The organism is Sporosarcina sp. G11-34, from assembly GCF_026931025.1.
Map to the genome: position 1 here is coordinate 1 of NZ_JAHNZW010000002.1, position 230,686 is coordinate 230,686.

213 protein-coding genes, 1 tRNA gene, 6 riboswitches and 1 other annotated feature (1 of these 221 cut by a window edge) are annotated in these 230,686 nt (G+C 39.7%); of the genes, 157 read left to right on the forward strand and 57 right to left on the reverse strand.

Annotated features, from left to right (window positions below; translation table 11 throughout):
- Positions 1-749 precede the first annotated feature (749 nt).
- Positions 750-917 carry a hypothetical protein gene (locus tag KSU66_RS02130; protein ID WP_269049775.1) on the reverse strand — a complete coding sequence of 56 codons (168 nt, stop codon included), beginning with the start codon at positions 915-917 and terminating at the stop codon, positions 750-752.
- A gap of 403 nt (positions 918-1,320) precedes the next feature.
- Between KSU66_RS02130 and KSU66_RS02135 the strand changes: the two genes are divergently transcribed.
- A complete protein-coding gene (locus KSU66_RS02135; protein WP_269049776.1) occupies positions 1,321-2,211 on the forward strand; it encodes a nuclease-related domain-containing protein in 891 nt (296 codons plus the stop codon).
- Positions 2,212-2,319: 108 nt separating this feature from the next.
- On the opposite strand, the gene KSU66_RS02140 is transcribed toward KSU66_RS02135, so the two are convergent.
- The 5 genes from KSU66_RS02140 to KSU66_RS02160 form a co-directional block, all read right to left on the reverse strand.
- The gene (locus KSU66_RS02140; RefSeq protein WP_269049777.1) at positions 2,320-2,472 is read right to left on the reverse strand and encodes a hypothetical protein; all 153 of its coding nucleotides are present in this window, start codon (positions 2,470-2,472) and stop codon (positions 2,320-2,322) included.
- 198 nt (positions 2,473-2,670) lie between these two features.
- A complete protein-coding gene (locus KSU66_RS02145) occupies positions 2,671-3,150 on the reverse strand; it encodes a VanZ family protein (protein WP_269049778.1) in 480 nt (159 codons plus the stop codon).
- A gap of 359 nt (positions 3,151-3,509) precedes the next feature.
- The gene (locus KSU66_RS02150; RefSeq protein WP_269049779.1) at positions 3,510-3,641 is read right to left on the reverse strand and encodes a hypothetical protein; all 132 of its coding nucleotides are present in this window, start codon (positions 3,639-3,641) and stop codon (positions 3,510-3,512) included.
- Between the two features lie 134 nt (positions 3,642-3,775).
- Positions 3,776-4,702 carry a polyisoprenyl-teichoic acid--peptidoglycan teichoic acid transferase TagU gene (tagU, locus tag KSU66_RS02155; RefSeq protein WP_269049780.1) on the reverse strand — a complete coding sequence of 309 codons (927 nt, stop codon included), beginning with the start codon at positions 4,700-4,702 and terminating at the stop codon, positions 3,776-3,778.
- A 14-nt stretch (positions 4,703-4,716) separates the two neighbouring features.
- On the reverse strand, positions 4,717-5,526 hold the full coding sequence (locus KSU66_RS02160) for an SGNH/GDSL hydrolase family protein (protein ID WP_269049781.1): 810 nt from the start codon (positions 5,524-5,526) through the stop codon (positions 4,717-4,719).
- Between the two features lie 257 nt (positions 5,527-5,783).
- Here KSU66_RS02160 and KSU66_RS02165 point away from each other — a divergent pair, with 257 nt between their 5' ends.
- From KSU66_RS02165 to KSU66_RS02245, 18 genes are all read left to right on the forward strand, one after another.
- The gene (locus KSU66_RS02165; protein WP_269050149.1) at positions 5,784-6,515 is read left to right on the forward strand and encodes a YveK family protein; all 732 of its coding nucleotides are present in this window, start codon (positions 5,784-5,786) and stop codon (positions 6,513-6,515) included.
- A 3-nt stretch (positions 6,516-6,518) separates the two neighbouring features.
- Complete coding sequence (locus KSU66_RS02170) at positions 6,519-7,223, forward strand: CpsD/CapB family tyrosine-protein kinase (protein WP_269049782.1); 705 nt, start codon at positions 6,519-6,521, stop codon at positions 7,221-7,223.
- 63 nt (positions 7,224-7,286) lie between these two features.
- Positions 7,287-8,054 (forward strand): tyrosine-protein phosphatase, encoded by a 768-nt coding sequence (locus KSU66_RS02175; RefSeq protein WP_269049783.1) that lies wholly within the window; start codon positions 7,287-7,289, stop codon positions 8,052-8,054.
- A 91-nt stretch (positions 8,055-8,145) separates the two neighbouring features.
- Positions 8,146-9,975, forward strand: coding sequence for a polysaccharide biosynthesis protein (locus tag KSU66_RS02180; RefSeq protein WP_269049784.1), 1,830 nt, complete (start codon positions 8,146-8,148; stop codon positions 9,973-9,975).
- 54 nt (positions 9,976-10,029) lie between these two features.
- Complete coding sequence (galU, locus tag KSU66_RS02185; RefSeq protein WP_269049785.1) at positions 10,030-10,908, forward strand: UTP--glucose-1-phosphate uridylyltransferase GalU; 879 nt, start codon at positions 10,030-10,032, stop codon at positions 10,906-10,908.
- A 257-nt stretch (positions 10,909-11,165) separates the two neighbouring features.
- Positions 11,166-11,801: a sugar transferase gene (locus KSU66_RS02190; RefSeq protein ID WP_269049786.1), complete on the forward strand. Its 636-nt coding sequence runs from the start codon at positions 11,166-11,168 to the stop codon at positions 11,799-11,801.
- Between the two features lie 42 nt (positions 11,802-11,843).
- Positions 11,844-13,106 (forward strand): glycosyltransferase family 4 protein, encoded by a 1,263-nt coding sequence (locus tag KSU66_RS02195; protein WP_269049787.1) that lies wholly within the window; start codon positions 11,844-11,846, stop codon positions 13,104-13,106.
- Positions 13,107-13,110: 4 nt separating this feature from the next.
- Positions 13,111-14,229: a glycosyltransferase family 1 protein gene (locus KSU66_RS02200; RefSeq protein ID WP_269049788.1), complete on the forward strand. Its 1,119-nt coding sequence runs from the start codon at positions 13,111-13,113 to the stop codon at positions 14,227-14,229.
- Positions 14,230-14,419: 190 nt separating this feature from the next.
- Positions 14,420-15,700 (forward strand): hypothetical protein, encoded by a 1,281-nt coding sequence (locus KSU66_RS02205; protein WP_269049789.1) that lies wholly within the window; start codon positions 14,420-14,422, stop codon positions 15,698-15,700.
- Positions 15,701-15,833: 133 nt separating this feature from the next.
- Complete coding sequence (locus KSU66_RS21400) at positions 15,834-16,055, forward strand: glycosyltransferase family 2 protein (RefSeq protein WP_443028933.1); 222 nt, start codon at positions 15,834-15,836, stop codon at positions 16,053-16,055.
- The gene (locus tag KSU66_RS02210) at positions 16,040-16,312 is read left to right on the forward strand and encodes a hypothetical protein (protein ID WP_269049790.1); all 273 of its coding nucleotides are present in this window, start codon (positions 16,040-16,042) and stop codon (positions 16,310-16,312) included. Before KSU66_RS21400 ends, KSU66_RS02210 begins: the two co-directional genes overlap by 16 nt.
- Positions 16,313-16,412: 100 nt before the next feature.
- Positions 16,413-17,444, forward strand: coding sequence for a glycosyltransferase family 2 protein (locus KSU66_RS02215; RefSeq protein ID WP_269050150.1), 1,032 nt, complete (start codon positions 16,413-16,415; stop codon positions 17,442-17,444).
- 252 nt (positions 17,445-17,696) lie between these two features.
- The gene (locus tag KSU66_RS02220) at positions 17,697-18,881 is read left to right on the forward strand and encodes a CDP-glycerol glycerophosphotransferase family protein (protein WP_269049791.1); all 1,185 of its coding nucleotides are present in this window, start codon (positions 17,697-17,699) and stop codon (positions 18,879-18,881) included.
- A gap of 58 nt (positions 18,882-18,939) precedes the next feature.
- Complete coding sequence (locus KSU66_RS02225) at positions 18,940-20,394, forward strand: lipopolysaccharide biosynthesis protein (protein WP_269049792.1); 1,455 nt, start codon at positions 18,940-18,942, stop codon at positions 20,392-20,394.
- A 678-nt stretch (positions 20,395-21,072) separates the two neighbouring features.
- Complete coding sequence (gene galE / locus KSU66_RS02230; RefSeq protein ID WP_269049793.1) at positions 21,073-22,083, forward strand: UDP-glucose 4-epimerase GalE; 1,011 nt, start codon at positions 21,073-21,075, stop codon at positions 22,081-22,083.
- 247 nt (positions 22,084-22,330) lie between these two features.
- A complete protein-coding gene (locus KSU66_RS02235; protein ID WP_269049794.1) occupies positions 22,331-23,641 on the forward strand; it encodes a glucose-6-phosphate isomerase in 1,311 nt (436 codons plus the stop codon).
- Between the two features lie 2 nt (positions 23,642-23,643).
- The gene (locus KSU66_RS02240) at positions 23,644-25,374 is read left to right on the forward strand and encodes a phospho-sugar mutase (RefSeq protein ID WP_269049795.1); all 1,731 of its coding nucleotides are present in this window, start codon (positions 23,644-23,646) and stop codon (positions 25,372-25,374) included.
- Positions 25,375-25,718: 344 nt separating this feature from the next.
- Positions 25,719-26,912, forward strand: a complete 1,194-nt coding sequence (locus KSU66_RS02245) for a nucleotidyltransferase domain-containing protein (protein WP_269049796.1) — start codon at positions 25,719-25,721, stop codon at positions 26,910-26,912.
- 273 nt (positions 26,913-27,185) lie between these two features.
- Here KSU66_RS02245 and KSU66_RS02250 read toward each other — a convergent pair whose 3' ends face one another.
- Entirely contained in the window at positions 27,186-27,425 is a 240-nt protein-coding gene (locus tag KSU66_RS02250) for a hypothetical protein (protein ID WP_269049797.1), read from the reverse strand.
- A gap of 888 nt (positions 27,426-28,313) precedes the next feature.
- Here KSU66_RS02250 and KSU66_RS02255 point away from each other — a divergent pair.
- The 7 genes from KSU66_RS02255 (at position 28,314) to KSU66_RS02285 (ending at position 34,758) form a co-directional block, all read left to right on the forward strand.
- Positions 28,314-28,577, forward strand: coding sequence for a helix-turn-helix transcriptional regulator (locus KSU66_RS02255; protein WP_269049798.1), 264 nt, complete (start codon positions 28,314-28,316; stop codon positions 28,575-28,577).
- A gap of 165 nt (positions 28,578-28,742) precedes the next feature.
- Complete coding sequence (locus KSU66_RS02260; RefSeq protein WP_269049799.1) at positions 28,743-30,683, forward strand: lasso peptide isopeptide bond-forming cyclase; 1,941 nt, start codon at positions 28,743-28,745, stop codon at positions 30,681-30,683.
- A 14-nt stretch (positions 30,684-30,697) separates the two neighbouring features.
- Positions 30,698-30,829: a paeninodin family lasso peptide gene (locus KSU66_RS02265; RefSeq protein WP_269049800.1), complete on the forward strand. Its 132-nt coding sequence runs from the start codon at positions 30,698-30,700 to the stop codon at positions 30,827-30,829.
- Between the two features lie 160 nt (positions 30,830-30,989).
- A complete protein-coding gene (locus tag KSU66_RS02270) occupies positions 30,990-31,958 on the forward strand; it encodes an aldolase (RefSeq protein ID WP_269049801.1) in 969 nt (322 codons plus the stop codon).
- Positions 31,918-32,208, forward strand: coding sequence for a lasso peptide biosynthesis PqqD family chaperone (locus KSU66_RS02275; protein ID WP_269049802.1), 291 nt, complete (start codon positions 31,918-31,920; stop codon positions 32,206-32,208). Before KSU66_RS02270 ends, KSU66_RS02275 begins: the two co-directional genes overlap by 41 nt.
- A gap of 32 nt (positions 32,209-32,240) precedes the next feature.
- The gene (locus tag KSU66_RS02280; protein ID WP_269049803.1) at positions 32,241-32,711 is read left to right on the forward strand and encodes a lasso peptide biosynthesis B2 protein; all 471 of its coding nucleotides are present in this window, start codon (positions 32,241-32,243) and stop codon (positions 32,709-32,711) included.
- Positions 32,712-32,958: 247 nt separating this feature from the next.
- Positions 32,959-34,758 carry an ABC transporter ATP-binding protein gene (locus KSU66_RS02285; RefSeq protein WP_269049804.1) on the forward strand — a complete coding sequence of 600 codons (1,800 nt, stop codon included), beginning with the start codon at positions 32,959-32,961 and terminating at the stop codon, positions 34,756-34,758.
- Between the two features lie 72 nt (positions 34,759-34,830).
- Here KSU66_RS02285 and KSU66_RS02290 read toward each other — a convergent pair whose 3' ends face one another.
- Positions 34,831-35,232, reverse strand: a complete 402-nt coding sequence (locus KSU66_RS02290) for a helix-turn-helix domain-containing protein (RefSeq protein ID WP_269049805.1) — start codon at positions 35,230-35,232, stop codon at positions 34,831-34,833.
- A 447-nt stretch (positions 35,233-35,679) separates the two neighbouring features.
- Here KSU66_RS02290 and KSU66_RS02295 point away from each other — a divergent pair, with 447 nt between their 5' ends.
- The gene (locus KSU66_RS02295; protein WP_269049806.1) at positions 35,680-35,919 is read left to right on the forward strand and encodes a hypothetical protein; all 240 of its coding nucleotides are present in this window, start codon (positions 35,680-35,682) and stop codon (positions 35,917-35,919) included.
- Between the two features lie 116 nt (positions 35,920-36,035).
- On the opposite strand, the gene KSU66_RS02300 is transcribed toward KSU66_RS02295, so the two are convergent.
- On the reverse strand, positions 36,036-36,470 hold the full coding sequence (locus KSU66_RS02300; protein ID WP_269049807.1) for a hypothetical protein: 435 nt from the start codon (positions 36,468-36,470) through the stop codon (positions 36,036-36,038).
- Between the two features lie 868 nt (positions 36,471-37,338).
- On the opposite strand from KSU66_RS02300, the gene KSU66_RS02305 reads away from it, so the two are divergent.
- Complete coding sequence (locus tag KSU66_RS02305; protein ID WP_269049808.1) at positions 37,339-37,656, forward strand: VanZ family protein; 318 nt, start codon at positions 37,339-37,341, stop codon at positions 37,654-37,656.
- A 73-nt stretch (positions 37,657-37,729) separates the two neighbouring features.
- Entirely contained in the window at positions 37,730-37,984 is a 255-nt protein-coding gene (locus KSU66_RS02310; RefSeq protein WP_269049809.1) for a hypothetical protein, read from the forward strand.
- 380 nt (positions 37,985-38,364) lie between these two features.
- On the opposite strand, the gene KSU66_RS02315 is transcribed toward KSU66_RS02310, so the two are convergent.
- The 5 genes from KSU66_RS02315 to KSU66_RS02335 form a co-directional block, all read right to left on the reverse strand.
- Positions 38,365-39,384, reverse strand: a complete 1,020-nt coding sequence (locus tag KSU66_RS02315) for a ThiF family adenylyltransferase (protein ID WP_269049810.1) — start codon at positions 39,382-39,384, stop codon at positions 38,365-38,367.
- On the reverse strand, positions 39,381-40,154 hold the full coding sequence (locus KSU66_RS02320) for a thiazole synthase (protein WP_269049811.1): 774 nt from the start codon (positions 40,152-40,154) through the stop codon (positions 39,381-39,383). The genes KSU66_RS02315 and KSU66_RS02320 overlap by 4 nt, the downstream gene beginning before the upstream one ends.
- On the reverse strand, positions 40,151-40,357 hold the full coding sequence (gene thiS / locus KSU66_RS02325) for a sulfur carrier protein ThiS (protein WP_269049812.1): 207 nt from the start codon (positions 40,355-40,357) through the stop codon (positions 40,151-40,153). Before thiS ends, KSU66_RS02320 begins: the two co-directional genes overlap by 4 nt.
- A complete protein-coding gene (locus tag KSU66_RS02330) occupies positions 40,354-40,959 on the reverse strand; it encodes a thiamine phosphate synthase (RefSeq protein WP_269049813.1) in 606 nt (201 codons plus the stop codon). The genes thiS and KSU66_RS02330 overlap by 4 nt, the downstream gene beginning before the upstream one ends.
- 76 nt (positions 40,960-41,035) lie before the next feature.
- Positions 41,036-41,144: riboswitch (TPP riboswitch) on the reverse strand.
- A 162-nt stretch (positions 41,145-41,306) separates the two neighbouring features.
- Positions 41,307-41,453, reverse strand: coding sequence for a hypothetical protein (locus KSU66_RS02335; RefSeq protein WP_269049814.1), 147 nt, complete (start codon positions 41,451-41,453; stop codon positions 41,307-41,309).
- 427 nt (positions 41,454-41,880) lie between these two features.
- Positions 41,881-41,981, forward strand: a riboswitch (SAM riboswitch).
- A gap of 127 nt (positions 41,982-42,108) precedes the next feature.
- Positions 42,109-42,217: riboswitch (SAM riboswitch) on the forward strand.
- Between the two features lie 222 nt (positions 42,218-42,439).
- Between KSU66_RS02335 and KSU66_RS02340 the strand changes: the two genes are divergently transcribed.
- The 4 genes from KSU66_RS02340 (at position 42,440) to KSU66_RS02355 (ending at position 46,318) form a co-directional block, all read left to right on the forward strand.
- Positions 42,440-43,819, forward strand: coding sequence for an LLM class flavin-dependent oxidoreductase (locus KSU66_RS02340; RefSeq protein WP_269049815.1), 1,380 nt, complete (start codon positions 42,440-42,442; stop codon positions 43,817-43,819).
- Between the two features lie 370 nt (positions 43,820-44,189).
- Entirely contained in the window at positions 44,190-45,152 is a 963-nt protein-coding gene (locus tag KSU66_RS02345) for an alpha/beta hydrolase (protein WP_269049816.1), read from the forward strand.
- Positions 45,153-45,384: 232 nt separating this feature from the next.
- Positions 45,385-45,825, forward strand: coding sequence for a hypothetical protein (locus KSU66_RS02350; RefSeq protein WP_269049817.1), 441 nt, complete (start codon positions 45,385-45,387; stop codon positions 45,823-45,825).
- Between the two features lie 52 nt (positions 45,826-45,877).
- Entirely contained in the window at positions 45,878-46,318 is a 441-nt protein-coding gene (locus tag KSU66_RS02355; protein ID WP_269049818.1) for a hypothetical protein, read from the forward strand.
- 635 nt (positions 46,319-46,953) lie between these two features.
- On the opposite strand, the gene KSU66_RS02360 is transcribed toward KSU66_RS02355, so the two are convergent.
- From KSU66_RS02360 to KSU66_RS02370, 3 genes are all read right to left on the reverse strand, one after another.
- Positions 46,954-47,403: a DUF1569 domain-containing protein gene (locus KSU66_RS02360; protein ID WP_269049819.1), complete on the reverse strand. Its 450-nt coding sequence runs from the start codon at positions 47,401-47,403 to the stop codon at positions 46,954-46,956.
- 431 nt (positions 47,404-47,834) lie between these two features.
- Positions 47,835-48,026, reverse strand: coding sequence for a hypothetical protein (locus tag KSU66_RS02365; protein ID WP_269049820.1), 192 nt, complete (start codon positions 48,024-48,026; stop codon positions 47,835-47,837).
- A gap of 122 nt (positions 48,027-48,148) precedes the next feature.
- Positions 48,149-48,754, reverse strand: a complete 606-nt coding sequence (locus KSU66_RS02370) for a TetR/AcrR family transcriptional regulator (protein WP_269049821.1) — start codon at positions 48,752-48,754, stop codon at positions 48,149-48,151.
- Between the two features lie 171 nt (positions 48,755-48,925).
- On the opposite strand from KSU66_RS02370, the gene KSU66_RS02375 reads away from it, so the two are divergent.
- Both KSU66_RS02375 and KSU66_RS02380 read left to right on the forward strand, forming a co-directional pair.
- The gene (locus tag KSU66_RS02375; protein WP_269049822.1) at positions 48,926-49,078 is read left to right on the forward strand and encodes a hypothetical protein; all 153 of its coding nucleotides are present in this window, start codon (positions 48,926-48,928) and stop codon (positions 49,076-49,078) included.
- Between the two features lie 25 nt (positions 49,079-49,103).
- Positions 49,104-50,633, forward strand: a complete 1,530-nt coding sequence (locus KSU66_RS02380) for a CoA-acylating methylmalonate-semialdehyde dehydrogenase (protein ID WP_269049823.1) — start codon at positions 49,104-49,106, stop codon at positions 50,631-50,633.
- Positions 50,634-50,788: 155 nt separating this feature from the next.
- On the opposite strand, the gene KSU66_RS02385 is transcribed toward KSU66_RS02380, so the two are convergent.
- Together KSU66_RS02385 and KSU66_RS02390 are read right to left on the reverse strand one after the other, a co-directional pair.
- Entirely contained in the window at positions 50,789-51,274 is a 486-nt protein-coding gene (locus KSU66_RS02385) for a sigma-70 family RNA polymerase sigma factor (protein ID WP_269049824.1), read from the reverse strand.
- Positions 51,275-51,529: 255 nt separating this feature from the next.
- A complete protein-coding gene (locus KSU66_RS02390; RefSeq protein ID WP_269049825.1) occupies positions 51,530-51,988 on the reverse strand; it encodes a competence protein ComK in 459 nt (152 codons plus the stop codon).
- Between the two features lie 642 nt (positions 51,989-52,630).
- Here KSU66_RS02390 and KSU66_RS02395 point away from each other — a divergent pair.
- On the forward strand, positions 52,631-53,332 hold the full coding sequence (locus KSU66_RS02395; protein ID WP_269049826.1) for a toxin regulator: 702 nt from the start codon (positions 52,631-52,633) through the stop codon (positions 53,330-53,332).
- 155 nt (positions 53,333-53,487) lie between these two features.
- On the opposite strand, the gene KSU66_RS02400 is transcribed toward KSU66_RS02395, so the two are convergent.
- On the reverse strand, positions 53,488-54,057 hold the full coding sequence (locus KSU66_RS02400; protein ID WP_269049827.1) for a helix-turn-helix domain-containing protein: 570 nt from the start codon (positions 54,055-54,057) through the stop codon (positions 53,488-53,490).
- Positions 54,058-54,299: 242 nt separating this feature from the next.
- Between KSU66_RS02400 and KSU66_RS02405 the strand changes: the two genes are divergently transcribed.
- The 3 genes from KSU66_RS02405 to KSU66_RS02415 all read left to right on the forward strand — a co-directional run bounded on the left by KSU66_RS02405 (position 54,300) and on the right by KSU66_RS02415 (position 58,165).
- Entirely contained in the window at positions 54,300-54,464 is a 165-nt protein-coding gene (locus KSU66_RS02405; RefSeq protein ID WP_269049828.1) for a hypothetical protein, read from the forward strand.
- Between the two features lie 3 nt (positions 54,465-54,467).
- Positions 54,468-56,066, forward strand: a complete 1,599-nt coding sequence (locus KSU66_RS02410) for a sodium:solute symporter family protein (RefSeq protein ID WP_269049829.1) — start codon at positions 54,468-54,470, stop codon at positions 56,064-56,066.
- Positions 56,067-56,137: 71 nt separating this feature from the next.
- Entirely contained in the window at positions 56,138-58,165 is a 2,028-nt protein-coding gene (locus KSU66_RS02415) for an oxidoreductase (RefSeq protein WP_269049830.1), read from the forward strand.
- Between the two features lie 218 nt (positions 58,166-58,383).
- Here KSU66_RS02415 and KSU66_RS02420 read toward each other — a convergent pair whose 3' ends face one another.
- Positions 58,384-59,574, reverse strand: coding sequence for a MalY/PatB family protein (locus KSU66_RS02420; protein ID WP_269049831.1), 1,191 nt, complete (start codon positions 59,572-59,574; stop codon positions 58,384-58,386).
- 240 nt (positions 59,575-59,814) lie between these two features.
- On the opposite strand from KSU66_RS02420, the gene KSU66_RS02425 reads away from it, so the two are divergent.
- Entirely contained in the window at positions 59,815-60,693 is an 879-nt protein-coding gene (locus KSU66_RS02425; RefSeq protein ID WP_269049832.1) for an alpha/beta fold hydrolase, read from the forward strand.
- A gap of 174 nt (positions 60,694-60,867) precedes the next feature.
- On the opposite strand, the gene KSU66_RS02430 is transcribed toward KSU66_RS02425, so the two are convergent.
- Positions 60,868-62,007, reverse strand: coding sequence for an amidohydrolase (locus tag KSU66_RS02430; protein ID WP_443028927.1), 1,140 nt, complete (start codon positions 62,005-62,007; stop codon positions 60,868-60,870).
- Between the two features lie 178 nt (positions 62,008-62,185).
- On the opposite strand from KSU66_RS02430, the gene KSU66_RS02435 reads away from it, so the two are divergent.
- The 28 genes from KSU66_RS02435 to KSU66_RS02570 all read left to right on the forward strand — a co-directional run bounded on the left by KSU66_RS02435 (position 62,186) and on the right by KSU66_RS02570 (position 95,091).
- Positions 62,186-62,638, forward strand: coding sequence for an Lrp/AsnC family transcriptional regulator (locus tag KSU66_RS02435; RefSeq protein WP_269049833.1), 453 nt, complete (start codon positions 62,186-62,188; stop codon positions 62,636-62,638).
- 37 nt (positions 62,639-62,675) lie between these two features.
- The gene (locus tag KSU66_RS02440) at positions 62,676-63,602 is read left to right on the forward strand and encodes an ABC transporter permease (RefSeq protein ID WP_329958762.1); all 927 of its coding nucleotides are present in this window, start codon (positions 62,676-62,678) and stop codon (positions 63,600-63,602) included.
- Between the two features lies 1 nt (position 63,603).
- Positions 63,604-64,548 carry an ABC transporter permease gene (locus KSU66_RS02445; RefSeq protein ID WP_329958763.1) on the forward strand — a complete coding sequence of 315 codons (945 nt, stop codon included), beginning with the start codon at positions 63,604-63,606 and terminating at the stop codon, positions 64,546-64,548.
- Positions 64,549-64,559: 11 nt separating this feature from the next.
- Entirely contained in the window at positions 64,560-65,582 is a 1,023-nt protein-coding gene (locus KSU66_RS02450) for an ABC transporter ATP-binding protein (protein WP_269049834.1), read from the forward strand.
- Positions 65,575-66,528 carry an ABC transporter ATP-binding protein gene (locus tag KSU66_RS02455; protein ID WP_269049835.1) on the forward strand — a complete coding sequence of 318 codons (954 nt, stop codon included), beginning with the start codon at positions 65,575-65,577 and terminating at the stop codon, positions 66,526-66,528. The genes KSU66_RS02450 and KSU66_RS02455 overlap by 8 nt, the downstream gene beginning before the upstream one ends.
- A 66-nt stretch (positions 66,529-66,594) precedes the next feature.
- Positions 66,595-68,232, forward strand: a complete 1,638-nt coding sequence (locus KSU66_RS02460; RefSeq protein ID WP_269049836.1) for a peptide ABC transporter substrate-binding protein — start codon at positions 66,595-66,597, stop codon at positions 68,230-68,232.
- Positions 68,233-68,305: 73 nt separating this feature from the next.
- Positions 68,306-68,683, forward strand: coding sequence for a DUF3899 domain-containing protein (locus KSU66_RS02465; protein ID WP_269049837.1), 378 nt, complete (start codon positions 68,306-68,308; stop codon positions 68,681-68,683).
- Between the two features lie 25 nt (positions 68,684-68,708).
- A complete protein-coding gene (locus KSU66_RS02470) occupies positions 68,709-70,490 on the forward strand; it encodes a S9 family peptidase (protein WP_269049838.1) in 1,782 nt (593 codons plus the stop codon).
- A gap of 556 nt (positions 70,491-71,046) precedes the next feature.
- The gene (locus KSU66_RS02475; protein WP_269049839.1) at positions 71,047-71,700 is read left to right on the forward strand and encodes an MFS transporter; all 654 of its coding nucleotides are present in this window, start codon (positions 71,047-71,049) and stop codon (positions 71,698-71,700) included.
- Between the two features lie 21 nt (positions 71,701-71,721).
- Complete coding sequence (locus KSU66_RS02480; RefSeq protein WP_269049840.1) at positions 71,722-72,249, forward strand: MFS transporter; 528 nt, start codon at positions 71,722-71,724, stop codon at positions 72,247-72,249.
- Between the two features lie 334 nt (positions 72,250-72,583).
- Entirely contained in the window at positions 72,584-72,829 is a 246-nt protein-coding gene (locus tag KSU66_RS02485; protein WP_269049841.1) for a Na+/H+ antiporter NhaC family protein, read from the forward strand.
- Between the two features lie 21 nt (positions 72,830-72,850).
- A complete protein-coding gene (locus tag KSU66_RS02490) occupies positions 72,851-73,717 on the forward strand; it encodes an MBL fold metallo-hydrolase (RefSeq protein WP_269049842.1) in 867 nt (288 codons plus the stop codon).
- A gap of 12 nt (positions 73,718-73,729) precedes the next feature.
- Positions 73,730-74,491 carry an HpcH/HpaI aldolase family protein gene (locus tag KSU66_RS02495; RefSeq protein ID WP_269049843.1) on the forward strand — a complete coding sequence of 254 codons (762 nt, stop codon included), beginning with the start codon at positions 73,730-73,732 and terminating at the stop codon, positions 74,489-74,491.
- A 523-nt stretch (positions 74,492-75,014) separates the two neighbouring features.
- Entirely contained in the window at positions 75,015-76,313 is a 1,299-nt protein-coding gene (locus KSU66_RS02500) for a Na+/H+ antiporter NhaC family protein (protein WP_269049844.1), read from the forward strand.
- Positions 76,314-76,959: 646 nt separating this feature from the next.
- Positions 76,960-78,831 (forward strand): SEC-C metal-binding domain-containing protein, encoded by a 1,872-nt coding sequence (locus KSU66_RS02505; protein ID WP_269049845.1) that lies wholly within the window; start codon positions 76,960-76,962, stop codon positions 78,829-78,831.
- Positions 78,832-79,273: 442 nt separating this feature from the next.
- Entirely contained in the window at positions 79,274-80,047 is a 774-nt protein-coding gene (locus KSU66_RS02510; RefSeq protein ID WP_269049846.1) for an ABC transporter ATP-binding protein, read from the forward strand.
- Between the two features lie 16 nt (positions 80,048-80,063).
- A complete protein-coding gene (locus KSU66_RS02515; RefSeq protein ID WP_269049847.1) occupies positions 80,064-81,959 on the forward strand; it encodes an AMP-binding protein in 1,896 nt (631 codons plus the stop codon).
- Between the two features lie 4 nt (positions 81,960-81,963).
- Positions 81,964-82,848, forward strand: coding sequence for a branched-chain amino acid ABC transporter permease (locus KSU66_RS02520; RefSeq protein ID WP_269049848.1), 885 nt, complete (start codon positions 81,964-81,966; stop codon positions 82,846-82,848).
- Between the two features lie 4 nt (positions 82,849-82,852).
- Positions 82,853-83,914, forward strand: coding sequence for a branched-chain amino acid ABC transporter permease (locus tag KSU66_RS02525; protein ID WP_269049849.1), 1,062 nt, complete (start codon positions 82,853-82,855; stop codon positions 83,912-83,914).
- Between the two features lie 82 nt (positions 83,915-83,996).
- Positions 83,997-85,211: an ABC transporter substrate-binding protein gene (locus KSU66_RS02530; protein WP_269049850.1), complete on the forward strand. Its 1,215-nt coding sequence runs from the start codon at positions 83,997-83,999 to the stop codon at positions 85,209-85,211.
- 91 nt (positions 85,212-85,302) lie between these two features.
- Positions 85,303-86,094 carry an ABC transporter ATP-binding protein gene (locus KSU66_RS02535; protein ID WP_269049851.1) on the forward strand — a complete coding sequence of 264 codons (792 nt, stop codon included), beginning with the start codon at positions 85,303-85,305 and terminating at the stop codon, positions 86,092-86,094.
- A gap of 302 nt (positions 86,095-86,396) precedes the next feature.
- Positions 86,397-86,521, forward strand: a riboswitch (SAM riboswitch).
- Between the two features lie 175 nt (positions 86,522-86,696).
- The gene (locus tag KSU66_RS02540) at positions 86,697-87,365 is read left to right on the forward strand and encodes a carboxymuconolactone decarboxylase family protein (RefSeq protein WP_269049852.1); all 669 of its coding nucleotides are present in this window, start codon (positions 86,697-86,699) and stop codon (positions 87,363-87,365) included.
- A gap of 259 nt (positions 87,366-87,624) precedes the next feature.
- Positions 87,625-88,461: an alpha/beta fold hydrolase gene (locus KSU66_RS02545; protein ID WP_269049853.1), complete on the forward strand. Its 837-nt coding sequence runs from the start codon at positions 87,625-87,627 to the stop codon at positions 88,459-88,461.
- A gap of 402 nt (positions 88,462-88,863) precedes the next feature.
- Positions 88,864-89,502 (forward strand): hypothetical protein, encoded by a 639-nt coding sequence (locus tag KSU66_RS02550; protein ID WP_269049854.1) that lies wholly within the window; start codon positions 88,864-88,866, stop codon positions 89,500-89,502.
- A gap of 134 nt (positions 89,503-89,636) precedes the next feature.
- Positions 89,637-90,977, forward strand: coding sequence for an AAA family ATPase (locus KSU66_RS02555; protein WP_269049855.1), 1,341 nt, complete (start codon positions 89,637-89,639; stop codon positions 90,975-90,977).
- Positions 90,967-91,689, forward strand: coding sequence for a hypothetical protein (locus KSU66_RS02560; RefSeq protein ID WP_269049856.1), 723 nt, complete (start codon positions 90,967-90,969; stop codon positions 91,687-91,689). The genes KSU66_RS02555 and KSU66_RS02560 overlap by 11 nt, the downstream gene beginning before the upstream one ends.
- 166 nt (positions 91,690-91,855) lie before the next feature.
- Positions 91,856-93,034 (forward strand): beta-ketoacyl synthase N-terminal-like domain-containing protein, encoded by a 1,179-nt coding sequence (locus tag KSU66_RS02565; protein WP_269049857.1) that lies wholly within the window; start codon positions 91,856-91,858, stop codon positions 93,032-93,034.
- Between the two features lie 20 nt (positions 93,035-93,054).
- Positions 93,055-95,091: a putative bifunctional diguanylate cyclase/phosphodiesterase gene (locus KSU66_RS02570; protein WP_269049858.1), complete on the forward strand. Its 2,037-nt coding sequence runs from the start codon at positions 93,055-93,057 to the stop codon at positions 95,089-95,091.
- Between the two features lie 72 nt (positions 95,092-95,163).
- Here the strand turns inward: KSU66_RS02570 and gabR are convergent, their stop codons facing one another.
- Positions 95,164-96,579 (reverse strand): MocR-like transcriptional regulator GabR, encoded by a 1,416-nt coding sequence (gabR, locus tag KSU66_RS02575; protein WP_269049859.1) that lies wholly within the window; start codon positions 96,577-96,579, stop codon positions 95,164-95,166.
- 106 nt (positions 96,580-96,685) lie between these two features.
- On the opposite strand from gabR, the gene gabT reads away from it, so the two are divergent.
- From gabT to KSU66_RS02595, 4 genes are all read left to right on the forward strand, one after another.
- Positions 96,686-97,987, forward strand: a complete 1,302-nt coding sequence (gabT, locus tag KSU66_RS02580) for a 4-aminobutyrate--2-oxoglutarate transaminase (protein ID WP_269049860.1) — start codon at positions 96,686-96,688, stop codon at positions 97,985-97,987.
- Positions 97,988-98,017: 30 nt separating this feature from the next.
- Positions 98,018-99,400, forward strand: coding sequence for an APC family permease (locus tag KSU66_RS02585; protein ID WP_269049861.1), 1,383 nt, complete (start codon positions 98,018-98,020; stop codon positions 99,398-99,400).
- Complete coding sequence (locus tag KSU66_RS02590; RefSeq protein WP_269049862.1) at positions 99,384-100,781, forward strand: NAD-dependent succinate-semialdehyde dehydrogenase; 1,398 nt, start codon at positions 99,384-99,386, stop codon at positions 100,779-100,781. Before KSU66_RS02585 ends, KSU66_RS02590 begins: the two co-directional genes overlap by 17 nt.
- A 273-nt stretch (positions 100,782-101,054) precedes the next feature.
- Positions 101,055-102,137, forward strand: a complete 1,083-nt coding sequence (locus KSU66_RS02595; RefSeq protein ID WP_269049863.1) for an NAD/NADP octopine/nopaline dehydrogenase family protein — start codon at positions 101,055-101,057, stop codon at positions 102,135-102,137.
- Positions 102,138-102,193: 56 nt separating this feature from the next.
- Here the strand turns inward: KSU66_RS02595 and KSU66_RS02600 are convergent, their stop codons facing one another.
- Positions 102,194-102,394, reverse strand: coding sequence for a cysteine-rich CWC family protein (locus KSU66_RS02600; protein ID WP_269049864.1), 201 nt, complete (start codon positions 102,392-102,394; stop codon positions 102,194-102,196).
- Positions 102,395-102,523: 129 nt separating this feature from the next.
- On the opposite strand from KSU66_RS02600, the gene KSU66_RS02605 reads away from it, so the two are divergent.
- Positions 102,524-103,717: an iron-containing alcohol dehydrogenase gene (locus tag KSU66_RS02605; protein ID WP_269049865.1), complete on the forward strand. Its 1,194-nt coding sequence runs from the start codon at positions 102,524-102,526 to the stop codon at positions 103,715-103,717.
- Positions 103,718-103,815: 98 nt separating this feature from the next.
- Here the strand turns inward: KSU66_RS02605 and rpoN are convergent, their stop codons facing one another.
- A complete protein-coding gene (rpoN, locus tag KSU66_RS02610; protein ID WP_269050154.1) occupies positions 103,816-105,114 on the reverse strand; it encodes an RNA polymerase factor sigma-54 in 1,299 nt (432 codons plus the stop codon).
- A 290-nt stretch (positions 105,115-105,404) separates the two neighbouring features.
- On the opposite strand from rpoN, the gene KSU66_RS02615 reads away from it, so the two are divergent.
- The 15 genes from KSU66_RS02615 to KSU66_RS02685 all read left to right on the forward strand — a co-directional run bounded on the left by KSU66_RS02615 (position 105,405) and on the right by KSU66_RS02685 (position 123,906).
- Positions 105,405-106,823 carry an FAD-binding oxidoreductase gene (locus KSU66_RS02615; protein WP_269049866.1) on the forward strand — a complete coding sequence of 473 codons (1,419 nt, stop codon included), beginning with the start codon at positions 105,405-105,407 and terminating at the stop codon, positions 106,821-106,823.
- Positions 106,816-108,108, forward strand: coding sequence for a (Fe-S)-binding protein (locus tag KSU66_RS02620; protein ID WP_269049867.1), 1,293 nt, complete (start codon positions 106,816-106,818; stop codon positions 108,106-108,108). The genes KSU66_RS02615 and KSU66_RS02620 overlap by 8 nt, the downstream gene beginning before the upstream one ends.
- 21 nt (positions 108,109-108,129) lie before the next feature.
- Complete coding sequence (gene lhgO, locus KSU66_RS02625) at positions 108,130-109,326, forward strand: L-2-hydroxyglutarate oxidase (protein ID WP_269049868.1); 1,197 nt, start codon at positions 108,130-108,132, stop codon at positions 109,324-109,326.
- 142 nt (positions 109,327-109,468) lie between these two features.
- A complete protein-coding gene (locus KSU66_RS02630; protein WP_269049869.1) occupies positions 109,469-109,786 on the forward strand; it encodes a DUF3870 domain-containing protein in 318 nt (105 codons plus the stop codon).
- A gap of 267 nt (positions 109,787-110,053) precedes the next feature.
- Positions 110,054-111,211 (forward strand): CaiB/BaiF CoA transferase family protein, encoded by a 1,158-nt coding sequence (locus KSU66_RS02635; RefSeq protein WP_269050155.1) that lies wholly within the window; start codon positions 110,054-110,056, stop codon positions 111,209-111,211.
- Between the two features lie 20 nt (positions 111,212-111,231).
- Positions 111,232-112,437 carry an acyl-CoA dehydrogenase family protein gene (locus KSU66_RS02640; RefSeq protein WP_269049870.1) on the forward strand — a complete coding sequence of 402 codons (1,206 nt, stop codon included), beginning with the start codon at positions 111,232-111,234 and terminating at the stop codon, positions 112,435-112,437.
- Between the two features lie 577 nt (positions 112,438-113,014).
- Entirely contained in the window at positions 113,015-114,061 is a 1,047-nt protein-coding gene (locus KSU66_RS02645) for a TAXI family TRAP transporter solute-binding subunit (protein ID WP_269049871.1), read from the forward strand.
- Positions 114,062-114,073: 12 nt separating this feature from the next.
- Positions 114,074-114,568: a DUF1850 domain-containing protein gene (locus KSU66_RS02650; protein ID WP_269049872.1), complete on the forward strand. Its 495-nt coding sequence runs from the start codon at positions 114,074-114,076 to the stop codon at positions 114,566-114,568.
- Between the two features lie 7 nt (positions 114,569-114,575).
- Complete coding sequence (locus tag KSU66_RS02655; RefSeq protein ID WP_269049873.1) at positions 114,576-116,537, forward strand: TRAP transporter permease; 1,962 nt, start codon at positions 114,576-114,578, stop codon at positions 116,535-116,537.
- Between the two features lie 33 nt (positions 116,538-116,570).
- A complete protein-coding gene (locus tag KSU66_RS02660; protein WP_269049874.1) occupies positions 116,571-116,714 on the forward strand; it encodes a hypothetical protein in 144 nt (47 codons plus the stop codon).
- 73 nt (positions 116,715-116,787) lie between these two features.
- Entirely contained in the window at positions 116,788-118,188 is a 1,401-nt protein-coding gene (locus KSU66_RS02665) for an amidase (protein WP_269049875.1), read from the forward strand.
- A 330-nt stretch (positions 118,189-118,518) separates the two neighbouring features.
- On the forward strand, positions 118,519-119,394 hold the full coding sequence (locus KSU66_RS02670; RefSeq protein WP_269049876.1) for a hydantoinase/oxoprolinase family protein: 876 nt from the start codon (positions 118,519-118,521) through the stop codon (positions 119,392-119,394).
- A 35-nt stretch (positions 119,395-119,429) separates the two neighbouring features.
- Entirely contained in the window at positions 119,430-120,773 is a 1,344-nt protein-coding gene (locus KSU66_RS02675) for an aminotransferase family protein (protein WP_269049877.1), read from the forward strand.
- Positions 120,774-121,006: 233 nt separating this feature from the next.
- Positions 121,007-122,428: an APC family permease gene (locus KSU66_RS02680; protein WP_269049878.1), complete on the forward strand. Its 1,422-nt coding sequence runs from the start codon at positions 121,007-121,009 to the stop codon at positions 122,426-122,428.
- A gap of 47 nt (positions 122,429-122,475) precedes the next feature.
- Positions 122,476-123,906, forward strand: coding sequence for an NAD-dependent succinate-semialdehyde dehydrogenase (locus KSU66_RS02685; RefSeq protein ID WP_269049879.1), 1,431 nt, complete (start codon positions 122,476-122,478; stop codon positions 123,904-123,906).
- A 224-nt stretch (positions 123,907-124,130) separates the two neighbouring features.
- Here KSU66_RS02685 and KSU66_RS02690 read toward each other — a convergent pair whose 3' ends face one another.
- Entirely contained in the window at positions 124,131-125,297 is a 1,167-nt protein-coding gene (locus tag KSU66_RS02690; RefSeq protein ID WP_269049880.1) for a M20 family metallopeptidase, read from the reverse strand.
- Positions 125,298-125,472: 175 nt separating this feature from the next.
- Here KSU66_RS02690 and KSU66_RS02695 point away from each other — a divergent pair, with 175 nt between their 5' ends.
- Positions 125,473-126,696: a M20 metallopeptidase family protein gene (locus tag KSU66_RS02695; protein ID WP_269049881.1), complete on the forward strand. Its 1,224-nt coding sequence runs from the start codon at positions 125,473-125,475 to the stop codon at positions 126,694-126,696.
- Between the two features lie 143 nt (positions 126,697-126,839).
- Here KSU66_RS02695 and sda read toward each other — a convergent pair whose 3' ends face one another.
- From sda to KSU66_RS02710, 3 genes are all read right to left on the reverse strand, one after another.
- Positions 126,840-126,971 (reverse strand): sporulation histidine kinase inhibitor Sda, encoded by a 132-nt coding sequence (gene sda / locus KSU66_RS02700; RefSeq protein ID WP_269050156.1) that lies wholly within the window; start codon positions 126,969-126,971, stop codon positions 126,840-126,842.
- Positions 126,972-127,318: 347 nt separating this feature from the next.
- Positions 127,319-127,462: a hypothetical protein gene (locus KSU66_RS02705; RefSeq protein WP_269049882.1), complete on the reverse strand. Its 144-nt coding sequence runs from the start codon at positions 127,460-127,462 to the stop codon at positions 127,319-127,321.
- On the reverse strand, positions 127,462-128,757 hold the full coding sequence (locus tag KSU66_RS02710; protein WP_269049883.1) for a tetratricopeptide repeat protein: 1,296 nt from the start codon (positions 128,755-128,757) through the stop codon (positions 127,462-127,464). The genes KSU66_RS02705 and KSU66_RS02710 overlap by 1 nt, the downstream gene beginning before the upstream one ends.
- 332 nt (positions 128,758-129,089) lie before the next feature.
- Between KSU66_RS02710 and KSU66_RS02715 the strand changes: the two genes are divergently transcribed.
- Positions 129,090-129,257, forward strand: coding sequence for a hypothetical protein (locus KSU66_RS02715; RefSeq protein WP_269049884.1), 168 nt, complete (start codon positions 129,090-129,092; stop codon positions 129,255-129,257).
- Positions 129,258-129,363: 106 nt separating this feature from the next.
- Here the strand turns inward: KSU66_RS02715 and KSU66_RS02720 are convergent, their stop codons facing one another.
- A complete protein-coding gene (locus KSU66_RS02720; RefSeq protein WP_269049885.1) occupies positions 129,364-130,545 on the reverse strand; it encodes an NAD(P)-dependent malic enzyme in 1,182 nt (393 codons plus the stop codon).
- Between the two features lie 378 nt (positions 130,546-130,923).
- Between KSU66_RS02720 and KSU66_RS02725 the strand changes: the two genes are divergently transcribed.
- The gene (locus KSU66_RS02725) at positions 130,924-132,345 is read left to right on the forward strand and encodes an SLC13 family permease (RefSeq protein WP_269049886.1); all 1,422 of its coding nucleotides are present in this window, start codon (positions 130,924-130,926) and stop codon (positions 132,343-132,345) included.
- A 62-nt stretch (positions 132,346-132,407) separates the two neighbouring features.
- On the opposite strand, the gene gltS is transcribed toward KSU66_RS02725, so the two are convergent.
- Together gltS and hutG are read right to left on the reverse strand one after the other, a co-directional pair.
- Positions 132,408-133,598, reverse strand: a complete 1,191-nt coding sequence (gene gltS / locus KSU66_RS02730) for a sodium/glutamate symporter (RefSeq protein WP_269049887.1) — start codon at positions 133,596-133,598, stop codon at positions 132,408-132,410.
- On the reverse strand, positions 133,582-134,544 hold the full coding sequence (gene hutG, locus KSU66_RS02735; protein ID WP_269049888.1) for a formimidoylglutamase: 963 nt from the start codon (positions 134,542-134,544) through the stop codon (positions 133,582-133,584). The genes gltS and hutG overlap by 17 nt, the downstream gene beginning before the upstream one ends.
- A gap of 121 nt (positions 134,545-134,665) precedes the next feature.
- Here hutG and KSU66_RS02740 point away from each other — a divergent pair, with 121 nt between their 5' ends.
- The 20 genes from KSU66_RS02740 to KSU66_RS02835 all read left to right on the forward strand — a co-directional run bounded on the left by KSU66_RS02740 (position 134,666) and on the right by KSU66_RS02835 (position 156,736).
- Positions 134,666-135,556 (forward strand): LysR family transcriptional regulator, encoded by an 891-nt coding sequence (locus tag KSU66_RS02740; protein ID WP_269049889.1) that lies wholly within the window; start codon positions 134,666-134,668, stop codon positions 135,554-135,556.
- Between the two features lie 111 nt (positions 135,557-135,667).
- Positions 135,668-136,777 (forward strand): o-succinylbenzoate synthase, encoded by a 1,110-nt coding sequence (menC, locus tag KSU66_RS02745; RefSeq protein ID WP_269049890.1) that lies wholly within the window; start codon positions 135,668-135,670, stop codon positions 136,775-136,777.
- Positions 136,778-136,833: 56 nt separating this feature from the next.
- Positions 136,834-137,631 (forward strand): aspartate dehydrogenase, encoded by a 798-nt coding sequence (gene nadX / locus KSU66_RS02750; RefSeq protein ID WP_269049891.1) that lies wholly within the window; start codon positions 136,834-136,836, stop codon positions 137,629-137,631.
- 52 nt (positions 137,632-137,683) lie between these two features.
- Entirely contained in the window at positions 137,684-138,580 is an 897-nt protein-coding gene (locus KSU66_RS02755; RefSeq protein WP_269049892.1) for a choline/ethanolamine kinase family protein, read from the forward strand.
- A gap of 314 nt (positions 138,581-138,894) precedes the next feature.
- Positions 138,895-139,141, forward strand: a binding site (T-box leader).
- A gap of 115 nt (positions 139,142-139,256) precedes the next feature.
- Entirely contained in the window at positions 139,257-140,969 is a 1,713-nt protein-coding gene (ilvB, locus tag KSU66_RS02760) for an acetolactate synthase large subunit (protein ID WP_269050157.1), read from the forward strand.
- Positions 140,966-141,481 carry an acetolactate synthase small subunit gene (gene ilvN, locus KSU66_RS02765; RefSeq protein WP_269049893.1) on the forward strand — a complete coding sequence of 172 codons (516 nt, stop codon included), beginning with the start codon at positions 140,966-140,968 and terminating at the stop codon, positions 141,479-141,481. Before ilvB ends, ilvN begins: the two co-directional genes overlap by 4 nt.
- Before the next feature lie 27 nt (positions 141,482-141,508).
- Complete coding sequence (gene ilvC / locus KSU66_RS02770) at positions 141,509-142,537, forward strand: ketol-acid reductoisomerase (protein WP_269049894.1); 1,029 nt, start codon at positions 141,509-141,511, stop codon at positions 142,535-142,537.
- Entirely contained in the window at positions 142,524-144,068 is a 1,545-nt protein-coding gene (locus KSU66_RS02775; protein ID WP_269049895.1) for a 2-isopropylmalate synthase, read from the forward strand. Before ilvC ends, KSU66_RS02775 begins: the two co-directional genes overlap by 14 nt.
- Before the next feature lie 33 nt (positions 144,069-144,101).
- The gene (leuB, locus tag KSU66_RS02780; RefSeq protein WP_269049896.1) at positions 144,102-145,202 is read left to right on the forward strand and encodes a 3-isopropylmalate dehydrogenase; all 1,101 of its coding nucleotides are present in this window, start codon (positions 144,102-144,104) and stop codon (positions 145,200-145,202) included.
- A gap of 17 nt (positions 145,203-145,219) precedes the next feature.
- Complete coding sequence (gene leuC, locus KSU66_RS02785; protein WP_269049897.1) at positions 145,220-146,629, forward strand: 3-isopropylmalate dehydratase large subunit; 1,410 nt, start codon at positions 145,220-145,222, stop codon at positions 146,627-146,629.
- Between the two features lie 73 nt (positions 146,630-146,702).
- Positions 146,703-147,302 carry a 3-isopropylmalate dehydratase small subunit gene (gene leuD / locus KSU66_RS02790; protein ID WP_269050158.1) on the forward strand — a complete coding sequence of 200 codons (600 nt, stop codon included), beginning with the start codon at positions 146,703-146,705 and terminating at the stop codon, positions 147,300-147,302.
- An 85-nt stretch (positions 147,303-147,387) separates the two neighbouring features.
- The gene (ilvA, locus tag KSU66_RS02795) at positions 147,388-148,317 is read left to right on the forward strand and encodes a threonine ammonia-lyase (protein ID WP_269050159.1); all 930 of its coding nucleotides are present in this window, start codon (positions 147,388-147,390) and stop codon (positions 148,315-148,317) included.
- A gap of 101 nt (positions 148,318-148,418) precedes the next feature.
- Entirely contained in the window at positions 148,419-148,586 is a 168-nt protein-coding gene (locus KSU66_RS02800) for a hypothetical protein (protein WP_269049898.1), read from the forward strand.
- 284 nt (positions 148,587-148,870) lie between these two features.
- Positions 148,871-149,599, forward strand: a complete 729-nt coding sequence (locus KSU66_RS02805) for a hypothetical protein (RefSeq protein ID WP_269049899.1) — start codon at positions 148,871-148,873, stop codon at positions 149,597-149,599.
- Positions 149,600-149,616: 17 nt separating this feature from the next.
- A complete protein-coding gene (locus KSU66_RS02810) occupies positions 149,617-150,669 on the forward strand; it encodes a hypothetical protein (protein ID WP_269049900.1) in 1,053 nt (350 codons plus the stop codon).
- A 206-nt stretch (positions 150,670-150,875) separates the two neighbouring features.
- The gene (locus KSU66_RS02815; protein WP_269049901.1) at positions 150,876-151,580 is read left to right on the forward strand and encodes a response regulator transcription factor; all 705 of its coding nucleotides are present in this window, start codon (positions 150,876-150,878) and stop codon (positions 151,578-151,580) included.
- 80 nt (positions 151,581-151,660) lie between these two features.
- Positions 151,661-152,086: a DUF4870 domain-containing protein gene (locus KSU66_RS02820; protein ID WP_269049902.1), complete on the forward strand. Its 426-nt coding sequence runs from the start codon at positions 151,661-151,663 to the stop codon at positions 152,084-152,086.
- A gap of 107 nt (positions 152,087-152,193) precedes the next feature.
- Entirely contained in the window at positions 152,194-153,183 is a 990-nt protein-coding gene (locus KSU66_RS02825) for a hypothetical protein (RefSeq protein ID WP_269049903.1), read from the forward strand.
- A 263-nt stretch (positions 153,184-153,446) separates the two neighbouring features.
- Positions 153,447-154,787: a sodium/glutamate symporter gene (locus KSU66_RS02830; protein WP_269049904.1), complete on the forward strand. Its 1,341-nt coding sequence runs from the start codon at positions 153,447-153,449 to the stop codon at positions 154,785-154,787.
- A 125-nt stretch (positions 154,788-154,912) separates the two neighbouring features.
- On the forward strand, positions 154,913-156,736 hold the full coding sequence (locus tag KSU66_RS02835) for a tetratricopeptide repeat protein (protein WP_269049905.1): 1,824 nt from the start codon (positions 154,913-154,915) through the stop codon (positions 156,734-156,736).
- A gap of 42 nt (positions 156,737-156,778) precedes the next feature.
- Here KSU66_RS02835 and KSU66_RS02840 read toward each other — a convergent pair whose 3' ends face one another.
- On the reverse strand, positions 156,779-157,669 hold the full coding sequence (locus KSU66_RS02840) for a TetR/AcrR family transcriptional regulator (protein WP_269049906.1): 891 nt from the start codon (positions 157,667-157,669) through the stop codon (positions 156,779-156,781).
- 179 nt (positions 157,670-157,848) lie between these two features.
- Here KSU66_RS02840 and KSU66_RS02845 point away from each other — a divergent pair, with 179 nt between their 5' ends.
- From KSU66_RS02845 to pcp, 8 genes are all read left to right on the forward strand, one after another.
- Positions 157,849-159,330, forward strand: a complete 1,482-nt coding sequence (locus KSU66_RS02845) for a DHA2 family efflux MFS transporter permease subunit (RefSeq protein ID WP_269049907.1) — start codon at positions 157,849-157,851, stop codon at positions 159,328-159,330.
- Positions 159,331-159,475: 145 nt separating this feature from the next.
- Positions 159,476-160,603: an SEC-C metal-binding domain-containing protein gene (locus tag KSU66_RS02850; protein ID WP_269049908.1), complete on the forward strand. Its 1,128-nt coding sequence runs from the start codon at positions 159,476-159,478 to the stop codon at positions 160,601-160,603.
- A 163-nt stretch (positions 160,604-160,766) separates the two neighbouring features.
- Positions 160,767-162,245, forward strand: coding sequence for an aldehyde dehydrogenase family protein (locus KSU66_RS02855; RefSeq protein WP_269049909.1), 1,479 nt, complete (start codon positions 160,767-160,769; stop codon positions 162,243-162,245).
- Between the two features lie 24 nt (positions 162,246-162,269).
- Positions 162,270-163,421: a saccharopine dehydrogenase family protein gene (locus KSU66_RS02860; RefSeq protein ID WP_269049910.1), complete on the forward strand. Its 1,152-nt coding sequence runs from the start codon at positions 162,270-162,272 to the stop codon at positions 163,419-163,421.
- A gap of 79 nt (positions 163,422-163,500) precedes the next feature.
- On the forward strand, positions 163,501-164,199 hold the full coding sequence (locus KSU66_RS02865) for an AIM24 family protein (protein WP_269049911.1): 699 nt from the start codon (positions 163,501-163,503) through the stop codon (positions 164,197-164,199).
- 255 nt (positions 164,200-164,454) lie between these two features.
- Positions 164,455-165,024, forward strand: a complete 570-nt coding sequence (locus tag KSU66_RS02870) for a TetR/AcrR family transcriptional regulator (RefSeq protein ID WP_269049912.1) — start codon at positions 164,455-164,457, stop codon at positions 165,022-165,024.
- Positions 165,025-165,093: 69 nt separating this feature from the next.
- Positions 165,094-167,331 (forward strand): YhgE/Pip domain-containing protein, encoded by a 2,238-nt coding sequence (locus tag KSU66_RS02875; RefSeq protein ID WP_269049913.1) that lies wholly within the window; start codon positions 165,094-165,096, stop codon positions 167,329-167,331.
- A 71-nt stretch (positions 167,332-167,402) separates the two neighbouring features.
- Complete coding sequence (gene pcp / locus KSU66_RS02880; RefSeq protein ID WP_269049914.1) at positions 167,403-168,002, forward strand: pyroglutamyl-peptidase I; 600 nt, start codon at positions 167,403-167,405, stop codon at positions 168,000-168,002.
- Between the two features lie 41 nt (positions 168,003-168,043).
- Here pcp and KSU66_RS02885 read toward each other — a convergent pair whose 3' ends face one another.
- Together KSU66_RS02885 and KSU66_RS02890 are read right to left on the reverse strand one after the other, a co-directional pair.
- Complete coding sequence (locus tag KSU66_RS02885; protein WP_269049915.1) at positions 168,044-168,925, reverse strand: SDR family oxidoreductase; 882 nt, start codon at positions 168,923-168,925, stop codon at positions 168,044-168,046.
- Positions 168,926-169,018: 93 nt separating this feature from the next.
- Positions 169,019-170,503, reverse strand: coding sequence for a DASS family sodium-coupled anion symporter (locus KSU66_RS02890; RefSeq protein ID WP_443028928.1), 1,485 nt, complete (start codon positions 170,501-170,503; stop codon positions 169,019-169,021).
- Positions 170,504-170,755: 252 nt separating this feature from the next.
- Between KSU66_RS02890 and KSU66_RS02895 the strand changes: the two genes are divergently transcribed.
- Complete coding sequence (locus KSU66_RS02895; RefSeq protein ID WP_269050161.1) at positions 170,756-171,481, forward strand: threonine/serine exporter family protein; 726 nt, start codon at positions 170,756-170,758, stop codon at positions 171,479-171,481.
- 62 nt (positions 171,482-171,543) lie between these two features.
- Complete coding sequence (locus KSU66_RS02900) at positions 171,544-171,996, forward strand: threonine/serine exporter family protein (RefSeq protein ID WP_269049916.1); 453 nt, start codon at positions 171,544-171,546, stop codon at positions 171,994-171,996.
- A 51-nt stretch (positions 171,997-172,047) separates the two neighbouring features.
- Here KSU66_RS02900 and KSU66_RS02905 read toward each other — a convergent pair whose 3' ends face one another.
- Positions 172,048-173,697 (reverse strand): sensor domain-containing protein, encoded by a 1,650-nt coding sequence (locus KSU66_RS02905; protein WP_269049917.1) that lies wholly within the window; start codon positions 173,695-173,697, stop codon positions 172,048-172,050.
- A 170-nt stretch (positions 173,698-173,867) separates the two neighbouring features.
- Between KSU66_RS02905 and KSU66_RS02910 the strand changes: the two genes are divergently transcribed.
- On the forward strand, positions 173,868-174,767 hold the full coding sequence (locus KSU66_RS02910; RefSeq protein ID WP_269050162.1) for a DMT family transporter: 900 nt from the start codon (positions 173,868-173,870) through the stop codon (positions 174,765-174,767).
- Between the two features lie 46 nt (positions 174,768-174,813).
- Here the strand turns inward: KSU66_RS02910 and KSU66_RS02915 are convergent, their stop codons facing one another.
- The 4 genes from KSU66_RS02915 to KSU66_RS02930 are packed head-to-tail and all read right to left on the reverse strand — an operon-like array spanning position 174,814 to position 177,527.
- Positions 174,814-175,509 (reverse strand): hypothetical protein, encoded by a 696-nt coding sequence (locus KSU66_RS02915; RefSeq protein WP_269049918.1) that lies wholly within the window; start codon positions 175,507-175,509, stop codon positions 174,814-174,816.
- Positions 175,509-176,267 (reverse strand): hypothetical protein, encoded by a 759-nt coding sequence (locus tag KSU66_RS02920; RefSeq protein ID WP_269049919.1) that lies wholly within the window; start codon positions 176,265-176,267, stop codon positions 175,509-175,511. Before KSU66_RS02920 ends, KSU66_RS02915 begins: the two co-directional genes overlap by 1 nt.
- Positions 176,239-177,147, reverse strand: coding sequence for an ATP-binding cassette domain-containing protein (locus KSU66_RS02925; protein WP_269049920.1), 909 nt, complete (start codon positions 177,145-177,147; stop codon positions 176,239-176,241). The genes KSU66_RS02920 and KSU66_RS02925 overlap by 29 nt, the downstream gene beginning before the upstream one ends.
- Complete coding sequence (locus KSU66_RS02930) at positions 177,144-177,527, reverse strand: GntR family transcriptional regulator (protein ID WP_269049921.1); 384 nt, start codon at positions 177,525-177,527, stop codon at positions 177,144-177,146. The genes KSU66_RS02925 and KSU66_RS02930 overlap by 4 nt, the downstream gene beginning before the upstream one ends.
- 142 nt (positions 177,528-177,669) lie before the next feature.
- Here KSU66_RS02930 and KSU66_RS02935 point away from each other — a divergent pair, with 142 nt between their 5' ends.
- Both KSU66_RS02935 and KSU66_RS02940 read left to right on the forward strand, forming a co-directional pair.
- The gene (locus KSU66_RS02935; protein WP_269049922.1) at positions 177,670-179,421 is read left to right on the forward strand and encodes an ABC transporter ATP-binding protein; all 1,752 of its coding nucleotides are present in this window, start codon (positions 177,670-177,672) and stop codon (positions 179,419-179,421) included.
- Complete coding sequence (locus KSU66_RS02940) at positions 179,402-181,231, forward strand: ABC transporter ATP-binding protein (protein WP_269049923.1); 1,830 nt, start codon at positions 179,402-179,404, stop codon at positions 181,229-181,231. Before KSU66_RS02935 ends, KSU66_RS02940 begins: the two co-directional genes overlap by 20 nt.
- 53 nt (positions 181,232-181,284) lie before the next feature.
- Here KSU66_RS02940 and KSU66_RS02945 read toward each other — a convergent pair whose 3' ends face one another.
- Together KSU66_RS02945 and KSU66_RS02950 are read right to left on the reverse strand one after the other, a co-directional pair.
- Positions 181,285-181,755, reverse strand: a complete 471-nt coding sequence (locus KSU66_RS02945) for a YusW family protein (RefSeq protein WP_269049924.1) — start codon at positions 181,753-181,755, stop codon at positions 181,285-181,287.
- A gap of 94 nt (positions 181,756-181,849) precedes the next feature.
- Positions 181,850-182,869: a DUF2804 domain-containing protein gene (locus tag KSU66_RS02950; RefSeq protein ID WP_269049925.1), complete on the reverse strand. Its 1,020-nt coding sequence runs from the start codon at positions 182,867-182,869 to the stop codon at positions 181,850-181,852.
- Between the two features lie 69 nt (positions 182,870-182,938).
- Here KSU66_RS02950 and KSU66_RS02955 point away from each other — a divergent pair.
- Positions 182,939-183,011 (forward strand) — tRNA-Ala (locus KSU66_RS02955).
- 197 nt (positions 183,012-183,208) lie between these two features.
- The gene (locus KSU66_RS02960) at positions 183,209-183,697 is read left to right on the forward strand and encodes an amidase domain-containing protein (protein WP_269049926.1); all 489 of its coding nucleotides are present in this window, start codon (positions 183,209-183,211) and stop codon (positions 183,695-183,697) included.
- A 45-nt stretch (positions 183,698-183,742) separates the two neighbouring features.
- Here the strand turns inward: KSU66_RS02960 and KSU66_RS02965 are convergent, their stop codons facing one another.
- Positions 183,743-184,591, reverse strand: a complete 849-nt coding sequence (locus tag KSU66_RS02965; RefSeq protein WP_269049927.1) for a DegV family protein — start codon at positions 184,589-184,591, stop codon at positions 183,743-183,745.
- Between the two features lie 178 nt (positions 184,592-184,769).
- Here KSU66_RS02965 and KSU66_RS02970 point away from each other — a divergent pair, with 178 nt between their 5' ends.
- The gene (locus KSU66_RS02970) at positions 184,770-185,360 is read left to right on the forward strand and encodes a nitroreductase family protein (RefSeq protein WP_269049928.1); all 591 of its coding nucleotides are present in this window, start codon (positions 184,770-184,772) and stop codon (positions 185,358-185,360) included.
- Between the two features lie 104 nt (positions 185,361-185,464).
- Here the strand turns inward: KSU66_RS02970 and KSU66_RS02975 are convergent, their stop codons facing one another.
- The gene (locus tag KSU66_RS02975) at positions 185,465-186,862 is read right to left on the reverse strand and encodes a dipeptidase (RefSeq protein ID WP_269049929.1); all 1,398 of its coding nucleotides are present in this window, start codon (positions 186,860-186,862) and stop codon (positions 185,465-185,467) included.
- 173 nt (positions 186,863-187,035) lie between these two features.
- On the opposite strand from KSU66_RS02975, the gene KSU66_RS02980 reads away from it, so the two are divergent.
- Together KSU66_RS02980 and KSU66_RS02985 are read left to right on the forward strand one after the other, a co-directional pair.
- Positions 187,036-188,271 carry a hemolysin family protein gene (locus KSU66_RS02980; RefSeq protein ID WP_269049930.1) on the forward strand — a complete coding sequence of 412 codons (1,236 nt, stop codon included), beginning with the start codon at positions 187,036-187,038 and terminating at the stop codon, positions 188,269-188,271.
- 159 nt (positions 188,272-188,430) lie between these two features.
- Positions 188,431-188,976 carry an RNA polymerase sigma factor gene (locus KSU66_RS02985; protein WP_269049931.1) on the forward strand — a complete coding sequence of 182 codons (546 nt, stop codon included), beginning with the start codon at positions 188,431-188,433 and terminating at the stop codon, positions 188,974-188,976.
- Positions 188,977-189,347: 371 nt separating this feature from the next.
- Here the strand turns inward: KSU66_RS02985 and KSU66_RS02990 are convergent, their stop codons facing one another.
- Complete coding sequence (locus tag KSU66_RS02990; protein WP_269049932.1) at positions 189,348-189,533, reverse strand: SE1832 family protein; 186 nt, start codon at positions 189,531-189,533, stop codon at positions 189,348-189,350.
- Between the two features lie 23 nt (positions 189,534-189,556).
- Positions 189,557-190,618 (reverse strand): PseG/SpsG family protein, encoded by a 1,062-nt coding sequence (locus KSU66_RS02995; RefSeq protein ID WP_269049933.1) that lies wholly within the window; start codon positions 190,616-190,618, stop codon positions 189,557-189,559.
- A 134-nt stretch (positions 190,619-190,752) separates the two neighbouring features.
- Between KSU66_RS02995 and KSU66_RS03000 the strand changes: the two genes are divergently transcribed.
- From KSU66_RS03000 to KSU66_RS03065, 14 genes are all read left to right on the forward strand, one after another.
- Positions 190,753-192,678: a cation:proton antiporter gene (locus KSU66_RS03000; RefSeq protein ID WP_269049934.1), complete on the forward strand. Its 1,926-nt coding sequence runs from the start codon at positions 190,753-190,755 to the stop codon at positions 192,676-192,678.
- Between the two features lie 172 nt (positions 192,679-192,850).
- Positions 192,851-195,016 (forward strand): DNA topoisomerase III, encoded by a 2,166-nt coding sequence (locus KSU66_RS03005; protein WP_269049935.1) that lies wholly within the window; start codon positions 192,851-192,853, stop codon positions 195,014-195,016.
- Positions 195,017-195,301: 285 nt separating this feature from the next.
- Positions 195,302-196,198 carry a choline/ethanolamine kinase family protein gene (locus KSU66_RS03010; protein ID WP_269049936.1) on the forward strand — a complete coding sequence of 299 codons (897 nt, stop codon included), beginning with the start codon at positions 195,302-195,304 and terminating at the stop codon, positions 196,196-196,198.
- Positions 196,195-197,172 (forward strand): DMT family transporter, encoded by a 978-nt coding sequence (locus KSU66_RS03015; protein ID WP_269049937.1) that lies wholly within the window; start codon positions 196,195-196,197, stop codon positions 197,170-197,172. Before KSU66_RS03010 ends, KSU66_RS03015 begins: the two co-directional genes overlap by 4 nt.
- A gap of 78 nt (positions 197,173-197,250) precedes the next feature.
- A riboswitch (cobalamin riboswitch) is annotated at positions 197,251-197,454 on the forward strand.
- A gap of 155 nt (positions 197,455-197,609) precedes the next feature.
- A complete protein-coding gene (locus KSU66_RS03020) occupies positions 197,610-198,599 on the forward strand; it encodes an ABC transporter substrate-binding protein (protein WP_269049938.1) in 990 nt (329 codons plus the stop codon).
- The gene (locus tag KSU66_RS03025; protein ID WP_269049939.1) at positions 198,562-199,632 is read left to right on the forward strand and encodes a FecCD family ABC transporter permease; all 1,071 of its coding nucleotides are present in this window, start codon (positions 198,562-198,564) and stop codon (positions 199,630-199,632) included. The genes KSU66_RS03020 and KSU66_RS03025 overlap by 38 nt, the downstream gene beginning before the upstream one ends.
- A complete protein-coding gene (locus KSU66_RS03030) occupies positions 199,629-201,089 on the forward strand; it encodes an ABC transporter ATP-binding protein (protein ID WP_269049940.1) in 1,461 nt (486 codons plus the stop codon). Before KSU66_RS03025 ends, KSU66_RS03030 begins: the two co-directional genes overlap by 4 nt.
- Before the next feature lie 51 nt (positions 201,090-201,140).
- The gene (locus KSU66_RS03035; protein ID WP_269049941.1) at positions 201,141-202,514 is read left to right on the forward strand and encodes a cobyrinate a,c-diamide synthase; all 1,374 of its coding nucleotides are present in this window, start codon (positions 201,141-201,143) and stop codon (positions 202,512-202,514) included.
- Between the two features lie 13 nt (positions 202,515-202,527).
- On the forward strand, positions 202,528-203,079 hold the full coding sequence (gene cobO, locus KSU66_RS03040; protein ID WP_269049942.1) for a cob(I)yrinic acid a,c-diamide adenosyltransferase: 552 nt from the start codon (positions 202,528-202,530) through the stop codon (positions 203,077-203,079).
- A 252-nt stretch (positions 203,080-203,331) separates the two neighbouring features.
- Positions 203,332-203,823: a Cys-tRNA(Pro) deacylase gene (gene ybaK, locus KSU66_RS03045; RefSeq protein ID WP_269049943.1), complete on the forward strand. Its 492-nt coding sequence runs from the start codon at positions 203,332-203,334 to the stop codon at positions 203,821-203,823.
- Positions 203,824-203,920: 97 nt separating this feature from the next.
- Complete coding sequence (locus KSU66_RS03050) at positions 203,921-204,583, forward strand: YczE/YyaS/YitT family protein (RefSeq protein WP_269049944.1); 663 nt, start codon at positions 203,921-203,923, stop codon at positions 204,581-204,583.
- Between the two features lie 77 nt (positions 204,584-204,660).
- Entirely contained in the window at positions 204,661-205,725 is a 1,065-nt protein-coding gene (locus KSU66_RS03055; RefSeq protein WP_269049945.1) for a hypothetical protein, read from the forward strand.
- Positions 205,726-205,800: 75 nt separating this feature from the next.
- On the forward strand, positions 205,801-206,997 hold the full coding sequence (locus tag KSU66_RS03060; protein ID WP_443028929.1) for a glycine C-acetyltransferase: 1,197 nt from the start codon (positions 205,801-205,803) through the stop codon (positions 206,995-206,997).
- 275 nt (positions 206,998-207,272) lie between these two features.
- The gene (locus tag KSU66_RS03065) at positions 207,273-208,217 is read left to right on the forward strand and encodes an L-threonine 3-dehydrogenase (protein ID WP_269049947.1); all 945 of its coding nucleotides are present in this window, start codon (positions 207,273-207,275) and stop codon (positions 208,215-208,217) included.
- 320 nt (positions 208,218-208,537) lie between these two features.
- On the opposite strand, the gene KSU66_RS03070 is transcribed toward KSU66_RS03065, so the two are convergent.
- From KSU66_RS03070 to KSU66_RS03090, 5 genes are all read right to left on the reverse strand, one after another.
- Positions 208,538-209,890, reverse strand: coding sequence for a YjiH family protein (locus KSU66_RS03070; protein WP_269049948.1), 1,353 nt, complete (start codon positions 209,888-209,890; stop codon positions 208,538-208,540).
- Between the two features lie 156 nt (positions 209,891-210,046).
- On the reverse strand, positions 210,047-210,730 hold the full coding sequence (bshB2, locus tag KSU66_RS03075; RefSeq protein ID WP_269049949.1) for a bacillithiol biosynthesis deacetylase BshB2: 684 nt from the start codon (positions 210,728-210,730) through the stop codon (positions 210,047-210,049).
- A 13-nt stretch (positions 210,731-210,743) separates the two neighbouring features.
- On the reverse strand, positions 210,744-211,094 hold the full coding sequence (locus KSU66_RS03080; RefSeq protein WP_269049950.1) for a YojF family protein: 351 nt from the start codon (positions 211,092-211,094) through the stop codon (positions 210,744-210,746).
- 233 nt (positions 211,095-211,327) lie between these two features.
- Positions 211,328-212,161: a bifunctional hydroxymethylpyrimidine kinase/phosphomethylpyrimidine kinase gene (gene thiD / locus KSU66_RS03085; protein ID WP_269049951.1), complete on the reverse strand. Its 834-nt coding sequence runs from the start codon at positions 212,159-212,161 to the stop codon at positions 211,328-211,330.
- A gap of 59 nt (positions 212,162-212,220) precedes the next feature.
- Entirely contained in the window at positions 212,221-212,487 is a 267-nt protein-coding gene (locus KSU66_RS03090) for a hypothetical protein (RefSeq protein WP_269049952.1), read from the reverse strand.
- A 113-nt stretch (positions 212,488-212,600) separates the two neighbouring features.
- Between KSU66_RS03090 and KSU66_RS03095 the strand changes: the two genes are divergently transcribed.
- From KSU66_RS03095 to KSU66_RS03110, 4 genes are all read left to right on the forward strand, one after another.
- Complete coding sequence (locus KSU66_RS03095; RefSeq protein WP_269049953.1) at positions 212,601-213,353, forward strand: DUF4230 domain-containing protein; 753 nt, start codon at positions 212,601-212,603, stop codon at positions 213,351-213,353.
- A gap of 6 nt (positions 213,354-213,359) precedes the next feature.
- A complete protein-coding gene (locus KSU66_RS03100; protein WP_269049954.1) occupies positions 213,360-214,043 on the forward strand; it encodes a uracil-DNA glycosylase in 684 nt (227 codons plus the stop codon).
- 39 nt (positions 214,044-214,082) lie between these two features.
- Positions 214,083-214,346 carry a YwdI family protein gene (locus KSU66_RS03105; protein ID WP_269049955.1) on the forward strand — a complete coding sequence of 88 codons (264 nt, stop codon included), beginning with the start codon at positions 214,083-214,085 and terminating at the stop codon, positions 214,344-214,346.
- A gap of 77 nt (positions 214,347-214,423) precedes the next feature.
- Entirely contained in the window at positions 214,424-214,804 is a 381-nt protein-coding gene (locus KSU66_RS03110) for a DUF423 domain-containing protein (protein ID WP_269050163.1), read from the forward strand.
- Positions 214,805-214,844: 40 nt separating this feature from the next.
- On the opposite strand, the gene KSU66_RS03115 is transcribed toward KSU66_RS03110, so the two are convergent.
- The 3 genes from KSU66_RS03115 to hemQ form a co-directional block, all read right to left on the reverse strand.
- Positions 214,845-215,234 carry a spore coat protein GerQ gene (locus KSU66_RS03115; protein ID WP_269049956.1) on the reverse strand — a complete coding sequence of 130 codons (390 nt, stop codon included), beginning with the start codon at positions 215,232-215,234 and terminating at the stop codon, positions 214,845-214,847.
- Between the two features lie 92 nt (positions 215,235-215,326).
- A complete protein-coding gene (locus KSU66_RS03120) occupies positions 215,327-215,746 on the reverse strand; it encodes a cell wall hydrolase (protein ID WP_269049957.1) in 420 nt (139 codons plus the stop codon).
- A gap of 90 nt (positions 215,747-215,836) precedes the next feature.
- Positions 215,837-216,586 (reverse strand): hydrogen peroxide-dependent heme synthase, encoded by a 750-nt coding sequence (gene hemQ, locus KSU66_RS03125; RefSeq protein WP_269050164.1) that lies wholly within the window; start codon positions 216,584-216,586, stop codon positions 215,837-215,839.
- A 174-nt stretch (positions 216,587-216,760) separates the two neighbouring features.
- On the opposite strand from hemQ, the gene pta reads away from it, so the two are divergent.
- Positions 216,761-217,732 carry a phosphate acetyltransferase gene (pta, locus tag KSU66_RS03130; RefSeq protein ID WP_269049958.1) on the forward strand — a complete coding sequence of 324 codons (972 nt, stop codon included), beginning with the start codon at positions 216,761-216,763 and terminating at the stop codon, positions 217,730-217,732.
- A gap of 16 nt (positions 217,733-217,748) precedes the next feature.
- On the forward strand, positions 217,749-218,591 hold the full coding sequence (locus KSU66_RS03135) for a lipoate--protein ligase family protein (protein WP_269049959.1): 843 nt from the start codon (positions 217,749-217,751) through the stop codon (positions 218,589-218,591).
- A 12-nt stretch (positions 218,592-218,603) separates the two neighbouring features.
- On the opposite strand, the gene KSU66_RS03140 is transcribed toward KSU66_RS03135, so the two are convergent.
- Positions 218,604-219,242 (reverse strand): RsfA family transcriptional regulator, encoded by a 639-nt coding sequence (locus KSU66_RS03140; RefSeq protein WP_269049960.1) that lies wholly within the window; start codon positions 219,240-219,242, stop codon positions 218,604-218,606.
- A gap of 182 nt (positions 219,243-219,424) precedes the next feature.
- Between KSU66_RS03140 and KSU66_RS03145 the strand changes: the two genes are divergently transcribed.
- Both KSU66_RS03145 and KSU66_RS03150 read left to right on the forward strand, forming a co-directional pair.
- Positions 219,425-220,723: an HD domain-containing protein gene (locus KSU66_RS03145; RefSeq protein WP_269049961.1), complete on the forward strand. Its 1,299-nt coding sequence runs from the start codon at positions 219,425-219,427 to the stop codon at positions 220,721-220,723.
- 15 nt (positions 220,724-220,738) lie between these two features.
- On the forward strand, positions 220,739-221,245 hold the full coding sequence (locus KSU66_RS03150) for a YwgA family protein (RefSeq protein WP_269050165.1): 507 nt from the start codon (positions 220,739-220,741) through the stop codon (positions 221,243-221,245).
- A gap of 168 nt (positions 221,246-221,413) precedes the next feature.
- Here KSU66_RS03150 and KSU66_RS03155 read toward each other — a convergent pair whose 3' ends face one another.
- Complete coding sequence (locus KSU66_RS03155) at positions 221,414-221,599, reverse strand: 2-hydroxymuconate tautomerase (RefSeq protein WP_269049962.1); 186 nt, start codon at positions 221,597-221,599, stop codon at positions 221,414-221,416.
- A 68-nt stretch (positions 221,600-221,667) separates the two neighbouring features.
- On the opposite strand from KSU66_RS03155, the gene KSU66_RS03160 reads away from it, so the two are divergent.
- Positions 221,668-222,186 carry a YwhD family protein gene (locus KSU66_RS03160; protein ID WP_269049963.1) on the forward strand — a complete coding sequence of 173 codons (519 nt, stop codon included), beginning with the start codon at positions 221,668-221,670 and terminating at the stop codon, positions 222,184-222,186.
- A 317-nt stretch (positions 222,187-222,503) separates the two neighbouring features.
- On the opposite strand, the gene KSU66_RS03165 is transcribed toward KSU66_RS03160, so the two are convergent.
- Positions 222,504-224,561 (reverse strand): transglycosylase domain-containing protein, encoded by a 2,058-nt coding sequence (locus KSU66_RS03165; protein WP_269049964.1) that lies wholly within the window; start codon positions 224,559-224,561, stop codon positions 222,504-222,506.
- 162 nt (positions 224,562-224,723) lie between these two features.
- On the opposite strand from KSU66_RS03165, the gene KSU66_RS03170 reads away from it, so the two are divergent.
- From KSU66_RS03170 to KSU66_RS03190, 5 genes are all read left to right on the forward strand, one after another.
- Positions 224,724-225,155 (forward strand): DUF1934 domain-containing protein, encoded by a 432-nt coding sequence (locus KSU66_RS03170; protein ID WP_269049965.1) that lies wholly within the window; start codon positions 224,724-224,726, stop codon positions 225,153-225,155.
- Positions 225,152-226,819, forward strand: coding sequence for an arginine--tRNA ligase (gene argS, locus KSU66_RS03175; protein ID WP_269049966.1), 1,668 nt, complete (start codon positions 225,152-225,154; stop codon positions 226,817-226,819). The genes KSU66_RS03170 and argS overlap by 4 nt, the downstream gene beginning before the upstream one ends.
- 122 nt (positions 226,820-226,941) lie before the next feature.
- A riboswitch (cobalamin riboswitch) is annotated at positions 226,942-227,135 on the forward strand.
- 124 nt (positions 227,136-227,259) lie between these two features.
- The gene (locus tag KSU66_RS03180) at positions 227,260-228,237 is read left to right on the forward strand and encodes an ABC transporter substrate-binding protein (protein WP_269049967.1); all 978 of its coding nucleotides are present in this window, start codon (positions 227,260-227,262) and stop codon (positions 228,235-228,237) included.
- Positions 228,230-229,225 (forward strand): FecCD family ABC transporter permease, encoded by a 996-nt coding sequence (locus KSU66_RS03185; protein WP_269049968.1) that lies wholly within the window; start codon positions 228,230-228,232, stop codon positions 229,223-229,225. Before KSU66_RS03180 ends, KSU66_RS03185 begins: the two co-directional genes overlap by 8 nt.
- A 1-nt stretch (position 229,226) precedes the next feature.
- A protein-coding gene (locus tag KSU66_RS03190; RefSeq protein ID WP_269049969.1) for an adenosylcobinamide amidohydrolase crosses the window boundary here: on the forward strand, positions 229,227-230,686 show its 5' portion. 13 nt of this gene lie beyond the right edge of the window; only the first 1,460 of its 1,473 coding nucleotides appear in the window; the start codon lies at positions 229,227-229,229; its stop codon lies beyond the right edge, outside the window.

Sequence of the window (230,686 nt, forward strand, 5' to 3'; positions counted from 1 at the left end):
CCTTATATCTAAATCTAATATCTTCAGCAATATCATCGGATAATATTGCTACTCCCCAAGCACCCATACTAACACCTCCTAATTTGTAAAAAAACTTTCTGTAATAATTCAATGTTAGATGTAAATTTCCTTCTTCAACTAAACTGCCTCGTTAGTTGAAGAACATCATTTCATAGTCTTCAATATATTTTAACATAGATTTCTTATCTTCCTTCTTCCTTCTATATTTTTCTTTCCAATATCCAATCAGCAAGTATTTTAACAAGTGAATTAGCAAAGGCACATAAATTTATGCGCTGCTGCTAATTCCTGTGCCAATTGTGGAGCCAAATCGACTATATAAAGCATCTAATTGTTGATGCAACAACAAAAACAGGGACACCAATTCATATGCGAATTGGGTCCCCGAACACTGTATTTTTTATTGTTTTCTCCCCATCAACCGAACCCGTTAAAGGTAGACGGAAGTCCTTTTTTTATGGTGAAAGGCGGGGGATGTCCACTGAATCAGGCATAATGTGCACTCTTTTGTGATTAATCTCCACCCTTTCCGTGGATGTCCACTGAATCCGGCGTAATGTGCACTCATTTGTGATTAATGTCCACCCAATCGCCTATAATGTCCGCGCTTTCCCTGGATGTGCACTGAATCGGGTATAATGTGCACTCATTTGTGGTTAATGTCCACTCAATCGCCGGTAATGTCCGCGCATTCCGGGGATGTCCGCCGAATCGGGCATAATGTGCACTCATTTGTGATTAATGTCCACGCTTTCCCCCGTAATGTCCGCGCTTTCCGTGGATGTGCACCGAATCGGGCATAATGTGCACTCATTTGTGATTAATGTCCACTCAATCGGGCGTAATGTCCGCGCTTTCCGTGGATGTCCACTGAATGCGGCATAATGTGCACTCATTTGTGATTAATGTCCACCCAATCTCCCATAATGTCCGCGCTTTCCGTGGATGTCCACTGAATCCGGAATAATGTGCACTCTTTTGTGGTTAATGTCCACTCAATCGCCCGTAATGTCCGCGCTTTTCGTGGATGTGCACTGAATCGGGCATAATGTGCACTCTTTTGTGGTTAATGTCCACTCAATCGCCCATAATGTCCACCCTTTCCGGACTCTCCCTATCCTTCCAACCTACCCCTTGCCAATTCAATTAAAATAGGCTATCATAATATTCAAATTACGGTCTAAAATAAAAAAGGGAGGAGATACTATCCAAAAAATAGAAAGAATCGAACCGCTGCTTTTGCATGCTTTACCAAGACTGATTGCGCGTTTACCCCCCAACCATTCGCGAATCGAAGACTTGGAGAACCAATTATACCGTATACAATCAGGTTTCTTTGGCGAAAAGTTTGTCGACCAGAACCTTGAACTGAAGGCGTATCCCCAACGCCCGGAAATCCTTACAAACATACACCTTTACTTGTCCCCACAAAAATCTTTCCAGCTAGATACGTTATTTGTCACCCAGAAATCGGTAGTTATTCTTGAAGTGAAAAATTTGACGGGCGACCTCCGTTTTATTTCCGATGGAGATCTCCGGCAATTGGAGCAAACACTCCCGTCAGGAAAAGTGACAATTATGGATTGCCCAATCGTTCAGCTGGAAAACGAGCGATACTATTTGCAGACTTGGCTTGCCGACAGGGGAGTCGATGTGCATGTTTCTGGACGAGTTGTTCTCGCCGGTAAAAACGGAAAAGTCGTAAGTGCACCGCCGAACGCGCCCTTAGTTTATCTGAATCGCTTGCGGATGTACTTGGAAAAGAAGGAGAGCGGCCAGGCAATTTATAGTACGGCGGAAGTCAATAAAATCAGCGGAATGATTCGGCAAAGCCAAACAACGTACAACCCATTTCCGCTATGCGAATACTATCGCATCGATCCAAATTCACTGAAAAAAGGTCAACTATGCTCAAACTGCGACTCGACAATGACCTATCTAAACCATAAGCGGCGCCGATGCAACGCGTGCTCTACCATTGAGGCGAACAATTATAGGCAGACGCTGACCGATTGGTTCATGCTCATCTCGGACTCGATCTCCAATCGGCAATGCAGAGATTTTCTGCAACTGGCAACGAGGCACGATGCCAACTATGCACTGAAAACAATCCACCTGTATAAAGAAGGAAAGTCCGTCGCAACCAGATACTACTGGCCAAAAGGGAAGTCGTTTAAAAGTGAAGAATAGTGCGTGAGGAAGGTATGCCCCGGCATACCTCTTTTTTTGAATTAAACCGGATGTCCACTGTATCACCGTTAATGTCCACTGAATCCGGCGATGTCCGCTGTATCACCGTTAATGTCCTCGCAATCCGGCCTGATGTCCACTCAATCGCACGTAATGTCCACTGAATCCAGCGATGTCCACTGTATCACCGGTAATGTCCTCGCAATCCAGTCTAATGTCCACTGAATCCCGCGATGTCCGCTGTATCACCGTTAATGTCATCGCAATCTAGTCAGATGTCCACCCAATCGCGCGTAATGTCCACTGAATCCAGCGATGTCCGCTGTATCGCCGTTAATGTCCTCGCAATCCGGTCCAATGTCCGCTCAATCGCCGTTAATGTCATCTCAATCTAGTCAGATCTCCACTGAATCCGGCGCACCCTCAAGAGAATAGAAAAACCCCGCCAATGCATACACATTAGCGGGATTTTCTACGTCCGGGTATAAGTAAAGCCAATCGGAGAATGACTAAAAACGTCACGGCCCCGGCCATATCGAGTCCGACGTCTTGCATCGACGGCGTTCGACCACCTGTTAATGACTGGTGGAATTCATCACTCATTGCGACGAGTAACGTAACCGCCGCCGCAATAATTGTGCGAAACCGTCTATTTGGCAACACCGAATAAACAAGCACTGCGAGCACGCCGAAAATGAAGAAATGCGCGCCTTTTCGCAGCAAAAATTCGATGAAATAATAATAGCCCCGCTCCTCAACGGAAATCGTCTTTCCCCAGTACGGGATTTCAAGTTTAGAAAGCAAGCCCTCAAGCGGCTTCCCAGGGAGCCATTGTTGCAACGAAGGGACGAGCGATTGTTGCTCATACGTCTGCCCGGAAGAAAAGAAAAGAGTCGACAGTACCGCCAATAAAATAAAAAACATCAGTAATTTTTTCATATGAATAGTTTACCATCTAATTCCTAAAACTGTCTCCTGTAAAGGGGAGAATTAAATAAAAATGCACTTGGCAATTAAGGTTTTTCTTTCAATCTATATATATTGAACTAAAGAAGGTGACACCTAGTTGATTGAAGTGGAGAGCGGCGACTCCAGTGGGCAAAGCGCGTCCAGGTGAGACCCCGCAGCGAAGCGAGGAGGCTCACGGACCGCCCGCGGAAAGCGTCCGCTCGGAACGGAAATCAAGGATGTCCACTGCAATCATCGTAATGTCCGCGCAATCCCGATAAATGTCCGCTCTATTGCTGAAAATGTCAGCCCAATCGCCGGATGTCCGCTCAAATAGTTATAATGTCCACTCAATCTGGGTGATTGTCCTCCCTTTCGGGATTTCTGGATGTCCACTGAAATGACGATAATGTCATCGCGATCCCGTCTAATGTCCGCTCAATTGCTAATAATGTCCACTCAATCAGCGGATGTCCACTCAAACCGCCTTATTGTCCGCGCAATCCCGATAAATGTCCGCTCAATTGCCAATAATGTCCACCCAATCGCCACGCACCCCGCGTCAAAACAAAAAAAGATCCGGGGCGATACCCCCCCGGATCTACCTATCACACATTCAAATCTCCAAATGCGTCTTCAATTCTTCCTTAACACTTTCCAACTCGTCATCATTCATAATGTAATACCAAACCTTATTCATCTTCTTGCCTTCGCCGTCTTTAATAATAATCTGATCAATCTTCTTCGCTGCGTCCCTATAATTCGCCTGCACATCAACCATCTCATCAAACGTCATATTCGTGCGCACGTTATTTCCGATTGCGCCGAAAATACTCTTATACTTCACTAAGCTGCTAAACGAAGCACCTTCACGCAACACCGCCTGAATGACTTGCTTCTGTCGATCTTGCCGTCCGAAGTCACCGCGTGGATCTTCGTAGCGCATTCTTACAAATGCGAGTGCCTCTTCACCATCCAAAGAGATTTCACCTTTCGGGAATACATACTTGTCAACGTTAAAGTCGAGCGTGTTATTCACTTTAATCCCGCCGACTGCGTCGACAATTTCTTTAAAGCTCTCCATATTCACCTGAACAACGTAGTCGATTGGAACATCTAGCAAGTTCTCGACGCTGGCCATCGCCATTTCAATTCCGCCAAATGCATAGGCGTGGTTGAGTTTGTCCTTCGTATCTTTCCCGACAATTTCTGTATACGTATCCCGCGGAATACTTACCATTTTAGTCGAGTTCGATTTAGGATTGACCGTTAACACAATCATCGTATCCGATCTTCCGGAATCGCCTGCACGCTCGTCGACGCCGAGAACGAGGACGGAAAAGGGTTCCTGATCCTTGAATGCAACGGCGTCTTCACGTTTGTCCGACAACTCGCGATCAATCGGTTCGTGCATATCTTTTGCGGTCTTCGTTAAATTCATGTAAACCATCAATCCGTATACGAGAACTGCGATTACGATAAGGCCAAATCCGCCGACAATCCACGGCCATATCTTTTTCTTCTTACGATCTTTTCTGCTCATCTGTCATTCCTCCATTAGTCAGCTATGAAATACGTAATGAGTGAATTTGCCCAAACTTCAGCGCCATCACTATTAGGCATGCTTTTGTCGTCCAATAAATCTTTAATCTCGTCAGCGTCTGTGTCAGGCCAGTTCAACCAAGTATTCACATATGAAATTCCTTCGTCTTTCGCAAACTGTTGTAATGCATTCACCTGTTTCGGGTAATGGACCGCATTATAAATTGGATTGGAAGGGTGGAGAACAAGAACCGAATCTTCAACAGCCGACCGCAAACGTTCATGGAATACTTTAATATGCTGTTGTCCATCTTCTGCTGAGACTTCACCATTATTATTCAAAGTAAACGGTTCAAACAAAATCACATCGTAACCCGCACCAAAATCGACAAGCCCAGCATTCAATTCGGCGATAAATTTAGCAGACGTTCCATTGAAAGGAACTGTCGTCGTTTCGACGAAATCGCCGTAAGAACTACTAAGCGCAAGCCTTAATCGTTCTGCATATCCAGGATTACCCGAATCCATCGATTCCGATCCAACAAGTAAGAACTTAAGAGTTTCACCTTTCTCAAGCCGACTGCCAAAAACTTCACGGACACTTTCATCTTGGTTGGCCGTCAGTCCAATTAGACGCTCATTATCCGTTGAATGTTTCACGTCGGATTCAGCTTCAGCAGGAGATGCATTTTTCTTGTCAACGACCGCACTGGAGGCGGGGGCTTTCACTGAATCAAGCTTATATTTCCACTGTAAATAACTACCTACTAACAAAACAATACAGACGACTACAATTATGTACGCGAGTACCGTTCGAACTTTCACAATAAAACCCTCCAATATGTCTTATAGACTATAAAACCGTCAATATATCATCCGGAAATCATATGCCTAATAAGTGTAGATTGTGTTATAATTACAAAGTCTTGATTTTTTACCGACTTAACAAAATAAAGAAATTACGCTAGTCTATTGATTATCCCACAAAATGGCCAGAATACAATCGTCCAAATAATGTCGAACTATGGTATAATACCATAGTTCGACATTATTTGACGAACGAAAAGGAGCACGTCTATATTATGGAAGAAACAATTAGCTTACAAGATTTATTTCGAACGCTGAAAAAACGTATTGGACTTATTGCATTCATAACGATTATTGCAATTACAATTAGTGGCGTCGTGAGCTTTTTACTGCTCACACCGATTTACCAGACATCGACACAAATACTTGTCAATCAAACACAACAAGATCAAAACCAGCCGAATAAACAAAACATCGAGACCGACTTACAGCTTATTAGCACATATAACGTCATTATTAAAAGCCCAGTCATTCTTGGAGACGTCATTAAGGAACTAGGTCTCAATCGTTCAGTCGGCTCGTTGAACAGTCAAATTACTGTTGGTAGTGCGCAAAACTCGCAAGTACTAAATATCGTGGTTCAAGATCCTGACCCTAAATTAGCGGTACAGATTGCGAATGCGACAGCCAATATTTTTGAAAACAAAATTGTAGAACTTATGAGTGTCGATAACGTCAATATTTTGACACCCGCTTCACTTCCGGACAACCCATCGCCGATTAAACCAGACCCGATGCTTAATATGGCAATCGCGGCGGTTATCGGACTGATGCTTGGTGTCGGTTTGGCATTCTTACTCGAATACTTAGATACGACGATGAAAACTGAACAAGATATCGAAGACCTTCTTCAAATCCCAATATTGGGTGTTGTTAGCCCGATTCCGAACAAAGAAATGGAAGCGGCAAAAGTTGAAGTTCCGAAGCGAAGAAAGGGGAGGAACTAACAGATGGCTAGAAAAAGAAAGAAAAAGGGAGTTCAAACCGCAGCACGTAAACTCGTCACAAGCATTAACACAAGGTCAGTCGTATCCGAACAGTTCCGTACAATTCGTACGAACATCAATTTCTCGATGCCCGACCGGGAACTAAAAACGATTCTATTCACATCCTCTGACCCGGGAGACGGCAAATCGACAGTCGCTGCGAATGTTGCCGTTGTCTTCGCACAAGAAGGGAAACGTGTTCTTCTCGTCGATGCAGACATGCGTAAACCGACCGTTCACTATACGTTTCAATTAACGAACACATTAGGTTTATCGAATCTACTGACACGTCAAGCGGAGCTTTCGGATGTTGCGCGAAGAAGCGATGTTGGACTCGATGTCATTACATGCGGTCCCGTTCCTCCGAACCCTGCGGAACTACTTGCGTCTCAAACGATGAACAAAGTAATGGAAGATATGAAAAATAAATACGACATTATCATTTTTGACGCACCACCGGTTTTATCGGTAACGGATGCACAAATCCTTTCCAATAAATGCGAAGGTACAGTACTCGTCATAAGTTCTGGTGATACAGAAAAAGCCGGCGTCGTGAAGGCGAAAGAAGCACTCGTTTCTTCACAAGCGAATATTATTGGAGCGGTCTTAAATAACTTTGAAATGGATAAAGATCACTATTATTACCAATACTATGGGAATATCGAGTAAACGGGTCTTTACTCCCTGTTTGCTCTTTTTTAATTTAACAAACATAGAAAAGTGAGGGATTAGATGATAGATATGCATGCACATATTTTGCCAGGTGTTGACGACGGTCCAAAGACGATAGAAGAGTCCATTCAACTTATTGAACTAGCCATTGCCGAAGGAATTACCGATATCATTGCAACACCGCATGCGTACAGTCCACATTTTGACGTGTCGAAAGCACAAGTTCAAGAAAAACTAGCTCTCTTGGACAATGCATTGAAAGAAAGAAATATCCCTATGAACTTGCACGCAGGCCAAGAACTGCGAATCAAAGACTTCCTTATAGAAAAACTTGAAGCGAAAGAAGCGTTATCACTCGCAGGGTCGAAATATGTATTACTTGAACTTCCGTCTAGTGCGATTCCAGCGTACACAGTGAAAATCATTCAAGCCCTTTTAAGTTCAGATAAAATTCCAATTATCGCACACCCCGAAAGAAACCGAGCGATCGCCGAAAAACCGAGCCGTCTCGCTCGGCTCATTACACACGGAGCACTGGCACAAGTTACCGCGGGCAGTCTATCGGGACACTTCGGAAAAGGCGTTCAAAAACTTAGTTTACAGCTCATAGAAGCAAACTTAATCCATAGTTACGGATCCGACGTTCATAATTCAACAACGCGACCGCTCCAGTTTCATAAAGGACTCGACGTGTTGGATAAACATAAACTCCATGACATCGCAGATATCCTATTAGAAAACAATGCGAGAATCCTGTCAAACGATGACTTCATTTTACTAGAGCCTATGGAAGTAAAACCGAGAAATTGGTGGATGTTAAGAAGGTAATGTAGTAAGCTAACCTAACCTAGTACTAATTTAAAGAGTAATATGAACATAAAGATAGATGTCCACTTTAATCGTAGAAAGGAACGTGTAAATGACTATAAAAAAGAGAATGACGCTACTATTTTTTGTTGACTCATTCATCGTCTTCATCTCAATCTACTTAGGCTATTTCTTCTTACATCCATTCATTAACGTCTTCGCAAATGAAATGCTCTTAATAAGTGCTATCACCATTCAAATCGCACATCACTTTTTTGCTTGGCGATACGGATTGTACCGTAAGGCTTGGGCATATGCATCGATTGGTGAACTTAAATCGATATTTAAAGCAGTGACCCTTACGATCGCAGTAGTAGCAATTGTTCAATTTGCGATTACGCAAGATATTTACATAAGAGCGCTTGCGCTTACGTGGATGCTACATATTTTACTCATCGGCGGTTCAAGAATGTCGTGGCGGCTTATGCGTCATACCGTTATCCAGCATAACGGGGCAGCTGCCACACGTACAATGGTCGTCGGTGCGGGACAAGCTGGAACAATGGTCGCCCGTCAACTGCTTCAAAACCCCGAATCGGGCATGCAACCGGTCCTTTTCATAGACGATGACCGGTCGAAAAGTGGGTTGGAGATTTTCGGCATTAAAGTCTTTAATGGAACAAATAGTATTCCAGACTTAGTGAAAGATAATCGAATCGAAAAAATTGTCATAGCCATACCGTCCATGTCTAAACTAGCAATGGCAAACTTAACGAAAATATGTATCGAAACAGGCGTCAAAACGCAACAAATTCCACGTATCGAAGACTTGATGACTGGTAAAGTATCGGTCAACGATATGCGCGACGTAAAAACCGAAGACTTGTTAGGGCGAGATGAAATCGAACTCGATCTAAAAGCAATTGCGGACAAACTCACGAATAAAACCATTCTAGTCACCGGAGCGGGCGGTTCGATTGGTTCGGAGATTTGTAGGCAAGTGAGTCAGTTTAGACCGAAACGACTCGTCCTTTTAGGACATGGTGAAAACTCGATCTATCATATAGACCGAGAACTACGCAAAAAGGTTGCATCAGATACAGAAATTGTTTCAATTATAGCGGACGTACAAGACCGCCATCGAATCTTCGACATCGTAAGTGAATATAAACCAGATGTCATGTACCACGCAGCTGCGCATAAGCATGTTCCTTTAATGGAAGCCAACCCAATGGAAGCTGTGAAAAATAATATATTCGGTACAAAAAACGTCGCCGAAGCAGCGGACATATTTGGAGTTCCATACTTCGTCATGATCTCAACGGACAAAGCGGTCAATCCACCGAACGTCATGGGCGCAACGAAACGATTCGCAGAAATGATTGTCCAAAACTTGGCGAAAGATAGCCAAACAAAATTCGCGGCCGTTCGATTCGGTAACGTGCTCGGATCACGCGGAAGTGTCGTTCCCTTATTCAGAGAACAAATTAAACGAGGCGGACCCGTTACGGTTACGGATCCTGAAATGACACGCTACTTCATGACGATACCTGAAGCATCCAGTCTTGTTATCCAAGCAGGTACGCTCGCAGCGGGCGGAGAAGTATTCGTTCTCGACATGGGCGAACCCGTTAAGATTGTCGATTTAGCGAAAAACCTTATTAAACTATCGGGTTATAGTGAGGATGAAATCAAGATTGAATTTTCCGGAATGCGTCCTGGTGAGAAACTTTTTGAAGAGCTGTTGAATGAAAACGAAGTCCAAAGCGGATACATATTCCCTAAAATTCATATGGGCAAAGCGACACCGATTACGAAGACAGAGATGGAAGATGTGATTGGGAAGTTGCCGGATATGAGTGATGAAGAGGTCAAAGACACTTTGGTTGGGTTGGCTAATCGGAAGAGTGTTCAAAGAAAAGACAGAGTTACAACAGTATGAATAAATAATAAAAAATATCACTTTGGATTTTTATTTAATGAGGAGAGATAACTAATGAGAGTTAGAAAAGCAATTATTCCAGCAGCGGGACTTGGAACACGATTCCTTCCGGCAACAAAAGCAATGCCTAAAGAGATGCTTCCAATTGTAGATAAACCAACAATTCAATACATAGTGGAAGAAGCAATAGCGTCCGGGATTGAGGATATTATTATAGTTACAGGGAAAGGAAAGCGTGCGATAGAGGATCATTTTGATAATAACTTTGAACTAGAAGAAAATTTGATGGAAAAAGAAAAATTTGATTTACTAGACAAAGTTAAACAATCGTCAAATGTAGATATTCATTATATACGTCAGAAAGAACCAAAAGGACTTGGTCATGCTGTTTGGTGTGCGCGCAAGTTTATTGGAAACGAACCATTTGCCGTGTTACTCGGAGATGATATAGTTCAAAGCGATGTACCGTGTTTAAAACAACTTATGAACCAATACGAAGAAACACGCGCTTCAGTTATTGGGGTCCAGACAGTACCAGATGATGAAACAGATCGATACGGAATTGTTGAACCTTCTACTCAGATAGGTCGAAGATATGCAGTTGAGAACTTTGTAGAGAAACCTGCTAAAGGTACAGCTCCTTCAAATCTTGCGATAATGGGAAGGTATGTTCTAACTCCTGAGATATTCAAGTGCTTAGAAGAACAAGAAGCAGGCGCTGGTGGGGAGATTCAGTTGACAGATGCAATTCAAAAATTAAACCAAATTCAACGTGTATTTGCATATGACTTTGAGGGTAAGCGGTATGATGTTGGGGAAAAGTTAGGGTTCATTACTACGACTATTGAGTTTGCGTTGCAGAATGATGGAATTCGAGATCATTTGTTGGAATATATGGATGAGAAAGTGAAAGCGAGTAAAGTGGAATTGTAATTATTGAGTTTAGGTGATGACTCTTGACCTTTATCAATGGGGGCACTCGGTTATAGTGTGGGTGGTGTGTATAACGCCACCTGATTTTCGAGCTAATATAAATATTGTTTGCTTCTTAGATTGAATAGTTATTACAAGGTGAAAATAATAAATAGATGTAATTTTTTTAGTGGTTTAGTAGTTGGTTGGAATAAAGAATATCAGATTCTAATTAGGTCCTAATCTACTAAAGAACAAACTTTTAGGAGTGTTGCTGGATGTATATGAAGGTTAAAAGATTGATAGATATAATTCTTTCCTTAATAGGACTCATCGTATTATCACCAATCCTTCTCACACTTATTATATTTATAAAGATTGACTCGAGAGGTCCAGTGTTGTTTAAGCAAAAACGTGTAGGTCTTCATAAGACTCATTTTAACATATTGAAGTTCCGTACAATGAGAATTGATACACCGAAGGATACTCCGACTCATTTATTAGCAAACCCGGATCAACACATTACGAAGATGGGTAAGTTCTTGAGAAAGACTTCACTTGATGAACTTCCACAGATTTGGAATATTTTCGTCGGACAGATGAGTATTATTGGCCCTCGCCCTGCATTATGGAATCAGTACGATTTAATTGAGGAACGTGACAAGTATGGCGCCAATGACTTGCCACCCGGACTTACTGGTTGGGCACAGATTAATGGTAGGGATGAGCTTCCTATTGAGGTTAAGTCGAAGCTGGATGGGGAGTATGTTGACAGGATTAGCTTTTGGATGGATGTTAAGTGCTTCTTTGGAACCATTGTTAGTGTTGCTAAAAGTGATGGAGTTGTTGAAGGTGAAACTGGTGTAAAGAAGGAAGTTGAGAGCATCAAGGAAACTGGCTCTTCATTAAAGTAAATAGAGTAATAGAGATGTTGAAATGATTTTCGTTATAATCCTATGAGTTTTGAAAAGGGATTAAAAAAGAAGTTAATGAGCATCTCCAAAAATACGGTAAAAAAATACAAGATAGTGTCTGATAGGAGTTTTCACATGAAAAAAAAAGAAGCGATTATTAACAGGAAATCCTTAGTAGTAACAACAGTTGCGTCTACTTTGGACCAATTTTGTATGAACGATATAAAAACCTTACAGAAATCCACTAAAGTTTATGTAGCAGCAAACTTTAATACAGGAAACAACACATCTAAAGAAAGAGTAAAAGAATTTAAAAGTGAGTTGAAGAAAAAGGGAATTATATTCAATGAAATAAACATGAATAGAAATCCCTTTAATATGGATAACTTATCTGCATATCAAGATATAAAGAAACTTATAGAGGAAAATCACTTTCATATAATTCATTGTCATACTCCTGTTGCTGCTATGCTAGTGAGGATAGCTGCACGTAAAGTGAGGGAAAATGGTACAAAGGTTATTTATACTGCCCATGGATTTCATTTTTACAATGGAGCACCTATAAAAAATTGGTTGATATATTATCCAGTTGAACGGTGGTTATCAAAGTATACTGATGTTCTTATAACAATAAATCAGGAAGATTATGAGAGAGCAAGAAGCTCATTTAATGCAATAAAAACAAAATCTATTCCAGGAGTTGGAATAGATACTGAGAAATTTAATCGTTTAGATTTAAACAGAGAATTAAAACGTCAGGAAATAGGCTTACCTAAAAAGTCTTTCGTTGTGCTGTCAGTTGGAGAGCTTAACAATAATAAGAATCATGAGACGGTAATTAAAGCTATTTCAAGAGTTAACAACCCAAATGTTTATTATGTAATATGTGGTCAAGGTGCATTAGAGGATTATCTAAGAAAGCTGATACAGGATCTGGGTATGGAAAAGCAAATTAAACTTTTAGGGTTTCGAAATGACGTAGCCGAGATTTATAGAGTAGCAGATATATTTGCATTTCCGTCATTCAGAGAAGGTTTATCAGTTGCTTTGATGGAAGCGATGGCGTCTGGTTTGCCTATTATCTGTTCAAAAATTAGAGGGAATGTTGATTTGGTTAAGGAGCAAAAGGGTGGTTATCTTATAAAGCCCGAAGATGTTAATGAATATCATAGGTATATAAAGCAGCTTATAAATGATGCTGATTTAAGAAGTGATATGGGATTATTTAACAAGGAGTATTTAAACGAGTTTGATAATAAAAAGGTTAAACAGTATATTGATAATATATACAAGGAGTGCATTTAAGGAAATGGAACCAATTCGAGTATTACATGTTGTTACTTTGATGAACCGCGGCGGATTAGAGTCTATGTTGATGAATTATTACAGAAATATTGATAGAAACAGGATTCAATTTGACTTTTTAGAACATAGAGAAGGCAAGCATGATTTTACAGACGAAATACTTTCTCTTGGTGGAAAAATCTATACTGTCCCGCCATTTAACCCCTTGAATACAAATGGTTACATTAATGAGATTGACAATTTTTTCAAAGAAAATCAGGAATATAAAATTGTTCATTCTCATTTAGATACATTAAGTACATATCCCCTCAAATATGCAAAAAAGTATGGAGTTCCAAATAGGATCGCTCATAGTCATTCAACAAGTTTGGGAAAGAATTGGAAGAAAATAATTAAAATGTATTCACGAAGTAAAATAACAACCTATGCTACACAACTATTTTCATGTGGTGAAGAGGCGGGGAAATGGCTGTTTAACAAAAGTGAATTCCAGATATTAAAAAATGCCATTGATACAAAAAAGTTTGTTTATAATTCAAGTATATCATATGAAAAGAGGAAATCTTTAGGTATTGAAGATAAATTCGTCATAGGACATATAGGTAGATTTACAAAAGAAAAAAATCATGAGTTTTTAATAGATATATTTGAAAAAATATATCAAAAAAATAAAAAGAGTGTTTTACTGCTTATTGGTGTGGGTAACCTGGTAGATAAAATGAAGGAGAAAGTAGAAAGTCTTGGCTTAACTTCTGCTGTTAAATTTTTAGGAACACGAGATGATATTCATGAATTATTACAAGCGATTGATGTTTTTGTGTTTCCGTCTTTATATGAAGGATTACCAGTAACTTTAGTTGAGGCACAAGCAAGTGGTTTAAATTGTATAGTGTCGAACACTATATCTAAAGAAGTTGATTTAACACAAAATATTAAATTTTTAAGCTTAGATAAAGGGCCAGAAATATGGTCAGACTTTATATTAGATTTAATGTCAATAAAAGATAGGGAAAATATGTATTCCCAGATTCGGGATAAAGGTTTTGATATTGAATCCAATGTAAAATGGTTAGAGAACTTTTATATCAATTTATATAATACAAGGAAAATGAATAGCAATTAAATGAGAAATAAAATTTTTTGTATTCTATAGAACCTTCTATAGTAGGAAGTATAGGGGAAGTATAATAAATGATCCATATTTTTAAAAACGTTCTATATACAATAAATAATGATGATTTTCGCCATGTTTTTGTTACCATCATTATATGAATACTTTCTACATATTAAAATAATAAAATAGAGGTAATGAGATGGTTTTATTTTTACTTGCAATAGAAGGTTTACTATTTTTTATATTAAAGCAAATGTTTGAAGGGCTCAATACAAATCTTTATGTAATATCTACAATTATTGTTGCCGTTAATTCCCTTTTATTCTTGGTAACTATAGGTAGAAATTCAAAAAATAAAGGCGAGTATTTAATACTATTTTTTGCATATATTGCTAGGCTCTTTATTCTATACTTTGACATATTTGGTCGAGATATATTTATTTTACCGAATAGTGGTTATGATAGTGAAATGTATAATGGCAATGCAATGAACTTTGTAAATGGGGATGGTTCTGGGCGAGGAGGATTTTATTCCATAATTTTAGGGTATATTTATATGATGTTTGGAGAGCAAAGGATTGTAGCACAGTATTTTAATGTGATTTTGAGTATGTACTCTATCTTTATAGTGAAAAAAATTCTAGAGCAGTTAATGCTAAGTACAAAAGTCAGAGTCTTCGTGCTTATCCTTTTTAGTTTTATCCCAAATTATTTAATTATGTCCTCAATCCTGCTAAGAGAAAGTATAATGATATTTTTGCTCACTTATTCCTTTTACTTTTTTATTAGATGGTGGAAAAATGGTAGTTCATATAATTTATTGATTGCAATTGCACTGCCTATTGTTACTTCTATATTTCATTCTGGTGGGATAGCACCTGCTGTAGGATATGTCATATGTTATATCTTCTACGATCGTCTTAATCAAAAGTATCGACTTAATCTGAGTACAATTTTTTCGGGAGCTTTCTTTTTATTACTGTTTTTTGTTGTAAATACGTTTTTCGGTGATATGTTGTTTGGGAAATTTAAAAGTGTGGATTCAATAACAGATCTTAGCAAGACTGCGTCTACATTTGCTTCTGGTGGGTCTTCGTATTCGATTGGAATCAATGCAAATAGTATACCTTCTATCATAATATATACTCCAATAAGAGTGTTATATTTTATAGCATCTCCATTACCTTGGGATTGGAGAGGTTTTAATGATATTTTTGCATTTGTATTTAGTGGATTGTTTTATTTACTAAGCTACTTGTTTGTTTTTAGAGTATTGATAGAAAAAAACATTCCACAAAGATCATTATTAATTGCTTCATTAATAGTTGCTGTTAGTAGCGTATTGTTGTTTGCATGGGGAGTATCCAATGCAGGCACTGCTTTAAGACATAGAGAGAAATTTATTGGAATTTATATGGTTATGTTTGCATTGAGTCTCAACATAATAAAGTTAAAAAGGAGGAGCAAAAAGAAGATATAAAAGAGTTTTTTAATAGTTTTTAAATTAGAGGTAAATTAGTAGATATCGATAATAATACCTACCTACACTGTTCAAAATTATATTAAACAGTGTAGGTAGCATAATTAACCAAACATACGGAAACTTTGAAGTAATTATAGTAGACGATGGATCTACTGATAAAACTTTGGAAGTTATAGAGGAAATAAAATATTCAAACCCTAAAATTAGGATTGAAATTTATAAACAGAAAAATAAAGGTGTATCTGTAGCTCGTAATAATGCACTTCAGTATGTTGATGGAATATATACAATATTTATTGATCCAGATGATTACTTAGACGAGTCAATGTTAAAAAAATGTATGAAAAGATAGAAGGTAGCGATGTGGATATTGTTATTTGTGGTCATAGAGTTACTTTTGATGATAATATTTATAATATTTACGAAGGTAAGAAATATAATGGTAATGAAGTTATAGATGTGATGTTAAATATGAAGGTTCAGGGGGTTCTTTGGGGAAAATTATTTAAAATAAAATTACTAAGGGAAAAAGGATTTAGTTTTAAAGTTGGACGTTATATTCAAGATTGGTTACCAGTATCCGTCATTTATTACACACCAAGACATTAACATAAAATAATTTCATAAATCTTAATATTGGTAGTGATGATTGATAGTAATAAGTGGATTTTCAGAAATAATATGGGTAAGGAGATTAATAGTGGTAAATATGATAGAACCAATGATAAGTATAATAATACCGGTCTATAATGCAGAAAACCGTTTAAGAAAATCAATAGAAAGTGTTCTTAATCAAAGTTATAGAAATATAGAAGTACTTCTTATTAATGATGGATCGACAGATTCATCTTTAGAGATTTGCGAATTTTACTCTACCAATGATACTAGAGTTAAAGTTATTCATCAAATTAATTCAGGTGTTAGTGCTGCGAGGAATAGAGGGATAATAGAGGCTAAAGGTGAATATATTACATTTGTTGATTCCGATGACACCATTGATATTAATACATATGAAGTTGTAATTGATTACTTACAAACAGAATGTCTTGATATGATAATGTTTGGTATGAAATTTGATTATTACTTTGGAGAGAAATATTCACATAGTAATATCTACAAGATAAAAGAAAACATAGAAGTCAATAAAAATAATATGAAAAACCATTTTATTGATTTATATGAAATCAATTATTTATCTTCGGTTTGGAATAAAGTGATTAGGACATCTGTATTAAAAGAGAATAACTTGTTTTTCGAAAAAAACATGGCTATACTTGAGGATTTTAAATTTGTGCTAGATGTCCTAAGTCATACAGATAAATTGTTGGCATTAAATAATGAATTTTACCGTTATTACAATAACTTATCAATATCATCACTTAGTAGAAGGCCAAATATTGATTACTTAAATAATTTTAGAATTCTTGATTTATCGCTTAGAAAATTTGCTGAAAATATACTAATGCAATCACAAGAAGAAAATCAAACAATTAAAGCTATGATAATGAGATATTATATTATAGGAGTTGAAATGATTTTTGCAGGTAACGAAAGTTTTAAAGTTAAATATGGAAAATTTAAGAACTATATAGAAGATGATAGATTTAAAAAATCCGTAATAGAGGCAAGTTGTAAAGGGAGGAGACTGAGAATCATTCATTTTTTATTTAAGAGAAAACATCTAACAAGCCTCCTAGCAATTATTTTTTGGGTTAATAATCTTAAAAGTATGGTGAAGTAAACATCTACCATTAACTCCTAGATTATTAATTTGAAACACAAGATTAATATTTTTATTAAATGCTATTTATTCAAGGGTTAAGATCAAGAAAACTCGTTAATTGATTATAGTTTTCAAATTGGTATGCACAGCATGAAAAATAAATATAATAATGGAAAATTAATCTTAAAATAATATTAGGAAAATTAAGATAGTAAAATAGATATCTCTAACGAACGATTTATTCATAATAATTTTAGCGAGGAGAAAATAGTGGATACCTTAAAAGTGTTTAAGAAAATAAAGATTCGCGATATTAAAGATTTGTTAATATTTCTTTTATTACTGCCAATCGGATATATTTTGAGTAAGTTTAATAAAAATGTTTGGTTAGTTTCCGAAAGGCCCGATGAAGCCAGGGATAACGGATACTGGTTTTTTAAGTATGTGCACGATAATAAACTCCACAAACATACTTTTTACGTGATCAATAAAACTTCTCTTGAATTAGAGAAGTTGACGGAAATTTCTCCGCGAAATATCATCTATTTTGGTAGTCTAAAGCATTATTTATTCTATATTATAGCTGAAATACAAATTAGTGCCCATATTGGTGGTGGTATGATAAATAGCTCAGTAATAAGTTTTCTTGAGAAATATAAGTTGATTAATAATAAAAAGGTGTTTTTACAGCATGGAATAACTAAGAACAAAATAGATTGGGCATTTAGAAAAAATGCAAATATTGATTTGTTTTGCTGCGCTTCAAAACGGGAAGTTGATTTCATTACAACAGAATTTGGGTATGATGAAAATCAAGCTGTATTAACAGGTTTTTGTAGGTATGATAATCTAAATAACTATACAATGAAAAACCAGATATTACTCATGCCAACTTGGAGAAAAAACCTTAAATATAAAGGTAGGGAAAGCAATAATAACTTCAATGATACTAATTATTTCAAGGCCTATCAACAATTAATAAATAATAAAATGTTAATGAATTTACTAGATGAATATGGATATGAGATGATTTTTTATCTCCATCCTGAAATGCAACACTACTTAGATAATTTTGAAGTTAAAAATCCTAGATTAATTTTAGCAAATAAAGATAGTTATGATTTACAGATTTTATTAAAAGAAAGTAATTTGTTGATAACTGATTATTCTAGTGTATTTTTTGATTTTGCATATATGAATAAGCCTACAATTAACTTTCATTTTGATTATTCGGACTACCGAGCATCCCATTGGGAAGAAGGATATTTTAATTATGAAACTGATGTCTTTGGCCCAGTAGTGAATAATGAATATGAATTGCTGAAGCAACTTGAAAGTTATATTAAAAATAATTGTGAAATAGAAGAAGAGTATTCTAATAAAGCAAGAGAGTTCTTTTCTTATTATGATAAAAATAATTGTGCAAGAACATTTAAATTGGTTAATAGTCTTTGAAATACCGATAGTTAATAGGAAGTAAATATACCAATGTAGTTTAGAACGGGGCAATTAGATGGATGGTAATAGAATAAAGAAAAGTGTTTTAACTGGATTATTTTGGAAGTTTATGGAACGGGGAGGTACACATGGTGTACAATTTATTGTTCAAATTGTACTAGCTCGAATTCTTCTTCCAAAGGATTTTGGACTAATTTCAGTAATATTAATATTTATCACTTTTTCAAATGCGCTAGTTCAGAGCGGTCTTAATACAGCGCTTATACAAAAGAAAGAAGTAGATAATAAAGATTATTCATCTGTATTCTATATCAGCTTACTACTATCAGTATTCTTGTATATATTCCTATTTATAATCTCACCATATATAGCAGTTTTTTTAGAGTCTGATCAAATATCTTCTTTAATTAGGGTATTAGCATTAACTTTGTTCATAGGTGCTTTTAACTCCATTCAGGTCGCAATAGTCACAAGAAAAATGGAGTTTAAAAGACTGTTTTATAGTAGCCTATATGGAATTGTTATCTCTGGAGCTGTTGGAATAGTCTTGGCGTATTTAAACTTCGGGATTTGGGCTTTAGTGTATCAGCAAATATTAAATCAATTAATAATAGTGATAACTTTATGGATTACAGGGGGCTGGCGCCCAACTTTAGAATTTTCTATTCTAAGAGTAAAACAACTATTTTCTTTTGGGTGGAAAATTTTAATGTCTAGTTTAATTTTCAATCTCACTAAAGATGTTCGAACATTTGTGATTGGCAAGTTATTCAGCTTAGACATATTGGGATATTACAATAGAGGTGCACAATTTCCTGGTTTAATTACCACAAATATTAACGGGAGTATACAATCAGTTATGTTTCCTGCTTTTGCAGCTCAACAAGAAGATAGAATTGTGCTCAAAAGTATGGTGAGACGATCAATAGTTACAAGTTCATTCATTGTATTTCCCTTAATGACAGGATTGGCGGTAATAGCGGAACCATTAGTAAGAATCTTATTAACTGACAAATGGTTACCAAGTGTACCATTTATTTGGATATTTTGTTCTATCTATGCATTGGAACCATTACATACAGCTAATCAACAGTCTATTAATGCTGTGGGTAGGAGCGATATAACACTGAAATTAAATATAGTAAAAAGAATTATAGACTTTTTGATTCTAGGTGTGACGATACCATTCGGCATTTATTCAATCGCATATGGGATGATTCTAAGCGGAATAATAGGATCTATTATTAATGCATATCCTAACAAGAGTATACTGAATTATGGATATTTAGAACAGGTAAAAGATATAATGCCTTCGTTATTTTTATCTATAATAATGGGTGGAGTAGTTTTCTTTATACGATATTTAAACTTAATCCCAAGTGTAACATTAATTGTTCAAATTATTTTAGGGGTAATAACTTACTGTAGTCTGGCAAGAGTTTTAAGAAATGAAAGTTATGTATATATTACAGCTTCATTAAAAGAAATCTATAATTCAAGATTTACTTAATAAAATAGCTTTTATATCCCCAAACATATAATGTTGTATAGACGTAATACTCCCTCAATAAAACATATAAACAATAATTTTTGTGAAAAAGAATATATGTTTTTAACGCAGTAAAATAGTGGTCTTTTATTGCTATATTATTATTTCAAACTTATAAATTGGGGATTTTAAGCTAGTATGGTTGGCGCTTTATAATTACTCTGATAAATTAAATGCGAATTTAAGTTTAATAAAAGAAAGTAGTCCAGTTAAGTTACTACAATCGTTACTAATACAAAAATTTAAATTAGTAAGAGCGAATTTCTTAGTACATCTAGCTTTGCAAGTAACTATTGCTTTGTAGTAGTTATTAAAAAGTTATTAAAAAGTATTAGTGTGAGGTATTCAACTACCTACATTCATTATTCTTTATAAATTTAAAGGGATACTAAGGCTAGAAAGTTTCCCAGATTCTTAAACAGATGAATCGATAAAGTTTTTTCCTGTATGCTTTGGATACTTAGATATATCGATATTTGATAGGTACTATTTTTTTATGTGAGAAAATAATCGGCAAAGACACTAATTAAACAACTTTTACTATTGTAAAAAGATATTGTATCCTAGGGTCATGAAAATAAAGTGCAAGCCAGAATGTAATCCTAAAATAATCTACTGATAAAAAGGAGACTTAAATTTATGAACATACTAGTAACAGGCGGTGCTGGATATATAGGTTCACATACTTGTGTTGCATTACTTGAAGCTGGATATTCCGTCATTATAGCAGATAACCTTTGTAACAGTAATCGTCGCGATATTGAAAAAACTACACAGATTGTCGAGAAAGAAGTTATTTTTCATGAAATTGATGTAACTGATGAAAAAGCGGTTGATAACATTTTCAAAAATCATCAAATTGAAGGTGTTATTCATTTTGCCGGTCTTAAGGCAGTAGGAGAATCAGTAGAAAAACCATTTGAATATTATTACAATAATATTGTAAGTACAATGGTACTAACAAAAGCTTGTCAGAAATATGGTGTCAATCGATTCGTCTTTAGCTCATCAGCAACAGTATATGGAGATAATAAAGTACCTTTTGTAGAAACAATGGATCTCTTACCAACGACTAATCCTTACGGTGAAACAAAAGCCATGAGTGAGCGAATTCTAACTGATATAGCAAATGCAAACCCTGCTTTTTCAGTTTCAATTCTTCGATATTTCAATCCAGCAGGTGCCCATGAGAGCGGAGAAATAGGAGAGGCACCTAACGGAATTCCTAATAATCTAATGCCATATGTAACTCAAGTAGCAAAAGGTAAACTTGAGAAATTACGTGTGTTTGGAAATGACTACCCAACAGTTGATGGTACGGGAGTAAGGGATTATATTCATGTTGTGGATCTTGCTGAAGGTCATGTTGCTGCACTAGAAAATCTGACTGAAGGTGTACATATTTATAACTTAGGAACTGGAAAAGGTACAAGTGTACTTGAGTTAGTGAAAGCTTTTGAAGAAGCTAATGATATTAAGGTGCCTTATGAAATCGTAGATCGAAGACCCGGAGACATTGCTTCTTGTTATGCCGATGCTTCAAAGGCAAAGCGGGAACTAGGATGGGAAGCTAAACTGGATATTATCGCGATGTGTCGGGATGCTTGGCGATTTGAAAAAAATAATAAAGACCTTGTAGAATTGAAATAGAGTTGTTACCCGCTGGGCTGTGTTATTTGGCAGCTTGGCGGGCTTATTTGTATTGGATTTTAACTTTAATGTATTAATTGATTAAAGAATTTTCGGCTAATTTTTCTATTGAATAGTTATACTACGTGTTATAATTGTATATCGCACAGGCATCGACATGATTTACTAATATGCTTATTGAATACTGAAGTAAACTGTGCCCTCCAATATTTCGAGGGCCGTTTATTAAATTAGACTGGAGAGTAGTATGGATATCTTGAAAATAAATACAGATTTGTTGTCGAATTATATTTCGACTAATGATAAAAATATCTATAAAGATGCGGTTCGGAGTGCCCATAGTAAAATGCATGCTGGAACCTCGGTAGGGGCGGACTATTTGGGATGGCTTGAACTTCCCTTAGATGATCAGGACTTGCTTCTAGATTCTATTGGGAAGATTGCAAATGAGATCCAAAGCCGTTCTTCGGTCTTCATTGTCATTGGAGTAGGCGGATCTTATTTGGGGACGAAAGCAGTTCATGACGCGTTGAAGCCTTATTTCGGTAGCGATTCGGTGTATCCTGAAATTATGTACGCTGGTCAAAATATGAGTGGGGCCTATTTAAAGCAGCTATTGCGGTACATAGAAGATAAAGAAGTTTTTATAAATGTCATTTCTAAATCGGGTACGACAACAGAACCCGCCATCGCATTCAGGGTTTTACGTTCTTATATGGAAGAACGGTACGGTGAGGAAGCGAATGATCGAATCGTCGTCACGACAGACAGTGAAAAGGGTGCGTTGAAGGAATTGGCTAATGAGAAGGGGTATCGCTCATTCGTTATTCCAGATGACATTGGTGGCCGTTATTCGGTTTTGACTCCGGTTGGTTTATTGCCGCTTGCGGTTGCGGGTTTGGATATACGGGCGTTGCTTGCGGGTGCTAAGCAGGCAACGTTGGATTTGTTGGAAGATGATCTGGAGTCAAACTCTGCCTACAGGTACGCAGTAGCCCGGCAGGTTTTATATGCTAAAGGATATACAATTGAATTGTTGGCTTCATTTGAACCTTCGTTAAAGTATTTACATGAATGGTGGAAGCAACTATTTGGTGAAAGTGAAGGGAAAGGGTTACAGGGGATTTTTCCCGCTGCGGTTTCCTTTTCAACGGATTTGCATTCCATTGGCCAATATATTCAAGATGGCCGGCGGGACCTATTCGAAACTCTTCTTCACTTCAATGACGTTGAAGATGATCAACAAATTCCGTATGATTCGGACGACCGGGATGGCTTGAATTATTTAGTAGATCGAACGCTCAATGAAATTAATGCAATTTCAAAAGAGGGAACGGCATTAGCGCATTCAGAGGGCGGTGTGCCTGTACTGAAAATTGAGTTAGCGAAGTTAGATGAGTTTCATCTTGGCTATCTCATTTATTTCTTCATGAAAGCATGTGCGATGAGTGCTTATTTATCCGGCGTGAATCCGTTCGACCAGCCGGGTGTCGAGGCGTATAAGAATAAGATGTTTGAGTTATTAGGGAAGCTGGTTTTGAGTGAACAGGAGGTTTAATCATGAGTGTAATTACGGATACGTTTACTAGGTGGAGTCTAGAGGATTCATTAACAGATGAATTGAAGAAAGACTTAGAGTCGATTACAGGAAATGAGAAAGAAATCGAGGATAGGTTTTATCAATACTTATCGTTTGGGACTGGTGGTATGCGTGGGCTTTTAGGCGCTGGCACGAACCGGATGAACGTATATACGATGAGGCGTGTTGCGGAAGGACTTGGGTTACATATAAAAGCGGCTGGAGAAGATGCAATGCGTCGCGGTGTCGTCATTGCTTATGACACTAGGCATTATTCACGGGAGTTTGCGTTGGAAACGGCGAAAACGGTCGGGAAGTACGGAATCCGAGTGTTCCTGTTCAAAGAGAGCCGACCAACGCCTGAACTGTCATTCGCAGTGAGACATCTGAATGCGTATGCCGGTGTCGTCATTACAGCGAGTCATAATCCTGCACAGTATAACGGCTTTAAAGTGTACGGAGAAGACGGGGGACAGCTACCACCTGATGCGGCAGATGGCATTGTTCGGCATATGAATGACATTGAGGATTTGTTTTTAATTCAGACGGCTGATAAAGAAGAACTTCTACGAAGTGAAGAATTGACGTACATATTGGAAGAAATCGATGATGCGTATCAAGAATGTCTACTAACATTGCGGGAAGACCCAGATGCAATTGAAGCGTATGGGCAGGACATGTCCATCGTATACACACCTCTTCACGGATCGGGTCTTGTACCAGTGGTGGAAGGACTACGGAATTTCGGTTTTAGTCATGTTAACGTCGTTTCAGAGCAAGCCGTGCAAGACTCAAGTTTCCCAACAGTCGCCTATCCAAATCCAGAAGAGCGGGAAGCTTTTGAACTCGCAATGAAGCTCGGTAAAGAAAAGGATGCTGACTTGCTTCTTGCGACAGATCCGGATGCAGACCGACTTGGAGTAGCTGTGAAGACAAAGGACGGGGATTATGAGTTGTTGACCGGGAACCAACTCGGCGCGCTGTTGTTACATTATCTGCTTATGCAGAAAAAGCGTAACGGTACTCTTCCGGAAAACGGCGTTGCGATGAAGACAATCGTTACATCCGAATTCGGACGTGCCGCGGCTGCGAAGTTCGGTATTCCAACAATTGATACATTAACAGGTTTTAAATTTATTTCTGAGAAGATTGAGGAATTTGAGGCGAGCGGCGAGTGTGAATTTCTATTTGGGTACGAAGAAAGCTACGGCTATCTAATCGGAACATTTGCACGGGATAAGGACGCCGTTCAAGCTGCGATTATGACGGCCGAGATGGCTGCTTATTATAAATCGATTGGTAAATCATTGTATGAAGCATTGATGGACCTCTACGACGAGCTTGGCCATTACCGTGAGGCGTTGGAATCCATTACGCTTACGGGAAAAGACGGGCAAGAGCAAATTGCGGAGATTATGAAAGAATTTCGTAATGATCCACCGAGCTCAATAGCTGGAATTGCTGTTACTGTTATCGAAGATTATAAAGCGGGGACTATGCGCCTTGTGGATGGTGCATCGGAGAATTTAACGTTGCCGAAAGCGGACGTTGTGAAGTATATTCTTGAAGATGGATCATGGGTGTGTATCAGGCCTTCTGGTACCGAGCCGAAGTGCAAGATTTACTTTGGGGTACGGAAGGATTCCGCGGACGAAGCTGAAGTGGCGTTGAATGCGTTGGTGGAGGATATTATGGATCGGGTTCGGGTTTAAGTGTGGGGAAATGTTGTTTGGAAAAATGGATAGAAGATAACCTGAGTTGACTTGGAGCGAGAAATTGCTCCAGTTGATTGGGGTTTTTGTTATTTGGGGGAGAAGTTGTATTCAATAATCAATCCCTTTTGAGTTTTCTGGTTATATGATAGTATAGACTTATTATGTAAGCTGGTTTTGCGTACGAGGGATTAAGTGATTATTATAGGTACCAGGCAAACAATAGTCCTGAAAACTTGAGATCCAAGGTGTCTTTTCCCTATTAATTTAAAAGGTAAGGACCATGAAGAATGTTGAATGATGAAGCATCAATCAAAATGAAATAATAAATGGGGGGGGAAAAGATGAGCGCTAGTTATAGTTTTGACTTGAAACGAATGCCTAAGGAATTAACATTATTAATTGAAATGCTGAAGACAACTAATGAAGATAACATCCAGTTAACGAATGACGAATTTTTAAAAGAGATTGATTGGGATCATTTTCTCCAATTAACGATGTATCATCGTGTGTACCCGTTAATTTACTTGAAATTTAAAGATCTAGAAAGTACATATATTCCTTCATTTGTTATTCAAACGCTTGAACAAGAATATAAAAAAAACACCTATGAGATGCTTAAATTGAGCGGAGAAATGGGGTACATAAGTGAATTGTTTAGGGAGAGTAATATTCGTTCTCTTTTTTTAAAGGGACCGGTTATTGCTTTGGATCTTTACGGGGATGTCTCCTTACGAACTTCTAAGGATTTAGATATACTAATTTCAATAAACGATCTCGATAAAGCAAGGGAAGTTCTTTTGAATTACGGATATGAAAGACAGGAATTACCTATCTTATTAGGGAAAATGCCAACAAAGGATGAAACCTATTTTCATCCCCAAAAGAGAGTTATACTGGAAATTCATTGGAAATTACATGATTACTCACCGAAGGAACCTAACTTCGAAGAATTGTGGAATAGAAAAAGGATAAAAAAACTTGGAAATTACCCTATCCATTTTATGGGCAAAGAGGATTTATTTTTATATTTGGTTGCCCATGGTGGAAAGCACGGATGGTTCCGTCTTCGTTGGCTGTTAGACATACATCAAATTATGAACAATCGGGTAAATACAGAAGACAATCCGGTCACACTAAAAAAATATCATTACCGCCATTTGGTGTGGGGAGTTAATTACTTAGGGCAAGCCCTTATTTTAGCATCCATGTTATTCCATACACCCATCAACAATGCAATGCAATCCGTAACCGAAAGAAACGGCGCTAAAAAATTGGCGAAAAAAACATTAATCCATCTTTCACGGCAAGCGCAATTAAAGTTTAGTCCGTCAGAAGAGTATTTGGATAAATCCCTTGGACACTATTTTTTTTCCGTTAAACCGAACAGTCAAAAGATTACACATATCTGGCGGTTATTCCACCCATCTACTAAGGATGTTGAAACCCTTAAGTTGCCTAAATCCCTTCGATTTATGTATAGACCGTTACGACCTTTTCTATGGGCATGGAGACAGACAAAGAAACGTTCAAAATGATCATACTGTGTTAAGAAATCGGACAAGTTAAATTGAGATTCTTAGGAATCCTTGTTTACTATTAAAGCATCGGGCTAACATTCGGTGCTTTTTTTGGTTTTGCAATGAGTATAGAAAGAAAAAGAGGGATATTTGCACGCTGACTATTCTCGTGGTGGAAAACTGAACTGTAAAGTGCATTAAAAAAAGGCGGTGATAGGATTCAGGAATCCTATCACCGCAAGTCAAATTTAGTTGGAGTTGGAATTGGAATAAGAACTGTTCGATCAATTATCATAATGCTAAATAGTAAAGATCATCTTCTTGTTCATACGTTAGGGGAATAATTTCACCATTATCGTTTACAAACACCATCTTATCCCGATGTAATTTTCCGCTAATAATGGAGAAGGAGTGATTATTATCTTGAAGCATTGGCTTTGCAAAATGAACAACATCGTGAATATAAGAAGATAAATCATTGTAATTGGTAAAAATATAATAGTTGTTCATCATATAAGCTTCGATTTTCATCACCTGCTCTTATCGAATTTGTGGGTAATTATGTATCTATTCGGCTTTAACGAGTGTATGAATGGCAATTGCAAAGTTATGGTTGAGGTAAACGCTATGCTCGATAAAGTTCCGTCTTCATTCTAGACTGGATAGAATTTTTGAAGTTCAAATAAACGACTGAATAGTCCGTTAATTGGATTATACTAAAATTAGGAACTTTTTCCAACGAATCTTTATACCTATTTCGAGAGGACATAAAGATTACTTTCCTGGAGATATACCTACTTTTTTTATTGGGTTTGTATGCTTTTTTATCTTTTTCGTTTCGCTCAATTGGCTAAATGAATTTTTAAGACAAAAAAACGCATTTAGTTTTATTATAAATACGTTAGGATCCTATTCATGATAGGGTCGTGAAGGGCGTATTCTTTTCCATAAAAAAACACCTCTTCTTGTATTTGATGGATGACACAGTCATTTACAAGAAAGGTGTTCTTTACTGGCCATAAAAATAAAATGCTTATTCGTATTCCTTTAATCCAGGCACGGTTTGCAGAAAAGCGATGAGCGCTATCTTTTCGGCTGTTTTGAGTTCGAGGCCTTGAAAAGTAGCTCATTCACATCCACGTCCAATGGATTTGCAGAAGAATAAACCGATTCTCTTGAAGGTTTATACCTATCTACTTACCTAATAAACCAAAAACATGAAAAGCAGTAGAATGGTATTGCAGAAAAAGCTGAATTTTATCAAATTAAGTCGTATTAACTATGTATCCTCTGTTTTCCTAATAACGAAAAAAGAACCATAAAGAAAACTGAGACTTCGTGTTGACGAAAAAGTCAAAAAAAGGTACAATGTGTTGTAATACAAAACAAAGGGCACTATGTGGAGGGATACTAGAATTGTTGGCTAACAACATTAAAAGATATCGAAAAATTGGAAATATTACTCAAGAGGAAATGGCGAAACAGATTGGTATTGGTCGAACAGCCCTATCAAGAATTGAAAATGGGGCATACTCTCCAAGTGGCAAGACGATGAAAAAAGTATCGGACTACTTTAATGTACCGATTGGCGATATTTTTTTTAATACCGATGTTTCGGAAAACGACACAAGGTCTATGTTGAGGGCTGATCAATATGATGAAACGTCAAGTGAAAATGGGTAAGTACCTTCTGTTCGTATGCATATCTACATACTAATTCCGCACTACGGGCAGGAAGGCATGACGTGAAAGATTGACGTTGTTTCGAACGATACGAAGCTGTCTATTTTCCTACAAAAGGATACATAGAAAAAATATATAATTGCTTAAACGGGGGGAGGGAATAATATGAGTGCAATCACCGGTATTTATCATTTAAATGGAGAACCAATAAATATCCAGTATGGTCGTGATTTGATGAAGGCCTTGCAGAAGTACCCCTCAGATGCGATTCAAACATGGCACACAGATCAAATTTTTCTTGGATGTCACGCACAATGGATTACCCCTGAATCTGTGGGGGAACAGCTCCCGTTTTACGATTATGAAAGGCAGTGTGCCATTACTTCAGATGCGCTTATCGATAATCGAAAAGAATTATTTGAGCGGTTACGAATTGAGCCGTCGGTTCAAAAGCACATCACGGACAGTGAACTCATTTTACGCGCTTACTATAAATGGCAAGATGATGCTCCGAAGTTTTTAGTAGGGGATTTTGCCTTTATGATTTGGGATCAGAAAAAACAAAGGCTTTTCGGGGCAAGAGATTTCTCTGGTAGTCGAACGCTCTATTATTACAAAAATCATGAGAAGTTTGCTTTTTGTACGATAATTGAGCCACTACTATCACTACCGTATATAGAGAAAAAACTAAATGAACAGTGGTTAGCGGAGTATTTGGCTCTACCTGGAATGGTGGATGCGATAGACGCCTCTTCAACACCTTATAAGAATATAGGACAAGTCCCGCCATCACATAGCATTTCAGTAGAGAAAAATAAAGTTACTGTGAAAAGATATTCTTATATCACGCAAGGAAAAAGACTGAAACTAAAATCTAATGAGGAATATGTCGAAGCCTTCCAAGATGTCTTTCGAGAAGCCGTGTCATGCCGTTTGAGGACGCATCGAAACGTTGGGTCTCAGTTGAGTGGGGGTCTGGATTCAGGAGCCGTTGTTGGATTTGCTGCAAAGCATCTACAAATGGGGAAAAAACGACTCCATACATTTAGTTCGATTCCTGCCCATGACTTTAAAGATTTTTCACCTAACTATTTATTAGCAGATGAAACACCCTATATACAGTCTACTGCAAAGTATGTTGGTGGTATTACCGAACATTATTGCAGTTTTGAGGGGAAAGATTCCTATTCCGAAATGAATGATTTTCTTAATATAATGGAGATGCCTTACAAGTTTTTTGAAAACTCTTTTTGGTTAAAAGGTATATTTGAGAAGGCACAAGAAGAAGACATAGGTGTATTGCTTAGTGGTGATCGGGGGAATTTTTCTATTTCTTGGGGAGATGCCTATGACTACTATTCTCTTCTTTTAAAGAAGTTAAGATGGGTTCATTTATATCAAGAATTAGATTATTTTAATGAAAAAGTGGGTGGATCCAGATCACGCAAACTACGAATTATTGCGAGAAGTGGTTTTCCTATACTTGATCGAATTTTCCCCCAGGAAATTGCTTACAAACTCCCTTCTTTGATCAATCCGGAGTTTGCAAAGCAAACCGGTGTTTATTCAAAGTTTAAAGAACAGGGCATTAACCAAGATGGATTGTATACCAATACAGATATCTTTGGTATAAGAAAGAAGCATTTTGAAGATGTTTTTCACTGGAATGCAAGTAGTACGCTAGCTACAAAACTTTCTTTACGTCACTCGGTGTGGAAGCGTGATCCAACCAATGATATACGCGTTATTCGTTTTTGTTTATCGCTTCCGGAAGGACAATATGTACAAAAAGGGATGGATCGTGCACTTGTTCGAAGAGCAACAAAAAATTACTTGCCCGATAACGTACGATTAAACCAACAAATTCACGGTGTTCAAGGAGCGGATTGGGTACATCGTATGATGCCAAATTGGGAAGGATTTACGGATGAGTTGCAAAAAATGAGTAAAGATAATTATGTAATGGAACTTTTAAATCCCCCAGTGATCAAGGCGGCACTCGAAAAGGTTAAGCAGACACCGAGACCGGAGTATGCAATAGATCCAGATTATAAAATTTTAATGCGTAGTTTAATTGTTTATCGGTTTATAAAAAAGTTTCTTTAAAGGAGGTGATACATATGAAAATGGAATGGGAAAAACCAGAATTAGAAGTGCTAGATGTAAATCAAACAATGCTAGGAACAGGTGGAACTCACACTGATGCTGCTTATGATGCAAAAACACCTTTGGACCAAATCACTTCCAGTTGATAGGTATGGAATTTCATCGAAAAGATGACAGAAAAAGACCTCTTTTTATCAAATGATAAAGAGGGGTCTCATCTTAATAGCAATAAAAAGCATACATCTGGCGTTAAATACGTCAAACAAAGGCTGAAAATCTAAATAGATGGAGGGCTAGATTAATACTATGATTAGCAATCTAAACAAAACAGCTTACAAAGCGTTCGGGTTAACAATTTGGAGTGAAATCCCTCTTCCTGAATTACCTTTCACAAATATAGATAGTAATGAAAGTGATGTTGTAATTGAAAAATCTGAAAAGGTTTTATTGGCGATGGAATTAGATCCGGAAGATGTCTTTGTCAGCAAGAAAGATCAGGTCCTGTTTCGCGTGCCTCAAGCGGGTATTTTCTTGATTGAGAATGGTAAAAGAATCGTATATACACCATTTGACGGGGCTGATGAAGATGAAATCCGCCTTTATATCCTAGGTACTTGTATGGGAGCAATTTTATTGCAACGAAAAATCCTTCCGTTACATGGGAGTGCGATTGCTATAGATGGGAAGGCTTATGCCATTGTAGGTGATTCTGGTGCAGGGAAATCTACTCTTGCTTCTGCATTCTTAAAAAAAGGTTATGAATTATTGAGTGATGATGTGATACCGGTAACCTTGAATCATGCGAACGTGCCAATTGTAACGCCGGCATATCCCCAACAAAAACTATGGTTGGAAAGCTTGCAGCATTTCGGAATGAAATCTACTCATTATCAACCGCTTTTTGTTAGGGATACGAAATTCGCTATTCCTGTTGAATCGCAGTTCGCTACCGAACCAATGCCGCTTGCCGGGATATTCGAATTAGTTAAAGGGGATCAGCAGAAGATTACCATTCAACCTATTGAAAATATGCAACGGTTTCATAAATTATATACCCATACTTATCGCAATTTTTTTATGCTAGATTCTGGTTTAATGGAGTGGCATTTTGAAATGTCTTCGAAAATGATGAACAAAATACACTTTCATCAAATTCAGCGACCGAACGAACGTTTTACAGCTAATGAGTTAGTCGAACTTATATTAACAACACTAAAGGTGGAGGGAAACATACATGACCAAAATTCAACAAGAACTAAAGAATTCATTGTTTAATCAAAAACAAGGAAACATTGTAAGTGATATGGATGGCGAAAAAGTGATGTTAAGTATTCAAAGCGGAAAATATTATAATCTAGGAAAATTAGGTGGGGTGATCTGGGAACTTATGAAAGAACCCATTTCAATTGAAAAAATGGTTGCAACCTTACAGTCGCGCTATGACGTTGGGCAAACTGAGTGTGAGGAACAAGTTACTGCCTTTTTGAATCAAATGCTTGAAGAAGGATTAATTAACGAAAACTAGTCGATCCATAACTTTCTCTTTAGGAGGAAACAATGAGCATATTAAAAAGCGTACGTACTTTTTTAAGATTAAATATGAAAACCAAATTGCTACTTATTGAGGCTTACTTTCATTTAGGGAGGGCGCGTTATCTCAAGAGCATCCCATTTTCTAAATTGGCTCCTTCTCTCGGTGAAGAAATGAAAGAGACATCTTTTTCTCCTATTCCATCGAACAAAGGAGAGTTAGCGCGTATATCGAAAGCCATTCATCTTATGAGTCGCTATACTTTGTGGGAAAGCCAATGCCTTACGAAGGCAATCGCCGGCATGAAAATGCTCGAAAAAAGAAATATTGAAAGCACCCTTTACCTAGGTACCGCGAAAGATGAAAAGGGAGCGTTTATTGCACACGCATGGTTACGTAGTGGTTCTTTTTATGTATCGGGTGCTGAAGTGATGGACAGGTTTACAGTTGTTGCGAAATTTGCCAAAGAAACGAACAGAAATAGGCTGGAAGAATAACATGGATGATGTTTCTAGTGTTTTCATTAAGCCATTTTAATACGTTTGGGCTGCATATTTGGCTTAGGCGCTGTAAACCATTCCGTTTCACTCCCGGTTCCACATGTCGCTGAATTGCTTTTCCTATCCCGAAGTTTACCTTGCTTTATCCCCCTCTTGATTTCTTACCTCGAATAAACAGGCTTTGTTGTCGTTACAAAATTTAAGTGAAACATGGAACTAAGGCCTATGATTGGAGGATCTGATTTTGAAGCATCTTTTACACTTTACAAAACAAATACATACTCATTCTGGGAAGATACTTTATATCAATCTTATTTGTATGATGTTAATCGGCCTATTGGAGAGCGTAGGGATTTTTTTATTACTCCCATTGATTGGTTTAACAGGCATCATGGATATAAGCACAGAAGAAATTTCTTTTTTAAGTTGGATGACTGGATTATTTTCAGGAATTCCCGAAACGATCAGTCTTATCATCATATTGGGTATTTACGTACTGTTAATGGTGGGGCAAAGTATCTTTAAAAGGAATCAAACAATCTTAGGTGCGAAAATTCAACAAGGTTTTATTAGACAATTAAGAGAAGAAACGTATAGAAGTTTGCTTCAAGCCAATTGGGGATTTTATCTTAAAAAAAGGAAATCCGACATTATTAATATTATGACAAATGAAATGTTTAATGTAAGTGCTGGTATTTATTTATTTTTACAGTTTTTGTCTTCGCTCGTTTTTATGTGCATTCAAATCGCGATAGCGTTTTATTTATCCGTTAAAATGACAAGTTTCATTTTATTTTTTGGGTTCATCCTTATCCTTTTTTCGAAAAAGTTTATTAAAGGGTCTCAATCTTTAGGCAAGGAATCCTTTGAGTTAACACAAACCTATTTAGCGGGTATCACGGATCACTTTAACGGGATTAAGGATATTAAAAGTAATTCATTAGAGGAATCTCATTTGGATTGGTTTTTCTCTTTAACTAAAAGGATAGAGCAAAATAGGATTAAATTAACCGCTTTAAATACAACCTCACAAATGATCTTCAAAATGGTTTCTGCTATTTTAATTGCCATTTTTGTGTTTTTTTCCATCAAGATGTTTGCGGCGCAGCCGGCACAAATCATGTTAATTATGATTATCTTTACGAGGTTATGGCCAAGAATTACAAGTATTCAATCTAATTTAGAGCAACTAGGCGCCACGATTCCATCTCTTAAAGCACTATTGGATTTACAAAATGAAAGTTTAGAAGCGAGAGAGTTACATAACCGAAATTTTAAAAACGTTAAGCCAATGGAAATTAAATATGGGTTACATTGTCGGAACGTTTACTTTAAGTACAATCCAAATGAGGATACGTACGCTTTGAAAAATATAAATGTGCACATACCAGCTAACCGGATGACAGCTATAGTAGGAGGATCAGGGGCCGGGAAAAGTACTTTAATTGATATGTTAATGGGATTAAATCAAGCGGAGCATGGAGTGGTCACCGTTGATCATGAACCTCTTACGACGGATAACATAGTATCACTAAGGAAATCGATTAGTTATATTCCGCAGGATCCATTTCTTTTTAACGCAACGATTAGAGAAAATTTAATGATTATTGATGGGAATGCAAGTGAAGAAACCATTTGGGAAGCTTTAGAGTTTTCCGTAGCTGCTGATTTCGTAAGAAAGCTTCCACAAGGTCTGGATACACTCATAGGTGATCGAGGAATTCGACTATCGGGTGGGGAAAGGCAGCGTCTCGTATTAGCGAGAGCCATTTTACGGAAACCGTCAATCCTTGTTTTAGATGAAGCAACAAGTGCATTAGACGTAGAGAATGAAGCGAAGATTCAAGGTGCAATCGAAAGATTAAAAGGAACGATGACAATTATCGTCATTGCCCATCGCTTATCTACGATTCGTAATGCGGATCAGGTATTAGTAATGGATGAGGGAGAAATTATTCAAGCGGGTGAATATGACCGGTTAGCACGAGAAAAAGAGGGCGTGTTTGGCAACCTATTGGATATCCAAATGCAAACCAATAGGTGATATGAAGGATAAATGAGTTATTGGAAAAAGGCTAAGAACCTCGTTCTTGGCCTTTTGATTTAAAGTTTAACTTTATTTAGGACTATTCATTTCCGACATTGTTTGTAAAAAGGCGATGAGAGCTACTTTATCCACTTTTTTGAGTTCGTTCCCTTGAAAGGTTACCGACATCTCCATAATGTTCTCTAGTGCAAATTGCTCGTGGAGTGTTGAATGATTGCTGGAATGACTGTATTCTTGCATCTCTATTGTTTTGGATTGCTCAGGAAGAAAACCGGCGAGCATTAATAGTTCATTCACATCTGTCTCTAATGGTTTTGCAAGAGAATAAATAGATTCCCTCGAAGGATTATACCTACCTTTTTCCAAAGAGGCGATAAAAGAGTAACTTAAGTGTGATTGTTCGGCTAAACTTCTTAAAGTTAATTTTTTTTCCTTGCGTAATTTCCGAATTTGAATTCCGAATTTATTCACTTACTTTTCATCTCCATTTTCATAGACATATGATTACCAATAAAGCGTCTAATTCAATTATAAACTAAACGCATGAACAATAATATGAAAAAGATGGAATTTGTCGAATTAAGTCGTATGGGTTCACTTTTCCGGATGAAACTTCCAATTTCCACTTTATTTTTAGCTACCTATTAACTTTCTTCAGTAGTGTGACTAAGTGAAACCATTTACAATAAGAACATGTGGGTCTTTTGACGGATATATAACTAATTATGAATCTTCAGTATAATTGTACCGTTAGAACTATACCATTAGCACTATCAATAGTGTATCCTTAATTCAAGACATATAATAAGTATATATTTATTAGGTTATGTCACCAATCTTGCTGCAATTATATTTCATGGGTTAATTGAATTCAGATGAATGAAGCACGTCTAAATTGATGAAAAGAAGGTGTTGAAAATGAAAGCTTATTTGCTAAACGACTATTATATATTTACCGACTATAGTGACTTATCATTTCATATGCACGATGTCGTTCATTTTTCAAAACCGAAACTTCAAAATAGTAGTCATTCCTTCTCTGTTGTCACTGGAAAATTCGATCGGGATAATATGGTATTTTTAAAAGATCAAGGTGAAAGTATTTCCATAGGTTATGAACAAGAATATGACCTTTACTATTCACTAGTACATGAATAAGATTGTCAAGTCGAGTGTAGTAAGTAGTCTATGACAATTCCAGATTCAGATGCCCAATAGGTATAGATAAACTTCAGCAGCCGCCTTTAGAAATAGAAGCAGCTGCTTTTTACGATTTAACTTATATCGATGTTTTCCACGATTTCACATGCATTCGTTGGTGTCGGGTAGCAGACGTATACGCAAGACAACTTGCCGTCATTAGTATTAATCCTCGTAAAATCCAATGTGTGAGCGTATACTAAATACTCTTTTCGAACTGTGAAATCAATACCACATGACGCTGAATCATTGCCAGTGAATACGGAAACATTTGCGCTGTCGACCCCTTTCCATATCTCTCCCACTTTGAAATGAATTGTTTTTCCGTTAGCTCCCTTATTATTTTCAACTTCCATGGCTTCTCCACTAAAAACAGCAGTCGCTTCGGATAGGGCTACATCTGCAGGCGGTGGGGGCATACATGAACATGCCGCTGTAGGTATTGGTTTAAAATATACGACTAGAAGAACTATAAGCAAGAATGGAATTATACGTACGCTCTTTTTCATAAGAATTCCTCTTTTCCTTCGATTTATTATTAGTTCGTTTTGCGAGTGAACTAGTTTCAATGTTTAAAAAGTAAAGTCGATGCTTATGTACCAAACAGATTAAATAATAAACGACAGATCCGACGTCGAGAGTCGTCTCGACATGTTTATTCTTAATACTCTTAAACTCTTTAGTTATTGGTAGGGGCAAAGTGCCATGTGTAGACGGGGCAATCTGCACCTCTCCTTCGGGTGAATTTTGCTTCGATGGTAAGGGCATTTTGCGTTGTCAGGTCATGCAAAGTGGCAGCCCCGTATTTAACGGGGGAGCGACGAACCATATCAAGAAGAGCCCGGTTAGTTGGGTTCATAGCGTCCCAATGTGTGGGTACATGTTGTCTTGTCGCAGCGTCTAACTCATTGTTGTTTGTGAAGTATGCGTATTCGGATAGGTAAGTTGTCATTTGGAAAATCCCTTTTATTCTTTACATAGAAGAACGAAAGACTTTAGTGGACATTTTGTGAAATGATATTTGCTATTAATAGAGTGGGCTCTATCAGATGAAATCACACCTCTCCACGGATTGGGATTGGGGTTTTGTCATTTCGGGGGTGAAGATAGGAAATAGTTATTCCAAATTACTGAGTGGATATTTTAATCAGCGCCGGTACGCTTTTTGGTGTGGAAGCATAGTTTTGGTAACTATTGTAGATAATAAAAAAGATTGCTAATTAACTACTTGTAAATGGGCAAGCTGTACAGAATGCCGTTGAAGTGAGGGGTTGTTGTATTATGTTTTTAGCGCCTTTATTAACTTTTTTATGTGCGGCTTTCATATTAATTGCGACTTGTACTTCTAATGCGCATGACTTTTTATATCTTCATATCGTGAAATTTAAGTTTGAATCGGCCCCTTTATTTTCCGATCTGTTTATTATTAGTGATATTCATTTGACTAGTGAATTTTATTTGATCCAAAAGATTGGGCATATGGCGGCATTCGGGTTATTGTATTTATTCCTTTTTCATTGGATCAAAAAACCTCGACTTGCATTCTTTTGTTGCGGGCTCTTCGCATTTACGACAGAAGTGTTGCAACTATACTTTAACCGTAATGGTAGGCTCTTTGACGTGGGGATAGATTTGGTCGGTATCTTTTTAGCCTATTTACTTAGTAGAATTTTTATTGGAAAAACGGGTGCATGATATTATTGGAATTCATGAGTATTCTTAATTTGAGTTTACTTAAGAACCAAATGATTAGTGGGGGACTATAAGTATGGCAGTTCATATGATTATAGGTGTTACGGTAGGGACCGAGAAAATAATTGAAACACTAGAAAGGCGAGGGGCGGCTTATATTTTCGTTTTAGACGAAGATCACCAAGGACCGCCTGTTGACGTTGGTCGAGTTACCTATTACTCGACCGAAGACGCAATCGATCTACATAGGCGCTACCCAGGTTTGAAGCTCCACTACTATCGAAATAAGTTCCCCGTTATGAATCTAGACCGCTTTGAATTTGGGGGCTAAATTCATTAGTCCGTCCCCTTTTTTAATGATTTTTAATTTATGTCTCCTTTTTACGTGACGGGTCCTATATAGGGGGCAATAGCCAATTAGAGCACACGGATTATAAAAGGGGACTACATATGGAAAATTGGGGTGGATTCGAGTGGTTTATTACTAAGTAGGAATTGAACGGAGCGGCCTATGTCGATATCAATTTTTTTCACATAAAAAAATCCTCCAATAATAAAGTCATTCCTACACTTCCAATCTATCTCTATTAGAAATAGACTATCCGTGAAAACTGGGGAATTTTAAACCGTTATTATTGAGGATTTTAACACCGATATTCACAAAAGTGATGAATTGTTTTGAATATGTCGCGCACAGGTACCTATTTTTATTTATCCAAACAAGCCCGCGGCAATTTTTTTCGCCGCTACAATATCCTTCGTCCCGTGTACGAGCATTCGTCCGTCTCGAAAAAGAACGAGTCGATGTCCGTCGTATTCACAAGCGAGCAAATGCGGGTTAGAGATGAGTTTTGACACAGTCCCACGAATGGATTCAGCGAAAGAACCGAGTTCAAACTGCCGACCCTCTGGCCATGATAGTTGGACAGTGTCGCGTCCGCAAAGTACTGCTGTCCGCATCGAATTTTGGGCCGAAAGAAATGGATAGGTGGGATTCATAGAACAGCTCGGACAACTATCCTTCTTCAACTTGCTGACATCGATCGACGCACGTTCACCCGTCCACAAGTCCGTAGACTCAAGTTTCGGTGGAAATTGAGTACCGGTTACATATTTGAGTACGTCCGCAACTTGGCGTGCAGCTGTTGTGACGACGATTGGGCTAATGACGCCAACTGTGTCACACGTCATCGTCTGTGCGGGTAATGTTTCAAGCAAACAGTGAAGACAAGGTTGTCCTTCTTTAATGCCAATCGGGAAGGTCAGCCCGTAACTGCCGACGCAAGCCCCCATGAAAAAGGGGATGCCCCCGAGCTTTAACGCTGCATCGTTGGCAAGAAGCCGGATTTCGATATTATCCGTTCCATCTACAATAAAATCATGCCCCCGAATCAAATCCAGTACATTATCACTCGTCACATCAACGACGATCCCAGTTACATCAACATCGCTATTAATAGCGGTCAATCGTTTTTCCGCCGCCGCCGCTTTCGGCAACTGATCGATGACGTCTTGTTCGGTGTACAGTTGTTGGCGGTGTAAATTGGTCCAGTCAATAATATCGCGGTCGACAATTGTGATACGTCCGATACCGGCGCGGGCGAGCATTTCGCCGGCAGAAGAGCCAAGTGCACCAGCCCCGAGGATGAATACACTTGCCCCGCGAATTAACGCCTGTCCTTCTTCGCCAATTGGATTGAATAGTTCTTGACGTGAATATCGTTCGTTCAATTTGGCAGCAACCCTTCCATCGGGCTACTTGCGACCGCATAATCACGTTCAGGCATCCGTCCAGCTTCATACCCAAGGCGTCCCGCTTCAATGGCGAGTTTCATCGCGATCGCCATTTTTACAGGATCCATCGCTTCCGATACGGCTGTATTTAATAACACGGCATCCGCACCAAGTTCCATCGCATAGGCCGCGTCTTTCGGGGAGCCGATACCGGCATCGATAATAACAGGCACATTGGATTGTTCTATAATGAAGGACAAGTTTAACGGGTTCAAAATGCCTCGTCCTGATCCAATTGGGGATGCACCGGGCATAATCGCGTGAACACCCATCTCACATAATCGGCGGGCAAGAACGACATCATCCGACGTATACGGTAGCACGATGAATCCTTCCTCAAGAAGCATTTCGGTCGCGCGCAATGTCTCAACAGGATCTGGCAATAACGAGTGATCACATCCGATAATTTCGACTTTCACCATGTCACATAGTCCAGAAGCTTTCGCAAGTTTCGCGATGCGCACAGCTTCTTCTGCTGTTTTCGCACCCGCCGTATTTGGCAATAATGTATACTTCGACAAGTCAAGTTGTTCAAGGAAATTTGGTTGCGAAGGTTCAAATATGTTCATCCGTCTCACCGCAAACGTCAAAATTTCCGACTCTGAAACACGAACCGCTTCTTTCTGTGTTTCAAATGATGGGTATTTTCCAGTCCCTAATAATAATCGTGATGAAAATGTTTTATCCGCAATTTTTAGCATGGTCATCCTCCTCCTACAAAGTGAATAATTTCGATTTGATCCCGATCCTTAATTGGCTTGTCATAAGCTTCTTTTGCAACAATCTCTTTATTTAATTCGACGATGAGAATTCGGTCTGCGAGTGTAAGGTTTTCAAGTAACTGTTGAACGTTCTCAACCGCCGACGGTATTTCATGCGAATTGCCATTCAAATTAATTGTAATCGTCATAAAAAATTCCCCCTTTTAGCATTCATTGCATCATAATAGGATTTTGCAGCTGTGATTACGTTGTCGCTTCCGAAAATCGACGACATAACTGCAACACCTGTTACCCCCAAATCTTCAATATGGCTCGGTTTAATTCCCCCGATTGCATAAACAGGAATTGCAAGTGCTGAAATAATTTTGTTTAGTTCATCTGTTCCGCGTGGTTGTAAACGTGCTTTCGAGCTAGTTTCATATAAATGGCCGTACAAAACCCAGTCTGCCCCTTCACTCATAGCTGTTTTAGCTTCATCATATGAATGAACAGATTTGCCAAATGACAGCGAAGGGAAGTGGTCCTTTAAAAGTGGCAACGGCAATCCATGTCCGGGCAGTTGCACTTTGTGAATGTTTGTAAGAAAAGCAAGATCCGCACGCCCGTGCACGATTATTTTTGTTTGGTCAAAACCTTCCAGCTCTAGCTTTCGGATTAACTCAAACACTTCGCGATCCGTTTTTGATTTCTCACGCAAGATAACCGCGTCGATATACGGTTCAATCGCAAGAAGTGTCTCCGCCAATTTGTGAATGGACATTCGATCATCAGTAACGGCAATTAGTTTCACGTCGTTCCTCCTTTGAATACAAAAAGACCACTCTCCCGGTAGGAAAGTGGTCTGTCATAGGCAAAGTTTGCACTTGTAGGAAGACGCGCCACATCCCTCCGCAGGTACAAACCTGTTCAGGTAATAAGGGTATCGGAGTTAAACTCGTCTCTCAGTCCTTTAAAAGGATTCCCCTAATGGTCAAATTAGTATGAAGTTTTTGATAACTCTCTTCATAATTAGCATAGCACAATAAGTTGACGAATGAAAGGGTGCGCTAAATTTCAGGTACCTTTCACTACTAGAAACAAATATAAATAATTTACACGAGAAAAATGCCCTGCATTTCTGCAAGGCATGGGGGAAAGTTATGAAGATGGTGGTTCACTGGTCGTACTATTTATAGTCGCTGAAGTATCGTAAGCAACTAGGGTAAAGCCAAGCTTATTTTCAAGTTCGTTAATTTCCTGAAGCTGTTCACTGTCAAGGCGTGCAAATTTATTACTTTCTGACATATCTCTCACCCTTTCTATTAAGGTTAGTGTATCCAGCATAAAAAGGAATATACAAAAAAGGATGCGGTTTTTGTTAAGGTAGTTTTCGCATATCAATCTTTTTCTAGATTAAGTTTCAGGTACCGAAGCGAAAGTACTCCGGTTAATTGGGGTTTTTTATTATTTTGGGGTAAGCGTAAAATAGGTGTGGATTATTTTACGCTTACGCTCAATTTAGCGAAACGAAAAAATAATGAGCATAATGAATAAAGTTTTCGTCTCCTTTTTACGTGACGGGTCCTATATAGGGGTGACCGTGTCGTTGACATGGGGGAATTAATTAAAAATACGAATAACTACTGACTAAGTCAAAGGTTTTAGAAATCCTCATTGACAATAGATTCCTTATAGTTTAAAGTAATAGTTAGTCAATTGAATATATTCTAAATTCTTATCGAGAGAGGTAGAGGGACTGGCCCTATGATACCTCGGCAACAGACTTTGTAGTACTGTGCTAATTCCAGCAAGCGAAAGCTTGGAAGATAAGAAGAGTAAAGAAATCGAATCATCGAATCTTTTAACCTCTTCTTATTTATGGAAGTGGTTTTTATTTTGTATAAATAAACCAATCTATTTTATTGGAAACAGAGTAGAATTTTATAAAAGAATAGCAACCCCCTTATTAAGAGAGGTAGAGGGACTGACCCGATGATGCCTCAGCAACCAGCAATATGTATTGCATGGTGCTAATTTCAGAAGAATACATTGTATTCTAAAGATGAGACTGGCGTGACGACAAATGCCCTTCTCTCATCTTATTTGGGAGAAGGGCATTTTGTTTGATAATGATAAAATGGGATAGTTATCGGATTAAAGCCAATTAAACAAATAGGTATAGTAAAGGCGGCGACCCCCATCGAATTTGTAGGGAGAGGGAGAGATTGATGTAAGTGAAAGTGTCATTGTTTCAAGCAACTTGTTTGAAAATTTAAGGGAGGTAATATGGAATGGGGAAAAAACGAATTTACTTAAATGCATTTGAAATGAATTGTGTAGGTCACCAATCGCCTGGTCTGTGGACACACCCAGAAGATCGGTCACATCAATATAAAGACAGTAAGTATTGGATTGAACTTGCAAAAGTTTTGGAGAAGGGTCGCTTTGATGCGATATTTCTTGCGGATGTATTAGGGACGTACGATGTTTATAAAGGATCAAGGGATGCCGCCGTTCGTCATGGAACGCAATCTCCAGTAAACGATCCTTTTCTTGTTGTTCCACTCATGTCAGCTGTGACAAAACATCTTGGTTTTGGGGTGACGGCTTCCGTTAGCCATGAACATCCATACACATTTGCAAGGAGAATATCGACACTTGATCATTTAACGGATGGCCGTGTAGGATGGAATATTGTGACTTCCTATTTGAAAAGCGCCGCCGTTAATATGGGGCTTGACGATCAAGTGGATCATGACGAACGCTATGATATTGCGAATGAATACTTAGAGGTTTGTTATAAGCTTTGGGAAGGCAGCTGGGAAGATGATGCCGTACAAGTAGATAAAGAGAACGGCATTTATGCCAATCCAGAAAAAGTGCATGACATTAACCATGAAGGAAAGTATTTCAAAGTGCCTGGAGCGCATTTAAGCGAACCATCGCCACAGCGCACGCCGGTTCTATTCCAAGCAGGTGCATCAACAAAAGGTCGTACCTTCGCAGCAAAAAATGCTGAACTTATTTTTATTGGTTCACCTACTCTGAATGCAGCGAAAACAACTGTGGAAAGAATGCGAAGCGATGCAATAAAAATCGGAAGAAATGCTGAAGAATTGAAAATCTTGACAATGGTGACGCCGATAGTAGGAAGAACGGAAGAAGAAGCATTGGAGAAATATGAAGATTATAAAAAGCATGTCAGCTACGAAGGGGCGCTTGCCTTATTTGGCGGATGGACAGGCGTTAATCTAGAGGGTTTAGATCCGAACTCTACATTGGAATATATTGAAAATAACGCAATTCGTTCGGCATTGGAAAACTACACAAAAAATGATCCTGAAAGACAATGGACAATCCGTGAAATTGCCGAATCAATCGGAATCGGCGGAATGGGAACGGCCATGGTCGGATCACCGGAACAAGTTGCTGATTTACTGGAAAAATGGGTGGATGAAGCCGGTGTAGATGGATTTAACTTGGCATATGCCGTTTCCCCGGGTACATTTAAAGACTTTGTTGAATTGGTCGTTCCTGTTTTACAAGAAAGAGGTCGCGTCCCCGTAGAATACGAAGGTACATCATTCCGTGACAACCTATTTGGCAAAGGAGATCAACTCCCAGCCCATCATGCAGGAAAACAATACCGTATCGCAAAGCAAACTGTTTAAAAAAGAAATGGGTCGATATGAAAGTAACAAACCCACAATATACTACTAGTACTTACTAGACAACTAGCGGCTCTCAATTTAGGGATTTCCTTAAAAGAGAGCTTTTTATTTTTTTATGAATTTAGAAAGAACTTCATTGTACGTTTCCTTTCTTTCTAAAATTGGAAAGTATCCGCACTTATCAAATACGACTACCTCTGCTTTGGAATAAAGATCAGGCGTAAATAATTATTGTAGTTAGCATAGAATATCGGACACTTACTAGCTGGTAATTTCATCTAACCGCGATCTTTTCTTTCATATTCCTTCGTTTTTCTACTATACTATTCATAGGCAGCATGTGTGCTGTAAGTTGGAAAAGTAAAGGGGAATGAGTACGATTCGAATCAATTGGAAGAGGTTACTTGTTCTTTTTGCTATTGTCTTTTTGGTAATCCAAATCGCCGGTAGCTTTATTTTATATGAGATGGCGGTCAAGCGGGGACCGAAAGAGTTCTTGCAAAACAATGCCGATTTGGAAGTGTCGGATCAGGCGATGGATTTGTTTTTGAATGGTGAATGGATCGACTGGGTAAATGATCAGGAATTTGAACGTCTTACGTTAACGTCACGCGACGGACTGGAATTGTCGGGCTACTATTTACCGGCAAACAAGCCGACAAATAAATTGGTTGTTTTAACGCACGGTTATTTAGGGCATGCGTTGCAGATGGGGCTATTTGGACAGCATTATTATGCCGATTTGGGCTACAATATTTTCATGCCTGATGCACGGGGGCATGGCAAGAGCGCGGGGAAATATTACGGGTTTGGCTGGCACGATCGTCTTGATTTGATTGACTGGACGCATCTGTTGGTGGAGAAGCTTGGGCCTAATACGGAAGTGGCTTACCATGGGTTATCGATGGGGGCGGCGACTGTTTTGATGGCTAGCGGGGAAGAATTACCTCGCCAAGTAAAAGCGATTATAGCGGACAGTCCGTATGAGTCTGTCTATCAATTATTCGAGTATCAAATGAACCGGATGTTTCATTTGCCGGCATTTCCGATGTTGGATAGCACCAGTCTGTTAACAAAAGTTAGGGCGGGTTATTCATTCAAGGAAGCGAGTGCGTTGAAAGAAGTGGAGAAGACGAATGTCCCGATCTTGTATATTCACGGGGAAAGCGATACATTTGTTCCGACGAAGTTGACAAAAGATTTGTATCGGCATACTTCAAGTGACGCAGAACTCCTTCTTGTCCCGGGTGCAAACCACGGTGAATCCATTGCATTGGCTGGAGATGAATATAAAATGACGGTAGATCGTTTTCTTGAGCGGTATATTGAGTAGCGTTAGGTGAATAACGACCCATATACAATACACTAATAGAAAAAGTAACCATCCTTTGCTAACTGGCTAGTAAATGGGATGGTTACTTTTTTTACACTCTTTTTTAATAGCGTATTGTAATAGAGAATGAAGTTCTAAACTAAAGGACTAGAGGTCTTTTGTACCTTTCATTTCACTATAACTATACTAGACTAGTATACGGATTAGAATATATTAATTAGGAGAATGTCTCATGAAAAAGATGAAAAAGAGTTGGCTAATGATGATTGCTTTTGCTTTACTCATTAGTGGAATTGCAGGTTTTGCCGCACCTAAGGAAGCAAAGGCGAATTGGTTATTCAAATATAAACACGGTTATTTTTCGAATTACGTAGAAACACCGGCTTATAGCGCGTCTGCTAGTGGTGCAAAGTCCGTCACTTTATATGCAGGCGAAATTCTCGCTAGTAGCACAGCGAAGGGATCATTCAAATTACATATACAGATTCAACCCGGCGGTAAGGGAGCTTGGAAGACAATTAAAACGATTAAGGCAAATAAAAACGGTAGGACCTATTTTGATTCACCGAAATTCTCGCCGAAAGATCGGTACAGATTCAAGCTAGTGAATGAAGGAACGAAAAACAGAGTGAACTATAACATGATGTGGGCACCCTTTTACTCTAGCAAATGATTTTTAGTTGCAGAAACAGGTATCAATTGGAAACTATTAGGGAGCGTGCAAAATGGAAAAGATGAAAAAGAGTTGGCTAATGATGATTGCGTTGGCTGTAATTATTACTGGTATCGCGGGTTTAGTTGCGCCTAAGGAAGCTGAGGCTTCTTGGCTTTATACAAACAGAAGCGGTTACTTTTCTAATTACGTAGAGACGCAAGATTATCAAGGGAAGTATAGTAGCAGTACAAAGTCAGTAGCTTTACTCTCCGGTTCCATTGTAGCGAATAGTTCAGCAACAGGATCCTTTTCACTTCACATACAAACCAAAGCATCCGGCGGTACTTGGAAAACAATCAAAACAATCAAAGTAAATAAAAACGGTACAACAAGATTTGAATCACCAAAATTCTCAACAAAGAGTGGATACAGGTTCAAGTTGGTAAATGAAGGAACAAAAAGTAGAGTAAATTATAAAATGTCTTGGATTCCATTCGGCTACGGAAATTGATAATTAGTTAATAGAAGGCGTTTCGTTGATTGGAGCGGAAAGCGTCCGCCCGAAGCGGAAATCAACTTTGTTCGTATTTCAACACTAAATCTTCTATTATGAAAATAACTCAATTATATAAACATATAAAAAAGATCAGCCTTCTATGTGAATTAATCCGTTCAGTTCAGTAGTACAAAACGCTAATTTAATGACGAAATAGACCGCTAATTCACATATAGAATAGTGGTCTTTTAAATGCCTTTATATCAACGTTTATAAGCAAATAGTGTTCGTTTTAGCAGTTCAATTAGCGGATGAATCGAATGACTTACAATAATTATTGTAAGATGATTTTTTCTTGTTAAAATTAATGTTAGTTAGATGGTTAATTTAATCGAGGTTAGAAATGTAAAAGTTGCCGGAATCAAATAAAAATAGGACCAGTTACAGTCTTTAAATAACATTATTCATTAAATAATTGCGCCCGTTTAAGGCAAAACAAAGGATTATAAAAAGACAAACTGTTGGTTGCTTCAAATAGTAATTGAGAATAAATCAAAGCATTGTTCATCTTTACGAAAGAGAATAGTAATTAGGCTTAGAGATACTTTCTTCAACTAACGATTCACATCGCTTCATTTTTTTTTCAATGTTTAAACTTCAAACTGTTTAAAATGATGATCAAGGTGCTTGTATATTCCTTTACCCCATTGCTCAGAAGTGAGTTTTCCGAAAAAAGGATGCGGATGAGTTGTGCACTTCTCTGGTCCGTTATTTTGGAATGTGATAATTTTTTGTTTTAGCTTTTCTTTTTCTGTGTCAAATTCTTTATCATCTGCAATCAAAATGGTTGGAATAGTAGACATATTATGGGGCAGTGTCTTGTCATTGTAAATGATTTGTTTTGCAAACCTCCCTACTATTATTCCTAACCAACTCCTTGGTGGAAAAGAATTTCCCATTGCAATGTCTTGGAAAGATGAACAATGCGCTAGCATTTGGGCAACATCCATTTTTCCCCACTTCGGTTGTGAATTTGGACTCAATTTGTCAATACGCTTTAAAACTTCTGCTGTATGCATTTGATTAAAAATATTTTTCATTAGTGCATATCCCCTTTATTTACAATGAGTCAACCTTCTTAACTTAGTTAGCCAGTTTGTTAAGTAGTCCGACTTTTTTATTCTGCTTTTATTATAGCAGGGTTGTCTTATAAATCCTTAAATTTCCGATAATTGGATTTCGATTTCTTGGACACTTGTCGATTTCAAGCGAATGAAAATAGCACCGCGATTAGCGGTGCTATTTGTTACTTAAATTTTGGCGAAACTATCGCCTGAAATCGTGTTAATTCTCGTGTTATTTGAAGCGTTTTTTTGTTTTTTGAACCAATCAACTGAACGGGTTACTATATGAATGGCTGATCTTTTCTTTATTTGTTTGAAGCATATCAATGTGTCGCCTAATTAAAATTAGGCCCGGCCCATTGAAAAAGGCGAGAGTCCATATAGCTCTCACCTTTCATATCTGGAAATTACGTGTTTCTGCTAGGTTGTTGTTTCTTGTGTTTTCCTTTAGAATCAAATGCAGCAGTAAGATCAGTGGAAAATTCTTCGTTTAATTTGTTGTTGGGGTTACTGTCATTATCGTTGATCTTATTGTCTTTGTAGAGTTCTAAACTGTTGTGAGTTCGTTCATTCATTGTCTTTTTGTTGTTTTTATTCAAGGACGTTCACCTCCCATAGACTAATGTGCGCAGTATAGAAGGTTTTATTCATAAAGAAAAAGGGAAGTTAACCACGTTGGTTTAACTTCCCTTTTGCGCTTTCAGTAATTCATGCACCAAAGTTATTTTTTTAAACCGTCTAACACTTTTGAAGTGAACTTTTGTATTTCTTCAACGGGATCTAACTTGTCTCCAAAAATGATCCAGTCGTAGATTGTGCCTCTCATACAACGTGTGATAAGCATCGAAATATCTTCTTCGGTTGGACCTTCCTTAAATTCTTCTGACTGGATCCCTTCTTTGACAAATGATTCGATGACTTTATACAAGTTTCGATCTGGGCTTGCCAAGTAGTGATTTTCATTAATCGTTAAAGAAAGTGCGCTCGAGTATACCGTGCGAATTAAATCTTTCCCCAACTCATCTCGCAAATAGGTCATTTGACCTCTGTAAAAAATCAGTATTTTTTCACTTGCACTGATGTCTTTTGGGATTTCGGGAACGAATGATAAGTAAAAATCATCAATGTCTTTAAACTTTTCTTGGAAGATATCATACTTCGAATTGAAATGAACATAAAATGCCCCTTTCGATACATTGCATGATGTGACGATTTCATCGACGGTTACATGGTCAAATCCTTTTTTATGAAAAAGTGCCAAAGCCGTTTCTAACAGATTCTTTTTAGTTTCTTGTGCTTTTATTTGCCGCGGTGTTAATTTTGACATATTTAGTCCTCCTTATTGTTGCTCTATAGATAGAGTACCATGCAAATTGAAAGAATTGAGTTTTCAATATACTTCTTGACTAATTAGAAAACATAATCTAGTATAAGGGTGACTAAGGTATTTGACTACGGTATGTGAAGTGGATGAACTAAATAGTGGCTTGCGAAAGAAATGGCTGATGAAAATAATGCGCCATTGCCGATTGGTGACGAGTTAATCGCGCTTTATGAAAAAGCAGTTGAAGAAGGGTACGGCGGGGAAGATATGTCTTCTGTTTATTTAATGATGAAGGATAAAAGCGAAAGTAAATTGATCAAGCAGTAACCAACACAAACTAGGAGGAATATAAATGACGTCAATTAAAAATGAAAATAAAGTAACGAATTTAAAGCACTTTATCGGTGGGGAAATGGTAGATGGTACAAGTGAACGGTTTGGGGATGTATTCAACCCTTCAACAGGTGAAGTAATTGCTCATGTGCCATTAGCGACGAAAGAAGAAGTGGATGAAACGGTTGCGCAAGCACAAGTAGCTTTTCCAGCATGGGGAAAGACATCTGTCGGACGACGAGTAGAAATCATTCACCGTTTCAGAAGTTTGTTATTAGAAGAAATGGATCAGTTGGCGGAAATGATTGGTAGGGAATGCGGTAAAACACTCTCGGATGCTAAGGGAGAAATTACTAGAGGGATTGAATCTGTAGACTTTGCGATCAATGCGCCACAAATGTTAAAAGGGGAGCACTCGGTCAACGTTGGTGGGAACATTAATGCGTATTCGATGAAACAACCTTTAGGTGTTGTCGCGGCAATTTCACCGTTCAACTTCCCAGTAATGGTGCCCCTTGCTATGACTTCAATGGCAGTTGCTTGTGGAAATGCGGTCGTTTTGAAACCTTCTGAGCGTGTTCCGAATTCGGCACTGTTCATCTCTGAATTATGGAAAAAAGCTGGCCTTCCAGCGGGTGTATGGAGTGTTGTTAATGGAGATAAGGAAGCTGTCGATGCGTTGCTGACAAATCCGACGGTCACTGCTATTTCCTTTGTTGGATCTACAAAAGTGGCGGAGTATATTTCCCATGAAGGGACACGGAATAATAAGCGTGTTGCTGCTTTCGGCGGTGGAAAAAACAATATGATTATTATGCCAGATGCGGACATAGATCATGCAGTTACGGCATTCCTTGGAGCGGCATTCGGGGCGGCTTCACAACGTTGTATGGCGATTTCCGCTGCGATTCCGGTCGGAGAAAAGACGGCTGAACAATTTACTGCGAAATTGAAATCGCGTGTGGAGGAATTGAAAGTAGGATCATACGATGACGAACAAGCCGATTTTGGGCCGGTCATTACACAACAATCAAAAGATACTGTTCTTAAATACATTGAAGAGAGTCTAGAAGAAGGTGCCCAACTATTTGTAGATGGAAGAAATCCAGCAATCTGTGAAACAGAGAAAGGTTTCTATGTAGGGCCAACTGTGCTAGATCATGTTACAACGGATATGAAAATCTTTAAAGACGAAGTGTTCGGGCCTGCACGTATTGTTGTACGCGTGAACTCATTAGATGAAGCAATCGCGTTAACAAACGATCACGAGTTGGGGAATGGTGTGACTATTTTCACGAATAGCGGCGCTGCGGCAAGGAAATTTACAGAAGAAATCGAAGTCGGTATGGTCGGCGTAAACGTTCCGATTCCGATTCCGGTCGGTTACCACAACTTTGGCGGTTGGAAACGTTCTAAGTTCGGGGAAGGGCATATGTTTGGACCGGATACAGTTCGATTCTTTACAAAAACAAAAACTGTTTCAGAAAGATGGCCTGAGCCGAGCTCGGTTGAGGAGAAAACGGACTTTGCGTTCCCAAGTAATAAGTGAAATTGCATAAGATGAAAAAGGAAGTCAGCCAATTGATAGTTGGTTGGCTTTTTTCTAGGTTGTAAAGTAATTTTAACAGACAAAAAAATAACTTGTAACAGGTAGCTATGCACAACACCATCGCATCGTGCACAGCTGCCTTTTACACATGCCGATTATTCCTCCAATATCCCTCTCAATTTCACAAGCATTCGGTGGCGGCGTTTCTTTATGCCGCTCAGCGAGATTGCGGCTTTCTTTGCACATTCGGCAAGCGTCAATTCTTCAACAAACAACCATTGGATCAGCTCGCGTTCTGTATGTGTGAGCGTTTTAAAGGCATTGTCTAGTTGGTCTGACCATTCCGTCGGTGCGAAATCTTCTGTAACGACTAGCGCCTTCAATATTTCATCTTCCATTTGTGAAGTGTTTTCCTCGAAACGATTTTCCCTTTTTAATTCATCCAACATAGCACCGCGGATGCTTCTATAAGCATAAGGCGTAAAGTTTCCTTTTTCTTTGTCAAAGCGGGTCCACGCTTGCCATAATGCGACTCTTCCTGATTGCCTGAAACTGTCATGGTCACGGTAAATATTTAGTTTGCGAATAGATGCTGAAATCATCGGTTCATATTGCAACAACACGTCTTCAAACTTCGTCACGATTGCGGTCCTTTCGACCGTGCACGATTCTTTTATTCCCGGGTGATTTCATCGTAGTCCATCCCCAAAAGAAGAACCACCGGGCTTATTTGACGTATGTCGGACGAAACGTGACCTATCGACTTACTAAAACCTGCTTAGTAGACGTGTAAAGACAAGTAGTAAAGTATTTTTGGAAAATGAAGACAAAAAAATGATCCCCATCTATTGGTGTCATAGATGGGGATCATTTTTTGAGTTGATTCGGGCATTTTTTCAAGGTTTGCTACTTATGTATAGTTCCTTTTCGCGCTCAATATTACGATATATGTCGAGAGTCGTGTGTAGTTTACGTTGTTGGTTTTCTAGTGTATGTTTGGAAGCTTTTACTGTAATGGACATCCCGTTTTTAAATGTCACTAAGGATAGGCCTTGCCCCAATTCTTTCACATCAAATCGATGATTAAAAATCCAGACGCATTCCAAACTATCCGAAGAGCATGTTGGAAAAGCACCGACATCTTGTGAAATAAGAAATGGTGTTTTCCTTAAATAGTTTAATAATTTTCGTACGGCTTCTTTGCTACCTTTTTTTGTGAAACCACTTCGGATACATGCAGTATCAAGCAACTCGATCGCAGACATTTTCGAATAGTAGATACCGTGGGTTGTTATAATTTTGGATTGAAATCCATCAAGGAAATAGGATTTAACTGCTAATGCTCTACAATCCATCAAATAAGAATCGCATTTCATCAAAAACTATTCACTCCCTTATATGGTTTTTATCTAACATACCCCATATTTAATAAATTGGCAATAGTTAGAATACAAAACATCGAAATAGGTCGGTAAGTTCGACCAAATGGAAGACTTGGCATATTAGGTGGTGGTGGAATAGGCTTATTAGTTCTTTATAATTATTTTAGATAATATCTATTTTTTACATGGGATAATTCTATTGATTGAGTTAACTTCATAATTGAAGATTTAGTGTTGAAATACGAACAGGGTTGATTTCCGCTTCGGGCGGACGCTTTCCCTGGGCATGGCTTCAATCACCTCTTCACTGCGTTCCTGCGGGGATTTCAGCTCGCTCTGTTCCCACTAGAGTCGCCGCCCTCCGCTCCAATCAACGAAACGCCTTCTATATTAATGAACAATAAAAATTAAAACCCTACTATCATTCGTATTTCAAGTTAAAATAGGGAATTATGAAATCGACTCGATTATAATCAAGTTATCTTTAGTTCGACCTGGATAGCTATTTGTTTGGGATTATCCTTTAATTTCATATAGTAATCTTAATAGGTGTATAGTACAATTGGCATTGTTGTATAAATAGTAGTATTTACTTATTTTTTGGAGGGTGTTTACTTGGAAACTGAAACGAAGAAAAAGATATGGATTATTGGTGGCATAATTAGCTTTATACTTATAGCACTTATTATCAATGCTAGTAATATATCCAAAATTAAAAAAGAACAAAACGCTGAAGTTGCTTCATTAGAAGAGCAACTTGAGAAGAAAAACGAACTTATAAAAGAAAAAGATTCGAAAATCAGCGAACTAAATGAAAAAGTTGAATTAGCAAAACCTTGGTTTGAGCTTGCCGAAAAAGAGAAGCAAGCAAAAATTGAAGAAGAAAAAGCGAAGGAAGAAGCAGAACGACTAGCCGCAGAGAAGCAAGCCCAAGAAGAAGCCGATAAAAAAGCCGCAGAAGAAGCGGAAGCTAAGAAAAGGGCAGAAGCGGAAGAGAAAAAGGGCTATGAGACGGGAATTACATATAACCAAATTGCAAGAAATCCCGATGATCACGAGGGCGATAAAGTGAAGTTCCGTGGTAAAGTTGTTCAAGTCTTAGAAGGGGACGGCGAAACGCAAATAAGAATAGCGGTTAATAGTAATTATGATACAGTACTTTACGGTACATATGATTCTAGTATTGTGGATTCAAGAATATTAGAGGACGACATAATTACTGTAATGGGATTATCAGCTGGATTGTTAACTTATGAGTCTACAATGGGTGGAAAAATTACGATTCCGAGCATGTTGATTTTTCAAATTGATCAGTAAGAACAAGTGGTTATAGACAGACATAAGAACTAATCGTTAGTTAGATTTGTGTTGCATAGAAAAAGACCAGACATTCCTGTCTGGTCTTTTATTTATTATATTTCATTATGGCACCCTTGAAAAGGAATACCAATTTCAGTTCTTTTATGTAATTACTAAAAGGTTGGTGGTGTAATAATCCAAATAACTTTTAAGGAATCCTCTCCAATATTTCTCCAAGCATGTGGCAAGCGACTTGAAAAGTTTATCGTATCTCCTGTATTGAGGATAAATGTAGACTTATCAACGGAAATCTCCATTTGTCCATCCAAGATAATAATGCATTCTTGCTCGCTATCATGCGAATAATGAGTGCCGCTTCCTCCCCCCGGTTCGACTGTTGAATAAATAACTTCTAAATTACCTTCCTGGCCCGTTAATAAATAATCAATAGTTTTTCCATCGGGATAAGTCATTTTTCGTCTGTTTTCTTTTCTAATGATTGAAACTGATTGTAGTTTATGGTTTTCTTCATCAATTCCATGAAAGAGCGAGGACACATTTATCTCCAATGCACTTGCTATTTTTTGAATTGATGCGACAGACCCTTTTGTTAGATTGCGCTCAAGTTGACTGATGAAACTAGACGTGAATCCTGTTTTCTTCGAGACGTCATTGATTGTAATTCCTTTACTTTTTCGAATAGACCGTATCTGTTCGCCTATAGACCCAATTTTCTCATTCATCTAAAATCTCTCCTTGATTAATTTTTCAGATTACTATATAGTTAAGCTCTACTTAATTTAATTTGTTTTTTTAAGTTAGGGTTAATTAAAGTATGAGTATAGTACTAGTGTAACAGGATTAATGTGGAAAGTGGAGTAGGTAGCAAGATTATAGTAGCTAACTAAACTATTAAGTAAGAAAAAGGATTTTCAGATTCACCTTATTGCGAAGTGGAAAACCAGTTATAAGAGGAGGGATTTTTGTGGGGGAACTAATCTTTAGCGTTTGTTATGGAAGTTCGTTGATTGTCATGGGATTTGTTACAAAAGGTTTCCTGAAGAAAATGGAAAGAGAAGCCCGGGAGGCTGAAAGCACTGAAAGCATTGGAAGTGTGAAAACTGCAAGTAATTATAAAGAGGTGGTGTAGATAATGGTTTTTATAGTAGGAATTATCGTATCTTTTATCATTTACGTATTAATCGGCGTTGTTCTATCTAAAACTGTCAAAAATACGGAAGACTTTTACGTATCAGGCAGAAGCGGGACAACTTTAATGATTACTGGAACGCTCGTCGCCTCTTTTTTAAGTACAGTTTCTTTTATGGGAGAAGTTGGGTTTTCGTATGAAGGATATGCCATACCTTTACTTGTTCTCGTTATTTTTAATGCGAGTGGTTATATATTTGGCGTATTCTTATTTGGTCGTTACTTACGTAGAAGCAAATCATTAACAGTTCCTGAGTATTTTGGTAACCGCTTTCAATCCAAGAAGGTAAGAATGGTTGCTGCAATCACTACAGTTCTTGGTATTTCGGCTTACTTAGTTGCAGTAACACAAGGAGCTTCAATCTTACTTGCTGAGATTTTTAAAATTCCGTACGCCATAGCAATTGTTGTTATGTGTATTGTTTACGCATCATTTACAGTTCTTTCAGGTGCTAAAGGCGTAATGGTTAATGATACAATCATGTTCTTTATCTTTTCAATTGCAGCCTATATTTCTTTTCCCTTTATTATAAAGTCTACGGGCGGATTTCCAAATGCAATTATTAATGCAGCAAATAGCGTTGAAAAACCCGATATGTTCAGCTGGCATGGATTGACCGGACCCGGGGCGTACATGGGAACTCCAGCTGAAACGATTATTTGGGCAATTATTTTAGGGCTAGTTTGGGGTTCTGTTGTTGCAATAAGCCCTTGGCAAAGCAGTCGTTATTTAATGGCGAAAAATGAACATGTAGCAATTCGCTCTGGTATTTGGGCAACAATTTCAATTTTTACAATTTACTTGTTCTTGCATATTAGTATCACTACTGTTAACAACATTAAAACGGATATCGTACCAACAGAAAAAGTCTTTATATGGGCTGCGATGAATATAGTTCCGACGTGGCTTGGCGTTATTATTGTTAGTGGAATCATGGCAGCTGCCTTATCTTCTTGCGCTACGTTTTTACAACTAATCGGGAATAGTTTGGCCAGGGATATATTGGGAGAATTAAAAGGTAAAAGCTATACAGATAAAGATTTGTTAAAAGTAAGTCGAATTTCAATGATTGGTGTTACTTTCATCATTTTGTTAATTGGTTTATGGCAACCTCCAGCGGTCATGTGGATAGGCTATTTTGCAGCAACATTATTTGCGGCTTCATGGGGGCCTGTCGCATTCTCCAGTGTATTTTCGAAAAAGGTAACAAAAGAAGGTGCATTTTGGAGTATTATCGTCGGTTTCTTAGGTGTCATTTTTGGAGAACTATTAAAGCTAGTAATCGCTTTACCAGTCTACTTAAACCCAGTTATTATCGGTGTCATTTTAAGTGGGGCAGCTCTTGTAATTGGTTCTAGATTTGGAGTTATCACGGATGAAGAGCGAGCATATCAAGCTAGATTGTTACAGCGTCCAATTGAAGACAACGAAGCGAAAGAAATGGCTATTACGCGTAGGTACCCGGTTTACTTAATGATTAGTGGTGTATTCATTATCGCTGTTACATTCATTTTCTATTACTGGCCACTTTCGCAAAGCTAAGTTGTCTAAACGATATGTTAACAATTATAATTATTTGATTAAATTGACTTAACGGAAAGGGGCGTTTTGTAATGACGCAATTTAAACACTTATTCACGAAAGTAATGATTGGAAATACAGAGATTAAGAATAGAATCTTAAGTACTGCCCACCAAACGAATCATGTCATAGATGGTATTCCTACGGATGATTTGATTGCATATCATGAGGCTCGTGCTAAAGGTGGAATAGGTTTAATGATCCTTGAAGCCGCCGCAGTTCATCCTTCTGGTATGCTGACGACAAAGACAATTGCAGGTTTCGATCAAAGGGTTGTTGAGGCTTATTCGAATTTATCCAAAAGGATGAAGCAATATGGAACAAAAGTTTTTTCACAGCTCTTTCACGGTGGAAGAGAAGTCGTATCAAGCGATTACCGTAACGCAGCATGGGCTCCTTCATCGGTTCCCAGTTTACGATTTAGTACGATGCCAAAACCAATGAGTTTAGAAGAAATAGATGAAGTAATTGAAGGCTTTGCCATTTCAGCGAAGTTAGCAAAAGAAGGTGGGCTTGACGGTGTTGAAATTTGTTGTTCACACGGATATCTTCCTGCACAATTTTGGGCAACCCATACGAATCTAAGAACAGATGAATATGGTGGTTCGTTTGAAAATCGCATGCGCTTTATCGTTGAAGTGATTGAACGCGTATGGAAAGCAGTAGGTGAAGATTTCACAGTCGGTATTCGGATGAGCTCTGATGAAATGACGATGGACGGTACGAAGATAAAGGATGCTGTACAGATTGCTGAGTATCTTGCTGAAAAAGTTCGTCTCGACTTTATCGATATTACAGCCGGGGATTCAAGCACATTTTCAGGATCAACCCATATCGTACCGCCTTCACCAATGAAGCAAGCCTATCTATCGACGGATAGTTTCAAAATCCGGATGGCAGCGGCTGTTCCAGTATTTGTCGGTTCAAGAATTGTCGATCCAATTCAAGGAGAGCAAATCATTGGCACCGGAAAAGCGGATATGGTTGGGATGACACGCGCTACAATTGTTGATCCTGATATGCCAAATAAAGCGTTGAATGGTGACTTTCATTTAATAGATGCGTGTATTGGTTGTTTGCAAGCTTGCATCGGGCATTACCATAAAGGTTTGGCAATCGGCTGTATTCAAAACCCGCAGGCGGGGAGAGAAGCACAGATTCTGCCGCTATTAAAACAGAAGAAGAGTAAAAAATCTATCCTTGTAATCGGTGCGGGACCAGGTGGAATGGAAGCTGCTGTTGCAGCCGATGCACAGGGTTACGACGTAACACTTGCAGATCAAAGCGAAACAATTGGTGGTTTACTTAAAACGATGCGAAAAGCCCCAATGCGTCGTGAAGTAGCTGAATCGATGTTGGACAATTACTCTAAACAATTAGCTGCAAGTAATATAAATGTTGAATTGGGGAAGAAAATTACAAAAGAAGAAGTGGATGCCTTGGCACCGGATGCAGTTATTTGTGCTCTTGGTTCAAGACCATATCTACCACAAGTAGAGGGAATAGACGACCCTCGGATTGTTACAGTGGACGGGTTGTTTAATAAAATGGATGTTAAAAAGGGCAGAAATGCTGTTGTTTTCGACTTTGGCGGCGACTGGGCGGGAATGGAAGCGGCAATCCATTTAGCTGAAGCAGGTTGTGAAGTAACCCTTATTACGGCAAGGCCACACGTAGGAGAAGGGGTCCATCAATATCTTCGCAATGAATATATGAAAAAGCTTGATGAATTAAATGTTACGTTGAAAACTCACCATGACTTTGGTGGTATTAAAAACGGTAAAGTTATTGTTAGAAACTTATTTACACACGTAACAGAAGAAGTGGACACTTATGAAGTGATTGTTTTGTCGACCGGTCGAATTCCTAATATTGAATTGTACGAGGAAATAAAAAAATCAGCTCCATTTGTTAGTCAAATTGGGGATTGTTTAGCCCCTCGGACAATTGAAGAAGCTACATTAGAAGGATTTCAGGCAGCCTTACAAATTGAAACAAAAGCAGCACAATTAAATGATGAAGAAGCGATTGGCTTAGTTAAGGAAGGGGCTGGGATGTAATAATTCGGTAATACTTGAAGAAATAAATTTTTAAAAAGTTGTTTACGCTGACTATTGGAATAATTATTATGGAAAACAGATAAGTTTCCGACAGTTGTAAATAGTAATTAGGGTGATACTACTTATGTGAAAATAGAGTCAGCCAAATAAATGGTTGACTCTATTTTTCGTTATTTGATTACATGAATTGTTATAACTAGGTATTGTAGAAGGGAGATTTAAACCGGGTTATTAGCCAGCGTCATTTTTACGGATTTTTCGATTTGTTCAGCGGCTTTTTCTACTATTGAAAGGGGGCAAGCAAGGTTCATCCGAACGAAGCCATCGCCGCCAGGTCCGAATATGTAGCCTTGATTCAATGCGACTTTCGCTTTTGTTAAAAATAGTTTTTCTAACTCTTCCTTTGTCAGTCCTAGTTCTCGGCAATCAATCCAAGCGAGATAAGTCGATTCTAAAGGAAGAACTTTTAGAGCGGGCAAATGTTCTTCGAAGTATTTCGTTACAAATTGTAAGTTTTCATGAACGTAGTCGATACATTCATCAAGCCATTGTTCACCGTAAGTGTACGCTGCTTCTGTAGCGGCTGGTCCAAATGAATTAAGCATGCCGATTCCGTATCGATCTGTTTCTGCCACAAACTTCTCTCTTAACGCCTCGTTTGAAATAATGATATTCGACGTCTGTAACCCCGCGAGATTAAATGTTTTACTAGGGGCCGTACAAATAATGCTGTTATCCGAAAATGTCTCTGAAATAGCCGCAAATGGTGTATATTTACTTGGCTTATATACATGATCTGCATGAATTTCATCCGATATAACTAGCACGCCATGTTCTGAACAAATCGTTCCAAGACGTTCAAGTTCCTCGCGGCTCCAAACACGTCCCCCTGGATTATGAGGATTGCACAAGAAGAGCATTTTGACGGAAGAATCTATTTTGGATACTAAGTCATCAAAATCCATTTCATATTTACCTTCATTATATAGAAGCGGATTGTATACGATTTGTCTTTCATGGTTTTCAATCATGTTCATGAAAGGATAGTAAATAGGAGGTTGCACAATAATTTTGTCCCCCGGTTTGCTGAAGGCTTGTACAATTAAAGCTAAAGCTGAAACAATACCAGGACTATGGCAAATCCATTCTTTTTTTACAGCCCAATTATGTCGTTTTTTCATCCAATGAATGATTGAATTATAATAGTTATCCATTCCCTTCATGTACCCGAAGATTCCGTGTTCTGCTTGGGCCTGAATGGCTTGAATCACTTCATCTGGAGCTTTAAAATCCATGTCCGCAACCCAAAGAGGAAGTAGGTTTTCGTCACCGAATCGTTCCTCCGTCGCATCCCATTTCAAGGAAGCGGTATTTCGACGATCTATTACGTTATCAAAATTGTATTTCATGTACAATCTACTCCTTATTTAATAGACGTTTAAAAATAGTGTAGCAATCTCGTTATCTGGCGTCAATGAATAATCTGAATACTTGTTTTGTTAATGTTTGTAACTGTAGGGGCTTACGAATGACTAAACGAGATATCTCTTTCAATTTATTAGAAGAAGGAGTATTATCGGAAATGTCGAACGAATTTTGAACAAGTAAATTACATACTACAATTATTTTTATCAATGGAGGTTAAAGAAATGTACGCTCATGTGAATGGAACTAAGTTATTTTTTGATGTAGAAGGTGCTGGATTTGTACCAGAAGGACCAATAATGAAAGAAAAACCAGTTTGTTTTGTATTGCACGGTGGCCCGGGTGGGGATCATACAGGTTTTAAACCTGCACTTAGTCCTTTGGCAGAAGAAATGCAACTCGTTTATATCGATAACAGGGGAAGCGGTAGATCTGACAAAGGTCCACAGTCTACATATACATTGAAAAATAATGTTGAAGACATAGAAGAGCTAAGAAAATACTTAGGGTTAGATAAAATTGTTTTGTTAGGCCAGTCTTATGGCGGAATGGTTGCTTTGGAATATGCTAAAAAATATCAAGAAAACTTGAAAGCATTATTGCTTGTCGTAACGGCACCGAGTAGCGACTTCACGGATAAAGCAAAAGAAATTGTGAAGGAAAAAGGGACGCCGAAACAACAAGAGATGGCACAAGTGCTATGGGACGGCGCTTTCGGGTCTAGCGAACAGCAACAAGAGTATTATGATGTGATGGCTCCATTATATTTACATAGCTATGAAGATACGGCTGAAGCTGACTTGGCAAGAGAAAATGGAAGCAAAAGAGCGAATCGTTCTTATGAAGCGTTGAATGAAGGATTCGGAAGTTTCCTAAGGGAGTATAATGTAGTCGACTTTTTACCGTCTATACATGTACCTACGTTAATAATTGCTGGAAGACATGATTGGATTACACCAGTTGAAGGTTCCATATTTATGAATGAACAAATTCCAAACAGTAAATTGGTTATCTTTGAAGATAGTAGTCATGGAGTTATTAAAGATGAATACGATAAATTTATTGCGACGATTAAAGAGTATGTGAAAAGCGATATCGATTAATAAGAAGGTATGTTGAAATAAAGAATCCGACTAAAAGCGCTTGGCGCTGCTATGCCCACGGAAAGGGAGCCGGTTCAACGATTTTCTTTTTAAGTAAGAATCTTTATTTCAACCCGTATAGATAAAACAGTCGATAGAAGTGGGGAATACCACACTTCTATCGACTGTTTATTTTTATGAACGATACACGCATTTTCCATTTATAAATGTAGATTGGGGGGCTGATCTTAAATCGAAAGGATCTCCGTCCCAAATAACGAAGTCTGCATCTTTTCCTTCTTCGATTGAACCAACACGGTCTGCCACTCCTATATGTTTAGCGGCATTCAACGTAATTGCTTCAAGTGCTGTTTTTTCGGAAAGTCCGTTCTTGACGGCTAGAATTGCACTCGTTCTTAGGTGTTCAATACTTACAACGGGATGGTCGGTAGTGATTGAAATCTGGACGCCTTCTTTAACTAATTCTACTAAAGTGTTCCAGCCTTTGTCTTTAAGCTCTTGTTTTGACCTTGTCGACATTGTCGGACCGACGGAAACCATTACATCGTGTTCAGCGATGAAACTTGAAATTTTATGGCCTTCTGTGCAATGTTCAATCGTCATGTCGATGTTAAATTCTCTTTTAATGCGAAGTGCTGTTGCGATGTCGTCCGCACGATGGGCATGTACTCGTAAAGGAATTTCTTTGCGCAACACTTTCGCGATATTTTCTAACCCAAGGTTTCGTTCGAAAAGGCCGCTTTCAGTTTGATTGATGTAGTTAAGTCCTTCAATAAGTTTTTCTCTAAGTCGACCAGCAACTCCCATTCTAGTAGAACCGGGTCTTCCTTTTTCACCATGGAATCTTTTCGGATTTTCACCGGTTGCAGCCTTTAAGCCAGATGGATTTTTAATAACCATTTGATCGACCACATTGCCAATCGTTTTTAAAACAACCATTTCTCCGCCAATGATATTGGCGCTCCCTGGCATAACTTGCACCGTCGTGACGCCTGCATTTCTAGCATCTTCAAATCCTTTATCACTAGGGAGGATTCCATCCAGTGCTCGCACTTCCGGAGTCACTTCAGAACTTACTTCGTTAAAATCGTGTCCATCGCGGCCTCCGCCTTCTTCGTTTACACCTAAATGAGTATGCACATCAATTAAACCCGGAGTAACTACACTTCCTTGTGCGTCAATGACTTCCGCCCCCGAAGGAATCTCTAGGTTTTTTCCAACGGATACAAACTTTCCGTCTTTCACGAATACCATACCTTCTTCGATTGTTTCAGATGAAACCGTAACTACTTTAGCGTTTTTAATAATTAACAATATAACTCCTCCTCCGAATAATTTGAAAATTTGTTGCTTTCCGATAGCTATGTATCTATAATATCCTATAAGGTATCATTTTTCGATACATAATTACAAAAATGTATTATTTTTGAGTCGTTAAAGGTAAAATACGCCGTTATAAAGGTCGTATGCTGGAAATGTATACCGAAAGTTGGTGGGAATCGTAAAAATGGTAGATGACTTGGATAAAAGAATCATTAAGTTACTTTCAAAAGATGGACGCATGTCATTTCGAGAGTTGTCTAAAACACTTGAAGTAACTGAAAAAACAATCCGAATGAGATATACGAATTTAATTGATAGTGGAATACTAGAAATCGTAGGTAGAATAAACCCCATCACAATCGGGTTAAAGGAAGGGGCTGTAATTCAACTTAAAGTAACACCAAATGGCTTGCAACAAGTGATTGAGTACTTGAAAAGAATTCAGCATATTCGATATATCACAGTAACAACCGGTGAATACCCGCTTTTAATACAAGTGGCGGCGGCAAATCAGGAACAGATAACAGAACTAATTCTTTCTTTATATGAACATAGTGAAATTACAGAACTGAACACAATGATTCAATTAGCAGTATCAAAAAGTTCGTATCAAGTCGACTGAATAATTGATATGTAGGTGAATGGAGGTAAGTATTAAGATGTATATATTGAAACGTTTTTTTACGATGATTTTAACGATATGGGTTATTGCATCATTGACATTCCTAATGATGAAATTTATACCTGGTGATCCATTTGCTTCTGATGCTGATGTATTGCCAGAAGAAGTTTTAAATAATATGAGAGCAAAATATAATTTGGATAAACCAGTCCCGGTTCAGTATGTGTTATACATGAAAGATTTGGCTACATTCGATTTAGGTCCTTCTATCCAATCACGAACGAGATCGGTAAATGATATTATTCTATCCGGGTTTCCTCCTTCGGCATTGCTAGGGGCTCAAGCACTCGTAATTGCGCTCGTTTTCGGGTTGTTCCTAGGAATAATCGCAGCACTCTATCATAATCGGTTCATTGATTACTTTGCGATGGTACTAGCGATTATTGGAATATCGATACCGAGTTTTATATTGGCTCCTTTGTTAATAAAGGTCTTTTCCGTCGATATGGGGTTATTCCCGGTAGCGACTTGGGGCACTTGGCAACATACAGTACTGCCATCCATCGCGTTAGCCTCGATGCCTTTAGCTGTTGTTGCGCGATTTATGAGGTCAAGCATGATTGAAGTTATGAATGCAAATTATATAAAAACGGCGGATGCAAAAGGATTAAGTACACCTGGAATCGTTATTAAACACGGCATACGTAATGCAATCCTTCCAGTTGTATCATTTATAGGTCCGTTGTTTGCTTCACTGATTACTGGAACATTTGTCATTGAAAAAATATTTGCGATTCCAGGCATTGGTCGTTATTTCGTGGATAGTATATTTAACCGGGATTATCCGGTCATCATGGGAACGACAATTTTCTTTAGTGTTATTTTAGTAGTTACACTTTTCTTAATAGATATTTCGTATAGACTTATTGATCCAAGAATTAGTCTTACAAGTAAGGAGGGATAACGTGGTCATTAAACAAGGTGAAAATTCCTTATTTACTCCTGTAGATCCTAGTAAAAAAGTAGTTGATGATATTCAACGTCCTAGTTTAAGTGTTTGGAAGGATACGTTGCTAAGTATCGTAAGAAACAAACTTGCGTTATTAGGATTCTTTTTACTTGCGATCATCGTATTTTTAGCTTTGTTTGGACCGTCGATGGTACCCTACTCGCCATCTGAACAAAATCTTACAAATACAAACTTACCACCATCCATAGATCATTGGTTCGGAACAGATAATTTAGGGCGAGATATGTGGGTGCGTTGTTGGTACGGGGCGAGGGTTTCTTTAATCATTGGTGTTGTTGCGGCTCTTATCGACCTAATACTAGGTGTAATCGTCGGTGGCGTTTCCGGCTATATGGCCGGTCGTGGAAAGAAAGGCGATCGCATTGATGGGTTATTGATGAGGATCGTTGAAGTTCTTTATGGAATTCCATATCTATTAATCGTTATTCTATTAATGGTAATTATGGAACCAGGAATAACAGCTATTATTATTGCTTTGTCTGTTACGGGATGGGTCGGTATGGCCCGAATCATTAGAGGGCAAATTCTTCAATTGAAATCGCAAGAATATGTTCAAGCGGCAGAGAAATTAGGTACATCTCATACGAAAATTATTTCGAAGCATTTATTGCCGAATACGATGGGAATTATTATTGTCAATTTAACATTTACAATTCCGACAGCCATTTTCGCCGAATCCTTTCTAAGTTTCTTAGGCTTAGGTGTTCAAGCCCCGTTTGCAAGTTGGGGAACGATGGCGAATGATGCATTAGGTGTTATTTTAAGTGGTCAATGGTGGAGGCTTTTCTTCCCAGGTTTCCTAATATCACTTACTATGTTTGCGTTTAACGTATTTGGAGACGGTATCCAAGATGCGTTAGATCCAAAAGATCGAAAATAGGAGGTGTGTAAATGGAACAATTATTAGATGTGAAAAACTTGGAAGTGAATTTTAGAACGTACGGTGGAGAAGTCAAAGCTGTACGCGATGTTTCATTTCACATTAACAAAAGCGAAATTCTTGCGATTGTAGGTGAAAGTGGTAGCGGTAAAAGTGTTACCGTCCAAACAATTATGGGCCTATTGCCGATGAATGTTGCGAATATAAAGGGCGGGACAATTAATTATAAAGGGCAGAACTTGTTGGGGTTAAAGAAAAGTGAGCTGCGGAAATTAAAAGGATCTAAAATTAGTATGATCTTTCAAGATCCAATGACTTCTTTAAATCCGACGATGAAGATAGGATCTCAAATAGCAGAGGGCCTAATCATTCATCACAACGTCAGTAAGCGCGATGCGAAAGAACAAGCTATTAATATGATTAAGTTGGTAGGAATACCGAATCCAGAACAGCGTTATGATCAATATCCACATGAGTTTAGTGGTGGAATGCGTCAACGGGTAATGATAGCGATTGCACTAGCGTGTAGACCTGAATTACTAATTGCGGATGAACCAACAACGGCTCTCGATGTAACGATTCAAGCGCAAGTATTGAAATTAATGATTGAGTTAAAAGAAAAAACAAATACAGCTATTATTTTAATTACGCATGATTTAGGTGTTGTTGCAGAAACGGCTGAAAGAGTAGCGGTTATGTATGCAGGCGTTATTGTAGAAACAGGGACCGTTCATGAAATCTTTGAAAATCCCAAACATCCTTATACGTGGGGGTTAATGGAGTCGATTCCGGATTTTAATAGTACAACAAAGGAAAGGCTCATTCCAATTGAAGGTTCACCGCCAGACTTATTTGCTCCTCCAAAAGGCTGTCCGTTTGCGCCGAGATGTAAATACGCTATGGATATTTGTGAGAATGAAATGCCCGCAGATTATGAAATTAGTTCTAGTCATTCTGCGAAATGTTGGTTAAATGATGAGCGATCACCAAGTGCGGATGAAGTTCTTGCTATAGGGAGGTCTCTATATGAGTGAAGTGTTAGTTGAAATTCAGAATTTGAAAAGATATTTCCCGGTTGCTGATAAAAAGACCGTTAAAGCGGTTGATGATATTTCATTAATTATCCATAAAGGTGAAACGCTTGGTTTAGTAGGTGAAAGTGGAAGTGGGAAATCGAGTCTTGGAAAATTAGTCGTAGGCTTGGATACGCCTACTTCGGGTTCCATTTTATTCGAAGGAAAAGAGTTTACGGGGTTAAATAAAAAAGATCAACGCGAAATGAACCGTGAAATGCAAATCATATTTCAAGATCCACATGCTTCACTGAATCCGAGAATGAGGATTGGTGAAATTATTGCGGAAGGTATCGATGGCTATAATTTGGCCAAAGGAAAGAAAAGACTTGAAATTGTTTATAGTTTGTTGGAAAAAGTAGGGCTTCGACCTGAACATGCCCAACGTTATCCTCATGAGTTTAGTGGCGGGCAAAGGCAGCGTATTGGTATTGCGCGTGCGCTCGCTGTTCAGCCCAAGTTTATTGTGGCGGATGAGCCCATTTCTGCTTTAGACGTCTCTATACAAGCGCAAGTAATCAATCTATTAGAGGATTTAAAAGAAAAAGAACAACTAACTTATTTGTTCATCGCCCATGACTTGGGAATGGTAAAACATATTAGTGACCGTATTGGTGTTATGTATTTAGGGAAAATGATGGAGCTTGCTAGCAGTGATGATTTGTTTAAGAATCCGCTACATCCTTACACGCAAGCGTTAATGTCTGCGATTCCAGTTGCTGATCCGAGTTCGATTAAGCGGGAGCGGATTGTTCTTAAAGGAGATCCGCCAAGTCCGGTTAATCCGCCTAGCGGATGTCGATTTAGAACACGTTGCGCACACGCAATGGATATATGTGCAACTGTCGAACCCGAGTGGAAGGAGGTGGAAAAGGACCACTGGACGGCGTGTCATTTATATCCTTGAAAACGGTTTTTAGAATAAAGAAGTTTTCCAATTACGTAGATTTACAAAGACAAGGGAGGGTTTAATATGAAAAAGCTATTAGTATTAATGATTACGATCCTGTCACTTTCCGCTGTACTTGCAGCGTGTGGCGGCAAAGATAAAGATAGTGGCGATAAAGGTAAAGGGGATGCGCCAGCAGGTAAGGCTGAAAAACAAGAAATCACAGTAAACGCGGGAAGTGAGCCACCGGCAATTGACCCGGCGCTAGCAACAGATACAACATCAGGTTGGGTGTTAGACCATATTTTTGAAGGTCTTTACACGCGTGACGAAGAAGGAAAAGCGATTCCAGGATTAGCTGAGAAAACTGAGGTTTCAGAGGACGGCAAGACGTACACATTCACAATTCGTGACGGTGCAAAATGGTCTGATGGAAGCGCATTGACAGCTAGTGATTTTGAATTTGCATGGAAACACGTTCTTAGCCCAGATACAGGAAGTTCTTTTGCATTCTACATGTACTATTTAGTTGGTGCGGAAGACTATAACAAAGGAAACGGAACAGCTGAAGACGTTGGCGTAAAAGCGTTGGATGAAAAAACATTAGAAGTAACATTAAATGAGCCACTTGGTTATTTTGAAACATTACTAACGATGTGGACATTCTACCCAGTAAAAGAAGAACTAGTTGCTGGCAATGAAAACTGGTCAGCTGAAGCGGGTACGTATGTAAGTAACGGTCCATTCAAAATGACAGCTTGGGAACATGACAGTGAAGTTGTTATCGAGAAAAACGACGAGTACTACGACAAAGATACTGTAAAGTTGGACAAAATTACATTCAAGATGGTTGGCGAAGCGACAACATACTATCAAATGTATAAAACCGGAGAACTTGATTTCATTATGAAATTACCGACAGATGTAATTGAATCCGAAAAAGGTAATGATGATTTTGAAATTGTTCCTTATTATGGAACATATATGTACATGTTTAACGTAGAAAAAGAACCATTTACAAATGAAAAAGTACGTAAAGCATTTGGTATGTCAGTAGATCGTAAAGTTTTAACTGAAAATGTTACTTTAGCTGGTGAAATTCCTGCTTACGGAATGGTTCCGGTAGGGGCGGATACACCTGAAGGAGATTTCCGTGAAGCCGGCGGGGATTATTTTGAAGAAGATTTCGATAAAGCAAAAGAATTACTAAAAGAAGGTATGGCTGAAGAAGGATGGACAACTCTTCCGGAAGTTACATTGCTATACAATACAGATGAAAACCATAAGAAAACTGCTGAAGCTGTTCAAGAAATGTTTAAACAAAATCTTGGCGTAGAGATTAAGCTTGCGAACCAAGAATGGAAAACATACCTTGAAACAACGAAGACACATAACTTCCAAATGGCTCGTATGGGTTGGATTGGCGTATTCGTAGACCCTGTTGTAAACTTGGATTATTATTTGGGAGATAGCCCAAATAACCGTACAGGTTGGGTTAATGAAGACTTTGACCGTTTAATGGCAGAATCTAAAGTAGAACAAGATCAGGAAAAACGCTATGAGTTGCTTCATCAAGCTGAAGCGATTTTAATGGAGGATTTCCCAATGATGCCACTTTACTTCTATACAAACACGTATCTAATGAACGAAAATATTGAAGGCGCGGCTAGATATGTTAACCGTTTCCCTTTCATGAAGTGGGCAGAAGTAACAGCAAAATAATAATTGAACAACCCTCTATCGTTGTTTGATAGAGGGTTGTTTTAAGTTAATTGGATTTTTAGAGGTGAAGACTATGAAATTAAATATATCTATCGCTAGTGTTACGCTTATTATTTGGTTACTACTTATTAACATGAAAAAGTTATTACTGCTCGAAATTATTGATGTAACATTTCTTGTCGGTATGATCACTTTAGTCATTTTCGCAATTATAGTCATTATTGAATCTAAGTTTTTGAATCTATTCACCAATGGATTTAAAAAGATTAATTATTTATTGTTTCCACAATCGAGGGCTTCAAAAAGAGCGGAAGAGCTTGCCGATAACGACCAAAAGTTAATTGAATGGAAGTCATCCGTAAAAGGAATTGCTAAACGGGTGACCGCTATTATTACAATTACTACTATGGGTACTTCACTTGTCTGTTTAGCACTATATTATTTGGTTTGATAAAAATAGTTGAAGAGGTGTAAACGTGGAAGATAAACTTTCTTTGTATTTAAATGTTGTAAGTGGTTATGATCCAGTCGCAATACCTGGGAAAAACAAATTCACTTTTCTAAGTAAAAAAACAGGAATGCCTCAAGCGTATATTGGAAATGGCGAGAACGGAAATGTGCAGCCATTTGGTGTTTTTGAAGATCGAATTATGTCCGTATTTCATTCGCCGTCTGGAAGTCAAACAATAATGGGAATGGATTACAAAGGAAATGAAAAGCAACAATTTTATGTAGTAAATGAAGAGGGGGATTACGAGGAACTTGTTCTGTCACCAAATCATTTCCATAACTTTGGCGGCTGGTCTCCAGATGAAAGCAAAATTATGTATTCAAGTAATCGACGAAACAGCGGTTGTTTTGATATTTTTGTCCTTGATCTTGCGACAAAAAAAGAAGAGGTCATTTTTGAATTTGACGGAAACTGCATACCTGTTTGTTGGATGAACGGCGACGATAAACATATTGTAATTACTATTCAAGAAACAAATATTGATAGTTCTTTACACATTTTAAATATTGAAACGAAAAAAATGACGAAGATTGGACCTGAAAAAGGTTTTGCGAGATATCAATCATTGGTGTTCTCGAAAGATGGAAAAACTGGATATGTGTTATCGGACTTCGAGATGGACAATTTAGCGGTGTATCGCTTTGCTGTTGATAACCCCGGGAAATTGGAACAAGTATTTAATGAGCCAATGTGGGATGTAGAGGAAATCTCATTGTCTTCTACTAAAGAAACACTTATCACTAACGTGAATGCTGGTGGGACTTCCATTATTAAGAACTATAATGTTCTAACGAATGAAGTGCATCATTTAGAGGGTGTTCCAAGCGGAGTAATCAATTCAATTTCTTGGATGGATGAGAATCGTTTTATATTTTCCTTAAAGAGTCCTACAATGCCGGGGGATATTTGGGTATATGATATGCGGGAGAAAAAAGCTGAAAGACTTACGTATTTTGGTGTTTCAGAAGAAATCGAGCATCTTTGGATACAGCCGGAAGTGTGCAAGTTCAAGTCATTTGATGAACTTGAAGTTCCTTACTTTTACTATTCAAAGGAACAAAATCCGAAATCTACGGTTATTTACGTACATGGGGGCCCCGAAAGCCAAATCAGGGCTGAATTTAACCCTGTTATTCAGTATTTGGTTTCTCAGGGATTTGCGGTAGTCGCTCCGAACGTAAGAGGGAGCATGGGGTACGGTCGTAAATATATTCAGTTAGATGATGGTAGAAAGAGAATGGATGCTGTTGCGGATCTTGCGGACTTAGTAGAAGATCTCGTTCAAACGAAGTCGATTGACCGTGACAAGGTCGGAGTAATGGGCAGAAGTTATGGTGGTTTCATGGTTCTCGCCGCATTAACACATTATCCGAATTTGTGGGCAGCAGGCGTTAATATTGTAGGGATTTCACACTTCAAGACCTTCTTGGAGAACACGGGACCATGGCGCAGGAAGTTAAGAGAATGCGAATATGGAACGCTTGGTGTGGATGATGAATTTTTCGAAGAAATTGCACCTCTAAATCATCTAGCTAAAATCGAATCACCTTTGTTAGTCTTCCATGGTCAAAATGATACGCGCGTTCCGGTTAGTGAAGCAGAGCAATTAACTAAAGTAATGCGTGAAATGAAAAAAGACGTTGAATTGTTTATATTTGAAGATGAAGGGCACCAAACAGAGAAGTTAGCAAACCATATTACAATGAATACTAAAATTGTTGAGTTTTTTAATAGTACTTTAAAATAAATGAGTCCGCCATGTTGAAAATGGCGGGCTTATTTTTTATTTTTATTAGCAGAGTTAATTTCATAACGGGAAATTTAGTGTTGAAATACGAACAAGGTTGATTTTCGCTTCAGGAGGACGCGTTCCGTGGGCACGGCTTCAATCTTCTCAAATAAAAACGAATGGCTACGCAAGACACTCTTCATAAAATAAACTACAATAACGTAAGAAGAAAAAATCAGCCAGGTTATCATTTGGCCACTGAAAAACTTTCTTTGTATAGCGAAACCTAGTTGATTGGAGTGGAGAGCGGCGACTCCAGCGGGAAAAGCGCGTCCAGGTGAGACCACACAGCGAAGCGAGAAGGCTCACGGACCGCCCGCGGAAAGCGTCCGCTCAGAACGAAAATCAACGGGATTGAAGGAAATTAGACTTTTTCAGTGACCTTGTTATCATTTGTCTAAACTTTCATCGGGTGATTATTAGGGCTTGACTAGAAAAAGTCGTTAAAAAAGCCCTTAAGAAGAGGCGAATGAATGTCGTAATGTTTGCCTGATAGAGAGAAAGGAACGAGTGTATGTCTGGAAAAATGAATAAACGGAATGCAATTCTTATTATGGTCGCCATTTTTGCGATATCCGTCAATATGCGACCGGCGATTACATCCATTGGGCCAATGCTTGAAACGATTCGTGAACAGTTGTCGCTGTCCGATGCGCAGGTAAGTTTGTTGACTGCGGTACCCGTTATTTGCATGGGCCTATTTGCCACATTGGCTCCGGTAATGAACCGGAAGTTCGGATTGAATCGGGTAATGATTGCAATGATTTTACTGATTGGTGTGATGACTGCTTTGAGGGGGCTTATTTCAGGTTTTCTTGTGCTCCTCGGTACCGCATTTATCATTGGTATCGCCATTGCCGTCATCGGACCGCTTCTTTCTGCGATGATTAAACAGTATTTCCCGGACCGTGCCGCGTCCGTCATTGGGATTTATTCATTCGGAATGGGAGTTGGGTCGGCAGCGAGTGCAGGATTGACTGCCGTGTTTTTTGAAAAGACAGGTTCCTATTTATTTGCACTTAGTATTTGGTCCGTATTGGCGCTTCTTGGTCTAGTGGGGTGGTTCGTGGCAATGAAGGGAAAACTGAAGGTTCGTCAACAGGATGTCGTTGTTGTGGAAGTTCAGAAAAGGCATGTAAAGTCCCCGTGGAAATCAAGAAAGGCGTAGCTATTTTTACTGTTCTTTGGATTGCAATCCTCTGCATTTTTCTCCATCATTACATGGCTCGCACCACTCGCAATCGCCGCTGGAATGACGTTGTTACAGGCGGGAACGCTCCTTAGTATTATGACCATCGTACAAATATTTTTGAACATTATAATTCCGCTTTTAATGCAACGTTTTCCATCAAGAAAGTTGTGGCTGCTTTTCATGCTTACAGCGGGAATGATTTCGATCGTACTTTTCTGGACCGGTATTCATTCACTTATGTGGATTGGCGCATTTGTCATGGGAATCCCACTTGGCGGCTTATTCCCGGTAGCCTTGCTTTTGCCGCTTGACGAGACGGAGACGCCTGAAGAAACAAACGCATGGACTGCGATGATGCAAACAGGCGGTTTCATCATAGGAGGATTATTGCCTCTGCTAATTGCGGTGGTCTACGACGGGACGACAAACCATCATTACACGTTCGGCATTATGTTGTCGCTTTATGTGCTAATGTTCATCCTGACATTTTTAATAGGTGATAAAAAAGAACTAAATGAATACTAAAACCGAAGTAGACGATACATTGGATTGGTGTTTATCATTAGTGTGACCGTGTCAGGCCTGTACAATGAATTGAATAGCGAAGAAACGAGTCAGCCACTTCAATAAATGGCTGACTCTTTTTCGTGTTTTAGTTGGATAAATGATCCATACCGATGATAGATAGTTTACTAAGTTTCAGGTCCTATTCATCGTGTAAGGGATTGTTAATTTCTGTTGTACAGGCGTGATTATACTATCTCCATTAAGCTAATTAGTAATGTATACTGAGGTTATGCAAAATACTGAATAGAGTATTTTTATAGTTCAGTAGTGCAAATAGAAGGCACGGTTTAGGATGGAAAAAAGATTATCTGTCGGGATGGCAATTATTCCGATACTCGCGACGAGCTTGGGAGGACTATTGGAGGAAACGGGTGCTTTTCAAGTGTTAACTCGTAAAATGCTTGAAAAGGTAAAAACAACCGGTTCCTTAATTAGCATGACGATCGTCTCAACATTCTTGGCATTTCTCGTTCCTTTAATCAATATTTTATATGGATACACGGGATGGACGATTACGAAAAAGAGTTATTCAAAATAGAAACAAGTAGGAGGTTACGGAATGTCTAAAGTAATTGTAAATGTTCTTGGCACGGCGCAGGATGCGGGAATACCACATCCGAACTGTTTTTGTGGGCATTGTAAGAAAGCGTTGACTGATCATAGTTTCAAAAGGCTTGCCGCCTCGCTAGCGGTTGTCTTTCCGGAAGAAAAACAATGGCATTTAATCGATGCATCGCCTGATTTTAAAGAGCAATTATCGACGCTTCAAATGAGGTATGGGCTAGAAGGACAGTTAATGGAAAGCATTTTTTTGACGCATGCCCATATTGGTCATTATCCCGGGTTACTGTTTTTAGGACGGGAAGCGATTGGAGCGAAAGGGATTACTACATATGCTGGAAGAAAAATGAAGACATTACTAGAAAATGAGGCGCCGTGGAGTTTGTTAACTGAAATCGGAAATATTGATGTGAACGAGATGACAGGTGGTAAGGCAGTTCCGCTTGGTGGGGGCGTTTCGATAAGGCCGGTTGAAGTACCGCATCGTAATGAGTTTTCGGAGACGTTTGGGTTTTGGATTGAAGGACCTAATCGAAAACTATTATATATTCCGGATATCGACAGTTGGGATGAGTGGTCGATAGATATTCACGGTGCGGCTAAAGAAGCGGATATTTGTTTATTGGATGCGACGTTTCATTCGACGAAGGAAATTGAACAAATGGGACGAGATTATCGTGAAATACCGCATCCAGTTATGACGGAGACGATGGATCGTCTTCAAGATTTAGTAGGGGGAACAGAAATATACTTCACTCATTTTAACCATACGAATCCGGCCATTAATCCTTCTAATACGTTTACAAAACAAGTGGAAGAGCGAGGATTTTACATCGCGGAAGAAGGAATGGAAATAGAAATTTAAGGGGGTTCTTTGATGGGGATTTCATTGAAGAGTAAATTATTGAATGGGGAAAAAGTAGTTGGTGTCATTATTGGTGATTATTCGCCTTCTATGGTTGAGGTAATTGGTCATGTAGGGTTTGATTTTGTTTTTATTGACGATGAGCATGGGGCTTTTAGTTATTCGGAATTGGAAAATATGGTGCGGGCTGCGGATGCTGTGAATCTAACGCCGATTGTTAGGGCGTCTTATGATGCGTCAAGTATACAGAAGGTGCTAGACCGTGGTGCGAAGGGGATTCACGTACCTATGGTGAATACGAAAGAAGATGCTGAACGTGTAGTGCAAAGCGCTAAGTTTCCGCCTAGTGGGAAAAGAGGGGCAGCTTATTATATTCGAGCGGCACAATATGGCAAGCTAAGCGGAACGGACTATTTGGAACATGCGAATAATGAAACGTTAGTCATTGTTCATATTGAAACGCCACAAGCTGTTGAGAACTTCGAGGAAATTATGAGTGTTCCAGGTATTGATATGGCTTTTATTGGGGCGACTGATTTGGCGGTAAGTATGGGCTATCCAGACGGTCCGGATCATCCGGAAGTCCAAAAGGTAATTCAAGGATTGTTTGAAAAAGGTCGAGAACAAGGCGTTTTATTGGGTGCTGTTGCGGGAAGTAGTAAAGAAGTAAAAAGAGAACTTGAACGAGGCGCAAATTATGTGCTAGTTGTCGGAACTTCGATTATTTCTAAAGCTCTGACCGAAGTGCTTGATGCGTCAAAAAGTTCTCGCTAAAAAAGAAATAAGTTGAAATAAAGATTCTAACCTAAAAAAGTCCAATTATGATCGCTTTATCGGGCCGTTGATTTCCGTTCCGAGCGGACGCTTTCCGCGGGCAAGGACCGAGCCGCTTCCTTCGCTTACGCTCCGTGCAGGGTCTCGGATCTCTTGCTCTTCCCGCTGGAGTCGCCGCTCTCCACTACAATCAACTGGGTGTCATAATCATAAATTGAGTCTTTATATGTAGTTTGAGCTTATTATTTTCATGTAATTCTTGGCGAGAGGCATCCCCTAGCGCCGAGTGTTGTAAGAAGGATTCTTTAATTCAACTTATCCGGTATGGAATAATTAGATCTACTTGCAAGGGAATAAGTAAAGTCAACCAGATGTTCATTTGGTTGGCTTTTTTATGTTTTTTTAGGGAAGTTTAGTTAGAGAGCCAAGAAGCAAAAAAAGTAATGATTCTGGTAGTTCGTTATAGAAACACTATCCATTAGAAATTTGTTAGAATCTATATAGTGTACTTGGAGGGATATTTGTGACAAATCGCGAAGTGAAAAAAGGAAATATTTTCGCACTTTTTCCGTTACTTATTTTTGTATTACTTTTTATTGGCGCAGGAATTTTTACAAAAGACTTTTCGGGAATGCCATTAAATGTAGCGGTGCTTATTGCTTCCGCTGTCGCTTTGCTGATGAATCAAAAAGAAACCTTTTCTAGTAAAGTCGAGCGGTTTACTAAAGGTGCGGGGCATCCGAACATTATTTTAATGGGTCTTATATTTATATTAGCGGGCGCATTTACCGAAGTTGCCAAAGGGATGGGTGCAGTTGAATCGACTGTCAATCTAGGTCTGTCGCTATTGCCCTCGAATTTGTTACTCGTTGGCCTTTTTGTTATCGGTTGTTTTATATCAATTGCGATGGGGACTTCAATGGGGACTGTCGTTGCGCTGGCGCCGATTGGAATTGGAATCGCTAGTCAGACGGGTATTCCACTCGCACTTGCGATGGCGACGGTTGTAGGTGGTGCGATGTTTGGAGATAATTTGTCCATGATCTCAGACACGACGATTGCGGCCGCACGAACTCAAAATGTCAAAATGAAAGATAAATTCAAGGTGAACTTTTTCATCGTATTGCCTGGTGCCATTCTTACAGCAATTATTCTAGGTGCCATTACAAGGGGAAATGTGGCTACAATTAGTGGGGAATACCCGTATGATTTGTTGAAAATACTGCCATACGTTGCTGTTTTGGCGGCAGCGCTTTTGGGTGCGCATGTGCTCGTTGTCTTGGTTGGCGGCACCATTTTTGCTGGAATTATTGGGATGATGGACGGGTCGTATAGCTTAGGCGGGTTTGTACAAGCGATTTCTAAAGGGATTATGAACATGGAAGATTTAGCAATTATCGCGATTTTAATAGGTGGTATCGTTGAAATTATTCGGCATAATGGCGGCATTGATTCGCTGTTATATTTCATCACGAGTAAAATTAAAACGAAAAAAGGCGCGGAATTTGGAATTGCTAGTTTGGTAAGTATGGTGAATATGGCTACGGCGAATAATACAATTTCGATTGTAATCGCGGGACCTTTGGCGAAAAGCATCGCCGATGAATATGGTGTGGATCCAAGAAAGTCCGCAAGTTTGCTCGATACATTCTCGGGTAGTTTGCAAGGGGTTTTACCTTACGGAGCACAAATGCTTGCCGTGTCCGGATTAGCTGCTATTTCACCGATTAGTATTATTCCCTATTCGTTTTATCCGGTTTTGATGGGGGTTTGTGGAGTTGTTGCGATTTTAATTGGTTATCCGAAATTTCGTCAGACGTAGAAAGAATACCTAAGACTTAATACCTAGTTTCTGCACACCCTGAAAGTCGTTGAAATAACTCCCTTTCCACGGGAACTATTTCAACGACTTTTTATATAGTGAGATTCAGCTACAATGAAAAAGTTACTTTCACTTATTTTATTATACAAATATAGTGTTGTTTGTGTTCGCGCAACGAATGTACTTGCATAGTGCAAGAAGGTAAAGTTGTTGTGTGGATAACCTTCTGTGGGGTTGTTGGTAATATGTTAGTAACTCTGTGGATTAATAAACTTATCCACAGTTCGGAGTGAGAATGAAAATTCGACAAGTTTCGAGGAATCACGTAATTATAGAAAGTACTTATGAAGGCAATACAATTTCAAATATAAACAGACGAGCTAGTCCTATCAATAGATGACTGGCTCATTTTCTATTTGAAAGGGAAAGATTCCTTCAGCTTATTAAGTAAGTCACTATCAAACCAAGTAAAAGGCCACCTACTATAGCTAGCGCATAAATTAGTTTTCTCAACTCGCCATCCTTTCATCGTATGTAGTCTAATTAGTATATGGACATGACTAGAACCTTATTACCGGGATCACGAACAATCTTTATACACGAGGCCTAATTTTTGGTATAGTAAATAAAAAAGGATGTGTATTCGATGGTTGGACGTAATGATTCTTGCTTATGCGGAAGTGGGAAAAAATATAAAAAATGTTGTGCGCTACAAAATGAACCAACTAACGAAAACCTCGTCGAAGAAGAACTGGAACGAGTTATTGGTAGTTTTTATGAAAGTGCACTTAGTAGTCCGACAGACCTAGCGGAGTTTGGAAGCTATGAAAGGGAATGGATGAGCAAACTTAGTAAAGCGATGCCTCGTGGGGAAATTGAACAGTCGGTTGCCGAATACTTTCTATTCATAGCGCGACGTGATCTATGGAAAAGGTATCTTTTGAAAGTGCTTAACGGTCCGATTCGTCAAGTAACACGTAAGGTGTTAGAGGCGTGGCAAGACCCGATGGTTTTATTTGGGAAGGTAAAGGCGGTTCACGAAGATCATTTCATTGTCGATGAAGTGCTTGGTCATACAACTTACCGGATGAATTTGGAGCAGGAAATGGAGATAGAGGTAAGTCAACTCGTATTTGGGGTCGTTCTTTCTGATCGTAGGCATCATGAAAATGGGGTTCGTTATCTTGAAGGGCTGACGTTCATTTACGATTCGAACGGGGAATTTACAAAAGTAGTTGAATCGATGGCCGCGGAAAGTGGAGAGGCAAGTAGTTATGATTTCTTTAAAGTGCATATGCTTGATATTTACAAAGCGATTGCGGACCGAGAAATTACTAGTATGGAGGATTTAGTTCTACGTGAACTCCGACCAGACCAACAAAAAGTATTGAAAATTCTTGAAGAGGAAGCAATTGCCCACGGTGCCCCGCCGCAAGTGTTGGAATTCATACAAGTAATAGCGATCACTTATTTAATAAAGGGACAGGCATCCTTTAGGAAACCGGAAATTGTTGCCGCAGCCGTGTTTAAAGTTGCTTGCGATTATGACGTTTTCGATGGGTATGCGTATTCTCAATCGAATATTGCGAAGTTGTTTGACGTTTCCGTTAGTTCCATGATGAAACATGTGGAACCACTCTATGAGGTTACCGTAGAGTTAATGGAAGAAATAAGCGACGATTCGAACGAAGACCCCCAAATTGCCTACAATATAGGAACGGACCCGTGGCCAACAGAACGCATGAATTGGGAAATGTATTGTAAGATGGCGCTCCAAAACTTTAAATCACTTGAGGAAGCCCAAGCTTATATGGAAGAAACGATAAACGAGCCATTCAAACCTAAGGGGAAAAAGCAACAAGCGCAGGCGATTGCTTACGATGCGTATGAAGCGGAAGAGGAAGAAGAACGTTATCGTTTGGCGAAAAAGCTATATGCACTCGCCCCGGAGAACGTGGATGCATTATTGTTTCAAGCCGAAATGTCGACTATCGACCAAGTAACGGAGCAGTTTTACCAAAAGGCGATTGAAATAGGGAAGTCGGAATTCGACGCGGAACCCGAAATTCCGTGGGGACTCGTGATAAATCGACCTTATATGCGGGCGATTTTTGCGTATGGGATTTGGTTGTTTGATGATAAACGGTTCAGCGAAGCTGCGGATCTTTTTGACAGCCTACTTAACATCAACCCGGGAGATCATCAAGGCGTACGATATTTTGCAGTTTCTTCTTTCATTAGTTCGGAAAATCTCGATAAAGCAGAATCGATTATGGAGGACTATGAAGAGCAATCGTCAGAAGAAGCAGCTTACTTATTTTTAGATTGGCTACTGGAAATGGAATTGTCTCAGGGGGAATCGGACATTGGTGCAATAATGTATGAGGAAGCGGAAGAAGCGAACCCGTTTGTGGATGCATTAATTGACAACGAGATGCCTAAGCTACCACTCCCTAAGCAACTATCCATTTTACCAGGCTCAATAGATGAGGCAATGTATATTTGGTATTTATTATAAGGGATGAAATGAGTCAGCGATGCTTTACTATAGCTGACTCGTTTTTTTATTTCATGGTAAATAGAAAATAATTCCATGCAGATAAAATAATAATTAAAGTTATTCGAACTATATGAAAGTTTTGAAATACCTGTTATAATAAAGCGACAAATGGCATGGGGGGGACTGACTCTGTAAGATTATATTGAACTATGACGAAAGGTATATGTGTATTTGTAAATACCTATGCTGAAAAATAGGGAAAACCCTAGTTTTATTGAAGAATTATACAATCATACGCAAGAAACCGCTGTAATTTAGGTGTGCAAATTGGTGAAAGCGGTTTCAAATTATTTAATACTCTGAAATCGTGTTGACATATCTATTCCTTATGTGATAAATTCATTGGAATACTTCCACGTATGATACTAAACTACTAAAATGTGACAAAGGGGGAATTTTTATGGGGAATATTCTAGAGGTAGAGAACCTTTCCTTGCAATTTGGTGGCGTAAAGGCATTGGATAGTGTCAGCTATCATATTAAGGAAGGCGAAATCTTTTCCCTTATTGGTCCAAATGGTGCGGGTAAAACGAGTATGCTCAATTGCATCAGTGGATTATATCACCCAACAAACGGGTCCATTCGGTTTAAAGGACAAGAAATCGTGAATATGAAGCCGGACAAACGAACTACACTTGGCGTCGCACGAGCTTTTCAAAATATTGCTTTGTTTGCACATATGTCTGTACTCGATAACTTGAAATTGGGAAGACATGCGTTAATGAAAACAGGAGCACTAAGTGGGGGACTTTATTTTGGAAAGGCATCGCAAGAAGAAATCGAACATCGTAAAGAAGTAGAAAGAGTGATCGACTTTTTGGAGTTACAAGACATTCGACATACGCCGGTCGGCACGCTTCCATACGGATTACAAAAACGAGTAGAAGTCGGCAGAGCACTTGCGTTACAGCCTGAGTTAATCTTGCTAGATGAACCGATGGCAGGAATGAACGGTGCCGAAAAAGAATTAATGGCTCGTTTTATTTTAGATATGCACGAAGTGATGGAAATTACAGTTGTGCTTATTGAACATGATTTAGGAATTGTAATGGATTTGTCTGATCACATTGCGGTACTTGATTTTGGTAAGCAAATTGGGTTCGGGACACCAAAAGAAATACAAAACAACCCCGAAGTAATTAAAGCGTATATAGGGGAAGAAAAAGTTATTTAGACAGGGGGACCAAGGGATGAGTTCGGAAGAGACATTACCTAGACTTTTAGCTGAACGGGCAACGATGAAAACAAACGAAGTAGCATTAAGGCAAAAAGATTTAGGGATTTGGAATGAAATTACTTGGGGAGAGTATTACCACACGGTTGAGCGTCTAGCGATTGCACTTTCGAAAAACTTTGATTTTGAAAGTGGCGAGAAACTAGCCGTAATAGGCGAAAACCGACCGCAATGGTTGTATTCACAAATGGCGGCACAGGTTTTAGGCGGGATTTCTGTCGGGGTGTACCAGGAATCGTTGCCGCGTCAGCTTGTTTACTACTTAAATGATTGCCGTGCTCGTGTCGTTATTGTTGAAGACCAAGAGCAAGTCGATAAGTTGCTAGAAATAGAAGAACAGATCCCGCTAGTCGAACACATCATTTACTACGATGGAAAAGGTATGCGTAATTATGATCACCCTAAATTATCGAGATTTGACGATCTTTTAAAAAGCGGTAGTTCACTACTAAAGAACGAGCCTGATTTTTTTCCGAAACAAACTGAGCGTTCGCTCGGGGCCCACGTCGCAATTATTGCCTACAGTGCCGCGACGACTGGAAATCCGAAAGGCGCCATGTTGACACATAGCAATTTAATAGCAGCAGCTGCCAATTTAAATGCGATTGACCCTTCGGAAGAGAAAGACGATTATTTCTCATTTTTACCGCTTGCTTGGATTCATGAACAAGTGCTAAGCATTACGAACCCATTACTAACGGGCATGGTTGTTAACTTTCCTGAAAAGCCCCATACGGTTATGGTCGATTTGAGAGAAATTGGTCCGCAAACGCTTTTGGCGCCTCCAAGGGTTTACCAAACGTTAATGTCGAATTTTACGATTCGAATGGAAGGATCGAGCTGGTTTAAGAAAAAAGTCTATCATGCATTCAAAAAAGTCGGCGATCGGGTGACAAGGGCGAAAATTGACAAACAACCGATTTCTTCTTTCGATAAGTTGATGTATGCGTTTGGTGATTGGATTATGTTTAGCCCAATACGAGATCATTTTGGTTTGGGAAGGGTAAGAAGGGCATACATTGCCGGCGCTGCACTTGAATCCGAAACGTATTACTTTTTCCAAAGCATTGGTGTCAATGTGAAGCAGTCTTACGGAGGGACAGAACTTGCGGGTATCGCGCTCGTTCACCGTGATGAGGATATCAATATAAAAAGCGCGGGCGTACCACTTCCAAATACAGAAGTGAAAATCGGTGAAGACGGACAAATTTTAGTGAAAAACTTGGCGATATTTTCGAAGTATTTACACGAGGAAGATCGGGAGAAAGTTATCGAAGGGTGGATTTCACTAGGTGACTGCGGGCGCATAGATGACAATGGGCATGTATATATTTTAGATCGCAAAGAAGACATTGTTACGGCGTCAACCGGTGAACCTGTCTATCCAAGTATGGTGGAGAACAAATTAAGGGCCAGTCCTTATATTCAAGAAGCAATATGTTTTGGAAAGGATAGTCCTTATCTAACCGCAATTTTGAATATCGACATGAATAATGTCGGGCGATGGGCCGATAAAAAAAGAATTATTTATACGACTTATTCCGAGTTAGCCCGGGATGCGGAAGTGATTGAATTTATTGAAGAAGAAGTCGCGAAATTAATGAGCCAGCTTCCAGAAAAAGCAAGGATCAAGAAGTTCGCTATTCTTCATAAGCAATTCAATGCAAACGATGGGGAATTAACCCGAACGTTAAAAGTTAGAAGAAAGCATATTGAGGATAATTATGAATCGCTTATTGCGGGACTATATTCAGAAGCTGGAAGTGTGAATATTTTAGATGATACGAAAGAGACTCCCGAAGAAATCAATCTACAAATTATAAAACTAGTAATGAAGCAGGAGGTGGCATAAATTCATGACATTTTTCTTTCAAATGCTAATTACAGGAATCGTAGTAGGGAGTATCTACGGACTTGTTGCACTTGGGTTTGTTTTAATCTATAGGGCGAGTGATGCGCTAAACTTAGCGAATGGTGAATTAGTTATTGTAGGTGCGTACATTTGTTTAACGTTAATTACGGCTTATAACATACCGTTTATATTCGCTTTACTAATTACGCTTGTATTCAGCGCAGTTTTAGGACTTGTTATCGAAAGGCTTGTCGTACGGCCCCTCCAAAATGCGCCTGTCATTTCGGTTATCATGGCTACCATTGGGTTGTCCAGTTTGCTAGCCGGTGCGGTGCATATGGTTTGGGGTCACCAGACAAAAAAGTTTCCACAAATATTTCCAGCAACACCAATCAATATTTCAGGAGTCATTATTACACCGGTTTATCTTTGGTCCTTTGTTGTTGTTATTGCACTTCTGATTATCTTTTCACTGTTCTTTAAGTTCTCGAAAATGGGAATTGCAATGCGTGCGGTCGCCGATGATCAGCAAGCTGCGTTGTCGATGGGGATTAGTGTAAAGGCTGTCTATGCGACAACTTGGGCAATTGCTTCTGTCGTCGCTGCTGTTGGGGGAGTTTTACTCGGTAATATAAACGGGGTCAGTCCCGGAATGGCCGCTATTGGACTAACCGTATTGCCTGTCGTTATTCTTGGTGGTTTGGACAGTATACTTGGGGCAATCGTTGGTGGGTTTATCATAGGTATTTTACAAAACATGGCAGGGGGATATTTGGATCCGCTCATTGGTGGAGGGTTAAAAGATGTTGCTCCATTTATTGTCGTTTTGCTTATATTGATGGTTAAACCATATGGCTTATTCGGAAAAGGTGGAATAGAAAGGGTGTAAGTTTGTGCGAAATCCATTTGTGAACGAAAGCGGAAATTATAAAACGAGTTACATTCAAGACATGAAAATGTTTGGATCCGCAGGCGCTAAAATTAGATCAGCAATTTTAATTTTAGTCATTCTATCATTTCCATTTTTTATATCCAATTATGTTATCGGTCTACTAACCTTATGTGCAATTGCCTCGATTGGTGCGATTGGACTTAATATTTTAACAGGTTATACGGGACAAATATCAATAGGTGTGGGGGCCTTTTTAGGTGTAGGTGGTTATACAGCGGCCATATTGACGTCGACAGTAGGCTTAAGTTTTTGGTTGGCGTTGCCACTTGCGGGTCTTGTTACGGCCGTCGTTGGCGGACTATTCGGTATTCCGTCGCTGCGATTGAAAGGGTTGTACTTGGCGATTGCTACACTTGCCGCACAAGTAATCATTCTTTTTGTCATTAGTCGATGGGATAGTTTAACTGGTGGTACGGCTGGTATGGTGCTTAGTCGACCAACCGTTGGAGGTTTTTCACTATCGAGTAATACGAGTTATTTCTACCTTTGTATTATCATTCTTATATTCACAGCAATCTATGCTACAAATCTTATACGGACTCGAACTGGACGCGCGTTTTTGGCGGTACGTGATCGTGATGTAGCAGCACAAATTATGGGGATCAACTTATTTAAATATAAAATCATGGCTTTTGCAATTAGTTCATTTTTTGTTGGAATTGCAGGTGCTCTACTTGCGCATTATACGATGATTGTAAGTCCTGAGCTTTACGGAATGCATGTGTCCATCGAATATTTGGCCATGATATTAATCGGGGGATTGGGCAGTGTACTTGGTTCTATATTAGGAGCGGTCTTTATTACGCTGTTACCTGTAGCGCTAAGTATCGGGGTAGACTCTTTGACATTATTCATGCCCGATTTGTATCAAATCCTTTCTGCATTTAAAGAGTTTGTATTCGGTATTGTAATCATTTTGTTCCTAATCTTTGAGCCGGGTGGACTGGCAAATATGTGGAACAATATGAGGAGCTACTTTAAGTTATGGCCGTTTTCATATTAAATGATTGGAAAATCGAAATCGCTTACAGGAAAATGTATGTTGGTTTCTTTCCACATAAAACTAAGGGGGAAAAATTTTGAAAATGACTAAGAAAAAAATCGTAGGTTTATTCGCAGGATTCATGTTGCTACTAGGGCTTGCTGCTTGTGGTGACGAAGAAAAATCGGATGGCGGCGCTGCAGAAGATGGCGTTCGGACGGTAACAGTTGGTGGGCTTTACGATATTACGGGTGGAACTGGGGATGTAGGAACACCTTATGCTGAAGGTGAACAAGCTTTCTTCAAGCATTTAGAAGCAACAGGTGGTTTTGAAGGAATTGAGATTAAACAAATTGGAGAAGATTATGCCTATGCGATTCCTGAGGCACAAAAGATTTACCAAGCACTGCGTGATAAAAATAAAGCGTCTGCAATACTTGGTTGGGGAACAGGTGATACAGAAGCGCTACGTCAGCAAGTCGCAAACGATAAACTCCCGTATGTATCCGCTTCTTATTCAGAAAACTTGAAGGACTTGAAAGAAAGTCCATATAACTTTCTTGTAGCTGCATCTTATTCGGATCAAGGTCGCGCGATTTTGAAATGGATAAAAGATAATCACGAGGGTGGAGAGCCGACAGTAGCATTGCTTTATAATGATACAGCATTCGGACGTTCACCAATTGAAGATATTAAAGATTATGCCGCTGAAATTGGCATTGACGTTGTGGATGAGCAAGTAATTGACGTTCAAGCAACTGAAGCACAGTCTCAATTGTTAAATATGGAAAAGAAAAACCCGGACTATGCAATTATTCAACAAACATGGGGAGCAACAGCAACGATTTTACGTGACGCAAAAACACTAAATATTGATACACAATTTATTGGTTTAAACTGGGCTTCTGGTGAAGGTGTAATTGACATTGTTGGTGAAGATATTGCGGATGGGTATATGGCAATCCTTTCACATGCATTTCCTTATGAAGACTTCCCAGGAATAGCAGATATAAAAGAGTACTTGGATAAGGAAGGTAAAACGCTTGATGATATTGATCAGAAATTCATCCAAGGATGGTCTGCATCAAAAATTGTCGCAGCGGGTATCGAAGCAGCAAGCAAACTTACAGACGGTGAGATTACGGGAGAACAAATTCGTGCTGGTCTTGAATCACTTAGCGATTATGATATGGGTGGATTGGGCGCAAATGTTAGCTTCAGCGCAGACAACCATGCAGGAACAGAGCAAACACGACTTGGCGTTGTGAAAAACGGTAGGTGGGAGCAGTTAACGGATTACTTCAGCTATAAGGAGTAAGCATACGTAGATACGCTTAAGAATGATCATGGGAGTAGCAGATGATTCATTTGCTACTCTCGCTTATTTCTTTAGAAGAAGGGGGATTTCTATGCTCCACATTAAAAATATTGAAGTCGTGTATTCGCGAAACATTCTTGCGTTAAAAGGAATGTCGCTTCATGTTCCAGAAGGTAAAATTATTGCGTTGCTCGGTAGTAATGGAGCAGGCAAGTCGACAACGTTAAAAGCAATATCGGGCTTGCTTGCAGGTGAAGATGGGCAAATTACGGACGGCACGATTGAGTATGAAGGCCAGAACATTAATAATACGACGCCGGACATTATTGTCAAAAATGGGATCTTCCAAAGTATGGAAGGTAGACGTGTATTTAAAAACTTAACGGTTGAGGAAAACTTAATGGCAGGGGCTTATACACGAAAAGATCGAAAGCATTTAAAAGATGATATTGAAAAGATTTATATTTATTTCCCGAAACTAAAAGCACTTCAACACCGAAAGTCCGGATTTTTATCGGGTGGTGAGCAGCAAATGCTCGCGATTGGTCGAGGAATTATGGCCAAACCGAAGTTATTGTTATTGGATGAACCATCTTTAGGAATTGCGCCTCTCCTTGTTGAAGAAATATTTCAGAACATTAAACAGATTAATAAAGACGAAGGCACATCTATTCTAGTTGTTGAGCAGAACGCGAATGTTGCGTTGGCGATTTCCGATTACGGATATATTATGGAAAATGGTCGAGTTGCGATGCAAGGAGATGTGGATTATCTGTTGTCAAACGAAGAAGTACGCGAACATTATTTAGGTGTTGGAAAAGAAGGCGAGAAAAGCTTTAGGGAAGGTAAATCGTATAAACGACGTCAAAGGGTTGTGTGGTAGAAATAGAAAAAGTAAAACCGCCTCAGAAATGTGGCGGTTTTACTATGTAACATGCGGCACTACTGGGCAATCCCCAGTTGGATTAGGTGTAGTATTATTTTTCCACGTTCCGTCGAAGGGGCCCCTGCACGGGACAGAGAAGTGCCGCGTCTCTGTGACTCTTAGTCTACGCATCTTTGCCAAGAAATATACACTTACGATAAAGTTTTAGAAACTTATTATTAACTAGTCTTACAATTTAGACTTGATATTTAATTCTGTTGTGTTATGATAATCTTAATGCATCCTAATTGAATAGTATTTCCTTATCTAGAGTCGGGGGAGGAACTGGTCCTTAGATCCCGCGGCAACCCTTGTTTAGCTGAACGTTCAACTAAACGAAATGGTGCCAATTCCAGCAAGCTTATTTAAGCTTGAAAGATGAGGGAGAGCTTGATTTATAAAATCAGACCTCTTCCTTATCGGATGAGGTTTTTTATTATTTCAGAATGGATGCCATTCATCATAATATGTATTACGTTTTAAACCAAGTTTTTCAATTGGTTAAGTTAGTGAATTGGTATGGATGAAACAAACAAAAAAACTATATGGGGGAATACAAAATGACTACAACACAAAAAACAGATAGCCTTTATCAAAAATCGAATTTTAACCGAATCGGGGAGCTAGGTAAGCTTGCACCGGAACAGTTTTCATCTTTTATAAACTTTAATAACAAAGCTTTGGCTGAAGGGAAGTTATCTGTAAAACTAAAAGAATTGATCGCAATCGCAGTTGCACATGTGACTGGGTGCCCATATTGCATCGATGTTCATGTAACGGCTAGTAAAAAAGCAGAAGTTACAAAAGAAGAAATCGGAGAAGCGATTTTTGTTGCAACGGCGTTAAAAGCAGGTTCGGCATTTGCACACGGAGTGAATGCATTAAATTCATTCGATGGTCAAAACGATGATGAGCTTTATAAAGCATCTTACTTCAATCGAATTGGCGAATTTTCAAAACTGAATGGCGATGTTTTTAAAGCGTTTATCGACTTCGATCAACAAGCTTTGAAAGCTGGGAAATTGACTGTTAAAGAAAAAGAACTTATCGCAGTCGCAGTCGCACACGCAACAGGTTGCCCGTATTGCATCGATCTTCATACAAAAGCGGCAAAGAAAGCGGGTTCAAGTTTGGAAGAAATCGCAGAATCAATTTTCGTTGCGGTTGCACTAAAAGCAGGAGCAGCATTTGCCCATAGCGTAAATGCACTTGAGGCCTATACGGAGTAATTCATTCGGTGTAACAGATGAATAAATTAAAGCCAACCATATTTGATAATGGTTGGTTTTTTTCTTTTTAAATTGTCATAATTCCGAGCGATACATATACGTTGTTTTTTAAAATTCATGTTATAATAGTTTTGTACGGATAACATTTTATCTGTTTTGAATAATCAGTGGTATTTAGCGATTAAAAGAATAACCACTATTAAAACTCATTTATTAAAAAAATTTACACACCTATATAAAGGAACGGGGAGAATTTTATTTGTTACATTATCAAACGCATGTTTTAGGTCCTGATCATGATTGGGTCGTATTCCTTCACGGACTTGGTGGTAATTCAAACATTTGGTACAAGCAAGTAAAGGAGTTTAAAACCCATTTTAACCTTCTTTTTATAGATTTAAAAGGTCATGGTGGATCGGTGGATCATCGGCCTGAATTACTGGAGTACACAGCGGAAGTACTAACGGAAGATGTCGTTAAAGTATTGGATTTTTTATCGATTGAAAAAGCCCATTTTGCCGGGATTAGTTTAGGGTCCGTTATTTTACACGGTATGCATATTTACGCTCCGCATCGTATTAAGAGTATGATTTTAGGTGGAGCAATTATCCGGTTTACAAGGTTTGCCCGGGTGCTGCTGAAAACAGGTGATTTAATTAAAGGGCTCGTTCCTTATATGTGGCTCTATAAATTATTTGCATGGATTCTTATGCCGAAAAAACATCATCAACAATCTAGAAACTTGTTTATAAAAGAAGCGAAAAAGCTTCGGAGAAAAGAGTTTATTCGTTGGTATAAGTTTGCCTCTACAGTACCTGTAATATATCCTCAAATAGATACAGAGAAATATCTGATTCCAAAAACATACATTATGGGCGACCAAGATTATATGTTTATAGGACCTGTTCGAGAAGATACTGTGAATGATAAAGCGGCGACTGTACATGTTATTGAGAAGTGTGGCCATGTATGTAATATTGAAAAGTATAAAGAATTCAACCGTGTTGCAATCAATTTTTTCAAAGAACGGGTGCAAGAAGAGAAGAAGGAAGTTCCTGTACCCAAACCGATTAGACGATTAGCGACAATCGGATAAAATCCTAGTCAGACAAGTTCGTTCTTGTCTGGCTTTTTGTATTTCTAGGGGTTCTCGAAACCCTTTGATACCAACACATGATATGATTAAGGAAGAAAGAAAGTAGTATATATGTTGAAATGAAGATTCTCCCTAAAAAAGAAAATCGCTGAATCGGCTCCCTTTCCGCGGGCGTTGCCTTAGCCTCCTCACTACGCTGCGGGGTCTAAGGCCCACGCTATTCCCGCAGGAGTCTTGCCTCATTCAACGATTTTCGGGGTGTACTGAAAGAAGTTATTCCTATTAAAGCACGAATCTAGCGGGAGGTATTCCCAAGCGCCAAGCGGTTTTGATCGGATGTTTATTTTAATATATAACTCCTATTTTTTTATTAATTTGGAATTAGTATGAGGAGGAAAAGTTATGGATCGTAAAAAGGAACAATTATTTAAGTACTATTACAATAAATTTGTTGAAAGGAGTTTTGACGAAAAGGATCTTTATAGTTTCCTACAATTAGTTAGGGAAGATGCCGAAGATATTCAAGTGATAAAGGAACTTGGTGATTTTCTTGGAAGCCGAGGAAAAAGCATGGGGTATATAAGAAGGCATCTTGAAGAGTGCGAGGAAATAGCGAAAAACTTTAGTAAAAACAATAACAGAAAGAAAATTGAAGATGTTTTTTCATTCAAAGAAATCCGAAATGGTTTTAATGCGTTATTTCTTAAACATGGTTTAAATAAATTGTCTGCTGAAATAATTAATGACTTTGTTTTATGTATTATTTCTTTAGCTCAAAGCATTTCGTTTACGCCAGATGAAACGAAAAGGAATGCAGGTTATTTAAGCTTTGCGGTTTCGAGTAAAGAAATCTTTTTGATGGGGAATATAAAAGTTCTGAACAAAGGTCGATATATTCCCGTTACTTTCCAAGTGATGGCGGCAAATAATATTTATGAAGATGTAACGCCGCAGGATAAAGACGATACGCCTTATCTTTTCAATGATGAATTAATGGAAGTTATTAATATAGATAAAGAGTTAGTTATCACATTTCTTTAAAGGAATCATGCAATTGCATAGTGGGAAGATTCGAGTCGGCCATATGAATGGTTGGCTCGTTTTTCTTTTGAATAGTTCGCGACCTACAAGACCATATTAGGAAGTAAATGTGGTTAGTTTGTAGGAGGACTTTCATGACTTGTGTAGTCAAAGTAACTAGTGTTGAAATTACCAATTTGAAAAATGTAAGGAAGGGTAAGTTTCATACAAATTCAAGTTTTGCTACGTTGGAGAAAGCGGACGTCATTGGATTTTATGGACAAAATGGTTCGGGGAAAACAGCTGCTGTGGAAGCGTTTAATTTGTTGAAAACTTTATTGTCAGCTAATCATGATGCTCCACTTCCAAAAATTACGTCGAACTTACTCTATTTTAACGAAAAGTCCATTAGGTTGATGTTTCAATTTATTATCGAAAATCGATTAGGTGAATTTTTCGTTGATTATACTGTTTCCTTATCACCGGGGAGAACGAAATACCGAGTCGTCAAAGAAGAAGTGTCGTACCGGGAAAACAAGGGAAATACATCGTTTATATCTTTAATTTCAAAGAATGACAACGAGATTTTGATTGGAAATAAAAAAATACAGGAAATGAGTGAAGCGGATCGAGTTTCAGTGATGGTAGCCAATCGAATGGCTGTCGGTAACTCCACTTCATTTGTCTTTAGAGAAGAGTTAAAAGAAGTATTTGAAAACTTATTTGAAGAACATGAAACTGAACTTATGAAAAATATTTCGATTAATTTTAATAGCGATTTACACGTCATTGATACAATTCACTATGGTCTCCTAATCGCCAATTTGATTATGCCTTTTAGCGTTCATTTGGAAAAGAAGCGCGGACATATCCCTTATGAGATGCAAGATACGATGGTGCTACCGATTGATTTGTTTGAAACGATTGACCAAGTAGTGAGGCAAACAAATATTGTGTTACAAACCATTATTCCGGGTCTTCAAATAAAGATTAGACAAATCAATAAGCAAACGTTAAGTGATGGAAATGAAGGGGTTCGCTTTGAGTTTCTTTCAAGAAAAGGGGAGATTGAACTTCCCTTACGAAGCGAATCGGAAGGTACGTTGAAAATTATTTCCATTTTAAGTACGCTCATCGCTGTGTACAATAATCCAAATGCGTGTGTTGTCATTGATGAGCTCGATGCGGGTATTTTTGAATATTTACTTGGCGAGATATTGGAAGTGCTAAATGATAATGCGCAAGGTCAACTTTTATTTACTTCTCATAATTTACGTATATTAGAAGTGCTTCCAATTCGAAACTTATGGTTTACGACGCTTAATGAAAACGATCGATACCATCAATTAAGAGGCGTTGAAAGGTTAAACAATGCGCGCGATGTCTATTTACGGGCTGTACAATTAGGTGGTCAAGCCGAAGAAATCTATGCAGAAACCAATCTGTATGATATTAAAACGGCATTTAGAAAAGCTGGTATTCCACATGACAATTAACAAAAAGAAAGTTGTGTTATTAATTGTCGAAGGAGGCTGCGAAGAAGTCTTGCTAAACAATCGGTTGCGTAGCCTTTTTGAGCAACATAATATCCGTTTTCATATCCAACACGGAGATATTTTATATGATTTGAGCAAACCGGACGAACCGATTAAGTCCGTAATTGGGAATGCTGTGAAAGAATTTATGATGAAAAGTAAATTTCGCCCGGAAGATGTATTTTGTGTACTCCATATTATTGATATGGATGGGTGTTTTATTCCAGAAGACGCGATTGTCATTGATGAAACCCAAAAAGAGTTAACGGTCTACCATGAACGTCAAATAACTGTGCCGCATGAAAAACAAAAGAAGTTAATTGTCGCTAGAAATGCGGACCGAAGCCAAAACATTAATACAATGAAGGCGTTAGATACAATCCTATCTGGTGAAATCAATTACCGGATGTATTACTTTTCAAGAAATTTAGAGCATGTATTGTTTAATGAAGCGAATCCAGAAAAAGGTTCAAAGTTTCCGGAAGTGGAACAGTTTATTGAACAATTAGAAATGCCAATTGAAGACTTTCTGCAGAAATCGATGCCGTTAGTAACTGGAGCCGATCCGTATTTGGAGAGTTGGGACATCGTTTCTCAAAATACAGCTTCGTTGGAACAATATAGCAATGTCCCTTTGTTATTTGAATTTGTTAAATCGCAATCTGAGTTATAAGTTATAACTTTACCTAAAATTTACTTTGAAGATAAATAGTTAAATCCTCTGAAGTCTATTTAGACTTCGGGGGATTTTCTTTATTAACAAGAGGTTTAAGAGTAGAATGGATAGTTAGGTATTCTTATCTACTTGTTAACTAATTGATTGAATGTAGGAGGAACTTATGGAAAAGATTGTGGTCACAGGGTATGGGATAAAAGCACCAGGAATACATAATAAAGAGGAATTTAAAGAAGCTTTGGAACTTGGTATTTGCACGATGGATATACTAAAGGGTCTCGGGCCGAATGACGCTGATATCGTAGCGGGGATTATTAAAGATGATTTTTTAACTATTAAAGGGAAAAACTACAAGCGTTATCCAAGAGTGAGTCGACTTGCGATTCAAACCGCAGATGACGCCATTGAAATGGCAAAATTAGTTGGAATTGATCCATCGCGAATGTCCGTAGTTGTCGGAACGGCAACTGGAGGAATAAAAGAAATTGAGGAAAATGCCGCATTGGCAAATGATATAAAGAAGTATCCTATTCATGGTTTAAATTTAGCGGACCCTCATACAGTTTCTTCTGCAGTTGCAGCTCATCTTGGCATTACTGGACAAGTTTTTACGATAACAACGGGCTGTGCCGCGAGTTCTGACGCTATATCACTAGGGAAACTATTATTGGAAAGTCGTCAAACAGATGTCTGTATTGTTGGCGGTGCAGATGCATCGTTAGGGAAATGGTCAATTTTTGGTTTCAGTAAGTTACGCCAAATCGGTTTGAATAAAAGAATTGGTGAAACCGGTGTCCCATTTTCACATGCACATCGGGGTTTTGTTATGGCAGAAGGTGCAGGCATGTTAACATTAGAAAGAGAAAGCGACGCGATACGCCGAGGTGCAACGATTTATGGTGTTATCGAAGGTGTTCATTCAAATAATGACGGCTTAGGGATGTTCCAATCCGATGAAACAGGTTACGGAATGTATAAGGCTATGAAAAGTGCCATCAAAAAAAATATACCAACATACGTGAATAGTCAGGCATTAGGATTAGCATCCAATGATCAAATCGAATCGTTTGTACACGAGCGATTATTTGGGCAATCCGTTCCGATTACTTCTATTAAAGGGATGTTTGGACATACATTCGGTGCAATGGGTGCGATTCAAGTAATTTCCTCATTGATTTCCATTGAACATAACTTCATTCCGCCGACTTTATTAACAAAAGGGGAAGGATTTGAAGAATTACCGATTGTTTTTGAAACAAAACATTGCCCTGTTGATAATGTAGCGATTACAACACACGGAAATAGTGGCAACAACACATGTATTCTAATTGGTAAATACTAGCTTAACGAGGAAGTGAGAGTATGGACTTAATCATCTCGTTGTTTTTTGCAATAGTACCTCTTTTAATTGGAATTTTAATTATTAATATTATTAAAGAAACGAGAGTTTCGAGTGCTTTACTTCTCTTTTTATTTTTTGCAAGCATTTGGCAGTTTGATGTAGCAGTTCTTTATTCACATCTTTATTTTTCAAGGGAAACTATTGATATACTATTTCGCTTGCTAAGATTCGGTCCGATTATGCTGACGCCTACATTATTTTATCTTGTCTATTCCATTGCCAAACACATGGTGAAAGACAATTTGGACAGTAATTGGCGGTTTGTTATAAATAAGTATGTCGTATTTATTCTTTATGTTTGGGGTTTCTTCGTATATTTGATTGGATGGAGTACGAAAGGAATCTATGAACTTGTTTTAATTAAATCAGACTTTCTCTTTCCAGTCTACGGTTCCATGTCCTGGGTATTTAATTTAAACGTTGTCTTGTTAATAGTAGGATTTATGGCTTGTTTATTCCTCGTGATGAAACTGAAAAATAACGAGTATAGATCATTTCTACTTTCATTTACCGTAGTTCTTACAATTGGTTATGGGATTGCGACTTTAAATATGTTTCCGGCGGCAAGGCTATATCCGAGTGGTGTTGCAGTTGTATTCTTCGCAATCTCGATATTTACACTCACGATGAGGTTACAAGTCGCCATCGTGAAAAAAATGAATCAGGCATTAAAAAAACAAGAAGAGAAGATTAGATATTTGGCCTATCATGATGATTTAACTAATTTACCAAATCGTCGGTTATTTAATGATGACTTACAAAAAAAAATCGAAAACGCTAAAGAAAATAATAACCAAGTAGCTGTTATTTTTATGGATTTAGATCGTTTTAAAAACATTAATGATACGTTAGGACATAACGTCGGTGATTTGCTTCTAATTGAAGTAACTAAAAAGTTAGGAACAATGGCTACTACGTTTGATCCTCGAGTAAAAGTGTACCGATTAGGCGGGGATGAATTTACAGTAATTGTTGAAAACAAGAATCGAGAAGCCGTAACGAATCTTGCAAATACAATTCTTGCGATATTTAAAAAGTCGTTACAGGTTGACGGTCATAGTTTATATATTACGCCTAGTATGGGGATTGGTCTTTATCCATCGGATGGACTAGATGCAAGTACATTAATGAAGAATGCTGATGCAGCGATGTATGTCGTGAAAGAGGGTGTTGGAAATAGTTTTCAATATTCTACGTCGGAAATCACGCAGAATTTTCACCGTAAGATGATAATCGAAAAACAATTGCGAACTGCATTGGAACGAAAAGAGTTCGAATTGCATTATCAACCACAATTAGACCTGAAGTCTGGGGAGATTGCGGGCATGGAGGTGCTCATGAGGTGGAATAATACAGAACTTGGAAACGTGTCACCTGATGAATTCATTCCATTAGCTGAGGAGACAAATTTAATTCTTCCAATCGGTGAATGGGTGTTGAAAGAAGCCTGTTCGCAAAACAAAAAGTGGCAGGAAGAAGGGTATCCTTTTTTAAAAGTAGCCGTAAATATTTCGATGAAACAATTTAATATAAGCAATTTTGTTGAAACTGTCTCGGAAGTTTTAAAAGAAACACAACTGAATCCTCAATATCTTGAATTAGAAATCACGGAAAGTATTGCAATGATGGATCTGAATGTAACGATTACTAAGTTACAGTTATTAAAAAAGATTGGAGTAAAAATTGCGATTGATGACTTTGGGACTGGCTATTCTTCACTAAGTTATTTGAAAAAGTATCCAGTGGACGTTCTAAAGATTGATAAATCATTCATTAGAAATGTCGCAAACAATAAGGAAAACAAAGTAATTGTCAATAGTATTTTATCAATAGCTGAACATTTTAACTTAGAAGTAGTTGCGGAAGGAGTAGAGACAAAATCCGATTTGGAATTTCTACATAAGGGAACTTGTAAATGTGCGCAAGGGTATTATATTGGTTATCCGGTGACGACAAAGGAATTTGAAAAAAAGTATTTCAGTAAAACAGGTAAATAAAAGCGTCTATTCATAGCCTTTAAAGGGGTTAGGAATAGACGTTTTTTATCTTAATGAATAAAATAAATACTCTCATCCAATTACCTCGTACAACCGGTCCACAGCCTCGGATATGTTTTCCTTATCTATATTCGCAAAACCAATGATCAAATCGATACTGTTTTCTACTTTATAACTTGTTTCTAAAGAAAAGCGCTTGATAGAGTAAATTTCCAACCTTTCTTGTGTGGCCCTTTCGTCAATCTGTTTGTAACTTCTTGTCGTTTGGAAGCGGGCAAGAAAATGAAGTCCCGCGGGTATGTCCTTGATGTCGAGTGTGTCCCCAAACTTGAGATGGAGATGCTTAATCAGCAACTTTCTTTTCATCTCATAATGGTGATTCATTTTTTTTACATACCTACTATAATCGCCGTTTTCTATGAAGTAATGCAATGTATATAAGCCCAGTGAATTACTATCCTGAATTAAATCGGCATAATAGTTTTGATAATCCCTCAATATTTTGGGTGGCAAGACCATATAGCTAATTCGTAAACCAGGTAACATCGTTTTTGAAAAAGTGCCTGTGTAAATAACACGTTGGTTACGGTCCAAGCTTTGTAAGGAAGGAATATTATCGGTTTCGTATTTGAATTCACTGTCATAATCGTCTTCTATTATGTAGCGATTTTCCAGTTTGACAGACCAATTAAGCAGCTCAATTCGTCTTGAAATTGGCATGATTTTACCGGTTGGGAACTGATGAGAGGGCGTGACAAAGACAAATCTAGCTCCGGAAGACTCAATCCTAGTAATATTAATTCCGTCTTCATCTAACGGAATCGGTCGGACATCGAAATCCATTTTTTCTAACATAGTGTGAAATCGAGAATAACCCGGATTTTCTAGGGCGACGATTGTTCCATCTTCCTGCATACCCATCAAATTGCGAATTAACGATTGTGTGCCTGCGCCAATGACGATTTGTTCCGGTTCGCAAATAATACCGCGAGATAATGCAATTAGGCGGGAAATGGTTTGTCGTACAATATATGGACCTTGCGGATGTTCAATTTCTGTAAGTTTACTTGCATGATTTTTTATCGCTTTTTCTTGGTACTTTAACCATTGTTTAAAAGGAAATAATGAGATATCCGAAGTCATATGGGATAGCGATAACCAACCTTCTTTGTCAATCACTTCTTCTTTTAAGTCATTTGGCAAATTGTTTATCCTTTGTTCGTCCTGCGTGATAAACTGAGTAATATTTTCTACGTAATATCCTTTTCTTTCCATAGAATAGATATATCCTTCAGCGAGTAATTGTTCGTATGCATTTGTAACTGAGTTCACGCTAACTTTGAATTGATCAGCCAATTTTCTTTTAGAAGGTAATTTTTCATCCGATTGAAGTTTACCCGTTAAGATCCGCTCTTTAATACCTTTATAAATCTGTTGGTATATGTATTTTCCTTGTTCATTATTTTTATCGAATGTCATAAACCTCATGTATATCCTCCTTAATCTGGTACCTGAAAAAACTAAGTTCTGGTACTTTCCATTATATCAGATTATTGGGATACTTATATATAATTCGAATAAGGGAGAGATATTCATGGTAACTACTATTGGATTGACTGAAGAACTACAAGAAAAAAGAAAAAAGTACGTTCCCAAAGGTGTAAGTAATGGAAACTTAAATATTGCCCATTCGGCAACGAGTGCTACGATAATAGATATTGAACGAAAAGAATGGATTGACTTTGCGGCCGCGATAGGAACATTAAACGTAGGACATAGCCATCCAAAAGTGACTGCTGCGGTAAATAGTCAAATCGAAAAGTTTTTGCATCCTGGTTTTAACGTCATGATGTATGAAGGCTATATTAACTTAGCGGAAAAACTATGTGAGATTACGCCTGGTACATTTGATAAGCAAGCGATTCTTTTAAACTCAGGTGCGGAAGCTGTTGAAAACGCTATCAAAGTTGCTCGTAAATTTACGGGTAGACAAGCAGTTGTTTCATTTGTTCGTGGCTTTCACGGTAGAACAAATTTGACGATGGGAATGACGAGTAAAGTTAAACCATATAAATTCGGATTTGGCCCGTTCGCTCCAGAAATCTACCAAGCACCTTATCCGTATGTCTATCAAAAACCAAATGAAATGACAGAAGAAGCATATGTAGACCGCGTGATTGAAGAATTTAAAGACTTTTTCCTAGCAACAGTTGCTCCGGAAACAGTTGCCTGTGTTGTTATGGAACCTGTTCAAGGTGAAGGCGGTTTCATTATTCCACCGAAAAAGTTTGTGCAAGCTGTAAGTGAGTTCTGTAAAGAGTATGGCATTGTTTTTGTAGCAGATGAAATTCAAACAGGTTTTGGTCGTACAGGAACGATGTTTGCAATGGAGCAATTTGACGTTATCCCCGATTTGGTTACTGTATCGAAATCATTGGCTGCTGGTTTGCCTTTAAGTGGAGTAGTGGGAAGGGCAGAAATATTAAATGCTGCAGCACCGGGTGAATTAGGTGGCACATATGCCGGAAGCCCAGTTGCGTGTGCAGCCGCATTAGCGGTTATCGATATTATTGAAGAAGAGAATTTACTTGAGAAGTCGGAAATTATGGGACAAAAGCTGGAGGCGAAGTTAAACGAACTAGCAGAAAAACATAGTTACGTTGGAGAAATTCGACGCTTAGGATCCATGGTCGCTGTTGAAATAGTGAACAATCGGACGGACAAAGTTCCAAATAAAGAGAAGACGAGTGAAATTATTCAATATGCAAATGAAAATGGCTTGTTACTTTTATCAGCTGGTCTAAAAGGGAACGTCATTCGCTTTTTAGCACCACTCGTTATTACAGAAGAAGAACTAGCAAAAGGTCTAGCTATTTTGGAAAATGCGTTTAAATAATTTTATAGATTAAGGGGAATGGTTTAGTATATGAATAAAAACTTTTCTAAATCGATGTCTACTTCAGATGTATTATTTTTAGCGATGGGCGCTATGCTCGGCTGGGGATGGGTTGTTCTTTCGGGTGAATGGATTGTAGGTGCTGGTTTTTTAGGAAGTATCATAGCATTTTTAATCGGCGGTTTACTAATCATCTTCATCGGTCTTACGTATGCAGAATTAGCGGCAGCGATGCCTGAAACGGGTGGGGGACTCGTTTTCGTTATGCGAGCTTTTGGTAAGAAAAGTGCCTTCGTTGCAGCATGGGCAGTTTTATTTGGTTACGTTTCAGTAATTACGTTTGAGGCAGTGGCCTTACCGACTGTAATTGATTATGTTATCCCTGTGGACCACAAAATCTTCCTGTGGAATCTTGGAGGTTGGGACGTATATTTAACGTGGGTTCTGATTGGATCTGGAGGGGCGATTGCTTTAACGGCTTTAAATTACTTTGGTATTAAACCAGCAGCAATTTTCCAGTCTGTTTTTACGGTCGCTATTGTTTTAGTAGGTGCTCTCTTAGTTTTTGGAGCACTTAAAAATGGAGAACTGTCTAACGTTCAACCGTTGTTTAAAGATGGAATTGGTGGCACTATGTCCGTATTAGTTATGATTCCCTTTCTATTCGTAGGTTTTGACGTTATTCCGCAAGTGGCCTCTGAAATTAAAGCACCGCCTAAAATCATTGGCCGCATTTTGATTATTTCAATCATTAGTTCGGTAGTGTTTTACTTATTAATTGTCTTCGGGGTATCTGTAGGATTGACTGAATCCCAGCTTACTTTGTCTTCATTAGCAACGGCTGATGCAATGGTCAATTTGTTTGGGAATCAATGGTTCGGAACTTTACTTGTATTAGGTGGGGTTGCCGGAATTATTACAAGTTGGAATGCTTTTATCATTGGTGGAAGTCGGATTTTGTATGCGATGTCCGTGCGTAATATGATTCCGGAATGGTTTGGCTTTATTCATCCGAAATATAAAACACCAACAAATGCGATTGTATTTCTAGGAATTCTTGCTTTCGTTGCACCATTTCTTGGTCGACCTTCTCTTGTATGGATTGTAAACGCAGGGGGAATCGGAATTGTTTTTGGTTATTTACTCGTTTCTATTGCGTTTTTACGATTACGAAAACTAGAGCCAGAATTAAATCGCCCTTACAAAATCAAACATTATCGATTTGTCGGTATTATGGCAATTCTATTAAGTGTGATGTTTATCACTTTTTATTTACCAGGAATGCCTTCCGCTTTAGTTTGGCCAATTGAGTGGGCTATTGTAGGCGTATGGTCCTTAATCGGTCTTAGTTTGTGGGTTACACGATCAAAAGAATCAACAAAAGGAGTGTTAGCAAATGTCGAAGACTATTAAAGTGAAAAACCCTGCAACGGGTGAATTAATTCAAGAGGTAACAAGACATACAGTTGAAGAAATTAACAGAGCGTTGGAAAATGGACAAAAAGGGTTCGAAAAATGGGCGAAAGTGAACGCGCACGAACGTTCAAGGTTGTTAAAAGCTTGGTCACAAAAAATCCAGGAAAACAAAGAAGAAATTGCAAAAGTAATGACGATGGAAAACGGAAAACCTTTGCAAGAATCAATAGGTGAAGTAAACTATGCAACAAGCTATATCGATTGGTATGCGGAAGAAGCTGTTCGTATTTACGGAAGAACAATTCCGGCATCATCCGAGACGAAACGAATTACAGTTAGCAGACAACCAATTGGCCAGGTTGCGGCGATTACGCCTTGGAACTTTCCGGCGGCAATGATGACAAGGAAAGCGGCACCCGCACTAGCTGCTGGTTGTTCATTCATTGTTAAAGCGGCAGAAGAAACGCCGTTAACGACAATGACTTTAGTGGAGCTTGCATATGAAGCGGGGATTCCGAAAGATGCGATTCAATATGTGAACGGAAGAGGATCTGTCGTCGGTCAACTATTCACGGATAGTCCATTCGTTCGAAAAATTACATTTACAGGTTCTACGCCTATCGGGAAAGCTTTAATCAAAGGTAGTGCCGATACAGTCAAACACGTAACGATGGAACTTGGTGGACATGCGCCACTAATTATTGCGGAAGACGCAGATCTGGATTACGCAGTGGGCCAAACAATCATTTCAAAATATAGAAACGCGGGTCAAACATGCGTCTGTGTGAATCGTATTCTCGTTCATGAAAATGTAGTCGATGCATTTGCGGAAAAGTTTACAGCAGCAGTGAATAAACTCAAAGTGGGCAACGGGTTGGAAGCAGGAACTGACGTTGGGCCGATTATTAACGAAAAAGGGTATGACAAAATCGTAGCCCAAGTAAATGATGCAATTGAAAAGGGCGCGGAAGTACTCACGGGGAATAAATATGAAGCAGATAAAGAACAAGGTTATTTCTTCGTTTATCCGACCGTGTTAAAAAATGTGGATGCAAGTATGGACATTATGCAAGAAGAAACATTTGGACCGATTGCTCCTATTACGAGTTTTAAAACGCTTGAAGAAGCGGTCGAGATTGCGAATAATACACCATATGGCTTGGCGGCTTACTTCTTTACGAATGATTATCGAACGGGAACGTACTTACATGATCATTTGGATTTCGGAATTATTGGCTGGAATGATGGTGCACCGTCAGCAGCACATGCTCCTTTTGGTGGCATGAAAGAGAGTGGACTTGGACGTGAAGGTGGCACGGAAGGTATCGAGCCATACTTGGAAACGAAATACTTGTCTGTTGGTAACTTGCTGAACTAAATCATCGTAAATAAAAAGTATCCCCATCCATGTCGATTAGACAGAGATGGGGATATTTTTTTCTTGGTTTTCTACCGTGTCATTGCTAGATATTTTATATCAATTATGATGTGAAAAAACCTTTCCTTTTATCGATAATAGTGTTAAAAGATGGAAAGTATGCTATAGTTGAGTGATAGGAGTGAATATTTAGAAAACTGTATGTGGAAAAACGAGTTCATCACTGATTGAAAGTGATGCAAGTATTACACTAAAAAAAGTGGAGGGAACAATATGAAAATCACAATAGTAGGGGCGGGGCACGGCGGAACGACGATTGCTGCTGACTTGAAACGTAAAGGTCACATTGTCACTTTGCTAAAGACTTCTAAAGGTTTACACAACGAGCATTTTGAGTATTTGAAAGCTAATCAAGGTGAAATCACAATTGTGGATGGTATCGCAGAAAATACGGTACATCTGGACGCAGTGACGACGAACGTTGAAACAGCAATAACAGATGCCGAGATGATTATTATTTATGTCCAGACAAATTACCATGAACAGGTCATTGAACGAATTCTACCATTTATGAATGAAGACCAAATTGTGTTACTTGAGCCAGGTTATTTGTCGACGGCTTACTTTTTGAAACATGAAAGAAATAAAAACTTCACAATCGTAGAAGCACAAAGTTCTCCAATTGACTGTAGAATTATCGAACCTGGAAAAGTAAAAGTTTTATTTAAAAACGTACGAAATCCTGTTGCAATTTTCACCGAAAAAGATAAAACAATTATTGAAAAAAAATTAGATGAACTTCAATATAATTTCATCTATCTCGATTCGGTGATTGAAGCAGCTCTTCATAACCCAAATCTAATTGTCCATACAATTGGTGGAATTATGAGTATGCCTAGAATTGAATATACAGAAGGGGACTACTGGATGTACAAAGAGGTGTTCACGCCTCACGTCTGGAATATGGTAGAAAGTCTCGACAAAGAAAAAATGGATGTGCTTGAAAAAATCGGTGCGAAAAGGATACCTTATGTAGATGCATGTAGATTCCGGAATTTTGAGGATCAGACAATAGATTCAAAAGAAGCATTTATAACTTATGCGAAAAATAGTTCGCCAGAAGGTCCATTTGTTGCAGATTCGAGATTCATTACTGAAGATGTTCCAGAAGGTCTTGTATTACTGGAATCGTTGGGTCAGATGTTAGACGTTGAAACCCCAACTTGCACAGGTTTGATCAACATAGCTTCAGCGGCACTAACTACAGACTTTAGGCAAGATGCTAGAACCGTAGAGTTACTTGGAAAAGAAAATTTAGAGAAAATAATTGGTTCACTTACTATTTCAGTAGGTTAATAATTTAATTAGAAAAACCACTTTTAAGGAATGTAAGTTCCTTGAAAGTGGTCGTTTTAATGTTCAATTTTAAATTTCTCTAGACAACTTTTGCATATACACAGTTTTCTTAATTGGTCAGGTGGTACTTGGTTGAAAATCTCTCTAGGAAAGCTTTCTTCGTTACACCAACATATACCTAAAGACTTGTCTTTGGAGTTGCAACAATTATTACTTTGGTTACAAAGTGGACACGTTTCATTTAGTACTTTTGACATATAGGATCACCTTTTCTATGCACTATGTTTTGATTTATTGGATTATAGAAAGCTCAACTATTAGTATAGCACTTCTTAAAGTAGTTTGAATTGTGGTAAGATAGTGTTAATTAGAATGGAGTGATGGGTTTGAAGAACTATAATCTTTTTAGGTCGCCGCAATTGACTGTATACGGCCAAAATGCATTTAATCGGGTAGGTATAGAAACATCCCTTAGAGGAATGAGGGCCCTTATTGTAAGCGATAAAATTATGGAAAGCCTCGGTTATGTAGAGAAGTGTGTTGATTTTCTTCGGACGGAAAATGTGCAAAGTGAAATATATACGGGAGTCAATTCGGAACCGACGGATCTGTATGTCGAAGAATCGCTAGCTTTATTTAAAGAGAAACGTTGTGATGTCATTATTTCACTAGGCGGTGGAAGTTGCATCGATACCGCAAAAGCAGTCGCTGTATTAGCTACGAATGGTGGCTATATAGGTGATTATATGGGCGGTGTGAAAGATGCTGCAATTTCTCCAGTGCCGCATATCGCTGTACCGACGACTGCTGGAACAGGTTCAGAGGTAACCGATGCAACTGTCATTACGAATGTCAGCAATGATGAAAAAATGATGATTAAACAACGAGCCTTTATGCCCGCGGTTGCGATTGTCGACCCGTTGTTGTCGATGTCATCGCCTAAAAAAGTAACGGCGGCTACTGGAGTGGATGCGCTAAGCCATGCGGTGGAAGCTTATTTGTCGAAAAGGGCACAGCCGATGACGGACAATTTGGCATTGTCCGCGATAAAATTAATTGTGTCAAACTTAAAGCGAGTATATGAAAATCCAGATGATGTGGAAGCAAGAGAGGCCATGTCAACGGGGTCGATGTATGCAGGAATGGCCTTTTCGAATGCTTCCGTTTGTCTTGTACATGGAATGTCACGACCGATAGGGGCACTTTTCCATGTACCGCACGGTGAATCGAATGCGATGTTACTTCCAGCCGTTCTTGAATTTAGTAAAGAAGCATGTAAAGAAAGGCTTGCAACAATAGGAAGGATTTTTAGCGAAGACGCGAATAAAATGGACATTGACGGAGCGTCTAATTTTGCAGTAGAGCAAATTAGAAATCTTTGTATGGATCTTAACATACCTAACTTGAAGGATTGGGGAATTGAACAAGATAAATATGAAAGCGTCATTCGTAAAATGGCCTCGGACGCAGTAAAGAGTGGAAGTCCGAACAATAATCCACGCATTCCTACACAAAGTGAGATTGAAGAATTATACCGAATTTGTTATGACTATCAATTTAGCGGAAGTGGAGTATTTTGAGGGAGTTACCCGACTATTCTAATTACATTTGAGTATATTAACCAAAAAAGTTACCTAGGAAGGGTACATCTCCTCCTAGGCAACCTTTTGAATTTCATTTAAATCTCTTTCCGCATAGCCGAAGAGGGGATGTTAAGTTCTTCTCGGTATTTACTAATTGTTCGTCTTGAAATGGTAATCTCTTTTTTTGCCTCGAAATAATCAGCTATTTTTTGATCCGAAAGTGGCTTGATTTTATTTTCATTCGCAATTATATTTTTCAAAAGTGCTTTTACTTTTGTTTGTGAAATACTATTTCCATCGGTGGTTTCTAACTTGGAAGTAAACAACATCCGAAGGTCAAAAGAGCCGATAGGTGTCTGAATTACTTTATTTGTAGTAGCCCTACTTACAGTAGATTCATGCATATCAATTTCGGTCGCAATTTCTTTTAAGGTTAAAGGTTTTAGCGCGATAAAACCATCTCTGAAAAATTGTTCTTGCTTATTAATAATCACTTTCACAATCCTTGAAATTGTTTGACGCCGTTGTTCGATACTGCTTAATAACCACTTGTAATTCGACAATTTATTATTAATATATTTTGCAGTATCATCGTTCGTTTTAAGTAAGGGAGAATATTCATTATTAAAATGAATTGTGGGCAAATACCCATCATTTATGTAATATGAAATGCCTTCTCCTTTATTTTCTACAATTATATCCGGGTTCAAATACTCGGCGGTAAAATCGGACATATAAGAGCACGGTTTAGGATTAAGCGTTTTAATAAAATCGGAAATCTCCTTTACTTCAGCTAATGAAAGATTCATAAGGGAAGCAATTTCGTTCCATTTTCTGTTCGCTAGTAAGCTTAAGTAATTGTCGACTAGGCTTTCTGCCAACTTTTGTTCTGGGTATTCATAAGTTATTTGCAAGAGCAAACATTCTTTTAAGCTTCTTGCGCCTATCCCGATTGGACCCAGTTGTTGCAGAAGGTGAATCCCCCTAGTGATTTCTGTTTCGCTAAATGTAGAACTTGGATCGGGATCATCATTAAATCGTAAATAACCATTATCATCGATATTAAATAAGATGAATCCGACTAATTTTCGATCCTGGATATCTTCATATAAAAACCTAGCCTGTTCAAATAACTTGTTTCGCATTCCTATGTCATTGCTTTTTATATAGTCTAGCGGCGATGTAGATGAGTTCGTTGAACTTGAGTTTCTATTTAATCGTTCTTTATATGTATCGTCGTTTGTTTGTTCTTCTAATTCGATTAAGGGGTTATCTAACTCCTGCTCTTTTATGTAGTCATAAAGCTCATATGTAGAATATTGAAGTAGCTCAATGGCTTGTCTTAATTCGACTGTCATTCTTAAAGTGAGTTCTTGTCTTTGTTGGAGAACCATTTTCAATTTCTTCTCCTCCTTGATAAATTAGTATGTGCAAGCGGTTACACTCTCTTCATTATAACATAGACTGATAACTTAATTCATTTTGAAAATTCTTAGAAACTCTTCTTGTGTTCTTCTTTAGCGCTTATATTTTATAGAAGGAACATGAATCTTGCCCCTTTTTTTGAGGCTAGTGTACTATTTGAATCGATTATGAACGGTGAACCGGATAAAGCAAAAAAGGCAATGTGGAGTCATCTTCAATCGATAAAAACTCGCCACATGTATGAATAGGAGGTGTGAAAATGGACAGGCAAAGAGAGTTGATTATTGGAAAGCTTGTCGAAGCAGTCGGTGATACTTCAAGGGTATTAACAGAAGTCCATGATTTGTTTAGCTATTCTTTTGATGCTTCTTTTGGTGTTTATAAACCAGACTTTGTTTGCCAACCGATGGCAACAATTGAGGTTGTCGAAATTGTTAAATTGGCGGGGCAATATGAACTACCAATTGTTGCAAGAGGGACAGGCACCAGTTTGAGCGGTGGTCCGCTCCCTGTTAAAGGTGGAATTGTACTCGACTTTTCTTTGTGGAATACGAAGCTTGAAATCGATCCAGATAACTTAGTCGCAATTGTTTCACCAGGTGTTATTACTGCAAACATTAATGCAAAAGCTGGTGACTTTGGACTTATGTATCCTCCCGATCCAAGTAGCGCGCACGTTTCAACAATCGGTGGAAATCTTGCTGAAAACGCAGGTGGACCGAGGGGGTTGAAGTATGGTGTAACGAAAGACTATGTTCTTGGGCTTGAAGTAGTAACAGCGCAAGGAAAAGTCATTCGAACTGGTGGCAAGACTGTGAAAAATGTAACGGGATATGACCTCACGAAGTTAATTGTCGGTTCAGAAGGTACGTTAGGCATAATTACAGAGGCAACCTTGAGGCTTATTCCAAAACCGATGGCTACGAAAACAGCTATGGTTTTATTTGATGAAATTGTAGATTCTGGACGTGCGATATCTAAAGTACTTCGTTCAGGTATTATGCCTTCGAAAATGGAAATAATGGATCGGCATTCGATTATTGCTGTTGAAGAATATGCTTCTCTTGGATTGCCTACGGATGTTGAGGCGATCCTTTTAATCGAGTTGGATGGTCATCCGCTTGCGTTGGAAGATGAAATGGAGATTGTGTCAGATGCTTGTATGGCGGTCAACGCAAGACGCGTGCAAGTGGCAAAGAATGATCAAGAAGCCGAGCAGTTATGGCAGGCAAGAAAGCTTGTTTCACCGGCAATCGTCAAAATCAAACCGACAAAAATTTCAGAAGATGCAACTGTTCCCCGCAGTAAAATTCCGGAAATGTTTCAACGTTTAAAGGAAATCCGAGAAAAATATAATATTCATCTAGTCGTTTTTGGTCATGCGGGAGATGGAAATTTGCATCCGAATATTATTGCTGATCAGCGTGATGAAAAAGAGATGCGTCGAGTTGAACAGGCCGTGGAAGAAATCTTTGAAGCAGCGGTAAGTCTTGGGGGAACCTTGTCAGGTGAGCATGGAATTGGTCTTATGAAATCACCATTCATGGAAATGGAATTAGGTACAGACGGTTTACACATGATGAAACTGATTAAAGAAGCTTGGGACCCACAAAATATATTAAATCCGGGAAAGATTTTTCCAGAATCGGGGCAAAGGTTTGAGTTGCGAAATGATTAATGAAAAAGAATTAAGAGAGAAACTAGCTTATGATGAGACGTTCAGTTGTGTTCAATGTGGATATTGCCTACCCGCCTGTCCTACATACATGTCCTTTGGGAAAGAAACACATTCGCCAAGAGGTAGAATTAATCTAGTCAAAATGGCTGCCGAAGGGAAGATTTCGATTCATGATATGGCAAATCCAATTGATCTTTGCTTAGGTTGTCGAGCTTGTGAAACGGTCTGTCCGACGAATGTGGAATACGGTAAAATTCTTACTTCGGCTGTAAATGTATTAGCTGAATATAGGGAGAAAGACCGCAGACGTAGGGGAAAAGCGTTAAGAAATATTGTATTCCATCATACATTACCAAATAAAAAAGTACTGAAACTGATGGGGCAGGGGCTTTATATTCTTCAGAAAACGAAAATGATTAACGTTGTAAGAAAATCTAAACTATTATCAGTCTTACCTTCATCGATTAAACGCATGGAATCGATTACGCCTGAAGTTAAACTTCCATTGAAAAGAAACAGTACTATTTCTTTAGAAAAGAATCCTGGACGTTTACGTATTGGATATTTCCCGGGCTGTGTAATGGATACATTTTTTGCGAATGTGAATGATCTTGCAATTAAACTTCTAGAAATGGGCGGTTGCGAAGTTGTTACGATAAAAGAGCAAGGATGTTGTGGCGCCCTTCAACATCATGCGGGTGAAAGGAATCAGGCAATAGCCCTCGCCAAAAAGAATATTGAAGCGTATGAAAAATACGAACTTGACCACATCGTTAATGCCATTGGAGGATGTGGTGCCGCTCTAGTCGAATATCCACTGTATTTCGATGAATCCGATCCATGGTTTAAACGAGCAACGGATTTTGCTGAAAAGAATCAAGATATCAGCGTTATTTTGTCGAAACTCGGATTGTCGTTCACAAAAAGCATCAAAAAATACGTATCTTATCAGCCATCGTGTCATTTAACGAACGTCCAACGTGTTACTGATGAACCTTTGCAAGTGTTACAAAGTATTCCAGGTATTACGTATGTGGAAATAGAACAAAAAGATATGTGCTGTGGCTCAGCCGGAATATACAATATTGTTCATCATGAAGAGTCAATGCTAGTTCTTGACGATAAAATGAAACATGTAAAAAAGATAGTGCCTGAAGTAATCGTTACGACGAACCCAGGTTGTCACCTTCAATTAGTATTAGGTGTGAAGCGTGAAGGCTTGCAGGATAAAATTGAAGTTGTTCATCTTGTAGAAATAATTGCAGAGTCTTGTGGAATTAGCTGAAGTAAAAATGGGGGATATCTAATGAAGGATTATTTAATTATTGGTGGGGGAATTGTAGGTTTAGCAGTAGGAATGACCATTCTTGAAAGAAACCCCAAGGCGACCCTTACAATATTAGAAAAAGAATCGGGACTTGCCCAGCATCAAACGGGACATAATAGCGGGGTTATTCACTCGGGAATTTATTATAAGCCGGGAAGTTATAAAGCGAAGTTTGCTAAAGCAGGTAGCGAAAGTATGCGCGATTTTTGTCGGAAGAACGAAATTGCTCATGATATTTGTGGGAAAGTAATTGTGGCCACGAATAAAAAAGAGTTGCCTGAACTTGAGAAGCTTTACGACAGGGCACTCCAGAATGGCCTTGAAGTTACTAAACTAAGTAAAGAAGAGCTATTTGAGAAAGAACCTCACGTAAATGGAGTCCAAGCAATTCATCTTCCAGCGACGGGAATTGTAAATTATAAAATGGTTGCGGAAAAAATGGCGGCTCTGATTCGTGATGCTGGAGGGGTAATCGAGAATAACGCCGAAGTGAAGGCAATTGATGAACAGTTTAATGAAATAACAGTTGAAACAACAAATGAAACATACAAGGCAAAGTTTCTGATCAATTGCGCCGGACTGCATAGTGACCGAATAGCGAAGATGGCGGGCTATTTAATAGATATGAAGATTGTTCCTTTCCGAGGAGAATACTTTATGCTGAAAGAGTCCAAAAGACCACTTGTTAAAAACTTAATATATCCAGTGCCAAACCCAGACTTTCCGTTTTTAGGGGTGCATTTCACACGAATGATTGATGGGCAAGTCGATGTAGGACCAAATGCCGTTCCGGGTTTTAAAAGAGAAGCGTATAATAAGTTATCTTTTAATTTACGTGATTTTAGTGAAATGATTACGTACCCGGGCTATTGGAAAATGGGGTTGAAAAATTCTAAAGAAGGTATAGAAGAAATCATTCGGTCGTTTAGCAAAAAAAAGTTCGTTGAGAACGCCCGTAATCTTATTCCAGATATTTCGGAAGATGATTTGATCCCGGCTCCGGCCGGTGTAAGAGCCCAAGCGCTTAAAAACGATGGTAGCATGGTAGACGATTTCTTTATTATTAACGGACGCAGTAGTGTTCACGTATGTAATGCACCTTCACCGGCTGCAACCGCGGCATTGGAGATTGGAAAAGAAATTGTTGATAAAATCGAACGGATAAAAAACCGTTAAAAGTATAAAAAAGGTTCGTAATAAACTAACTATTTATTGTAGAAACGCTATTCAACATAGTCTTATTGCTGTATCCTTAAGGTATGAATGGCATTGTTACTAGTAGATTGCCAAAATTCGTCTGAGAAGGGTATGAAGCGTTATGAATACAGTTTTTATTGCGGGGCATGCGAGGTTGCCGGCGGGAATGGCGGCACAAAATATGTATGAAACATTGACAATTACGGCAGAAATCGACAAAAAGTATGGCGTCATTGTTACGGCAAGTTGTACGTTAGCGACAGTGCATGGACAAGAGTTTGTTCACAATATGTTGCGTGGGCATAGTTTACAAGATGGTATTGAAAAACCGTTGGAAGTTGTGAAAAACCATTACTTAGGGAAGGCTGGAAATGCGTTAATGTCTGCCTTAAAGGACTTATATAAGCATTATGAAGCATACACAACTTCGAGAGTTTAATTGTAGAATATTTGAACGAATTAAATTATTTAGTTTACAAACTTGAAATTATGTACTAGTATTGGAAGTAAGGAATCATGTCGAAACGTTTAAACGTTCATTACACATGATCAGCATTACGGAATATGAAAAGCCAATACTGCCTAATCTGCAGAAAGTTCTTACCAGAACTTCTCATCGCAGATAAAAAGCCAGTTCATCATGACTAACAGCGAATCTGTGGTCTTTTTGAATTGGCTTTTTGGTTTGAAGAAAGGGCGTGAAGGTTTGGCTGGGGCATTAAATAATATTAAAGTTCTCGATTTGTCGCGTGTTCTTGCAGGCCCTTATTGTACGATGATTTTGGGAGACTTGGGTGCGGAAGTCTTAAAGGTGGAAGCGCCTGGTGGGAGCGATGAAACGCGTAAATGGGGACCCCCATTTAAAAATGATGTCAGTGCGTATTATTTAAGTGCGAATCGAAACAAAAAAGCAATTACTGTAGATTTGAAATCCGAAGAAGGCGTCGAGATCATTAAAAAACTTGTCCTCGAAAGCGATGTCATTATTAACAACTTCAAAACGGGGACGTTGGATCGTTTTGGCTTAGGTTATGATGTGCTTGAAAAACTCAATCCTCGTATTGTCTATTGCTCGATCACAGGTTTTGGTGAAACGGGTCCGGAAAAAGATATGCCCGGATATGACTTTATCATTCAAGCGATGAGCGGGTTAATGAGCATCACGGGTACGAAAGAATCAGGACCGCAAAAATACGGTGTTGCGATTGTAGATGTATTGACTGGGCTGTATGCATGCATTGGAATTCAGGCGGCATTGCTTGAACGCGTACAATCGGGAAAAGGGCAGAAGCTTGATATTTCGCTTTACGATACAGCGGTAAGTTCGTTAGTTAATATCGGGAGTAACTATTTGATGGCTGAAAAAGTTCCATCAGCTCTTGGAAATATACATGCAAATATTGTTCCCTATCAGACGTTCAAAACATTAGATAGTGAAATGGTGATTGCGGTCGGAAACGACAACCAATACAAGGCACTTTGTAATGTATTGGGTAAACCCGAGTACGCAACGGACGAACGTTTTCAGACGAATCCAAAGCGTGTGGAGTACAGGGATATAATTGTTCCTTTATTGCAAGAGGCTTTTTTAACGAAAGAAACGGCGTATTGGCAGGAACAATGTAAAAAGAATAATATTCCGAGTGGCCCGATTCAGAACTTGGAAGATGTTGTGAATGATAAACAACTTCAATCGCGCGACATGTTCATTACGCAGGAACATCCAACGGCGGGGCCTATTAAAATGATAGGTAGTCCACTTAAGTTATCGAGGACACCTGTTCAAATGAAATACCATCCACCGAATCCGGGGGAACATAATGATGAAATCTTAAGTCGATTAGATCTTAAACAAACAACTTAAAAAAAGGGAGAGATTATATAATGAATTTTTCATTTTCAGAAGAGCAGAATATGTTACGTAGTACGGTAAGAGGATTTGTCGATAAGGAAATTATGCCACATATCGGTGATTGGGACCGTGCAGGCCAATCGGATCCAGCAATTTACACAAAGCTTGCGGCACTCGGAATGATGGGCGTTTGTATACCAGAACAATACGGTGGAAGCGGAATGGATTACAATTCATTAGCAATCGTTTGTGAGGAACTAGAGCGCGGAGACACAGCTTTCCGTACGGCTGTATCGGTTCATATCGGTTTAAACAGTTTGACACTATTGCAGTGGGGAAATGAAGAACAGAAACAAAAGTATTTGGTTCCACAAGCAAAAGGTGAAAAAATCGGTGCATTTGGTTTAACTGAACCAGCGGCAGGTTCGGATGTAGCGGCACTTGAAACAACTGCTGTGAAACAAGGAGATCACTACATTTTAAATGGACAAAAAACATGGATTTCTCTTTGTGATATTGCGGATAACTTCCTAGTTTTCGCTTATACAGGAGACAAAGCAGATAAACATAAAGCAATTTCTGCATTTATCGTAGAGCGCACATGGGAAGGTTTTTCTTCGAAAGCTACAAAAGGAAAACTCGGAATCCGTGCTGGAAATACAGGGGAGCTATTCTTCGAAGATGTTAAAATTCCAAAAGAGAACTTGCTTGGCCAAGAAGGCGAAGGGTTCAAAATTGCGATGGCGGCACTTGATAATGGACGCTTCACTGTAGCAGCAGGCGCTGTTGGGCAGATCATGGCTTGTATCGAAGCAAGTGTTGAGTATTGCCATACACGTGAAACATTTGGAAAACAAATTGGTAGACACCAACTTGTCCAACAAATGATTGCCAAAATGGAAGCAGGATTCCAAATGAGTAGTTTGCTCGTTTACCGTGCAGGCGTACTGAAAAATGAGGGGAAAAGAAATACGCGAGAAACGTCACTTGCGAAGTGGCAGGCTTGTGATTTTGCGAACCAAGCAGCGGATGATGCCGTTCAAATACATGGAGCTAATGGCTATTCAGATGAGTTCCCAGTAGAACGCTATTTACGTAATTCCAAGGCACCAGTCATTTACGAAGGAACACGCGAAATCCATACAATCATGCAAGCAGAGTACGTATTGGGCTATCGTGAAGATAAACAGCTAAACCAAATGCTTCCTGCTTGGGAAGAAGAACTAATTAAATCATAAACTGAAAAAGTGGGTGTCATCTGTAGATGTTTTACAGATGGCACTTAATTTTACATACAGTTGTAAGCGTTTTCAACTAAGGATGTACATTTTGCGAAATTTGTTGAAAGATGCTTTAAAATACTTAAGGCAAGCTTTCCGTCTCTATAATTAGAAAATATTGAATTGACTTTCAACTAAAAGCGAGTTATATTGACACCTAGCAACAACGATTTCACATGTAAAGTATTTCGTCGCTACTTACTTCCCGTGAAGCGCAAGCAATCTATGCCAACAAAAACTGTAGAGTCTACTGATTAAAAAGTAGATTGTGACCAGTTAAATTACTTCAATTACGATTGGATAATTTGCCTGGTTATTTTTATGAAAAAGAAAGCATGCTCGTTAGCGGGAAGATAAAAAGTAGTTGGATCACTGTTTTGAAGGAAAACCATACTAGGAGGGGATTTATAATGGAAGACTTAACAGCATTGGACAAGAGGCATTTTATTCATCCGATATTATCAAGCAAGGACCGACAGGAAAAGTGAACGTTTTCAGCATTGGTACATAAAACTTAAATTGGAGGAATAATATCATGAAAAAAAATCTATCGTTTATTAGTATGATCATAGCAATATTTCTACTGCTTGCGGCTTGTAATGCCGATAATGACGGGAAAGCAACTAATGATATAAACACAGGTAGTGGAGATAAAGCAGAAGATAGTAAGACAAATGGTGATGATTATGCAGATGCCCTTAAAGGTGAATTTATTACGATTCTTTCGGGTGGTTCATCGGGAGTCTACTTTCCTTTAGGTGGAACAATGGCTAAAATCTATCAAGATTTGGGCGCTAAATCTAATAGTCAATCTACTGCTGCATCTGCGGCGAATGCGACAACCTTGAACCAAGGTAAAGCAGAAATTGGTTTCTCCATGGGTGACGCTGCGGCTGATGCTTATGAAGGGATTGACAGCTTCGAAGAACAAGGTGCACAAGAAAATATTCGGTCGGTTGCATCACTTTACACAAATTATATGCAAATCGTTGCAATTGCTGGATCTGGTATTAAAACAATTGAAGATTTAAAAGGTAAAAGGGTTGCAGTTGGTGCGCCGGCATCCGGAACAGAAATAAGTGCTAAACGTATATTTGCTGCTTACGGTATGACGTACGATGATATTAAAGCGGACTATCTATCCTTTTCAGAAGGTGTAGAAGGAATGAAAAACGGAAATATTGATGCAGTTGTTATTTCTTCCGGACTTCCAAACGCTGGAGTTTTAGAGCTAGCTACAAGCAAAGATATTGTAATTGTGGAAATCGAAGAAGATAAAGTTTTAGAAATGCAAAAGGATTATCCAACATTTTTCCCGACAATTGTCCCCAAAGATGTTTACGAGGGAATGGAAAAAGACGCGAATACGCTCGGTGTCAACAACGTTTTAATTACACATAAAGATGTTTCTGACGATGTTGTATATGCAATGACAAAAGCGTTGTTTGAAAATATTGATCAACTACAAAATAGTCACAACGCAGCTAAGGATATAGATGTAAAAAAAGCATTAGAAAGTCTTCCCGCACCTCTTCATCCGGGAGCGAAAAAGTACTTCGATGAAGAAGGAGTTACGGAGTAATTCCACTGCTATATGAAAAAGTTTATAATAATTATGCTTTTCTTATTGGTTGGAACCGGAACTTTTATTATTCCGGTCCAATCCGGTTTTTTATTAACAATAAATGAAAAAGAAACTGTTCTTTTTGTACCGAATAAAACAAAGGAAATGACCGTTGGATGGCGTCATTCAGTGGAGTTGACTCCATGGGAAGAGACGTATCAAGTTATAGAAAAAGGAAACTTGTCCCTTGAATCAACGATTTATATGTCCTATGGAGCAGGTACTCCAGATACGGAAGGGGTAGTAGAGCTGCTTCCGAATGGTTTTATGCGTGTTACGGGAATCGAACGAATCATCCCAAGTTACTCACTTATGTATATTCCAATATCACAATACTATGTGAAAATTAATAACAAAAAGTATATACTGAGCGATTTTGTCCCTGAATATGAAAATGTTAAAATTCATTATAAAGTTTTGAGATTGCATGATTGGATTTATTTAAAATTTAAAGGGCGAGGGTGATAGTTAGATGAGTAAAGAATATCTTGATAAACAAATAGATGATCCACCAGAAATTGATAGTCAAAAAATTATGGAGAAGTTTGATACGGAATCACGTTACAGGAACCTAAATATTCGCTGGATGGTTCAGCTCGTTACAATATTATCTGTTGGTTTAGCTCTATTTCATCTTATTACTTCATTTACGGGACCCTTTATTACGTTACAACATAGGGCACTTCATACAGGTGTGATTATGGCCCTTGTATTTCTGTTATATCCGTCTAGAAAAAAAGCACCACAACAACGGGCAACAATTATTGACTTTTTGTTGGCCATCTTATCTATTGCAACAATTGTTTATATATTTGTAGATTACCTTGGTATTGTTCAACGTGCCGGACTTCCAAATCAATCCGATCTTATTTTTAGTTTCTTGATGGTGATGCTAGTTCTTGAAGGTGGACGCCGTGTAGTAGGAACGGGATTAACGATATTAAGTTCTCTATTTTTACTGTATGCATTTTTCGGACCATACTTACCAGCAGTAATCGCACACCGTGGTTATTCATTCGATGACATCATTACGTATATGTATTTAACGACAGAAGGAATTTATGGAACAGCAATCGGGGTTTCAGCAACATATATTTTCTTGTTTGTTTTATTTGGCGCCTTCCTGAACCGAACAGGTATGGGACAACTATTTAATGATTCAGCCATGGCGATTGCGGGTAAAAGTTCAGGTGGACCTGCAAAAGTGGCGGTAATTTCCAGTGGGTTTCTAGGTTCTATCAATGGATCGGCAATTGCTAACGTTGTAACGACAGGGGCATTTACGATACCGCTTATGAAAAGAACTGGTTATTCCAAAAACTTCTCCGGCGCGGTTGAAGCAGCCGCTTCCGTTGGTGGACAAATACTTCCGCCTGTAATGGGAGCTACAGCATTCATTATGGCGGAGACATTAGGAATGAAATACTCTGAAATTGCGCTTGCTGCAATAATTCCAGGATTACTATATTACATTGGAGTAATTACAGTTGTTCATTTACGTGCGAAAAAACTTGGTTTAATGGGATTATCCGCAAAAGAACTTCCGAATATAAAAGAAGTTATGAAAGAAAGAGGACATCTATTAATCCCACTCTTCATATTAATTTATATGCTATTTGGAGGATTTACACCCATTTACGCTGCGGCTTGGGCAATTATTTCAACAGTTGTCGTGGCCATGTTCAGAAAGTCGACACGAATGACTATTAAAAGTATCGCTCAGGCACTCGAAGAAGGAACACGTGCTGCACTTGGAGTAGCAATGGCTTGTGCGATGGTGGGACTTATTGTTGGTGTCGCATCACTTACAGGTTTCGGTTTGAAAATGACTTCGGCAATCTTAATTTTAGGACAAGATACACTTATTCTGACATTGTTCTTTACGATGCTTGCATCGATTGTTTTGGGAATGGGTCTTCCATCGATTCCGACGTATATTATAACGTCATCTATGGCAGCTCCAGCTTTAATGCAATTTGGAATAGAACCTTTCGTTTCACATATGTTCGTGTTCTATTTTGGTGTTTTTGCAAACTTAACACCCCCAGTGGCGCTTGCGGCATTCGCTGGAGCAGGGATAGCTGGTGGGGATCCGAACAAAACCGGATTTATTTCGCTTAAACTTGCAGGAGCTGGAATTCTTGTTCCGTACGTATTTGTTTATGCACCTGCACTTCTTATGCAAAATGCCGGGTGGGGAGAAATTGCCTGGGTTTCCATCACAACATTAATTGGAATTCTAGCACTTGGAATTGCATTTGAAGGTTATCTCTTTACGGAAATGACTTCCGTTTTTCGGGTAGTTGCTGGAATTAGTGCACTTTCATTGGTGATACCAAACGTTGCGACAGATGCAATAGGACTTGGTTTGTTTGCTGTATTAATCCTCGTTCAGTTTATCCGGAGAAAGAAAGAGTTCGTTGCAATCACATAAAATAGTAGAAAACCAAAACAGAAGGCACTAAAAATGTGTGAATATGTTCATAAAAGACAATTAAAACCTAGTAAAAGTCCTTGGGGTCCTGAAGATGAAATTGGTCGTCTGAATCTGATTGCTTCTGAATCAAAAGAAAAAGTAATGAAATCGATTGATATGACAAGAACATTCTAAAGGAGCGACTGGTGCACCACTTCAACCAATCGTATTTCCAATCGCAAAATAACCTTAGAAAGTATGTGAGAAGATGGAAACCGGATTCAAGACATATACAATCGCGGAATTAAGTGAACTAATTAAAAGTAAGAAAGTGTCGCCTGTTGAACTTGTGCGGGAGACTCTTGATGATATTAAAGGAAAAGATGGGCTGTTAAATTCATTTATTACAGTGATGGAAGAACAAGCACTAGAGGCTGCTCATTTGGCAGAACAGCAGATGATGAATTCGGACATAAAAAGTCCGCTTCACGGGATTCCAATTGGCGTGAAAGATATGATTGATACAAAAGATTGTCGAACGACGATGGGGTCCAGTTTATATGAAAACTTTTGTCCGATAGAAGATGCAACGGTTGTTACTCGTTTGCGGGATGCAGGGGCAGTTGTGATTGGTAAACTAAATACGCATGAATTTGCTTACGGAACAACCGGTGATATATCTCACTTCGGTCCGGTGCACAATCCATATGATCTAACTAAAATTACAGGCGGATCGAGTAGCGGTTCGGGAGCAGCTATTGCGGCGGGTTTATGTTACGGGGCATTAGGGACGGATACAGGAGGTTCAATTCGGATCCCTTCGTCGTTCTGTAATGTCACGGGAATGAAACCGACGTTTGGTTTAGTAAGTGCGAATGGTATCTATCCGCTTAGTAAAACGATGGATCATCCGGGTCCAATGACGAAAACGGTGCATGATAACGCACTCATGTTAAATGCACTCGCGGGATTTGATTTGAACTATCAATTTTCAGTTCGACGAAGTGAGGAAGATTACACGTCTCGAATGGCCGAGGGATTGGCCGGGGCTATCATTGGGGTTCCGACATCTTTTTTCTTTGACGGAATTGATGATGAAATAAAAGAAGCTATAGACTTAGTACTTTCTGTTTACCGAAGTCTTGGAGCGGAAATCAGACCGATTGATTTGCCGAATCTAGAAAAGTACATGCATGCACATCGAGTCATACTTCAAAGTGAAGCGTACTCTGTCCATAAGGAACATCTCGAGAAATACACAGATACTTGGAAAAGTGAAGTGATTGAACGACTACTTGCTAGTTCCAATGCCACTGCATTTGAATATATTGAAGCCCAAACTTTAAAGAGAGAAGCAATGGCCCAATTTGCGGATGTCTTTAAAGAAATAGACGTTCTAATTACGCCGGTTACTTCTGTAATGCCAACGACTATTGGTGAAAGAAACATATCGATAAATGGAGAAACAGTTCACGTCTTTTCTATGTTAAACAAATTATCAGGCCTCGCAAATCTAACAGGTCTCCCGGCAATGTCAGTACCAAGTGGATTTTCAAAAGATGGTATGCCAATTGGTTTTCAATTAATAGGAAAAGCATTCGACGAAAGCAATTTGTACCGTTTTGCATATGCCTATGAACAAGAACTTTTGTCGGACGTCGGTTCGTAAAAGGTTAGTTTGCGAAGTTTGTCGAAATGTTTTTTGGATATTTAAGGCTATCTGTTGTATAATTAGTTAGAAAATACTGAATTATATTTCGACTTGAATCGGGCTATATTGACTCTTAAGAACAACGATTTCACATGTAAAGTAGTTTGTCACTACTTACTTCCGGTGAAACGCAAGCAATCTATGCTAACAAAACTGTAGAATCTACTGATCAAAAAGTAGATCGTGACCAGTTAAATTACTCCAATTACGATTGGATAATTTGCCTGGTTATTTTTATGTAAAAAGAAGATATGTCTATTAAAAGATAGCTAAAAGGGGGGAGATAATTTGTCGAATTATCGTTTTGCAGTCGATGTTGGAGGTACGTTTACCGATGTATTTGTTTTTGATGAAAAAAAGAAAGAAATGTTTATTACAAAAGTAGCCTCCACGCCTTCGAGTCCTGAAAAAGGGATTATGGAGGGCGTTCGAAAAACTGGGTTATCTGGTAAAGACATATTGCAATTTTCACATGGCACAACTGTTGGAACGAATGCCTTAATCGAAAGGAAATTGCCTAAAACTGCACTTGTTACAACAAAAGGCTTTCGCGATGTAACTGAAATACGTGATGGGACAAGATTGGATTTATGGGATGCATATAATGATGTTGCGCCGCCTTATATTAAACGTCGCGACCGATTTGAAGTAACTGAACGAATGGATTATACGGGCACTGTGTTGGAAGAGATTGATCCTGAAGAAGTGCGAACTTTAGCTATTAAACTAAAAAAACGCGGTGTTGAATCAGTTGCGATTTGCTTTATTAATGCGTATATCAATGGAGAAAATGAAGTTTTGGTGAAAAAGATTCTTCAAGAGGAATTGGGCGACGTCTATATTTGTGCATCGAATGATGTGTTACCCGAAATATTTGAGCATGAACGAATGAGTACAACAATTGTTAACGCTGTACTTGGACCGACTGTCAGCAATTATATTAAAAGGCTAGAAGGGGAAATGGAAGAAGAAGGTTATGAAGGGGATATATTAGTCCTTCACTCCGGCGGAGGTGTGATGACTTCTGAAACTGTGCCTCGATATGCCGCGCGCTTAGCGAGTTCGGGAATTGCAGCAGGTGCGATTGCGAATAAAATATTGCCGAAGTCTACCAGGCAATACCGGGATATGCTTATGGAAAGAATGGTGCCGCACTGGAGCTAAGTACTACATCAAGACCATACTAGGGGGAATTTATAATGGAAAACTTGATCGAATTGGACAAAAAGCATTTTATTCATCCGACATCATCTATCAAGGACCAACAAGCAAAAGGGGCAAAAATCATTATCGAAAAAGGAGAAGGCATCTATTTAACGGACAAGACGGGGAAAGTATTTATCGATGCGATGTCTTCGTTATGGAATGTCAATATTGGACATGGACGAAAAGAGTTGGGCGAAGCTGCGAAAGAGCAGATGGATAAACTAGCATTTAGTTCTGCATTTTCAACGTTCAGTCATGAGCCAATTATTCAGTTGGCGAAAAAGATTGCTGATCTAGCACCACCAAGCTTAAACGCAACGTTTTTTACTTCAGGCGGTTCGGAATCGAATGATTCTGCGTTTAAACTAGTTCGTCACTATTGGAGAATTCAAGGTCAACCTGAACGAAATAAAATTATTTCTCTTAAGCGTGGGTATCACGGAGTTGCTGCGGGTTCGACAAGTGCAACGGGAATTCCAGAGTTTTGGGATATGGCGGGTCAACAACAAACTGGGTTTGTCCATGCAGAAACACCTTACTGGGAAGGAACTGAAGGGTCTATTGCTTCCATTCGGGCGGTAATTGAAGCGCAGGGCCCTGAAACGATTGCGGCATTTATTGCTGAGCCGATTCAAGGGGCGGGTGGAGTTCTTATTCCACCAAATGATTACTTTAAAGAAATTCGAACAATTTGCGATGAATACGGCATTGTATTTATTGCAGATGAAGTAATTACTGGGTTTGGTCGAACAGGGACGATGTTTGGACTTGAACATTGGGGTGTTGAACCAGACATGATGACGTTTGCAAAAGGGGTCACGAGTGGTTACTTCCCACTAGGCGGCGTCATCGTATCGGACAAAATCCACGACGTTCTAAAAGAGAAGTCGGAAGGGACATTGTTCCACGGATTTACGTACAGTGGGCATCCAACAGCAGCTGCAGTGGCGTTGAAAAATATTGAAATCATTGAAAATGAAGGACTTGTTGAGAACTCTCGTAAAATGGGCGAGCTGTTACTCGAAGGGTTCAAAGAGATAAAAGCGGGCTTAAAAATTGTTGGGGATGTTCGTGCAGTCGGTCTACTTGGGGCAGTCGAGCTTGTTGAAGATCCTAAAACAAATAAACGATTTTCTTCGGATTTGAAGGTTGCGGCGAAAGTGATTGAGGCGTTGCATGAACGCGGCGTTATCTGTCGCGCGGTTACTTATGAGAGTACGGATATTATTTGTTTCTCACCACCGCTAACAATTAACGAAGAACAAATCAAGACACTTGTAGAGAAATTACATGATTCGATTGCATCAGTCGAAAGTGAATTAAGTGTCAATATATAAAATTTACTATATATGTTGAACTTATGAATCAGAACATGAATCCAGCACAGATGTCTACCGGTATAGCCGAAGCGATAATACTAGGGAGGGATATAGTATCAATCCCTTCCTAGTGGTTTTCTAGTTGGCTTATCGTGCGGAGGCATCTCCTAGCGCCAAGCGAATTTAGAAGGATCCTTTATTTCAACGCTATATAGATGAATTCCATTTTTACTTCAACTGGGGGGAACGTAATGGAAGATCAGAAATTATTGAAAGTATTGGGGAATAGGGACGTTCTTGCTTTAGCATTTGGTGCGATGATTGGTTGGGGATGGGTCGTAACTGCGGGTCTTTGGATCACTGAAGCCGGATCAGTAGGAGCGATTATAGCTTTCTTAATCGGGGGAATGATGGTTGTATTTGTTGGACTTACCTATGCAGAATTGGCTTCAGCCATTCCGCTCGCAGGTGGGGAATTGTTTTATACATTTAAAGCGATGGGAAGACTTCCATCCTTTATAACCACCTGGGCAATTGTGCTTGGGTATGTGTCTGTAGTTGCTTTTGAAGCGGTTGCACTTCCTACTGTATTTGAGTACATCGTTCCCAATTACAGTGTTGGGTATATGTATACAATTGCGGGATGGGATGTCAACTTCACTTGGGTAGCAGTAGGCGTACTCGGCTCGATATTCATCGCTTGGGTTAACTTTAAGGGGATTAAGTTAGCAAGTTTCGTTACGTTTCTTCTAACATTATTAATAATAATAGCCGGGGTTTTGTTAATTACCGGTAGTTCAATCGCGGGAAATGCTGCAAATATGCAGCCATTGTTTGAACAGGGTTCCGTTGGAATATTAATCGTTCTTATAATGACGCCGTTTATGTTTGTTGGTTTTGATATTATTCCACAAGCGGCAGAAGAAATTAATCTACCGAGGAAAAGAATTGGTCAATTATTAATTTTTTCCGTTATTCTTGCCATCGTTTGGTACATAGCCATTATATTTGGTGTGTCACGTGTCCTGACTCCAACGGAAATAAACAATTCAAACTTAGTTACAGCCGATGCAATGGCAAAAGCTTTTGGCGGCAGTAAAATGATGGGGAACATCCTTGTACTCGGCGGGGTGGGCGGTATTTTAACAAGCTGGATTGGTTTCTACGTTGGTGGAAGTCGCGCGATTTATGCACTTGCGAAAGCTGGAATGCTTCCTGCATTCCTTGGGGATTTACATCCAAAACATAACACGCCTCATAAGGCAATTATGTTAATCGCTGTACTGACAACGATGGCCCCGTTATTTGGTCGACCAGCCCTCGTTTGGTTAGTCGACGCGGGTGGACTTGCCTTAGTCATTGCTTGGTTCATGGTTGCGGCATCGTTTTTAATTCTCCGAAAGAAGGCGCCGGAGATGGAACGACCATTTCTTCTTCGCGGAGGTAATGTAGTTGGTTGGGTAGCTGTACTTATGTCAGTCGGTATTTGTATTTTGTATATGCCAGGAATGCCGTCAGCGCTTATTTGGCCGTATGAGTGGGTCATTGTTATTGTGTGGGCTTTATTAGGAACCATTTTTTATAAAGTATCGATGTCCAAATATGGAACCGCGAATTCGGACGCGCATATGAACAACGAGTTAGACCGTATTTTCAAAGAAGGTAACGAATAAAAAAATTGAAATTCATTCAAATAAATAAGTTGGGGAGTGCAAACTAAATGAGAAATAATTTAATGTACATTAACGGGGAATGGGTCGGGAAAGATCTTGAGAAATTGGAAGTTGTTAATCCAGCGAATGGTCAAGTTGTTGGGACGGTTCCAATTGGTGGAGAAGCTGAAGCGAATGAGGCAATTGACAGCGCACATGAAGCTTTTCAAACATGGTCACAAACGACTGCTTATGAACGAGCGACGTATTTGAAAAGATTGAATGATCTTATTTTGAAAAACCAAGAAGAATTGGCGCAAGTGATGACGATTGAAATGGGCAAGCCAATTAAAGAATCGAGGGGGGAAGCAGCCTCCTCCGCCACATATATTGAATGGTTTGCGGAAGAAGGGAAACGAATTTATGGTGAAACGGTACCTTCCCATATCGCGAATAAACGAATGCAAGTTTGGAAAAAACCTGTTGGGGTAGTTGCCGCAATTACGCCGTGGAACTTTCCAGCGGCTATGTTAACACGTAAAATGGGTCCGGCTTTGGCAGCGGGTTGTACAATTGTTATTAAACCGTCCGGGGAAAGTCCGTTGACGGCAGTTAAGTTAGTAGAGTTATGCGAAGAAGCTGGTTTTCCAAAAGGTGTTGTGAACTTAGTGACGGGTTCTTCATCGAAAATCGGAAAAGCGATGATGGAAAACGATAAAGTCCGAAAAGTAACATTCACTGGATCCACCGAAGTCGGTAAGCTGTTAATAAGACAAAGTGCAGATCAAGTGAAACGCCTATCTATGGAGCTTGGTGGACATGCACCAATCATTGTTTTGGATGACGCCAATGTAGAGACTGCCGTAAAAGGTGCGATTGCTTCGAAGTTTAGAAATGCGGGTCAAACTTGTGTTTGTGGAAATCGGATTTATGTGCAATCTGGCATTCACGATGAATTTGTGGAGAAATTTACGGCTGCTGTAAAGCAATTGAAAATAGGGGACGGCATCAATGATGAAGTAGATATTGGTCCATTGATCAATCAAAGCAGTGTGGACAAAGTATCTCGTCACGTTGAAGACGCCGTTTCTAAAGGTGCATCTTTGTTAACGGGTGGAAAAGAGTTAACAGATGAAAACGGAACTTTTTATACGCCAACGGTCATTAGTGGAGTTGATCCATCAATGATTATTATGCAAGAAGAAACATTTGGACCGGTTGCCCCGATTCAAAAAATCGAGACGATAGAAGAAGCCATTCAATTAGCAAATGATACAGAATATGGATTGGCAGCTTATGTTTTCACTGAAAGTGTTTCTAAAGGAACGCTTTTAATCGAAAAATTGAATTTTGGAATTGTTGGTTGGAATGATGGCACGCCGTCAGCTGCGCAAGTTCCTTTTGGTGGCATGAAAGAAAGTGGATTAGGTAGAGAAGGCGGACACGAAGGATTGGAAGCGTTCTTGGAGACGCAGTATGTGGCGATTGGAATGGATTAACTAATATATATGTTGAACATATGAATACGTTTATAAACTGAGCGTAGGCGCCTTACGAGGTGCAGCCGAAGCTTATTTGACGGAATTCTTTAGTTCAGTTCATAGATGAAGACTTCTGGGACTCCGGCAGATTTAGAAACTTTCGGAGTCGTAAGTGTTAATAACGGATTCACATTATACAAAAGAGCCGGTAGACTATTTCCTAGTCTACCGGCTCTTTTTGCTTATACGTTCTCTTTGATTTTCGCCTCACTGAATTCCATGCAAAGTTCTGCAACGAATGCGCATTTCTCCGTGAATTTATTGAAAAGGATATGTTCGTTTCTTGCATGTGCACCGTCTCCTGGGATGCCTAGTCCGTCAATGGTAGGAATACCAAGCGGAGAGGTGAAGTTGCCGTCACTACCGCCGCCAACGCTAGATTCAGTGATGTTCATGCCGAGTTTTTGACCTGTACGTTGTGCAAGTTCAAATAGTCGTTTATTTTTCTCGTTTTTTTCAAGTGGTGGTCGGTTGATGCCGCCTTTGATTGATAAAGATACTCGATCGTCTTCAGCTGTTAACGATTGAATCACTTTCTCAATACGTTCGCCTTCCTCAGCGGAAGTTATTCTAAAGTCAACTTCAATCTTCGCTTTTTCAGGGACGACATTACTCGTTGAACCTCCATGAATTGTTCCTACGTTTACGGTCGTTCCAGTGGAGTAGTCCGTTAGCTTTTCAAGCTTCACAATAAGCTTTGCAATTTCAACGATGGCATTCACGCCGTCTTCGTGGTGATTTCCTGCATGTGCACTTTTACCAGTCACTTCGATATCGAATCGACCGACGCCTTTTCGTTCAGTTTTTAGTGCGTCTGTATGTGCTTCCGCTGGTTCCATAACGAAAACTGCATCGCATGTTTTGGCGACGGTTTCAATGATGTCTCTAGAAGATTCACTTCCCGTTTCTTCATCTGCGGTAAAGAGAAAAACGGGTGAGAAAGGAAGTTCTTTTTCTACGTGCAGTAACGAATCGATTGCCCAAATCGAAGAAATAAGTCCGGCTTTCATATCGAAAATACCTGGTCCGTATATCGTATCGCCTTCTTCTACAATTTGTAATTCGCCTTTATTCCAAACGGTATCGTAATGGCTCATTAAAAGAATTCGGGGTTTCGAATCGTCTTTGATTTCATAAAGGAGATGGGTTCCATTTCCTTCTGATTTGAATTCTTGTAATGTAAACCGATCCGCAAAATGTTTCTGGAAGATTTCTTTTACTACTAGCTCACATTCTTTTAACAATTGAATATCGTGGCTTGGTGATTCTGCTTTGACAAGTGTAAGTAAATCTTGTTTAATATGCTCTTCATTGGCAAATAAAAATGTATGGCTCGTCTCTGTACTCATTATGTGCACCTCTTTGTAGTAGTTATTGTCTACCTTTCATTATACAGACAAATCTACCTAGTTCAATAACTCGGGAGAAGACTATTGACTTGAAAATGGATTACGAATAGTGTGATAAGTAAGTTAAAGCAAAAGGGTTAACTTATTCGGGAATTTTAAGAGGGGGAAAGAATAAATGGTAAAACAACTAACGAGTGAGCGTTTTGAAAAATTAAAAGAAAAACATCCGAAATTATATGATGCGATTGTTTCAAACTACGAAAAGTTTGTCGAAATTCGTCGGGATTTGCGAAAGCATCCCGAATTAGCTTTTCAAGAAAAAAGAACATCCAAAATTGTTGCTTCTTACTTGAAGTCATGGGGCTATGAAGTACAGGAGGGTGTCGGGGGAACGGGCGTTATTGGTGTTTTGAAAGGACGACAAGCTGGCCGTGTGATTGGGTTACGTGCTGATATGGATGCACTGCCAATGCCAGATGAAATTGACAAAGAATACCGGAGCATCAATGAAGGCGTTGCGCATACGTGTGGACATGATGTGCATACGACAAATTTGTTAGGTGTTGCGAAGGTGTTTTCTGAAATTGGTTTGGAAAAAGGGACACTTAAACTTATTTTCCAACCGGCTGAAGAAGTCGGATTAGGCGCGAAAAAAATGATTGAAGATGGCGTGCTTAAAAATCCGGAAATGGATTTGATTGCGGGACTCCACGTCGCTCCAGTGTTAAAGGTCGGTGAGTTTTCAGTTTCAAACGGCATTTATAGCGGCGGGGCTGTTGATTTATTTGAACTAACGGTTTCAGGAAAAGGTGGGCATGCCGCACATCCACATTTGGCGGTAGACGCTGTCATGATAACCGCACAAGTTCTAGTCGCACTACAACAAATTGTAAGCCGTCAAATTGATCCAGTAGATTCGGTTGTTCTTAGTGTTGGCCAAATCCAAGGCGGTACAAAAGGTACAATTCTACCGGATTCAGTTACTGTCAACGGGACTGTACGCACATTGAATCCGAAGACGAGAGAAGGAATGGAAGAACACATTAACCAAGTTGCAACAAATGTTGCGTCTGCGTTCGGTGGCATATGTGAATTGAAATATGACTACGTTGTTCCATCATTAAAAAATGATGAAGAATCAAAAGAGTTTTTCGTTCGTACAACAACTGCTACATTTGGCTCGGATGCCGTTCTTTTTTCCAATCCGTCAATGGGCGGGGAAGACTTCGCCTTTTTCTCCCAAGAAGTACCCTCTGTGTTTTTCCGATTAGGTACAAACTCAGGGGCCTCAACATCCAATGGGATTCACACTACCGAATTCAATGTAGACGAAGAGGCGATGATGTTTGGAATTGGTGCATTTTGTAATTTAGCAATTACTTATTTGGGTGAAAAATAAAGTATCCGATTTTATATACATTGAACTAACGAATCTAAACTTCTGGTTCAATAGGGATGCCTTATTGAAACACGTCCATATAAGTGAAAAAAGTTATCCCCATCTATGGTTTGCACATAGATGGGGATAACTTTTGTAGAAAATCAAGAGGATATTTTAATAATATTACCTAAGGAACGGCTGTTGATTTCGGTTTCTAATAATTTTATAAAGTCGTAGTTCAGACCTAAATTAATCGCATGATAATAGGATTCAATCAACAACTTATCTGACATATTGGCCACCCAAAAACCCCCCTAACTTTTTTCTAGTAAGATGTAATAATCTATGGAATTCATTCATATAATGATAAGTGATCTAGCTGTATCTATAATCTATCAGAAATACAGGTTTGGAACAACCGTTCCTTTATCCACAAGGGGTATAGGATAACTTGTGCACAACTTGTTCATAATGTGTGAATCTCTATGCGTGGACATGTGTATAACGTTAGTAAACTTATCCACATATTTATAAAACGCGAAAATTGTCGAAAGATTTCTTTAATTTACTTGATTTTTGATGATTGGGAATCCCAAAAAAAGAAGCCACTCTACGTAGAGTGGCTTCTTTTTTTGGATTCTTATTTGAAATTGTGTACTACATCGATAGGTGAGCTGTATGCTCTCATTTTGGGTAGTTCATCATAAGATGCACCTGCAGTATCACTTAGTAAGCCGCCGCCCAAGATTGTTACTAATAATAGTACTGATAAGATTTTTTTCATTATAAATCCTCCCATTTTTCAATTTTTCGATAAGTGTAACCGTATCTATTCGCTTCTTTATAACAAATAGATGATTGTTTATATTTTCTGTTGCTGAAATACCAATCGGCTAGTGCAATATAATACTTATGAACATGTTGATAATCTTGCAAACTTTTAAAGTGTTCAATGGCTTGTTCGGCAATCGTTTCGGATAAGCCTTGTTTGCTGTGAATGGATTTGTAAAATTTGAAGTGATGGTAATAAGAAGTCAGGTTTTCATCATTCAATTGTAAAAGAAGTGCAGTTCCTTTATCGCACCAAACAGAGACAAGGCTCTTGTTATTCATTTTTGAATACTCCACAACTAAGTTTAAAACAGAGATAAGTTTGCTTTGTTTATCTGTTTTATACTCAATGCTTTTATTGAAGTAATGAATGGCTTCTTCGGTCTTCTCTGTAATGCTATATAAAGAACCCAAGTTGTGATAAATGATCCCTTTGTGACCATGCAAATTGAATTCAATACATATTTGTTGCGCTTTTAAATAGCATTCCAAAGCTTCCTGAAATTGTTCGCTTTTTTTATGAGTAACGCCAATAAGAACATAACAATCGAGTACTCTTTTCATTTGAAAATTTTCTTTGAAAAAATCAAGCGCTTTTCGTATATATTCAATGGAAATAAAAACACGGTTATCAGCTGTGTAGGCAAGGCCTAACATATAGTTTAACTCTGCTTTTTCCCAATCTTCCAATGTAATCGTATTTACCGCTAAAATGACATCTTCAAAGTATTCAATGGCCTTTTTGCGGTTTTTTATCGCATAATAATAAAGTGCCTTATTTACTTTGAACAAATAAATTTGCATTGTGTTGAAGTTTGCGCTCGCTTTATCGAGGTCATCGATTTCTTTTTTGCGGACTTCTAAGTCTTCACCTAAAATAAGTTGGAACCTAAGTACAATGAGTAAGTATGTGTAGTAAAGGGAATCGTTTTCGAATAATGAACTTTGTTGGATTACGTACTCCAACTTTTGTTTAGTGAAGTTATCGTCTCTAGTTGTAATAACTGCTTTATAGTTTTCATTTAATAGTTTTAAGAACTCGATTTCGGTTTCTTGATCACTTTTCTGTAGCATGTCTATATCTATACCTAGTTTGTTGAATAATAAAGTAGTTACTTGTTCGCTCGGGCAAATTAAATTTCTTTCGATTTTGGATAGGTACGAAGGAGTACAGATCGCCTTAGCCAAAACGACTTGTTTCATCTCTTGTCGAATTCGTTCAGCCCTTATTAAATGCCCAACATTCATTATCGGATCCCTCTCTTTATATTATAGTACAAATTTACCATAATTCAAAATAATAATTGTGTGAAATAAATTATTGAAAACGTGAAAAAAGACGTATTTCAGAAAAAAATGTCCCAACTTAATTATCTTTTAAGGTTAACTATCCCGTGTTATGGTTAGTTTAATGATAGAAAGTATTTGTAATGATAAGTGGAATTGAATATATGTTAGAAGTGAAAGACGTTGTATATTGTAATGATCAAAAAGTATGGCTACTAAAGACTATCATAGGGTAATCATTAGAATTGAATGAATCCATTATACCATTATGTTGAAGGGAGTATGATGATTAGATGGCAACGACAAGTATACGGTATGAAGATGAACCAAAAGACATGGAAATAGTTAAGTTGAAAGAAGAACTAAAGGAATTTGTGATTAATATGAAATCGAGGGGTTTTTTATCCTCAGTAGTCTTTGAAGAATTGACGGACAAGTATGAAGGAACATATATTGATTAATGAAAAGATCCGCTAAAGGCGTCTACTCAGACCCCTTTGGCGGATTTTTTAATTTCTATTTAGTCTTAGAACAAAATTGTCCAAGGCCAGACAACCTCGTTATCGATTAGTTGAGTAAGGAAACCCCGGATTGAATGGCCGCCCGACCAACCGCTTCTGCAACTACTTCAGTAATTCGTTTGTCGAATGCATCGGGAATAATATAATCATCCCTTAGGTCTTCTTCTTTTATTAACGAAGCAATTGCGTAAGTTGCGGCAAGTTTCATCTGCTCATTAATATCCGTTGCTCGAACATCCAACGCGCCCCGGAAAATACCCGGGAATGCCAATACGTTATTGACTTGGTTTGGATAATCAGAACGTCCCGTAGCGATAATTCGTACCCCGAATTCTTTTGCTTCGTCGGGCATTAGTTCTGGCGTAGGATTTGCAAGTGCAAAAACAATCGGGTTTTCATTCATACAGTCGATTAATTCTTTTGTCAAAAGGTTGGCGACTGACACGCCAATAAAGACATCTGCACCGAGCATGGCATCTTCCAAGGCACCTTGTTCAAGTGATCGGTTTGTGATTTCAGCCATTTCATTTTTCACTGTGTTCATGCCTTCTTGACGACCTTTGTAAATGATTCCTTTTGAATCACACATGATAATGTGTTCAATGCCGATCACTTTTAGTAGTTTAACAATCGCAACACCCGCGGCACCCGCACCATTGACTACAACTTTTATGTCGCTAGTTTTTTTATCGACAACTTTGAGTGCGTTAAGTAAACCCGCGCCTACTACGATTGCGGTACCATGTTGGTCGTCATGGAAAACGGGAATATTGCATTCTTCTCTTAGTCTTTTTTCAATTTCAAAACATCTTGGAGCAGAAATGTCTTCTAAATTAATGCCGCCAAAAGTTGGGCTAATCGCTTTTACGATGTTAACAATCTCATCGACATCTTTCGTATCCAAGCAAATTGGAAAAGAATCAATGTTTGCAAACTTTTTAAGTAGCAACGCTTTCCCTTCCATTACAGGAAGTGCTGCTTCGGGTCCAATATCACCCAAACCTAATACAGCTGTTCCATCTGTAACAACAGCTACCAAGTTTCCCTTAATTGTATATTCGTATACGGCAGAAGGGGTCTTTTGAATTTCTAAACAGGGCTCCGCAACCCCAGGTGAATAGGCCAAGCTTAAATCTTTGCTATTTTCTAAAGGAACTTTAGAAACGATTTCCATCTTTCCTTTACGGGCTTGGTGCATTTGTAAAGCAGAACTAAGTGTTTTTACCATGAAAGATCCCCATCCCATCTTGATGTTGTTTTTTAGAGTATTCTAATTAATAGCACGAAAGACCAATAAATACAATGAAAATAAACTTTTTTATTGTAAACGGAGATTGAAAGGTGCCCAAAAAGAACATTAGAAAGTGCTTTCATCGTTGTGAAATAAAGATTCAAAGAAGTTTCTGTTCGTTGGGGAAAAATATTAGGCTATACGGGTTGAATTGAAGAATGTGACACCTAGTTGATTGTAGTGAAGGGCGTCCGCTCGCAACCGAAATCAACAGCTCGATAAAACTATCATCATTGGTCTTGCTATGCTTGACGGAAAATTAGAAAAACAGTTATGATGAAAAGTAGATTGTTCAAACGGGGAAGGCTGAAAGCTATGACGATTTCTTTGAATAAAGAGTGGAAAATGTATATAGCGATTGCATTTGCCGTTGTTGGTTTCCTAATTATGTCTATTGGATTACCAGATACGTTTTCCACTTCTGCAAAAATGATGACTGGGATTATTACATTTGGAATTATTTTATGGACATTTGAACCAATTCCAATAGGACTTACCGCACTAATTATCTTATTACTAATGCTTATATTTAATGTGGCTGATATGGCTATAATTTTTAGCGGTTTTTCTTCACCGGCTACGTATTTAATTGTTGCGGGTATGATGCTTGCAACAGCCGTAAACGAAACATCACTCATTAAGCGGATATCGTACAAAATAGTAAAGAAGTGGGGGAGTGATGCAAAAGGATTATTAGGGAGTATTATTGTTATTCAGCAAATACAAGCATTTTTTATCCCATCGACAGCTGTTCGATCGGCCCTTATGTTGCCAGTTTCTACGATGATTATCGAAACGGTAGATGCAAAGCAAGGTAGTAATTTGCGGAGAATGCTCATGCTAGGTGTGGCGTATGGTGGTGTGATTAGCGGTACAGCTGTTATGACCGCAGCGATTGGAAATATTTTAACCGTAGAACTGCTTAATCGTTTTTCGGGAATTAAAATAACGTATTTCCAATGGTTTTTCTATACGTTTCCTTTATGGCTTATTTTAATACCAACTATATGGATTTTGTTGTTGAAGATGTTTCCATTGCCAAAAGAGCATCAATCCTTTCCGATCATTGAAGCTGAAATGGCTGAAAGAATTGAAAAATTGGGACCGGTCAATCAGAAAGAAATCCGTTGTTTAGTCATTTTGATCGTCCTTGTTGGTTTATGGTTGACTGAGCCGCTTCACGGATTGCATCCTAGCGTTCCTGCTTTAATAGGTGTTGTCCTTATGACATTACCGAAAATCGGGGTTGCCTCTTGGGAAACCGTTGTGCAAATCAATTACAACACCGTTTTATTATTAAGCGTCACTTTATCGATGGGGTACACGTTTGTTGATTCGGGTGCAGCACATACCATTAGTGACTATTTGAGTGTGAATTGGTTTTTGGAATTAATTCAGAACCCGTTATTGGCGGTTATTGTTGTGATGTTGATTGCGCAAGTATTCCATAAAATGATATCGAACGTTTCGACGGCGGTTGTGACGCTAGTTCCAATCATAATTAGTGTCTCCGTCAATGCCGGAATCGATCCGCTTGCTGTTGGATTTGTGACGGGGTTAACTTGTTTGTTTGGTTATGTATTAGTCGTAGAATCCATGCCCAACTTGCTGGTGCATAGTACAGGAATGATTTCGCAAAAAGATTTTTTAAAACCTGGTTTGTATGCAACCTTCCTAACGATTCTTGCAACGATACTTGTTGCGACTACGTGGTGGAAATGGATTGGATTGATTTAATTTTATCAGCGCGTAAATAAAAAGTCCTCTTCAGCTTTAAAGCTGAAGAGGACTTTCTGACATTACTGAAATAAGTTAATAGTCGTAATGATAATCGGTATTGCAAAGACGTCAATCAAGAACGCGCCAACGATTGGAACGATAAGGAAAGCTTTTGTTGACGGTCCAAATCTTTCTGTGACGGCTGCCATATTGGCCATTGCGTTAGGTGTAGCTCCAAGTCCGTGTCCCGTGAAACCGGCGACCATAACCGCAGCATCATAATCTTTTCCAAGTAAGCGGAAAAGGACAAATATACCGAAAAGGACGATGAATACAACTTGTACAAAGACGATTACAAGTAATGGCAAAGCTAAGTCTGCAACTTCCCAAAGTTTGATACTCATTAGTGCCATCGATAAGAAAATGCCTAAAGTCACATCGCTCACTAATCCGATGCTTTTCATATCAACAATTTTTGGATTGAATTTATCGATAATGTTCCGAACAATAACCGCAAGGAACATCGCACCAACATAACCCGGAAGGACAAAGCCTGTTGCAGTAGAGAACAATTCACCTAAGTACGTTCCAAGTGCCATACAAAATGTAATAATTACAAGTTGCGTGAAAAATGTATCTGTATGGATTGGCTTTTCGTTTTCATCTAGAGTGAAATGCGAACCAACGGCTGTTTCCGAGGGTTTTAAATCGTGTTTTGAAATGAGGTGTTTGACAATCGGGCCACCAACAAGTCCGCCTGCAACAAGGCCGAATGTTGCTGCCGCAACACCGATTGAAAGTGCGGAATTGATACCTAACTCTTCAACTGTTTGACCGAATGCAGTTGCCGCACCGTGTCCGCCTTCCATTGATACGGCACCAGCCATCATCCCGATTAGTGGATGTAGATCGAATAAGTAAGCCATGGAAACACCAATCGTAGTTTGGGCAAGCGCTAAAAATCCGCAAGCGAGCCAGTAAACGACAAGTAGTTTACCGCCAAGTTTGATCAATTTAAAACTAGCGCCTAATCCAATTGTTGTGAAAAATGTAAGCATAAATAAACTTTGTAATGATGTATCAAGCGTAATGTGCAACCAGCCCAGTGATTTGAACAACGTTGCAAACAAGGCAAACAATAATCCGCCGACAACTGGAGCTGGGATGCAGAATTTCTTTAAAAACCCAACCCTTCTCGTTAAGACCATCCCTAAAACTAACAGTGCAATGGCTAGGAAAATGGTGGTGACTTGGTTAAGTTCTAGTGACATTTATGTTCCTCCCTAAAAATGAAGTAATGGCTTCGTTTGTTAAATAAGCGCCAAGTTTTACGGTGCGGTTATTTTCGTCTAACACAGGGTTTACTTCCGATATATCGAAAGAAAGTGTTTTCTTATGGGATGTGACGGTTTGAATAATCGAGCGCACAATTGCGGGATCCAATCCAAAGGGCGATGGGGCACTGACACCGGGTGCAAAAGCCGCGTTTAACACGTCTGTACATAATGTAAGCATGACAAAATCATGTTGGTCAATGAACTTTTCAAGTATCGTGTCGGTATTTCCAACCGCCATCGCTTCTTCGTAAATGTATGTTACGCCGAATTTGTCCGCTTTGTCGAAAAGCTCTTGCGTGTTGCCATAGCGCTGGATTCCGAGAACAAGATAATCCGTGCGCTCATCATTTTCAAGTATTTGTCTGAACATTGTTCCAGAAGAAGTCTGTTCTTCATAAGACCGAATATCAAAATGTGCATCAATATTAATAATGCCAAGGCTTGCATCTTCACCAATATATTTTCGTACGCCAGAATAATGTCCGTAAGCGGTTTCATGACCGCCGCCAAGAATAATCGGGGTTGTTGCTTTCGATAGTACGTTGAAAATTGTTTCGCCTAGTTCTTGCTGGGCTTTTTCAAGTTCGTTTCCTTGGCATGTAATATTTCCTAAATCGACAATTTGTTTTTCTATAGGAAACTTCCAAGGTAGCTTGGCAAGCTCTTTACGCAGTTCGTTTGGGGCGGTTGCGGCACCGAGTAATCCTTTGTTTCGGCGTACTCCTTCGTCCGATTCAAATCCAATAAGTGCACAAGTTTCATTGGACCCGGACAAGTTATCGACTGTTGCAGGCTCAATTACTTGGTGATACCGGAAACTAGCTCTATTTGTAAGGTGGTCTGTTCTTCCAGACCATATATTTTTAAAACTATTTTTCATAACTAAAACCTTCCTTTCTACATAACTTATTTGAAGTATATAGGAGTATATTTATAATTTCTAATATATAATTACTATTAAGTAATAGCTTGAACTTATAAGTGACGAAGGGAGGCTTATTATGGACTTAAAACAACTAAGTTATTTTGTGAATGTCGTTGATCAGATGAGTTTTTCGAAAGCGGCGCAAAAATTGCATATTTCCCAACCTTCGCTTAGCAATGCGATTAAAAGTTTGGAGAATGAGTTAGGATTTAAACTGCTTGAACGAACGACAAGAAATATTAGACTTACGGATGCGGGAAACGTTTTGTATGATCGAGCGCTTCATCTTTTGTTAGAAATGGATATTGTGGAAAAAGAAATGAAAGAAGTGAAGCTTGTAGGAAGTGGGGAGCTTCAAATTGGTATGATTGAATCGGTGAAGCACTGGATTCCAAAAGTAATTCACCGCTACGAGAACGAGTTTCCGAATATGCACATTACATTTACAGAAGTATTAGCAAGGGATGCCGTCAAAAAGTCGTTAAGGACGTATGCAACGCATTTCATTATTACAAATCAGCCAATCGACGAAGAAGATATCGAAACCATTCCTTTATACGAGGAAAACCTTGTTCTCGTCCTTCACGAAAGTCATCCACTCGTGAATAATGAATCAATCTTATTGAAAGCATTGGAGAATGAACAGTTCATCATTAGCAGTGAAGGGTTCCAAACGAGGGAAGATATACTGAGGGCATTTGAATTAGAAAAGGTGGAGCCGACCATTAAATTTGAAATTGAACGTTTCGAAACTGCCTTGAGTTTAGTCCAGGAAAACTTAGGTATTGCTTTGATGCCAGAAAACTATTTACAAGGTCGCCAAAACATGCAAGTTGTAAGTAAGATCATCGACTCTACGGCGCTAACGAGGACTGTCTATTTAACGCATATGAAAAACAGATATGTGTCCCCGGCCACGCAAGCGTTTATAGATGAAACCAAAAGTTTCTTTGGGAAGAGCCAATAGCCTTCGTTATCCAGTGGAAAATTATACAAATAAGCAAAACGGGAAAAAGTGACATACAATTGTTGATATACTATTCGGGTAACTATCTCAATATAATGGAGGAGAATTTGAATGATTATTAAAGAAATAACGATTCGGAAAATGAAAATGATGATGAAAAACCCATTTACGACGAGCTTTGGTACGTTTCAAGAAAAAGGCTTTCTTTTATTAGAGGTAAAAGATGAGCTTGGGAACACGGGGTGGGGAGAATCGGTTGCGTTTGAAGCGCCTTGGTATAGTGAGGAAACAACACAAACGAATTTACACATGATCCAAGACTTTTTAATCCCCCTTGTGTTAGAAAGAGAAATAGGGCACCCCGACGAAGTAAGTGAGTTATTCGGTGCGATTCGGAAAAATAATATGGCGAAATCGACTGTTGAAGGAGCCATTTGGGATTTATATGCGAAACGAAACAAAATGACGCTTGCCAAAGCATTAGGCGGCGAATTAAACCAAATCGAAGTCGGAATTAGTATTGGCATCGAAGAAAATGTAGCAGACTTAGTCGAAGTTGTTCGAGGCTTTGTGGAAGAAGGGTATAAGCGTATCAAAGTGAAAATTAAACCGGGCGCGGACATTGAAGTGTTGCGCGAACTAAGAAAGAACTTTCCAGATGTACCATTAATGGCAGACGCTAATTCAGCGTACACGCTGGATGATGTGGAGCTTCTTAAGCAGTTCGATGAATTCAATTTAACGATGATTGAACAACCGCTTGCATCGGACGATATTATCGATCATGCAAAATTACAAAAAGAACTTTCAACGCCGATTTGTTTAGATGAAAGCATTCATTCGCTCGAAGATACGAGAAAAGCGATTGAACTTGGTAGTAGTAAAATTATTAATATTAAAATTGGACGAGTTGGTGGATTGACGGAAGCGAAAAAGATTCACGACTTTTGTATGGAACGTAATATACCGGTTTGGTGTGGGGGTATGTTGGAGTCGGGAATTGGACGTGCGCACAACATCGCATTAACGACGCTTCCAAATTTCATTTTACCAGGAGATACAGCCGGGTCTTCACGTTATTGGGAGGAAGATATTATTTCACCCGAAGTCGTCGTCGAAAATGGTTATATTACCGTGCCGACCGATTACGGGATTGGATATGTTCCGAATCTTGAAGTGATGGCCAAGTACACTGTAGAAACAATGAATTATAAGGCGTAATCGCGACAAGGCAAAGCAGGGGTTACTGAAAATTATCTTTATTATCTTGAAAAGGCGTGAGTGCTGTTAAAATTGGGCTAATTGGTATCGGTACAATTGGGATGTTTTTATTGGAAACATTCAATAAGAATCAGTTATTACCCGGATACCGAGTTGAGTCGGTGTACGACAGTAGGGAAAAGTCGGTTGAAACTTTGCAACAACTCTCGACGACATATGCGTTGTCATCTTTTACTAAACTGGAATCTTTTTTGGAGTCAGATGTAGATATTATAATTGAGTGTGCAGGCATTCAAGTAGTTACACAATATGCAACCCGCATAGTTACTAAAAAAGATTTATTAATTACGAGTGTTGGGGCGTTAGTCGACATAGAATTGTATAACGAGTTAAGGACAACTTCTGCGTTAAATAATCGAAAAGTGTATTTACCGTCGGGAGCGATAGGTGGACTAGACATAATAAAAGCAGCAAAAGTGGCTGGCGGATTGGATGAAGTAGCTTTAGTGACACGAAAACCGCTCGCGGCATTATTAAACGAATCATTAACGAGAGAAACGATTTTGTTTGAAGGCACTGCAAAAGAAGCCATCGAACGTTATCCAAAAAATATGAATGTAGCCATCACTTTATCTTTAGCAGGTATTGGGGTGGAGAAAACAAAAGTGAAGATTATTGCCGATCCTTCTGTTGAAAAAAACATTCACAGCATTAGGGCGCGCGGTGCCTTTGGGGAAATGGAAATGAAAATCGAAAATAACCCATCGCCATCGAACCCACAAACGAGTTATTTAACCGCTTTAAGCATTTTGTCTTCTTTAAAATCTTTAAACGAAGAAATATGCATCGGTTGAAATTTAAAAAGAGTAGTTCCGTCATTTAACCGGAAAGGGGCATCAGATTGAAATGGAGAAGTTACTCAGATCTATTAAAGTAGTGCTAGGTCTACCTCAAGCCGATGTTGAAATTATTCATACGCTCGGTGGAATGACGAATATTAATTATCTTGTAGCGATAAACGATGAACGTTATATTGTGCGGGTACCTGGGAATGGAACGGGAAGTTTTATTAAGCGAAAAGAAGAGGAAGAAAATTTGAAGCTTACTGCCGCATTGGGCATTAACCCGAAACATATCTATTTCAATGTGGAAAGTGGTTTGAAAATAACAAAGGAAATTAGCGATGCAAATACATTAACGCCACAAACCGCAAACGTTTCGGAAACAATGCAAATGGTGGCAAGTGTGTTTACAAAGCTTCACAGTTCCCCAATTCCAATGAATAATCGATTTGACCTTTTCTCCTTAATCAAGCGTTTCGAAATGCTTGTTTTACAGGAGCATGTTCAAAAATTTCAAGGATACGAAGAAGTGAAAAAAGCGGTTGTAGCGCTGAAAGTCTATTATGAATCATTAGTCGTAGAGGAATGCCCAAGCCATATTGATCCATCGTATACGAACTTTATTTTAAAGGGCACCGAAGATTTGTATTTGATCGACTGGGAGTACAGTGGAATGTTTGATCCTTTGTGGGATCTTGCTGCCTATTCGATGGAGTCCGGTTTTTCAGAATCGGAAGAAGAACAGTTTTTTTCGTTTTACTTTAAAAGGCCTTTATCTCAAGTAGAATCTGAACGAGTTCTTATGCATAAGATCTTTCAAGATTATCTTTGGAGTTTGTGGACGATGTTTAAAGAAGCAAAAGGTGATGACTTTGGAATCTATGGACAAAAGCGTTTTGAACGTGCGAAAAAGAATCTAAAAGTATTTGAAGAAACCTTTCGGGGTGGGAATGTTTTGTGAATAAATGGAAAAACCTTTAGTGCACACAGATGCATTAAAGGTTTTTTTGTGGGTTCCTATCGAGCCAGGATGGTTACATCGCTTTGAATTAGAGTGATTTAATAAAAATTTTAAAAATATTAATGAATTTACAACTATTGATTTATCAATGATGAAAGCGGATACAGTAAAGTGTAAGATTCTAAATTGATTAACAATTTCGGTAAAGCGGTTGACTCTTACGCTTTTCCGCGATATGATAACATCAATCCTAATCAGTTAGTGATGGATTTCACAAACTTACTAACTAAACTTAAATTTAAAAACTAAATATAACTAAAACAATGATGAGGAAAAAGTAAATAGATATTTGTATTCACAGAGAGTCGGTCATGCTGGAAGCCGACAGTACAACTATTTGCGACATCACCTCGGAGTGGACTACTGAAAAGGAAACTGATTATGTAGTCTCGAGCGAAGAACTTCTTTGCTCGTTACAACCGAATAGACACTGTCTATTCACGAGGTAGCATTTTGCTACGAACAAGGGTGGTACCATGAATTAGCTTTTTCATCCCTATGCAAAGAAAGAAATTTCTTTGCGTGGGGTGAAAAGGCTTTTTTTATGGAAAAATTATAAAGGAGGAGTTTGTCGATGAATGCTGAAGTTCAAACGAAGCAAGTACACACGGAATCGATGAAAGACAATGAGCAAGTTAAAGAAATACAAGATGGGTCAGCAGTACTCATTCAGGCGCTGAAGGACCAAGGTGTTGAAATTATTTTCGGCTATCCAGGCGGCGCTGTACTACCAATTTATGATGCGTTATATAAAAACCCGATATCCCACATACTTGCTCGTCACGAACAAGGCGCCATTCATGCAGCTGAAGGGTATGCACGTGTTTCTGGCAAGACTGGCGTAGTCATTGCCACTTCCGGACCAGGTGCAACGAATTTAGTAACAGGCATTACGGACGCGATGATGGACTCCTTACCGTTAGTCGTCTTTACGGGTCAAGTTGCGAAAGCAGTTATTGGAACAGACGCGTTTCAAGAAGCCGATATTATCGGAATTACTCAACCAATAACAAAACATAACTATCAAGTGAACGATATAAAAGATCTTCCGAGAATTATTAACGAAGCGTTTCATATCGCTTCCACGGGTCGACCAGGTCCGGTTGTAGTCGATATTCCAAAAAATATTGCGACCGAGATATTCGAAGCTCCTTCAATTAAGAATGACGAAGTAAATTTACCGGGTTACCAGCCAACGACAACGCCAAACTTTTTACAAATACAAAAAGCAGGTAAGGCAATCGCAGCCGCAAAAAAACCGCTTATCCTTGCAGGTGCAGGAGTTCTTCATGCACAAGCGATGGACCAGTTAAAAGAACTCGTTGAAACACACCGCATTCCTATAACGAATACGCTTCTTGGTTTAGGCAGTATTCACGGTGAACATGAATTGTTCCTAGGAATGGCAGGTATGCATGGAACGTACGCATCGAATATTGCAATTAGTGAATGTGATTTGTTACTCAATATCGGTGCACGCTTCGATGACCGCCTGACAGGTAATTTGGATATGTTTGCACCGCATGCGAAAGTCATTCATATCGATATTGATCCTGCTGAAATAGGGAAAAACGTTCATACGGAAATCCCGATTGTTGCAGATGCGAAAGAAGCATTAAAAGAATTACTAAAACAAGAATTTGAATCGCCAAAAGCGGATGAATGGATTACCCATTTGAAAGCAGCTGTTGAAAATTATCCGCTATGGTACGAAACAGAAAACAAACCAAGATTGCTACCACAACAAGCAATTGAAATGATTCACAGGATCACGGAAGGAAATGCAATTGTTACAACGGACGTTGGGCAGCACCAAATGTGGACGGCGCAATATTACAGGTTCAATAATCCGAATAATTGGGTAACCTCTGGAGGCCTCGGTACAATGGGCTTCGGATTCCCGGCAGCTATTGGTGCACAACTCGCCAGACCAGAAGCGAAAGTTGTTTCGATTGTTGGCGACGCTGGATTCCAAATGACATTACAAGAATTATCGTTACTTCAAGAACACCGAATGCCTGTTAAAATCGTAATTCTGAATAATGAATCTCTCGGTATGGTACGCCAATGGCAAGAAACATTTTACGAAAAACGGTACTCGCAATCATTAGTACCTGTCCAACCGGACTTTGTGAAGTTAGCCGAAGCGTATGACATTAAAGGATATAAAATCGAAACACCTGATCAGGCAGAAGCGATATTCAAAGAAGCGTTGCTTTCAGATGAACCCGTTCTTATCGACTGCCGAGTAGATCAACAAGAAAATGTATATCCGATGGTTGTACCAGGTACCGGTTTACATGAAATGATAGGGGTGAGCCGCAAATGAAACGAGTCATTACCGTAACGGTAATTAATCAAAGTGGAGTGTTAAACCGGGTGACGGGCTTGCTCATGAAAAGACAATTCAATATTGAAAGCATTACGGTCGGTCACACAGAAAAAGCGGGAATGTCCAAAATGACATTCGTCGTAAATGTTGAAGATGAGCAGAAAGTTGAACAACTTACTAAACAACTCCAAAAGCAAATCGATGTCATTAAAGTCAATGACATTACCGACAAGGCAATCGTTATGCGGGAGCTTGCTTTAGTGAAAGTCATTTCACCACCGCATCTGCGGAGTGAAATGAATAGCATCATTGAACCATTTAGGGCGACCGTCATTGATACGGCTAAAAATGTCATTACGTATCAAGTGACTGGAAACCCTGAAAAGATCGAAGCGTTTATAGATTTGCTACGACCTTATGGCATTAAAGATTTAACTCGAACAGGTGCCACCGCATTTGTCCGAGAGACACAAAAGCCACAGTCAACACAGCTTTCCATATTACAATAAAAAACAAACTATTAGGGGGAAATTAAAATGGCTAAAATGTATTATAACAATGATATCAACGAGGAAGTTCTACAAGACAAGAAGATTGCAGTAATCGGATACGGTTCACAAGGTCACGCACATGCACAAAACTTGAAAGACTCAGGCTTTGACGTTGTTGTTGGAGTTCGCGAAGGAAAATCATTTGACGCAGCTAAAGAAGATGGCATGAATGTAGCAACAGTAAAAGAAGCTGCTGAACAAGCGGATCTGATTATGGTTCTTCTACCCGATGAAAGACAAAAACAAGTCTATGACGAAGAAATCGAGCCTGCACTAAAAGAAGGAAAATCACTTGTCTTTGCACATGGATTTAACGTTCACTTTGATGAAATTAAACCACCAGCAAACGTTGACGTTTTCCTAGTTGCACCTAAAGGACCTGGTCATTTAGTTCGTAGAACATATGAAGCAGGCGCAGGCGTACCGGCACTATTTGCTGTTTATCAAGATGCGTCAGGAAAAGCGCAAGAAACTGCACTTGCCTATGCAAAAGGAATTGGTTCAGCGCGTGCCGGCGTTCTTGAAACGTCATTTAAAGAAGAAACTGAAACGGATCTATTTGGAGAACAAGCAGTTCTTTGTGGTGGTACAACTGCACTCGTAAAAGCAGGATTTGAAATTCTTGTTGAAGCAGGATACCAACCAGAACTTGCATACTTTGAAACGCTACATGAACTAAAACTAATTGTTGACCTAATGTACGAAGGTGGACTTTCAGGAATGCGTTACTCGATTTCTGATACAGCACAGTGGGGCGACTATGTTGCAGGCGACCGTATTATCGATGCAGACACGAAAGATCGTATGAGAGCTCTTCTTTCTGAAATTCAATCAGGTGAGTTTGCAAGAGGATGGATCCAAGAGAACAAAGATAACCGTCCGAAATTTAACGCAATTACAGAAAAAGAAGAAAAACATCAAATCGAGGAAGTTGGTAAAAAGCTTCGCGAAATGATGCCGTTTGTAAATGAATCAGTCAAAGCGAAAGAAGTGGTGGCTAGTGCGAAAGATTGACATATTTGACACAACTTTAAGAGATGGAGAACAAGCCGCGGGCATTAACTTAAATACCGCGGAAAAGATTGAAATTGCACGTCAGTTAGAAAAACTAGGGGTAACGATTATTGAAGCAGGATTTCCTGCTTCATCCCCCGGTGATTTCGAAGCTGTACAGCGCATTGCGAATACAGTGAAGGGCTCAACGGTAACGGGTCTTGCACGAGCTATGAAAAGCGATATAGATCGTACTTGGGAAGCGTTGCGTCAGGCTGCACAACCACATATCCACGTGTTTTTAGCGACATCACCGATTCATATGGAACATAAGTTAATGAAGACACCCGATCAAGTTGTTGAAATTGCAGTGGAAGCTGTGAAATACGCGAAGAAAAAGTTTTCACTCGTTCAATGGTCTGCTGAAGATGCATTTCGTTCAGATCCGGAGTTCCTAGTCAGAATTATTAATCAAGTTATTCAAGCAGGTGCTACTACTATTAACGTGCCAGATACGGTTGGTTACGCAACACCCGCTGAATACGGTGCACTTTTCAAGTATTTGAAAGAAAATGTTACTGGAATTGATAAAGTGAAGCTTTCTGCACATTGCCACGATGATTTAGGGATGGCGACAGCGAACACGATTGCGGCGATTGAAAACGGTGCGGACCAAGTCGAAGGTACGATTAACGGTCTTGGTGAACGTGCAGGAAACGTTGCGCTGGAAGAAATTGCGGTTGCACTTCATATTCGTAAAGATGTGTACGGCTTCGAAACAGGCTTAAACTTACAAGAAATCAAGCGTACAAGTCAGCTTGTTAGTCAGTTAACAGGTGTTGTTATTCAGCCTAACAAAGCAATTGTCGGGAAAAATGCATTTGCTCACGAATCAGGTATTCACCAAGATGGTATGTTGAAAAATCCAGAGACCTACGAAATTATCACACCAGCTTTAATTGGTGCGGCGGTAGAGCCTTTAGCTCTTGGTAAACATTCGGGCAGGCATGCATTCAGTGACCGGGCAATTACGATGGGCTTCGAATTAAGCGACGAAAAACTGAACGCGGCATTTGTTGAATTTAAAAAATTGGCAGACCGTAAAAAAGAGATTACAGAAGATGATTTGTATGTTTTGTTTACGAATCAGCAAATTCAATATAAAGATTCGCCAGTTTACAAATTGACGAATGTTCAAATTCAATATGAAACAGAAGATGCGCCAACTGCAACGGTTACTGCTGTTCTACCAAGTGGAGAAAGTGTAACCGTATCAGAGACAGGGGCGGGGTCTGTTGAAGCAATCTTTAACACATTAGAAAAGCTTGTTAAAGGTAAAGTTCATATTCTTGATTATCGTGTTACATCAATCAGTAAAGGTCGAGATGCGCTTGCAGAAGCAGTTGTCAATCTAAGCATTGATGATCAAGTAATAACTGGACGCGACACAGCGCAGGACGTTCTAGAAGCATCAGCAAAAGCGTATTTAAATGCGATTAATAGACAACTAGTCAATGAATATGTACAAGAGAAAGAAGTAATTAATGATTGATTAAATTAGAAAATATAAGGAGGAGGACTCATTATGGGAAAAAGAGTAGCAGTTCTACCAGGTGATGGTGTTGGTCCAGAAGTAACGGCGGCGGCAGTAAAGGTACTTCAAGTAATCGCAAGAAGGTTTAAACATGAATTTCACATTACACATGGCTTAATTGGTGGCGACGCGATTGATCAAACAGGCAAGCCTTTACCAGATGAGACAGTCGCTCTTTGTGAAGCAAGTGATGCAGTTCTTCTCGGTGCAGTTGGTGGCCCGAAATGGGAGCATACCCCTTCAGAATTACGCCCAGAAAAAGGATTACTAGCGATACGAAAGCACTTTGATTTGTTCGCTAATCTTCGGCCGGTGAAAGCTGTGCCATCGTTACTCCACGCATCTCCTCTTAAAGAAGAAGTTGCAAAAGATGTAGATATGCTCATCGTTAGGGAATTAACGGGCGGTTTATATTTCGGAGAACCAAGCCGTCGAACAGAAAATTCAGCTGTCGATACACTTGTTTACACGCGAGACGAAATTACACGAATCGTTGAAAAAGGATTTGAACTTGCTCGTCTACGCAGAGGGAAAGTAACTTCAGTCGATAAAGAAAACGTACTCCAATCAAGTAAATTGTGGAGAGAAATCGTTGAAGAAAAGAAGAAAGCATATCCAGATGTTGAAGTGGAACATATGCTAGTCGATTCAGCGGCGATGAAAATCATTACAAATCCAGGCGCATTTGACGTTATGATTACGGAAAATATGTTTGGTGACATTTTAAGTGATGAAGCATCGGTCATTACAGGTTCAATGGGTGTGCTTCCATCTGCAAGTATTCGTTCAGACGGGTTTGGTTTATACGAACCAATTCACGGCTCTGCACCTGATATTGCAGGTCAAGGAAAAGCAAACCCAGCGGCGGCGATTTTGTCAGTTGCGATGATGCTACAGTATTCATTTGGAATGACGAAAGAAGCTTGTGTAATTGAAGAAGCAGTAAATGCTGTATTCGAAAACGGCTTTTTCACAGCTGACTTAGCCGGACCCGAAGACAGGGCTTTATCAACAAAAGAGTGGACAAATAAAGTAATAGATGAACTTGATCTTCAGTCCGTTTCGGATTGTATCATGTTTACGTACGCTTGAAGAAAGGAGAAGTAGTAATGGCTAAAACGATTATTGAAAAGATTTGGGATCAGCATGTAGTTTACGAAGAAAAAGGGAAGCCGGATTTGCTCTATATAGATCTTCATTTATTGCATGAAGTCACTTCTCCTCAGGCATTTGAGGGGCTTAGACTAGCCAATCGAACGGTTCGACGTCCAGATTTATGTTTTGCGACGATGGACCATAACGTTCCAACGAGAAATCGGGATGCAATTAAAGATCCAATTGCGCAAAAACAAATCTCTACTTTACAAAAAAACTGTGATGAGTTTGGTGTTCCGCTTGCGAATATGGATCATCCAGACCAAGGAATTGTCCATATTATCGGACCGGAACTTGGACTTACTCAGCCTGGTAAAACAATTGTTTGTGGAGACAGTCATACGTCTACACATGGCGCTTTCGGAGCGATTGCTTTTGGTATTGGTACAAGTGAGGTTGAGCACGTATTGTCGACACAAACACTTTGGCAAGCAAAGCCGAAAACGATGGAAGTTCGAATTACTGGCGAACTAGGTTACGGCGTAACTGCAAAAGACTTAATATTAGCGGTCATTGCTAAATTTGGTATTGACGTAGGAAATGGTCATATTATGGAATATACAGGTGAAGCGATTCGTAGTCTTACGATGGAAGAACGAATGACTGTTTGTAATATGTCCATTGAAGCGGGTGCAAAAGCCGGGTTAATAAGCCCAGATGAAACGACGATTGAGTATTTAAGAGGTCGTAGACACGTTCCAGAAGGTGAAGATTTTGAAAAAGAGGCAGCCCAGTGGTTGGCTCTTGCGACTGACGAAGATGCGACGTATGATACGGTCGTTGAGTTGGATACGAGCGAAATCGAACCGTTTGTTACGTGGGGAACGAATCCATCAATGGGTTCAGGCATTACAAAAAATGTTCCATACTCATCTGATTTTGAATCGGAGTCTGACAAAGAATCCTTGAAAAATGCACTAGAATATATGGGTCTTGAAGAAGGAATGCCGTTATCATCAATCGACATTCAACATGTTTTCATTGGATCATGTACGAATGCGCGGTTAAGTGACCTAGAAGCGGCGGCGAAAATTGTCAAAGGTCTTAAAGTACATCCATCTGTCACGGCGATTGTCGTTCCAGGTTCCCGAACAGTTAAACAACAAGCCGAAGATGCCGGATTGGATCAAGTCTTCTTGGACGCTGGGTTTGAGTGGAGGGAATCAGGCTGTAGTATGTGTCTAGCAATGAACGATGACGTTGTACCTGCAGGTGAAAGATGTGCTTCGACATCGAACCGAAACTTTGAAGGACGCCAAGGCGCAGGAGCTCGCACGCACTTAGTAAGTCCAACGATGGCAGCAGCAGCGGCTATTGCAGGTCATTTCGTTGATGTAAGAGTGGAAAACTTTACGACTGTTTAACTTCATTTAGTGAGGGGGAAATCCTAGCTAAATAAAATGGAGCTGTTGAATGCCTTTAGAGAGGGATGATTTCTTGGAACCGATTAATAAAGTAGAAAGTGTTATTACGCCACTGAATCGTGTCAACGTCGACACGGACCAAATTATTTCAAAAGAATTTCTAAAGCGTATTGAGCGAACAGGATTCGGGAAGTATTTGTTTTATCACTGGCGGTTTAATGCGGACGGCACTAAAATTGAAGATTTTGTTATGAATGATAGCCGTTTTGACAACTCGAAGATTTTAGTGGCGCATGAAAATTTTGGCTGCGGTTCTTCTCGAGAACACGCACCTTGGTCCATATTGGACTACGGATTTAACGTTGTAATTGCGCCAAGCTATGCAGATATCTTTTATAGTAACTGTATGAAAAATGGATTGCTTCCTATCGCATTAGAAGTTTCTGAAGTGGAAGAACTTCTGGCGAAAGGTCAAAAGGATCCGTATTCGATTCAAGTCAATTTGGAAGAGCAAACAGTGACTGGGCAAGACGGGAAGTCGTACTCGTTTGAAATAGACCCGTATTATAAAAAAATGTTGCTAAATGGTTGGGATGAGATTGAGTTAACTTTCCAACATGAAGACCATATAGCTGCTTATGAAGAAAAGCAAAAACAACAACAGCTGGCATAATTGCATAGCTAAAAAATAGGGAGATGTTGCCGTTGGAAATTATCATCTAGAAAGTCTATTAGATGCATTTGAAAGGCTAGCAGATATTGTTCATAGAACACCTTGTAAAGAGTCTGCGACATTCAATGAATGGGTGAATGCCGAAGTTTACTTAAAGTTAGAAAACTTACAGAAAACAGGTTCGTTTAAAATACGTGGTGCTTTTAATAAAATTTCACAGCTAAGTGAAGAAGAATGCAAAAAAGGATTAATTGCTGCGTCTGCTGGGAATCATGCACAAGGCGTTGCGTTGGCGGGTAGGAAACGAGGTATTCCCGTTACGATATATATGCCGAAAACAACTCCGGAAGCGAAAGTAAGTGCTACCCGTAAATACGGTGCAACAGTAAAACTGGCTGGTCAGAATTTTGACGAAGCGTATGTCGCCGCGCGAGCTGAACAGCTAGCGACGGGGGCAAGCTTCATTCATCCGTTTGATGATCGCGCGGTAATTGAAGGGCAAGCGACAGTCGCTATGGAGATGCTACAACAACGTCCGGAAATGGATACGATTGTTGTCCCGGCAGGTGGCGGTGGCTTACTTGCCGGCACGGCGCTAGCCGTAAAAAGCATCCGTCCAAATGTAAAGGTAATTGGTGTTCAAGCATCCAATTCGCCTGCCATAGTTTCTTCTTTCCATGGTGTGAAAAACAAATCTGTTTCTTTCTTACCAACGATAGCTGAAGGAATTTGTGTCAAAGAACCAGGCAAGTTAACGATGGATATTATTCATAATTATGTGGATGATATGTTAACTGTTTCGGAACAAGAAATCTCTTCGGCAATTCTTTTTATGCTCGAACGCGAAAAAATGCTCGTAGAAGGGGCAGCAGCCGCGGCAATTGCAGCTGTGCTAAGTAACAAACTACCTGCTCCAATGAACAAAGTCGGTATCATCGTCAGCGGGGGCAACTTTGACGTTGGAAATCTAGGAAACTGTATTCGAGTAAGTACAGATACGGTGCAAAACTTTTAAAAACACCCATTGAATGTCAATTGACATTCAATGGGTGTTTTTGCGTTCTTTGGAATGAAGGCGGGGGAGGTTCTTTTGGAAAGGGCTGACATTTCGGATGATTGAGCGGACATCGGGAGAAAGGGCTGACATTCCGCGTGAAAGAGTGGAGAAAAATCGGAAAAGGGGTGACAATCCGGGCGATTGAGCGGACATCGGGAGAAAGGGCTGACAATCCGCGTGAAAGAGTGGAGATAAATCGGAAAAGAGTTGACAATCCGGGCAATTGAGTGGAGATCGGGAAAAGGCGCTGACATTCCGCGTGAAAGAGTGGAGATAAATCGGAAAAGGGGTGACAATCGGTGTGATTGAGCGGACATCGGGAGAAAGGGCTGACATTCCGCATGAAAGAGTGGAGATAAATCGGAAAAGAGCTGACAATCCGGATGATTAAGTGGACATCCAACGAATAACGAGTTTTTTGCAATTTATTCAACTAAATTGTCGAACTTTACGTATTCTTAACCTTCCTTGAATAGAGTAGAAGGAAATAGAATGGCGGAGGTGCGGGTAGATGAAAAAAGTCTTAATGATTATATCGATATTGCTAGCGGGGTTGCTAGTAACGGGATGTGTTTCAATACCTTTAGGTGATGCGGGAACATTGGAGATCGCAAAGGATGGTGTCAACGTTGCACCCGGCGATGAAGAAGAATTAGACGCAAATCCAGATGTCAAAGAAATCATTGAAGAAGACGAACCAGTCGAGGAAGATCCAGTCAGTGAAGATGATGTTTCCAGTGAAGAAAATGCTGTTGAAGACGATGAAATAGATAAAGAAGACGCACCTGGAAAAGAAAAAGATGAAAAGAAGTCCCAAGTTGTAGCGGATACGACTAGTTGTGATGAGCTGATAGAAGACCCTAAGGGAAATGACAGATTGGTGAAGGCTTTGGCAAAACTAGCACCGCCGAGTTTTCCGTTGTCTGAGTGTACGTTAATGGGTGTGACGAAAGAAAGTTATAGTAATACCTATAAAGCTACTGTTATAGAATCCGATTTTAAAGTAGAGGGTTATTGGGCAGATGTTTATGACTTATACGTCGAATACATGGAAGAAATGGGATTTTCACCACTGACGAAGAGTGAAGATGCAAAAGATCAGTCTGCGCGGGTAAGCGGAAAAACCGTCGATTACGACTTATCTTTGCATTTTAAACAACGGAATGCAGACGATGAAACGGAATTGGTTCAGATAACTTTTGTTCTTTATCATTATGACACGCCTCAAGATAAAAAGTAATATTGGAGGTGGAATAAATGAAGAAGATAGCATTTATGTCGATATTTTCAGTAATTCTATTATTATCGGGATGTGTTTCGATTCCATTAACCGACGGGGGAAGCATTGAAATCTCAGCGGATGGCGTTACCATTAGTCCGGCAGAAGAAGATACAGAAACTGAGGATGTGACGGAAGTTGTAGTTGAAGATGAAACGCCCTCGACTATAGAAGAGAAAGATCCAACAGAAGAAGAGAACGCTCCAGAAAAGAGTGAAGTGGTGAATGAGGTTGATGTAGAAGTAAAGGAACAAGAACAAGAAAATACCATCGAACCGGATGAAGTAGAAGGTTTAGGTGGTTGTGCCAATGAATTTTATTTGCTTGAAAACCGCTTGCCAAAAGGATTTCCAATTCCGCCTTGTACGTATATACGCCACTTGGAGATTTTAGAAGATGACGAAGAGAATGAGCGTATCATAATAGCAAATTATGATACGCCGGGATCTATTGAGGAAGAAACTGAAGTCTATAAAACATTTTTTGAGGATGCGGGGTATTCATTCACTGTAAATTCACAGACAGAAAAAAAGAGTGAACTTGCGATATCTGGAAAAGGAATTGAAATGACAATGAATAGCTCCCAAACAGAAGAAGACACGATTACAATGCAAATAGCATATAATGAAACGCCGATTCAACAATACGAAATTACTAAATCCATTATTAATCATACGGGAAATGGATATGGAAAGTGTTCCGATGAATTTTATACCGCATTGGGCATATTAACCGATGATTTTCCTTTACCCGAATGTGCTAAAATCAAGTTTCTACAAATTAAAAATCATGATTCTGCAATACAGGCTGTTGTAATATACGAAGTAAATCGATACTGGACTGAGGAATTTGATGTCTATGAAAACTATATAAAAGATAATAATTTTTTAGTTATTAAAAATGAAGGAATCGCAACGTATGGTGAATTAGAATTTGAAAAAGGCGATATTTTGGTTAGTCTCACGAATACGAAAATGGGAATGGAGAAAACAGAGACTCATATAAATATTACGGAAAATATTGATGAATAACGATTAACTTCGCCCCTTACTCCAAAAGAAGAAGGGGCTTTTCGTCAACAAAAGCTGTAATTATTACCAATTAATAAATTCTATTGTACAATTAATTTAATGGTGGAATATTCAGTCAAATAAATTAAAATATTTGAATTCATATAGTAATTAAGAAAATAGATGCTTGTAAGCATAAATAATAGTTAAATATTGGAGGGAGCGGGATGGCGAATGAAAGAATTTTGGTCGTAGATGATGAGGTCGGAATACGCGAATTGATTCGACTTTACTTGAAGAAAAAGAAATATAGCGTTCTAGGTGCGGCAAACGGAAAACAGGCGATTGAAATCGTTCGCAATGAACAAATTGACCTCATTCTGCTCGACATTGAAATGCCTGGAATGACAGGTTTTGATGTGTGTAAAAGAATTCGGGAGTTTTCCAGTATACCTATCCTTTTTATAAGTTGTAAAAAAGAATTAGCGGATCGTATAGAAGGAATCGAAATTGGTGCGGATGATTATATAACAAAACCATTTGACTTTCACGAGCTTAAGGCACGTATTGAAGCAATTTTTAGGCGGAACAAATGGCTGGAAAGGGACGCTACTGATCTAGTAACTTCTGTCTTAAAATTTGACGATATACAAATTGATTTGCATCGATGCGAGCTTATTGTCCGTGGAGAAAAAGTCGTACTTTCAAACAAGGAGTTCCAACTTCTAGTGTTGATGGCGAAAGAACCGAATCGCATATGGCCCGCCGAACAATTGTATGACCAAATATGGGGGTATTATTCGGAAGGAAGTCCTCAAACAGTAAAGGTGCATATTAGTAATTTGCGACGTAAGTTGGAACTCAATCCCGCAGATCCGAAGTATATTCAAACTGCTCGTGGATTCGGATATCGATTTGCATTAGCCAAATAGATTAATTCATAAAACTTAACGTTATCTTAACCTCTCTATTTTATTATTAAACTAAACAAAGAGTACAGGAGGAAATATGCATGACAAATAATAATCAACATTCGGAAAAAAAACAAGCGGAACATGTTGAGCAAACAATCTTCAAAGAGGAGGAATCTTCACTCATGCTAGAAAAGCAACCAACGATTTCAGGATTAGATGAAAATCTTGCGGCTCTACTCTGTTATATCTTTTCAATCGTCACAGGGGTTGTTTTTCTCGTTATTGAAAAAGAAAATAAGTTCATTCGATTTCATGCGTTGCAGGCAATATTCTTGTTCATTTTCGTCTTTGGATTGGGAATTATCTTAGGGTATATTCCGCTAATTGGTTGGCTTATCTCACTCTTGATTTCACCTATTATATTTTTCTTATCCGTTTTCCTTATGTATCAGGCATACCAAGGAAAAATGTTCAAATTGCCAATCATCGGAGATATGGCGGAAAAACATTCGACGCCTAAGTAAGGGTGCTTCCATTTATTTTTTGTGCAGACTTAACAGGGGAGATTGGACTTCGTCTCTCCTAACTAGGCCTTCCATTTTTCTTGAAAAATTGAAAGGAGATACTTTGTATGACTACAATGCAATTGGTTAAGCGTACTTTGCCGTTTTTGTTTGCACGTATGATGATTTATGGACTATTTGCCGCTGCGGCTTTAGTGTTTTTAGGCATTATGATTGCGATAGGGTTTCTATTGTTAAAGTTATTTGGTGAAGCTTCCGGGGTCTTTCTTATTGTTATGCTAATCACTTTTGGAGTTATTTACGGTGGGTTGAAATTCCTTGAGCGATATGTCATGTATATGGTGAAAGTAGGGCATATATCTGTCGTCGTCAAACTTTTGAAAAATGGATCAATACCAGAAGGGAAAGGCCAGATTGCTTACGGAAAAGATCAGGTGAAGAAAAACTTTGGCTCGGCAAACGTTGCGTTTGTAGTAGACAAAGCAATTCATGGTGCGGTCAGACAAATTCAACGTTGGATACTTCGTGTCGGAGAGTTTTTCAATTTTGTCCCAGGAGCAAAAAATATTATTGGCATCTTAAATACGGTCATGTCCGTTAGTTTAAATTATATCGATGAGGCTGTAGTGAGTTATATTATTTTAAGGAAAAATGAAGAACGTGAAGAAACAGTTTGGAAGTCAGCGTCTGATGGGGTCGTTTTATACGCGCAAAGCTGGAAGGGTATTATTAAAACCGCGGCTGGTGCTGTCGTCTTTATTTACGCATTTTGTATTATCTCATTTATGGTATTTGCATTACCGCTTATGGGAATCGGTAAACTGATGTCGAAAAATTCGCCTGAACTAGGATTTTTTCTAGGGGCTATAGCGGTTATTGGCGCCTATGTACTGACGGTCGCGTTAAAACGCGCGCTAATAGATCCAATTGTAACCATTGCGATGATTCGTTCCTATCAAATGAGCATCGAAGGACTTGAACCGGCAATGGATTTGCAGCAACAACTAGTAGGCGTTTCTGGTAAGTTTAAAAGCTTATTTGCTAAAGGCGAACAGGCGGGGCCTGAATCAGCTTCCGCCGTAAAAATAGCAACCTAAAAAGATGCACTTTTTATGAGTGAATAGATAGATAGTCCTTCCGTGAATTGTTGCGGAAGGGCTACTTTTATTGACGGAACATTCATCATGTTCCTGTAATGGGAAATATGGTTTACTCATTTTGATAAAGATGTTATCTTGTTAAAGTCGATGAAATTAAGTTGTTTTCATGGACCTATGAAAACGCTTCCTTTCTTATTGAATAATAGGAAGATTTCGCATCATAGTCGGTAACAATTACTAAGTAGATGAGGAGAATATATATGGAATTTTCACCTTGGGTTTTATTTACAGACATCGGTTTAATTTCACTACTGTTACTTGTAGGAACGATTATCCGTGCAAAAGTTAAGTTCGTTCAACGTCTGTTTTTACCAGCAAGTATTATTGCGGGACTTCTTGGGTTGTTGCTTGGGCCGAACGGAATTGGTATTCTACCTTTTTCAGGGCAAATTGGTACATATCCAGGGATTTTAATAGCAATTATCTTTGGGACGCTTCCTTTGCTATCGCCAAGAATTGACTGGAATGCGATTAAGACAAGAGTGGGAAGCATGTGGTCGTACTCGCAACTAGCTATGCTTCTTATGTGGGGTGCGGGATTACTGTTTGCTTTAGTACTTATTAATCCTTTTTGGGATAACTTGCATGACGGCTTTGGTTTACTCTTGGCGGGTGGTTTTGTTGGTGGGCATGGTACGGCTGCTGCACTCGGCGATACGTTTGCACAAAATGGATGGGAAGAAGCTAGAGATCTTGCGATGACTTCGGCAACCGTTGGGATCATCAGTGCAATCACTATAGGTATTTTGTTTATCAAAAGAGGTTCGGCTAAAGGCCATACGTCATTCTTAGCATCATTCGATGAATTACCGGACGAGCTTCGAACAGGTCTAATTCCGCATGAATCAAGAAAGAAATCTCTTACGGATACGGTTTCATCGATTTCAATCGATCCGTATATTTTCCATATTGCCATTGTTTCAATTATCGCTATGGGCGGATATTACTTAAGTAAATTGGGTGTTATGTTGCTTCCAAGTGTGGCGATTCCAGCATTTTCTTTAGCGTTTTTAGTTGGACTTTTCGTTAAGAAAATCCTAACTTCAACAAATACGGAAAAATATGTGAGTACAGATGTTATCAATAGATTAAGTGGAAGTGCTACGGATGTACTCGTTGCATTTGGTATTGCGTCAATTAGTATTTCTGTTGTAATGGATTATGCCGTACCACTAATTATGTTGTTTGTATTTGGGCTTGTCTATGCATATATCTTTTTTGCGATTATGTCGAAAAGATTTTTCCCGGAGTACTGGTTTGAAAAAGGAATCTTTACGTGGGGTTGGACAACTGGAACGGTTGCGATGGGCATGGCTTTACTTCGCATTGTGGATCCAGAAGCTAAAAGTAAGACGCTCGACGACTACGGATTGGCGTATATTCCAATTGCGCCCGTTGAAATCTTGTTAATAACGTTTGCACCATTGTTAGTGTTAAATTCACAAGGCTATTTATTTGTTGGCATTACATTTGTCGGCGGACTCATCATTTACTTGATGGCTGTTAAATATAAGTGGCTCGTTCGAACACAAAAGAACTAAATAATATTTTATAAAAAGCCGTGAAAGCAGAAAATGCTTTTACGGCTTTTTTGGTGATCAAATTGCCAAAGCTGTTCTTGTACCTATCTGATATGATTAAGAGAAAGAAGGAGTGCGAGGATGAAATGATTAGAAGAAATGATCCTTGTCATTGTGGAAGTGGGAAGAAATATAAGAAATGTTGTGGTTCAAAAGGTTCAGACCTTGTTGATATCATTGTGAATGAAGAGCTTGACCGGGTGTTGATGGGCTATTTTGATAATCATCTTATAGATTCAGACCGTGGTGAAATGCAGAAGTATATGAGGACATGGGTGAACCGTTTAACCAGAAGTTGGGACAAAGAAGATATCGAGGAAGCATCGAGTGAATTTTATTTATTCATTCAAAATAAAGAGAAGTGGCATACATATCTTAAGAAACAGCTTGAAGTTGTAAAACGTGAAGGAGCAATTGCGGTTTTAAAAGAATGGGATGAACCGTTCGTGCTACTTGCGGAGATAACGGATATTGAATCCGGACATATTAAAGTACGAGAGCTTTTTGGAGAAAAAGAATATCGTGTGACAAGAAACGAAGGAATGCCAACGGATGTTGGTACATTGTTATTTGGCGTTGTCTTACGGGATTCGAGAAAAGTAAGCAATGGAGTTGCACCCGTTTCGTCAATTCTTTTCCTTGCCAAGTGGAGCAAGCAAACGAAGAAATCACTTTTTGAATTAAGAAAAACTGCTGTAGATAAAACGGCAGAAGAATTTATTCATGACCATATACTTGACATATACGAACTGCTTATTAAACGAAGCATGGCCTCTATGAATGAACTTGTAGAGGAAGTATTGGAACCTACACAATTAAGTGCACTGAAAGCACTTGAAGAAGTTTTGCTTAAATTAGAACAGCCATCGGATAGACGCGAAATTATGCACAAATTATCCGTTGCTTATTTTTTGAATGAAAATCCGGACGTACCAGTAATAGGCGATTATTTAGCGGCGGCTGTGAAGTGCGGGATAGAAATAGGTGCTGTTCAGGGGATAGATCTTAGCCAAGAACAAATGATTCAACAATTTGGTGCTTCAGAAGAAGGGATGCAATCGTATATCAATCAACTTTCTTCTTTATACGAAGATATGATGGATGGCGGAGATGCACCTTTAACAGAGCAACAATATGATATTGGTACGGATCCAAAGCCGGGAGAAAAAGCACTTTGGGAAACGTCAATGACTACAGGTGGTGTCGTGCAACCCGAAAGAAAACCAAGCTTTGCGGATGGACGTGCACAGCTCTTAGCGTTTGATGCGTATCTTGCTGAAACAGAAGAAGAGCGTCGAAAATTGGCGAAGAATGCAACTGCACTCAGCGCAGAAAATTCGGATGTACTCCTTTTAAAGATAGAAATAGAGAAGGATTTAGAAGAAGTAGTTAAGTTGTATGAGAAAGCTATTCAAAATGCGAGTCGTACATTTGAAGTGGGTGAGCAACCATGGCAAAACATTCCGAACCGCCCGTTTATGCGCGCAGCTTTTGCGTACGGTGTCTATTTGTTCGGTCAAGGAGAGTACAATGAGGCGTCGTCGATGTTCCTAGACTTGTTGAAAATGAATCCTGTCGATAATCAGGGTGCAAGATATGAAGCAGTTGCTTCATTAATTCATGCGGAACGTTATGAAGAAGCCGCCCAAATTCTCGTACGATACGAAAAAGGATCTAGTCAAGATGCAACATACCTTTATCTTGATTGGCAACTTGAGCACGCTGGATCAGCCGGCGAATCGGAGAATGCCGCGGAAATGCTTCAATTGGCACGGGCAGCAAATAGTCATGTGATGCATTTAATGACGTTTAAAGTAAAGCCGATTTCTTATCCGAGATACGAATCGATTGAGCCGGGAAGCGAAGGGGAAGCTAGGTATATTTGGTTGTTGTTGAGTGGTGGGAAATAAGACGAAGAAAGACCATGCGATTTTCGCATGGTTTTTTTATACCTATTCACTTTCTAATAACCCGACAAATCGCCAAACATCTGAAGCGATTTCCCTCACTAATCGTTCATAAGGTGTCCCGCTAAACGTTTCTCGGAATGAGCGAACTACCGTTTCTAGTAAGAAGATACGTGGATCTGTAGATTGTAGTTCATCTATTAAAAATAAGATATATTGTTCGCTTTTAGATTTTGAGTTTTCGTCAAGTTCTTTCAGGAAATTATCAAGTTTTATGGGCAACTGCTTTTTCAGATTTTCATATTCCTTAACGTCTTTGTCTTGGTTGAAGAAGACTGTATCCCCAATAAGGAAATCTTTCGTTTCGATCATTTCAGCGATAATCGAGTCGATTCTGCGTAGTACGAAATGAACAAGCTCTAATGTGTTTACTTCTTTTTTTGAACCGGTCTTCCGTACGTGCAATATGTGTTGCATCATCCCGAACATTAAGACCGCGCAATCGGATGCGTAAGGGGCAGCATTTTTGCCGTAGATATCAACAAATCTTTCAGTTAGCCAAGCTAATTCTTTTAAATGTTGCTTTACAATAAAATCTCTTAAATCACGATCGCCGGAGTGGAAGACCGCTTCGAAAATGGGTAGTAAATTATATTCACGATTCACTTGCATGCGTACGGAAATTTGTTTGGCAAGAATACTTTTGTCTGAGGTGCTCTGCCCGATAAGCAATTCAAGGCGTCTAACGGTGGACTCATCTACCGCCCGCTCTAAAATTTCTATAAGACAGGCATTTTTGGATGAAAAGTAATTATAAAAAGTCCCTTTTGAAATAGAGGATTCGTCTAAGATGTCTTGAATAGATGTGCCTGGAAATCCATTTTCCGCAAAAAGGCGTTGGGCTGTTAATAAAACTTGTTGTTTTCTATCCTTCATATTTATCACCTTTATACTCATAGTCTACCTTTACTTTATACTTTAAACCCTTTAATCTCAATGAAAATGAATTAATGGTATGAAAAAGTTGAAATAATTGTACTGAGGGTATAAAATATTGAAAGTGATGAACTAGTGGTACAGTATTTATACTTTAATGTTTGAGTGGGGGAAAATAAATGGATTTAAAAAAGTTACATGAAAAACCGCCTTATGGCATGTTGGCAATTTTGTTTATAGGTGCATTCGTTGCATTTCTAAACAATACATTATTAAATATTGCTTTGCCGACAATTATGGAAGAGTTTAGCGTTAAACCTTCGGAAGTACAGTGGTTGACGACTGGATTTATGCTCGTCAATGGGATCTTGATTCCAGCGAGTGCGTTTTTCATCCAAAAGTTTACGAACCGTCGATTATTTATTACAGCAATGACGTTGTTCTCGATTGGTACTTTACTAGCAATCTTAGCACCATCTTTTTGGGTACTCGTTGCTTCGCGAATGATTCAAGCAGCTGGTTCGGCACTGATGATGCCGCTCTTGATGAATGTAATGCTTGTAGCGTTTCCAGTTGAGCGAAGAGGTACGGCAATGGGGCTTTTCGGACTTGTTATGTTTACGGCGCCCGCAATTGGTCCAACGCTTTCCGGTTGGGTACTTATGCATTATTCATGGAGAGCACTATTTGTTATCGTGTTGCCATTTGCGATATTTACACTTGTTTATGCCATTTTTAAATTGCGTAATATTACGCCGAACCGCGATGTGAAAATTGATTTATTTTCACTTGTTTTATCAAGCATCGGTTTTGGTGGACTTCTATACGGGTTTAGTTCAGCAGGAGATAAGGGGTGGACTTCGCCAATTGTCTACGGAACGATACTTATCGGTGCACTCGGACTCATTTGGTTTATTGTTCGACAACTACGCATGGAAGAGCCAATGTTAGACTTTAAAATTTACAAGCATCCAATGTTTGCTTTGTCATCGGCCATTTCCATCGTGTTATCTGTCGCAATGTTTTCAGCGATGATTCTTACGCCGCTCTATGTGCAAAGTGTACGTGGTATTTCACCGTTCGATGCTGGAATTCTTATGTTACCAGGAGCGATTGTCATGGGCATTATGTCGCCAGTAACAGGCAAGCTGTTCGATAAATACGGGGCGCGTGCAATGGCGATTATAGGGCTCCTTCTTACGGTTATTACAACGTTTTACTTAGGTAGGCTTAATATGGAATCGGGTTATTATTATATAATGTTCCTTTATACAATTCGTATGTTAGGGATTTCAATGGTTATGATGCCTGTTATGACGAACGGACTGAATCAGTTGCCGATGAAATCAAATCCACATGGAACGGCTATGAATAGTACGTTGCAGCAAGTTTCCGGGGCAATTGGTTCTGCAGTCCTTTTAACGATTATGACGAAAAGAATGGAAACTTCTGGTGCAAGTCAGTTTGCCGAAGCGAAAACATCCGGGACGGTGCCGACGAGTGTAGAAGGACTCGCGCAATTAAAACAGCAAATCGAGTCCACTGCAATGCTTGACGGTATTAACTTTTCTTTCTTCGTATCTACAATTGTTGCAGCCGTCGCTTTGTTTTTGGCACTATTTATTCAACGGGTGACACCACCGAAAAGTACAGAAGAGTAAGCAAACTTACTAACTAACTATATAAGTTGAACTAAAGTGTTTCTATTTAAATATCAAGCTCCGTATCAGTTATAATTAGCTACTGATGCGGAGTTTTTCTAATTCTGCTATAATAGGAAGATGTGTAGTACTAGGAGTGATTTATATGGTTGGACGAAATAACCCATGTCCGTGTGGAAGCGGGAAGAAATATAAAAGATGTTGTGCTGGAAAAAGTGAAGTTCCTATAGAGGAACTAGTAAGCGATGAACTAAATCGTATTTTACTAGGTGTTTATGAAAATGCATTGGATCCGGCAGATCTTGCCGCATTCAATAGTCATAGAAGACACTGGGTAGGTAAATTAGGAAACCTATGGGATAATAAAAGTATTCAAAGAGTCGTAAGTGAATACTTCTTGTTCGTGATGAAAGAACAGTTGTGGACGAGTCATTTAGTGCGTACGTTAAATACGCCAGTCCGAACTACGACGCGTTCTATCGTTGAAATGTGGCAGTCACCAATCGTTTTGTTTGGAAATGTAACAAGTGTTGAAAATGGATTTGTTGAAGTTCAAGAAATATTGGGAGACAAAACCTACTTTTTAACGCATGAAAATGGAATGACTGTGGAAAAAGACTTTACTGTTTTTGGTGTTGTCTTGGCTGATCCTCGCAACCATCCAAATGGTGTGTATGTGATTTCTACACTTATGTTTGTTAAAGACGGGAACGGGTCTTTCCGCAGTGAAGTAAGCGCGCTGGCTAAGTCAAGCGGATTTGAAAATACAAATGACTTTTATAAAGAGCATATGGCGGACGTTTACAGAATTCTGCTTGGCGAAGAAAAAGCCTCTGCAGAAATAGAAGAACTGATTGATGAAAGATTGGCGGAAAATCAACAAGAAACAGCATCAATACTTGTCGAAGAAAAAGCATCCACAGAAGAGTTATTGGATGAAAGTTTGACTAAAAATCAACAAGAAGCAATTACAATACTTGAAGAAAAGTTAGAAGAATTAGGCGCAAATACAAAATCAAAAGAACAACTAATAAATATTGGTGAAATGTACTTTTTGAAAACCCAGCCGAATTTCCGAAAACCGAGCATTCTTTCCGCGGCTGTACTTACCGTGGCAGTGGAACTTGATATGGTAGCATTTGAGATGACAAACGCTGAAATTGCAAAACAGTTCGACGTGTCAACAAGTTCAGTAAAAAATCACGCTGACAAGATACAAGAATTTGTACTCCAAATGTCTAGTGAGGCCAATCAAGAAGCCGTTCTTTCTTAATCATGAATTCGCATAATAAAGTTAAAATTAAATTCATTTGTAAGACCCTTAGGAATGTCTAAGGGTCTATTTTTCCGTGGGATGAAGGGTTTTCGTAAGATATGTCGAAATAATTATTAGAGAAAGCGTTTTCAAAAATGAGGTTGAAAAGGGGTATGTAGCTATGAAATTGAACAACTACATTGGAGGTTCGTGGCAAGAATCTGAAGAAGCGAACTTTACAGCTGTCATGAATCCAGCAAATGGGAAAGAATTAGCACAAGTGAAATTATCGACTAAAGAAGATGTTAATCTGGCGGTAAAAGCTGCGAAAGAGGCTCAGAAAAAATGGGCACTCGTACCCGCACCAAAACGTGCAGATTTCTTATATGAAATTGGCTATTTAATGAAAAAGAAGAAAGAGCATTTAGCACAAGTATTGACGAAAGAAATGGGTAAAGTCATCGAGGAAGCGCGTGGAGAAGTTCAAGAAGGCATTGATATGGCTTTTTATATGGCGGGGGAAGGAAGGCGCCTATTTGGCGAAACGGTTCCGTCTGAGCTACAAGATAAGTTTGCGATGAGTGTACGGGCACCTATTGGCGTTGTTGGACTGATTACGCCGTGGAATTTTCCAGTAGCGATTGCGACGTGGAAGTCATTTCCGGCCATCGTTGCGGGCAATACATTTGTTTGGAAACCAGCGACGGAGACACCGATGATGGCTTATGAAATGGCACTTATATTTGAAGAGGTTGGTCTGCCAGAAGGTGTTGCTAACATTGTATTTGGTTCAGGAACAGAAGTTGGAACAGCAATGATTGAACATCCGGACGTGCGGGTTATTTCATTTACTGGATCGACAGAAACGGGTCGCCATGTTGCAGAAACGGGTGGACGTCACTTGAAAAAAGTATCACTTGAAATGGGTGGTAAAAACGCAGTGATCGTTTTGGAAGATGCAGACATTGATCTTGCAGTTGAAGGCATTCTTTGGAGTGCGTTCGGAACCGCCGGCCAACGTTGTACCGCATGTAGCCGAGTGATCGTGCATAAAGATGTAAAGAAGGAACTTGAAGAGAAACTGCTTACAGCGATGGAAGCGTTGACGATTGGCGATGGACTTGATGAAACTGTGAAAGTGGGACCCGTCATTAATCAAAAAGCACTCGAAAAAATTCAACGTTATGTTGAGATTGGAAAAAGTGAAGGGGCGACACTTCTTGCAGGTGGAAATGTGTTGGCCGAGGGTGAATTCGCAAAAGGTCATTACTATGAACCGACAATTTTTACAGATGTGAAGTGGAATAGTCGTATTGCACAAGAAGAAATTTTCGGACCAGTTGTGTCACTAATTGAAGTAGCCAGTATGGAAGAAGCAATTGAAGTGAATAACAGTGTTGTTTACGGATTGTCGAGTTCGATTTTCTCACGCGATGTGAACAAGGTGTTTCAAGCACAACGCGATCTCGATACAGGAATTGTTTATGTAAATGCGGGGACGACGGGTGCTGAAATTCACTTACCATTTGGTGGTACAAAAGGAACGGGCAACGGTCATCGGGATTCGGGAGTGGCTGCACTCGATGTGTTTACTGAATGGAAAAGCATTTATATTGATTTCAGTGGGAAGTTACAGCGCGCACAAATTGATGTAGATTAATTTAACAGGTAAGGGGATGAAGGGATGAAAGTTGTTGTTCTTGGGGCAGGATTAATGGGAAAAGAGACAGCGCGTGATTTGGTGAAAAGCGATGATGTTCAAAAAGTATACTTAGCGGATCTAAATGTACTGGGAGCAGTAGATTTTGCGAAGAAATTGATGTCCAAGAAACTTGATATCCTTCAGTTAGATGCTACAAACGACAAACAATTGCGCGATGTGATGGCATTAGGGGATGTCGTCGTCAATGCGTTATTTTATACATTTAATGAAAAAGTTGCGCGAACCGCGGTAGATATTGGGGTACACTCTATCGATTTAGGCGGTCATATTGGCGGCGCGACGGAAGCTGTGCTTACTTTGGCAGAAAAAGCCGCGGCGAAAGGTGTAACAATTATTCCGGATTTAGGGGTGGCACCCGGAATGATAAACATTTTGACAGGATACGGTGCTGGCAAGCTGGATAGCGTAAATTCCGTTAAATTATATGTTGGGGGAATTCCAGTAAATCCAGAACCGCCTCTGAATTATAACGTGGTGTTCTCACTTGAAGGGGTCTTTGATCATTATACGGATCCTTCGCATGTAATCCGAGGCGGTGTGCTGAAAGAAATCCCTTCTTTATCTGAAATTGAAATTATTCATTTTCAAAAATACGGTGAACTTGAAGCATTTCATACATCGGGGGGCACGTCTACACTGACGAAGTCGTTCCCGGCGGTTGAGACGTTGGAGTATAAAACAATTCGTTATAAAGGGCATGCGGAAAAATTCCAATTGCTTGTGGATCTTGGGTTATTGGCACGTAATAACGAAGTGACAATTGACGGAAAGACGGTAAAAGTACGTGATGTGATGCGAGAACATTTATCTCCACTACTTAAACTTGGAAAAAAATCAGATGCGGTCCTTCTTCGTGTCATTGTAAGCGGGGAAAAAGATGGGGCCGCGAAAGTATACCAGTATGAATTAGTAACGGAAAAAGATGTAAAGGTTAATGAGACAGCAATGGCCCGTGCAACGGCGAATACGATGTCGATTGTTGCCCAAATGATTGGTACCGGCGTTATTTCAAAACGGGGTGTACATCCACCGGAAAAGATTGTACCGGGAGAACAGTACATTGAAGAAATGAAAAAACGCGGTGTTGTAATTGAAGAAACCGTAAAGTTCTAGAACGTGTTCAGGAAGTGAAACTTTTTCTCCATAAATACGTAAAGAAAGACATAAGGTATTTAGGGGAGGAGTTTAATTAATGAGTAAATATACGATTGAACAGTTCATCAAAGCGACGAAACAAGATGAGATGGAAAATGAGTATTTTGAATTAGAAACGCCGCGAATTTTAGAAGTGAACTTAAATGATTTGGTTTGGGCAAAGACGGGTTCGATGATTTCGTATACTGGGCAAATAAAGTTCGAGCGGGAAAGAATGTTGGAGCATGGCGTCGGTCAAATGTTCAAAAAAGCGCTCACAGGTGAAGGAACTTCGCTAATGAAAGCCCAAGGAAACGGGCGACTTTATTTGGCTGATCAAGGAAAAAAGATTACAATTTTTGATTTGAATAATGAATCGATAACGGTGAATGGAAATGACCTACTCGCGTTTGAACCAAGTATTGAATGGGATATTCAACTGATGAGGAAAATGGCGGGCATGGTTTCAGGTGGTTTGTTCAATGTGAATTTACAAGGTACAGGGAAAGTAGCAATTACTTCCCATTACGAACCGTTAACACTACTTGTGCGTCCCGGCGAACCTGTAATTACAGATCCAAATGCGACAGTTGCGTGGTCGGGCCATTTGAATCCAGAATTCCGAACGGATATTAGTTTCCGAACGTTTTTAGGCCGTGGTAGCGGAGAGTCCATCCAAATGGAGTTTTCCGGTGAAGGATTTGTCATCGTCCAACCTTTTGAAGAAGGCATAACGACTGGAAATCCATCTTCTTAATAAGTAATTGAAAACCTCCTAAAGCGAGATTTACTTTAGGAGGTTTTCTTTGCGAATGGTTGGACGCTTGTTCGTTTACGTTGCACACCTAGCACGAATGGGTGGACACATTCTTCGTTAGCCGGAAATGATTAATGACTGTTTCACGAAAGAAAAGACTTGCATTTGTTTTGTTTTTATCGTAATATAATGACCATGTGACCAAACGTGATTTAAAGTCATTAAAATAAACTAGATTAAAGTGGAGGTGTAAATTTGAATCGTAGACAAGAGATTTTGGAAGCAGCGGCGAAATCATTTTCCCTTTTTGGTTATAAAGCGACGACGATGGACCAAGTTGCAAAAATCGCAAACGTTGGAAAAGGAACGATTTATACTTTTTTTGCGAATAAAGAAGAGTTGTTTCAAGCCATTGTTCTAAAGATGATCAAAGAGATGCGTGCTGAAGCGGACGCTGTTCTTATAAAAGAAGATTCATTCGAAGAAAATTCACATCGCGCACTTATGAAAATGCTTAACTTCCGTAAGACACATGAGTTATTTGCGAAATTGATTCAGGAAGAAAAAGAATTGCGCACACCTGCAGTAAAAGAAGTACTTGCAACAATTGAAGAGGAGATTCTTTCTTACGTTGAGGAAAAAATCCAGTTGGCAATAGAAAAAGGAGAAATTATTGATTGTGATATAAAGCTTGTCGCCTATCTCCTATTCAAAGCGTATCTTGCGTTAGTTGCCGATTGGGGAAAAAGCCATGATGAAGAACTCGATGAAGAGCGTATTGCAGCATTACTAAGCGGAACGATTTTTAAAAGTCTTATAATCTGAGACTTCTTTTTTTATCTTCAAACGACCAATTGAGGAAATTGGTCAACCAGTACAGGAGGAAGTATAAATATGAAAAAAACAATGACTTGGGCAGAGTGGAAACTACTACTGCGCTCACGTAAAATGCTTGTCCCGATGATTGCGATTTTGTTTATTCCGGTATTATATGCGGGAATGTTCTTATGGGCGTTTTGGGACCCATATGCAAATATGAATGACTTGCCAGTTGCGATCGTTAATCTCGACGAAGGTGCCGAAATGGATGGGAAAGAACTACGGCTCGGTAAAGAATTAACGAATACACTTATGGAAGATCAGACATTTAAGTTTACAGAAGTGTCTAAAGAGGGCGCAGAAAAAGGGTTGGAAGACCAAGATTACTATGTGGTAATTGAAATTCCAGAGAACTTTTCGGAACACGCAACGACGCTTTTAGACGATACGCCTGAAAAGTTAACAATTGTTTATAAACCGAACGAAGGATTCAACTTCTTATCCGCCCAAATCGGTGAAACGGCGATGGACCGGATTCGTGCAGAAGTGAACGAAAAAGTTGCTTCCACGTATGCGGAAAAACTATTTGATTCGATTAGTGAATTGGGTGATGGATTCGGTGAAGCGGCAGATGGAGCAGAAGAGCTCCAGGAAGGATCTGCTAAGATTGCAAAAGGTGCAGATGAATTAAAAGGATACCTTAAAACGTTAGCCGGAAGTACGGTGACTCTCGCCGACGGTACGGACAAGTTAGCAAGAGGTGCTGGAGAGGCGGCTAGCGGTGCCCGCGAGTTAAATAATGGACTCGGGGCATTATCTGAAGGTACTGCTGAACTTGTAACAGGCGCAAATGCAGGGTCGGCTGGTGCGGGAGATTTGAAAAAAGGGATTACAGATTACACAGCCGGTGTTGGTACATTGGCTGGAAGTTACAACGAAATTGCTAAAAAAGAAACAGAATTTAACAAAGCGGTAGGAACACTAAGTGAAAGGTCCTCCGAGCTCAATGGTGCAACAGTTCAACTAGCAAAAGGAGCTGCCGACTTAAATGCAGGCCTTACTGAGCTGAGTAAACAATTAGATTCAATTCTTGCTGGACTCCCAGCTAAACAAAAGCAAGCAGTTCTTGCTGTACTGTCGGCTGAAAAACAGGACGTATTTCTTGCTGCACTCGCACAGTTAACGCAAGGAAGCGCTGAACTATCAGAAGGGATGCAAGGATTATCAGGAGGTACAGCAGCTTTATCAAAAGGGGCTTCTGAATTGAATGGTGCTGCAAGCCAACTTGCCGAAGCGCATGGCCAAGCACTTGCCGGAGTACAAAAGTTAAATGAATCGTCTGCAACGTTACAAGAAGGGGCGGCTTCATTGGCCACTGGTAATGGGGCGCTGGCGTCTGGTTTAACGAAACTGTCCGAAGGGGTAGGAACGGCACAGAAAGGTTCATCGGATTTGGCGTCGGGACTTGCTTCATTAACAGAAGGAAGTAGCACGTTACAAACAGGAACGAGCACACTCGCATCGAAATCGAAAGAACTTGTCGATGGGTCAAGTACACTTGTTGACGGAGCAATCGAGCTCGATGAAGGTGTTACAACGCTTCGAGAAAAATTAGCGGAAGCAAATGAAACAGCGAGTGAAGTGAATGCGACCGAGAAGACATATGAAATGGCTGCGTCACCAGTAGAGGTTGAACAAGACGGCATCAATCATGTGCCGAACTATGGAACTGGATTTGCACCGTATTTCTTATCGCTTGGATTATTTGTGGGAGCACTACTGTTGTCAATCGTATTCCCACTCGTTGAACCTTCCATCAATCCTACAGGTGCGTTCAGATGGTTCTTCAGTAAAGTGTCCGTGCTCGCAATTGTCGGCCTCTTACAGGCGCTCATTGCAGTAGGAATCGTTAAATACGCTCTTGGGATGGAAACAACGAATACACCGTTGTTTATATTAACGGCAATTATTACGAGTTACACATTCATTGCACTCGTTCAAATGCTCGTTTCAATTTTAAGTGATGCAGGCCGGTTCGTCGCGATCCTTATTTTGATTTTACAATTGACGACAAGTGCGGGCACATTCCCGCTCGAATTAATACCAGCGCCCCTACAAATCTTTAACACATTATTACCAATGACGTATTCAGTCAATGCATTTAAAGCAGCTATTTCAACGGGAAGTCTATCTTCGCTTTGGACGAACAATGGAATACTCATCGGTTTCATGCTTGTGTTTTTAGCCATTACATTCGGCTACTTTGCACTTCTTTACAAAAGAAAACACTCTATGGAAGTAGCAGAAGCTTAAATAGGAAATCCCCAGCCGATAGCGGCTGGGGATTTTTTCGTTTATAATGAAACAAAAAGGAAGTGTGTCCATTGAAAAAATTACTACTCACAGGGTTTGAACCATTCTTGAATTATCCAGTAAACCCGACGATGCAAATCGTAGAGGAATTACATGGCTTGGAAATCGGTCAATACAAAATATATAGTGAAGTGTTGCCGGTCGATTTTAATAAATCTGGGGATCTGTTGATGGAACATATCCATGCACACGAACCCGACGCAGTTATTTCGCTTGGACTTGCAGGTGGTCGCGCTAAACTAACGCCCGAACGTATTGCCATAAACGTAAGCGATGGTGCTGCCGATAACAGTGGGAATGTACCAGTCGATGAGCCGATTATAGAAGGTGGGGCAGACGGTTATTTTACTACACTTCCAGTACGAGAAATGGTAAATGTTTTAAAGGAAGTAGGACTACCGGCGGAAGTTTCAAATACCGCGGGAGCGTATTTGTGCAACCATGTCATGTACCGTGCGCTTCATTATGCAAACCAACAACGTCCGAACATGTTAGCGGGCTTTCTTCACATTCCCGCATCCCATGAATTAGCCATTTTGCATGGAAGCATTCCAAGTTGGTCCCATGAAGATTTGAAAAAGGGTGTCGTCACCTGTATTAAAGTAATTTAATACAAAAAGCCTCTTTGGAAAAAAATCCAAAGAGGCATGATTCAAGAACTTACGAAATCACCACCATCGACATGAATCGTTTGTCCTGTCATATAACTCGAATCACTGGAAGCTAAAAACACATAAGCAGGCGCATTTTCAGCAGGCTGACCGCGGCGTTTCACCGGAGTGTCGGCCCCATGTTGTGCAACTTTCTGAGCGTCGAATGATGCTGGAATAAGCGGTGTCCATATTGGTCCGGGAGCGACAGCATTGACTCTTATCCCTTTTTCCACCAAGTTTAGGGCGAGTGAACGCGTAAAAGAAGTGATTGCTCCTTTGGTGGCTGAATAATCAAGTAAATCTGCCGAACCGTTATATGCAGTGATTGATGATGTATTGATGATAGCGTCGCCGTCCGTCATATGATTCAATGCGGCCTTTGTTAAGTGGAAGAGACCGAAAAAGTTCGTTTCAAACGTTTCCCGCAGTTGATCTCCCGAAATATTAGCGATGTTGTTTTGTGGAAACTGTTTGCCGGCGTTATTCACAAGAATGTGTAAACTCCCAAATTCTTGAATGACTTCATTGATTAATTTTTCACAGTTTTCTTCCTCACTAATGTCAAGTCGAATTTTCAACGCTTTTCCGCCATAGTTTTCAATGAGCCCCACAGTTTTATCCGCATCGATATCCTCTTGTTCATCCAAATAGACAATCGTAACATTTGCCCCTTCTTTCGCAAATGCAACTGCGACAGCACGTCCAATTCCGCTATCTCCTCCGGTAATTAAAGCGCTTTTCCCTTTTAATTTCCCAGAACCAATATAATTCACATCGTCATAAATGGGGGCAGGATCCATCTTGGCTTCTACGCCTGGTTGTTTATTCTGAGTCTGTCCATCAACTTGTTCATCGGCTTTTTGATACTTATCTTTCGTCAAAATAACTCCTCCTAAACAAATTGTCTTCTAAAGGAATTATTCCCTAAATCGGTTCCAATAACCCTATCAATGTCTCACAACTTTGTTTTTTGATTATAATAATCCAATCCATTTCCAATACGTTGCACTCATAAGAAGAATGAGTAAGTAACCGATTATTGTAAGCGGGACGCCGGATTTTATGAAATCTTTTACAGTAAATGAACCGGTACCATAAGCAAGCATGTTCTGCGGCGCACTAATTGGAAGTAGGAAACCAAAACTAATAACAAATTGTTGAATCAATACAAATCCGACATCGTTCACGTCCAAGGAAATTGTTGTTGTAAGCGCAATGAAAATCGGTATAAGTGCCGAAGATAAGCTTGTTGCGCTTGCAAACCCCAAGTGAATGAGAATATTAAATAACGACAGCAAGGCAATCGTTGCGAGTATTGGCATGTTTTCAAGGCCCATGGCACCGAATACTTTATTGGACAACCACTGGGCACCTTGTGTATCCAAAAGAATTGTCCCAAGTGCAATACCGACCGCGAAGACGATAATCGTCCCCCAAGGAATAAGTTTTTCGACGGTTTTCCAGTCAAAGACACCAATTTTGGGTGCGAGGAGAATGGTTATAGCAATTAGAGTGACAGTCGTCGTGTCAAATGGGTGAAGTATTTCTTCGGTAGACCAGAATAGAAGAAGGGTGATGGCAACAATGATTAGCCTTTTTTCTGATGACTTCATCGGACCGAGTTCTTTTAATTGACCTTGAATTAATTCTTTCCCACCTTCAACAACTTGTGTTTCAGGCTTAATTAATCGGGTCATGACAAAGTACAGAACGACAGACATAATGATTGACCATGGGGCCGCGTACAAGAACCAAGCTCCCCATGAGACAGATTCACCGAATTCATTTTCGATGAAACCAATTGCGACCATGTTTTGAGCAGCACCGGTTTTAATTCCTATATTCCAGATAGAGACGGACTGGACAGCAGTAATAACGAGAAGGGCCCCAAGTCGACTATTATGAGGTAATCCAAATGCCGCAACCATTCCAAGAAGAATCGGAACAACAGCGCCGGCACGTGCTGTCGCACTTGGCACAAAGAAAGCAAGTACAATCGATACAATAATGGCACCGAAAACAATTGCACCAGTCTTTACGCCAACTTTCGATAAAATAAATAAGGCGAGTCGTTTGTGTAGGTTTGTTGCTTGCATCGCTGCGGCAAGAAATAGGGCAGCGGCAACAAGTGCAACAGCCGAGTTTGAGAATCCGCCAAGCGCCAGTTTTAGTGCAGCTTTTGTTCCAAGCAAAACGTCCGGATTTGCCATGTCTGGTGCAAGTCCAAGTAAAATAGCGACGAGGCCGATAATCATTGCGGAACTTACTGGATAGGATACTGCTTCTGTCATCCAAAGAACAACCGCGAACGCCAAAATGGCAAGTGCGCGTTGTCCCATTACAGGCAAGTCGGTTGGATTAGGAAGAAGAAGGATGACGACTAAGACGATAAATGCAAGTGTAATCCAATACGGTTTTAAATTCCGTTTTGGTCTCGCAATAGTTTCAGCAGTTTCCAAAATAAATCAATCCTTTCTTTTTCATCGAAAAGGTTCTCATTCATTATAAATACCCAACATCTATGTAGTATGAAACATTTCCACAAATACATGCGATGAAACTTGATTAAGAAAACTAAAAGGAAACTACCCAATGGCACTAGGTAATTTACTCTTTGGAAAGTACTTATTGTCTTTTCGATTCGGCTTCGTTAAGATTATGCAAAAGGACTATCAAGGGGTGAGAGGAATTTGGATCCGATTGACAAAGGAATGGCAATCGATTGCTGTCTTCTTGCGGGGCGTCTGATGATGGAAGCAGGGGCGGAGACGTACAGGGTGGAAGATACAATGGTGCGCATGGCGGAAACACAAGAATTACCGGCGCCGCAAAGTTTTGTAACTCCCACGGGAATTATTTTTTCACCGGGTAGTTATCACCCAACTAAATTGATTCGCATTAAGGAGCGCACGACGGATCTTGAAAAAGTAGCACTTGTAAATGCTGTTTCGAGAAAACTAACAGCAGCCGAGTATACACTTGAAGAGGCATATACAAAGCTCCAAGAAATTGAAAAGTCGAATGTCATGTTTCCGGTTTGGCTTCAAATTATTGCGGCGGCGATTGCAAGTGCTTGTTTTCTTATATTATACGAAGGTCTTTGGACGGATATTCCCGCGGCGCTTTGTGCTGGAGGAGTTGGTTTCATAGTAGTTTTACTTATTCACGATTTAACGAAAGTAAAGTTTTTCGCGGAATTCATGGCTTCTTTGTTTGTTGGGCTCATTGCATTTGGTGCCATAAAGCTTGGGGGTGGTACAAATCTAGACAAAATTATTATCGGTTCGGTTATGCCACTTGTTCCTGGGCTTCTTATTACAAATGCAGTGCGTGATTTAATGGCTGGGCATTTTATGTCGGGGGTATCTAAAGGTGCGGAAGCATTTCTTACCGCGTTTGCAATTGGTGTAGGCGTGGCGCTTGTTTTGTCATTTTAACTTCATTCAAAGGATGCCACCGATTTTGAAAAAGCGTAATTTATAGGAATTGGGGTGGGGAATTGACATGGGTTGTGCAGGCAGTACTTAGTTTTCTTGCGGCAACAGCATTCGGGATTATTTTTAACGCACCACGTAAAATGCTTTTTTACTGCGGTTTTGCTGGAATGACTGGCTGGCTTATTTACTCAGTTTGCAATGGATTTACCGGTGATCCAGTAAAAGCGTCGTTTCTCGGAGCATTCACAGTATCTTTTGTAGCACAAATTTTTGCAAAGTACTTTCGGACACCGATGATTATTTTTAGCGTTGCAGGAATTATTCCACTTGTACCAGGCGGTATGGCTTACAATGCGATGCGTCATATTGTGGAAAAAGATTATCTGACGGCTATTTCGTTTGCTTCGGGGGCGTTTATGGTGTCGGGAGCAATCGCAATGGGGCTTGTGTTCGCTGAAGTCATTACTCAAATTATCTTTCGAACAAACACAAGACGTAAGAAACAGCTTACTTAATAAATAACGGCGTGCCCCATGATAAAGGCACACCGTTTTTTATTTCTTGAATTACTTGGAAATAGCTTCGGCGGTCACTGGAGCGCCAATATAATACCCTTGGACTGCGTCAATCCCCATTGTTGTTAACAAGTTGAATTGTTCTTCTGTTTCTACGCCTTCTGCAATGACGTACATGCCCATCGTTTTTCCGAAATGAATCATACCTTGAACAAGCTGTTGTGTTTTAGTATGAGTAAGTAAAGAACTAATGAATAGTTTATCGATTTTTATTTTGGTAATTGGTAAAGACTGCATATATCGGAACGAGGCATATCCCGTGCCGAAATCGTCGAGTGCAAACTCGATACCTACATTTTGTAATTCTTTCATTTGAAGTAAAATCGAACTCTCTTGTTCAGCTTGAAGTGCGAACTTTTCAGTAATATCAAGTTCTATAAGAGACGGGGGACAGTTTACCCTGCTAAGAATCTCTACTATTTCAATACTTAAATTCGGATTTGTAAACTCTCGGACGGATGAGTTTATTGTCATATTGACAAGTGACCCTTTGTTTTTTAAAGAAACTGCAAGTTTTGCGGCCTCCTCAATAACAAACGTCCCAAGTTTATGAATGAAGCCGTTATCCTCAGCGATTGGAATAAATTCGTCGGGCGTGATCACCCCAAGTTCTTCGTCTTCCCAACGGACAAATGCCTCGTAAAGAAATATTTTACCCGTAGCCACGTCTAATTGGGGTTGGTAGACTACATGTAAATCATTGCGATTCAATGCAGTCAGTAAATTCCGATCAATGATTGCGTTTCGGTTCAACTTATAATTTGATTTCGCTGAAGGAGAAGTAATTTTTCCGCCCCCGCTGGAAATAACTTCTTTGTTAGCTACAAGAGCCGCTTCCATCAAATGTGAATAATTTGTTTTGTCTTCTGGATAGCGAACGATTCCGCCGCTAATAGATAGGGGCAATGCGGTGTTGTTTATATATATTGGATGCTGTTCGAGAAACCTTAGAAATCCTTGTACATACCAATCTCCAAATGGTGAAAGAATAACAAATTCACTCGCCCCAATTCGCGCAATGGGATTATCTTTAAAATAACGTTTTAATCGGTTTGTAAAAGATTGAATAAAGATTATTTCTCCACCGTATGACTGTAGTCCTTTCAATGTGTAAAAATGGTCGATTGTAAGGTAAACAAATGAAAAACTTTTAGTTTCTGCAATATGTTGATTCACGATGTTTTCTAATTTGTGCCGGCTCATTAATCCGGTATCTTGGTCGATAAACGCAATTTCTTGTAATTTTTCGCGAAGCTGTACGTCTTCTGTTATATCCATTCCCATAAAAATAACAGAAGTAAGTCCGCCGCCTTCGGGTATAACAGGAATAGCAAGTAATTTTACAAAGTACGGGTTATTGGAACGGGTTATTTTTTCTGCCACGCCCGACCAAGTCTTTCCAAGGGATATACTATTCCAAATAGCATCTGCTTGCTTTTGGCCTTCTTCAGATTGAGGGAACATTTGCCATAAGGTCTTACTTAGAACACGCTTTGGTGTCCATTCGCTTGTTTTAAGAAATTTTTTGTTTGTATATGTAATTAGTCCTTTGTTATCCGTATGTGCGATCATACAAAATTCACCGAGGCTTTCCATTACAACAGGTAGCTCCCGTTCGAATTTAGAGTAAATAGAATTCAAGTTTTGCCCGCCTTTCGGATGCACTATCCTTTTATTATATATGAAATACAGTTATAGTTCAGTAAAAACGAAGTTATTGCAGTAATGATGTGAACTTCATTTGGCGGGAATTCAAAATCTAGGCGTAATTATGCCTTGGCGAAATGGATTTATTATGGGGGTTATAAATGGTGAATAGATTAAAAGGAATCGCCATGATTGTTTCGGGGGCAATGCTTTGGGGTGCGACGGGCCCTATGATGGAGTGGATACTTTCAAGTAGTGAGATGACGGTGTCGTTTATGCTTACGTTACGTCTCTTACTCGCGGGTACGTTTTTACTTGTTCTGTTGAAAGTACAAGGAAAACAAATTTCACGTCCATGGCGACAGAAAGTGTGGATGCGTCAGTTATTTATTTTTGGTGTTTTTGGAATGCTGGGGGTGCAATATACTTTTGCCGCGGCTATTGATACGAGTAACGCAGTCATTGCAACGCTATTTCAGTTTCTTGCACCGATATTCATTATTATTTTTGTTACATGGTCGCAGCGTACTTGGCCGCCTATTGCTCAAGTAATCGGTATGTTTGTGACGATGGTTGGGCTATTTTTTCTGTTAACAAACGGATCGTTATCCGGTTTTGCGCTAAGTAAAATCGCAGTTTTCTGGGGGATAGCGGTTGGCTTCGCGTTTTCATTTTACACACTTTATCCGGGACGACTTATGCAAGAATGGGGCGTTCTTCTTATTGTCGGTTGGGCAATGATTATCGGAGGCGTTACGCTGTTTCTATTGAATCCGTTAAACTTGTTGAAGGGTAGTCTTTTGTTCGCGGATTGGGGTATTACGGGTATGCTTCTTCTTGTTACGATTGTTGGAACCGTTGCGTTCATCTTGTTCCTTGGTAGTATGAAATATATTACGGCGGTTGAAACAAGTATTCTTTCTAGTTTTGAACCACTTACGGCGATGGTCGTCTCAATTTTTTGGTTTGGTTCAATTTTAGGTATGTGGCAGTTAATAGGTGCGATTGTTATGCTAGTTGGTGTCACATGGCTATCGATTGCGGGTAGTAAAGCGAAGGCGTAAAAAGGACCGATTTCCCTAAAGGGTTCCGGTCCTTTTTGCGTTGCTCTTACTTTTCCACATAAGTAATATATAATTCCTCGGACGCGTCAATTTCTATATTCTTAGGCACAAGCAGATGGATTGTGATCTGTTGTGACATGCCGCCGTGGCCTTGAAAATCGACTACGGGTTTCTTTGTGAATTGACTAATTAGGAAAGCATCACGGTAGGAAGAATAGTTAATAATCGTTTCTGGTTGCCTGGGAAAAAATACTGTGTCGTCGTCCCATTTGGGCAATGCATATTTCACCCGATCGGAAAAATCGAGACCATCATTGAAAAGGAGCGGTTTGTATATCGTCTCTTCAATTACACCATCATTGTCATTTTTGCGTTCGATAAAAATATTTACAGGTGACATATCATCGAAATTGGACTTTTTTAGGATCAACCGATTGCCTATAACATGCTCTCTTTTATCGATAATTAAAAAGGGGTCAATTGAATCAAAATCGCCGTCTCCATAGATTTCATCGAGAAGGTGGGAATCTTCAACTACCGGATCAGGCATTTCTGCTGAAAACTTCGTTTCATACACTTCAACAGTGACGGTTGCAACGAGAAGAATTACGATATAAACTGCAACAATTATATAGGTCGATTTTTTATTCATATAAAACTTTACACGTTTTTTTGCCCGTATCATCAACCAAGTAATGAGTAGCAAAAGTATGAGTGGAAAAAGCATTATAACTCCAAACATTATTTTCGCACCTCCTTCTTATTCGTAACAAGCGCAGAAAGAACGAAGAGTAAAATGACCGTGCCAACTACTTTTAATAGAAATATGGAGAAGTGACTTTCATCCCCATAAAAGAAAATAACTTTTTCAAAGAAGCTACTACTGTCAATTCCCAAGATAAAAAAACTTGTGAACGGGAACAGAAACAAGCCGATGAAAATAAGTGGAATGACCAGCATGCTTCGTTGTACAAATGAGCCAATCGTGTAACCGAGTCCCGCGAACAGTATTACATAAGCGATAGATGTACCGATTCGTAAGAAGAAATCCATCGGCGAGCTTAGAAGTCCAGGTGTTTCGATAAAGACTTCTGCCCCTCGAAGTAGCGTGATGAATTTAATAAGAGAACCTGTTAAAATAGCGGTGATTCCCGCTAAGATGGAAGCTGTCAATAAAAATAGAAAACTTGATAGATGATGACTTAGTCGATTTGAAACGAGCGTGAATGCATCATTCCGATAAGCCGTCGTTGTAACAAGAATTCCTGTTATAAATGCCCAAATAATTGTAAATGCAACGACATTGTCATTGGACGATGTTTGCCGGATAACCGTGAGCGTTGGCGAAAACCCCGACCCGCTACTCTCGTAGTTTATGCCGAGCAAGATACCGATTACTTGCACGATAAGAAGTGACGTAAAGACGCCCGTGTAGCCATTTATCTTATAGTGAAATTGCTTTTTAACAACATCAAACAGTCGTGGCTCTGTCAAATACATCATCAATTCCTCCTTTAGAACTTGATGTGAGTGCTACATATGCGTCATTTGCGGGAACGGGGATAATTTTGATACCACTTTTATTCATGTGCATTTTTTCCTCTAAAGTAAATGTATCTTCGACAAGAGCTTCGTAAAACGGGCCGTTCGTTTGTCTGCTAAAAACATTCTTTTCTGCGATTTGATTGCGGACCACATGTTCAGACCCAATTACTTTCACGAACATTTCTTGTAGTTCAGTAATGGATCCGTGAAAACGAACAACCCCGTCGTTGACAAGAAGTATATTTTCAAGGAGGTCTTCGATTTCTTCAAGGTGATGACTCGACAGCAAAATTGTGCGCGGATGGGCGATATAGTCTTTTAAAAGTGCACGGTAAAAATCTTTTCGTACCGCCGTATCCATGCCAGTTGTTGGTTCATCGAAGATGGTAAGTGGGCACCGCGCGGCAATCCCGATAATGGCGTTGAATGTATTCATTTGTCCTTTCGATAACTGACTATGCCGGCTGTTTGGGTACAATCGAAAGTATTCAAAAAGTCCTTCAGCAAGCGCGGAATCCCAATTGGCGTAAAATCGATCCGCCTCTTTCAAAACTTCTTTCAGCGTCAGTTTATCGGAAAAACTCATCGTATCGTCGACGAATATCGAGTTTGCGGATACTTTTAAACTATTAAAAGGTTTTTCTGAAAAAACGTCTACGCTTCCTGAAGTCTCTTTAATATGTCCTGCAGTAATTTTCATTAATGTTGTCTTTCCGACCCCATTTCGGCCGATAATCCCGGTTAGAACATCTTCTTTAATTTCAAAGTTTACATGGTTTAGAATCGTACGATTGCCATACGTTTTTGTTACGTCGGTAAATTCAATCGCATTCATGATAAGCCCTCCTTTTTTCGGTTGCGTTCGGCTTCAATCATAGTAAGTAGATGCTTATTGTCGATGCCTAATAGCTCCGCTTCGTTCAGTAATTCAATGACAAGACGCCTTAGTGTTTCTTCTTTTCTTTTAATAAGTAGTTTTTCACGTCCATCAGGTGCCACAAATGTACCAAGTCCGCGCCGCTTATACACAACTTCAGCATCAAGCAATAAAGTTAGTCCTTTTCCAGCAGTTGCGGGATTAATATTAAAAGTTTCGGCAAGTTGGTATTGGGAGTGTACTTTTTCATCGGGAGAAAGTGTGCCATCGATAATTTCGGCTTCAATCCACTCCGCAATTTGTACGTAAATCGGTTTCGAACCTTCGATGTCGAGCATGCGCATCACCTCCTATAAGTTAGTGCATTACTGTTGTAATGTACTATATGCTATTTTTGTATGAAATACAACCATATATATGTCATAATAAGAATAGTCAGCAAACAGTTCGTGCAACGAAAGAGTTTTGGAGGTTACGTACATGAAAACAGTATTTTCCTATGCAAAATCATATAAATGGCCAATCGCTATTGCGTTGTTACTTATGTTGCTTGAGCTAAGCGTAGAGCTTATTCAACCACTATTCATAGCGAAAATTATTGACGATGGCATTATTGCCGGGGATGAGACGGTCATTTGGATGTGGGGAAGTGCGATGATGGGGCTTGCATTCGTTGCTTTCTTTTCGGGGGCCATCAATTCCTATTTTGCTGCCCATGCGGCACAAAGCTTTGCTTATGATTTACGCCAAGCTCTTTTCCGCCAAGTACAGGCGTTTACAATGGCAACATTCCTTCGATTTCCAACGGCGGGACTGATTACACGTTTGACAAGTGACGTCACGCAAGTGCAAACCGTTCTGTTCATGGGTTTACGAATTATGTTACGAGCACCGTTACTAGTAATCGGAAGTCTAGTTATGGCTTTTATCGTTAATGCGAAGCTCGCATTATTTTTAGTAATGGGTGCGCCATTATTACTTGTTTTTCTACTTGTTATGGCAAAAAAGGGAGTCGCTTATTTCGGTCGAATTCAAACAAGACTGGATAGCGTCAACCGTGTGATTCAAGAAAACTTGCAGGCGGTTCGGCTCGTCAAAGCGTATTTACGCGGTACTTATGAAGCGAGTCGCTTCTCTAAAGTGGCAAATATGCTAAAAACAGACACAGTGACAGCAATGCGAATGATGGAATTTATTTTGCCAGTTTTGTTGTTAGTCATGAACATTAGTCTAATGGCGGTCCTTTGGTTTGGTGCCATTGAAATTCGTGACAGTGGCGTACAAGTCGGGGAACTTGTCGCGGTTGTCAACTACGCAATGCGCATGACAGGTGCATTTTCCATGTTCTCGTTTATCATCGTCGCCTTTTCACGTGCAAAAGCATCTTCTGAGCGGATGGAAGAAGTGTTACTGGCAAATGAAAACCTAGAAATACATACGACGAAACGTGTAAAGTTGGGGTTATCGGAAGGTGAATTGAAGTTTGAAAATGTTTCATTTCATTATCCAGGAAAGGAAGAACCAATTCTCCAGAACGTTTCGTTTCATGTTAAACGAGGAGAGAAACTTGCGATTATGGGAGCGACAGGATCGGGGAAATCAACATTACTGAACTTAATACCCCGAATATTTATAGCGACTAAAGGCCAAGTATTCGTTAGCGGAATCGAAGTGAACGAGTGGCCGTTAAAAGATTTACGCGACACCATCGGACTCGTTCCGCAACAATCGATTCTTTTTACGGGATCTATTTTGGACAACTTATCATGGGGAGCACCTTCCTATACGGAAGCGAATATGGATGAACTTGAAGAAGCGGCAAGAAAGGCGCAAATTCACGAATCAATTGATTCATTCCCACAAAAGTATAGTACGCGTGTGGGACAAAAAGGCGTGAACTTATCGGGTGGGCAAAAGCAACGTCTATCTATTGCGCGGGCTCTTGTACGGAAACCGTCTATTTTGATTCTGGACGATAGCACAAGTGCGCTTGACGTGAAAACCGAAACAGCGCTTTGGGATGCACTCGAAGGGGAAGACGCCACGATGCTCGTCGTCACGCAAAAGATTCTAACCGCACAAGGAGCAGACAAAGTGCTACTTTTAGACCAAGGAAAAGTGGTAGGTTACGGAACGCATAGTGACTTAATGAAGCAATCGGCACTTTATAGAAAAATTGCGGAATCACAGTCGAAAGGGAAGGTGAAAGCCGATGTTACGCACAATACGTAAACCATTCGGCTACGAGCCGATTCTGACGAAAGAAGCCATTAAAGGGCCGGCGAGAAAGAAAGGGGAACGTGCAAGGAATTGGAAGTCCGTTCTTTTCCGAATTTGGCTCGTTGTAGATGAACAGCGCGCGCTTCTTATGGCGGTTCTTGCACTCGTTTTTGTCAGTTCTGCTTTAACATTGGTCGGTCCGATTATGGTGGGAAGAATTATTGATAAATATATAATTCCAGCCCAGTTTGGCGGTCTTGGCGGTCAAATTGGGATCCTTATCGCGGTTTACTTCGGTTTGTCCATATCTATGTATTTACAAAACTTTTGGATGGTTGGAATTGCGCAGCAAACGATTTACCGTTTGCGGACAAATTTGTTTGCTCATCTACAAAAGTTACCTGTTTCGTTTTTTGATAAAAGACAGCATGGTGAACTAATGAGCCGAATGACGAATGATATTGAAAACGTCAGTCAGACGTTAAATACATCATTCATTCAAGTGTTTTCAAGTGTGTTAACTTTAACTGGAACAGTCATAGTTATGCTTTATTTAAGCCCGTTATTGACACTTCTTACGATGATCATTATTCCACTCATGTTCATTGGTATGCGGTGGATTACACGTCGGACGAGTAAGTTATTTAAGGAACAGCAAATAGCGGTTGGTGAACTGAATGGAATGATAGAAGAAACCATTTCAGGTCAACGGATTGTCAAAGCGTTTTCCCGAGAAGAGCAGGTTATGGAAGAGTTTGCAGAAAAAAGTGAACGCTTACGCCGCACGGGTTTTTGGGCATTGACATATTCGGGGTTTATTCCGAAAGTGATGAATATGCTAAACAACGCAAGTTTCGCAATTATTGCTGGGGTTGGCGGATTGTTGGCGCTAAAAGGAGATGGAATCGTAACGATTGGAACGATTGTTGTTTTCTCGGAACTAGCCCGTCAATTCACGCGTCCACTGAATGACCTTGCGAATCAGTTTAATACAGTTCTCTCCGCAATCGCGGGGGCGGAGCGTGTATTTGGTATTATGGACGAACCCGTCGAGAAAGATGAGGCCACAAAACATTCGAAGACAATTCTTAAAGGGGATGTTGAATTCCGAAATGTTTCGTTCAAATATGGAGATGAATCGGACAGCTATACAATTAACGAAGTTTCATTTCATGTGAAATCTGGTGAAACAGCCGCATTTGTTGGTGCAACAGGTGCGGGGAAGACAACGATTATGCAATTGCTCGCTCGATTTTACGAAGTAGATCAAGGTGAAATTTATATCGACGGCATTCCAATTAGTAAATTGCCACGAAAAACATTACGCAGTCAAACGGCTTTCGTCTTGCAAGATCCGTTTTTATTCGAAGCGACGGTACGTGAAAATATTCGCTATGGAAAACTAGATGCAACGGATGAAGAAGTAATTGATGCTGCGAAAAAGGCAAATGCACATCGTTTCATCATGCGGCTTGAATATGGGTACGATACGGTGCTAACGGCTGATGGTGGTGAAATTTCACAAGGACAGAAACAGCTTCTATCGATTGCGAGGGCGCTCGTTGCGGATCCAATCCTTCTCCTTCTTGACGAAGCAACGAGTAGTATTGACACAGTGACAGAACTAGAAATTCAAGAAGCACTTGAACGTCTTATGGAAGGGCGAACGAGTTTCGTTATCGCGCATCGATTGAACACTGTACGCAAAGCGAATACGGTGTACGTTTTGGAACAAGGAGAATTGATTGAATCAGGTACTCAAACCAAACTGATTGAAAAACAAGGGGCTTATTACAATATGTTGATGGAGTCGAAAGTTTAAAAAAAACGAAAAAGGCTACAAAGGAAGTTTCTCCTTGTAGCCTTTTCGTTTGGTTATTGAATATCTTCAATATCAAGTTTCGTTCCTTCATCAAATTCAATTTCTAAGTCGAATTTCGAATATGCATCGATTTGGTAATATTGAAGGATACTTTCCATGACTTCACTTTGGGGTGTATCTTTTGTAACTAGAAGAAACGTGAATAGTTTATCGATTTCATCCATTGCTGCGTTTTCTTTCGATTTAATATTGTCTAACTTATTTTCGTATTCGGCTTTAAAACTTTTCGGCTTCACTTTATATTCAACGTCAATGGCATCTTTATTGTCCACTTCAATGTCGAGTTCGAAAGTAGTAAAGCCGTACCCTTGACCGTGTTGCATAGAACCACCTTCTGTTTCACCCGCATGTTGTAATGTGGCATCATTTTTAGGTGAAGAGTTATTGTTTTTATTTCCCGCACCACAAGCGCTTAATACCAACACACCGATTAATGCAATCATGACAAACAGGTTACGTTTCATCAGAATTTCCACGACCTCTCATAATTAAAATCTTTAGTACCTATTTTGCCTCTTAATGAGAAGAATTAAACAATGAAATTTGAAAAAGTCCGATTTACCATTTAGCGGTTTGCTCTTCACAACTTCCGAGCATTTGTCGAATATGAAGTGTAGAGCTGTTTTGAAGCTTTACTTTGCCGTTGAAATAACCGATTAGCTGGTGCATTTCCGTCCGAATTAGCTTTACATTGGTTGCTGTAATTCGCTCGAAGAATGGAGTAAATGTTAAGTCGACTGCAGTAGAAAACTTCGTTTGAATAGTCCATGGTGCCATGTAGTTTTTTGTATCATATGTGAATCGTACATCTTCCGCAATTTTCGTCATGATACCATCCACAAAAACCGCATTTTCAGTCATCCCTGTTCCATCTGTCCAGCGTCCTCCAAAGTTCAGACCAACCCTTTGTCCACCGAGTCGTTGAGAAGCCATTGCCCAATTCCATGTTATTTCGCGAGGCCAAACACCACGTCCGTAGTCGTGAACGGCAAAACTATAATCGGGGTTGAAGTCGTATTTCTTGTCACCAATCTTCACAAAACCAGTAGTTGGAAGTGTGTGATGCTTCGAAGTGAACTGGAAAATCGTACGACTTTTTGGGATGACAACATTTAAAGAGTCGTCGTTTAAAGGATGTTGAATATATATATCCGCATGGAGCGGTTCATCATCAAAGTCGGCAATGGTAACGGATAAATGCGTTTCACCGTTCTTATAATTCATGGAAACGGTAAGTTGGTCATTTTTAAAATGTAAGCTTTCTAGTACATTTTCGGGCATGACTACATTGCGTCCGACTGGGATTGTGATTAGTTTTTCATAAAAACGTTGTGTTTCATAGTTAAGAAAATAGACTAAGCAGACAGCCGCATAATCGAGATGGCTAATCATCGTGGAGAACAGAATATCTTCACCATATACACACCAATAATTCCATTTCTTTTTCCGCATGAAATTTCTTGTTAAGTTACTATGTATAATCGGTTGCCTAGCAAAGCCAATCGCCTCGGGGTTCAATAACCCTTTATTGTCGCATAGTACAACGGGTTTTATGATTTCTCTTTCAACATGCTGCATAGTGACTTCTCCCCCGCCTATTGTTTTTTCGAAGTAGTACTGCTATAATTCTTATTGTACCAAACTTACGGGGGCTTAGCTCAGCTGGGAGAGCGCTTCGCTGGCAGTGAAGAGGTCGTCGGTTCGATCCCGATAGTCTCCATTATAGAATTCATGAGTGCAACGGATATTTTCCGATGCACTCTTTTTTATAATTAAGCCGAGAACACCTGTGACTTCAGTCGTAGAAGGTTCATTTGCTTATCCAAACTATAGTAATGGTGATGTTTCAATTGAGCTTAAGTGAGGAAGTAATTCCTACCCCTTTCGATTCATACGATGGCTTAAAGGAGGCGTTGTATGATATACGATAGGGAAGCAGCTGTTCAGTATGCAAATAAATGGTGGAATGATTATAACCCGGCCTATCCGAAATTCGATGTGGATTGCACAAACTTTGTATCGCAATGTTTACGTGCAGGGGGAGCCCCGATGTGGGGATATCCGAATCGAGAAAAAGGCTGGTGGATTCAAGGCGGTACGTGGAGTTTGAGTTGGTCGACGTCCCACTCGCTTAGATGGTATCTAGCTACATCTAAAAAAGGGTTAACAGCGACGCAAGTGGGCTCCGCAGACTTATTGGAGCCCGGCGATGTCATTAGTTATGACTTCCAAAACGACGGTCGTTTCGATCATTCAACGATTGTGACCGCTAAAATTGGCTCCATGCCACTTGTCAATGCCCATACGTATAACGTGAAACAGCGTGATTGGACTTACAAAGATTCTTATGCAAGTACACCGGATGCGAGGTATATTTTCTTTAAGATTAATGATCGATTTTCATGAAAAAAGGTAACCTATCTTTTAATCGGATAGGTTACCTTTTCGTAGTTATTTGTCAAACCATAAGACTGCAAGAGTTCCTTCACCGGCGTGAACAGCGAGTACGGTACTAATATCACCGATTTCGACTTCCATTCCGGGTACTTGTGCGATAATGAGACTTTTTAAGTGATTGGCTTGTTCAGGAACATTACCTTGCATAAGACAGATTTTAGTAATGCCCGAACGATAAGCATCCGCTACTTTATTGATCAAGTATTGCAGTGCTCGTTTTTCAGAACGTACTTTATCGACGGCTTGTAGTTCGCCTTCTTTAGAAATTTGAACAATCGGCTTCACTTTTAAGAGACTACCAATGTAAAATTGCGCCGCACTCATACGTCCGCCTTTGTACAGTTGGTCAAGTTGACCGATAAGGATGTAGTTATGCAAAGTGCCAGCCATTCTTTCTAGTTCGGCTTTGATTTCAGGTACTGTTGCCCCGTTTTTCTGAAGTTCCATTCCCCGTTCAACTAAACCGCTAACTCCGTAGGAAAGGGAAAGAGAGTCTATGAAAGTGACAGGAAACCCCGAAATTTCAGCCCCGCTTTTAGATGAGACGAGCGTTCCACTCATTTTTGCCGAAACGTGAACAGCGATTGCTTCTTCATAGTCTTCGGCGATTTTTTTATATTTTTCAGCGAAAACACCAGCTGAAGGCTGCGATGACTTCGGAAACACTTTAGCCGTTTTGATTTTTTCATACAATTCTTCTGGTGTTAGATCTACACCATCGACATATTGTTTTTCACCAAAATGTATATTTAGAGGGACTGAAAAGAAATCTGAACGTTCTTGAAGTTCTTTCGAAACATAGGCAGTGCTATCTACAATCCATGCAATTGGTTTTTTAGTCAAAGCAAAATCACCCTTTTAATAGTTTTATATGCTATTAATACTATACCATGAAAAGTATTGGGATTGTATTTAGAAAAATTCTTCACCTTGGAAGGCGTGACAATTTCAAGATCTTTCGGCAAATTGAATGGAATTACGGTATAATACAAGAAGAATGTTAAAAAGGGAGATATCGTTAATGAAAAAACAAGCTTTGTCAGTAAAGGAAGCAATCGTTACACGTCGTTCCATTAAAAACTTTAACGGACAACCGGTTGACCCGGAAAATATTAGCGACATACTAAAGGATGCAGCATGGGCACCGAACCACGGTAACCGCAATCCTTGGCGTTTTGTCGTAGCGGCGGATAAGGATTATTTAAAATTCCTTGATGTGCTACGTGAATACGGCGTTCCGAAATGGAAAGAGTTGTCTGAAGAAGACTTGGAAAAACAAATGAAGAAATTTAAAAGTCCCGGGGCAGTAGTATTTGTCATCGTACCCGAAGATGCTCGTCAAAAAGAACGACTAGAAGATTACGCGGCAGCGAGTATGTTTATCCAAAACGTCTTGCTTTTAGCGTGGGATAAAGGAATTGGTACGTGCTGGAAAACACCAGGGTTTCTCGACAATCCGAAGTTTAGAAATGAACTCGGCGTGAAACAAGGGGAGCGTATTATTAGCATGCTTCAGTTCGGTTATTTCGATGAAATACCAAAAGGTCGTCCAAGAAAAGAACTTGACGAAATTGTCACGTATTATGGACGCGAAGACGAAGAGACGGAATAAGGAAAAACACCTAAAATGCATGGAATGATGCAGTTTAGGTGTTTTTTTCGCTTATCAATCGGTGCAAAAAAACCGAATCCTTCTAAAAGGATCCGGCAAAGTAATTACTTTTTCAATTCATCTTTCGTAAATTCGGCAATTTCATAGTAGTAATCACCAATAACGCGTAATCCTTGGTCAAAGTTATCCAAGTGGAAGTGCTCATTTGGTGCATGGAAGTTTTCCGTTGCAAGTCCGAAGCCCATCAATACAACAGGTAGTTCCAGTATTTCATCGAATGCCGCGACAATCGGAATCGAGCCGCCGCCGCGTGTATAGGCGGTTGGAACATTATATACTTTTTCATATGAGCGACCAGCTGCTTGGATTGCAGGGTGGTCAAACGGTGTGATGAATGGTTTGCCTTTGTCGAATTCGGTAACTGTTACCGTAACGCCAACCGGTTTATGCTTTTCAATATGTGCTTTTAATTTTTCAACGATTTCTTCAGGATCTTGGTCAGGCACAAGTCGGCATGTAATCTTTGCACCTGCTTCTGCAGGTAAAACCGTTTTAATGCCTTCGCCAGAAAATCCACCGAAAATACCGTTCAATTCGAGTGTTGGGCGAACCCATGTCTGTTCAAGATGTGAATACCCTTTTTCACCAAAAAGTTCGGGAACGCCAAGTTCTTTTCTTAAAGCTTCTTCATCAAAACCGAGGGCTTCATAGGCTGCGCGTTCTTCGTCTGTAATTGGACGAACATTGTCATAAAATCCTTCGACTGCGATAGTTCCTTCTTTGTCGCGGAACGTTGCAAGTACTTCAACGAGTGCGTGCAATGGGTTTTGAACACCGCCTCCGTATAAGCCGGAGTGAAGATCACTATTTGCGCCTTTCACGTCGATTTGAACACCACAAAGCCCACGTAACCCGTAACATACTGCGGGTTGACCCGGTCCTTGCATGCCCGTATCCGAAATGACAATGACATCTGCGGCGAGTTTGTCCTTATTTTCTTCAATATATTTCTCTAGATTTGGACTGCCTACTTCTTCTTCACCTTCAATAAGAAACTTCACGTTAACAGGAAGTCCACCTGTCTTCTGCATAAGTGCTTCGACTGCTTTCACATGCATGAATACTTGTCCTTTATCGTCACTTGCACCACGAGCGTATAATTTATTGTCGCGGATTTCGGGTTCAAAAGGACCAGTTTCCCAAAGTTCAAGAGGATCTACGGGCTGAACGTCGTAATGCCCGTAAACGAGAATAGTTGGTTTCCCTTCGGCATGGAGCCAGTCACCGTAAACGACTGGATGTCCGTCCGTTTCATCGATGACCAAGTTTTCAAGTCCAGCCTCTTTTAATGAATTAAGTAACCACTCTGCGGCAACTTGCATATCTTCTTTATGTTCAGACAGGGAGCTAATGCTAGGAATTCGTAAAAAATCATTCAATTGTTCAAGATGTACATCACGTTTTTTTTTGAAGTAACTATCAAGTGCTTGTAAATGTTCCAAATTCAATCCCTCATTTCAATAAGTTTCGTGTATAGAAATAGTATAACAGAAGGGAATTAAGTTGAGTTGAGAAAAGATTCTGACGTAATAAGAAAAAATATGGTATGCTATTTGAAAGTTATTGGACGAATGATTTGATGCATATATGAACATATTCTGGGAGGAAAAAACTTTTGTTTATCGCACTTGGTTTCTTATTATTTATGTCGTTGTACTTTTCGGGGAGCGAAACGGCACTTACCGCCGTAAACAGAATGAAAGTTCAATTTCGGGCAGATCAAGGCGATAAGCACGCTATTAAGTTGCTTAAATTGATTTCGCAGCCGGATCGAATGATTACTGCGATTTTAATTGGGAATAACATTGTAAATATTATGATGCCAACGCTTGTTACGATAATTGGACTTGAGAAAGGTTGGCCTGTCGGAATCGCTACAGGGGTTCTTACAATTATTGTTATCGTTTTCGCCGAAGTATTGCCAAAGACAATTGCAGCGACATTTGCCGATAGAATGGCTTATATAGTGGCGCCTTCAATTATAATTTTTGTTAAACTGATGACGCCCCTTACATGGTTACTTGGTACGTTCACGAACATTTTCATACGTATTATTTCAAAAGGAACTGTAACAGAGGCAACATTGACAAAGGAAGACCTTCGATCGATGGTGGATATCGCCTCAATAGAAGGAACGTTCGAACAGGATGAATCGCTTCGTTTGAAAGGCGTGCTAGATTTTCCGGATAAAGATGTTTCGGATGTACTTGATACGCATCGGACGGATATTATTGGATTGCCGATAGATGCGACATATGAAGAAGTTCGCGACACAATACTTGAATATTTTTACACCCGTTATCCGGTGTACGAAGAAAGTATGGATACGATTGTTGGTATGTTTTACTCGAAAATGCTTATTGAGTGGTCAATGGCCCCGGAGAAAACGCTTGGCGATATTATTGACCGCGAGCCTCTTTATATTCTTGAGTCATCTAGCGTTGAACGCGTCTTTAAAATGATGCTCGCGAAAAAAAAGCATATGGCCGTTGTGTTGGACGAGTATGGGGGAACCCTCGGTATTGTAACGCAGGAAGATATTATTGAAGAGATGATTGGACAGGATATCGAAGATGAGACAGATAGCAACGAAGAAGTACTTGTCTATGAAAAAACGGATACTAGATTAACATGTCATGGTAGACTCGAGATTGTTGACGCAATGGATTTACTCGATATTGAATTACCGACGGATCATGAAACGATTGGCGGATTTGTTTTACAAGTACTCAGTCATTTACCGGAACCCGGCGAGAAGTTTACCTATGAAAATCTTCGAATTGAAATCAAAGAGATGGAACGAAATCGAATTGTCCGGATGACAATTACGAAAAATGATTCTGAAGTATGAATGTCCACTTTTTGCGCGCTAATGTCCACTTAAATCATCAGAATGTCTTCCCTTTTGGTAAGCTTACACATTTGTAAGTTTACTGAAAGAGAATACGATGGCAGGAAACCCTCTATTTACCGATAATAAGGTTAACAGTAAGAGACGGGGGAGTATCGTATGAAAACCAATCTAGATGGCTTGTATGAGGAATACGGCCGGTACATTTATCATTTATGTCTTAAATTGACACGAAATAAAGAAGAAGCGGAAGATGTCATGCAAGACGTCTGGGTTAAAGTTGTACATAACAGTCCAAGAATTGAAAATGTCGATAATATGAAAGCATGGTTAACGACAATTTGCATGAACACATTCCGTGACCGTTACCGAAAAGGAGTGCGTCGCAGCAAGCATGTGATGAATCAGCCAGATACACTTGACGTACCACTTCTTGACTTAGTGCCAAGCGGAAATTTAACACCGAGTGAAGTGCTTGAAAAGAATGACATTGAATTGATGGTAAGAACAAAAATAAGTGAACTTGATGCGATTTATAGAAAAACAATCGAGTATTTCTATGTACACCAATATTCTCTTATTGAAATATCGGAACTAATGAAAGTATCGATTGGAACAGTGAAATCACGTTTGTTCCGTGCAAAGAAGTATTTAAAAGAAATGATGATACAAGACGACACAGTGCAAGAATATGTAATGGCTTAACTGTATATGATTTCTCGCTAAACAAGAAAATCGTTGAACCGGCTCCCTTTTCTGCAGGAGCTCGCCTTATTCAACGATTTTTGAGTTGGATGCTTTATTTCAATCTATATAGGTTGAAATAAAGCATATGACACCTAGTTGATTGTAGTGGAGAGCGGCGACTCCAGCGGGAAAAGCGCGTCCAGGTGAGACCCCGCAGGAGCTTGCGACGAGGAGGCTCACGGACCGCCCGCGGAAAGCGTCCGCTCGGAACGGAAATCAACGGCTCGGTAAAGCGATTATCATTGGACTTTTTTAGGTTGGAATCTTTAATTCAACATATAAATAGCACCATAAAAAGACTGCCCAAGATCTTGCGGCAGTCTTTTTATTTATTCAAACGCATCCAATTTTTTGTTAAGTTCCGCAAGTTTTTCTTCTAGCGTGGCAAGGCGTACTTCGGCTTTTCTTACAAAGCTATTATTCCCCGTCGACTCAAGTTTTTCTATATCCCCTTGCAAATTAATATAATCCATTTTTAGCTCGGCAATTTCATTTTCTACTTGTCGTTTATTCATAAGGAAAACCCCTATCTTTTTCCCTATTGTAACATATCGGATGTTTCTTTTCCCGACGTCCCCTCGGGTTTTCGTTTAGGATGATCAAGAAAGTAAAGAATTGCTTCGCATACCTTGTCCTTGCCATTTCCAATACCGAGTGATGTTTGACGTTTAACCGCTTTTTTACGCAGCGAGTCATGTAAGAGTGGTTCCATTATTGCATTTAAAAGACTTGATTGTTTTACTTTTCGACCGGCCCCAAGATGGGTGAATCCATGTTGCTCCTTAGGAAAAGCGAGTGACAGTTCGAAATCATTTTGTGCAAGAATAATACAAGGAATCCCCAAAACTGCTACCTCATAAGGCATGTAACCAGCCGCACATAAAATGATATCCGCGGAAGCATACATTTCTGTAACGTTATATGGTTGTACTTGAATGAATGTATTTCTTCTACCAAGAGCCATCATTCGAAGTTCGCTTACATCGTGGCTATAATTTTCTCCGATTAAAGCAGTCACTTTTAGTGGAATCTGAAGCTGTAACATATGTCTAAGTGCGCGATATGTTAAATTTCCAGCGTCTTCATCGCCAAACGAAATGACTAGATGGGGCATTGAATTAGGCTCTCTTTCGCGTAGCCCGATGTTTCTAAATGCGGCCAAATTTTCATCGGCGATAAAACTTTCAATCCCTTCAACGTAATGATCAGGAACTTTGTCATTCGAATCCGAATAAAGTGTTTGTAATACGAGATCCGCGAGTTTTCCACCTTCACCGAAATCATCGAAATGAATGATAGAAGGAACAATTTCTTGTATTTTTTCGACTTCTTCCTGTAATGTCGATCCGCTGTCGCGCAGTAAAAGATCGGGTTTAAGAGCTGCCAATGCGCGTGAAAGCGTAGAATCGGAACCAATCGTCACCGTCGGAAAACCGTCTGGTGGTGGAAACGATTGATCCCCGCGAATGAATACAACATCTACTTCGGTTAATGCGCGGGCAATTATTTCAGCCCTTTTAGCCGGGTATGTCCCTTTTCCATCCGAATTGGATACGTGAATCGCTACTTTTTTCTTTCGTTGCTTGTCTATAGGAATCATCCTTCCTTAGCAAATCGATTACTCATCCATACATCGTATGGCGCGGTAAAACAATATATGTATTTTTCAATGGAATGCTAGGATAGGTATGTTAAACTATTACTATTTACTTTTGTGGAAAAGGGGTGTATCCATTGCTAGATTCATTATTATTCAACCTAATGCTCGTAGTGCTTATTGGAATCCTTTCTCAATGGATTGCTTGGAGATTCCGAATGCCGGCAATTGTTGTCATGTCCGTTGCAGGGCTCCTAGTTGGACCCATTTTCGGGTTAATTAATCCGCAGGAAAGTATGGGGAATTTGTTTGGCCCAATTATTACATTTGCCGTTGCTTTAATATTATTTGAAGGAAGTTTGAATCTTGATTTTAAGGAAATTAAAGGGTTCACCGGGCCGGTTACACGAATAGTTACAGTAGGTGCGTTCATTTCTTGGATTGTGGGATCGCTTGCAGTGCACTACTTAGCAGGACTTTCGTGGTCGGTTGCATTTATCATCGGGGGTCTATTTATTGTGACAGGGCCGACAGTTATTTTGCCGTTGCTTAGGCAGGCAAAATTAAAACCGCGTCCCGCTGCCATATTGAAATGGGAAGGCATTGTAGTTGATCCGTTCGGGGCACTTCTTGCGGTGTTTGCATTCGAATTTTTCAAGTTTCTAAATGGCGAAGTGACGCTTAGCTCATTTCTTTTGTTCTTTGCAGCAGCATTTTTTGCGGTACTTCTTGGGTGGGGTGCAGGTCGTATACTCGGTTTTGCATTTGAACGTGGAAATGTTCCAGAGTTTTTGAAGTCGCCTGTCCTTTTTGCGGTTGTTATTTTTACATTTGTTCTTTCGGATGAAATTATGCAGCAAACGGGCCTTCTAGCTGTTACAGCAATGGGAATAACGATGGCGAATATGCAATTAACGTCTATTAACGACATTCGCAATTTCAAAGAAAACATATCCGTTTTACTCATTTCGGGCATCTTTGTGATGTTAACGGCTTCACTTGATCCACATATACTTATTGAAATTTTTAACGTCAATATTATGTTATTTGTTCTTGCGATGCTTCTTGTTGTGAGGCCGCTGTCGATTTGGCTTTCAACAATCGGAACCGATTTAACTGTACGAGAAAAAATACTTGTTGGTTGGATTGCACCGAGAGGAATTGTCGCCTTAACTGTGTCAGGGTATTTTGCGACAATCTTATCGGAACACGGGTACAAAGACGCCGAAACGATAACAGCACTTACATTTGCCCTCGTTTTTGCCACGGTTGTTGTGCATGGGTTTACAATTGGTCCCCTTGCAAGAAGGTTAAACTTAACAACGACAGATGAATCAGGGGTTCTTATTGTAGGCGGTTCACGTTTTTCGGCGGACTTTGCACAGTCGATTAAAAATACGGGAAATGAAGTGCTGCTTATCGATCGATCATGGGCGGGGTTGTCGCATGTGAGAAAACTGGGTCTGAATGGGTACGTGGGAGATATCCTTTCTGAACAACTTGATTACCATATCGACTTGAATCCGTACCGGTTTATGCTTGCCATGACAAAATTGGATACGTACAATGCGCATGTTTGTGCGGACTTTGTGCCGGATATTGGACGCGATCATTTATATCAAACCGCGTTTCAAGCAACAAAGAAAGAGGAAGGATTCACTATTACAAGGGGTCAGTTGCTCTTTTCGCCGGCAGTATCTATTTACGATCTAGAAGACCGAGTGAATGCGGGGCATGTCATCCGCAAAACCGTTATTACAAAACAGTATAGTTATACACAGTATTTACGTGAGCGTGATGACAAGTCAATTCTTCTTTATATTTTACGCGCAAGCGGTTCGATTGAATTTTATTCACCAGAAGTTGAGCTACAAGCGCAGGCTGATGATGCAGTTATCGCACTCACGTTTCCTTCGAAGACAATCGAACGTGCGAAAGAAAAACTTTGCGTGGAAGGTAGTGAGTCTAAGATTCCTTACGAGGAAATCGAAGAACGATTTAGCAATAAAGAAAAAGTATTAAAGTCATTTATCCCAGGAGATGCACCAACTTCATCAAAATGACAATAAATTAAAAAGGCTCTTAATCGCTGGATTCGGTTAAGAGCTTATTTACATGAATCAAAAGTCCTTTTTCGCCAATATCCGGTTACAACCGCCGATAGACAAACTCGCATGACATGCAAGGAACTGAAATCTCCCTTATAATGAAAGTATGTAGAAAGGGGATTTACTGATGTCTAAATCACTTGTATTAGCAGAGAAGCCTTCGGTAGCGCGTGATATTGCGCAAGTACTTGGCTGTCATAAAAAAGGAAATGGATTTCTTGAAGGAACAAATTATATTGTTACATGGGCGCTTGGCCATCTTGTGACACATGCGGATCCTGAAGGGTACGGAAGTGAATATAAAGAATGGAAGCTAGAGCATTTGCCAATCGTTCCGGAACCGTTTAAGCTTGTGCCGATTCGCCAGACGATGAAACAGTTCAATGCGGTCAAAGCACAATTAAAAAGGAACGATGTTAAAGATATTATTATTGCGACAGACGCTGGGCGTGAGGGGGAGCTTGTTGCTAGATGGATTCTTGAACAGGCAAAAGTTAAGAAACCTGTGAAACGTCTTTGGATTTCATCCGTTACGAACAAAGCCATTCTAGATGGGTTCAAAAATTTGAAAGACGGTCGTGCATATGAAAACTTGTACGAAGCGGCAGTCGCTCGTGCAGAAGCGGATTGGGTCGTTGGTATTAACGCGACTCGTGCGCTTACGGTGAAATACAATGCCCAACTTTCAACGGGGCGAGTTCAAACGCCAACGCTTGCGATGATTGCAGAGCGAGAAAAGCAAATTCGTGACTTTAAACCAAAATCATTTTATGGTTTGCAAGCCATATCGGAAACGGCTACGTTCACTTGGCACGACAAGTCGGGGCAGACCCGGTCATTTGATAAAGGGATTGTTGAAAAAACACTCGCTAAATTAGATGGTGTTCACTCGGGGAAAGTAAGTGATGTAGTGACATCTCCAAAATCCCAACCAGCACCGCATTTATTTGATTTGACAGAACTGCAAAAAGAAGCGCATCGTCGTTGGTCGTGGTCTGCGAAAGAAACGCTGTCTACGCTTCAAAATTTATATGAACGCCATAAAGTGGTGACGTACCCACGTACAGATTCTAAACATTTAACATCGGATATGGAAAGTACGTTAATTGACCGTGTGAAAGCGGTAGACTTTGGTCCATTCCGAAAAGCGACGAACACCATTTTACGTGCGGGGAAAGTGAAACCTCAGCGCGGTGTCATTGATGATAAGCGTGTTTCGGATCACCATGCAATCATTCCGACAGAGGAAACACCGATTCTTCAAAACTTGTCTGATAAGGAGCAACGATTGTATGAGTTAATCGTCAACCGCTTCCTTGCCGTTTTCTTTGGGGCCTATCGATACGATCAAGTGACTGCGGAGTTGATTGTAGGTGGTGAACTATTTAAAGCAAAAGGTCGTACAATTACGGATGAAGGCTGGAAAAAAGTTTACGCCACAGGTGAAGAGGAAGCCGACACGGATATGCTTCCGGCATTCACTAAAGGTGAGGACTTAAAGATTAAGGCTGTAACGATGACAGATGGACAGACTAAACCACCCGCGCGTTTTAACGAGGGAACGCTACTCGCAGCAATGGAAAATCCGGCTCAATTCATGGCGGGCGAATCTAAAGATTTGATTAAAACAATCGGAGAAACAGGCGGACTTGGAACAGTCGCGACACGTGCCGATGTCATTGAAAGATTGTTTAAATCCTTCGTTTTAGAGAAAAAAGGAAACGATATTTACACAACGTCAAAAGGGCGACAATTGCTTGAACTTGTTCCTGAAGATTTGAAATCCCCTGCACTAACAGCGGAATGGGAACAAGGACTAACGAAAATCGCGACGGGCAAAATGAAGAAATCTGAGTTTATGAAAGATATGATTGCTTTTTCTAGGAAAGCTGTCACTGAAATTAAAACCGATGATAAAAAGTTTAAACATGATAATGTGACGGGAAGAACATGTCCAGACTGTGGAAAACTTCTTCTTGAAGTGAATGGTAAAAGAGGTAAGATGCATGTTTGCCAAGACCGCGAATGTGGCTATCGCAAAAGCATTTCTCGGCAGACGAATGCAAGGTGCCCAGTTTGCCATAAACGACTGGAACTTCGCGGTGAAGGGGACGGACAAATATTTGTTTGCGGATGCGGTCATAGAGAAAAGTTATCGGCATTTGAGAAGCGTAGAAAATCGTCAAGTGGTGGAAAAGTAGACAAACGTGACGTCCAAAAGTATATGAAGAAACAGGAAGAACCAGAGAACAATGCAATGGCTGAAGCATTAAAAAAACTATTTGATAAGTAATTAGCTTTATAAGCTGTTCCCTTTTAGCGTGTATTTGCTGAAGGTGAACAGCTTTTTTTATAGTTTTTCAACTTAATAGTTACATTTAATTCTGAAAACATTTACAATTAAATGAAATGTTGCTATAATGATAGAACTGCTAATTTAGCGATGGGGAAGGTCGAGAAAGAAATATATTTTGTAAAGCATATATTTATTGTTGTAAGCGGTTTCTTAAGCTACTAGCTAGTACGAAATCACCATTAGAGCTACTGTTTTCAAGGTGGAAAAGAGGAGAATGTAAAAATGGAAAAAGTACTTAATGTAATAAAAGACGTGCTTGATGTATCAGAATCGGAAATCACAAATATAAGCAGCCTAGGTGGTATGACGAATATCAACTATCAAGCTACGGTTGGAAATGAAAAGTATATTATAAGAATGCCAGGATTGGGCACAGAAAAAATAATAAACAGAAGTGAAGAAAAGAAAAATCTTGAAATTGGAGTGATGTTAGATATCAATCCAAAACAAGTTTATTTCGATACGAAAACAGGATTGAAAATCACGCAAATGATTCCGGGTGCTGAAACGTTAACGCCAACGACTACTAAAGAAAAAGAAGTCATGAAAAAAGTAACGGATGTATTGCGAAAACTACATAATTCAACTGTTCAAATGGGCAACGAATTTAAGTTGTATGAACTGATGGAACAATATGAGAACAATGCATTAGAAGCAACTGCACAGTTCTTTGAGCAGTTTGAAGAGGTGAAAAAAGCTGTTTGGCGTGTTCGACAGAGTTATGAATTACTTCCGGTAAAAAAGACGCCTTGTCATATCGATGCATTGCATGAGAACTTTGTAATGGACGAGAACGGAAAACTTTATTTAATTGATTGGGAGTATAGTGGGATGTATGATCCATTTTGGGATTTGGCGACGCATCTGATTGAATCTGACTTTACTGAACGGGAAGAAAATCAGTTTCTACAATACTATTTTGAAAGAGAAGCTACGAAAGAAGAGAAGGAACGAATTCTTATCCATAAAATATTCCAAGATTATTTATGGTCTTTATGGACGATTTTTAAAGAAGCAATAGGTGATGACTTTGGTTCATATGGCCAAGATCGTTTCGAACGATTGGAAAGGAATTTGAACGTTTTCGAGCAACTACAGAGTCAAAAGACAGTTGTATGAGTAGGAATAAAACACTTACTGGAATTACATTTGGAACTTTCTCGGGAATTTTTTGGGCAGTTGACACGGTTTTAATTGGTATTGTTTTATCGATGTCAGGTTTTTTGGAGTTTCAAGAAGTTTTACTCGTTGCGCCGCTACTAAGTACTTTTCTACATGATACCTTTTCAGCGGTTTGGATGACTGTCTTGCTTACAGTTAAAGGGGAATTCTGGACGGCTATCGGAAGTTTGAAAGGAAAGCCGGGTAGAATTATTGTTTTGGCGGGAACTCTTGGTGGACCTGTTGGAATGACATTTTACGTCCTTTCAATTCAAAATATTGGTGCGTCATACACGGCCGTTATTTCAACAGTTTATCCTGCAGTAGGTGCATTTTTTGCGTATTTGATTTTAAAAGACAAATTGAGACTAAGTAATTGGGCTGGACTTATAATGAGTATTACGTTTATTATTCTTCTTAGTTATTCTGGGGAGCTCGTCGTTGGTTCGAATGCTTCGTGGGGGCTTATTTTCCTTATCATTTGTATTATCGGATGGGGGATGGAATGTGTTGTAAGTGCTTATGCAATGAAAGATGATGGCATTAAACCCGAACATGCATTGTTGATTAGGCAATATACATCCACTTTTATTTATGGTTTTCTGATCATCCCATTTTTCATTGGGCATTCTTATACTGTTAAAATACTTGCATCACCAGTCATCCTCCTTGCTTTAGCGGGTGTTGCGCTCGCGGGAACATTATCGTATGTATTTTATTACCATGCGATAAATATAATCGGACCCATTCGTGCAATGGCTATGAATATTACGTATGCTGCATGGGCTGTTGGATTTGAGGCGGTTTTATTCGGAACACTTTTTACGTGGAAAGAGTTCATGTTTGCTCTGTTAATCATTACGGGTTCGATTTTAACAGTTGTAGAAAAAAAGAAAATACAGATGCCTGCGCTTAAAAGCAATCCTCTTTAAACTGAAAGATTAATAGATTTCGTTTACAAAGAATAGAATCTGCTCTATAGTGATGAGTAGTTAATCACATCGAAAAAAGAATAGTTGATCAATAGGTTTTTCAAATTGTTGCAAATAGCAATGATTTAAAACGAAGAGGGAAGTTGGTTAAAGTCCAACACGATCCCGTCACTGTAAGCGATACGGAAAACTATGCAAGTTCCACTGTGCGTAAAGCATGGGAAGGAGTTAGTAGACCGATGATTCGTAAGTCAGGAGACCTGCCTATTTTGATTTTTTAAGCTTCCTCGAGGAAAGGGTGTTTAAAGCGTTTTGTCATCTTATTTGGGAACGTCTGATTTCTAATAAGGAGTTTCATTGATAACGCTTTTGCATGTGCGCTTTCTTCCGGGAAAAGCGCTTTTTTTGATGCCAAAAATGATGTAGGGGGAAAAGAAATGAACGAAAGTTTTAAAAAGTGGAGTTTTCTAAGTTTTGTATTTGTATTTATGTTAGCTTTTATGACGGCTTGTGGAACGGATAAAGAACCTAACAATGCAGCCGAAGAATCATTGCTGGATGTGGAAGCTAGCGATGAAGTCGTCGAATCATTTCCAATTACGTTTACCGACGATGTAGGTCGCGAAGTAACGATTGAAAGCGAACCTGAATCAATAGTATCGATTCAAACAAGCAATACAGAAATTTTATATGCACTGGGCGCGGGAAATCGAATGATTGGCGTTTCTGATTACTGTAACTATCCTGAAGAGGCGTTATCTGTGCAAAAAGTCGGTGGACAAGATATGGACGCCGAACTTGTGCTCTCTCTTCTTCCCGATATTGCTTTTGTAACAAAATATCATCATACAACGCATGAGGCAATCCTAAAGCAATATGAAGATGCGGGCATTACCGTAGTTGTTACAGGTAGCCCAACATCGTTTGAAGAAGTTTATCAAACAATGGAAGTGATTGCCAAAGCGACAGGAACAACCGAAGAAGCTGAAAAAATAATTGATGATATGAAAGAAAGACATGCAGCACTTCAAGAGAAAGCGAAGGACATTACGGATAAAAAGAAAGTATGGGTTGAAGTTTCACCGGCTCCGGATATTTTCACGACAGGAAAAAATACATTTATGCACGAAATGCTTGAAAGCATCCACGCAACGAATGCTGCAGAAGGTCACGAAGGCTGGGTTAAGTTGACGGAAGAGGAAATTGTCGTGATGGATCCTGACGTTATCATTACAACATATGGTTACTATGTAGACAATCCGGCGGAAGGTGTCTTAGCACGTGAAGGTTGGGAGGAAGTACCTGCGATAAAAAATGAACAAGTATTCGATGTAGATAGTGATACGGTCACTCGACCGGGACCACGTTTAATTGAAGGGGTCGAAAATCTTGCCAAAATCATCTATCCGGAAGTTTTTGGGGAGTAAAATTAGTTGGCTTTATTTGATAATTATAGGGGTAGTGCTTGGCGCCGCCCTTCTCGGTTTACTCGTAAGTAGTGTCAAGTTTCCTGTCTCTACGATACTTCATATTGTATCGGACAAGGCGTTCGGAATGGGCTGGCTTGAACAAGTCCCAATGAATGAAGAGCTAATTATTTGGAAGATTCGAGTGCCACGCGTTTTATTAGCTTTCTGCGTCGGCGCTTCGCTTTCATTAGCTGGTGCAGCGTTTCAAGGGCTTTTGCGTAATCCATTGGCGGATCCTTATACGATTGGTGTCTCCTCAGGTGCCGCGCTAGGTGCCGTTTCCGTTTTGTTTTTCCAATTTACAATTTTGGGGCTTGGAAGTTTTACATTGCCGATCGTCTCTATTATTGGTGGATTTGTTGCGCTGGTCGTCGTGTTTGGATTGGTCCGTTTGAGCAGTAGAAGTCTTGCCATTGAAACGATTATCTTAGCCGGAATTATTGTTGGATCTTTTATCGGTGCAATTACCTCGCTAATTATTGCACTGGGAGACAAAGATTCAATGGCACAAATTATTTACTGGTTGTACGGGAGTGTTGGAATGAGAGGATGGAGCCATGTTCAACTAATCATTCCATTTATGATTGTTGGTTCGTTTATCTTGCTCGTTCATTACCGCGAATTAAATGCGCTTGCGCTTGGCGAGGAAGCAGCGGATCATATCGGCGTTAACGTAAAACGGGGTAAAATCTTTATTCTAATCGGTGCGTCGTTGCTAACGGGCGCGGCTGTGGCAGTTTCGGGGTCAATTGGATTTGTCGGTCTCGTGATTCCACATCTGGTTCGTTTATTGACAGGACCCAATCATCGGCACGTCCTCCCCATGTCCATGTTGTTTGGAGGAGCTTTTCTTATTTTGGCCGATTTACTCGCTCGCACAATTATTGCTCCAAGAGAATTCCCGATTGGTGTGATTACTGCTTTAATTGGTGCACCGGTATTTGCCTTTCTCTTAATTAGAGAAAGAATCGGAAGAGGGGAAAACGGATGATTATTGTTGAGAATCTCGTAGGTGGCTATGGGAAAAAGCCGATTATCAATGGTCTTTATATGGAAATAAAAAAAGGTGAATTTTTCGCTTTACTCGGGCCGAATGGCAGCGGTAAATCGACGCTCTTTAAACTAATTACGGGACAATTACCGGTCAGTCGCGGAGAAGTTTTGATTGCTGGGAAAGCGATGTCCCGTTTATCGAAGTTGGAGAAAGCGAGAAAAGTATCTGTTCTTGCTCAAGAAAGTCAAGTGACTTTTGATTATACAGTAGAAGAAATTATTAGTTTGGGACGTTACCCTCATCAAAAAGGGATTATAAAAAGTTTATCAACTTATGACCGTGAAGTAATTGATACGGTGATGGGAATAACGAGAGTTGAACAATATAGGCAGACGCAATTCCGATTATTAAGCGGAGGGGAAAAACAGCGTGTCTTGTTGGCAAAAGCATTAGCCCAAGAGCCTGAAGTTTTACTGTTGGATGAACCAACGAATCATTTGGACATTAAACATACTTTTCAAATGCTCGACCTTTTAAAAGAGTGGCAGCAGAAAAAAGGGTTAACGATTTTTGCGATTTTACATGATTTGAATATCGCTTCACTTTACGCGGATCGAGTTGCTTTGCTTCATGACGGTGCTTTTCTCGAAGTAGGTGACGTGAATATATTACGAAAAGAACAACAGTTAACAAAGGTATACGAAGTTGAAGTGAAGACACAGTCACACCCGGTTGTCCCAAAACCGCAACTACTTATGATGCCAAACGTAACGGACCCGATGGACATTGAATCATTATTAGAAAGCCTCACAGTTGAGAGAAAAGAAGATGCGATTCACATCCAGTCCAAACAACCACTACGTACGTTATCGAATGCGACGAGTGGAGAGGGTATTCAGTGGGTACAACACTTCTATTTACTGAAGAAAGAGTCCGTCAATGGAGACCGTAATTCGAAAGAAATTAATGCTGGGTGGATGGATAAGAATGGAGTTCCTTCTGAACAAGCAGTAGGTATTGGAATTGGCGGTGCAATAAAGGATGTCGTTATAATCGACCAGCAATTAACCGGAGTAGAGCTAGTAGTAGTTGTTGCAATCGAAGCGCGGACCGAATCTGAAGATTTTAACGCGCGGAATTGCTTGGATACGATTCAAACGATGATTTTTATAGAGGGCTATTTGGAAGACAAAGAGTTGCTAGATTGTTATATGGCAGCGATAGAAGCGAAAGTAACGGTCCGTCAAGAATTCAAGTTAGATTCAATTCATTCAGCAAGCGACAATTTAGTCGTTGCTGTCAATCAGCGAAGAGGCCAACGCCTTGATGAAGAGCGAAGCGGCGTGCTACGAAAAAGTGTTGAACAAGCAGTTATCAAAGCAACGAGAAAAGCACTGACGAAAAAGTTTAACATGAATCAACGGAAGCTCAAACTCCCTGTTGATTCATGTTAAGCCTCTGGCGTAATTGATTTAATATTGGTTTTGAACGAAGGGGTGGAATCAATGAGTGAACGTAGGCTTGTCATAGCAGGCACGGGGAGTGGCGTTGGAAAAACAACGGTGACAATTGGTTTAATGTCGGCTTTTAAAAAAAGGGGACTCGTTGTCCAAGGATTTAAGTGTGGACCGGATTATATTGATCCTTCTTATCATACTGCAGTTACCAAACGAGTTTCGCGTAATTTAGATAGCTGGATGCTTGGAGAAGAAACAGTCCTTGATATTTTTGAACATGGAAGTAATGACGCGGATATTTCAATTATGGAAGGTGTAATGGGATTCTTTGATGGAAAAGATCCTAAAACGAATGTAGGGAGTACAGCGGAAATTAGTATGATAACGAAAAGCCCAGTCTTGCTCGTCGTCAATTGTGCAAGTATGGCCAGAAGTGCGGCAGCGATTGTGAAAGGGTTCCAAACACTTTCAAGTGGATCCAATATCGTCGGTGTCATCGCGAATCAGGTAGGAGGCGAAGGACATTATGAAATTGTGAAAACAGCCATTGAGCAAGAATGTCAAATTCCTGTTGTAGGCTATTTGAAAAGGGAAGGGGGCATTGAAATTCCCGAAAGAAGTTTGGGACTCATTCCATCGATTGAAAGAGGGGAGCTCGATCCATTTTTTGATCGGCTCGGTGATTTAATTCTAGAAACAATCGACCTAGACAAGCTGTTGGAAATCTCAGTGGCGCAACCCCTTGACATACAGCAAACGAATTCCATTTTTGAGCAGAAAAGAGAGCGGATTGTACGAATTGCTGTTGCAAAAGATGCCGCATTTAATTCGTATTATATGGAGAACTTGGAAATCTTGGAGTCATACGGTGCTGAACTTGTTTACTTCTCACCCTTAATGGATGACGCGGTGCCGGAAGATATCGACGGACTTTATATAGGCGGAAGCTTTCCAGAAGAGTTTGCTCGTTCGCTAGGGCAAAATGAACGGATGAAAGCCTCGCTAAGACAAGCGTTTGAAATAGGAATTCCGACATTTGCTGAAGGCGGAGGATTTATGTATTTGACGAATTCCGTTGAAACGACCGAGGGAGAAACATTTGGTATGGTCGATTTTATTCCTGCAAAAATCAAGATGCATACGAAGTTGCAAGCAATTGGTTACCGGGAAATCAGTGGTTGCAAGGAAAACTTTTTACTTGGTGAACACCAATCAGCCAAAGGACATGAATTTCATTACGCTACGTTTGAGTCTGCCGAAACGCTTCAACATGCGTATGAAACAAAGGGGATGCGGGGTACGAAGACAGATGGCTTTGTCACAGATAACGTTATCGCGGGATATACACAGTTCCATTTTGCGACGTGTTTAGAAATGGTTGAGAAGTGGATTCAAGCTTGTTTAATATTTCAAAAACGATAAGGGGGAAAAAGTAATGACAGAAGCGAAAGAAAGAAAAAAAGGACTTACACTTGTTTACACCGGACACGGGAAAGGAAAAACAACGGCGGCATTAGGGCTTGCTCTTCGTAGTACAGGAAGAGGGATGAAGGTTAAGATTTTCCAATTCATTAAATCGCCAGAACGATCTTATGGGGAACAGATTGCATTTAAAAAACTAGGTGTCGAAATGGAGCAATTGGGCATTGGATTTACTTGGTTAAAAACGCCTGAAGAGCACCGGGCAGCACTTAAAAAAGCATGGCCAATCGCAAGAGATGCTGTCATGAGCGGTGACTATGATGTGGTTATTTTAGACGAATTGAATAATGCGTTAGCTCTTGATAAGTTTCCAATCAATGATGTGCTTCCTTTAGATGAAGTACTTGAGATGATCAAAAATAGACCAGCCCACGTCCACCTCGTAATTACTGGAAGAGACGCCCAACCGGAAATTAAAGAAATCGCTGATCTTGTTTCAGTCGTCGAAGCCGAAAAACATTATTATGATGAAGGCGTAAAAGCAGTAAAAGGAATTGAATTTTAACTAGCAAAAATTAAGATCCTTCGGTAAAAAAGGTTAGATACCCTATAATGGATGGAATCCTTTATAGGGTATTCCTATTATAATAAGCGTGTATAATTATACTTCTTCTGAAATCGAAAGGGCTTCGGCAATCAATGAAGCAGCAAGGATTTGAAATTGCTATGCCTAGTTTTTATAAAGTTGTATAATAAGTGTAAGACCGCCGGAGTATAATGGCGGTCTTTCTTATATATATAAGGGAGTGCTAATTGGATGGCCAAGTCGAGTAAGAAAGTGAAGACGAATGCTGTACGAATTTTAGACCGTGAGAAGATTTCATATGAACTAATGGAATACGACGTGAATGATGGTCTATTGGACGGGATATCCGTCGCAGAAAAGACAGGGCAATCTGTTAGGATTGTATTTAAAACATTGGTCACAAAAGCAAATGCTACGAGTTTGTTCGTTTTTCTAGTTCCCGTAGCTCTTGAGCTCGACTTGAAAAAGGCGGCACAAGCAGTTGGAGTGAAAAAGCTCGATATGCTGCCATTAAGTGATTTGACGAAAGAAACAGGGTATGTCCGCGGAGGTTGTTCAGCGGTAGGGATGAAAAAGAACTATCCAACGGTAATTGACAAATCCGCTGAACAATTGGAAGAAATGATTGTCAGTGCGGGAAAACCAGGATTGCAAATGAAATTAGCGCCGTCTATGCTTGCCCAAGTTACAGGAGCTACATTTCAAAATATTGTGAATAGTTAACAACGTTTGTCGGAGACCTCGGACATGTTATAATGGATAAGATACACATTCATGCGATGCATGAATGTTTTTTATTTGCTTGGAAAGAAGGATTAGTGTGAGAAAAATAATGTTAGTAAGATGGGCGTTTTTCATCGGCGGTATGATGATTCTGTCTCTTGGTATATCGATGACAATTAAAGGGCAAAGATTAGGAATTGGACCGTGGGACGTACTTCATGTTGGCTTGTATGAGAACTTTGGATTGACGATTGGCACATGGGGGATTATAACAGGGTTTATCATTATTATTTCGACTGCTGTGGTACTTAAAAAATTACCCCAAATTGGTACATGGATTAATATGATTTTAATTGGCTTGTTTATTGATATGTTTAACTGGTTGCTTCCTGAATTTCATTCGCTTGAAGGGCAAGTAACCATCTTTATATTAGGCATTGTCGTTGTGGGATATGGTATTGGGTTGTATGTGTCACCAAATATGGGTGCCGGTCCACGAGATGGCTTGATGCTCTTAATGGTAGACAAATTGGGAATTAGTTTGAAGATGTCGCGGACACTTATGGAAGTGGGAGTCGCTTGCCTGGGGTGGTTGCTTGGTGGACCCGTTGGCGTTGGTACAGTACTTATCGCGCTTCTTATGGGGCAGTTTGTACACTATACACTCCCGCTAAGTCGCAAACTGTTATTGAAGATAATTGGTGAGGCGGATCAAGAAGTTTTATTTGAAATGAATCTAGTTGAAAAAGTAGAAATGTAGAAAAGCATGTGCCTAGGCCGTGCTTTTTTTCGTTGTTCACGCATACGATAATCGTATGTACAGAAAGGATGAGCACTATGTATGGAACCGTAACAGAATACATGGGGACGGCATATACTGGGCGCGGGGTAATTCATAAGTATGACGAACTCATCGCATCTGCATCGAAAACAATCTATTTAAAATGCCCGCCAACAAATGCAATTTCTGATTTGTTAAATGAGACCGGGGCGCACTTTATTAAACGAGGATTTGATATTGATCGTTTTATGAGCCCGATACATCCAGATCGGACAGACGCGGTATTCGTGAAAGGCCCCGACATTTTTTTCGTCCAGGCATCTCATCCAGTAGCACTTGAACCTGCGGATATTGGAGGGAAACATCGGGTCGTTAGTTTCTATGATATTTACGATGAAATTACATTGCGGGAGCAAAATGGTGTTATCGTAGCCAAATTGGAAGAAGCAGAAAAGTCGCTTGCAAAGGCATTAAAATCACTAGCAGAGGCGTTGACGATTCACGATGAATGGGAAGTCGTGAATATCAATCGAATGAAGTGGAATTTACATGAAAAACAGATTGCTTCATTGAAAAACGAACTGTTTGGAATGACTTCTTTAAATAAAAACTCAACCATTTCCCACCGACTAATTGGTTCTTTAACGTCAAGCGGGGCGCGTGATTTTATCGCCTCGATTACGAAACGTATCGAACGCCGTATTCTCATAAAAGGATTACCTGGAACAGGAAAGTCGACGCTTATGAAAGCGCTCGGAAAAGAAGCTGAAGAGCGGGGCTTTGATGTTCTTTATGGTTGGTGTGGTCTAGATCCCCAAGGGGTGGACCTCATTCAAATTCCGGAGTTATCAGTTTGTTTAATCGATGCAACAAAACCGCATGTCTATGATCCGGAAAGACCGGGCGATGAAATATTGGACCTTGTAAAAATGTGTGCAGAATCTGAAGAAGCTGAATTGAAGATAAGTGAAGTTAGTAACCGGTATGCAGAAAAAATGTTGGACGCCACCGGATATATGCAGGCCTTTTCCCAAGCAAATAACAGTATGAAAATTGCAATGGATTCAGCAATTCATCGAAAAACCTTCGACAAAAAATCGGGACTTCTTTTGGATATATAGCAACAAAATGGTGCATCATTCTACAGACAGATGGGCAGTGTGTTAATATAGAAAAAGAAACTGTCTGAGAGGAAGATGACCTTGTCAAAAAAACTAGATGCTTTTTTAAATGAAAACTTAAAGGAACTACGAGACCACGGTCTTTATAATGAAATCGATCCTGTTGAAGGACCAAATGGCGCGATGATTACAATTCATGGAAAACAATTGATTAACTTATCATCCAATAACTATTTAGGCCTTGCAACAGATGAAGGTTTGAAAGAGCTTGCGAAAAACGCAATCGATAAGTATGGAGTCGGCGCGGGTGCTGTTCGAACGATTAACGGAACACTCGACCTTCATATTGAATTGGAAAAAAAGCTTGCTGAATTTAAAGGCACAGAAGCCGCTATTTCATATCAGTCTGGATTTAATTGTAATATGGCAGCGATTTCAGCTGTTATGAATAAAAAAGACGCAATTCTTTCTGACGAATTAAACCATGCATCAATCATTGACGGATGTCGTCTGTCGGGTGCAAAAGTGATTCGTGTAAATCACCAAGATATGGATGATCTACGTGCGAAAGCAAAAGAAGCGACGGAGTCTGGTTTGTACGAAAAAGTAATGTACATTACAGATGGCGTTTTCTCAATGGATGGTAATATCGCGAATTTACCTGCTATTGTAGAAATCGCAAAAGAATTTGACTTAATCACTTATGTCGATGATGCACATGGTTCAGGTGTTACAGGAAAAGGAAAAGGAACTGTGAAGCATTTTGGTCTTGAAAAAGAAATCGATATGCAAATGGGTACATTATCAAAAGCAGTTGGTGTGGTCGGTGGATATGTTGCCGGGAAACAGAATTTGATTGACTGGTTGAAAGTTCGTTCCCGTCCGTTTTTATTCTCAACGGCTGTGACGCCAGCGGATGTTGCTGCGACGATGGGTGCTTTGCAAAACATAATGGATTCAACAGAGTTGCATGATAAGTTATGGGAAAATGGGGATTACTTGAAAGCTGGACTGAAAAGTCTTGGTTTTGATATTGGTGCTTCTGAAACACCAATTACACCATGTATTATTGGTGAAGAAAAGTTATCTCAACAATTTTCAAAACGTCTAATGGAAGAAGGCGTTTACGCAAAAGCGATTGTTTTCCCGACGGTTGCAAAAGGAAAAGGGCGTGTTCGTAATATGCCAACAGCGGCACATACGAAAGAAATGCTCGACGAGGCACTTGCTGTTTACGAAAAAGTAGGTAAAGAACTTAATATAATTTCATAAGGAAATCGAATCCCTGGATGGCATTACGCTATTCGGGGATTTTTTAATGGGATTCTTTATTTCAACACATATAGTAGATCGCTCCAATATTGGGTAGACTTCTTTAACCCCATTCAGTGGAAATACCATGTTTTATTTATTCTTTTATTTTTGTTGTCTTTTAGAGGAGAACACTTTACAATGAATTAAAGGCGTCAATTAAGTATAATGAAAAATAAAAAAACTTAGTGTTCTCTCCATAAATACATATGTGTTAAAAATAGGAGGAGTATAAAATGAAGAAAATTATTGTAACTGGAGCCCTTGGACAAATAGGTTCTGAACTAATTACAAAGCTTCGGTCTGAATATGGCGTTAATAATGTTCTTGCGACAGATATTCGTGCGGGGGATACAGCATCGGAAGGGCCATTTGAAGTTTTAGATGTAACCGATGCAAATCGAATGCACAAGCTAGCAAAAGACTTTGGTGCAGATACGATGATGCATATGGCGGCTTTGTTATCTGCTAAAGCAGAAGATGAGCCATTATTTGCATGGAATTTAAATATGGGCGGACTTATGAATGCGCTTGAAATTGCCCGCGAGCTTAAGTTGCAATTTTTCACACCCAGTTCAATTGGCGCATTTGGCCCATCGACACCGAAAAAAAATACACCGCAAGACACATTGCAACGCCCAACAACGATGTACGGTGTAAACAAAGTTGCGGGTGAATTATTATGTGATTATTATTATCATAAGTTTGGACTCGATACACGCGGAGTTCGTTTCCCAGGACTTGTCTCGTATGTTTCAAAGCCTGGTGGCGGAACGACGGATTATGCGGTTGACATTTATTACAAAGCGCTTGAAGAAGGAAAATACACTTCTTATATTGCTGAAGGAACGTATATGGATATGATGTATATGCCAGATGCGTTGCAAGCAATTGTGGACTTACTGGAGGCAGATCCGGCGAAACTTGTTCACCGAAATGCGTTCAACGTAACCGCAATGAGTTTTGAGCCTTCTGAAATTGCAGCATCCATTAAGAAGCATATCCCGACATTTGAAATGGCATATGATGTAGATCCGGTCCGTCAAGCAATCGCCGAAAGCTGGCCTGACTCCATTGACCCATCGGCCGCAATAAATGAATGGGGATTTAAATCATCCTATGACTTGGACAAAATGACTATCGACATGTTGGAAAAACTAAAAACGAAACTGAATGTGTAATTTAACAAATCAAAAAGACCTCGCAAATATAGAGGTCACTGAAAAAGTGCACTTAAATTAGAGTTCTTCCATAGGATGCTGTTGATTTCCGCTTCAGGCGGACGCTTTCCGCGGGCGGTCCGGGAGCCTCCTCGTCGCTTCGCTCCTGTGGGGTCTCACCTGGCCGCGCTTTTCCCGCTGGAGTCGCCGCCTTCCGCTTCAATCAACGAAACTTGCTGAAAATCTAAATAGAAAAGTAAGATATAAAACATCGCATTTTTCGATTAAATCGAGAAATGCGATGTTTTATTGTATAATATGCGAGGTCTTTCGATGCTTATTTAAAATAAGAGATGTGCAACTCCAGCAATAATTGGTAATGAAATAAGTGTACGCAATAAGAAAATAACGACTAGATCCAAAAATTTTACAGGGATTTTGGAACCTAGAAGAAGTCCGCCCGTTTCAGCCATGAAAATAAGCTGTGTTACGGAAACAGTTGCTACAACGAATAACGTCAAATCTGATGTAATTAGACCGTCTGCTAGTATGACGGGTAGGAACATATCTGTGAACCCAACAACCATAAGTTGTGCCGCATCAGCGGCCTCTGGAATGTTAAGAAGAGACAGAATCGGTACAAATGGAATACCTAAAATTGTGAAAACACTTGTATACTCTGCAAGGATCAAAGCGATTGTTCCGAAAGCCATAACGACCGGAATCACACCAACCCACATATCAAGAACGTTTTTTAATCCTTCTGTAATGGTTTTTAAGAATGAGCGATTTGTATCCGCTTTTGTTAATGCATTTTCAAGTCCGTGTGAAAATGTACTATATCCTTCGGGCAATTTCTCTTCATCGCCCGTAGAAGGCGCTCCGTTGATGTATTCCTCTTTTTTTCCTACAAGAGGATAAATCCGCGGCATGATAAAGGCAAGGATTAGTCCAGTTAAAATAACGGTTCCGTAAAACGGTAAGAAGTATGCACCTAGGCCAACTTCTTCAATAATAACAATCGAAAATGTAATGGATACAACAGAAAAGGTCGTTCCGATAATGGCGGCTTCCTTTTTCGTGTAAAAACCTTCTTCATACTGTTTACTTGTAAGTAAGACACCAATCGTTCCATCGCCAATCCACGAAGTAAGCGCATCAATCGAAGACCGACCCGGTATTTTGAATAAAGGCCGCATTACTTTTACCATCATCGTGCCAAAAAACTCAAGTAATCCGAAATTCAAAAGAAGTGGCAAAAGGATTCCCGCGAACAGGAATATTGTAAACAGAAAAGTAACAAGACCATCTTCACTTAGTAGAAGTCCACCCGTATTTTCACTCCAAATTGCTTCAGGACCAACTTGAAACAAAGTAAGTACTGCCAGGACCGCTCCGATAATCCGAACGACTGTCCAAAAAAACGATACTTTAAATAAATTAATGAAAAACGACGGCTTAAGTGAAGCCTTTGGAATCGCTAAAAAAACAATGGAACCAAATGCTGCAATAATAAGGGTGATCATAGCAACCCACGGCATAATGGAAGCAACCGTCCCTGACAATATATCTGCTAAGATAGCAATTGGAACTTTCCAATCACCATTGTATTTCATAGGTATCATGAACAAAGCAATACCGAGAATGGATGGAACGAGGAATAATACCCATGTAGAAAATGTAAATTTTTTCAATTTATGATGCTCCTTTGTATAACTGTTTAACTTAGTGAATAATTATACATCTTATACTCAAATAATATCCTTGTAAATAGCTTGTGTTATATTCCATTTTTTCAATCTATTTAATGAAATGGAAAGCCCGTAGCTACAAGGGCTACAGGCGGTTTTTCATTCAAAGTCTTTGTCCCAGTTATACGTATAGAAGCGTTCGGTGTTCAGCCATTTATGGGCTTCTGGATCATTTGCTGCCAACTTCGCTTCCATTTCTTTCATCATCCAAACAGTTTGAGAAGCATGTGCATTCAGTGTGGCAATTTTTTGTTTTGCGACGTCTTGCACATTATGAATTACATCTGGTTCACCTAATACTTCAACCGTATTATTCGCAAATGCGAGTGTATAAAGTGTAGGGCGCTTGCTTTCAGCCATTCTTCTTACTGCACGGACGACCGCCCGAGCCGAAGCATCATGGTCTGGATGAACAGCAAGTCCAGGGTAAAATGAAATGACAAGGGAAGGATTCGTTTCCTCAATTAAATCTGAAACGAGTTTCACCATTTTTTCATCGTCTTCAAATTCAATCGTTTTGTCGCGTAATCCCATCATTCGTAAATCATCGAGCCCCATCGCTTCACACGCTTTGAGGAGTTCAGCTTTTCGAATTTGTGGTAATGTCTCTCGGTTTGCGAAAGGTGGGTTTCCAAGGTTCCGACCCATTTCACCGAGTGTTAAACATGCATATGTAACGGGTACTCCCATATTTCTATATGTCGAAATTGTACCGGATACACCGAATGCTTCGTCATCCGGGTGGGGGAATATGACAAGTACATGGCGTTCTTTTTTTATCATTAAAATTTCCTCCTTAATATGTAAACGGTGTTTCACTAATTTCGAGTGAGACAGCAAGCTTTCCTTCAGGATCAAGTCCCGCCATTAGTAAACGTCCGTGTTCGTCAAGCAAAGCATGCGTAATCCCTTGCGCGTAAATCCATCCGGAAGGTAGTTTGAGGCCGACGCGGTGAGGGGAATTACCAGCCACTTTACCCAATTCGAATTTCACAACAACGTTTCGAATAAATGCGCCTGCATTGAAAAAACCTTCTTTAAAATGACCTGCATAAGAACCATTCGTCGTTTCAAGATGGATATATACATCTTTATGTGCGAAGGTATTGATTAATTTTTGTAACTTTTCAGGCTGTACGATTTCCATAGATAATCCTCCTTCAAACGTGAATAACGTTTGTCTTTAGTATATAGAGTATCCGATTTGATTACGATTACATTGCTTACATAAAAGCGTAAGTGGTTTGGTCAGTGGAAAGCGTCCGCTTGGAACGGAAATCAACGGCTTGGTAAAGCGATCATCATTGGACTCTTTCAAGTTAGAAAATTTAATTCAATATATAGAAAAACGACTAGGAATTCCCTAGTCGCTTTACAATGTCACACTTCAGTTAATGTAATTTCTGGTGCGTCGAATCGGTTTTTTGCACCGTGCATAACAGGTCCGACGAACTCATTTAATTTCCAACCATGTGCAATGGCTGCCGAAACGAACCTTTTCGCTTCAATTACGGCATCTTTAACAGCCAAGCCGTTTGCAAGATTCGCTGTAATGGCTGCTGCGAATGTGCATCCTGCGCCGTGGTTATAATTCGTATCCGTTTTTTCGGCTTCAAGAAGTGTAAACGTCTTGCCATCGTAAAACAGATCTGCTGCTTTATCATGTACCAACTGTTTGCCGCCTTTAATGACAACGTTGCGTGCACCTAATGCGTGAATTTTTTCAGCGACTGCTTTCATATCTTCAACAGTTTTCGGTGTTTTCATCCCCGCAAGTTGTCCAGCTTCGAACAAGTTTGGTGTAACGATTTCTGCTTTAGGCAACAAATAATTTACCATTGCCCCGACATTACCGGGATTTAGAACTTCATCTTCGCCTTTACAAACCATAACTGGATCGATAACTACATGATCTAGCCCTGATTCAGCGATTGCATTTCCGGCTGTTTCAATGACTTCTTCTGTACTCAACATACCCGTTTTAATGGCGTCGACTCCAGTCGATAATGCTGTTTTAATTTGCGCTTTCAACACATCGATAGGAAGAGAATATACATTATGGCTCCAATTGTTGTCTGGGTCCATTGTTACAATAACTGTAAGTGCTGTCATTCCATATGTTCCGTGTTCTTGGAACGTTTTCAAGTCCGCGGCAATTCCAGCGCCCCCGGATGTATCTGATCCTGCTATCGTTAAAGTCTTTTTCAAAGTCATTTTGAACGTCTCCTTTAGTGGAATAAACTCTTAATTCATCTTATCAAACTAATCTAAAATTACAAACTTGGCATATCATCAGTTGTTAGGATTTTGTAGACACAGTACATTAGAAATAAAGTGATAACCCCTGTAATCATTGCTGCGATAAAGGATTTTATAACAATGAACGTTACAGCAAGAGCTGCAAGAACGAGAATACCAATTCCAAAAAAGAGTAAAAAAATAACGAGTCCAATTCTTTTGGATGACTCGGGTACATATGAGCCTTGTTTTGCGGCTTCCTTCACTTTTCTCATCTTTCCTTGCAAATGCATATCAGCCATTGGACACGCCCCTTATACAATCGTATCACGTCTTTCTTGTTGTTCATACTGGAAGTTTCGTATAATGTTAGGCGTATACGAGTTGAACGGCTTATGAAGAAAAGAGGGGCGATATGGCGGATAAGAAAAAAGTGGACGAAATCGAACGACTTTTAAAAGAGTTGAAGGCTGGCGAAGCGGAAACTGCGGTAACAGTAGAAGAAACTACTGATCAGCCATCTAGTTTTTGGCGCGTGGGGAAAATCCTCTTTTCATTGTGGAAAAAGACATTTATAGCAATTCTAATCGCTATGTTGTTTCTATTTGTTGTATTGCCTGTCGGTGCATTTTATTATTTAAAACAAGGAAGTACATTTACAGAACAAAAAAGTGCTTTCCTTGAACAAATTCAAGACTTAAACGAGCTGGCTACTGCCGAGGCTTATACAAAAGTCATTATCGAACGCCAAGATAATACGTTATTTGGGCAAAGCATTGGGTTAAACGTTCCCGGTACAAAACGCCAACTTTTAGTCGTTATCCCGGGATCGGTAAAAGCAGGTGTCGATTTATCGGGTTTGACTGAAAAAGATGTCATTGTAGATGATGACAAGAAAACGGCTAAGCTTATATTGTCACCTGCGAAGTTTTTAGGGGGCGCGGAAGTTTATTTTGATCAAGTCGAAGTGTACTCATACGAAGGAATTTTTCGTGAATCGGCTAATATTGAAGAAGCATACGAGCTCGCCGCGGAGGCCAAGGAACTTATATTAGAAGAAACAACTGGGCAAGGTGTCTTAGTCATGGCTGAAAAGAACGCAGAGAAGACGTTGCGTGAAATGTTTTCGTTTGCTGGATACGATGTGACAATCGAATTTAAGGACTGATAAACTATGGAGAGAAAGTTTTTTGGGAATGACTGGGATAGAATTCTTAAGGACGAATTTAATAAACCTTATTATATGAAACTTCATGCATTTTTAAAGAAAGAATATGCAGAAGAAATTGTTTATCCGCAGATGGATGATTTGTGGACTGCTTTTAAGGAAACCCCGTATAGTGATGTATCGGTTGTTATATTGGGACAGGATCCTTATCATGGACCAGGACAAGCGCACGGATTAAGTTTTTCGGTGAAACCGGGCGTGAAGATTCCACCGAGTTTGCGTAATATCTTTAAGGAGTTAAGCACGGATATTGGTTGTGCCGTTCCGGAAGATGGTACGTTAACGGGGTGGGCGAAACAAGGTGTGCTACTGTTAAATACAGTGCTAACAGTAAGGGAAGGACAAGCCCATTCGCATCGCGGACAAGGTTGGGAAACATTTACGGACGAAGTGATTCGGAAGTTATCGGACCGGGAAAAACCGATTGTATTTATCTTATGGGGACGTCCAGCGCAGGAAAAGAGGACATTAATCGATTTATCGCGGCACGCAGTTGTCGAATCTTTCCACCCAAGTCCTCTTAGCGCAAGCCGTGGATTTTTTGGAAGTCGACCTTTTTCGAAAACGAACGCGGTATTGGAGTCATGGGATGAATCACTAATTGATTGGTGTAGAAACGTGGTAAAATAGTAGTGATGAAATGTTAATGATTGAAGGAGTTGGGAAACGGTGATTCCATATAATCGTATTATTTTAGAAATGGAGCGTCAGTTGTCTGTCGCTCGAAGTGCAACTGATGAACGGAAGATGCGTGAAGCATTGTCAGCTGTCAGGTCGCTCTGTGAAGTCGCACTAAGCGGGGAAGAGAAGCGGGAAGAAAATACTTTTCCGGAGATGCTTCATACAAATCCAGTTGTTCAGTCATTCACTTCATTGGATGCGAAGCCACTTGAAGAAAAAGACGCAAATGGCGGCTCGATTTTCGACTTTTGATTTAGTTCAACTTCATTCAACGGAGGTTGAAATATCCACAATACAACTATTATTTTATTAAGAAAGCAGGAAATGACATGCCGTTTTTTATTATCGCAGGTGCAGTAAACGCCGCGATTGCTGTAATGCTCGGTGCATTCGGTGCACATGCATTGAAAGAAAAACTATCTGAAAAGTATTTAGCTATATGGGAAACTGCCGTTCAGTATCAAATGTTCCACGCAATCGGTTTAATTGCCATTGGAATATTAATGAGTCCATCACTTCTCGGACCAATTACTCAATTAAACTGGGCGGGTTATTTACTTCTCGCGGGAATCATCATTTTCTCCGGAAGCTTGTATGTCCTTAGCCTTACGGGCATTGGAGTGCTTGGTGCAATTACGCCAATTGGCGGCGTTGCATTCATCATTGGTTGGATACTGCTCATCGTGGCAGCTACTAAATTTACAAATTAAAAAATCTTCCGCAAGCCGTAATTGGCAGGCGGAAGATTTTTTATATTTGACGTTGTTGCATATTTTGTGGAAAGTAGTTCACTTGGCCTAAAAACTCGGCATAATCAAAATAAATCATTGGGAAAAGGAATTGGTGACCTGTCGCCTCTTCTTTTACAATCACATGATCACGGCCGGCCTCTTCTACAGAACCCGTGATATTTCTCACATTCAGGGCTTCTCCAACTGTATGTGTAAATGAAAAGTGGAAAATTCCGGGTTCGCCTATATTTAACCGTAATATATTCTCGATGTATGATGTTTCTCCAATCGGTAGAACGGGTCTTCCACTTGGCGTTGTTCCTTGAGTTGGCATAGGTATAGGCTGTTGACTATTTGGCTGTTGGAAATTCGGCTGTTGGAAATTGGGGTTCCAATAATATTGGACCATTCAGTCATCCTTTCATTGTTGGAATAAATCTGCCGCATCTGCCGAAGGCTTTAACTTAATTTAGTTGGGGTTTAAACCCCCGCTAAATTAAGTTAAACTGATGGACAGTCACTTACGAGTGGAGCAAAAAAACAGTGTGACTTATACCTACCGGTGTTCCATTGGCCATACCACTGTGCTGGGCACTGACCTGTAGGCATGAAAAACCAAAGGGCACGACTAGCAGGATGAAAACGTTCGCCCGCAATGACGCGTCTGGCGAGTTGTATATCTTCTGGGCGTGCGCGTTGGTAGAAGTACCCTTTAGTTGTTGCTTCAAAGCCTCCAGGTCGCTGGAATACCATCTGTTCTAAGGTGCGAATATCGGGAAAATCTAGGCAATCCCCAAGCACACGGTTCACACCAACGTTGCCAACCATGAGCATACCTTCAAGGCCATCACCTTCCGCTTCCGCACGCATTAACCGGGCAAGTAATTCGACTTCGGCCTCATTGTACGCAATCACTGCCAAAGAACAACCTCCTCATGTAAAACATATGCGGTGTATGAATCGTTAATGACAAAAAAGAAGCTGCAATGGATCGCAGCTTCCGAATAGTAATTACAAATTAAAGAATGCAGCTTTTTTGTCGCCATCTAAAAGTGTGCCGACAAAGAACGAACCGAATTCAGCGTAGCGTGCACTTACTTCATCAAAACGCATTTCATAAATCAGTTTTTTGAACTGAAGGGCATCCTCGGAGAATAACGTAACGCCCCATTCGTAGTCGTCGAAACCGACAGAACCCGTGATGATTTGTTTCACTTTACCAGCATAGCTACGTCCGATTAAACCGTGGTCACGCATCAATGCTTTTCGCTTGTCCATATCAAGCATGAACCAGTTGTCCTCGCCTTCGCGTTTTTTGTTCATTGGGTAGAAACAAATATACTGTTGACGTGGAAGTTCTGGATACAGACGTCCGCGCACGTATGGGTTTTGGTATGGATCTTCAGTAGATTCGCCCGCTAAGTAGTTTGACAACTCAACGATTGAAACATATGAATACGATGGAATTGTGAAATCTGCGATTGCGAGTTTGTTAAATTCAGCTTCGAGTTCTTGCAATTCGTCCATTGTAGGACGCATAGTCATCAGCATGAAATCGGCTTTTTGCCCAACAATTGTATAGAATGCATGACTTCCAGTTTTTTCATCGTCAGCTTTTTGGAGCTTTTCGAGATACACTAGAAATTCATCAACTGCGGCCTGGCGTTCTTCTTTGGAAACCATTTTCCAAGATGTCCAGTCCATTGAGCGTAAATCGTGTAACGCGTACCAACCATCGAGTGTAATTGCTGCTTCGTTCAATTTATATGACACTCCTTCGAATTGTTTTTTATTCATTATAAGTTTAGCATAGCCCGACCAAAAACGACTCAAATATGCGGCGTTGTCATGAAATTGACAAGATGCGGGCGACTTTCCAGACAGGTACCGTTGGTGTATGATAAAAACAGAAAATAAAGTGAGAAGGGGACGAAAATGACTACTTTTTTTAGTGAAATACGTACACAATTAAAAGGGACTAAAAAAACAATTGTATTGCCAGAAGGGAACGATGTACGCATTTTACATGCAGCATCACTACTTCAAAATGAAGGAATTGTAACGCCAGTTTTACTTGGAAACGTTAGCGAAGTGGAGAAAACGGCGGAAGAAGCAACTATCGACGTTTCGGGAATCTCGATTATTGACCCAGCCGAAGTTTCCTATTTCGAAGAATTGGTAGAAGTTTTTGTTGAAAGACGGAAAGGGAAGGCGACGCTCGAGCAAGCACGGGAATTGCTGCAAAACGTCAATTATTTCGGCACGATGCTTGTTTACACGGGACGGGTAGATGGGCTTGTTAGCGGTGCGGTACATTCAACTGCAGACACGGTACGTCCCGCCCTTCAAATTATTCGAACAAAGCCGGGCGTTTCAAAAACAAGTGGTGCGTTCATAATGATGAAAGGCAATGAAAAACTTGTCTTTGCGGACTGTGCAATTACAGTTGCGCCTACTTCAAAAGAACTTGCAGAAATCGCAATTGAAAGCTCCAAAACAGCGCAGGCATTTGGCATGCATCCACGTGTTGCAATGCTGTCGTTTTCGACAAAAGGATCTGCGGTGACCGAAGAAACGATAAAAGTAGCGGAAGCTGTGAAAGCAGCACAATTGCTTGCACCGGAATTGTTAATTGACGGTGAATTTCAGTTTGACGCGGCATATGTTCCAGAAATTGCTGTGAAAAAAGCACCTGATTCCACCATTCAAGGCGATGCAAACGTATTTGTATTTCCATCTTTGGAAGCGGGGAATATTGGTTACAAATTAACAGAACGGCTCGGCGGCTATGAGGCGATTGGTCCAATTCTACAAGGATTGAATGCGCCGGTAAATGATTTGTCACGCGGTTGTTCAGCGGACGACGTCTACAAGCTTAGCCTTATAACCGCAGCCCAAAGTCTATGATCGGGAGAAGTTAATTATGTCATTATATGAATCACTTTTACGCATCCCGAAGTGGCGATTTGTGGATGAATCGATAAGTGCACGCAAACGTTCTGCACTTGAATCGTTTGCGGCAGACGATACATTTTGCCAACTTGTCGGACAAGGTATGAGCCTGCCTACAATTCGCACATGGGTTCACGACAGTACGGTTGTTCTTGGTATTCAAGATCATCGGCTGCCGTATATATCTGAAGTCATTCCGATGATTGAGGACACCGGGTACAAACCAATCGTCCGAAACTCTGGGGGACTTGCGGTTGCCCTTGATGAAGGCGTACTGAATATTTCAATCGTCTTGTCGGAAAAAGATACAGCGATTGATATTCCGACAGGCTATGAAGTTATGCTTGCTTTCGTTCGGATGTTGTTTCCAGAAGCGGGTGACCGGATTGAGGCATATGAAATCGTAGGATCTTATTGTCCAGGTTCCTATGACCTTAGTATTGACGGTCGGAAATTTGCGGGCATTTCGCAGCGCAGATTACGTCAAGGGATTGCAGTCCAAGTGTATCTTTGTGTTGAAGGAAGCGGTGCAAAGCGAGCAGAGCTCATTCGTGATGTGTATGAAATTGGATTGCAAGGTGAAGAAACAAAATTCGATTATCCCGACATTCACCCGGAAGTGATGGCATCGCTTGCCGAACTATTGGAAATGCCACTTACAGTAAGTGACGTCGTAGGGCGGATTCAAACATTGCTTCCGACGCTTGCTGAAGAAGTTTTCATCGGTGGCTTTCAACCGGAAGAAATCGAATTGTATTCTTTTTATTTACACCGGGTCGTCGAACGAAATAAAAAGATGTTGTTGAGCAAATAAAAAAACCGCCAATCAGTGACTGATTGGCGGTTCTTTTGATACGAGGTTTCCATTCTTCTCCATTGTGAAAATAGGTGCCGTGCGATCTTCCTCATCCGTAAGGGTAACGAGGCGACGTGCGCGGTTCATGATTTGTACGAACTGTTCGTAATCGGTGCGAAGCGTGTCGTTTTCATTTTGAAGTTTTTCAATTTCTTTTTCTAACTTGGTAATGTTTTCGTTTGCAACTTTCGCTGTCTGTCTCCAACGTAGGGATTCACTATCACCAGCTCCTGTATGATGCAAACGAACGAGATAAGCGATAACCGTATCGAGTGATAGCGCCGATAACGGAACTGACACTTTGTTATCGGACTCATTACTTTGCGACGAGGGAGTATACAATTGACTACCACGTCGTTTGAAATCCTTACCGAGCACACGAATTGCTTGTTTGCGTTCTTTCTTTGCATCTTCAAGCTCTGTTTCATATTCCCGTCTTACAACGGCATTCCACCTAAATCCGCAAGCAGCGGCTGTTCTGTTTAGTGCATCTCCGACCTCTTCAAATGCACTTAGTTGTGTGCTTCCTTCACGTACATGTCTTAGCACCGTTTCAGCCAGTAACGTATCGTTTTCTTCCATCCAAGCATCCTGTCTAACTTTCACCATCGTTCTGCCCCCTGCCATGTTCATAGTTTAGTACTACGGTCAGTGTGGACATGGAATGCTATCTTTATTCATTAAGATAAAGGTAAACTCGTATATATTTTCATGTTAAGAGCTTTTTACCTGCCTTTCGGTTGCTTTATTTTTCAAGTACAATAGATTAAAGAATGAATGGGGGTGCGCAAATGAGCTATAAAAATGAAAAGTTAAGCGAAGAGAAAGTATTTAAAGATCCAGTGCATAGGTACATCCACGTGCGCGACAAAGTCATTTGGGATGTGATCGGTACAAGTGAATTCCAACGGCTTCGACGTATAAGACAGCTCGGAACGACTTATCTTGTATTTCATGGAGCAGAGCATAGCAGATTCCATCATTCACTTGGCGTGTATGAAATCGTTCGACGAATTATAGATGACGGCTTCCAGGGAAGCCCCGAGTGGAACAACGATGAGCGACTTGTGGCACTTTGTGCTGCACTGCTACACGATTTAGGGCACGGTCCATTTTCTCACGCATTTGAAAATGTTTTTAATCTTGATCATGAAGATTTTACGCAAGCCATTTTACTTGGAGATACAGAAGTACATAAAGTCTTAAGTCGGGTATCACCGGACTTTCCACAAAAAGTAGCAGATGTTATTGGAAAAACTTATCCAGATAAACTTGTCGTTAGTTTGATATCGAGCCAAATCGACGCGGACCGAATGGATTATTTACAACGGGATGCTTACTTTACTGGTGTATCCTATGGCCATTTTGATATGGAAAGAATTTTGCGTGTCATGCGACCTGAAGAAGAGCAAGCCGTCATCACTTATAGTGGAATGCATGCAGTAGAAGATTATATAATGAGTCGTTACCAAATGTATTGGCAAGTCTATTTCCATCCGGTGTCACGCAGTGCGGAAGTTATTTTGACGAAAGTTTTGCATCGTGCGAAATATTTGAATGAAAACGGGTATGTATTTAAACAAGAACCTACTCATTTTGGTTCGTTTTTTGACGGAACGTTTTTATTGGAAGACTATATCGCGCTCGACGAAGGTGTCGTAACGACGTATTTTCAGATGTGGATGAAAGAAAAAGATCCCATTTTAGCGGATCTCAGTTCGCGGTTTATCAACAGAAGGCTGTTTCAGTACGCTGAATTTGATCCCGCGACAGAATATAAAAAAGTTTTTGAACTCGGAAAACTATTTCAAGAAGCTGGTTTGGATCCTGAGTATTACCTTGTTACGGATTCATCGTCGGATTTGCCTTATGATTTCTACAGACAAGGTGAAGAAAATGAACGACTTCCGATTTTTTTGAAAATGCCAAATGGCGAGTTAAGCGAACTATCGCGTTCATCGGATATTGTAGATGCCATTTCGGGGAAGCGGCGTACAGATCACAAAGTGTATTTTCCAGAAGATTTGTTGGAGGCCGGAAAAGAGGCCAACCCTCTGTATAGTAAAATTCTACACATGTTAAAAGGATAGGAAAGGGTGGACGCCTTGTTGCGGGAACATGCAAAAATCGTTCAGTTCATTTCAATAGCGAATGAAGTGAACGGAAGAAAAAAGTTGCAGAAAATGATTTATATTGCAAAAAAAATGAATTTTTCTTTCGCAGAAAAATATGAGTTTCATATGTACGGACCTTATTCGGAAGAATTAACGCTGCGGATTGAAGAGTTATGCGAAATGGGATTTCTGTTTGAAGACTACTCGGACAAAGGTTCGTACGTTCAATATAGTTATAATGTGACAAGCGAAGGGGAACGTTTTATTGAAACGGCCGCTTGTGCACACGAAAATCTAAACGGTTGTATTGATTTGATGAAAGAGAAAAGTTCGCGATTTCTAGAACTCGTGTCAACGCTTCTCTATTTCGACCAACTTGAAAAACAAGAGCAAATTGCCAAAGTTCATATCGTGAAAAATAAATTAAACTTTTCCGAAGAAGAGATGGATTCAGCTTTTGCGTTTATTGAAGAAATACAAAAATACTCCGTTAATTAAGAAAAGCGTAAGCGCCCGTGTAGTTCGCGAAGGAAATAGGAAACTCCACAGAAGTCGTTTTTTGACTTTTGGGGAGTTTGTCTTTTCCACAGCGAGCTGGGCGCTGGAGCCTAGACAGTAGAAAAGCGTAAGTGCCTTGGTAGATATTACAGGCGCTTACGCTTTTTCTTATTCGTCGCTTTTACGTTTTCCGGCGATGGAGTAGTGATTTTTTGACATTTCTTCAATAATGATAGAAACGGCTTCGGCAGGTGCGCCTGTTGTCTCTACGACAGCTTCTGTGACACGTTCACAAAGGGCACGTTTCTGTTCATCTGTACGTCCTTCAATCATTTTTACCGTTACAATTGGCATTCTTCTTCCCCCTTCCTAGGTATATCCAGTATACTGAATATAATATCAGATTTGGAGGGGACAAAGAAATGGCTAATGAAGAAAAACCAAAAACAAAATTGGGCTTTACAATTATAAAGGACGATCCAACAGATGGGCATAAAGGATTTGGCATTGGATCATTGTCACTAGAAAACGTCTCACCTGTAATTATTGATGTAGAAGAAGGCGTTGCGACGATTGAAATTGGTGCGATGCATGCGAGAAGTCCACTAGAGCGTGGTATCAAGTTTCTGCTTGATCGTGAGGAATCGGCGGGTGGAAAACCGTACTGGCTCGTTTGGGTGACAATTGACTATAAAGAAGACGGTCCATATTATGCAGGTGTTACGGCTTGTGAAATGGTTGTCAATCGGGAAAAAAGACGGGGCTATAAAAACTTTATTGAACATATGAACAAAATGGATAAATCGATGAAACGCCATATAATGATTGACGAGATGGATGATAAGTCAAAAGGCATTCTTGCCGAATTTTTAAAGGGTCATAATAAGGAATTATGGGATCGCAGTAAGCCGGAATTACGCAGCGGCCTTGGTAGAGAATAACGAGTAATGTGAACAAAGTATGACAAATTTCGCATACTTCTGTTCAGACGGTTGAATGTCGGCTTGAAACGCAGTACACTGAAGTCATAGCTTGCGAACGTAAGCTAGGACAACCGGAATAATGCACTCACTGCATTTAGAATTCCAGACAAACCCAAGCATGGCATTCTAAACGCAAAAGAACGTTGGACTGGTAAAAAAGCTTTCTTCCCCCAAACTTAAATTGGGAGAAGAAAGCTTTTTTGATGGCAAACAATTATTGACAATACTATGTCTTGGCGCTTTGCGGTGGTCGAAGCGTGTTCGAAGGAATATCTTTATTCGAAAAATGAAAATGGGAACAGGTCGAACAGTTTACTTTTCTTTTTATCGCTTGACCGTAGTTCTTGTAACGACTTGTCTGTACATAGTTTTTGTGGCATGTCCTTTTCCTTTACGTACATCAGGCGCTGTTTTTCACAATCATCCACGGCAAGGCCTCCCGTTTCAACATCGACAACTACCCCGCTAATTCCATCGGGTGGTATGAACGGCTGGGGTTTCGTGCCACGGTGGACAGTTTCCATAAAATCAATCCATATTTTTTTGGACGGCGCTAAATCCTGTGGGTCGGTTAACTGCTTACCAACATCAAATCCAGTCCAAATCCCGGCGGTAAGAGTTGGAGTATATCCAATTAAGTAGTGATCTGAATCGGTCGTTCCCGATTTGGCTGCATACGGTCTCGTTTGTTTTTGACGCATGGAAAGACCCGTTGCGGAAGAATAATCATTGAAAACTGGATCAAACATCCCAGTCATAAGATGCGTCAGAATAAAAGCATCTTGTTTTGAAATAGCTTGCTTGTTTTCTTTGGTCGGATGTTCATACACGGTCTTTCCCGAAGAATCCATTATGGAAAGGATCGTCGTCGGTTGAACATTCACTCCATCTGATGCGAATTTGTTAAATGCGCCGGTCATATCGAAAAGAGTGACATCTACTGCACCAAGAGCAACAGCCGGGGATTCCGGAAGCGATGCATGGATACCGAGACGTTCCACCATATTTCTATAATTTTTATAACCGACTTCTTCAAGCGTTTTTACTGCGAAAATATTATCCGAAATGGCGAGTGCTTGCGCAAGTGAAATTGGGTGATCCGCGAACTTCCCATTGACATTTTTCGGCTCATATGAGGATTTTCCGTCATCATAAGTAAAAATCGTTTTTTCAGTCGATAAAAACGTAAGCGGATTATATCCATTTTCCAACGCAGCGGCATATAAGATAGGCTTTAACGCGGAACCAGGTTGCCTTTTTGCCTGAGTTGCCCGGTTAAATGGACTTTCTGCATAATCAACTCCACCGACAAGTGATGTAACAGCACCGGTACCCGGTTCAACGGACATAAATGCAACTTGCAATCCACTATTAGGCATCCACTTTTTAACCATTTCTTCAGCGGTTACTTGATGGTGTTTGTTAAGTGTCGTCTGAATTGTCCAGCCACCTTCTGCAGGGGAACGACCTTTCTTCGTCAGCACTTTTTCTGCTTCTTTCCATACTTCATCTAGAAAATAAGGTGCACTTCGTTTTGAATGGGTCCACTCCTCATTTTTTAAAACAATCGGCACATCGCCTGCGCGTTCTGCCTGGGCTGCGGTTACATAATCTTGGGCTTTCATAAGAGATAGCACGAGTAATTTTCTTTCCGTAGATCTTTCTGGATTATCAACAGGTGAATACCTTGAAGGTCCTTTTGCAATCGCGGTAATGACCGCGGCCTCTTCAAGAGTCAAGTCAATCGCCGACTTTCCAAAATAAAACTTACTCGCAGCTTCCACGCCATACATTCCGTGCCCAAAATAAACGGTATTTAAATAACCTTCCAAAATAGCATCTTTTTCATAAAAACGTTCCATCCGATAGGCAATAAGGGCTTCATTAATTTTCCGCTTCCATGATTTCGTATGTGTCAAATAAAGATTTCGTGCATACTGCTGTGTAATCGTACTTGCGCCTTCCACTTTCCGCATCGATTTTACATCTTTCAAAACAGCTCCCGCAATTCGCTTATAATCAAATCCGTTATGCTTATAAAATTTCCTGTCCTCTGTTGCGATAACTGCGTCGATAAGAAAGGGTGACATGTCATCGAGACTTACCCAGTATCTTCGTTCCTCGGAAAAGTGATCCCCGATTTGTTTCCCGTCTTTATCGAGAAAAACGGAACCTTTTGGAACGCTAAGTGAAGGAGCACCCGTAATTTGTGCATATATTTTAAGTGAAATAAATACAGTAAACGCAGCTGTAAGCGTTGTAAGGGTTAGCAATAAAAACCGGCGCAATAAAATTTTTCTTTTTTTCTTTTTCAAAAACTTTGTCCGTTGCATAATGACCCTCCGATCCGTGCACTTTTATGTAGTATGCGACCCAAGTTGCAACATTAAACGGATATCTGATCATTTTTTCATGTAAATGGCCTGCTTAATTGAAAAGTGACGTGTAAAAAGGATATAATAGAAAGATGTTTTCATCTAAGAGGCGGTGAACGAATGGAATCGCGGAATGTGCATGTCTTACTTAATTCAACTATCCGGCATCCTGGGCAGGAAACGGAGACCCATGAACTGAAGGCAACGGGGCAATGCATCGTCAAAGCTGGCAGGTCCTATTTAAAATATGAAGAAGACCACGACGGCAAACGAATTCAAACAATGATAAAAATGGGTGCCAACGATGCCCTTATTATGCGTAAAGGTGCCGTGGATATGCGTCTTCCATTTAATGTGGAAGAAGAACGCCAAGGGACTTACGGAAATGGACCCGCAACTTTCGGGTTAGTCGTACAGACAGAACGTCTTATATTTGAAGAAAACGAGAATACCTTTAGTGGAACGTTTAGCGTGATGTATTCGCTTTGGGCTGAAGAATCGGTACTAGGAAATTATGAATTGACAATTACATATACGGAGGGAACCTCATGAACGCAGTTGAACAAATGCAACGAAAAGTTAAATTGGCACTACATAACGCGGTGATTAAAGCCGGACTTATAGAAGAAACGGATATGCCAGATGTCATATTAGAAACACCAAGAAGTAAAGAGAACGGGGATTACGCGACAAACATCGCCATGCAACTAACAAAATTGGCGAAAAAACCACCGCGTGTAATTGCTGAAGCTATTTTAGACAACATCGATAAAGAAAGTGCGTCTATCGAAGGAATCGACGTCGCAGGCCCTGGATTTATCAATATCACTTTGAAAAAAGATTATTTACAAGAAGTTGTGAAAACAGTACTTGAGCAAGGCGTTGATTACGGTAAGTCAAACGCAGGCGCGGGAGAAAAAATCCAAGTTGAATTCGTATCCGCGAATCCAACGGGTGACCTCCATCTTGGCCATGCACGCGGTGCATCTGTTGGGGATTCACTGTGCAACGTACTTGATATGGCTGGATACAACGTGGAACGCGAGTATTATATAAATGATGCGGGCAACCAAATCGACAATCTTGCAAAATCGGTTGAAGCGCGGTATTTCCAAGCGCTTGGAGAAGAATGGGAAATCCCGGAAGACGGCTATCAAGGGCAAGATATTATTGAACTTGGGAAGCGTCTTGTTGAAGAGTTTGGGGACAAATATAAAGAAGTATCTGCTGAAGAACGTTTCAAGTTTTTCCGTGAATATGGTTTGAAATATGAACTTGCAAAATTAAAACAAGACCTAGAAGATTTCCGTGTTCCATTCGACAGCTGGTTTTCAGAGACCAGTTTATATGGTAGCGGAAAAATCGAAAATGCCATGGAAAAACTACGTGCAAACGGTCATGTTTTTGAAGATGAAGGCGCAACATGGTTCCGTTCAACGACATTCGGAGACGACAAAGACCGTGTGTTAATTAAAAAAGACGGTTCGTTCACGTATATTTTACCCGATATTGCTTACCACGAAGATAAAATTCAGCGTGGATTCGATACGCTTATTAATATTTGGGGAGCCGATCACCACGGATATATTCCGCGTATGAAAGCGGCTATCGAAGCACTTGGCTACGAAAAAGATACGCTTGAAGTAATCGTTGCGCAAATGGTCCACTTATTTAAAGACGGCGAACGCATGATGATGAGTAAACGTACAGGTAAGGCGGTTACGTTACGTGAACTCGTTGAAGAAGTTGGTCTTGACGCAGTTCGTTATTTCTTTGTTATGCGTTCCGGCGATGCACAAATGGATTTCGATCTCGATTTAGCCGTTTCGCATTCCAATGAAAACCCTGTCTATTACGCACAATATGCACATGCTCGAATTTCATCGATTCTTCGTCAAGCTGAAGAGATGAAAATGACTGCTAGTGCAGATGGCGCGGCTTTATTGACATCGGAAAAAGAAATCGACTTGTTGAAGAAAATTGGGGATTTCCCGGGTGTTGTCGCAGACGCTGCACGTGCACGTTCACCGTACCGCGTTGCAACTTATATCCAAGAACTCGCAGCAACATTTCACTCATTTTATAATGCGGACAAAGTGTTGGATGCAGACAATGTAGAGCTATCCGTTGCTCGTCTAGCTTTAATAACAGCAGCGCGCACAACGATTGCGAACGCTTTAAATTTACTCGGTGTATCTGCACCAGAAAAAATGTGATTTTCTTTTCCGCTACGCTTCGGTGTAGCGGTTTTTTTAATGCGTCAAAAGTTATTTTCAATGATATTCGTCACTACTCGACACAAGTAAAATATGTAGTATACTATTAGATGAATACAAATTACATACGAAAACATAAAGGTTCCCCCGCCTTCACGGTAGGGGTTAAAAGGGAAGTCGGTTGAATGCCGACGCGGTCCCGCCACTGTAAGTGTAAGCAAGTCGCACCTATGTCACTGGACAAGTAATAATGTTCGGGAAGACGCGACAAGCTAAGATCACAAGCCAGGAGACCTGCCTTTATGGAATCACCCGTCAACCTGCGAGGATAGGTTTGGTGAAGATCAGCGCTTTTCCGCGTCCAGATTTTTACTTGAACTCATCCTTCGTGCACGACTTACGGAGGATTTTTTGTTTCGATAAAATAGGGGGAGAACAATATGAAGAAGATATGGAAGTTATGGTTATTATCCATAGTAGCAGTATTTATGTTAGCTGCATGTGGAGGAACGGCAACACCAGACACGCCAAAAATTGATGACACGCCAAAAGAAGATGTTAAGAAAGAGGATGTTGTTGAGTCTGCATCTCCGGTAACAGTGACCGATTCCGTTGGCAATGAAATTACATTAGAAACAGCGCCAGCAACAATCGTTTCAATGACGCCAAGCAATACGGAAATTTTATTTGAACTTGGTCTTTCAGATGAAATTATCGGGGTGAACGACTATGATGATTATCCAGCAGAAGCATTAGAAAAAGAGAAAATCGGTGGAATGGAATTTAACGTTGAAAAAATCGTAGCGATGAATCCAGATATCGTCTTTGGTCACGAATCAGGATTAAGTACAGGTGAAGCGGGTTACGAGCAAATTCGTGCGGCTGGAATTCCTGTATTCATCGTGAAAAATGCAACGAACTTCGATGAAACGTACACTACAATTGAAGAAGTTGGTAAATTAACAGGCAAAACAGAAGAAGCCGAGAAAATAATTGCGGAAATGAAAGAAAAAGTGGAAGAAGTTCTTACAAAAGTAGCTACAGTCGAGAACAAAAAAACAGTATTCGTAGAAACATCACCAGCCCCTGAAATTTACACGGCGGGTAAAGATACATTCATGCAAGAAATGTTTGACATGGTTGGTGCGGACAACGTCGCAACTGAAGAAGGTTGGTTCATGATAGATCCGGAAGCCATTATTAGCAAAAACCCGGATGTTATTATTGTTATGTATGACTACATTGAAACAGCAGTCGAAGACGTTTATGCACGTGAAGGATTCGATACAATTACAGCAATCAAAGAAAAAGCAGTGATCCAAGTTCAAGAAAACATAACGAGTCGTACAGGTCCACGTCTTGCAGAAGGACTGGAAGCAATTGCAAAAGCAATTTATCCAGAAGTTTTTAGTGAGTAAATCAAGCGTTGCCTACTTAGTATCTGCCGTAACACTCGTTGTGGCGGTGTGGCTAGGTGTATCTATCGGGACTGTGAAAATACCGATAAGTACGTTTTGGAATGCAGGAGCGGATCCGATTGCTACGAATATTTTATGGAAAATACGTATGCCACGGGTTGTACTTGCAGGGCTTGTCGGGGCATCACTTGCGATTTCAGGAGCTGCATTTCAAGGTCTTTTGAAGAACCCGCTTGCTGATCCATACACCCTCGGAGTGTCATCCGGCGCCTCTGTAGGTGCTGTGATGACACTCTTTTTTGGACTATCGATTCCGATTCTAGGCATATATACGCTTCCCGTATTCAGTATGATTGGTGCGGCGCTTACGATGTTTCTCGTTCTAGGTTTTGCACGCCTTGTCGATAAGGCGATGAAAATGGAGACAATCATTCTTACGGGAATTATTTTCGGATCCTTTCTTGGTTCGGTTCTATCGCTAATGATTGCGCTTACCGGGGAAGAACTGAGGCAAATTATTGGTTGGCTTCTTGGCAGTGTTTCGATGCGGGGTTGGAACTATATTACAATGATTTTGCCGTTTGTTATTATTGGTTCATTTATGCTTTGGTTTAGTCGAAGGGAATTGAACGCGATGCTGTTTGGCGAAGAACGCGCCCATCATTTAGGTGTAAATGTCAGACGTCGCAAATTTATGATTTTAATTGGTGGTTCTGTGTTAACTGGTTCAGCTGTTGCTGTTTCAGGGACAATCGGATTTGTAGGACTTGTCGTGCCGCATATGACGCGCCTTTTGTGGGGATCAGATCATCGCCATCTATTGACGTTGTCGTTTATGAATGGTGCAACATTACTCATTATTTGCGACCTTGTTGCGCGCACAATTATTTCACCGACAGAACTTCCAGTCGGTGTGATAACGGCGTTTATCGGGGCACCTGTTTTTGCATATATCTTCTATAGACAACGAAGAAAGGGGGCAATGTAATATGTTGCAAGTTGAAAATATATCAGGCGGATACGGCAAGGAACCTGTCGTTAAATCTGTTTCATTCACTGTAGGAAAAGGAGAAATTCTTGGCATACTTGGCCCGAACGGAAGCGGAAAATCGACCCTTCTAAAAGTGATTTCAGGTATTCTTCCCGCACAACAAGGAACGGTCACGATTGACGGAAAAGTTTCATCGGCCTATTCTCAAAAAGAGTTTGCCAGAAAAGTCGCCGTACTGCCCCAACTCCATGCACATGCTTTTTCGCATACAGTACGTGAAACAGTAGAGCTCGGTAGATATCCGTACCAGTCGGGGATTTTTTCCTCGTGGTCGGTAGAAGATGAGCGTGCTGTTACCGAGGCGATGGAAAGTACAGCGGTGACTCGCTACGAAAATCAGTCGATCGAATTGCTTTCAGGTGGCGAACAGCAACGCGTTTTTGTTGCGCAAGCACTTGCACAAGTTGCCCCTATTTTACTGTTGGATGAACCTACAAACCATCTAGACATTGCCCATCAGCAACAGCTACTAGATACGATTCGAAAACAAGCGGTCGAAAAAGGACTCACGGTGATATCTGTCTTTCATGATATTAACTTAGCTTCTTTATATTGCGACCGCCTGTTATTGATGGAAAATGGGCAGATCGCCAAAATCGGAATGCCGCGGGAAGTTGTCAAAGAAAAAGCAATCCAACACGTGTATGAAGCGCGCGTGAAAACACAGCCTCATCCAGAATTGCCTAAACCGCAAATTACGCTTTTGCCGGATACGAATGGAGAAAATCCATCTTTTGTCGTGACAAAAGATGATTTTTCCGTGTCGTCCAATTATGTGTCGCTTTGCGCAAAAGGTCCGCTTAAAACGATTTCATCCGCCGTACATAACCCCGGAATGGGTTGGTACCGGGTATTCATCAATCGACATGTCGATGCGGATTACCATTGCGATGATGTCCAACTTGAAATGGCTTCTTATCTCGAACAACAAGGTTTCAACACATCCGAAACCGTCGGCATGATGACTGCGGTCACGACGGAGCATGCGGAAGTTGAAGAATACAAAGGAGACTTTGGTTCGGTCGTTATCGCAGTGACTGCTGGTGTTGGCAATGCTGTCGATGTGTCCGAAGCGCTTACCCGCGACCGAGAACATAAAGTCGGCACCATTAATACGTGGGTCATTGTCAATGGACAACTGCCGGACGAAGCGTTTATCCAAGCGATGATTACAGCAACGGAAGCGAAAACAAAAGCACTGCAAACAGAAGAAGTAAAAGATCCGCTGACGGGCACAATTGCTACAGGCACATCAACAGATAGTTTACTTGTCGCGGCCACTCAATACGGCGAATATCTGCCATATGCGGGTCCAATCACGGAACTTGGCAAACTAGTTGGTCATGGTGTCTATGAGTGCACTGTTCGAGCGCTTCGTGCGTATAAAAAAGCAAAAGG

Coding starts and splice junctions, on each gene's coding strand:
- argS (WP_269049966.1), top strand. CDS start 225,152: ATGAACGCAGTTGAACAAATGCAACGAAAAGTTAAATTGGCACTACAT.
- KSU66_RS02515 (WP_269049847.1), top strand. CDS start 80,064: ATGAGTTCGGAAGAGACATTACCTAGACTTTTAGCTGAACGGGCAACG.
- KSU66_RS02845 (WP_269049907.1), top strand. CDS start 157,849: ATGGATTTAAAAAAGTTACATGAAAAACCGCCTTATGGCATGTTGGCA.
- KSU66_RS02165 (WP_269050149.1), top strand. CDS start 5,784: ATGGAAGAAACAATTAGCTTACAAGATTTATTTCGAACGCTGAAAAAA.
- KSU66_RS03145 (WP_269049961.1), top strand. CDS start 219,425: ATGAGCTATAAAAATGAAAAGTTAAGCGAAGAGAAAGTATTTAAAGAT.
- pta (WP_269049958.1), top strand. CDS start 216,761: ATGACTACTTTTTTTAGTGAAATACGTACACAATTAAAAGGGACTAAA.
- menC (WP_269049890.1), top strand. CDS start 135,668: ATGATTATTAAAGAAATAACGATTCGGAAAATGAAAATGATGATGAAA.
- KSU66_RS02565 (WP_269049857.1), top strand. CDS start 91,856: ATGGAAAAGATTGTGGTCACAGGGTATGGGATAAAAGCACCAGGAATA.
- KSU66_RS02825 (WP_269049903.1), top strand. CDS start 152,194: ATGACTACAATGCAATTGGTTAAGCGTACTTTGCCGTTTTTGTTTGCA.
- KSU66_RS02915 (WP_269049918.1), bottom strand. CDS start 175,509: ATGTTTGGAGTTATAATGCTTTTTCCACTCATACTTTTGCTACTCATT.
- KSU66_RS02260 (WP_269049799.1), top strand. CDS start 28,743: ATGAGTGCAATCACCGGTATTTATCATTTAAATGGAGAACCAATAAAT.
- KSU66_RS03055 (WP_269049945.1), top strand. CDS start 204,661: ATGTATGGAACCGTAACAGAATACATGGGGACGGCATATACTGGGCGC.
- KSU66_RS02180 (WP_269049784.1), top strand. CDS start 8,146: ATGACTATAAAAAAGAGAATGACGCTACTATTTTTTGTTGACTCATTC.
- thiS (WP_269049812.1), bottom strand. CDS start 40,357: ATGACGATTACAATTAATTTGAATGGCAATTCGCATGAAATACCGTCG.
- galU (WP_269049785.1), top strand. CDS start 10,030: ATGAGAGTTAGAAAAGCAATTATTCCAGCAGCGGGACTTGGAACACGA.
- KSU66_RS02715 (WP_269049884.1), top strand. CDS start 129,090: ATGGCAACGACAAGTATACGGTATGAAGATGAACCAAAAGACATGGAA.
- KSU66_RS02485 (WP_269049841.1), top strand. CDS start 72,584: ATGGAAAAAAGATTATCTGTCGGGATGGCAATTATTCCGATACTCGCG.
- tagU (WP_269049780.1), bottom strand. CDS start 4,702: ATGAGCAGAAAAGATCGTAAGAAGAAAAAGATATGGCCGTGGATTGTC.
- ilvN (WP_269049893.1), top strand. CDS start 140,966: ATGAAACGAGTCATTACCGTAACGGTAATTAATCAAAGTGGAGTGTTA.
- KSU66_RS02540 (WP_269049852.1), top strand. CDS start 86,697: ATGACTACAACACAAAAAACAGATAGCCTTTATCAAAAATCGAATTTT.
- KSU66_RS02970 (WP_269049928.1), top strand. CDS start 184,770: ATGAAAAAACAAGCTTTGTCAGTAAAGGAAGCAATCGTTACACGTCGT.
- KSU66_RS03005 (WP_269049935.1), top strand. CDS start 192,851: ATGTCTAAATCACTTGTATTAGCAGAGAAGCCTTCGGTAGCGCGTGAT.
- KSU66_RS02950 (WP_269049925.1), bottom strand. CDS start 182,869: ATGCAGCATGTTGAAAGAGAAATCATAAAACCCGTTGTACTATGCGAC.
- KSU66_RS02940 (WP_269049923.1), top strand. CDS start 179,402: ATGTTACGCACAATACGTAAACCATTCGGCTACGAGCCGATTCTGACG.
- KSU66_RS02360 (WP_269049819.1), bottom strand. CDS start 47,403: ATGAAAAATATTTTTAATCAAATGCATACAGCAGAAGTTTTAAAGCGT.
- KSU66_RS02650 (WP_269049872.1), top strand. CDS start 114,074: ATGAAAAAGTTTATAATAATTATGCTTTTCTTATTGGTTGGAACCGGA.
- KSU66_RS03135 (WP_269049959.1), top strand. CDS start 217,749: ATGTCATTATATGAATCACTTTTACGCATCCCGAAGTGGCGATTTGTG.
- leuB (WP_269049896.1), top strand. CDS start 144,102: ATGGGAAAAAGAGTAGCAGTTCTACCAGGTGATGGTGTTGGTCCAGAA.
- KSU66_RS02600 (WP_269049864.1), bottom strand. CDS start 102,394: ATGTCAAAAGTACTAAATGAAACGTGTCCACTTTGTAACCAAAGTAAT.
- KSU66_RS02810 (WP_269049900.1), top strand. CDS start 149,617: ATGAAGAAGATAGCATTTATGTCGATATTTTCAGTAATTCTATTATTA.
- KSU66_RS02920 (WP_269049919.1), bottom strand. CDS start 176,267: ATGTATTTGACAGAGCCACGACTGTTTGATGTTGTTAAAAAGCAATTT.
- KSU66_RS02390 (WP_269049825.1), bottom strand. CDS start 51,988: ATGGATTGTAGAGCATTAGCAGTTAAATCCTATTTCCTTGATGGATTT.
- KSU66_RS02655 (WP_269049873.1), top strand. CDS start 114,576: ATGAGTAAAGAATATCTTGATAAACAAATAGATGATCCACCAGAAATT.
- sda (WP_269050156.1), bottom strand. CDS start 126,971: ATGTCAGATAAGTTGTTGATTGAATCCTATTATCATGCGATTAATTTA.
- KSU66_RS02895 (WP_269050161.1), top strand. CDS start 170,756: ATGGCAATCGATTGCTGTCTTCTTGCGGGGCGTCTGATGATGGAAGCA.
- KSU66_RS03080 (WP_269049950.1), bottom strand. CDS start 211,094: ATGGAAATCGTACAGCCTGAAAAGTTACAAAAATTAATCAATACCTTC.
- KSU66_RS03065 (WP_269049947.1), top strand. CDS start 207,273: ATGAAGAAAATTATTGTAACTGGAGCCCTTGGACAAATAGGTTCTGAA.
- galE (WP_269049793.1), top strand. CDS start 21,073: ATGAACATACTAGTAACAGGCGGTGCTGGATATATAGGTTCACATACT.
- KSU66_RS02560 (WP_269049856.1), top strand. CDS start 90,967: ATGACAATTAACAAAAAGAAAGTTGTGTTATTAATTGTCGAAGGAGGC.
- KSU66_RS02200 (WP_269049788.1), top strand. CDS start 13,111: ATGGAACCAATTCGAGTATTACATGTTGTTACTTTGATGAACCGCGGC.
- KSU66_RS03180 (WP_269049967.1), top strand. CDS start 227,260: ATGAAGAAGATATGGAAGTTATGGTTATTATCCATAGTAGCAGTATTT.
- KSU66_RS02615 (WP_269049866.1), top strand. CDS start 105,405: ATGGACAGGCAAAGAGAGTTGATTATTGGAAAGCTTGTCGAAGCAGTC.
- KSU66_RS03165 (WP_269049964.1), bottom strand. CDS start 224,561: ATGCAACGGACAAAGTTTTTGAAAAAGAAAAAAAGAAAAATTTTATTG.
- KSU66_RS02630 (WP_269049869.1), top strand. CDS start 109,469: ATGAATACAGTTTTTATTGCGGGGCATGCGAGGTTGCCGGCGGGAATG.
- KSU66_RS03100 (WP_269049954.1), top strand. CDS start 213,360: ATGGAGAGAAAGTTTTTTGGGAATGACTGGGATAGAATTCTTAAGGAC.
- KSU66_RS02930 (WP_269049921.1), bottom strand. CDS start 177,527: ATGCTCGACATCGAAGGTTCGAAACCGATTTACGTACAAATTGCGGAG.
- KSU66_RS02465 (WP_269049837.1), top strand. CDS start 68,306: ATGAAATTAAATATATCTATCGCTAGTGTTACGCTTATTATTTGGTTA.
- KSU66_RS02675 (WP_269049877.1), top strand. CDS start 119,430: ATGGAAAACTTGATCGAATTGGACAAAAAGCATTTTATTCATCCGACA.
- leuC (WP_269049897.1), top strand. CDS start 145,220: ATGGCTAAAACGATTATTGAAAAGATTTGGGATCAGCATGTAGTTTAC.
- KSU66_RS02400 (WP_269049827.1), bottom strand. CDS start 54,057: ATGAATGAGAAAATTGGGTCTATAGGCGAACAGATACGGTCTATTCGA.
- KSU66_RS02205 (WP_269049789.1), top strand. CDS start 14,420: ATGGTTTTATTTTTACTTGCAATAGAAGGTTTACTATTTTTTATATTA.
- KSU66_RS02410 (WP_269049829.1), top strand. CDS start 54,468: ATGGTTTTTATAGTAGGAATTATCGTATCTTTTATCATTTACGTATTA.
- KSU66_RS02945 (WP_269049924.1), bottom strand. CDS start 181,755: ATGAAACGTAACCTGTTTGTCATGATTGCATTAATCGGTGTGTTGGTA.
- KSU66_RS02320 (WP_269049811.1), bottom strand. CDS start 40,154: ATGACCATGCTAAAAATTGCGGATAAAACATTTTCATCACGATTATTA.
- KSU66_RS02590 (WP_269049862.1), top strand. CDS start 99,384: ATGTCGAAGACTATTAAAGTGAAAAACCCTGCAACGGGTGAATTAATT.
- hutG (WP_269049888.1), bottom strand. CDS start 134,544: ATGAAAAATAGTTTTAAAAATATATGGTCTGGAAGAACAGACCACCTT.
- KSU66_RS03160 (WP_269049963.1), top strand. CDS start 221,668: ATGGCTAATGAAGAAAAACCAAAAACAAAATTGGGCTTTACAATTATA.
- KSU66_RS03030 (WP_269049940.1), top strand. CDS start 199,629: ATGATTATTGTTGAGAATCTCGTAGGTGGCTATGGGAAAAAGCCGATT.
- KSU66_RS02990 (WP_269049932.1), bottom strand. CDS start 189,533: ATGAATAAACGACAAGTAGAAAATGAAATTGCCGAGCTAAAAATGGAT.
- KSU66_RS02755 (WP_269049892.1), top strand. CDS start 137,684: ATGGAGAAGTTACTCAGATCTATTAAAGTAGTGCTAGGTCTACCTCAA.
- KSU66_RS02820 (WP_269049902.1), top strand. CDS start 151,661: ATGACAAATAATAATCAACATTCGGAAAAAAAACAAGCGGAACATGTT.
- KSU66_RS02550 (WP_269049854.1), top strand. CDS start 88,864: ATGGATCGTAAAAAGGAACAATTATTTAAGTACTATTACAATAAATTT.
- rpoN (WP_269050154.1), bottom strand. CDS start 105,114: ATGGTTCTCCAACAAAGACAAGAACTCACTTTAAGAATGACAGTCGAA.
- KSU66_RS02225 (WP_269049792.1), top strand. CDS start 18,940: ATGGATGGTAATAGAATAAAGAAAAGTGTTTTAACTGGATTATTTTGG.
- KSU66_RS02620 (WP_269049867.1), top strand. CDS start 106,816: ATGATTAATGAAAAAGAATTAAGAGAGAAACTAGCTTATGATGAGACG.
- KSU66_RS02375 (WP_269049822.1), top strand. CDS start 48,926: ATGGCTGATGAAAATAATGCGCCATTGCCGATTGGTGACGAGTTAATC.
- KSU66_RS02640 (WP_269049870.1), top strand. CDS start 111,232: ATGAATTTTTCATTTTCAGAAGAGCAGAATATGTTACGTAGTACGGTA.
- KSU66_RS02680 (WP_269049878.1), top strand. CDS start 121,007: ATGGAAGATCAGAAATTATTGAAAGTATTGGGGAATAGGGACGTTCTT.
- KSU66_RS03140 (WP_269049960.1), bottom strand. CDS start 219,242: ATGGTGAAAGTTAGACAGGATGCTTGGATGGAAGAAAACGATACGTTA.
- KSU66_RS02960 (WP_269049926.1), top strand. CDS start 183,209: ATGATATACGATAGGGAAGCAGCTGTTCAGTATGCAAATAAATGGTGG.
- ilvC (WP_269049894.1), top strand. CDS start 141,509: ATGGCTAAAATGTATTATAACAATGATATCAACGAGGAAGTTCTACAA.
- KSU66_RS02335 (WP_269049814.1), bottom strand. CDS start 41,453: ATGTCAGAAAGTAATAAATTTGCACGCCTTGACAGTGAACAGCTTCAG.
- KSU66_RS02475 (WP_269049839.1), top strand. CDS start 71,047: ATGTCTGGAAAAATGAATAAACGGAATGCAATTCTTATTATGGTCGCC.
- KSU66_RS03035 (WP_269049941.1), top strand. CDS start 201,141: ATGAGTGAACGTAGGCTTGTCATAGCAGGCACGGGGAGTGGCGTTGGA.
- ilvB (WP_269050157.1), top strand. CDS start 139,257: ATGAAAGACAATGAGCAAGTTAAAGAAATACAAGATGGGTCAGCAGTA.
- KSU66_RS03170 (WP_269049965.1), top strand. CDS start 224,724: ATGGAATCGCGGAATGTGCATGTCTTACTTAATTCAACTATCCGGCAT.
- KSU66_RS02280 (WP_269049803.1), top strand. CDS start 32,241: ATGAGCATATTAAAAAGCGTACGTACTTTTTTAAGATTAAATATGAAA.
- KSU66_RS02995 (WP_269049933.1), bottom strand. CDS start 190,618: ATGATTCCTATAGACAAGCAACGAAAGAAAAAAGTAGCGATTCACGTA.
- KSU66_RS02340 (WP_269049815.1), top strand. CDS start 42,440: ATGGGGAAAAAACGAATTTACTTAAATGCATTTGAAATGAATTGTGTA.
- KSU66_RS02645 (WP_269049871.1), top strand. CDS start 113,015: ATGAAAAAAAATCTATCGTTTATTAGTATGATCATAGCAATATTTCTA.
- KSU66_RS02240 (WP_269049795.1), top strand. CDS start 23,644: ATGAGTGTAATTACGGATACGTTTACTAGGTGGAGTCTAGAGGATTCA.
- KSU66_RS02295 (WP_269049806.1), top strand. CDS start 35,680: ATGAAAGCTTATTTGCTAAACGACTATTATATATTTACCGACTATAGT.
- KSU66_RS02175 (WP_269049783.1), top strand. CDS start 7,287: ATGATAGATATGCATGCACATATTTTGCCAGGTGTTGACGACGGTCCA.
- KSU66_RS02420 (WP_269049831.1), bottom strand. CDS start 59,574: ATGAAATACAATTTTGATAACGTAATAGATCGTCGAAATACCGCTTCC.
- KSU66_RS02725 (WP_269049886.1), top strand. CDS start 130,924: ATGACGATTTCTTTGAATAAAGAGTGGAAAATGTATATAGCGATTGCA.
- KSU66_RS02855 (WP_269049909.1), top strand. CDS start 160,767: ATGAAATTGAACAACTACATTGGAGGTTCGTGGCAAGAATCTGAAGAA.
- KSU66_RS02860 (WP_269049910.1), top strand. CDS start 162,270: ATGAAAGTTGTTGTTCTTGGGGCAGGATTAATGGGAAAAGAGACAGCG.
- KSU66_RS02490 (WP_269049842.1), top strand. CDS start 72,851: ATGTCTAAAGTAATTGTAAATGTTCTTGGCACGGCGCAGGATGCGGGA.
- KSU66_RS02495 (WP_269049843.1), top strand. CDS start 73,730: ATGGGGATTTCATTGAAGAGTAAATTATTGAATGGGGAAAAAGTAGTT.
- KSU66_RS02190 (WP_269049786.1), top strand. CDS start 11,166: ATGTATATGAAGGTTAAAAGATTGATAGATATAATTCTTTCCTTAATA.
- KSU66_RS02840 (WP_269049906.1), bottom strand. CDS start 157,669: ATGAAGGATAGAAAACAACAAGTTTTATTAACAGCCCAACGCCTTTTT.
- KSU66_RS02210 (WP_269049790.1), top strand. CDS start 16,040: ATGTATGAAAAGATAGAAGGTAGCGATGTGGATATTGTTATTTGTGGT.
- gabT (WP_269049860.1), top strand. CDS start 96,686: ATGGTAACTACTATTGGATTGACTGAAGAACTACAAGAAAAAAGAAAA.
- gltS (WP_269049887.1), bottom strand. CDS start 133,598: ATGTCACTAGAACTTAACCAAGTCACCACCATTTTCCTAGCCATTGCA.
- KSU66_RS02345 (WP_269049816.1), top strand. CDS start 44,190: ATGAGTACGATTCGAATCAATTGGAAGAGGTTACTTGTTCTTTTTGCT.
- KSU66_RS02245 (WP_269049796.1), top strand. CDS start 25,719: ATGAGCGCTAGTTATAGTTTTGACTTGAAACGAATGCCTAAGGAATTA.
- KSU66_RS02215 (WP_269050150.1), top strand. CDS start 16,413: ATGATAGAACCAATGATAAGTATAATAATACCGGTCTATAATGCAGAA.
- KSU66_RS02235 (WP_269049794.1), top strand. CDS start 22,331: ATGGATATCTTGAAAATAAATACAGATTTGTTGTCGAATTATATTTCG.
- KSU66_RS02595 (WP_269049863.1), top strand. CDS start 101,055: ATGAAAATCACAATAGTAGGGGCGGGGCACGGCGGAACGACGATTGCT.
- KSU66_RS02300 (WP_269049807.1), bottom strand. CDS start 36,470: ATGAAAAAGAGCGTACGTATAATTCCATTCTTGCTTATAGTTCTTCTA.
- KSU66_RS02425 (WP_269049832.1), top strand. CDS start 59,815: ATGTACGCTCATGTGAATGGAACTAAGTTATTTTTTGATGTAGAAGGT.
- KSU66_RS02690 (WP_269049880.1), bottom strand. CDS start 125,297: ATGAGTACAGAGACGAGCCATACATTTTTATTTGCCAATGAAGAGCAT.
- KSU66_RS02145 (WP_269049778.1), bottom strand. CDS start 3,150: ATGAAAAAATTACTGATGTTTTTTATTTTATTGGCGGTACTGTCGACT.
- KSU66_RS02455 (WP_269049835.1), top strand. CDS start 65,575: ATGAGTGAAGTGTTAGTTGAAATTCAGAATTTGAAAAGATATTTCCCG.
- KSU66_RS02570 (WP_269049858.1), top strand. CDS start 93,055: ATGGACTTAATCATCTCGTTGTTTTTTGCAATAGTACCTCTTTTAATT.
- KSU66_RS02695 (WP_269049881.1), top strand. CDS start 125,473: ATGGTAAAACAACTAACGAGTGAGCGTTTTGAAAAATTAAAAGAAAAA.
- KSU66_RS02275 (WP_269049802.1), top strand. CDS start 31,918: ATGACCAAAATTCAACAAGAACTAAAGAATTCATTGTTTAATCAAAAA.
- lhgO (WP_269049868.1), top strand. CDS start 108,130: ATGAAGGATTATTTAATTATTGGTGGGGGAATTGTAGGTTTAGCAGTA.
- KSU66_RS02935 (WP_269049922.1), top strand. CDS start 177,670: ATGAAAACAGTATTTTCCTATGCAAAATCATATAAATGGCCAATCGCT.
- KSU66_RS03010 (WP_269049936.1), top strand. CDS start 195,302: ATGGAAAAAGTACTTAATGTAATAAAAGACGTGCTTGATGTATCAGAA.
- KSU66_RS02130 (WP_269049775.1), bottom strand. CDS start 917: ATGAGTGCACATTATGCCGCATTCAGTGGACATCCACGGAAAGCGCGG.
- KSU66_RS02685 (WP_269049879.1), top strand. CDS start 122,476: ATGAGAAATAATTTAATGTACATTAACGGGGAATGGGTCGGGAAAGAT.
- KSU66_RS02555 (WP_269049855.1), top strand. CDS start 89,637: ATGACTTGTGTAGTCAAAGTAACTAGTGTTGAAATTACCAATTTGAAA.
- KSU66_RS02835 (WP_269049905.1), top strand. CDS start 154,913: ATGATTAGAAGAAATGATCCTTGTCATTGTGGAAGTGGGAAGAAATAT.
- KSU66_RS02705 (WP_269049882.1), bottom strand. CDS start 127,462: ATGAAAAAAATCTTATCAGTACTATTATTAGTAACAATCTTGGGCGGC.
- KSU66_RS02355 (WP_269049818.1), top strand. CDS start 45,878: ATGGAAAAGATGAAAAAGAGTTGGCTAATGATGATTGCGTTGGCTGTA.
- KSU66_RS02985 (WP_269049931.1), top strand. CDS start 188,431: ATGAAAACCAATCTAGATGGCTTGTATGAGGAATACGGCCGGTACATT.
- KSU66_RS02585 (WP_269049861.1), top strand. CDS start 98,018: ATGAATAAAAACTTTTCTAAATCGATGTCTACTTCAGATGTATTATTT.
- KSU66_RS02250 (WP_269049797.1), bottom strand. CDS start 27,425: ATGAAAATCGAAGCTTATATGATGAACAACTATTATATTTTTACCAAT.
- KSU66_RS02140 (WP_269049777.1), bottom strand. CDS start 2,472: ATGACATTAACGGTGATACAGCGGACATCGCGGGATTCAGTGGACATT.
- KSU66_RS02370 (WP_269049821.1), bottom strand. CDS start 48,754: ATGTCAAAATTAACACCGCGGCAAATAAAAGCACAAGAAACTAAAAAG.
- bshB2 (WP_269049949.1), bottom strand. CDS start 210,730: ATGATAAAAAAAGAACGCCATGTACTTGTCATATTCCCCCACCCGGAT.
- KSU66_RS02875 (WP_269049913.1), top strand. CDS start 165,094: ATGAAAAAAACAATGACTTGGGCAGAGTGGAAACTACTACTGCGCTCA.
- KSU66_RS02535 (WP_269049851.1), top strand. CDS start 85,303: ATGCTCCACATTAAAAATATTGAAGTCGTGTATTCGCGAAACATTCTT.
- gabR (WP_269049859.1), bottom strand. CDS start 96,579: ATGAGGTTTATGACATTCGATAAAAATAATGAACAAGGAAAATACATA.
- KSU66_RS02415 (WP_269049830.1), top strand. CDS start 56,138: ATGACGCAATTTAAACACTTATTCACGAAAGTAATGATTGGAAATACA.
- KSU66_RS03115 (WP_269049956.1), bottom strand. CDS start 215,234: ATGGTCCAATATTATTGGAACCCCAATTTCCAACAGCCGAATTTCCAA.
- KSU66_RS02195 (WP_269049787.1), top strand. CDS start 11,844: ATGAGTTTTGAAAAGGGATTAAAAAAGAAGTTAATGAGCATCTCCAAA.
- KSU66_RS02720 (WP_269049885.1), bottom strand. CDS start 130,545: ATGGTAAAAACACTTAGTTCTGCTTTACAAATGCACCAAGCCCGTAAA.
- KSU66_RS02925 (WP_269049920.1), bottom strand. CDS start 177,147: ATGAATGCGATTGAATTTACCGACGTAACAAAAACGTATGGCAATCGT.
- KSU66_RS02815 (WP_269049901.1), top strand. CDS start 150,876: ATGGCGAATGAAAGAATTTTGGTCGTAGATGATGAGGTCGGAATACGC.
- KSU66_RS02170 (WP_269049782.1), top strand. CDS start 6,519: ATGGCTAGAAAAAGAAAGAAAAAGGGAGTTCAAACCGCAGCACGTAAA.
- cobO (WP_269049942.1), top strand. CDS start 202,528: ATGACAGAAGCGAAAGAAAGAAAAAAAGGACTTACACTTGTTTACACC.
- KSU66_RS02665 (WP_269049875.1), top strand. CDS start 116,788: ATGGAAACCGGATTCAAGACATATACAATCGCGGAATTAAGTGAACTA.
- KSU66_RS02265 (WP_269049800.1), top strand. CDS start 30,698: ATGAAAATGGAATGGGAAAAACCAGAATTAGAAGTGCTAGATGTAAAT.
- KSU66_RS02380 (WP_269049823.1), top strand. CDS start 49,104: ATGACGTCAATTAAAAATGAAAATAAAGTAACGAATTTAAAGCACTTT.
- KSU66_RS02740 (WP_269049889.1), top strand. CDS start 134,666: ATGGACTTAAAACAACTAAGTTATTTTGTGAATGTCGTTGATCAGATG.
- KSU66_RS03110 (WP_269050163.1), top strand. CDS start 214,424: ATGCCGTTTTTTATTATCGCAGGTGCAGTAAACGCCGCGATTGCTGTA.
- KSU66_RS02660 (WP_269049874.1), top strand. CDS start 116,571: ATGTGTGAATATGTTCATAAAAGACAATTAAAACCTAGTAAAAGTCCT.
- KSU66_RS03095 (WP_269049953.1), top strand. CDS start 212,601: ATGGCGGATAAGAAAAAAGTGGACGAAATCGAACGACTTTTAAAAGAG.
- thiD (WP_269049951.1), bottom strand. CDS start 212,161: ATGACTTTGAAAAAGACTTTAACGATAGCAGGATCAGATACATCCGGG.
- KSU66_RS02530 (WP_269049850.1), top strand. CDS start 83,997: ATGACTAAGAAAAAAATCGTAGGTTTATTCGCAGGATTCATGTTGCTA.
- KSU66_RS03155 (WP_269049962.1), bottom strand. CDS start 221,599: ATGCCAATTGTAACGGTAAAAATGATTGAAGGACGTACAGATGAACAG.
- KSU66_RS02510 (WP_269049846.1), top strand. CDS start 79,274: ATGGGGAATATTCTAGAGGTAGAGAACCTTTCCTTGCAATTTGGTGGC.
- KSU66_RS02460 (WP_269049836.1), top strand. CDS start 66,595: ATGAAAAAGCTATTAGTATTAATGATTACGATCCTGTCACTTTCCGCT.
- KSU66_RS02450 (WP_269049834.1), top strand. CDS start 64,560: ATGGAACAATTATTAGATGTGAAAAACTTGGAAGTGAATTTTAGAACG.
- KSU66_RS02310 (WP_269049809.1), top strand. CDS start 37,730: ATGGCAGTTCATATGATTATAGGTGTTACGGTAGGGACCGAGAAAATA.
- KSU66_RS03020 (WP_269049938.1), top strand. CDS start 197,610: ATGAACGAAAGTTTTAAAAAGTGGAGTTTTCTAAGTTTTGTATTTGTA.
- KSU66_RS02830 (WP_269049904.1), top strand. CDS start 153,447: ATGGAATTTTCACCTTGGGTTTTATTTACAGACATCGGTTTAATTTCA.
- KSU66_RS02270 (WP_269049801.1), top strand. CDS start 30,990: ATGATTAGCAATCTAAACAAAACAGCTTACAAAGCGTTCGGGTTAACA.
- KSU66_RS03060 (WP_443028929.1), top strand. CDS start 205,801: ATGACCTTGTCAAAAAAACTAGATGCTTTTTTAAATGAAAACTTAAAG.
- KSU66_RS02865 (WP_269049911.1), top strand. CDS start 163,501: ATGAGTAAATATACGATTGAACAGTTCATCAAAGCGACGAAACAAGAT.
- KSU66_RS02710 (WP_269049883.1), bottom strand. CDS start 128,757: ATGAATGTTGGGCATTTAATAAGGGCTGAACGAATTCGACAAGAGATG.
- KSU66_RS03090 (WP_269049952.1), bottom strand. CDS start 212,487: ATGGCTGATATGCATTTGCAAGGAAAGATGAGAAAAGTGAAGGAAGCC.
- KSU66_RS02520 (WP_269049848.1), top strand. CDS start 81,964: ATGACATTTTTCTTTCAAATGCTAATTACAGGAATCGTAGTAGGGAGT.
- KSU66_RS02850 (WP_269049908.1), top strand. CDS start 159,476: ATGGTTGGACGAAATAACCCATGTCCGTGTGGAAGCGGGAAGAAATAT.
- KSU66_RS02440 (WP_329958762.1), top strand. CDS start 62,676: ATGTATATATTGAAACGTTTTTTTACGATGATTTTAACGATATGGGTT.
- KSU66_RS03015 (WP_269049937.1), top strand. CDS start 196,195: ATGAGTAGGAATAAAACACTTACTGGAATTACATTTGGAACTTTCTCG.
- KSU66_RS02350 (WP_269049817.1), top strand. CDS start 45,385: ATGAAAAAGATGAAAAAGAGTTGGCTAATGATGATTGCTTTTGCTTTA.
- KSU66_RS02505 (WP_269049845.1), top strand. CDS start 76,960: ATGGTTGGACGTAATGATTCTTGCTTATGCGGAAGTGGGAAAAAATAT.
- ybaK (WP_269049943.1), top strand. CDS start 203,332: ATGGCCAAGTCGAGTAAGAAAGTGAAGACGAATGCTGTACGAATTTTA.
- KSU66_RS02805 (WP_269049899.1), top strand. CDS start 148,871: ATGAAAAAAGTCTTAATGATTATATCGATATTGCTAGCGGGGTTGCTA.